Origin of the sequence: Synechococcus sp. PCC 7336, from assembly GCF_000332275.1 — a bacterium.
In the GTDB taxonomy this organism is placed as follows: Bacteria; Cyanobacteriota; Cyanobacteriia; order Thermostichales; family PCC-7336; genus PCC-7336.
The window spans coordinates 56,879-287,564 of sequence record NZ_CM001776.1 but is presented as its reverse complement, the minus strand read 5'-3'; the positions used below and the strand labels follow the sequence as shown (position 1 = coordinate 287,564).

The 230,686-nt window shown below is 53.8% G+C and carries 214 protein-coding genes, 2 tRNA genes, 3 pseudogenes and 1 CRISPR repeat array (2 of these 220 cut by a window edge); of the genes and pseudogenes, 93 read left to right on the top strand and 126 right to left on the bottom strand.

Going from position 1 to position 230,686, the window contains the following annotated elements:
- From proS to SYN7336_RS01435, 4 genes are all read right to left on the bottom strand, one after another.
- Nucleotides 1-618, bottom strand: partial view of a proline--tRNA ligase gene (proS, locus tag SYN7336_RS01450; protein WP_017324136.1) — the beginning only. It extends 1,200 nt beyond the left edge of the window; 618 of the gene's 1,818 nt are visible here — the first part of the coding sequence; its start codon is at nt 616-618; its stop codon lies off the left edge, out of view.
- A gap of 226 nt (nt 619-844) precedes the next feature.
- Nucleotides 845-1,762 carry a hypothetical protein gene (locus SYN7336_RS01445; RefSeq protein WP_156819974.1) on the bottom strand — a complete coding sequence of 306 codons (918 nt, stop codon included), beginning with the start codon at nt 1,760-1,762 and terminating at the stop codon, nt 845-847.
- 683 nt (nt 1,763-2,445) lie between these two features.
- Nucleotides 2,446-5,238, bottom strand: a complete 2,793-nt coding sequence (locus SYN7336_RS01440) for a UPF0182 family protein (RefSeq protein ID WP_017324134.1) — start codon at nt 5,236-5,238, stop codon at nt 2,446-2,448.
- Nucleotides 5,239-5,465: 227 nt separating this feature from the next.
- Nucleotides 5,466-5,792, bottom strand: a complete 327-nt coding sequence (locus SYN7336_RS01435; RefSeq protein WP_017324133.1) for a hypothetical protein — start codon at nt 5,790-5,792, stop codon at nt 5,466-5,468.
- A gap of 624 nt (nt 5,793-6,416) precedes the next feature.
- Here SYN7336_RS01435 and SYN7336_RS23940 point away from each other — a divergent pair.
- Nucleotides 6,417-6,935, top strand: coding sequence for a DUF2062 domain-containing protein (locus SYN7336_RS23940; protein WP_071590720.1), 519 nt, complete (start codon nt 6,417-6,419; stop codon nt 6,933-6,935).
- A gap of 275 nt (nt 6,936-7,210) precedes the next feature.
- Entirely contained in the window at nt 7,211-8,341 is a 1,131-nt protein-coding gene (csaB, locus tag SYN7336_RS01420) for a polysaccharide pyruvyl transferase CsaB (protein WP_227498578.1), read from the top strand.
- 131 nt (nt 8,342-8,472) lie between these two features.
- On the opposite strand, the gene SYN7336_RS01415 is transcribed toward csaB, so the two are convergent.
- The 3 genes from SYN7336_RS01415 to SYN7336_RS23935 all read right to left on the bottom strand — a co-directional run bounded on the left by SYN7336_RS01415 (nt 8,473) and on the right by SYN7336_RS23935 (nt 10,433).
- Entirely contained in the window at nt 8,473-8,892 is a 420-nt protein-coding gene (locus tag SYN7336_RS01415; RefSeq protein ID WP_026100594.1) for a toll/interleukin-1 receptor domain-containing protein, read from the bottom strand.
- Between the two features lie 3 nt (nt 8,893-8,895).
- Nucleotides 8,896-9,297, bottom strand: coding sequence for a toll/interleukin-1 receptor domain-containing protein (locus tag SYN7336_RS01410; RefSeq protein WP_017324127.1), 402 nt, complete (start codon nt 9,295-9,297; stop codon nt 8,896-8,898).
- Between the two features lie 242 nt (nt 9,298-9,539).
- The gene (locus SYN7336_RS23935) at nt 9,540-10,433 is read right to left on the bottom strand and encodes a hypothetical protein (protein WP_017324126.1); all 894 of its coding nucleotides are present in this window, start codon (nt 10,431-10,433) and stop codon (nt 9,540-9,542) included.
- Between the two features lie 258 nt (nt 10,434-10,691).
- On the opposite strand from SYN7336_RS23935, the gene SYN7336_RS01400 reads away from it, so the two are divergent.
- Nucleotides 10,692-11,396, top strand: coding sequence for a response regulator transcription factor (locus tag SYN7336_RS01400; protein ID WP_017324125.1), 705 nt, complete (start codon nt 10,692-10,694; stop codon nt 11,394-11,396).
- Nucleotides 11,397-11,403: 7 nt separating this feature from the next.
- On the opposite strand, the gene SYN7336_RS01395 is transcribed toward SYN7336_RS01400, so the two are convergent.
- The 3 genes from SYN7336_RS01395 to SYN7336_RS01385 form a co-directional block, all read right to left on the bottom strand.
- Nucleotides 11,404-11,820, bottom strand: coding sequence for a DUF4332 domain-containing protein (locus SYN7336_RS01395; RefSeq protein WP_017324124.1), 417 nt, complete (start codon nt 11,818-11,820; stop codon nt 11,404-11,406).
- A gap of 134 nt (nt 11,821-11,954) precedes the next feature.
- Complete coding sequence (locus tag SYN7336_RS01390) at nt 11,955-13,193, bottom strand: MFS transporter (RefSeq protein WP_017324123.1); 1,239 nt, start codon at nt 13,191-13,193, stop codon at nt 11,955-11,957.
- A complete protein-coding gene (locus SYN7336_RS01385; protein WP_017324122.1) occupies nt 13,190-14,725 on the bottom strand; it encodes an NAD(P)/FAD-dependent oxidoreductase in 1,536 nt (511 codons plus the stop codon). Before SYN7336_RS01385 ends, SYN7336_RS01390 begins: the two co-directional genes overlap by 4 nt.
- 186 nt (nt 14,726-14,911) lie before the next feature.
- On the opposite strand from SYN7336_RS01385, the gene SYN7336_RS23930 reads away from it, so the two are divergent.
- On the top strand, nt 14,912-15,505 hold the full coding sequence (locus SYN7336_RS23930) for a type III secretion system chaperone (RefSeq protein ID WP_156819972.1): 594 nt from the start codon (nt 14,912-14,914) through the stop codon (nt 15,503-15,505).
- Between the two features lie 60 nt (nt 15,506-15,565).
- Here the strand turns inward: SYN7336_RS23930 and SYN7336_RS01375 are convergent.
- Nucleotides 15,566-15,650: transfer RNA gene (locus SYN7336_RS01375), tRNA-Leu, on the bottom strand.
- Between the two features lie 264 nt (nt 15,651-15,914).
- On the opposite strand from SYN7336_RS01375, the gene SYN7336_RS01370 reads away from it, so the two are divergent.
- A complete protein-coding gene (locus tag SYN7336_RS01370) occupies nt 15,915-17,123 on the top strand; it encodes a methyltransferase domain-containing protein (protein WP_038025662.1) in 1,209 nt (402 codons plus the stop codon).
- Nucleotides 17,124-17,148: 25 nt separating this feature from the next.
- Here SYN7336_RS01370 and hemC read toward each other — a convergent pair whose 3' ends face one another.
- From hemC to SYN7336_RS01355, 3 genes are all read right to left on the bottom strand, one after another.
- Nucleotides 17,149-18,117, bottom strand: coding sequence for a hydroxymethylbilane synthase (gene hemC / locus SYN7336_RS01365; protein WP_017324119.1), 969 nt, complete (start codon nt 18,115-18,117; stop codon nt 17,149-17,151).
- Between the two features lie 582 nt (nt 18,118-18,699).
- A complete protein-coding gene (locus SYN7336_RS30345; protein ID WP_017324118.1) occupies nt 18,700-18,840 on the bottom strand; it encodes a hypothetical protein in 141 nt (46 codons plus the stop codon).
- 299 nt (nt 18,841-19,139) lie between these two features.
- A complete protein-coding gene (locus SYN7336_RS01355) occupies nt 19,140-19,508 on the bottom strand; it encodes an AbrB family transcriptional regulator (protein WP_017324117.1) in 369 nt (122 codons plus the stop codon).
- A gap of 571 nt (nt 19,509-20,079) precedes the next feature.
- Between SYN7336_RS01355 and SYN7336_RS23925 the strand changes: the two genes are divergently transcribed.
- The 9 genes from SYN7336_RS23925 to pgeF all read left to right on the top strand — a co-directional run bounded on the left by SYN7336_RS23925 (nt 20,080) and on the right by pgeF (nt 29,599).
- Nucleotides 20,080-21,603: a DEAD/DEAH box helicase gene (locus SYN7336_RS23925; protein ID WP_017324116.1), complete on the top strand. Its 1,524-nt coding sequence runs from the start codon at nt 20,080-20,082 to the stop codon at nt 21,601-21,603.
- 67 nt (nt 21,604-21,670) lie between these two features.
- Complete coding sequence (locus SYN7336_RS32580) at nt 21,671-22,519, top strand: prohibitin family protein (RefSeq protein WP_017324115.1); 849 nt, start codon at nt 21,671-21,673, stop codon at nt 22,517-22,519.
- A gap of 495 nt (nt 22,520-23,014) precedes the next feature.
- Nucleotides 23,015-23,245, top strand: a complete 231-nt coding sequence (locus SYN7336_RS01335) for an antitoxin (RefSeq protein WP_017324113.1) — start codon at nt 23,015-23,017, stop codon at nt 23,243-23,245.
- The gene (locus SYN7336_RS01330; RefSeq protein WP_017324112.1) at nt 23,242-23,640 is read left to right on the top strand and encodes a type II toxin-antitoxin system VapC family toxin; all 399 of its coding nucleotides are present in this window, start codon (nt 23,242-23,244) and stop codon (nt 23,638-23,640) included. Before SYN7336_RS01335 ends, SYN7336_RS01330 begins: the two co-directional genes overlap by 4 nt.
- A gap of 70 nt (nt 23,641-23,710) precedes the next feature.
- A complete protein-coding gene (gene folB / locus SYN7336_RS01325; RefSeq protein WP_017324111.1) occupies nt 23,711-24,076 on the top strand; it encodes a dihydroneopterin aldolase in 366 nt (121 codons plus the stop codon).
- A 72-nt stretch (nt 24,077-24,148) separates the two neighbouring features.
- A complete protein-coding gene (alaS, locus tag SYN7336_RS01320; RefSeq protein WP_017324110.1) occupies nt 24,149-26,785 on the top strand; it encodes an alanine--tRNA ligase in 2,637 nt (878 codons plus the stop codon).
- A gap of 142 nt (nt 26,786-26,927) precedes the next feature.
- The gene (locus SYN7336_RS01315) at nt 26,928-27,644 is read left to right on the top strand and encodes a TrkA family potassium uptake protein (RefSeq protein WP_017324109.1); all 717 of its coding nucleotides are present in this window, start codon (nt 26,928-26,930) and stop codon (nt 27,642-27,644) included.
- Between the two features lie 33 nt (nt 27,645-27,677).
- Nucleotides 27,678-28,838 (top strand): glycerate kinase, encoded by a 1,161-nt coding sequence (locus SYN7336_RS01310; protein WP_017324108.1) that lies wholly within the window; start codon nt 27,678-27,680, stop codon nt 28,836-28,838.
- Nucleotides 28,832-29,599: a peptidoglycan editing factor PgeF gene (gene pgeF / locus SYN7336_RS01305; protein ID WP_017324107.1), complete on the top strand. Its 768-nt coding sequence runs from the start codon at nt 28,832-28,834 to the stop codon at nt 29,597-29,599. Before SYN7336_RS01310 ends, pgeF begins: the two co-directional genes overlap by 7 nt.
- 46 nt (nt 29,600-29,645) lie before the next feature.
- On the opposite strand, the gene SYN7336_RS30340 is transcribed toward pgeF, so the two are convergent.
- A complete protein-coding gene (locus tag SYN7336_RS30340; RefSeq protein ID WP_156819971.1) occupies nt 29,646-29,810 on the bottom strand; it encodes a hypothetical protein in 165 nt (54 codons plus the stop codon).
- Between the two features lie 78 nt (nt 29,811-29,888).
- Nucleotides 29,889-30,137 carry a hypothetical protein gene (locus SYN7336_RS01295; RefSeq protein ID WP_017324105.1) on the bottom strand — a complete coding sequence of 83 codons (249 nt, stop codon included), beginning with the start codon at nt 30,135-30,137 and terminating at the stop codon, nt 29,889-29,891.
- Between the two features lie 277 nt (nt 30,138-30,414).
- Here SYN7336_RS01295 and SYN7336_RS32575 point away from each other — a divergent pair, with 277 nt between their 5' ends.
- Together SYN7336_RS32575 and SYN7336_RS32570 are read left to right on the top strand one after the other, a co-directional pair.
- On the top strand, nt 30,415-31,311 hold the full coding sequence (locus SYN7336_RS32575; protein ID WP_255346693.1) for an IS4 family transposase: 897 nt from the start codon (nt 30,415-30,417) through the stop codon (nt 31,309-31,311).
- 5 nt (nt 31,312-31,316) lie between these two features.
- Nucleotides 31,317-31,769, top strand: coding sequence for an IS4 family transposase (locus SYN7336_RS32570; RefSeq protein ID WP_255346692.1), 453 nt, complete (start codon nt 31,317-31,319; stop codon nt 31,767-31,769).
- 139 nt (nt 31,770-31,908) lie between these two features.
- Here SYN7336_RS32570 and SYN7336_RS01285 read toward each other — a convergent pair whose 3' ends face one another.
- Nucleotides 31,909-33,018, bottom strand: a complete 1,110-nt coding sequence (locus tag SYN7336_RS01285; RefSeq protein WP_017324104.1) for an S-(hydroxymethyl)glutathione dehydrogenase/class III alcohol dehydrogenase — start codon at nt 33,016-33,018, stop codon at nt 31,909-31,911.
- A gap of 241 nt (nt 33,019-33,259) precedes the next feature.
- Here SYN7336_RS01285 and SYN7336_RS01280 point away from each other — a divergent pair, with 241 nt between their 5' ends.
- The 5 genes from SYN7336_RS01280 to SYN7336_RS27580 all read left to right on the top strand — a co-directional run bounded on the left by SYN7336_RS01280 (nt 33,260) and on the right by SYN7336_RS27580 (nt 40,259).
- The gene (locus SYN7336_RS01280) at nt 33,260-33,847 is read left to right on the top strand and encodes a thioredoxin family protein (protein WP_017324103.1); all 588 of its coding nucleotides are present in this window, start codon (nt 33,260-33,262) and stop codon (nt 33,845-33,847) included.
- A 198-nt stretch (nt 33,848-34,045) separates the two neighbouring features.
- A complete protein-coding gene (locus tag SYN7336_RS01275) occupies nt 34,046-35,371 on the top strand; it encodes a hypothetical protein (protein ID WP_156819970.1) in 1,326 nt (441 codons plus the stop codon).
- Nucleotides 35,372-35,623: 252 nt separating this feature from the next.
- Nucleotides 35,624-36,988, top strand: a complete 1,365-nt coding sequence (locus SYN7336_RS01270; protein ID WP_017324101.1) for a hypothetical protein — start codon at nt 35,624-35,626, stop codon at nt 36,986-36,988.
- A 193-nt stretch (nt 36,989-37,181) separates the two neighbouring features.
- Nucleotides 37,182-38,306, top strand: a complete 1,125-nt coding sequence (blsG, locus tag SYN7336_RS23905) for an arginine 2,3-aminomutase (protein ID WP_017324100.1) — start codon at nt 37,182-37,184, stop codon at nt 38,304-38,306.
- 240 nt (nt 38,307-38,546) lie between these two features.
- The gene (locus SYN7336_RS27580) at nt 38,547-40,259 is read left to right on the top strand and encodes a HAMP domain-containing sensor histidine kinase (RefSeq protein WP_051039700.1); all 1,713 of its coding nucleotides are present in this window, start codon (nt 38,547-38,549) and stop codon (nt 40,257-40,259) included.
- A gap of 20 nt (nt 40,260-40,279) precedes the next feature.
- Here the strand turns inward: SYN7336_RS27580 and SYN7336_RS01255 are convergent, their stop codons facing one another.
- The 8 genes from SYN7336_RS01255 to SYN7336_RS01210 all read right to left on the bottom strand — a co-directional run bounded on the left by SYN7336_RS01255 (nt 40,280) and on the right by SYN7336_RS01210 (nt 47,456).
- Complete coding sequence (locus tag SYN7336_RS01255; RefSeq protein ID WP_017324098.1) at nt 40,280-40,918, bottom strand: type I restriction endonuclease; 639 nt, start codon at nt 40,916-40,918, stop codon at nt 40,280-40,282.
- A 249-nt stretch (nt 40,919-41,167) separates the two neighbouring features.
- Nucleotides 41,168-42,790: a circadian clock protein KaiC gene (gene kaiC, locus SYN7336_RS01250; protein ID WP_017324097.1), complete on the bottom strand. Its 1,623-nt coding sequence runs from the start codon at nt 42,788-42,790 to the stop codon at nt 41,168-41,170.
- Nucleotide 42,791: 1 nt separating this feature from the next.
- Entirely contained in the window at nt 42,792-43,115 is a 324-nt protein-coding gene (gene kaiB, locus SYN7336_RS01245; RefSeq protein ID WP_017324096.1) for a circadian clock protein KaiB, read from the bottom strand.
- Entirely contained in the window at nt 43,112-44,032 is a 921-nt protein-coding gene (locus SYN7336_RS32105; protein ID WP_071590719.1) for a circadian clock protein KaiA, read from the bottom strand. Before SYN7336_RS32105 ends, kaiB begins: the two co-directional genes overlap by 4 nt.
- A gap of 162 nt (nt 44,033-44,194) precedes the next feature.
- Nucleotides 44,195-45,088, bottom strand: coding sequence for a tetratricopeptide repeat protein (locus tag SYN7336_RS01235; protein WP_156819969.1), 894 nt, complete (start codon nt 45,086-45,088; stop codon nt 44,195-44,197).
- A 314-nt stretch (nt 45,089-45,402) separates the two neighbouring features.
- Complete coding sequence (locus SYN7336_RS30330) at nt 45,403-45,555, bottom strand: hypothetical protein (RefSeq protein WP_156819968.1); 153 nt, start codon at nt 45,553-45,555, stop codon at nt 45,403-45,405.
- 89 nt (nt 45,556-45,644) lie between these two features.
- On the bottom strand, nt 45,645-46,142 hold the full coding sequence (locus SYN7336_RS01220) for a hypothetical protein (RefSeq protein ID WP_017324091.1): 498 nt from the start codon (nt 46,140-46,142) through the stop codon (nt 45,645-45,647).
- A gap of 384 nt (nt 46,143-46,526) precedes the next feature.
- Entirely contained in the window at nt 46,527-47,456 is a 930-nt protein-coding gene (locus tag SYN7336_RS01210; protein ID WP_017324089.1) for a glycosyltransferase family 9 protein, read from the bottom strand.
- A 284-nt stretch (nt 47,457-47,740) separates the two neighbouring features.
- On the opposite strand from SYN7336_RS01210, the gene SYN7336_RS01205 reads away from it, so the two are divergent.
- Nucleotides 47,741-48,889 carry a cob(I)yrinic acid a,c-diamide adenosyltransferase gene (locus SYN7336_RS01205; protein ID WP_026100591.1) on the top strand — a complete coding sequence of 383 codons (1,149 nt, stop codon included), beginning with the start codon at nt 47,741-47,743 and terminating at the stop codon, nt 48,887-48,889.
- 34 nt (nt 48,890-48,923) lie between these two features.
- Complete coding sequence (tsaA, locus tag SYN7336_RS01200; protein WP_017324087.1) at nt 48,924-49,496, top strand: tRNA (N6-threonylcarbamoyladenosine(37)-N6)-methyltransferase TrmO; 573 nt, start codon at nt 48,924-48,926, stop codon at nt 49,494-49,496.
- A 53-nt stretch (nt 49,497-49,549) separates the two neighbouring features.
- Here tsaA and SYN7336_RS01195 read toward each other — a convergent pair whose 3' ends face one another.
- Nucleotides 49,550-50,773 carry a TetR/AcrR family transcriptional regulator gene (locus SYN7336_RS01195; protein ID WP_017324086.1) on the bottom strand — a complete coding sequence of 408 codons (1,224 nt, stop codon included), beginning with the start codon at nt 50,771-50,773 and terminating at the stop codon, nt 49,550-49,552.
- Nucleotides 50,774-50,929: 156 nt separating this feature from the next.
- On the opposite strand from SYN7336_RS01195, the gene SYN7336_RS01190 reads away from it, so the two are divergent.
- From SYN7336_RS01190 to SYN7336_RS01180, 3 genes and pseudogenes are all read left to right on the top strand, one after another.
- Nucleotides 50,930-51,796, top strand: a complete 867-nt coding sequence (locus tag SYN7336_RS01190) for a fatty acid desaturase (RefSeq protein ID WP_026100590.1) — start codon at nt 50,930-50,932, stop codon at nt 51,794-51,796.
- Nucleotides 51,797-51,993: 197 nt separating this feature from the next.
- Nucleotides 51,994-53,124: a fatty acid desaturase gene (locus tag SYN7336_RS01185; RefSeq protein WP_017324084.1), complete on the top strand. Its 1,131-nt coding sequence runs from the start codon at nt 51,994-51,996 to the stop codon at nt 53,122-53,124.
- 200 nt (nt 53,125-53,324) lie between these two features.
- Nucleotides 53,325-53,612 (top strand): annotated as a pseudogene (locus SYN7336_RS01180) (hypothetical protein); the annotation flags it as partial.
- A 97-nt stretch (nt 53,613-53,709) separates the two neighbouring features.
- On the opposite strand, the gene SYN7336_RS23890 reads toward SYN7336_RS01180, so the two are convergent.
- Nucleotides 53,710-55,926, bottom strand: coding sequence for a polysaccharide biosynthesis tyrosine autokinase (locus tag SYN7336_RS23890; RefSeq protein ID WP_017324082.1), 2,217 nt, complete (start codon nt 55,924-55,926; stop codon nt 53,710-53,712).
- Between the two features lie 206 nt (nt 55,927-56,132).
- Between SYN7336_RS23890 and SYN7336_RS01170 the strand changes: the two genes are divergently transcribed.
- Nucleotides 56,133-56,930, top strand: a complete 798-nt coding sequence (locus SYN7336_RS01170; RefSeq protein WP_017324081.1) for a hypothetical protein — start codon at nt 56,133-56,135, stop codon at nt 56,928-56,930.
- Here SYN7336_RS01170 and SYN7336_RS01165 read toward each other — a convergent pair.
- Nucleotides 56,909-58,276, bottom strand: coding sequence for an O-antigen ligase (locus tag SYN7336_RS01165; RefSeq protein WP_017324080.1), 1,368 nt, complete (start codon nt 58,274-58,276; stop codon nt 56,909-56,911). The two genes, SYN7336_RS01170 and SYN7336_RS01165, sit on opposite strands and share 22 nt — an antisense overlap.
- A 384-nt stretch (nt 58,277-58,660) precedes the next feature.
- Here SYN7336_RS01165 and SYN7336_RS01160 point away from each other — a divergent pair, with 384 nt between their 5' ends.
- From SYN7336_RS01160 to SYN7336_RS23885, 3 genes are read left to right on the top strand one after another with little or no spacing between them, the layout of a single operon-like run.
- Nucleotides 58,661-59,380 carry a sulfotransferase gene (locus SYN7336_RS01160; protein ID WP_017324079.1) on the top strand — a complete coding sequence of 240 codons (720 nt, stop codon included), beginning with the start codon at nt 58,661-58,663 and terminating at the stop codon, nt 59,378-59,380.
- A gap of 52 nt (nt 59,381-59,432) precedes the next feature.
- Nucleotides 59,433-60,761 (top strand): oligosaccharide flippase family protein, encoded by a 1,329-nt coding sequence (locus SYN7336_RS01155; RefSeq protein ID WP_017324078.1) that lies wholly within the window; start codon nt 59,433-59,435, stop codon nt 60,759-60,761.
- A gap of 37 nt (nt 60,762-60,798) precedes the next feature.
- Entirely contained in the window at nt 60,799-61,860 is a 1,062-nt protein-coding gene (locus SYN7336_RS23885) for a sulfotransferase (RefSeq protein WP_017324077.1), read from the top strand.
- Nucleotides 61,861-61,989: 129 nt separating this feature from the next.
- Here SYN7336_RS23885 and SYN7336_RS01145 read toward each other — a convergent pair whose 3' ends face one another.
- Complete coding sequence (locus tag SYN7336_RS01145; protein ID WP_017324076.1) at nt 61,990-64,173, bottom strand: DEAD/DEAH box helicase; 2,184 nt, start codon at nt 64,171-64,173, stop codon at nt 61,990-61,992.
- Between the two features lie 157 nt (nt 64,174-64,330).
- Here SYN7336_RS01145 and SYN7336_RS01140 point away from each other — a divergent pair, with 157 nt between their 5' ends.
- Nucleotides 64,331-64,699 carry a hypothetical protein gene (locus SYN7336_RS01140; protein ID WP_017324075.1) on the top strand — a complete coding sequence of 123 codons (369 nt, stop codon included), beginning with the start codon at nt 64,331-64,333 and terminating at the stop codon, nt 64,697-64,699.
- A 15-nt stretch (nt 64,700-64,714) separates the two neighbouring features.
- Here SYN7336_RS01140 and SYN7336_RS29445 read toward each other — a convergent pair whose 3' ends face one another.
- The 4 genes from SYN7336_RS29445 to yqeK all read right to left on the bottom strand — a co-directional run bounded on the left by SYN7336_RS29445 (nt 64,715) and on the right by yqeK (nt 66,475).
- Nucleotides 64,715-64,870, bottom strand: coding sequence for a hypothetical protein (locus SYN7336_RS29445; RefSeq protein WP_227498577.1), 156 nt, complete (start codon nt 64,868-64,870; stop codon nt 64,715-64,717).
- A gap of 61 nt (nt 64,871-64,931) precedes the next feature.
- Complete coding sequence (locus SYN7336_RS01135) at nt 64,932-65,207, bottom strand: hypothetical protein (RefSeq protein ID WP_017324074.1); 276 nt, start codon at nt 65,205-65,207, stop codon at nt 64,932-64,934.
- Between the two features lie 216 nt (nt 65,208-65,423).
- Nucleotides 65,424-65,861, bottom strand: coding sequence for a ribosome silencing factor (gene rsfS, locus SYN7336_RS01130; protein WP_017324073.1), 438 nt, complete (start codon nt 65,859-65,861; stop codon nt 65,424-65,426).
- Nucleotides 65,858-66,475, bottom strand: a complete 618-nt coding sequence (gene yqeK / locus SYN7336_RS01125; protein WP_202951130.1) for a bis(5'-nucleosyl)-tetraphosphatase (symmetrical) YqeK — start codon at nt 66,473-66,475, stop codon at nt 65,858-65,860. The genes rsfS and yqeK overlap by 4 nt, the downstream gene beginning before the upstream one ends.
- A 152-nt stretch (nt 66,476-66,627) precedes the next feature.
- Here yqeK and SYN7336_RS01120 point away from each other — a divergent pair, with 152 nt between their 5' ends.
- Nucleotides 66,628-67,233 (top strand): sulfite oxidase-like oxidoreductase, encoded by a 606-nt coding sequence (locus SYN7336_RS01120; protein WP_017324071.1) that lies wholly within the window; start codon nt 66,628-66,630, stop codon nt 67,231-67,233.
- Nucleotides 67,234-67,302: 69 nt separating this feature from the next.
- On the opposite strand, the gene SYN7336_RS01115 is transcribed toward SYN7336_RS01120, so the two are convergent.
- The 9 genes from SYN7336_RS01115 to SYN7336_RS32095 all read right to left on the bottom strand — a co-directional run bounded on the left by SYN7336_RS01115 (nt 67,303) and on the right by SYN7336_RS32095 (nt 74,495).
- A complete protein-coding gene (locus SYN7336_RS01115) occupies nt 67,303-69,282 on the bottom strand; it encodes a heavy metal translocating P-type ATPase (protein WP_017324070.1) in 1,980 nt (659 codons plus the stop codon).
- 438 nt (nt 69,283-69,720) lie between these two features.
- Nucleotides 69,721-69,936 carry a type II toxin-antitoxin system VapC family toxin gene (locus SYN7336_RS32100; protein WP_017324069.1) on the bottom strand — a complete coding sequence of 72 codons (216 nt, stop codon included), beginning with the start codon at nt 69,934-69,936 and terminating at the stop codon, nt 69,721-69,723.
- Nucleotides 69,933-70,169 (bottom strand): type II toxin-antitoxin system Phd/YefM family antitoxin, encoded by a 237-nt coding sequence (locus SYN7336_RS31415; protein WP_017324068.1) that lies wholly within the window; start codon nt 70,167-70,169, stop codon nt 69,933-69,935. Before SYN7336_RS31415 ends, SYN7336_RS32100 begins: the two co-directional genes overlap by 4 nt.
- 21 nt (nt 70,170-70,190) lie before the next feature.
- Nucleotides 70,191-70,331, bottom strand: a complete 141-nt coding sequence (locus SYN7336_RS30325; RefSeq protein ID WP_156819966.1) for a hypothetical protein — start codon at nt 70,329-70,331, stop codon at nt 70,191-70,193.
- A 497-nt stretch (nt 70,332-70,828) separates the two neighbouring features.
- Nucleotides 70,829-71,041, bottom strand: coding sequence for a hypothetical protein (locus SYN7336_RS23875; RefSeq protein WP_156819965.1), 213 nt, complete (start codon nt 71,039-71,041; stop codon nt 70,829-70,831).
- A gap of 533 nt (nt 71,042-71,574) precedes the next feature.
- Nucleotides 71,575-72,042, bottom strand: a complete 468-nt coding sequence (locus SYN7336_RS01085) for a hypothetical protein (RefSeq protein ID WP_017324064.1) — start codon at nt 72,040-72,042, stop codon at nt 71,575-71,577.
- A 235-nt stretch (nt 72,043-72,277) separates the two neighbouring features.
- Entirely contained in the window at nt 72,278-72,862 is a 585-nt protein-coding gene (locus SYN7336_RS01080) for a Uma2 family endonuclease (protein WP_017324063.1), read from the bottom strand.
- A gap of 197 nt (nt 72,863-73,059) precedes the next feature.
- The gene (locus tag SYN7336_RS01075) at nt 73,060-73,443 is read right to left on the bottom strand and encodes a RidA family protein (RefSeq protein WP_017324062.1); all 384 of its coding nucleotides are present in this window, start codon (nt 73,441-73,443) and stop codon (nt 73,060-73,062) included.
- A gap of 878 nt (nt 73,444-74,321) precedes the next feature.
- Entirely contained in the window at nt 74,322-74,495 is a 174-nt protein-coding gene (locus tag SYN7336_RS32095; RefSeq protein WP_017324061.1) for a hypothetical protein, read from the bottom strand.
- A 318-nt stretch (nt 74,496-74,813) separates the two neighbouring features.
- On the opposite strand from SYN7336_RS32095, the gene SYN7336_RS01065 reads away from it, so the two are divergent.
- Nucleotides 74,814-75,053: a DUF4282 domain-containing protein gene (locus SYN7336_RS01065; protein WP_026100586.1), complete on the top strand. Its 240-nt coding sequence runs from the start codon at nt 74,814-74,816 to the stop codon at nt 75,051-75,053.
- Between the two features lie 180 nt (nt 75,054-75,233).
- Here SYN7336_RS01065 and thrS read toward each other — a convergent pair whose 3' ends face one another.
- The 3 genes from thrS to SYN7336_RS23865 all read right to left on the bottom strand — a co-directional run bounded on the left by thrS (nt 75,234) and on the right by SYN7336_RS23865 (nt 78,669).
- A complete protein-coding gene (gene thrS, locus SYN7336_RS01060) occupies nt 75,234-77,045 on the bottom strand; it encodes a threonine--tRNA ligase (RefSeq protein ID WP_017324059.1) in 1,812 nt (603 codons plus the stop codon).
- 129 nt (nt 77,046-77,174) lie between these two features.
- Nucleotides 77,175-77,735, bottom strand: a complete 561-nt coding sequence (locus tag SYN7336_RS23870) for a thermonuclease family protein (protein ID WP_017324058.1) — start codon at nt 77,733-77,735, stop codon at nt 77,175-77,177.
- 148 nt (nt 77,736-77,883) lie between these two features.
- Nucleotides 77,884-78,669: a pentapeptide repeat-containing protein gene (locus SYN7336_RS23865; protein ID WP_017324057.1), complete on the bottom strand. Its 786-nt coding sequence runs from the start codon at nt 78,667-78,669 to the stop codon at nt 77,884-77,886.
- A 577-nt stretch (nt 78,670-79,246) separates the two neighbouring features.
- Here SYN7336_RS23865 and SYN7336_RS01045 point away from each other — a divergent pair.
- Entirely contained in the window at nt 79,247-79,486 is a 240-nt protein-coding gene (locus SYN7336_RS01045) for a hypothetical protein (RefSeq protein WP_227498576.1), read from the top strand.
- Between the two features lie 372 nt (nt 79,487-79,858).
- On the opposite strand, the gene nadB is transcribed toward SYN7336_RS01045, so the two are convergent.
- The 4 genes from nadB to purS form a co-directional block, all read right to left on the bottom strand.
- Nucleotides 79,859-81,625 (bottom strand): L-aspartate oxidase, encoded by a 1,767-nt coding sequence (gene nadB, locus SYN7336_RS23860; RefSeq protein WP_227498575.1) that lies wholly within the window; start codon nt 81,623-81,625, stop codon nt 79,859-79,861.
- 108 nt (nt 81,626-81,733) lie between these two features.
- Complete coding sequence (ispE, locus tag SYN7336_RS01030; RefSeq protein ID WP_017324053.1) at nt 81,734-82,642, bottom strand: 4-(cytidine 5'-diphospho)-2-C-methyl-D-erythritol kinase; 909 nt, start codon at nt 82,640-82,642, stop codon at nt 81,734-81,736.
- Between the two features lie 60 nt (nt 82,643-82,702).
- Nucleotides 82,703-83,428, bottom strand: coding sequence for a phosphoribosylformylglycinamidine synthase subunit PurQ (purQ, locus tag SYN7336_RS01025; RefSeq protein WP_017324052.1), 726 nt, complete (start codon nt 83,426-83,428; stop codon nt 82,703-82,705).
- Nucleotides 83,429-83,480: 52 nt separating this feature from the next.
- Nucleotides 83,481-83,747, bottom strand: coding sequence for a phosphoribosylformylglycinamidine synthase subunit PurS (purS, locus tag SYN7336_RS01020; RefSeq protein WP_017324051.1), 267 nt, complete (start codon nt 83,745-83,747; stop codon nt 83,481-83,483).
- A gap of 103 nt (nt 83,748-83,850) precedes the next feature.
- Here purS and SYN7336_RS01015 point away from each other — a divergent pair, with 103 nt between their 5' ends.
- Complete coding sequence (locus SYN7336_RS01015; RefSeq protein WP_017324050.1) at nt 83,851-84,636, top strand: ABC transporter permease; 786 nt, start codon at nt 83,851-83,853, stop codon at nt 84,634-84,636.
- Nucleotides 84,637-84,662: 26 nt separating this feature from the next.
- Here SYN7336_RS01015 and SYN7336_RS01010 read toward each other — a convergent pair whose 3' ends face one another.
- Together SYN7336_RS01010 and SYN7336_RS30320 are read right to left on the bottom strand one after the other, a co-directional pair.
- Complete coding sequence (locus SYN7336_RS01010) at nt 84,663-86,603, bottom strand: DICT sensory domain-containing protein (RefSeq protein ID WP_017324049.1); 1,941 nt, start codon at nt 86,601-86,603, stop codon at nt 84,663-84,665.
- Nucleotides 86,584-86,814 (bottom strand): hypothetical protein, encoded by a 231-nt coding sequence (locus SYN7336_RS30320; RefSeq protein ID WP_156819964.1) that lies wholly within the window; start codon nt 86,812-86,814, stop codon nt 86,584-86,586. Before SYN7336_RS30320 ends, SYN7336_RS01010 begins: the two co-directional genes overlap by 20 nt.
- Before the next feature lie 66 nt (nt 86,815-86,880).
- Between SYN7336_RS30320 and SYN7336_RS28495 the strand changes: the two genes are divergently transcribed.
- Nucleotides 86,881-87,066: a transposase gene (locus SYN7336_RS28495; RefSeq protein WP_071590717.1), complete on the top strand. Its 186-nt coding sequence runs from the start codon at nt 86,881-86,883 to the stop codon at nt 87,064-87,066.
- 55 nt (nt 87,067-87,121) lie between these two features.
- Here the strand turns inward: SYN7336_RS28495 and SYN7336_RS01000 are convergent, their stop codons facing one another.
- Together SYN7336_RS01000 and SYN7336_RS00995 are read right to left on the bottom strand one after the other, a co-directional pair.
- Nucleotides 87,122-88,009: a metal ABC transporter permease gene (locus SYN7336_RS01000; protein WP_017324047.1), complete on the bottom strand. Its 888-nt coding sequence runs from the start codon at nt 88,007-88,009 to the stop codon at nt 87,122-87,124.
- A 25-nt stretch (nt 88,010-88,034) separates the two neighbouring features.
- Nucleotides 88,035-88,754, bottom strand: a complete 720-nt coding sequence (locus SYN7336_RS00995; protein ID WP_017324046.1) for a metal ABC transporter ATP-binding protein — start codon at nt 88,752-88,754, stop codon at nt 88,035-88,037.
- 226 nt (nt 88,755-88,980) lie between these two features.
- On the opposite strand from SYN7336_RS00995, the gene SYN7336_RS00990 reads away from it, so the two are divergent.
- The 3 genes from SYN7336_RS00990 to SYN7336_RS00980 all read left to right on the top strand — a co-directional run bounded on the left by SYN7336_RS00990 (nt 88,981) and on the right by SYN7336_RS00980 (nt 91,669).
- Nucleotides 88,981-89,949: a metal ABC transporter solute-binding protein, Zn/Mn family gene (locus tag SYN7336_RS00990; RefSeq protein WP_017324045.1), complete on the top strand. Its 969-nt coding sequence runs from the start codon at nt 88,981-88,983 to the stop codon at nt 89,947-89,949.
- A 142-nt stretch (nt 89,950-90,091) separates the two neighbouring features.
- On the top strand, nt 90,092-91,042 hold the full coding sequence (locus SYN7336_RS00985; RefSeq protein WP_026100583.1) for an NAD(P)-dependent alcohol dehydrogenase: 951 nt from the start codon (nt 90,092-90,094) through the stop codon (nt 91,040-91,042).
- Between the two features lie 48 nt (nt 91,043-91,090).
- Complete coding sequence (locus tag SYN7336_RS00980; RefSeq protein ID WP_017324043.1) at nt 91,091-91,669, top strand: Uma2 family endonuclease; 579 nt, start codon at nt 91,091-91,093, stop codon at nt 91,667-91,669.
- A 33-nt stretch (nt 91,670-91,702) separates the two neighbouring features.
- Here SYN7336_RS00980 and SYN7336_RS00975 read toward each other — a convergent pair whose 3' ends face one another.
- The 7 genes from SYN7336_RS00975 to SYN7336_RS00940 form a co-directional block, all read right to left on the bottom strand.
- On the bottom strand, nt 91,703-93,034 hold the full coding sequence (locus SYN7336_RS00975; RefSeq protein WP_017324042.1) for an NAD(P)/FAD-dependent oxidoreductase: 1,332 nt from the start codon (nt 93,032-93,034) through the stop codon (nt 91,703-91,705).
- A 252-nt stretch (nt 93,035-93,286) separates the two neighbouring features.
- Nucleotides 93,287-94,003 (bottom strand): hypothetical protein, encoded by a 717-nt coding sequence (locus SYN7336_RS00970; RefSeq protein ID WP_193789871.1) that lies wholly within the window; start codon nt 94,001-94,003, stop codon nt 93,287-93,289.
- Between the two features lie 787 nt (nt 94,004-94,790).
- On the bottom strand, nt 94,791-96,110 hold the full coding sequence (locus SYN7336_RS00965; protein WP_156819963.1) for a trypsin-like peptidase domain-containing protein: 1,320 nt from the start codon (nt 96,108-96,110) through the stop codon (nt 94,791-94,793).
- Nucleotides 96,111-96,234: 124 nt separating this feature from the next.
- Nucleotides 96,235-97,074, bottom strand: a complete 840-nt coding sequence (cpdA, locus tag SYN7336_RS00955) for a 3',5'-cyclic-AMP phosphodiesterase (protein ID WP_017324039.1) — start codon at nt 97,072-97,074, stop codon at nt 96,235-96,237.
- A gap of 205 nt (nt 97,075-97,279) precedes the next feature.
- Nucleotides 97,280-98,251, bottom strand: coding sequence for a class I SAM-dependent methyltransferase (locus SYN7336_RS00950; RefSeq protein WP_017324038.1), 972 nt, complete (start codon nt 98,249-98,251; stop codon nt 97,280-97,282).
- Between the two features lie 45 nt (nt 98,252-98,296).
- Nucleotides 98,297-98,518 (bottom strand): DUF2839 domain-containing protein, encoded by a 222-nt coding sequence (locus tag SYN7336_RS00945; protein ID WP_017324037.1) that lies wholly within the window; start codon nt 98,516-98,518, stop codon nt 98,297-98,299.
- A gap of 104 nt (nt 98,519-98,622) precedes the next feature.
- Nucleotides 98,623-99,687, bottom strand: a complete 1,065-nt coding sequence (locus SYN7336_RS00940) for a FecR domain-containing protein (RefSeq protein ID WP_017324036.1) — start codon at nt 99,685-99,687, stop codon at nt 98,623-98,625.
- A 752-nt stretch (nt 99,688-100,439) separates the two neighbouring features.
- On the opposite strand from SYN7336_RS00940, the gene SYN7336_RS00930 reads away from it, so the two are divergent.
- Nucleotides 100,440-101,102, top strand: coding sequence for a hypothetical protein (locus tag SYN7336_RS00930; RefSeq protein WP_017324034.1), 663 nt, complete (start codon nt 100,440-100,442; stop codon nt 101,100-101,102).
- A 4-nt stretch (nt 101,103-101,106) separates the two neighbouring features.
- Here SYN7336_RS00930 and lysS read toward each other — a convergent pair whose 3' ends face one another.
- From lysS to SYN7336_RS00910, 4 genes are all read right to left on the bottom strand, one after another.
- Nucleotides 101,107-102,606 carry a lysine--tRNA ligase gene (lysS, locus tag SYN7336_RS00925; RefSeq protein ID WP_227498647.1) on the bottom strand — a complete coding sequence of 500 codons (1,500 nt, stop codon included), beginning with the start codon at nt 102,604-102,606 and terminating at the stop codon, nt 101,107-101,109.
- 123 nt (nt 102,607-102,729) lie between these two features.
- Nucleotides 102,730-103,614 (bottom strand): class I SAM-dependent methyltransferase, encoded by an 885-nt coding sequence (locus SYN7336_RS00920; RefSeq protein WP_017324032.1) that lies wholly within the window; start codon nt 103,612-103,614, stop codon nt 102,730-102,732.
- 244 nt (nt 103,615-103,858) lie between these two features.
- Nucleotides 103,859-104,518 carry a tetratricopeptide repeat protein gene (locus SYN7336_RS27575; RefSeq protein WP_017324031.1) on the bottom strand — a complete coding sequence of 220 codons (660 nt, stop codon included), beginning with the start codon at nt 104,516-104,518 and terminating at the stop codon, nt 103,859-103,861.
- 137 nt (nt 104,519-104,655) lie between these two features.
- On the bottom strand, nt 104,656-105,306 hold the full coding sequence (locus tag SYN7336_RS00910) for a hypothetical protein (RefSeq protein WP_017324030.1): 651 nt from the start codon (nt 105,304-105,306) through the stop codon (nt 104,656-104,658).
- A 682-nt stretch (nt 105,307-105,988) separates the two neighbouring features.
- Between SYN7336_RS00910 and SYN7336_RS00905 the strand changes: the two genes are divergently transcribed.
- From SYN7336_RS00905 to SYN7336_RS00880, 5 genes are all read left to right on the top strand, one after another.
- The gene (locus tag SYN7336_RS00905; protein ID WP_227498574.1) at nt 105,989-106,300 is read left to right on the top strand and encodes a hypothetical protein; all 312 of its coding nucleotides are present in this window, start codon (nt 105,989-105,991) and stop codon (nt 106,298-106,300) included.
- Between the two features lie 11 nt (nt 106,301-106,311).
- Nucleotides 106,312-106,758, top strand: a complete 447-nt coding sequence (locus SYN7336_RS00900) for an HNH endonuclease (protein WP_026100581.1) — start codon at nt 106,312-106,314, stop codon at nt 106,756-106,758.
- A gap of 144 nt (nt 106,759-106,902) precedes the next feature.
- Nucleotides 106,903-109,083, top strand: coding sequence for a protein kinase (locus SYN7336_RS27570; protein WP_202951129.1), 2,181 nt, complete (start codon nt 106,903-106,905; stop codon nt 109,081-109,083).
- A 145-nt stretch (nt 109,084-109,228) separates the two neighbouring features.
- Nucleotides 109,229-109,528: a type II toxin-antitoxin system HigB family toxin gene (locus SYN7336_RS00885; RefSeq protein WP_017324025.1), complete on the top strand. Its 300-nt coding sequence runs from the start codon at nt 109,229-109,231 to the stop codon at nt 109,526-109,528.
- Complete coding sequence (locus tag SYN7336_RS00880) at nt 109,512-109,901, top strand: type II toxin-antitoxin system HigA family antitoxin (protein WP_017324024.1); 390 nt, start codon at nt 109,512-109,514, stop codon at nt 109,899-109,901. Before SYN7336_RS00885 ends, SYN7336_RS00880 begins: the two co-directional genes overlap by 17 nt.
- 39 nt (nt 109,902-109,940) lie before the next feature.
- Here the strand turns inward: SYN7336_RS00880 and SYN7336_RS00875 are convergent, their stop codons facing one another.
- The 7 genes from SYN7336_RS00875 to SYN7336_RS00845 form a co-directional block, all read right to left on the bottom strand.
- Nucleotides 109,941-110,228 carry an MSMEG_0570 family nitrogen starvation response protein gene (locus SYN7336_RS00875; protein WP_026100579.1) on the bottom strand — a complete coding sequence of 96 codons (288 nt, stop codon included), beginning with the start codon at nt 110,226-110,228 and terminating at the stop codon, nt 109,941-109,943.
- Nucleotides 110,209-111,390, bottom strand: coding sequence for an MSMEG_0565 family glycosyltransferase (locus SYN7336_RS23845; protein WP_017324022.1), 1,182 nt, complete (start codon nt 111,388-111,390; stop codon nt 110,209-110,211). Before SYN7336_RS23845 ends, SYN7336_RS00875 begins: the two co-directional genes overlap by 20 nt.
- Nucleotides 111,387-112,346, bottom strand: coding sequence for a sll0787 family AIR synthase-like protein (locus SYN7336_RS00865; protein ID WP_017324021.1), 960 nt, complete (start codon nt 112,344-112,346; stop codon nt 111,387-111,389). Before SYN7336_RS00865 ends, SYN7336_RS23845 begins: the two co-directional genes overlap by 4 nt.
- Complete coding sequence (locus SYN7336_RS00860; RefSeq protein ID WP_017324020.1) at nt 112,346-112,864, bottom strand: MSMEG_0567/Sll0786 family nitrogen starvation N-acetyltransferase; 519 nt, start codon at nt 112,862-112,864, stop codon at nt 112,346-112,348. Before SYN7336_RS00860 ends, SYN7336_RS00865 begins: the two co-directional genes overlap by 1 nt.
- Before the next feature lie 57 nt (nt 112,865-112,921).
- Entirely contained in the window at nt 112,922-114,028 is a 1,107-nt protein-coding gene (locus SYN7336_RS00855; protein ID WP_017324019.1) for an MSMEG_0568 family radical SAM protein, read from the bottom strand.
- 51 nt (nt 114,029-114,079) lie between these two features.
- Nucleotides 114,080-115,108 (bottom strand): Nit6803 family nitrilase, encoded by a 1,029-nt coding sequence (locus SYN7336_RS23840; RefSeq protein WP_017324018.1) that lies wholly within the window; start codon nt 115,106-115,108, stop codon nt 114,080-114,082.
- A 198-nt stretch (nt 115,109-115,306) separates the two neighbouring features.
- Nucleotides 115,307-115,789, bottom strand: coding sequence for an MSMEG_0572/Sll0783 family nitrogen starvation response protein (locus SYN7336_RS00845; protein ID WP_026100578.1), 483 nt, complete (start codon nt 115,787-115,789; stop codon nt 115,307-115,309).
- Between the two features lie 666 nt (nt 115,790-116,455).
- Between SYN7336_RS00845 and SYN7336_RS00840 the strand changes: the two genes are divergently transcribed.
- The 5 genes from SYN7336_RS00840 (at nt 116,456) to SYN7336_RS00820 (ending at nt 123,989) form a co-directional block, all read left to right on the top strand.
- Nucleotides 116,456-117,484 carry a response regulator gene (locus SYN7336_RS00840; protein WP_017324015.1) on the top strand — a complete coding sequence of 343 codons (1,029 nt, stop codon included), beginning with the start codon at nt 116,456-116,458 and terminating at the stop codon, nt 117,482-117,484.
- The gene (locus SYN7336_RS00835; protein WP_017324014.1) at nt 117,481-117,849 is read left to right on the top strand and encodes a PleD family two-component system response regulator; all 369 of its coding nucleotides are present in this window, start codon (nt 117,481-117,483) and stop codon (nt 117,847-117,849) included. The genes SYN7336_RS00840 and SYN7336_RS00835 overlap by 4 nt, the downstream gene beginning before the upstream one ends.
- A gap of 74 nt (nt 117,850-117,923) precedes the next feature.
- Nucleotides 117,924-118,490, top strand: a complete 567-nt coding sequence (locus tag SYN7336_RS23835) for a chemotaxis protein CheW (protein ID WP_156819962.1) — start codon at nt 117,924-117,926, stop codon at nt 118,488-118,490.
- Nucleotides 118,487-121,129 (top strand): methyl-accepting chemotaxis protein, encoded by a 2,643-nt coding sequence (locus SYN7336_RS31935; RefSeq protein ID WP_017324012.1) that lies wholly within the window; start codon nt 118,487-118,489, stop codon nt 121,127-121,129. Before SYN7336_RS23835 ends, SYN7336_RS31935 begins: the two co-directional genes overlap by 4 nt.
- 70 nt (nt 121,130-121,199) lie before the next feature.
- The gene (locus SYN7336_RS00820) at nt 121,200-123,989 is read left to right on the top strand and encodes a response regulator (RefSeq protein ID WP_017324011.1); all 2,790 of its coding nucleotides are present in this window, start codon (nt 121,200-121,202) and stop codon (nt 123,987-123,989) included.
- Nucleotides 123,990-124,015: 26 nt separating this feature from the next.
- On the opposite strand, the gene SYN7336_RS23830 is transcribed toward SYN7336_RS00820, so the two are convergent.
- Both SYN7336_RS23830 and SYN7336_RS00810 read right to left on the bottom strand, forming a co-directional pair.
- Nucleotides 124,016-125,059: a Gfo/Idh/MocA family protein gene (locus tag SYN7336_RS23830; protein WP_071590716.1), complete on the bottom strand. Its 1,044-nt coding sequence runs from the start codon at nt 125,057-125,059 to the stop codon at nt 124,016-124,018.
- Between the two features lie 45 nt (nt 125,060-125,104).
- A complete protein-coding gene (locus SYN7336_RS00810) occupies nt 125,105-126,355 on the bottom strand; it encodes an RNA-guided endonuclease TnpB family protein (protein WP_017324009.1) in 1,251 nt (416 codons plus the stop codon).
- Between the two features lie 26 nt (nt 126,356-126,381).
- Between SYN7336_RS00810 and tnpA the strand changes: the two genes are divergently transcribed.
- A complete protein-coding gene (gene tnpA, locus SYN7336_RS00805) occupies nt 126,382-126,813 on the top strand; it encodes an IS200/IS605 family transposase (protein WP_017324008.1) in 432 nt (143 codons plus the stop codon).
- Between the two features lie 15 nt (nt 126,814-126,828).
- Here the strand turns inward: tnpA and SYN7336_RS00800 are convergent, their stop codons facing one another.
- Nucleotides 126,829-127,167 carry a hypothetical protein gene (locus SYN7336_RS00800; protein ID WP_017324007.1) on the bottom strand — a complete coding sequence of 113 codons (339 nt, stop codon included), beginning with the start codon at nt 127,165-127,167 and terminating at the stop codon, nt 126,829-126,831.
- A 149-nt stretch (nt 127,168-127,316) separates the two neighbouring features.
- Here SYN7336_RS00800 and SYN7336_RS00795 point away from each other — a divergent pair, with 149 nt between their 5' ends.
- Nucleotides 127,317-128,432, top strand: a complete 1,116-nt coding sequence (locus SYN7336_RS00795; RefSeq protein WP_017324006.1) for an aldo/keto reductase — start codon at nt 127,317-127,319, stop codon at nt 128,430-128,432.
- A 129-nt stretch (nt 128,433-128,561) separates the two neighbouring features.
- Here SYN7336_RS00795 and recF read toward each other — a convergent pair whose 3' ends face one another.
- Nucleotides 128,562-129,680 (bottom strand): DNA replication/repair protein RecF, encoded by a 1,119-nt coding sequence (gene recF / locus SYN7336_RS00790; RefSeq protein ID WP_017324005.1) that lies wholly within the window; start codon nt 129,678-129,680, stop codon nt 128,562-128,564.
- A gap of 310 nt (nt 129,681-129,990) precedes the next feature.
- Between recF and SYN7336_RS23825 the strand changes: the two genes are divergently transcribed.
- Together SYN7336_RS23825 and SYN7336_RS00780 are read left to right on the top strand one after the other, a co-directional pair.
- Nucleotides 129,991-130,170, top strand: a complete 180-nt coding sequence (locus tag SYN7336_RS23825) for a hypothetical protein (protein ID WP_038025648.1) — start codon at nt 129,991-129,993, stop codon at nt 130,168-130,170.
- A 177-nt stretch (nt 130,171-130,347) separates the two neighbouring features.
- On the top strand, nt 130,348-131,325 hold the full coding sequence (locus SYN7336_RS00780) for a hypothetical protein (protein WP_193789869.1): 978 nt from the start codon (nt 130,348-130,350) through the stop codon (nt 131,323-131,325).
- Between the two features lie 103 nt (nt 131,326-131,428).
- Here SYN7336_RS00780 and SYN7336_RS00775 read toward each other — a convergent pair.
- The 10 genes and pseudogenes from SYN7336_RS00775 to cas6 (SYN7336_RS00725) form a co-directional block, all read right to left on the bottom strand.
- A pseudogene (locus tag SYN7336_RS00775) lies at nt 131,429-131,671 on the bottom strand (IS4 family transposase); the annotation flags it as partial.
- Nucleotides 131,672-132,119: 448 nt separating this feature from the next.
- Nucleotides 132,120-132,770: a hypothetical protein gene (locus tag SYN7336_RS23820; protein WP_156819961.1), complete on the bottom strand. Its 651-nt coding sequence runs from the start codon at nt 132,768-132,770 to the stop codon at nt 132,120-132,122.
- 415 nt (nt 132,771-133,185) lie between these two features.
- Entirely contained in the window at nt 133,186-133,938 is a 753-nt protein-coding gene (cas6, locus tag SYN7336_RS00765; protein ID WP_227498573.1) for a CRISPR system precrRNA processing endoribonuclease RAMP protein Cas6, read from the bottom strand.
- A 7-nt stretch (nt 133,939-133,945) separates the two neighbouring features.
- Nucleotides 133,946-135,220 carry a type III-A CRISPR-associated RAMP protein Csm5 gene (gene csm5 / locus SYN7336_RS00760; RefSeq protein WP_017323999.1) on the bottom strand — a complete coding sequence of 425 codons (1,275 nt, stop codon included), beginning with the start codon at nt 135,218-135,220 and terminating at the stop codon, nt 133,946-133,948.
- 60 nt (nt 135,221-135,280) lie between these two features.
- The gene (locus SYN7336_RS23815; protein WP_017323998.1) at nt 135,281-135,577 is read right to left on the bottom strand and encodes a hypothetical protein; all 297 of its coding nucleotides are present in this window, start codon (nt 135,575-135,577) and stop codon (nt 135,281-135,283) included.
- A gap of 16 nt (nt 135,578-135,593) precedes the next feature.
- Complete coding sequence (gene csm4 / locus SYN7336_RS00745) at nt 135,594-136,697, bottom strand: type III-A CRISPR-associated RAMP protein Csm4 (RefSeq protein ID WP_017323997.1); 1,104 nt, start codon at nt 136,695-136,697, stop codon at nt 135,594-135,596.
- Nucleotides 136,698-136,726: 29 nt separating this feature from the next.
- Nucleotides 136,727-137,698, bottom strand: coding sequence for a type III-A CRISPR-associated RAMP protein Csm3 (gene csm3 / locus SYN7336_RS00740; RefSeq protein WP_017323996.1), 972 nt, complete (start codon nt 137,696-137,698; stop codon nt 136,727-136,729).
- A gap of 2 nt (nt 137,699-137,700) precedes the next feature.
- Complete coding sequence (gene csm2 / locus SYN7336_RS00735) at nt 137,701-138,213, bottom strand: type III-A CRISPR-associated protein Csm2 (RefSeq protein ID WP_017323995.1); 513 nt, start codon at nt 138,211-138,213, stop codon at nt 137,701-137,703.
- Nucleotides 138,206-140,545, bottom strand: coding sequence for a type III-A CRISPR-associated protein Cas10/Csm1 (gene cas10, locus SYN7336_RS00730; protein WP_017323994.1), 2,340 nt, complete (start codon nt 140,543-140,545; stop codon nt 138,206-138,208). Before cas10 ends, csm2 begins: the two co-directional genes overlap by 8 nt.
- Before the next feature lie 1,313 nt (nt 140,546-141,858).
- Nucleotides 141,859-142,478: a CRISPR direct-repeat array (repeat unit 36 nt; unit sequence CTGCTTTCCACCTTTTCCCCGCAAGGGGATGGAAAC).
- 19 nt (nt 142,479-142,497) lie between these two features.
- The gene (gene cas6 / locus SYN7336_RS00725; protein ID WP_017323993.1) at nt 142,498-143,649 is read right to left on the bottom strand and encodes a CRISPR-associated endoribonuclease Cas6; all 1,152 of its coding nucleotides are present in this window, start codon (nt 143,647-143,649) and stop codon (nt 142,498-142,500) included.
- 1,009 nt (nt 143,650-144,658) lie between these two features.
- Here cas6 (SYN7336_RS00725) and SYN7336_RS00720 point away from each other — a divergent pair.
- Nucleotides 144,659-145,870 carry an alpha/beta hydrolase gene (locus SYN7336_RS00720; RefSeq protein WP_026100575.1) on the top strand — a complete coding sequence of 404 codons (1,212 nt, stop codon included), beginning with the start codon at nt 144,659-144,661 and terminating at the stop codon, nt 145,868-145,870.
- A gap of 768 nt (nt 145,871-146,638) precedes the next feature.
- Here the strand turns inward: SYN7336_RS00720 and SYN7336_RS28490 are convergent.
- The 4 genes from SYN7336_RS28490 to SYN7336_RS00705 are packed head-to-tail and all read right to left on the bottom strand — an operon-like array spanning nt 146,639 to nt 149,423.
- Entirely contained in the window at nt 146,639-147,268 is a 630-nt protein-coding gene (locus tag SYN7336_RS28490; RefSeq protein WP_071590715.1) for a type II secretion system protein J, read from the bottom strand.
- Entirely contained in the window at nt 147,268-147,744 is a 477-nt protein-coding gene (locus SYN7336_RS32870; RefSeq protein WP_227498713.1) for a type II secretion system protein, read from the bottom strand. The genes SYN7336_RS28490 and SYN7336_RS32870 overlap by 1 nt, the downstream gene beginning before the upstream one ends.
- A gap of 27 nt (nt 147,745-147,771) precedes the next feature.
- Nucleotides 147,772-148,245 carry a hypothetical protein gene (locus tag SYN7336_RS00710; RefSeq protein WP_017323990.1) on the bottom strand — a complete coding sequence of 158 codons (474 nt, stop codon included), beginning with the start codon at nt 148,243-148,245 and terminating at the stop codon, nt 147,772-147,774.
- Nucleotides 148,245-149,423, bottom strand: a complete 1,179-nt coding sequence (locus SYN7336_RS00705; protein ID WP_156819959.1) for a hypothetical protein — start codon at nt 149,421-149,423, stop codon at nt 148,245-148,247. Before SYN7336_RS00705 ends, SYN7336_RS00710 begins: the two co-directional genes overlap by 1 nt.
- Between SYN7336_RS00705 and SYN7336_RS30305 the strand changes: the two genes are divergently transcribed.
- The 3 genes from SYN7336_RS30305 (at nt 149,410) to SYN7336_RS00690 (ending at nt 151,255) form a co-directional block, all read left to right on the top strand.
- On the top strand, nt 149,410-149,565 hold the full coding sequence (locus SYN7336_RS30305; protein WP_156819958.1) for a hypothetical protein: 156 nt from the start codon (nt 149,410-149,412) through the stop codon (nt 149,563-149,565). The genes SYN7336_RS00705 and SYN7336_RS30305 overlap by 14 nt on opposite strands.
- Nucleotides 149,566-150,415: 850 nt before the next feature.
- Nucleotides 150,416-151,081 carry a glycerol-3-phosphate 1-O-acyltransferase PlsY gene (gene plsY, locus SYN7336_RS00695; protein ID WP_017323987.1) on the top strand — a complete coding sequence of 222 codons (666 nt, stop codon included), beginning with the start codon at nt 150,416-150,418 and terminating at the stop codon, nt 151,079-151,081.
- Nucleotides 151,082-151,182: 101 nt separating this feature from the next.
- Nucleotides 151,183-151,255: transfer RNA gene (locus SYN7336_RS00690), tRNA-Ala, on the top strand.
- A gap of 187 nt (nt 151,256-151,442) precedes the next feature.
- Here the strand turns inward: SYN7336_RS00690 and SYN7336_RS00685 are convergent.
- Together SYN7336_RS00685 and SYN7336_RS00680 are read right to left on the bottom strand one after the other, a co-directional pair.
- The gene (locus SYN7336_RS00685; protein ID WP_017323986.1) at nt 151,443-151,847 is read right to left on the bottom strand and encodes a hypothetical protein; all 405 of its coding nucleotides are present in this window, start codon (nt 151,845-151,847) and stop codon (nt 151,443-151,445) included.
- A gap of 6 nt (nt 151,848-151,853) precedes the next feature.
- Nucleotides 151,854-153,230, bottom strand: a complete 1,377-nt coding sequence (locus tag SYN7336_RS00680; RefSeq protein WP_017323985.1) for a S8 family serine peptidase — start codon at nt 153,228-153,230, stop codon at nt 151,854-151,856.
- Between the two features lie 851 nt (nt 153,231-154,081).
- Here SYN7336_RS00680 and SYN7336_RS00675 point away from each other — a divergent pair.
- Together SYN7336_RS00675 and SYN7336_RS00670 are read left to right on the top strand one after the other, a co-directional pair.
- A complete protein-coding gene (locus SYN7336_RS00675) occupies nt 154,082-155,551 on the top strand; it encodes an MFS transporter (RefSeq protein WP_173399668.1) in 1,470 nt (489 codons plus the stop codon).
- Nucleotides 155,552-155,617: 66 nt separating this feature from the next.
- Nucleotides 155,618-158,794 carry a cyclic nucleotide-binding domain-containing protein gene (locus tag SYN7336_RS00670; protein WP_051039694.1) on the top strand — a complete coding sequence of 1,059 codons (3,177 nt, stop codon included), beginning with the start codon at nt 155,618-155,620 and terminating at the stop codon, nt 158,792-158,794.
- Between the two features lie 79 nt (nt 158,795-158,873).
- Here SYN7336_RS00670 and SYN7336_RS23810 read toward each other — a convergent pair whose 3' ends face one another.
- The 3 genes from SYN7336_RS23810 to SYN7336_RS27565 all read right to left on the bottom strand — a co-directional run bounded on the left by SYN7336_RS23810 (nt 158,874) and on the right by SYN7336_RS27565 (nt 163,161).
- Nucleotides 158,874-160,232 (bottom strand): O-antigen ligase, encoded by a 1,359-nt coding sequence (locus SYN7336_RS23810; protein WP_017323982.1) that lies wholly within the window; start codon nt 160,230-160,232, stop codon nt 158,874-158,876.
- A 24-nt stretch (nt 160,233-160,256) separates the two neighbouring features.
- Complete coding sequence (locus SYN7336_RS00660; RefSeq protein WP_026100574.1) at nt 160,257-161,024, bottom strand: PspA/IM30 family protein; 768 nt, start codon at nt 161,022-161,024, stop codon at nt 160,257-160,259.
- A gap of 97 nt (nt 161,025-161,121) precedes the next feature.
- Entirely contained in the window at nt 161,122-163,161 is a 2,040-nt protein-coding gene (locus SYN7336_RS27565; protein WP_156819956.1) for a diguanylate cyclase domain-containing protein, read from the bottom strand.
- Nucleotides 163,162-163,653: 492 nt separating this feature from the next.
- Here SYN7336_RS27565 and SYN7336_RS00645 point away from each other — a divergent pair, with 492 nt between their 5' ends.
- Both SYN7336_RS00645 and SYN7336_RS23800 read left to right on the top strand, forming a co-directional pair.
- The gene (locus SYN7336_RS00645) at nt 163,654-163,950 is read left to right on the top strand and encodes a hypothetical protein (RefSeq protein WP_017323978.1); all 297 of its coding nucleotides are present in this window, start codon (nt 163,654-163,656) and stop codon (nt 163,948-163,950) included.
- An 83-nt stretch (nt 163,951-164,033) separates the two neighbouring features.
- The gene (locus SYN7336_RS23800) at nt 164,034-164,267 is read left to right on the top strand and encodes a hypothetical protein (RefSeq protein WP_156819955.1); all 234 of its coding nucleotides are present in this window, start codon (nt 164,034-164,036) and stop codon (nt 164,265-164,267) included.
- Nucleotides 164,268-164,287: 20 nt separating this feature from the next.
- Here the strand turns inward: SYN7336_RS23800 and SYN7336_RS00635 are convergent, their stop codons facing one another.
- Nucleotides 164,288-165,109: a M48 family metallopeptidase gene (locus SYN7336_RS00635; protein ID WP_017323976.1), complete on the bottom strand. Its 822-nt coding sequence runs from the start codon at nt 165,107-165,109 to the stop codon at nt 164,288-164,290.
- Between the two features lie 12 nt (nt 165,110-165,121).
- Nucleotides 165,122-165,757 carry a hypothetical protein gene (locus SYN7336_RS00630; protein ID WP_156819954.1) on the bottom strand — a complete coding sequence of 212 codons (636 nt, stop codon included), beginning with the start codon at nt 165,755-165,757 and terminating at the stop codon, nt 165,122-165,124.
- 286 nt (nt 165,758-166,043) lie between these two features.
- On the opposite strand from SYN7336_RS00630, the gene SYN7336_RS00620 reads away from it, so the two are divergent.
- Nucleotides 166,044-166,913, top strand: a complete 870-nt coding sequence (locus SYN7336_RS00620; protein ID WP_017323973.1) for a M48 family metallopeptidase — start codon at nt 166,044-166,046, stop codon at nt 166,911-166,913.
- Here SYN7336_RS00620 and SYN7336_RS00615 read toward each other — a convergent pair.
- Both SYN7336_RS00615 and SYN7336_RS00610 read right to left on the bottom strand, forming a co-directional pair.
- The gene (locus SYN7336_RS00615; RefSeq protein ID WP_017323972.1) at nt 166,874-168,640 is read right to left on the bottom strand and encodes a DUF262 domain-containing protein; all 1,767 of its coding nucleotides are present in this window, start codon (nt 168,638-168,640) and stop codon (nt 166,874-166,876) included. The genes SYN7336_RS00620 and SYN7336_RS00615 overlap by 40 nt on opposite strands.
- Before the next feature lie 12 nt (nt 168,641-168,652).
- Nucleotides 168,653-169,756: a tocopherol cyclase family protein gene (locus SYN7336_RS00610; protein ID WP_017323971.1), complete on the bottom strand. Its 1,104-nt coding sequence runs from the start codon at nt 169,754-169,756 to the stop codon at nt 168,653-168,655.
- A gap of 134 nt (nt 169,757-169,890) precedes the next feature.
- Between SYN7336_RS00610 and glgA the strand changes: the two genes are divergently transcribed.
- A complete protein-coding gene (gene glgA, locus SYN7336_RS00605; RefSeq protein WP_026100573.1) occupies nt 169,891-171,330 on the top strand; it encodes a glycogen synthase GlgA in 1,440 nt (479 codons plus the stop codon).
- Nucleotides 171,331-171,373: 43 nt separating this feature from the next.
- Nucleotides 171,374-172,006: a tRNA-(ms[2]io[6]A)-hydroxylase gene (locus tag SYN7336_RS00600; protein ID WP_017323969.1), complete on the top strand. Its 633-nt coding sequence runs from the start codon at nt 171,374-171,376 to the stop codon at nt 172,004-172,006.
- 152 nt (nt 172,007-172,158) lie between these two features.
- Here the strand turns inward: SYN7336_RS00600 and trxA are convergent, their stop codons facing one another.
- From trxA to SYN7336_RS00585, 3 genes are all read right to left on the bottom strand, one after another.
- Nucleotides 172,159-172,524, bottom strand: a complete 366-nt coding sequence (gene trxA / locus SYN7336_RS00595; protein WP_017323968.1) for a thioredoxin — start codon at nt 172,522-172,524, stop codon at nt 172,159-172,161.
- Between the two features lie 71 nt (nt 172,525-172,595).
- Nucleotides 172,596-173,252, bottom strand: coding sequence for a peroxiredoxin-like family protein (locus SYN7336_RS00590; protein WP_017323967.1), 657 nt, complete (start codon nt 173,250-173,252; stop codon nt 172,596-172,598).
- 163 nt (nt 173,253-173,415) lie between these two features.
- The gene (locus SYN7336_RS00585; RefSeq protein ID WP_156819953.1) at nt 173,416-174,756 is read right to left on the bottom strand and encodes an aminotransferase class I/II-fold pyridoxal phosphate-dependent enzyme; all 1,341 of its coding nucleotides are present in this window, start codon (nt 174,754-174,756) and stop codon (nt 173,416-173,418) included.
- Nucleotides 174,757-175,083: 327 nt separating this feature from the next.
- Here SYN7336_RS00585 and SYN7336_RS00580 point away from each other — a divergent pair, with 327 nt between their 5' ends.
- Nucleotides 175,084-175,818 (top strand): response regulator transcription factor, encoded by a 735-nt coding sequence (locus SYN7336_RS00580; protein WP_017323965.1) that lies wholly within the window; start codon nt 175,084-175,086, stop codon nt 175,816-175,818.
- Nucleotides 175,819-175,908: 90 nt separating this feature from the next.
- Here the strand turns inward: SYN7336_RS00580 and SYN7336_RS30300 are convergent, their stop codons facing one another.
- Both SYN7336_RS30300 and SYN7336_RS00575 read right to left on the bottom strand, forming a co-directional pair.
- On the bottom strand, nt 175,909-176,070 hold the full coding sequence (locus SYN7336_RS30300) for a hypothetical protein (protein ID WP_156819952.1): 162 nt from the start codon (nt 176,068-176,070) through the stop codon (nt 175,909-175,911).
- A 501-nt stretch (nt 176,071-176,571) separates the two neighbouring features.
- Entirely contained in the window at nt 176,572-176,751 is a 180-nt protein-coding gene (locus SYN7336_RS00575) for an NblA/ycf18 family protein (RefSeq protein ID WP_017323964.1), read from the bottom strand.
- A 273-nt stretch (nt 176,752-177,024) separates the two neighbouring features.
- Between SYN7336_RS00575 and SYN7336_RS00570 the strand changes: the two genes are divergently transcribed.
- Nucleotides 177,025-177,702, top strand: a complete 678-nt coding sequence (locus tag SYN7336_RS00570) for a hypothetical protein (RefSeq protein WP_017323963.1) — start codon at nt 177,025-177,027, stop codon at nt 177,700-177,702.
- Nucleotides 177,703-177,739: 37 nt separating this feature from the next.
- Here the strand turns inward: SYN7336_RS00570 and SYN7336_RS00565 are convergent, their stop codons facing one another.
- From SYN7336_RS00565 to SYN7336_RS00550, 4 genes are all read right to left on the bottom strand, one after another.
- Nucleotides 177,740-178,327, bottom strand: coding sequence for a DUF1997 domain-containing protein (locus tag SYN7336_RS00565; protein ID WP_017323962.1), 588 nt, complete (start codon nt 178,325-178,327; stop codon nt 177,740-177,742).
- Nucleotides 178,296-178,982, bottom strand: coding sequence for a bifunctional phosphoribosyl-AMP cyclohydrolase/phosphoribosyl-ATP diphosphatase HisIE (gene hisIE / locus SYN7336_RS00560; protein WP_017323961.1), 687 nt, complete (start codon nt 178,980-178,982; stop codon nt 178,296-178,298). The genes SYN7336_RS00565 and hisIE overlap by 32 nt, the downstream gene beginning before the upstream one ends.
- A 97-nt stretch (nt 178,983-179,079) precedes the next feature.
- Nucleotides 179,080-179,208 (bottom strand): hypothetical protein, encoded by a 129-nt coding sequence (locus tag SYN7336_RS32565; RefSeq protein WP_017323960.1) that lies wholly within the window; start codon nt 179,206-179,208, stop codon nt 179,080-179,082.
- Between the two features lie 51 nt (nt 179,209-179,259).
- Entirely contained in the window at nt 179,260-179,514 is a 255-nt protein-coding gene (locus tag SYN7336_RS00550) for a hypothetical protein (protein WP_017323959.1), read from the bottom strand.
- Between the two features lie 235 nt (nt 179,515-179,749).
- On the opposite strand from SYN7336_RS00550, the gene SYN7336_RS00545 reads away from it, so the two are divergent.
- Nucleotides 179,750-180,478, top strand: a complete 729-nt coding sequence (locus SYN7336_RS00545) for a pentapeptide repeat-containing protein (RefSeq protein WP_017323958.1) — start codon at nt 179,750-179,752, stop codon at nt 180,476-180,478.
- 102 nt (nt 180,479-180,580) lie between these two features.
- On the opposite strand, the gene hemL is transcribed toward SYN7336_RS00545, so the two are convergent.
- Complete coding sequence (gene hemL / locus SYN7336_RS00540; protein WP_369791892.1) at nt 180,581-181,885, bottom strand: glutamate-1-semialdehyde 2,1-aminomutase; 1,305 nt, start codon at nt 181,883-181,885, stop codon at nt 180,581-180,583.
- A 675-nt stretch (nt 181,886-182,560) separates the two neighbouring features.
- Between hemL and SYN7336_RS00535 the strand changes: the two genes are divergently transcribed.
- The 6 genes from SYN7336_RS00535 (at nt 182,561) to SYN7336_RS00510 (ending at nt 187,887) form a co-directional block, all read left to right on the top strand.
- Entirely contained in the window at nt 182,561-182,785 is a 225-nt protein-coding gene (locus tag SYN7336_RS00535; RefSeq protein ID WP_017323956.1) for a hypothetical protein, read from the top strand.
- A 215-nt stretch (nt 182,786-183,000) separates the two neighbouring features.
- Nucleotides 183,001-184,248 (top strand): HlyD family efflux transporter periplasmic adaptor subunit, encoded by a 1,248-nt coding sequence (locus SYN7336_RS00530; protein WP_017323955.1) that lies wholly within the window; start codon nt 183,001-183,003, stop codon nt 184,246-184,248.
- Nucleotides 184,245-185,387, top strand: coding sequence for an ABC transporter permease DevC (gene devC, locus SYN7336_RS00525; RefSeq protein WP_017323954.1), 1,143 nt, complete (start codon nt 184,245-184,247; stop codon nt 185,385-185,387). The genes SYN7336_RS00530 and devC (SYN7336_RS00525) overlap by 4 nt, the downstream gene beginning before the upstream one ends.
- Nucleotides 185,387-186,553 (top strand): ABC transporter permease DevC, encoded by a 1,167-nt coding sequence (gene devC, locus SYN7336_RS00520; protein ID WP_017323953.1) that lies wholly within the window; start codon nt 185,387-185,389, stop codon nt 186,551-186,553. Before devC (SYN7336_RS00525) ends, devC (SYN7336_RS00520) begins: the two co-directional genes overlap by 1 nt.
- Entirely contained in the window at nt 186,553-187,359 is an 807-nt protein-coding gene (locus SYN7336_RS00515) for an ATP-binding cassette domain-containing protein (RefSeq protein WP_017323952.1), read from the top strand. Before devC (SYN7336_RS00520) ends, SYN7336_RS00515 begins: the two co-directional genes overlap by 1 nt.
- A gap of 33 nt (nt 187,360-187,392) precedes the next feature.
- Nucleotides 187,393-187,887 (top strand): hypothetical protein, encoded by a 495-nt coding sequence (locus tag SYN7336_RS00510; protein ID WP_017323951.1) that lies wholly within the window; start codon nt 187,393-187,395, stop codon nt 187,885-187,887.
- A gap of 41 nt (nt 187,888-187,928) precedes the next feature.
- Here the strand turns inward: SYN7336_RS00510 and SYN7336_RS00505 are convergent, their stop codons facing one another.
- Together SYN7336_RS00505 and mutL are read right to left on the bottom strand one after the other, a co-directional pair.
- Nucleotides 187,929-188,747 (bottom strand): DUF502 domain-containing protein, encoded by an 819-nt coding sequence (locus tag SYN7336_RS00505; protein WP_227498572.1) that lies wholly within the window; start codon nt 188,745-188,747, stop codon nt 187,929-187,931.
- 263 nt (nt 188,748-189,010) lie between these two features.
- Nucleotides 189,011-190,780, bottom strand: a complete 1,770-nt coding sequence (gene mutL, locus SYN7336_RS23795) for a DNA mismatch repair endonuclease MutL (protein WP_017323948.1) — start codon at nt 190,778-190,780, stop codon at nt 189,011-189,013.
- Between the two features lie 128 nt (nt 190,781-190,908).
- On the opposite strand from mutL, the gene SYN7336_RS30295 reads away from it, so the two are divergent.
- Nucleotides 190,909-191,631 carry a hypothetical protein gene (locus SYN7336_RS30295; RefSeq protein WP_017323947.1) on the top strand — a complete coding sequence of 241 codons (723 nt, stop codon included), beginning with the start codon at nt 190,909-190,911 and terminating at the stop codon, nt 191,629-191,631.
- A gap of 416 nt (nt 191,632-192,047) precedes the next feature.
- Here the strand turns inward: SYN7336_RS30295 and SYN7336_RS00480 are convergent, their stop codons facing one another.
- The 7 genes from SYN7336_RS00480 to SYN7336_RS23785 all read right to left on the bottom strand — a co-directional run bounded on the left by SYN7336_RS00480 (nt 192,048) and on the right by SYN7336_RS23785 (nt 204,495).
- The gene (locus tag SYN7336_RS00480) at nt 192,048-193,553 is read right to left on the bottom strand and encodes an NAD-dependent succinate-semialdehyde dehydrogenase (protein WP_017323945.1); all 1,506 of its coding nucleotides are present in this window, start codon (nt 193,551-193,553) and stop codon (nt 192,048-192,050) included.
- A gap of 313 nt (nt 193,554-193,866) precedes the next feature.
- Nucleotides 193,867-194,355, bottom strand: a complete 489-nt coding sequence (locus SYN7336_RS00475; protein WP_017323944.1) for a hypothetical protein — start codon at nt 194,353-194,355, stop codon at nt 193,867-193,869.
- 804 nt (nt 194,356-195,159) lie between these two features.
- On the bottom strand, nt 195,160-196,149 hold the full coding sequence (locus tag SYN7336_RS00465) for an alpha/beta hydrolase (RefSeq protein ID WP_156819950.1): 990 nt from the start codon (nt 196,147-196,149) through the stop codon (nt 195,160-195,162).
- 52 nt (nt 196,150-196,201) lie between these two features.
- Nucleotides 196,202-198,697 (bottom strand): acyl-CoA dehydrogenase, encoded by a 2,496-nt coding sequence (locus SYN7336_RS23790; protein WP_017323941.1) that lies wholly within the window; start codon nt 198,695-198,697, stop codon nt 196,202-196,204.
- An 18-nt stretch (nt 198,698-198,715) separates the two neighbouring features.
- Nucleotides 198,716-199,903, bottom strand: coding sequence for an acetyl-CoA C-acyltransferase (locus SYN7336_RS00455; RefSeq protein WP_017323940.1), 1,188 nt, complete (start codon nt 199,901-199,903; stop codon nt 198,716-198,718).
- Between the two features lie 164 nt (nt 199,904-200,067).
- Complete coding sequence (locus SYN7336_RS00450) at nt 200,068-202,425, bottom strand: 3-hydroxyacyl-CoA dehydrogenase/enoyl-CoA hydratase family protein (RefSeq protein WP_017323939.1); 2,358 nt, start codon at nt 202,423-202,425, stop codon at nt 200,068-200,070.
- Between the two features lie 39 nt (nt 202,426-202,464).
- Nucleotides 202,465-204,495, bottom strand: coding sequence for a long-chain fatty acid--CoA ligase (locus SYN7336_RS23785; RefSeq protein ID WP_017323938.1), 2,031 nt, complete (start codon nt 204,493-204,495; stop codon nt 202,465-202,467).
- 437 nt (nt 204,496-204,932) lie between these two features.
- On the opposite strand from SYN7336_RS23785, the gene pyrH reads away from it, so the two are divergent.
- From pyrH to SYN7336_RS00425, 3 genes are all read left to right on the top strand, one after another.
- Entirely contained in the window at nt 204,933-205,667 is a 735-nt protein-coding gene (gene pyrH / locus SYN7336_RS00440; protein WP_017323937.1) for a UMP kinase, read from the top strand.
- 130 nt (nt 205,668-205,797) lie between these two features.
- The gene (locus tag SYN7336_RS00435; RefSeq protein ID WP_017323936.1) at nt 205,798-205,992 is read left to right on the top strand and encodes a hypothetical protein; all 195 of its coding nucleotides are present in this window, start codon (nt 205,798-205,800) and stop codon (nt 205,990-205,992) included.
- Between the two features lie 398 nt (nt 205,993-206,390).
- A complete protein-coding gene (locus SYN7336_RS00425; protein WP_017323934.1) occupies nt 206,391-206,585 on the top strand; it encodes a hypothetical protein in 195 nt (64 codons plus the stop codon).
- Between the two features lie 121 nt (nt 206,586-206,706).
- On the opposite strand, the gene SYN7336_RS00420 is transcribed toward SYN7336_RS00425, so the two are convergent.
- The 4 genes from SYN7336_RS00420 to SYN7336_RS00405 all read right to left on the bottom strand — a co-directional run bounded on the left by SYN7336_RS00420 (nt 206,707) and on the right by SYN7336_RS00405 (nt 211,659).
- A complete protein-coding gene (locus SYN7336_RS00420) occupies nt 206,707-208,704 on the bottom strand; it encodes a flavohemoglobin expression-modulating QEGLA motif protein (RefSeq protein ID WP_017323933.1) in 1,998 nt (665 codons plus the stop codon).
- Entirely contained in the window at nt 208,688-209,737 is a 1,050-nt protein-coding gene (gene gshB, locus SYN7336_RS00415) for a glutathione synthase (protein ID WP_017323932.1), read from the bottom strand. Before gshB ends, SYN7336_RS00420 begins: the two co-directional genes overlap by 17 nt.
- Nucleotides 209,738-210,079: 342 nt before the next feature.
- Nucleotides 210,080-210,835, bottom strand: a complete 756-nt coding sequence (gene cobA / locus SYN7336_RS00410) for a uroporphyrinogen-III C-methyltransferase (RefSeq protein ID WP_017323931.1) — start codon at nt 210,833-210,835, stop codon at nt 210,080-210,082.
- A gap of 14 nt (nt 210,836-210,849) precedes the next feature.
- On the bottom strand, nt 210,850-211,659 hold the full coding sequence (locus SYN7336_RS00405; protein ID WP_017323930.1) for a sirohydrochlorin chelatase: 810 nt from the start codon (nt 211,657-211,659) through the stop codon (nt 210,850-210,852).
- Between the two features lie 101 nt (nt 211,660-211,760).
- On the opposite strand from SYN7336_RS00405, the gene SYN7336_RS30290 reads away from it, so the two are divergent.
- From SYN7336_RS30290 to SYN7336_RS23775, 8 genes are all read left to right on the top strand, one after another.
- On the top strand, nt 211,761-211,910 hold the full coding sequence (locus SYN7336_RS30290; RefSeq protein ID WP_017323929.1) for a hypothetical protein: 150 nt from the start codon (nt 211,761-211,763) through the stop codon (nt 211,908-211,910).
- 126 nt (nt 211,911-212,036) lie between these two features.
- Nucleotides 212,037-213,929, top strand: a complete 1,893-nt coding sequence (gene ftsH / locus SYN7336_RS00395; protein WP_026100569.1) for an ATP-dependent zinc metalloprotease FtsH — start codon at nt 212,037-212,039, stop codon at nt 213,927-213,929.
- 137 nt (nt 213,930-214,066) lie between these two features.
- Nucleotides 214,067-215,086, top strand: coding sequence for a glycosyltransferase family 4 protein (locus tag SYN7336_RS00390; RefSeq protein ID WP_017323927.1), 1,020 nt, complete (start codon nt 214,067-214,069; stop codon nt 215,084-215,086).
- Nucleotides 215,071-216,300, top strand: a complete 1,230-nt coding sequence (locus tag SYN7336_RS00385) for a glycosyltransferase family 4 protein (RefSeq protein WP_038025632.1) — start codon at nt 215,071-215,073, stop codon at nt 216,298-216,300. Before SYN7336_RS00390 ends, SYN7336_RS00385 begins: the two co-directional genes overlap by 16 nt.
- 11 nt (nt 216,301-216,311) lie before the next feature.
- Complete coding sequence (locus SYN7336_RS23780; RefSeq protein WP_017323925.1) at nt 216,312-217,733, top strand: hypothetical protein; 1,422 nt, start codon at nt 216,312-216,314, stop codon at nt 217,731-217,733.
- 11 nt (nt 217,734-217,744) lie between these two features.
- The gene (locus SYN7336_RS00375; RefSeq protein ID WP_017323924.1) at nt 217,745-218,872 is read left to right on the top strand and encodes a glycosyltransferase family 1 protein; all 1,128 of its coding nucleotides are present in this window, start codon (nt 217,745-217,747) and stop codon (nt 218,870-218,872) included.
- Nucleotides 218,866-219,534 carry a hypothetical protein gene (locus SYN7336_RS00370; protein WP_017323923.1) on the top strand — a complete coding sequence of 223 codons (669 nt, stop codon included), beginning with the start codon at nt 218,866-218,868 and terminating at the stop codon, nt 219,532-219,534. The genes SYN7336_RS00375 and SYN7336_RS00370 overlap by 7 nt, the downstream gene beginning before the upstream one ends.
- Nucleotides 219,535-219,676: 142 nt before the next feature.
- Nucleotides 219,677-220,591 carry a Uma2 family endonuclease gene (locus tag SYN7336_RS23775; RefSeq protein ID WP_017323922.1) on the top strand — a complete coding sequence of 305 codons (915 nt, stop codon included), beginning with the start codon at nt 219,677-219,679 and terminating at the stop codon, nt 220,589-220,591.
- 241 nt (nt 220,592-220,832) lie between these two features.
- Here the strand turns inward: SYN7336_RS23775 and SYN7336_RS23770 are convergent, their stop codons facing one another.
- Nucleotides 220,833-221,825, bottom strand: a complete 993-nt coding sequence (locus SYN7336_RS23770; RefSeq protein WP_017323921.1) for an IS4 family transposase — start codon at nt 221,823-221,825, stop codon at nt 220,833-220,835.
- Between the two features lie 244 nt (nt 221,826-222,069).
- Nucleotides 222,070-222,189: pseudogene (locus SYN7336_RS32865) on the bottom strand (transposase DNA-binding-containing protein); the annotation flags it as partial.
- Nucleotides 222,190-222,646: 457 nt separating this feature from the next.
- Here SYN7336_RS32865 and SYN7336_RS00355 point away from each other — a divergent pair.
- Genes SYN7336_RS00355 through SYN7336_RS00345 form a run of 3 tightly spaced genes read left to right on the top strand, consistent with a single transcriptional unit; the run spans nt 222,647 to nt 225,357 of the window.
- On the top strand, nt 222,647-223,828 hold the full coding sequence (locus tag SYN7336_RS00355) for a glycosyltransferase (RefSeq protein WP_017323919.1): 1,182 nt from the start codon (nt 222,647-222,649) through the stop codon (nt 223,826-223,828).
- Nucleotides 223,829-223,850: 22 nt separating this feature from the next.
- Entirely contained in the window at nt 223,851-224,438 is a 588-nt protein-coding gene (locus SYN7336_RS00350; RefSeq protein WP_156819947.1) for a DapH/DapD/GlmU-related protein, read from the top strand.
- A gap of 19 nt (nt 224,439-224,457) precedes the next feature.
- Complete coding sequence (locus SYN7336_RS00345; RefSeq protein WP_017323917.1) at nt 224,458-225,357, top strand: glycosyltransferase family 2 protein; 900 nt, start codon at nt 224,458-224,460, stop codon at nt 225,355-225,357.
- Here SYN7336_RS00345 and SYN7336_RS00340 read toward each other — a convergent pair.
- From SYN7336_RS00340 to efp, 3 genes are all read right to left on the bottom strand, one after another.
- A complete protein-coding gene (locus tag SYN7336_RS00340; protein ID WP_017323916.1) occupies nt 225,354-226,238 on the bottom strand; it encodes a shikimate dehydrogenase in 885 nt (294 codons plus the stop codon). The two genes, SYN7336_RS00345 and SYN7336_RS00340, sit on opposite strands and share 4 nt — an antisense overlap.
- A gap of 40 nt (nt 226,239-226,278) precedes the next feature.
- Nucleotides 226,279-226,797, bottom strand: a complete 519-nt coding sequence (accB, locus tag SYN7336_RS00335; RefSeq protein WP_017323915.1) for an acetyl-CoA carboxylase biotin carboxyl carrier protein — start codon at nt 226,795-226,797, stop codon at nt 226,279-226,281.
- Nucleotides 226,798-226,868: 71 nt separating this feature from the next.
- Nucleotides 226,869-227,429, bottom strand: coding sequence for an elongation factor P (efp, locus tag SYN7336_RS00330; protein WP_017323914.1), 561 nt, complete (start codon nt 227,427-227,429; stop codon nt 226,869-226,871).
- 370 nt (nt 227,430-227,799) lie between these two features.
- On the opposite strand from efp, the gene SYN7336_RS00325 reads away from it, so the two are divergent.
- From SYN7336_RS00325 to SYN7336_RS23765, 4 genes are all read left to right on the top strand, one after another.
- Nucleotides 227,800-228,087: a hypothetical protein gene (locus tag SYN7336_RS00325; protein ID WP_017323913.1), complete on the top strand. Its 288-nt coding sequence runs from the start codon at nt 227,800-227,802 to the stop codon at nt 228,085-228,087.
- Between the two features lie 198 nt (nt 228,088-228,285).
- A complete protein-coding gene (locus SYN7336_RS00315) occupies nt 228,286-229,260 on the top strand; it encodes an ion channel (protein ID WP_017323911.1) in 975 nt (324 codons plus the stop codon).
- A 115-nt stretch (nt 229,261-229,375) separates the two neighbouring features.
- On the top strand, nt 229,376-229,804 hold the full coding sequence (locus SYN7336_RS00310; RefSeq protein WP_017323910.1) for a Fur family transcriptional regulator: 429 nt from the start codon (nt 229,376-229,378) through the stop codon (nt 229,802-229,804).
- Nucleotides 229,805-230,334: 530 nt separating this feature from the next.
- Nucleotides 230,335-230,686, top strand: the 5' portion of a protein-coding gene (locus tag SYN7336_RS23765; RefSeq protein WP_051039690.1) for a bifunctional diguanylate cyclase/phosphodiesterase. It continues 1,805 nt past the right edge of the window; only the first 352 of its 2,157 coding nucleotides appear in the window; the start codon lies at nt 230,335-230,337; its stop codon lies off the right edge, out of view.

The window sequence follows — 230,686 nt, the reverse complement described above, 5'->3', positions numbered from 1 at the left end:
CGAATCCGCATCCACCGCCCGAAACTTCAGCCCGCAGCGGCTGAGGATGTTGCAATAGGCGTCATACATGTCTGCATAGGTTTGCTTCAGGCTGTCCTCGTCCGCATGGAAGGAATAGGCGTCCTTCATAATGAACTCGCGACCGCGCATGAGGCCGAAGCGAGGGCGAATTTCATCCCGGAACTTGGTCTGAATTTGGTAGAGATTTAACGGCAGTTGGCGATAGGAGCGAATCGTGTCGCGGGCGATCGCCGCAATCACTTCTTCGTGGGTGGGTCCCAAGCCCAATTCCCGATCTTGGCGATCGGTGAGGGCAAACATAATTCCTTCCGCCTTCGTGTAGGTATCCCAGCGCCCCGACTCTTTCCACAACTCCGACGGCTGCAACTGCGTCAGCAAACATTCCTGCGCCCTCTTAGCATTCATCTCTTCGCGGACAATTTGGGACACTTTCTGCAGCACCCGCCACATCAGGGGCAAATAGACATACAGGCCACTGCCCACTCGGCGAATGTAACCCGCCCGCACCAACAGCTTGTGACTGGGAATCTCGGCCTCTGCCGGATCCTCTCGCAGCGTCACAAACAACATTTGAGACAGTCGCGCCACTTGACTCATGAACCAAATTACTCGCCAATCCAGGGTTTCCGGCTGTTTCTCCCCTCTCCCTAGGGAGAGGGGCCGGGGGTGAGGGCCATGCAGAGTCATCCAACTCAGGTTAACGCCTAGGCCAACCCCCCCAACATCCACAGCCAGTGTAAGCGATCGTCTCTCGGCTACCGGTTTAAGACTCTGCTTTCCAATTTAAGACTCTGCTTTCCAATTTAAGACTCTGCTTTCCAATTTAAGACTCTGACAGGGAAGATTCTGGCAAGAAGTCGCGGCAAGCGGTCACGGGCGAATCCATGTAGCCCTGCAGGGCGCACCGATCGTTTTGGCAAGTGCCGCAATGGGCTTGCAACGCCCGCGTCAAGTGAATATCGGGATAGAGACTAATGCCTTGGCTGTTGAAAGCTTCCGCTTCGAACGAAGAGACTTTATCGGCAATCAAGATCGCGAGCTCCACCTGTTGGTGGACTCGGTTGCGATTGATGCGGGCTAGAGTTGTGGCAAAGTGAGTCACTTGGGGCTGAATTTCGACTAACACTTTGGCTGCGTGGCTGTGGAAGCAGGGAGGCTCGAATTCTGCAAAGGCGTCTTTATACTTTAGGGTTACAGTCCCGTTCGAAAATTGGGTCAAGCGAATGGTACGCAAAAACGGATGTGTGAACCGGCCTGCCGCATCGCTCGATAGCCACCAAGATTTGTAACTGGCGGAAGGAGGCATGCTCAAAATTTGGCGGGTCTGGCTGCTGCTAAAGCCAGCCGATCGCAACAGGGATTCTGCCTCAGCTACAGTAATTCTAGTCGCGAGGATGTAGCTATCCGATTGATAGCGGGTGTAGTAGCTGTAGTCGCGAGCATTCCAGCCGTAATCCACCGCCTCGCGATCGCGGGCATCTTGGACTGGTGGCAAGACGCATTCAATCCTTTCGTATTCCACAATGCCATCCACTGTTTGGTGCTCTGGGGCAGCGAGGCAGATGGCGGACGTAATTTTGCCGATTTGATGGGATTGGGCGATTGCTGGCTGGCAATTGGCCAACATCGAGCGAAGCAAGGTGTCATCGGCGATTGCGAGGGCAATTTGAATGCGATCGCGCAGCTTGAGGGCAGGGCGATCGGATTGAATGGAATGGGGAAAAGTCGGCGATTGTGGCACGATCCCAGGCGCTCCCAAGCTCACTCGATAGCAACAGTTACGATGTGTTGGTGGAATTTTGTGAATTCAATATTGAGAAGTTCGGCATTCTGTTGACTGTTTGTAAGCTACAAACAGTTTCGACTGAAGTTTTCCTCTCTACAAAAATAGCAAGTCGATCGTTGCTCCGAACGTAGAAAGAGAAAGGTATAGATTCTCTTCCAGTCTCTTGCTGTAAGGATTGCAGCGTCTAGACCTCGATAAAAGCGATCGCAGTTTCTGTAAGATTTTCTCTAGATTCAGGTTTATCTGGCGCTCGGGATTCAAGCGTGAAAGACTGTAACAATCCGTACAGTTTCTGGAAAACTATCGATAGCCTTGCAGTTGTTGTGACAGACAGGTGGGGTTTAACAGCAACAACCGATATCTGCCACCTGTATCCGCCGCTCAACTCCAGACAACGTCAGTTCGACCAGAGTCTGTCCCCTTACCCCTACGCTCCCGCTAAGCGTGGCATCAACCATAACTTTGGGCCAGAGGAATAAAATCTAGCCAAGATTTGCGGCTGCTTCTCCCCTCTCCCCAGGGAGAGGGGTTGGGGGTTAGGGCCATGCAGAGCGATCGAACTCAGGTCAGACAAGTTCCGATCGATGCGAACCTTCTAGGCGTTCCTCCCAAGCAGCCAGTTTGCCCCGTCAAAGCTGCTATTCAGTCGCTCGCGTCGCTTCATCCCCACTATCCAACTGCTGCAATAACTCGCCCAATGCCTCTTGCATGCGACCGTAAACAGCCCAATCCCCCTCCCGCTGAGCCTCGATCGCCCGCTCGTAAGTCTCTAACGCCTCGCGAATCTTTTGCCTCGCATCGCCATCCAAACTCCGAGTGTCCGAGCGCGGCGATCGCCCCTCAAAAACAGCGATCGTCTCCGGCTCGGTCTCGGGACCGAAGACTGCTGTTAGTGCCTCCGGCAGTCGATTGGCCATCACAATGCGATCGTCATAGGCCACAATCACTCGCTGCAACTCCGGCAGAGCCCCTTCCTCCGCACTGAGGAAAATCGGTTCCACATAGAGGAGCGATCGCTCGATCGGAATCACCAACAAATCCCCCCGAATCACCCGCGACCCCTGCTGACTCCACAACGTCAGTTGCTCGGAAATCTCAGGTGTTTGGTCGATGCGCGCCTCAATCTGACGCGGCCCAAAAATCAACTCCTGCCGGGGGAACTCGTACAACAACAATTTGCCGTACTGCTCCCCGTCCGATCGCGCCGCCATCCAAGCCACCATATTGCTCTTATCCAGCGGCGTAAACGGCCAAATGAGCACGAACTCCTCAGCCTCCTCTTCTGGCAACCGCATGATGACGTAATAGGGCTGCATCAACTGCTCCCCCGACTGAAAGACCTCTTTGGGAAAGCTCCACAGATCTTCGCCGTTATAAAACACTGCCGGATCGCTGATGTGATAGCTCAGGTATAGCTGCGATTGAATTTTGAACAGGTCGACAGGATAGCGAAAGTGCGCTTCGAGGGCCTCGGGCACATCAGCTCCATTGGCGAAAAGCGTCGGGAAGATCTTGCGGTAGGTGGCCAAGAGAGGATCGCGATCGTCGATCGCCCAAAACGTCATAGTGCCGTCATAAGCATCCACCACCACTTTGACCGAGTTGCGAATGTAGTTGCTCCCCTGCCGAAACATCTGGCCAATCGTTCCCTCCTCAAAAATGGCCGGTGAGCCGTCACTGCGCCACAGCGGTTCTGAATAGGGATAGCGACTGCTGAGGGTGTAGGCATCCACAATCCATTTCAAGCCTCCATCGATCGCCACAATATAGGGGTCGCTATCGAAAGAGAGAAACGGAGCGACTTGCCGGACGCGATCGCGAATGTTGCGGTGGTAGTGGATGCGGGAGTCTGCCGTGAGGGAGTTGGATGCGAAGGTATTCCAGCTATTGAGTTCGAGGGAATAGGCCAGCCGCCGATACCAAGGGGACAGAGGCACGCCACCGCGACCGCTGTAGCGATTTTTGGCAGTTTCGTCGCCAAGGGGATAATCAAATTCGTCGGAGGTGGCTCCGGTAAAGATGTAGTTATGGGTGACTTCGCCGTAGTAGATGCGGGGTTGGTCGATCTCGAGATCGACTTCGGTCACCGGAGGGATATTTCGAACGATCAATTCTGGCAACCCGTTGGGGCTCACTCGCGTCACCGGGCTCATCACCAAACCAAAACCGTGGGTGTAGTGCAAGCGCCGATTCACCCAAGTTTGAGCCTTTGGAGCCAATTTCGAGGCGTCCACCTCGCGGGGGGCCAACATCACCTGTTGGTAAGTCCCGTCGAGGGTGTAGCGATCGACATCTACATCGCTGAAGTGATAGTAAGGCCGAATTTCTTGTAGTTGGCGATAGGTACTCAACAGCGGTCGGTAGTCCCACAACCGAATATTGCCGACAGTGAGTTGATTGCGATCGAGCACCTCTCGCGTCAGCTCTGCCTCGACTGGATAAGCCCGCGAGTCTACATCCTCTAAGCCATAGGCTGCTTGAGTAAACGCGATATTGTGAGCCACATAGGGCATTTCTTCAGTCAGCTCGTTGGGCTCTACCACAAACCGCTGCAAGATAGGGGGATAGAGATTCGCGAGCGACAGCAGCACAAAATAGACGAGCGCACAGCCTACTGGCAGCAGGGGCGATCGCTGCCACAGCGACACCAGCAAAATGCCCGAGAGGATAGCAGTGAGGATGCTGGCCATTGCCTGGAGAGGCAAGCGCGCGTTCACATCGGTAAAACCAGCCCCAAACACCACCCCCTCGGGGGAATACAGCAGGTCGTAGCGCTGCAGCCAAAAATAAATCGAGAGCAGAATGGCGATCGCGGCCAATAGCAAACTAATGTGAAATTTAGCCGGACGACTGACCATCGATTGCCAGTTGCGCCGGGGATCGATATCTCCTTCTAGCCCATAAAGGGCAAGCACCAAGAGCAGGGAGCAGACAAACAGCCCTGCCAACCACTGCACTCCCCCCTCGTACAGCGGCAGTTGAAAGACATAAAATCCAAGATCCAAGCCAAAGATAGGATCGGTTTGCTGAAAGGGGGTGGCATTGAGGGCTTTGAGAATGGTTTCCCAACTCTGCACCGATAGCGTTGCAGCGACAGAGGCCACCGCCACCACCCCCAGCGCCATCGCCATCCGAAACAGTAAATATTCCGTTCGAGCTAAACGCCGTTCGAGCGGCAGAGGAATATCGCGCGGTTGCGTCCACCGCTTAGCCAGCCAATAATTTCCCCCCAATCCCAGCAGGTAAATCGCAAACGCCGCACACCAAATGCCCACCTGCCAAGTGGCACGAGTCCAGAACACGGGGGCAAAACCCACCGCCTCGAACCACCACAACTCGGCGAGCAGGTGCAAGAGGGGGCGACCGAACAGCGCGATCGCCACAATTGCGACGAGAACAGAAACAGCGATCGTTTGCCAGCGACGAGACATTGCGATTGCAACCACTTCTCTGAAAGGACCCGAGCGTTACGCTCATCTGTACATTGTCCCAGCAGCGGTGTATTTAGCCGCAGTCTTAACCGCGCGAAAACTCAGCCTTGACAGCCTGCTCGCGCGCATTGCGAGGAAAAGACGAAGGACGCTACTCGGACAAGCTCCCTTTCTCCAGCAATAAGCCAGCCGTTAAACGATGCTCCAGTCCCGACAGCCGTCCATCTCTACTTCAAACGGCGGAAGATAGCACACAACCGCGACGGATTGGAGATTCTGGCCTTGAACATGAAGTTGGGCGGAATATTGATGATGGCATATTCCCGAGATGTAAAATATTCTGCGAACTCGGGCGAGATACCCCTAGGTGTGCCGGGGCCGTGGGGAACCGGCTGAAACAGAATCCCCGTAAACTCTACCTTCTGGGCTTCAATCTGCCCAGCAACTTGACCTAAAAAACCATCACTTTCGAGCAGCCCAAATAGCACCTTCTGAGCTTCAGTTTCGAGGGCGAAACTGGTGTCGAAATTATTGATAATACGCAACTGAGCCATTTTCACTTTTGTTTCGTAAATGCTTCCCGCTTAAAACTTATCACCGTACAAAACGATGCGCCACCCAAAAACGAACAGTCACACAACGTAACTTTCTTTATGTGATGGTTTAAGCCATATCTCCAGAATATACCAAGTGCCAGAGGAAAATCACATTAGCTACATAAAGTGAATTTAAGTTAAAAAAAATCTCGTTCCGATACGAGATGCACAGGTCATTTTCTCCAATAAGCCCAAAAAAAATCATGCGATGCCCTTAGACCGATCGATTTGCTATGAAATGCTCTCCGTGCTCGAATTAGCAAAATCTTCTGGATTGGCAATCCTCACGAGAAAGATTTCGTATCAAACAAATCAAGACACTCTTTTTTCGAGTAAATTTATTGTATCTCATGTTCGGAGTTAGGATTGACATCAAATACCTTAGAGATTGTTCGGGCCGTTGCCTGAGAGACCGCCTAGCGACCGTCCGGCGAGGCACCTCTGCGCTCGATTGGGATGCGGTTCTTTGAAAGTCGGTAGGCCGTTCCAGGCCAAAGCCCTCCCAACTGCTTGGGGATCGCAAAAGGCATCGATTCTTGCTAGAAATACTGTTGAGAAGTTTTAACCATCCGAAATGTTAGCATGGCCGATTTGAAGTTCCCAATTGCAGAGAGTGCGCAGGTGGCGGTTCGACCCTCTAGGAACTGGACTTCGCGGCGGCTGCGGTATTTTTTCTTGCGATTGGTGCGCATGCGCGGCACTCCTGCCGAAATTGCCCGAGGGGTAGCGATTGGAGTGTTTGCAGGCATGTACCCGTTTTTTGGCCTTCAGACAATTCTATCGGTGGCGATCGCCACTGTGTTGCGGGGCAATCGGCTGGCGGCTGCCGCCAGCACCTGGATCAGCAATCCATTCACCTACCTGCCGATCTATGCATTTAATTTTCAGGTGGGTCACTGGGTGTTGCAGTCAGATGTTTCCTTTAAATTTACGAGGCAATCGCTACACCGAGTTTTGCAACAGAGTACAGGTCTCGCGGTGGTAATGGTGGTGGGATGCACGGTGGTCGGGGGAGTATTTGCGGCGATCGCCTACTGTTTGACCTTACCCCTAGTACGCTATTCCAGACGGCAGCTTCGCCTAGGCCGAAGACGCTCGTAGCTTTGGCGCCAAGTATCCCGAGGGACTAGCAATTCCAGCCCAAAAAGTACTAAGAAAAATTACAAATCTGAGAATATCTCGATGTAAACTTGCAAATACTTGAGGTTATTCCATAAGGTCATAGTAGTTCAAAACCTTTCTCAATATTCTTTTAAATACGGCCCTAGGATTGCGATACTCTAGGGCCATTTACCATTGGGATAATCCAATCGCAGTAGCTTGGAGCTCTACGCCTCAATCCTAGGGGGATGGGTTGTCGCGTTTGTCCAATCCCAGTGGAGCACCTCTCTGCAGCCAAACGCCACTTGAGATTCTCCCCAACCTGCCGCTTAATGGGGCTGGAGTGTGTGCGGGCAAAAATGCGGGTAATTGTGGCGGGGTATTACGGGTTTGGCAATGGTGGCGACGAGGCTCTGCTATTGAGTGTCTTGCAAATGTTGCCAGCCAAGGCGGAGCCGATTGTGTTGTCCCAACGACCTTTACACACAGAGCAACAATATGGCGTGAAGGCGATCGATCGCTGGAATGGATGGCAGGTGCTGCGCCTATTGCGATCGGCGGACGTGTTTATCTGGGGTGGGGGGAGTTTGATGCAGGACAGCAGTAGTTGGCGCAACCCGCTGTATTACGGCGGGCTCATGGGCTTAGCTCAACTCTTGGGGCTGCGAACGGTAGCCTGGGCTCAGGGAATCGGCCCGTTGCAGTGGAGGTGGACCCGTTGGCTGGCGCGGCACTGTCTTCAGGGGTGTACGGCGGTGAGCGTGCGCGATCGCGCCTCTGCTGCGCTGCTCGATCGTTGGAATATTTCCTATACCCTTGCCCCCGATCCCGTCTGGGCACTCGCAGCGAAAGACTATTCCTCCACTTGGCCCGAGTTGGCGATCGCGATCGTGCTGCGCACTCATCCCCTACTCACCTGCGAGCGCCTTGCGGTGCTACAACAAGCTCTCGTGCAACTGCAAGTTGCCACCAAGGCACATCTAGTGCTCATGCCCTTTCAAAGCTCCGATCTGGGCATTGCACAACAACTCCACGCAGCGATGTCCTCAACCGCACAGATTGTTTGCGTTGACGATCCCCGCCAACTGAAAGGAGCGCTTCGACAGGTCGAATTGGCGATCGCCATGCGCCTGCACGGTCTGATCTTGGCTGCGGCAGAGGGGGTGCCAGTTTTCGGCCTCAGCTACGATCCCAAGGTGACCCAACTGCTCGAAGAGCAAAATCTGCCGGGGTACGAGCTCTCGGACTTACCGACCGATCCAGCCGAGATCGCTCGCAATTGGCTCGCCCAGTTTGGACAGCAGGGATTGGATGGCGAGCGGCGAGAGGCACTGCAACAACGGGCGCTCCTCCACCAGCAGGTCCTGGAACGGGTGTGTAGTGCCAGCTCTGTTAGCGATGAATGAGTGGGACACTCGCTAATTCGGGGACCAGATGACGAGACGGCAAAGTTATCGAGAAAGCGATCGCGAATATTCTTCTGTCGCAGTTGCCACCCGCGATCGTATTTTCCCCTGTTTTTTCACTCTCTATTGTCTTACTGTAAACGCTCTTCTCTTAGGCCAATACCCCAAACCCTCAGCAAGCTCCGACACCCAGCGGTAAAGCCTCCAGTAAAGTCGATTGTCTGGAACAGGGTGAGCCACTGCAGCGATTTGAGGTCGCAATTGCGGTACTTGAGTGGAACGATACGATCTTCATATCTCGGGTCTTGCAGGGCAAAGGCAACTTCTCTTCTTACCCACATTGAATCGATAGCATCGGGGGAGAGGAGCACTACAAACCAGTCACAACGTTGTAGCGCACTCAGAATCCCACTCTGCCATTGCTGAGCTCCCACGATATTCTCTGGGCTGAAGAATAGGGGAACGCCGTGATACGTTAAAGCAGTAGCAAGACGCTCAGCCATTGCCCGATCTTGATTTGAATGGGAAAGGAATACCTCGATTGGTGGCATCGATCATTCCGCTAAAGAGCGTACTTTCTCAATCACCTGTTGCCAGTCTTCTTCACGCCCTTTCCATTCAATAGGATTCAACTTTCGAAGAATCCACGGTACGTCTGAAGAAATCTCGCTCTTGGGATCTAAGAAAATAGGAATCAAGCGGCCTTTGTATTGGTCTGCTGTCAATGCGTACTGAATTTCCTCTTTCAACCACTCTGACTCAAAGGCATGCGGAGAGATAAGTACTACCATGAGCTCCGACTCTTCAAGGGCCTGCCCCATTTTCTGAGCCCAGTTATCACCAGGAAGGATCTCGTTTTCTGGCATCCATACTCTGAGGCCAGCTTCCGAGAGTCGTTGTGTTAACTTCCGAGCAATTGGCGTGTCTTTGCTAGAATGACTAATAAAAACTTGCATATCGCTACCATAAGCGATCCTTTATGAGTCTTCAAGCTATCAATCTTCAACCGACGCACAAACCATTGGGCAGAGCATACGCATGAGATGGCATCATAATCTTCTCGCGGTCGGATATTGGAGAGGTCACAGCTCGTAGTTTGGACTTCAATACCCCCGATCGGTTGCTGGAACTTTAGGCAGGGGCTATTCGTGGCACCCTAGTGCTGGCATTCCGCTGACCGATGGCGGTTAGCTGCTCGCTAGTTTGGAGACCAGATGACCACGACGGCAAAATTATCGAGAAAGCGATCGCGAATATTCTTCTGTCGCAATTGCCAAGCATCGGAGTTAGAAATCACGAGATCGTAGCCGCGCGTACCCTTGGCCGAGATCTCGAGCGGTCGCTCCCCAATGCGATTGTGTAAGCTGCGAGCCAGATCTTCACTCGTGACAAACAGGGCTGTTCCCTCAGACGACACGAAAGAAGCATTGAGATTGCGATTGGCTGTTGGCGTCGTGTAGACCTGATTGCCATCGGGATCGAACAGCCGCATGGACATGCTGGGGATAAAGTCCAGTTCTCGGGCGTCCACAATCAGCCCAGTGACTTCGGGAATGTATTCCACCTGCCTGCGGAGCTGACCCGTACCGCCCCCTCCGTCACCTGCTCCATCTCCAGTACTGCTGCCAGTACCGACACCACTGCCAGCTCCCCCATTGCTGCCATTGCCCGTCTGAGTCCCCAGGCTCTCTCCCGTACCTTCCTGCCCGTTACTGCCGAGGCCATTCCCTTCGCCAGCACTGCGACCGCCGCCACTTCCCTCCTGCTGGATGCCGAGATCGAGTTCGAAGAGCGGATCGGCGCTGGCAGTTGTCGGATCTTCTGAAACATCATCCGCCTCGACACCGACTTCAGCAGTCTCGCTCTCCCCCTGTTCCCAGTCCGCGAGTGGGTCGCCTGCTGGCAAAGCTCTACGCTGAAGATTGCCCACCTGCGATTCCACCTGGATAGTGGCGGTTTCGGGGGAAGGCTCTGATTGGGCGAAGGCGCGATCGCCATGCGTCTGCGAAGGGAAATTGCCCCCCGCGAGGATTGAAACCCCGAGAATTCCAGCAAAAGTAAGGCGGACAGACAGTTGCAGGGAGTCAGACATGATACAAGTACGGGGGAGAGGTCGCTCCCACACTTGACTAGCGCTCCCATCGAGCGGTGCTAGGGGGTGTGGGGTGGGTACAGTTAACTATTCCTTAGGGAAGCTCGCTTCTCCTCATGTTATCGACTCTATTTTTAGTTGGGGTAGGCGCAAGACCGCAATTTTACGGGAGCCTTCTCGGCCTGCAGTCAGCGACACTCATTGTAGTTTTAGCCGGCTTCAGGCATTGGGCGGGCTCCATTTGAGATAGGTTCGCACATGGCAGACAGTTTGGACGCGTCCGTTGGAGTGGTGGTGGTGGAAGATAGCGCCTACACCAGGGCAGTCTTGAGGGCTGCATTAGAGCCTGCCGAAGGGATTAATTTATTAGCCGAGTCCACCACCGCACAGGAGGGTCTGGAGGCGATCGCCCGCCATTGTCCCGAGATTGCCATTTTGAATATTGGCTTGCCCGACATGGATGGCATCGAACTGACTCGGCAGGTGAAGGCGGCATTGCCCGAGACGCGGGTGCTGATCTTGACCGGTAGCGATCGCGAAGAAACGGTATTGGCGGCCTTTGGGGCTGGGGCTGATGCCTATTGCTGCAAGGACGTGTCGGCGGACAAGTTGCTCGATGCGCTGCAGCAGATGCAGGAGGGCAATGCCTGGATCGATCCGGCGATCGCCCATATTGTCTTGGATGGCTTGCGGGAGAGTGGAGCCACAGAACCCGACAAAATTGAAATTGCGGCTGCCGATGCCGAGTTGGCCGAGATGTTAGAGACGTGGCCTCTGACCGAACGAGAGTTGGAGGTGTTGGAAAAAATCGTTGACGGTCGCAGTAATGCGGATATTGGCGAAATCTTAGGCATTGGCTTGGGGACTGTCAAAACCCACGTTCGCAATATTCTGAATAAGTTATGTGCCAACGATCGCACCCAAGCTGCCGTGCGGGCATTGCGGGCGGGGCTAGTGAAATGAGGTTCATTCAGCCTAAATGGCGGGCTTGGTAAATCCACTGGCTCACCTGCGCCACTGACGGACAATTGCGGACCGATCTCAGGGTCGAGACGTGCAGGCGTTGAATGAGGCGGTGTAGTTGCGGTGCTGAGGCTGCGCTCAGGTCGGTGACAGACAGCATGCCAGCGTGAAGTAATAAACCACAATACTGACAGCCTACTGCGGGCAGGCGAGCCAGATCTGCCATTGCCAGCCAGCGATTCAGCCGTTCGACTTTGGTTTGCAACTGTGCCGCTACGGTCGTCTTATGACAATTGCCAGACTGCGCCACGTTCAAGAGATCTGCCGTTGTGACAAGGCCAAAGTGTTTCAGCTTTCTGCGATCGGAGGCATTCAGCCCCGGTAACTGTTCGATGGGCCAATATTGAGCGGAGAGATCGGGCACGGGCTTGCGGTGAGGGGGAGGGAATGGGTGGAGCCAAATCGTAGCGCATTTTGGCGATCGCGACATCCCAGAAATAGTTCAATTCGAGCGGGGAAAATCGATTGCCCTGCCGGTGTCGGGCGCATCTCTGCAAATTAAAATTCCGGTTCCGCCAGAGCGTGAGGATCGGCTCCCTGCCCGATCGCAAACCGAAATGACTCGGCAGGCGTCTTTGCCGAGCGAGTGGCAAACAAAATTGCCGCACTCGCCACCAATCCAGCCGCAATACAGAACAACGCCCGATAGCCCCACCAATCCGCCGCTTGTCCCAACAACAGCCCCGCACAAGCCAGTCCCACATCAAACCCACCCAGACACAGCCCAAATAACCGACCCCGCTCGTGAGGATGGGAGCGATCGCCCATCAACGCCGACATCATCGGAATCAAAATGCCAAATCCAGCCCCCTGAAAGCTGCCCGCCAAGAGCACCTGCGCGGGCGATTGGGCGCTGGCTAGAATCAGCAGGCCGAGGCTGGTAAAACACAGTCCCAACGTAATAAAGATGCCGCGACCGATGCGATCGCTAGCTCGACCGACTCCCAAACGCATCCCAAACGTGACGATCGCCGAAGCTAGGTAAAACAATCCCGGATTAATCCCCAATTCCCCATCGCGAACGAACAGGGGCATAAAGGCCGTGAGCGAGCCAAACGATAGACCGACACTGAGCATGACCGAGGTGGGAGTCATCAAACGGGGCTGGCCCAAAAGACTCCAAAAGCGATCGTCAATGGCTGGCTTCGGCTGGCCCGAGACAAACGGGGCCTCTTGCACGAAGGTCGCCAAGATTAACCCCAGCCCTCCCAAGCTAGCGGCGACGAGAAAGAGAGAATTGAAGCCCCCCCACTTCAGCACGTATCCCCCGATCGCCGGTCCTAACATCAGAGCAATCGGATTGACGAGACTCATATTGCCGATGACAGTACCTCGAAATTGAGGCGGAGCGATATCGGCCACCAAAGCAACATAGGCAGTGGCGAAGGCAGCAATACTGATGCCGTGCCCCGCACGCACGAGAGCCACCCCGCCGAGAGATTTGATGAATAAATAGCCAATCGGGGCGATCGCCGCTGCCACTAGGCCGATAAAGAGCACGAGCTTGCGCCCCCGCCGATCGGCCAGCGGCCCCAGCCAAGGACGGGAGCAAACCAACCCGATCGCAAAGCAGGACATCACCAAACCTACCTGGCGATCGCTCGCCCCCAGATGGTCGAGGTAAAGGGGCAACGTGGGCAGCAGGCAAGTGATACTGCCCCAAAACAGCATCCCCGACACAAACATTGCGCTCAGGACAAGCTGAATTTTGCGATCGAGCTGTAGACCTTGGGTCACGATATCCTCCCAGCTCGTGCTTGCCGATCGCGCAGAGTTTGGACGAGTTCGGCGGTTTGCCGGGTAGAGACGAGAGCATTGGCACAGAGAATGCCGGAGGCAGCCACGGCGGGAACCCCAATCCCCGGCATCGTGCTATCCCCTGCTCGATAGAGGCCGCGAATGGGCGTTTGGCAACCGGGGAACGTGCCTGCTCCTGCAGCAATGGCTGGACCGTAGGTACCGCGATCGCGTCTCAAAAAGCGAGCGTGGGTGAGAGGGGTACCGATGAGTTCCAATTGCACGCGATCGCGAATATTGGGAATGACTTTCTTTAAAGCTCGATACAGCACCTGGACGCGCGATCGCTTCTTCTCTTCATAGCCTTCGCCATAGGTCCAGCCCTCAAACGGTTCCAGAGTATAGGCGTGAATGGCGTGGCAGCCGGGAGGAGCCATGCTGGTATCCCAGACCGTAGGGATAGAAATCATACAGGTGTTACCCGGTGCAGCAATATCGCCATCCCCAACGACGACGTGATGGCCGCTTAAACCCTCCAAACCCTCGGCGCGGATGCCGAGATGGAGGTGCATAAAACTATGAACGGCGGGAGTTTCTAAAGCTGCTTGGCGATCGCGTTCTGGCAAATGCTTCGGATCGATCAGCGTCGCGTAGGTATCCCAAACGGTGGCATTGGAAATAACCGCGTCAGCCTCGATCGCCTCGCCACTCTGCAGCCTCACGCCAACTGCTCTTCCGCCCTCAACCTGGATTTCGCTCACATGCGATCGCAAGCGCAGCTTTCCACCCCATTTTTCCAACCCCCGCACCAACGCAGCCACAATCGCGCCACTGCCGCCAATGGGATAGTCAATGACAGAGCGATCGCGTTCTCCATACATAAAGGCCATTTCGGGGGTAACTGTGCCGTGGGCTTTGAGGCCCGAGAGCAAAAAGCATTCCAAATCGATCGGGCGGCGCACCCAGCGATCGCGCACGTAGCGATCCATGACTTGACCCACCGATCCCTGTATTGCCCCCAATTGAGGCAGCAGTTTAGCCAGCGCGGGCAAATAGTTCTGCATTAAGACCGGGAACACCTGCCAATCTCCCCGCAGGTGCAATGCGGGCACGCCGCTGAGAACATCGTAGAGTCGCAACAGGCGAGCTTCGAATTGGGCCAACTCCCTTGCCCCTTGGGGAGTGACTGCGGCAACAGCCTCGCGATACTTTGACAAATTGCTGTAGACGGGGAAAGAGCCTTCGGGGAAATGGTAGTGACCGAGGGGGTCGTAGGCGATCGCAGCAACGGACTCGTCGAGGACATCCAAGACTTGACGCAGGGGATTGAGGCTATGGGGATCGCTCAGACCTGCAAAAAACGATGGCCCCGAATCAAAGCAGTAGCCTTCCCGTTCGAAGGCGTGGGCGGCTCCTCCAGGAATAGTATGGCTTTCGCAAACAGTGACGTTCCAACCATAGCGGGCTAATAGGGCCGCCGAGACCAATCCGCCAATTCCACTGCCGATCGCGATGGCGTCTCGGGTACTCATAACCTCGCTCGCTAGAATAGACCTGTTACAAAGCGTAACACTGTCCCCAGAGAGAACTCGTTCTATCGGGATGATTGCGGTTATTCACATGCCCTGCAAAGCAGTTCATAAATTTTCCCTCGGGAGACAGATAGTGAAGGGTTCAATAGGATATAACCGATTCATTCCCACAACAGGAGCAAAGCGATGTCTGGCGCAAGCAAAAGGATAAAGGGAATTGCGATCGGGGTGGCGATCGCCGGATTGATGCTGGCGGCCTGCGGCTCTACGACATCGGAGGTAACCGCAGAGGCTCCAATTGAAACCGAAAGCCAAGTGACGCAAGAGCCAGGAGTCGATCGCCGCCAGGAGACGAGGGGGCAGATGACGCCGGAGCGGTTGGTGGCGATCGTGGAGTCGCTGGCGGAGGACGTCAGCTCTGGAAATGGCGGGCTGCAGTTGACCTATGAAGGGGTGCAGATGGTGGTGATGTGGGATGAGTCCCACGATCGGATGCGGATTTTTTCACCCGTTGCCGATGTCGCGCAGTTGTCGGAGCGGGAAGGACAAATTTTACTAGAGGCCAATTTTCACCGGACACTGGATGCCCGTTATGCCACCAGTCAGGGGGTGTTGTATGCGACGTTCATCCATCCGCTGTCGCCATTGGATGACGAGAGTACGCGATCGGGGATTCGTCAGGTGGCGGGTCTAGTACAGAACTTTGGCACGACCTATTCCAGTGGCGAGTTGACGTTTGGCGGCGGTCAGCCCGAGGTCGCGCCGGAAGGATTTTTGTAAGGGCGATCGCCCCACAGGATTTTGATTGATTGAAGCCCTGGTAGTGCGTGGATTTCTCGATGGGGGCGGTGGGACTTGAACCCACACTCCATATAAGTGGAAACGGATTTTAAGTCCGCAGCGTCTACCATTCCGCCACGCCCCCGCGAAGCGAAGACGATTATAGCTCAGTTCCGAGCCCCACCCGCGATCGCCCCCAGATGCACCTGTCTGAAGAAAGCTTGTGTTGGAGATTAGACTTAGCTCAGTTGGCCCTATCAATAGCGTACTGGCGCTATCCTGAGCCCAGTCAGTGGGGCATACTTAGCAAAATCGGTATACTCTATCGGGATACATGCGATCGATCGGTCCCTGTGGCGATCGCTCAATGGAATTGCCTCCACAAGAAGTTGCACGAACCAGAAAACCTATGACTCAATCGATTTCTCGCCCTGCCTCTTCTCCAACCAATCTCGACTACAGCATCGAGCAAGCCGTAATCGAACGCTACGAGGCTGGCGCGCAAGCTCCTCAACCATCGCTTTGCTGCCCGACTGACTACGAAGGCAATTACCTGGCCATTCTGCCTCAGGAAATTATCGAGAAAGATTATGGTTGCGGCGATCCCACCCGTTTTGTCAATGTCGGCGAAACCGTTGTCGATTTAGGCTCGGGCGCAGGCAAGAATTGCTATATTCTGGCCCAAAAGGTAGGGGCTGAAGGCCGCGTCATTGGGGTGGATTTTAACGACGAGATGTTGACTCTGGCTCGCAAGTACGTCGATCCGATGGCTCTAAAACTGGGCTACAGCAACACGCAGTTTGTCAAAGGTAAAATTCAGGACCTGGGCCTGAGTCTCGATCTCGTAGCTGCTTGGTTGAGGGAGCACCCTGTCAGCGATTTGGAGGGGGTAGCGGCCTACGAGGCAGAATGCGATCGACTGCGGCGGGAGATTCCCTTAGTGGAGAGCGACAGTGTAGACGTGGTGATTTCTAATTGCGTGCTCAATCTGGTGCGCCCCGAAGACAAGCAGCAACTGTTTGGCGAAATCTTTCGGGTGTTGAAGCGGGGCGGTCGAGCAGTAATTTCCGATATCGTCTGCGATGAAACCCCGACTGCCGAAATCTTGAACGACCCCGAGCTGTGGAGTGGCTGTATTGCCGGAGCCTTTCGGGAAGATGAATTTTTAGCTATGTTCGAGCAAGCCGGATTTTACGGCGTCGAGATTTTAGTGCAGCAGTCAGAGCCTTGGCAAACGATCGACGGCATCGAGTTCCGTTCCGTGACGGTGCGGGCCTTCAAAGGCAAAGAAGGGGCTTGCTTGGACTGCAAGCAAGCGGTGGTTTACAAAGGTCCCTGGAAGTCCGTGCAGGACGATGACGGTCACACCCTCTATCGAGGGCAACGGATGGCGGTATGCGCTAAGACCTTTGACATTTATACCTCACCCCGAGGGCCTTACAGCCCGGATGTGATTGGTTTGGAACCTTACGACCCAGTCCCGCCAGACTCAGCCCCCGAGTTTAACTGCGCCATCAATGCCATTCGCGCTCCGCGAGAGATGAAAGGGGCGGACTATACTGTTACCTCCACTGCCGAACCTACATCCTGCTGCGAGCCCCAGTCCAGTTGTTGCTAACAGGCGATCGCTACTTTCGCCGAGCTTAGTGGACTGCCTCGCGATCGAGGGTGGCAAAAATAGCCTGTAAAATCTCAGTCGCCCCCTGCTCCCGCAGCAGGTGAGCCAGTTGAATGCCCACGGCTTCGGGATCTTCTGCCGACCCGATCGCACGATCGCGAATCAGTTGCTGGCCGTCCAAGCTGGCCACCATGCCCGTCAACTGGAGGCGATCGCCTGCGGCATCGGCAATGACTTCACTATTCACTCCAATCGGTACCTGACAGCCCCCCTCTAACTGGCGCAAAAACGCCCGCTCGGCCAAACAGCGACGGGTGGAGTCCGCATCCACCAAGGATTGCAAAACTGCCAATACCTCTTCGTCGCCAGCACGGCACTCAATCCCCAGCGCCCCCTGTCCCACCGCATGCAGGGAAACTTCTGCCGGCAACTTCTGGGAAATGCGATCGCCCATCCCCAAGCGTTCCAACCCTGCCACCGCCAGAATAATAGCGTCGTACTGCCCCTCGTCGAGCTTGCGCAGGCGGGTGTTGAGGTTGCCGCGAATGTCTTTAAAGCTGAGTTGGGGATAGTGGTGGCGCAGTTGGGCCAGACGGCGCAAAGACGAGGTGCCGACGACAGAGCCTTCTGGCAGGGCATCGATGCTGGCTCCTGCATGCTTGGCATGTAACACCAAAGCGTCCGCCGGGTTTTCGCGGGCGGTAATTCCCCCCAACATCAACCCTTCTGGCAAATGAGTGGGCAAATCTTTGAGGCTGTGGACGGCAAAGTCTGTCTGATGTTGCAACATGCCCACCTCTAGTTCTTTGGTGAACAGCCCCTTATCGCCAATCTTGGCCAGTGCCACATCCAGAATGATGTCCCCCTGAGTTTCCATTGTGACCAACTCGAAGCTGCAGTCGGGATGGAGTTTTTGCAATTCCGACTGCACCCAGCGAGATTGCACTAGGGCCAGTTCACTTTTGCGGGAGCCAATTTTAAATGTGCGGGCCATATCTGCAAGGGAAAAAAAGCGGCATCTCTCAGGCTAACGCAGTTGGATCGCCCCCTCCATAACAATTCTTGAAGAAGTGCAATGTTGCGAGATGCGAGTACAATTTGACTGCCTCCACGAGCTGTCTGCCGGTCAACCTCCATTACGATCCTATCGATTTTCCGATCGCCGTCGATATAGCCACTAGACCAAATCCGGCGATCGCCAATCCAATTGCGACGGCCCGAGCAAACAAAGCTACACCCACAGCTCCTTTCCCAATCTCGCGTTGGCTCTATCCTAGGGAGCTCTCTTGCCAGGGTAAATATTGGATCTGAGCTAGAACGAGCAGAATTTCTAAGAATCGAAGAATTTTTTCTGAAAAATACTTATATAATGTCAGTTCGACAAGTGTTTGGCCCCCATCCCCTAGCCCCTTCCCCCAGAATTGGGGGAAGGGGAACAGAACCGTAGATTGCGGGTTTGAGGCTGTTGCTCCCCTCTCCCAAGTTTACGGCTGACGCCACGCTTCGCGAGGGGAGAGGGGCCGGGGGTGAGGGCAATGCAAAGCCATCGAACTCAGGTTTATATGCTTCTGAATTTTTACGTTTCTCGCTTGAGCAATTCTTCTAGGCGCTCCACCAGAGGAGGGAGATTGGCCCGATAGCGGCCCTGGGTAAATGCCAGGATCTTGTTAGCAGCATCGAGCATGTGGTGCAGTCGAACATTGCCAGACTTGGACATAGAGCACTTCAGCTTCGTCCAGAACGCGATCTCGAAAATAGCAGCTTAGGTCTTGCAGTGGATTTAGATCGACCGTCCGCCCCAACAGCTCGGATAACTCTACTAAAGCAAATCTAGCTCCCTGCAAGTCAAGTTGTCAGATGCTGTCTTAAAAATCCAGTGTACGTTCGAGAACAGGTATGTAGGAATGCTTCAACGGGGAGCAGTAGGGTAACACTTCAAGCAAGGACAGATCCCATAAAAAATCTTACCCTTAGGTTTAATGCTGCTGCGTCACCCTACCTATATTTCCAGTCGCTTTAATCCACTCGCGTCAAAGCAATGCTCCGCTTACCCAGTTTGAGCGTGAATTCATCTCCAGGTTCCAAACCCATTTCTTTGGTGTAAACTGCTCCAATCAATAAATTACCATTCTTGTGGACCGAAGCCTTATAGCTAGCCTCGCGACCTCGACCGCCTTTATCGGGTGCAGCCTCGAACTCTACGCCTTCAGCCTCCAACAGAGCGCCGTAAAAAGCCATCAAATTGATGCGCTCTTGACCGTTTTTCGTTTTGCTGATGTAACCACAAGCCTTAGCAATGTCCTTTTTATCCGCTCCTTGCATTTCTTTGACTTTGTCTTGAAGAGCCTGACCGATGAGAGGTTGTTTTTTTGTCTTAGAAGCCATGTTGAGTCGTTTCCTATATAGAAGTATTGCTTGTCTTCTCGAACACCAATCGACATGTTGTTTACAAGACTAACCTGTTTTGAGCTCTTTTCAACTACTGCGAGCAGGATACGATCGCCTTTCGACAGGAGTGAGCCGAGTTAGCTTTTCAAGAGTGAGATTGGAGCGCATTGTTCGGAACGGAAGTAGAGTTGCTTCTGAAGCTTCCTCCTCTAACAGATAGTGGCTGCATCTACAATGGCTTCACTCAATTCAGAACTCCTTCAACTAGCACGCGAATTTTATTTCCAATACCTCGCAACGACCTCCCAGAATCAGCGGCAGGAGCCAGTCGGAGTTGTGGTGAATGTTGATACTCGCCGCTGCGCGTTAGTGTTTGCGGAGCGTTCCGCACTGCTCCCACAGGAGATCTTCATTTCTCTGAGACAATTCAAGTCTTAGCTACAGTTCCCTCAAATGCCTGACTTGTCCGAGCTTCCTGGATATTGCCTGAAGCCGAGTCTGATGTGCCTGCTTGCCGATCGCCTCTCCAGCGGATTTGCTTAATGTGTGGTGAATGGTTTGAGGTGATGTGGCGTATCAACTGCGCGACTACCAGCAGCACTTGCTCGATCGAGTCTTCGAACGATGGGCAGCGAATCAACGGCGGCTACTGGTGCAATTGCCCACTGGAGGCGGCAAGACAATTTTGTTTGGGGCGATCGCCAGAGAACTGCTGCCCCGAGGTCAAACGGTTTTAATTCTGGCCCACCGCTCGGAATTGCTAACCCAGGCTGCCGATAAAGTAGGCCGGTTTACCGGTAAAGAAGTGGGGATTATCCAGGGCGATCGCCCTGCTAATGTGACCGCTCCCATTCAGGTGGCCAGCGTGCAAACTTTAGCCAGACGTCCGGGATATCTCAGCAATGTGGGTCTGGTGGTGGTGGACGAGGCCCATCACACCCATGCCGCAAGCTACCGCAAAATTTTGCAAGAATATGACAGCGCTTACCACCTCGGCGTCACTGCCACCCCCATTCGGACCGATGGGGCGGGGTTTGAGGGGATGTTTGAAGCCCTAATCTGCGGTCCGACTGTCTCGGAACTGATGGCGTCGGGCTATCTCAGCCCCCTCAAGCTGTATGCCGATCCGCAACCGATGCAAACGCGGGGAGTACGCACCACTGGCGGCGACTTCAACTCTGCCGACTTGCTCAAACTGAACGGTTCCAAGCATTTGTCGGGCAATCTCGTGTCGATGTGGCGGCGATATGCTTCCGGTAAGCGTACGGTCGTTTTTGCCATTAACGTGTCTCACTCGCAGGCGATCGCCGCTCGCTTCGCCCAAGCCGGTATTGCTGCCGAACATCTCGACGGCAACATCCCCGCCAGCGAACGTCAGGCCATCCTCGCTCGCTTTTCCAGCGGCGAAACCTCAGTCTTGGTCAACTGCAATCTCGTTTCAGAGGGGTTTGATTTACCGCAAATCGAAGCGGTGCAAATTGCCCGTCCCACCCAATCTTTGGCCCTCTGGCTGCAGCAGGTGGGGCGAGCCTTGCGGATTCATCCCGGCAAAACCGAGGCGATCGCGATCGACCACACTCGCAATTGGTTGCTGCACGGCTTGCCCACTCAACCCCGCATCTGGTCTCTGGAAGGCGTCCGCAGCGATGGCATCGAGATGACTTACTGCCCCGAATGCAGTTTTGTTTTTGAGGGCGATCGCCATCGTCTCAATTCGGCTTTCCTGCAATGCCCCAGTTGCCAAGCGCTTATCTCCGACGAACTTCCTGTTCCTCAGATTTCTGTGGCGATCGAGCGCAAACCGTTTGAGCTGCCGGAAGAGTCCCACTACGACTTAGAAGAAGTCAGTCCGGCTGTGTTGAAATTGGCCAGCGAGTTGCTGCACCTGCAGGAGTTAATCGAGCAGCAAAAGGCTCGCGGACGCAGTCGCGATTGGGTCGCTTACCATCTGGGGCAACTCAATCCCGATGTGGAAACTTGGCAAGCTTGCGCGCGGGAGTTGGGCTATTCGGAGGACTGGGCACAGGCCCAGTATCGCGAGCGGCAAGCGCTCAATGCTGCGTTAGATTACGAGCCCGCGAATGTGGCCTAGCAAACGCAGTAGAACTGGGAAGGCAGAGTTCTGCCGACTCATCGTTTGAACTCCGAGGAAATATCCCGTGAATGAAAACCGCAGTTACATCTTCTGGGGGGCCTCTGTTGCCCTGCTGGCGGCGATCGCCTTTGTGGCGAACCCCATTGAGATCGTGCAGGATGGCGAAGCTTGTGCAGTGCGGCGATTGGGCAAGATTGGGGACGATGTCATGACGGCTGGAGTGCATGTGCGGACTCCTTTTCTGGAGCGATTCGAGTGCGAAAACATTAAAGTGACCGGCCTCACGTTGGCGAGAGAGAGTGCTGCCACCTCCGATTCCCAGACAGTGCTGGTGACGGTCAATTTGGGCTATCAGTTGGATGCCAATGCCGTTCCGGGGATTATCCGTACCCAGCGAAATCGGACCAATTTGGAAGCTGTAATTATTAGTCGAGAACTGGTCAGTTCGGTCAAAAACCAAACCGCCCAATTTCCGATCGATCGCCTTTTGGGTCAGCGGGCCAATATTGAGCAGACGATTCGTACGCAAATGAGTGAGGAGTTGTCGGAGTACGGTGTGTTGATTAACACGTTAACTCTAAGCGATATCGATTTTTCGGATGAATATGACAATGCGATCGAGGCGAAGCAGGTGGCTCAGCAGCGGGCGCAGGAGGCGGCTTTTCGGGCACAGGAGGCGGAGCAGGAGGCGAATGCCACGGTGAATCGGGCCAGGGGGGAGGCGGAAGCGATTCGCTTGCGGGCGGAGGCGCTAGCGGAAGCGGGAAATTCAGTGGTGTTGCAGGAGGCGGTGAAGGGTTGGGTGGAGAATGGGTCGCCCGTGCCGGGGGTGTTGAATTTGGGTGAAGGCAGTATGGAGATGTTGTTACAAACGAATGTGCCGACGCAAGCTCTGTCACCTCAGCGGCGATGAGGAGAGGGGCGTGAGGGGAATCTATGTGGTTAGGGGGGACTGATGAGTGCTGCGATGCGGGTCTAATTCGGCGCGCTCGACTTGAGTGCGATGGTTTTGGCCCTCACCCCCGGTCCCTCTCCCCAAGGGCGAGGGGAGAAACAGCGTTATGGAAATTTGTGGGGGATAAACCCATGCCATTTTGAAGTTTGGTTCCAGCAATCTCAGCAACAGCCTGAGAAACATATTTACAGACTGCGATCGCCCCAAAATCCATTTCGATCGCTTCCCAAAGTCTTTCGATCGCCCCAAATTGTCCGTCGATCGTGTCTAAGAGCGTTGCGATCGTCCCAAAATCTACTTCGATCGCGGCTAGACCAGAGGCTGTAACTCGATGCTTGCCCTAGCGATCGCGATCGCCGACGATTAAACCGCCCTCTCATCGCTTGCAAACGTTTTAGGAGAAAGGGCTATAAATATAACCATGTAACATATACAATCCACATTGAGGTGCTAATGGAAACTGTAAAACTCTTCACGATCGGTAATAGTCAAGCCGTACGCTTGCCCGAGAACTACCGCTTCTCTGGTGATGAGGTGGCAATCAAACGACTGGGGAACGCTGTTGTCCTCTTGCCGAAGGAGGATCCCTGGCAAGTTATGTTTGACGCCCTTGAGGAATTTCCCGATGACTTGAATCTCGAACGCGATCGACGACCTCCTCAAGAGCGCGAGCAAATTGTATGAAGATCCTGCTCGATACAGATATCTGCATCTACGCAATTAACCGCAAAAATCCGAAACCGCTGCAGCGACTGCGCTCCTATGCAATCAGTGAGGTTGGAATTTCGGCTATTACCTATGCCGAGTTGCGCTTTGGGATAGAAAATAGTTCCCGAGTGACAGCAAATTTGGATCGACTAGAGCGGTTTCTACTGCCTCTGGAGATCGTGCCTTTTGATGCGGAGGCCGGACGCTGTTATGGGCGCGTGCGAACTCAACTGAAACGGAAAGGCTTGCCCATTGGAGGGAACGACTTATTGATTGCGGGTCACGCCCTCAGCCTTGGAGCGACCCTGGCAACCAACAACGTGCGTGAATTTGCTCGCGTGGAAGGTCTTCGGGTCGAGCAGTGGACATAAGTCGGAAGCGAGTGTAGACGTTGCGATCGCGATCGCCGACGATTAAACCGCCCTCTCATCCCTGGCAAACATGTCAAAAGAAGCAGACAAAATTGTCGTCTCGGGAATCCGCTGCTATGGCTATACGGGCTATCTGCCAGAAGAACAAGCATTGGGACAGTGGTTCGAAGTGGATTTGGTGCTGTGGAAAGATTTAAGTGCCGCAGGCCGCAGTGACGAGCTAGAAGACACGATTGATTATGGAGAGACCATCCGAGCAGTCAAGCAATCGGTGCAACAGAGCAAGTTTAAGTTGATTGAGGCACTGGCGGAGGCGATCGCTATTCTCGCCCTCCAAACCTCCAAAGCCGGGCGGGTGCGCGTCAGCCTGACTAAACTCAACCCCCCCATCCCCGATTTCAGCGGTCGAGTCAGCGTCGCCATCACTCGTCCCTAGCCTGCGCAATCCCTCAGCGTAGAGCGACACAGAAATGACAGAATATAAAGACCACAACCCTATTGAATTCCCATGTTGCGATCGCTGAGCGGTAACGAAATTCGTCAGACATTTCTCAACTTTTTCGCCGAGCGCGGCCACAAGGTGATGCCGAGTGCCTCGCTGGTACCGGAAGACCCCACCGTGCTGCTGACCATCGCCGGAATGCTGCCCTTCAAGCCGATCTTCTTGGGCCAAAAAGCGGCGGAAGTGCCTCGGGCGACCAGCTCGCAGAAATGCATTCGCACCAACGACATCGAGAATGTGGGGCGGACCGCTCGCCATCACACCTTCTTCGAGATGCTGGGCAACTTCAGCTTTGGCGATTATTTCAAGCCAGAGGCGATCGCTTGGGCTTGGGAACTGGTCACAAAAGAATATAGCCTGCCCCCCGAACGCCTAGTGGTGAGCGTCTTCCGCGACGATGACGATGCCTACGCCATTTGGCGAGACCGGATCGGCGTTCCCGAACAGCGCATTCGCCGTATGGATGAAGCCGATAATTTTTGGGCTTCCGGCCCCACCGGTCCCTGTGGCCCCTGCTCCGAGATCTATTACGATTTCAAGCCAGAGTTGGGGGATGGCGACATCGATCTAGAAGACGACTCCCGCTTTTTAGAAATCTACAATCTCGTTTTCATGGAATTGAATCGAGATGCCGAAGGAACGCTGACACCCCTCGAGAAGCAAAATATCGACACCGGCATGGGGCTGGAGCGGATGGCGCAGGTGCTGCAAGGGGTGCCGAACAACTACGAAACGGATCTAGTCTTCCCAATTGTGCAGGCAGCAGCAGAGATTGCTGGCATCGATTACGACAGCAGCGAGGAGAATGTCAAAGTCTCCCTCAAAGTGATTGGCGATCACGTCCGCTCGGCCATTCATATGATTGCGGACGGGATTACGGCCGATCGCGGCGGTCGCGGCTACGTTCTGCGTCGCTTGATTCGCCGCGTGGTCCGCCACGGACGGCGGATTGGCATCGATCGCGAGTTCGTCCCCGCAGTGGCAGAAACGGCGATCGCCCTATTCGAAGATGCTTACCCCCACGTCCGCACCAAAGCCGATGCCATCAAAGCCGAGCTGCAGCGAGAAGAGGAGCAGTTCCGCAACACCCTCGAACGGGGCGAAAAGCTGCTGGCCGAGATCCTGGTTAGTCCCCGCACTCAAAAGCACAAAAAAATTGAGGGCCGAGATGCCTTTATCCTCTACGACACCTACGGCTTCCCGTTGGAACTGACGCAGGAAACGGCAGCAGAGCACGGATTGGCGGTCGATACGCTGGGCTTTGAGGCCGAAATGATCGAACAGCAGAAGCGATCGAAAGAGGCGCTGCAAACCATTGACTTGACGGTGCAAGGATCGCTGGAGAAATTGGCCCGAGAGCTAGAACCCACAGAGTTTTTAGGCTATACGGCCCCCTCTTCTGAAGCCACCGTCGCGGCCATTCTATCCAATGGCGAAACTGTCTCTTCTGCGAGCGCCGGAGCTGAAGTGCAAGTGATACTGGACCAAACCCCCTTCTACGCAGAATCGGGCGGTCAGATCGGCGATCGCGGCTATCTACTCGGGGGCGATCGCGTGGTGCGGGTTGAGGATGTTCAAAAGCAGGAGGATGTCTTTATCCATTTCGGACGGGTGGAGCGCGGCAGCTTGAAAACCGGCGATCGCCTCACAGCGACGATCGATCGCACCTGTCGTCGCGGCGCTCAGATTCACCACACCGCCACCCACCTGCTGCAAGCCGCCCTCAAGTCGATCGTGGACGACAGCATTTCCCAAGCCGGTTCGCTGGTGGCCTTCGATCGCCTGCGGTTTGACTTCAATAGTCCCAAGGCTCTCACCCCCGAGCAGGTGCAGCAAGTCGAGGCTCTGATGAATGCCTGGATTGGCGAAGCCCACAACACCCAAATAGCCGAAATGCCGATTGCGGAAGCTAAAGCAAAGGGTGCGGTGGCGATGTTCGGCGAAAAATATGGCGAAGTGGTGCGCGTCATCGACGTGCCCGGTGTCTCGATGGAATTGTGTGGCGGCACCCACGTTGCCAACACTGCCGAGATTGGTGTCGTCAAAATTGTCTCCGAAGCGGGGGTCTCCGCTGGCGTGCGCCGGATTGAAGCGGTGGCCGGTCCGGCAGTATTGCCCTACGTCAACGAACGCGATGCTGTCGTGAAGGAACTCACCGCCAAATTCAAGGCCAAGCCGCAGGAAATTCCCGCTCGCGTCAACGCCCTGCAAGAGGAGTTAAAAGCCGCTCAAAAAGCAGTGGCCCAACTGAAAAGCGAGTTGGCGATCGCCAGTGCCACATCCCTACTGGGCGAAGCCCAAACCATCGGCAACTTTCAGGCGATCGTGGCGGAATTGCCCGGAGCCGAAGCCGAAGCCCTCAAATCTGCTGCCAGCACCCTGCTGCAAAAACTCGGAGAAGGGGCGGTGGTGCTCGGATCGGCCCCCGCCGCTGGAAAAGTGGCTTGGGTGGCAGCCTTTAGTCCGGGTGCGAACCAAGCGGGATTGCAAGCAGGTAAATTTATTGGGGCGATCGCCAAGCTGACAGGGGGTGGCGGTGGCGGACGACCCAACTTCGCCCAAGCGGGCGGGCGCGATGCCAGCAAACTTCCCGAGGCGTTAGAAGCCGCCCGCACCCAACTGTTCGAGGCACTCTCGGGATAATCGATTCGCGCTTGAGAGTGCCAGCAATCGCACATCTCGAATTCAATCGGGCATACTCGATCGCAGACACCCAATATGCGGCAGCCGCGATTCGGACAACGCCCGACTCTCCGCTCAAACCCTCGATACTCAAACACTCAACATGGCAACTGCCTTCTCTAGCTGGTTTAACCGCAACCAAAACAAACAAGTCGCCGTAATTGGCTTGGGCCGCTTCGGCACCTCTGTGGCCCGTACCTTTTATCAAGTGGGATACGAGGTGTTGGCGGTTGATGCAGACGAAGATCGAGTCAACTGTGCCAGCAGCAATAACATCGCCACCCAGATCGTTCAGCTGGATGCCACCGATCCCATTGCCCTCAAACAGGCGGGAATCGAAGCTTTCGGTCTGGTGGTGATTGCCATTGGCAACTACTTTGCCGAAAGCGTTCTGGCCACCCTCAATGTCAAGGGGTTGGGCTGCCACCGCATTATTGCTAAAGCGGTCTCCACCATCCACGGCGAGGTCTTGTCAAAAGTCGGAGCCGATCAGGTGGTATACCCCGAAGCAGAAATGGGACGGACTCTGGCCTTGCGGCTGACCGCCACAGGTTTACTGGAATCTCTAGAACTGGATACCGAACACAGCATTGTGGAAATGGTGGCTCCCCACTCACTCGCCGACAAGCCCCTCCAGGAACTCAATTTGCGGGCACGCTATGGTGTCAGCGTATTGGCAATTCAGCACGACAGTCAGTTCAATGTCAATCCTTTACCCAGCGATACAATCCAGGATGGGGATGTGGTGGTGCTGATTGGAGCCAACCGCGATTTGGATAAGTTAGCCCAGATGGCCGCCCCCAATGAGGCGATCGCCTAGAGAGAACGTGGAAGCTGACACGAGGCAGATTTGGTGAAGGTCGTTGTCGCCCCCGACTCGTTTAAGGGCTCGCTGTCTGCACGGGCAGCGGCAGAGGCGATCGCGCGCGGGCTCCAGCAGGGCTGGCCGGAGCTAGAGATCGATTGCGTGCCGCTGGCCGATGGTGGGGAGGGCACCGCCCGTATTTGGGTGGACGCTTGCGAGGGCACCTGGGAAAACATCGACTGTTGCGATCCGCTGGGACGTCCGGTGCAGGGGAGAATTGGCTGGGTAGATGGCGGGCGCACGGCGATCGTGGAGGCGGCGCAGGCGACGGGGCTGGAGTTGCTAACTCATCGAGAGCGCAATCCGCTGCTGGCAACGAGCTATGGTTTGGGGCAGCTCGTGGATTGGGTGTTGCGATCGCCCACCGTCGAGACGATCTGGCTGACATTGGGGGGCACTGCCACCGTCGATGGGGGCGTGGGGTGTTTGCAGGCGCTAGGGATTGCCATTACCGACGCTGCTGGCAAGCCCGTTGCCCGTGGCGGTCGAGGACTACAGACGATTGCGGCTGTCGATTGGACAACCTCGCCCGCCCGCTTCCAGCCCTCGCACCCACAAGCTGTCAAGCTGAAAATTGCCAGTGACGTGACCAATCCCCTCTTGGGAGAGTTGGGAGCTGCGAGGATCTTTGGCCCGCAAAAAGGAGCCAATTCGGCAATGGTGGAGCAGCTAGAGGCAGGTATGCAATGCTGGGCGACAGCGGCAGACCGAGCTGATTTAGTCGCAGCACCCGGGGCGGGGGCGGCTGGCGGATTGGGATTTGCGCTGGCCTGCTTGGGGGCTGAATTTTCTGCTGGAGTTGATTGCGTGATGGCTGCGGTGGGACTGGCCGATCGTCTTGCGGGAGCCCATTTGATCGTCACGGGGGAGGGGCGCAGCGATCGCCAAACGGCAGGCGGTAAGGTGGTGAGTGGCGTGTTGCGTCAGGCTGCAGATCGTAGAATCCCGGCCATTGTGCTATCGGGATGTGTGGCAATTGACGAACTGGGAGCCTTGGAACAGATGGGGGCAAGGGCCTTGATGGATGCTGTGCCCGCTCCGATGCGCGTGGGGGTTGCCCTCGACAATGCCGCCGCGCACCTGCAGTGGAGCGCTCGCCAAATCGCTCAGTTAATTCGCTTGGGTCAGCAATTGTCAAACGAATGCTAAACGAAACTGACTGGACTTGGCACGAAGCAGATGGCTGCCGCTGGCTCACCTGCCGACTCTTGCAGGACTGGCCCCATGCATTTAGCAGTTGCCACAGCTATCCCCAAAAAGCCGACGCGCTGGCACCGGTGCAGTTGGGCTTGCCCAGCGATCGCGCGGCTTGGGCCGTGCAAGTTCACGGCGATCGCCTGTTGTGGACCGAACGCGATCGCGATATCGGAGCTGAAGCCGATGCCCTCGCCACTGAGACAAACGGTGATTCTGTTTGGGTGCGATCGGCAGACTGCGTCCCCATCCTGATTGCCCATCCCGATCGCGTCTGTGCCATCCACTCCGGCTGGCGCGGCACTGCCGCCCAAATTGCGCCTAAAGCCATTGCAGCCTTTTTAGAACGCGGCGTGGCGATCGCCGATCTAAAAGTGGCCTTAGGACCGGCGATTTCCGGCTCTATCTACCAAGTGTCGAGGGAAGTGGCCGATCGCGTTTTGCAGGTTCTCCCTCATGGCGATCGATCCGATTCCATCCCCGTGGGTGCAGGGATTCCCCCCGTCACCTATCCAGATGAATTGCCCGACAAAATTCGGTTAGATCTGCGCTCGGCGATCGCCCTTCAGCTTTTGACCCTGGGGGTTTTGGCAGAACAGATCAGTATTAGCCCCCACTGTACCTACCGCGATCGCCACAACTTTTTCTCTTATCGTCGCCTGCAAGATCCTCCCAGTCCCGTGCAGTGGTCCGGCATTGGGCTGGCGAGCTCCTAGATGTTTCGGCAGCGGGGAGTTCTGTTGGCAAAGGGCGATCGCTCTGCTAGTCGCACTGCCAAGTCAACTGCCACTGGCAGCAAACTTTCCACATCTTTGCCGTGCAGCAATATAGAAGCGCGGTAATGCAGTCTGGGTCTTCAATCCAGTCGGGATCGGAAAACCGCGTTTCCAGCAGTCGCAAACAGGATGCAAATTCGGCATCACTCATGGGGACTCGACCCTCTCGCGATACATCGAGAATACCCTGAAAAATTAATACTTTTTTAAGACTTGCAATATTTCGTCGCTATCTTCGCTGTTCGACACGGTTGGCAGGAGCTTCGGAGCGTTCGAGTAAGACGGGGGCGAGTTTGGCTGCGATCGCGAGAAAAACGATTGCCCCGAAGACCCAAGGAATGTACTGGTAAAAGCTGTTCGTTGGCTGGAAGGAGCGCTGGAGGTTGAAGGACGATTGATTGCGCCGCAAGTACTCTCGGCGCCCTTGGGCTCGGCGAATGCGATCTTGACCTTCTTGATACTCGCGCTCCGTCGTCATGGGGGTGAAGTTGAATTCAGCAGTCGGATCTTTCCCAGTATGCCCTGACTAACTTGAGAATGGGACGGGAGCTGACATTTTTACTGACTCTGCCTGAGAAATTACAGAGCGATCGGCCACTGTTACAGCCTGAGTTCGATCGCTCTGCATTGCCCTCACCCCCGGTTCCTCTCCCTAGGGAGCTATCCATTAGGCACAAGTCGATGGAGAGCTTACTGTGACTGGATTATAAACTGCAGTAGAGACTGAAGCAGTTGTAGCCGGAGGGAGAGAAACCATGCAAGATTGGGTCAGCCAAGAAATCAACCCGATCCACTTCGCCGATTTGCGACATGCAAAGCGGTTGGGGCAGATCGTCACAGACTTGAGTGAGCAGCCCACAGCGAGCGTGCCTCAGGCGAGTGGGAATGCCTCAGTGGCCCAAGGAACCTATCGATTTTGGGCCAACCCGAAGGTGAGCACGAGCAGCATTCTGGACAGTCATCGTGATGGAGTGGTCAGGCGGGCCCTCACGGGCAAGACGGTGCTGGCCATTCAAGACACAACGGATTTCGACTTCACCACTCACCCCCAGACCGAAGGGCTGGGCTTCATCAATCAAAGCCATCAACAGGGAATCAAAGTCCACAGTTGTTTTGCGGTGAGCGGCGAGGGAGAACCCTTAGGTCTGTTGAGTCAATTCATCTGGAATCGCAAACAGCGGCGCGGGAAGAAAGAAAAACGCTCAGTGACTCCCATCGAGCAAAAGGAAAGCTATCGCTGGATAGCAACTCTCGCAGCCGTAGAGCGAGAGCTCGCGGGCCAAGAGCAAGTGGTTCATATTGGCGATCGAGAAGCAGACATCTTCGAACTGTTTGCCCATCCCCGTGCGGACAACAGGGAGTTACTCATCCGCGCAAGGCACAATCGCAAACTTAGCCACGAGCTGGGCAAGTTCATCCCCACCCTCGAACAAGCCCCAGTCTTGGGAGCGATGAGCCTGCAAGTGCAGCGTAATCCCAAGCGAGCGGCCCGCATTGCCCAGTTGCAGGTGCGGGCGATGGCGGTGACGCTGGAGGTGCCATCGCATCACCTCAAAGCCGCGAGCTTAGAGCCCGTGCGCCTCAATGCCATCTTCGTGGAAGAAACCGTCCCCCTGATGATGGCGCTCAGCCGATTCGCTGGTTTCTGCTGACCAGCTTGCCAGTTGAGAGCTTCGAGCAGGTCTGTCAGTGCATCCGCTGGTATAGCTACCGCTGGCTGATTGAGCGGTTTCACTTCACCCTCAAAAGTGGCTGTGGCATCGAACAGCTCCAACTGCAAAGCTATGAGCGCTTGCTCAAGGCTCTGGCAACCTACAACGTTGTAGCTTGGCGATTGATGTGGCTGACCTACCGCGCTCGACTCACCCCGCAAGCCTCCTGTGAGCTCGTTTTACAGCCTGCTGAATGGCGGCTGTTACGACGCAAGTTTGTGCCGAAAAGTCGCTCTCAAAAGCCACCCACTCTGCAACAGGCAATGCTGTGGATTGCTCGATTGGGAGGCTTCTTGGCTCGCAAGGGCGATGGCAACCCTGGATTGAAGACGCTTTGGCGAGGGCTGACCAAACTCCACCATTTGCTTGAAGGGGCTCAACTGGCTTCTCAAAGCTAGTGCCTGTCTATGGTTCAGCTACTTTTGCCTAATGGATAGCCCTAGGGAGAGGGGAGCAATAGCCTCAAATTTTCAATCTACCGTTCGGTTCCCTTCCCCCAGAATTACGGCTGACGCGGAGAGTCCGGGGAAGTTCAATTTAAAAGGTCACAACACTGCGAATCGACTTGCCTGCGTGCATGAGGTCGAAAGCATCGTTAATCTTTTCCAACGGCATCGTATGGGTAACCAGACTATCGATATCGATCTTGCCGTCCATGTACCAATCCACAATTTGAGGCACATCCCTGCGGCCTTTTGCCCCGCCAAATGCCGTCCCCTTCCAAACGCGACCGGTGACCAACTGAAACGGACGGGTAGAAATTTCTGCCCCCGCACCCGCCACGCCAATAATCACACTTACCCCCCAGCCTTTGTGGCAACATTCCAGTGCTTGACGCATCACCTTCACATTACCAATGCACTCGAAACTATAATCCGCCCCACCCCCCGTCAAGTCCACCAAATAGGGCACTAAATCTCCTTCCACCTCCTTAGGATTGACAAAATGGGTCATGCCAAATTTTTTAGCCAGCGCTTGCTTGGCAGGATTGAGATCCACCCCCACAATTTTGTCGGCCCCTACCATGCGACACCCCTGAATCACATTCAGGCCGATTCCCCCCAAGCCAAACACCACCACATTTGCGCCCGCTTCCACCTTGGCGGTATTCACCACTGCCCCCAACCCAGTCGTGACGCCACATCCAATCAGGCAAGCTTTGTCAAATGGGGCATCGTCGCGGATTTTAGCCAGTGCAATTTCGGGTAGCACGGTGTAATTGGCGAAGGTGGAGGTGCCCATATAGTGGTGCAGCATCTTGCCGCCCGTGGAAAAGCGACTGCTTCCATCTGGCATTAACCCCCTGCCTTGGGTGCTGCGAATTGCCTGACACAGATTGGTCTTTTGGCTGAGGCAGTATTCGCAATTGCGACATTCGGGAATGTAGAGGGGAATGACGCGATCGCCCACCCGCAAACTCTTGACGCCGTCACCCACTTCCACCACCACGCCAGCACCTTCGTGGCCCAAGATGGTGGGAAACAGTCCTTCGGGATCGGCTCCAGACAGAGTGTAGGCATCGGTGTGGCAAACTCCGGTAGCCTTGATTTCAACTAAGACTTCTCCCTCTTTGGGGCCTTCTAGCTGAACGGTTTCGAGGGTGAGGGGCTGGCCAGCTTCGTAGGCCACAGCGGCTTTGACATCCATGAGAAAGCTCCCGATCGCATTCGATTGAATGCTCTCAGGATCGGCGATCGCCCCTGCGATTCCCAGTTTTTCTCCAGTTTTTTAAAGGACTGAACGGAAGCTAGACGAGCGAGCATAGATTTCCATGTTGAAAAAAGTTTCCCAACCGTGGCGTTCGGCGATTGGGACGGAGAACCGCAATCGGCTCGATTCGACCTGACGCAGAATAGAAGGTGAGGATTAAACAAGTTTGGGACACTCTATGGCTCTCACCCCTTCGACCATGCTGGACTTGGGCACCCCCGCCCCCGATTTCGAACTTTTAGAGGTTGTTTCGGGCCAATCCCTGTCACTGGCGACGCTTCCAGAGCAGCCTGCCTTATTGGTGATGTTTATCTGCTGCCACTGTCCGTTTGTCAAACACGTGCGGGAGCAGTTGACCGAGTTGGGGCAGGATTATAGCGATCGCATTGGCATTGTGGCGATTTCTGCGAACGATGTCGATCGCCATCCCGACGATTCGCCCCAAAAGTTGAAGGAGATGGCTCAATCGCTCGGCTGGAGTTTCCCAGTCCTCTACGACGAGAGTCAGGAGGTGGCGAAGAGCTATACTGCCGCCTGCACGCCAGACTTTTTCCTGTTCGATCGCGATCGCCGTTTGGCCTATCGCGGCCAATTGGACGGCAGTCGCCCCAGCAACAATATTCCAGTGACTGGAGAAGATTTGCGCGAGGCGATCGAAGCGCTGCTGGCGAAAAAGCCGGTGAATCCGACGCAGTTGCCCAGTATTGGCTGCAATATCAAGTGGAAATCAGGGAACGAGCCTACCTATTACGGGCTGGGCGGGTAGGGGAGTTGACGTAGCCGCTCCTGACAGTTGGAGGACTGTTCGAAGAGCTGGTGGCGCAACCCTGATAATATCAATTGCTACATTAAAGTGGATATCTTAGTCTACTGCTTTACCTTTTAAGAGGGATTTTACCCAATCTAGGTCAATAATTTACGGTGTGGGCACATTAGCAACATACTGTATCGATCTCGATCTGACGTGAAAAGCCCTATCCTCCCCTCCTTGAAGGCGCGAGACACGATTGTTTACCTGCTTGGATTTGCCTTGTTTGGTAATTCTCTCGCGCAAAGGATTTCTGAAATTGTCTCGACGAGTAATTTCATCAGCGATATCGGTGGCTTTGGCTTTTTAGGGATATTGATGGCCGGTAGTGCCATTAGCCTAGTGGCCACTAGCGTTCAGTATTCCATCGTCGATCGGTTCGATCGCCGCAGATCGCTGTCCTTTCTTTGTCTGTGTCTCAGCCTCGCTCTACTCGCAATTAATTTCTCATTTATTTTGGGTGCGCCCCACTGGTTGGGTCATTCTGGCCTTTACCTCATCTCCGAACAGCAATACATGTTTTACCCAGCCCTGTTTTGGGCCCTGGCTAACAGTCTGTTCGACAGCGATCGCGCCAAGCAAGTCTTTCCCCTTTTAGTGAGCTGCGGATTTGCCGGGGATATTGCTGGGATCGCCATCTCCGCACTCATGCCACAACTGAAGGCTCAATTTTCGTTCGGCCTCGAAGGTGTTCTGGCCATCAGCATTGCGCTCTATTTTCTTCTCTACCTACTGTTCGAGCAGTTCCTAAAACCTATGGCAAAAGAGACTCCCAGCCGCAGAGAAGCCCTCGATCGCCCCAGCCGCCACCCAGAAGTTCCAGCGGCGCTCCACAGCCCGTCGGAGAATCGCCGCCCCGCTCTACTGCAAGAATTTCCGCTCCTCCTGCGATTAACCTTATACACAGTTGCAACCTTTTCCTGCGCCATCATCGTCGAGTATCGTTTCCTCGTGACCACCGAAGCCGCCTTCGATTCGCCCGATCGCCTCCAAACCTTTTTAAGCTTATTTGCCCTAGCCAGACTGCTGGCTTACGTGGTCATTCAAATGTTTTTGACCCGCCGCATTTTGGCCAAACTCGGGCTGGTGCGCAGTCTGCTATTGGTACCGACCAGCGGGATTTTTAGTGCCCTGTGCATGATGGTGGCACCGGGCTTGGGGGGCAGTTCCACCGGACTCACCTTACAGAAAATTCCGCAATACAGCATCGACGAAACCGCTCGCAGAGTCCTGCAAGGGTTTGCCCCCAAGCATTTGCAAGGACGAGTCAGTCTCTTTCTCGAAAGTTATGCCGTTGCAGCAGGAACCTTTTTAGGAGCCTTAGTGACTGCGGGTATTGTGGTGGCCTGCGATCGAATGCAGATTCCTAACGAACATCTCTGTTATTTGGCTGCAGCAGCCATTGCAGGACTGTGCAGTGCTGGAGCAATCCGCAAGCTCGGCACAAACGATCGCGCCCTATCTGAGGCAAAGATGTCTTAACGCATCCCCAACTCGGTCCCATACTCTCAGGACTCCTTCTGGCGCAGGGGCATCAATCCATTCACGATCGCCATAAACAAAATCTTAAGTCTGTCGGTTGAAAATAGAACGCAACATAATGATTTTTACTGATTTAACGTGCTGAATGATGCAAGTAAATTGGACCGCTTGGGTAATGTTAGCGAAGCATGTGTGCTAAATCCAACGCATGTCTTGTGCCAATTTAGAATCGATCCCCCTGCCCCAAGATCTATGACTGCACAGATTGTTATCAGCAATACCTATGAAGCCTATGCGGACTTCCTCGATCGAGCCGACTCGGAAACTCGGGAACGCACCTTCCAGGCGATCGCCAATGGCAGCGAGCGGGTACTCTTCTGGGGCGATCGCCACAAGCTCGCCATTGCGAACGGTCCCATTGCCCATCGCGAACAGGTCGATCGAATAGGTTACTCTGCAACTGCCTACGGCTATCCCAGCCACCCCTCCACCTCTCTCTGTTTGGATATTTTGAACGATCGCCAACTCCTAGAGAAGTCGATCGAATGTGCGGGGGACAGTCGAACAGTCGAGCTCATCCCCTATGCAACCACTCGGGAGCTATACCAATTAGCTGACAGGTTGACTGCAGATTGTGGCTTGCGGGTAATCCTGCCAGAGAGCCCCAAGCGGGAGAATTTGTGGGTGCGAGATTATCTAGAGAGTAAGCTGGGATTTCGCGTCATGGTTCCTCAATGGTTGGACGGCACGGGCGCGCGCTTGGCCGAGGGATTTCACTGCCAGACGCTGGAACGCGCTGTCGAGATCGCGCAGTGGTTTACTCGGCGGGGACAAACCTGCCTGCTCAAGCCCAATCGCGGTTTTCTCGGCATGGGACATTGTCGGGTTGAACCCAATACCTTTAGCAGTGCCGCCGATCTGCTCGCCAAGCTGGAGCGCAATCCCTATCTCCAACAGGATGCGATCGTTGTCGAAGAATTTATCCACTCCCCCCAGCAAGTGTTTCCCTCTGTAGAGGCGATCGTCTCCCCCGATCGGCCTCCACAGATTACGCAAGTGTGTCTGCAGATTGTTCGGGATGGCACCTACCTCGGCGAGATCGTGAGTGCGCAGTTGCAACGGGAACCGTGGTATTCGGCGCTGGTTAGCGCAGCTACCGCAATCGCCAGCCAGCTCCAGACGTTAGGCTACATCGGTCATTTCGATCTAGACGCCATTGTGGATGCGCGCGGCCAGCTTTATTTGACGGAGTTGAATGCCCGTCGCACGGGTGGTTCCCACCTACACGATTTAGCGTCCGCATTATGGGGAGAAAACTATCTCAAATTCGTATCCCTCATCAGTTTTACAGCACAAGACTGCGGCAATTGTAGAGATTGGGAGGCATTGTCAGAGACACTGGCTGAATTCCTCTATCCGACAGAAGGTCAAAAAGGCGGTGCGATCGTGACAAACTCTCGCGATTTAGCTGCAGGTAAATTGGGCTTCATCGCGATCGGTGAAACCCTCAAGGAAGCACAAGCCATCCATCGAGCAGTCGGCATTCGCTTAAATCAAGCCAAAGGCAGAGCTGACTTATCCTACAATTCCTACAATCGAATGAGAACATCAGTTTGAAAGAAATTATCTCCTTATATTTATAATTACCGATCGCATTGAAATCAGATGTCAACTTGCCTAGTGCTCGCGTCAAACAGAGACTCAAAATCAATAGAAAGCCTGACATTAAGTATATAAAAAAACCGTAGTTTTGTCGATGCTAAAGGTATTAATTTCTATGAAAATAGGATAGTAGTATGAGGATAAAACTATGCCTATTCGCCAGGGATTGATTTGGGGAGATTGGCGATCGCAGCTCAAACATTCCATCACAAAACTCGACGAGCTGAAGCAATGGGTCGAGGTTTCCGAGCAGGAAGAACAGGCGATCGCCGCATCGAAGGGAAAATATCGCTGGCGGATTACCCCCTATTACGCCTCGCTGATGGATAAAACCGACCCCACCTGTCCGATTCGACAGCAGGCCGTCCCGCAATTGGAAGAATTCGTGCCTTATCCAGGTGCTTCTGTCGATCCGGTTGGCGATACCCATTACCGCAAAACCAATCGCGTCGTCCACAAATACCCCGATCGCTGCATCATGCTGGTGACCGACGATTGCGCCGTCTACTGTCGTCACTGCACTCGTAAGTATCACACCACTGACGTTGGGGGCACTTATTTCGAGCGCAGCGAAGCACTCTCCTGGGAAGCAGATTTTGATTACATTGCCAGCCATCCCGAAATTCGAGATGTCCTGCTCACAGGGGGAGACCCGCTCACCTACGACGACCTGCGCTTGGAATTCATCATTTCTCGGCTGCGGGAGATTCCGCATGTCGAGATCGTCCGCATCGGCAGCCGCTATCCCGTGCTGTTACCCCAGCGCATCACAGATGAACTCTGCCAGATGTTAGAGAAATATCATCCCATCTGGCTCAACACCCATTTCAACCATCCCAAAGAGATTACTCCAGAGGCCGCTGCTGCCTGCGATCGCCTGTTGCGACACGGCATTCCCGTACAAAACCAAACTGTACTGCTCAAGGGCATTAACGACGACACAGAAACTATGCGTGCCCTCTGTACTGGATTGCTAAAAATTCGCGTGCGCCCCTATTACCTCTACCATTGCGATAATGTGACAGGAGTCTCTCACTTCGCCACCAGCATCGAAAAGGGTCGCGAAATTATGAATAATCTTAAAGGATACACCACAGGCTTTGCCGTGCCAGAATATATTTTAACAACTGAGTTGGGCAAAGTACCTTTACACGAGCAAAAGGTCGTGCAAACAGCCCCCAGTGAATACATCGTTGAAAATTATGAGAGGAAAGTTCTACACTGGCCCCCTGTGGAGGCAGAGGAATTGGCGGTTCCTTCGCCAACTGCGTAAGATCTGAATCTCCATCTCTCCAAGGAGCTTGAATCCTGAAGTAGCCTCTGGGTTGTATTTTCAATCTCGACTGAGCCTTCTGCTTGCATAGGTCGATGTTGAAAATGGCTAGGATCTTGTCAGTGGGTTGTGTTTTCAATCTCGACTGAGCATTTTGTCTGCAGAGGTCGCGCTCGAACACCACTGGCAAGTCCAGCATCTCGTTCGCCCTATAACATCCTGAATCCGTGGCAGTAAAACATGACAATCAAGATGCCGGGATATTTCAGCCGATTTGTCAAGTTGCGAACCAAGATTGCTTTAGGGGTAACCATTACCTTTGGAGTGCTCTTCGGCAGTTCTTATACTCTTTACTATCACTTCATTTCTGCCCGAGTCGTTGACAATATACGGGAGCATCTGATCGATACGGCGGAAGGAACTGCTGCAGGCATCGATGTAGAGGCGATGTTATCTTTGTATCGCGAAGGAGAGCGAAACAGCGAGGGGTTTTCCAACGATCTGAGATACCAAATGCAATTGGAATGGTTTCGCACCATTCGACAACTCGATCCGATTGTCTACCCTTACAGTTATGCGATCGGTCCAGTTGAAAACAGTCGGCGGATCGGAGAAACTGCCGTTCAGCCAGGAAAAATAGAGATTGTTTATCTAGTGGATTCGCTATTAATTGACGAGCCTGACAATGGACTTCGCTTTCTAGAACCCGATTCTCCCTCAGAGTTCTCCCTGCAAGCCTATCATTCGGGAGAGACCACCCACCGACCGCTTTATTCGGATGAATGGGGCAGTTGGATGTCTGCATACGTCCCCCTTAAAGACAACGATGGGACAGTGGTTGGCATACTTGGAGTAGATATCAAAGCCGATTATGTCGCTCGTATCCGCCGGGAATTGCTCAAATCTGCCCTTTTCAGTTTCTTCCCCACCTATGGCCTGACCATCTGCTTAGTCTACATTTTCTCTGGAAGAGTCACTCGAAAAATTACTTCACTCACCCATCTTTCTGAGAAGGTTGCAGATGGCAATTACCAAAGTAGTTCGGAGTTATCGGATACGGGACTCTTTCCAGATGAAATTAATGTCCTGGCAAAAATGCTGAAGCTCATGACTGATGCCATCCAGGATCGAGAACAGCGTATTCGCAAATACGAGCGCACCGATGCCGAGATACGATATCAGCTCGCTCAAGAACGGGAGCTCAATAGTCTCAGATCTCGGACGATCTCAACCATCTCGCACGAACTGAGAACGCCCATTACGATTATTAAGATGGCTAGCAAACTACTGCAGACCCGAAAGCAAGAGCTGGCAACAGAGAAAGTCGATAGCTATATCGAGCGAGTTTGTCTGGCGAGTACTCGCATGGGGGAAATTATTGATGAAATGTTATTGATTGAGAGTGCCGATGCTGAAGCACTCGAACTCGAGCTCACTAGAGTCAATCTCAAACAGCTTTGCCGCGAGCTTTTAGAAGAGGTTCGTTCGTTCGATAGCAAGCAGCATAATATCCAACTGTCGGTGCATCAGTGCGGTCGAGACCTATGGCTCGACAAGCGTTTGCTGCATCATATTCTCATCAATCTACTGTCTAACGCAATCAAATATTCCCCTGCAGGTTCGACGGTCTACTTCAGGGTTGACTGCTCGCAGGATATGGCAGTCTTTGAAGTCAAAGATGAAGGTATTGGAATTCCCAAAGAAGAACAACCCTACCTGTTCGATCGCTTTTTCCGTGCCAACAATGTCGATCCGTCAGGAGGCACGGGCTTGGGCTTGAGCATTGCCCAGAGATGCGTAGACCTTCACAAGGGGAGTCTGCACTTTACGAGTCAACTGAATGTAGGCTCGAAGTTTACCGTCCAGATTCCGCTCTCAGACTGCGAACCGCAGAGCTGCAGCTTGGAATCTTCTAGCGCTTCAGGCGTAGCCTCAAATTCTGAACGAGCCTAACGGCCTCGAAAGGCGATTGCCTAGCTCGCTTTCTCTCCGATTTCCCGACCGATGCACTTCAAGATCTGCAAAACAGTGTAGAGCTCTCGATTTGAGGTAAACGGTGCAAACACGCGCGAAAGCGCATAGTTCCGGTGTGACCGTTGCGCCAGTTTTACAAATAAAATGTCATCCCCATTGGTCAGCATGCCAAAGCTGGGTTGTGCGGGCTGAGGGTTTGCCACGAGATAAGCAAGCGTTTGGGGCAAAGCCGCCCAAACTGACAATGCTGTTTTCTTCGACTCCAAGACAATTACCCACAGCCGATCGAACAACACCAGCACATCTATTCGCCCTTTCAATACCTCTTCCCCATCCTCCAGCGTCAACTGCACCGAGTTCTCTGCCCGTACCTTAAACGGTGGGTCGTAAAAACCTGCAATTGCTAGCAATGGAGAAGCTAATAATAGCGTGACAGTTCCTTCTAATAACTGCCCTGCAGACCGTTGATATAAATATCGCCGTCGCAATTCATCCAGAGCTACCTGCTCGGCGATCGCAAGTGTCGGTAAATCCGCCTGCCATTCTGAGAAAAACGTTTCATCTTCAGTTCGCGCTAGATTAAAGCGTCGTTCTGCTTCGGCGAGAGTCGTAATAGCCTCAGTAATCGCAAGTGACATAGAGACGAACGTACAGGTTTGTGCCTATGCTATCAAACCCAAGCTCTCGCGCTTTGTGCAACGTCAGTTCGACAAGCGTCTGGGCTCCCATCCCCCCTTGCGAAGCGTGGCATCAACCATAACTTTGGGCCAGAAGAACAAAATCCAGTCAAGATTTGCGGCTATTGCTCCCCTCTTCCCAGGGAGAGGGGCCGGGGGTGAGGGCACGCAGAGCCATCGAACTCAGGTTGTGCAGGTTACACAGCAGCCTCAATCATCCTCTATGGGCTGAACGCCGCGAACGATGCGAGACAGTTCGTTCTTTTCGTTGAACTCGATGCGGGTGGGCGAACCACTGATGATCCCTTCGAAGCCACGGAAGGAGTCTTTAATTTCTGCACCGCGATCGCTGATGATATATTCGCGAATGCCCTTGTCGTGCCAGGAGCCGCGCATCTTAAAGACGTTGACGGCCCGCGACATTTCGCCACGAATTTCGACATATTGCAACAGGATAATGGTGTCGGTAATGGTGGAGATATGGGATTCCGTGATGGAATGGGAGCCCATGAATTGATCGGTGGTATTGGTAAAGAAGCCCGTGATCTCTTCTTGTTTGGCAAACCCCGTCACGCCAATGACAAACTGACGAAAGGCATTGGAGCTGACACCGCGAGCTAGGGCAGAGAGAGAGTCGATCGCCAATCGTTTGGGTTTGAAGTGGGCGATCTGCGACTTAATGATCTGCAGGTGATCTTCGAGTCCGGCGGATTCGGGATAGGCGCAAATAATCTTGAGCAAGCCACTCTTCTCCATCGCTTCGAGATCGATGCCCCAAGAGGAGGCGTTGCGCGATAGCTGCGCGCGCGATTCTTCATAAGCAAACAGAATCGCTTTTTCCTTCTGCTTGCAGCCCTCTTCCAAAAATTTCGAGACCAGCGAAGTTTTGCCCGTGCCTGTGGCTCCCGTTGCCAAGATGATGGAATCGCGGAAAAACCCACCCCCACACATTTCATCCAACTTGGGAACCCCCGAAGAGACACGCACGTTGGAAGAGCGCTGTGTTAGTTGCATTGCCCCCAGTGGGAAGATATTGATGCCCTCGTGGGTCATGGTGAAGGGATATTCTCCCTTCATGTGAGTCGTGCCGCGCAGCTTCAAAATCTCGATAGTGCGGCGACGCTTTTCTCCTTCCAGCACGTTGCGCACAATCACAACATTATCGGAGACGAATTCTTCCACCCCAAAGCGGGCGATCGCCCCATACTCTTCGATCCGTTCGGTACTCATGACAGTGGTGACATCGCACTTCTTGAGGCGGGCTGTCAGTCGAAATAATTCCCGACGCACCACATCGGAAGCATCGTATTGATGGAAAACCGCCGTCACCGTATCGACTGCCACCCGTTTGGCCTTATATTTTGCGATCGCGTACTGAATCCGCTCGATTAAGGCCGATAGGTCGAATGCTCCCGAGACCTCGTAGCCTTCGGGGTCGGGAGAGGCGTCGAGAATGAAGAGCTTGTCGCGATCGATCAACTCTTGCAGGTCCCAGCCAAAACTGTAAGCATTTTTGATAATGTCTGCGGGAGATTCTTCAAAGGTGACAATAATTCCCGGTTCGTTAAACTGCGTGATGCCGTTATAGATAAACTGCACGCAGAACAACGTTTTGCCCGTGCCGGAGGTGCCGCTGACGAGGGTAGTGCGTCCGATGGGCAAGCCACCGTGACTGATATCGTCAAAGCCCTCAATGGCCGAGCGAATTTTAGGGATACCTTTTTTATAAACCTCGCTGGGATACAGATTTTGAGGATAGACCTGAGTTCGAGGTTCTGCCAGAGAGCTCGCAGCATCGTTCTGGGGTGAAGACGGTGGGTTGGGACTGTTCATCTTAAACGTCCTCCTCGATATAGCTGATGTCCTCAAGCTCTTCGTAGAGGAGGTCGAGGCCGATCAGCACCTTTTCGCGATCGGATAGATCCCCAATGATTTTACGGACTGGCGGTGGCAAAATCTTAGCTAATGTGGGTGTGGCCAAAATCTTGTCCTCTTCGGCCAAACGCGGATTTTTAACCACGTCGATCACCTTGAGACTGTAGACCCCCTGGAATTCAGTTTCCAGAATGTCCTGTAGAGTACGGATGGCACGAACCGAATTGGTCGTTCGGCCAGCAACGTAGAGTTTGAGCACGTAAGCTTTGCGAGGAGTATTCACGGCCTATCCCCCTGCTGCCGAGCGGTTTGAGGCGATCGGGGAATCGATCGCCGGTACATTTCGCTCAAATGAGCGATCGCATCAATTAGGGTAATGCGATAGTCCAAGACAATCTCCTCACTACGTCCCTCTAGCTTGAGCTGCTTGGCAAAATTATCCATGAGCTGCATGTGCAATTCCAGCACTTGCGACACACTCAAGTCCGCCAAAAAAGCGAGGGCGGCAAATTCATCAATCAGCGGATTGACGCGATCGGGGGCTTGAAAGTACTCCAAGACAATGCCGCGATACAACGTTTCCAGGCGTGCCATCAATTCCTGTTGCTCCTCCGCAGGCAGGTGGCGGTAGAACCGGTCGGTATCGCGCTTGTAATAGACACCTGCATACCCTAGCCGCTCCTGCAGCTTTTCTGCCAGTCGGCGTTGTTGCTGCCGTATCTGATTGGGGGCGGGGGTTGGATGGGGATCTAGCCGCACGCCATTGGGGGATTGCTGCAAAAACAGGGCGATCGCCCGTTCGATCTCCTCCACCCAATTGACTTGGGCTAATTGCTCGGCTGACGACACTAACATCATGGAAACAGCTTTGTGATAGACGGCACCAGCCTTGCGATCGGTTAAATTGCAGGCCGTTGGGGAGGTGGCTGCAGCAATGACAATTGTCGGCAAAAACAGTCCTCGTTCCACCAGCAAATCGCCGACAGCAGCAATGGTGCCGAGCTCTTCGGAGACGAGGACGAGACAGTCAACGAGCTCGCTGCCCCCCTGCAGGTGGCACGAGAGCGACTTGGCTTCGCCAAATTCCTTCAAATCAAAAGGCTCGGACTGCAACTGAGCCTTCCAGCCACCCTTGTCAGCCGATGGGAAGAATGCTCGATCGGATTGGTAGAGACAGACGCGTAGAGGGGGTGGGGACACTGAGTAGCCACCAAAAGAGCATTGTTAACTTATCTTATCGATAGTATACATTTGGTAGCATACAAGCTCGAATGCAGTCTGCATAACCCTTACCGAGCATTAGGCAGTCGGTCGAGAGTCATAGAGCTCGCAAGAGAGCGAAGCTGCAACCGTCCAATCTCCCTAAAACGTTCCATCCAGCTCTTGCAACTGGCTATCCGCGCGCGCCTGGTTGAGGGCATCTCGCACCGCTTCAGTCCCCAAGAGCACCCGAACGTCCCGGATGAGGGCTTCGCCCCAAAGGTTATCCCGCAGGGTTTGCAGGTTGCCGTAGGTAAAGTCCAGTTGCATGGCCCGCGCCCCCAGTTCGATCGCCCGCTCGGTTTCCCCTTGAATGTAGAGGGCAGTGGCTAAGGCAAGTAAAGGTTCGGCAGCAGTGTCGTCAATGGCGATACTCGCTTCAAACTTGTCGATCGCCAGGTCTAGATTCCCCCGCTGGTATTCCAACAGGCCGATGTTGTTGATGGAGGGCCAAAATTCAGCATCGATTTCCAGCGATCGCTCGTAAGCCTCGAGTGCCCGATCGTAATTTTCGAGCAGGAGGTGGGTGTTGCCCAAATCGAATAGACCGCTGAGGCTGTCGGGTTCGATGGCCAAACCGCGATTGAGGGCATCTAAGGCAGCAAAGTAACTCCCTTGGCGCACGTAGGCCGATCCGAGAGAGAGTAGCAGGTCGGGGCTCTGCGGGGCGAGGGGACGGGCACGGTTGAAGGTGGCAATAGCACGGTTATACTCTCCTTCCTGCAGATAAAGCCGCCCCAGCACAGTCAGAATATCGGGGTTGTTGGGGCTGAGTTGAGCCGCCAATTCAATCCGGCCGATCGCCGCCTCTGTTTGGCCGAATTGAGCCAGACGCAAAGCATCGCCAGCCAGTTGCAGTCCTTGATGCTCTAAGAGTTGAGGATTGGGAACCGTCGTTCGCTGTAGAACCTGGGCAGAAACGGCAGGGATGTTGAGGACTGTGCCCAAGACCAATAAGCTGGCGGCGATCGCGGGCTTCATCGGGTTCCAATTCATCTCGATTCCTCAAACTGCAGGGGGAAACTCTCGTCTCTTGCCGATTCTAAACGCAAACCCAGCGTGGGTCTCTATATACTGTTCCCGATGGTAGCTCGTTCGCAACAGCAGGAGGAGGGTTCCCTATCTTGGCTTAGAAGGCATGTTTGGTGAGATTAACTCTAGTCTTGTCTCCCTCGGAGCTGAGGCGACCGGTCCAGCCCGCGATGTCAACTGCAGAGCCTAAGGCAAAAACAACAATTCCCATCATGGCGGGATGGCCCCACCTTTATTACGATATCGCAAGCTGCCCGCCGTGCAGGCAGTAGATTGCTCTACAGACGAATTTTCCCTTTGGTGAAGAGTTCGTAGCCGCCAGTGAAAGCCAGGAAAGAGACAAAAAATTGCCACAGACTGGTGGGTCGCAGAATCACAGCACCGCTGGCAAAAATGAGGGCGATCGCCCCGCCAATGGCCACCCATCCCAACGCCTTAGACCCCTACCACTACAGGGGCAGTCCTAGAAGTTTTGCCACGATGCACCGATCTCCGCGAATTTAGCAAAATCGAAAAAGGATTATTCAGAGGGAATAACAGGCTGTCTAGGTATGATTTCAACATCAAAAATAGATTCGATGGTATCTTCTAATCCCCTCCCATAACTCCAGGAAAAGAATGCGATGAAGCCAACGAAAATCACGAACAATACTGAACCAAATAAGCTTTGTGCTGCACCCATCCAAAAACCTGTCTTTATCTTTGATAATTCAGCATGGATTCGCTCTGAGTATTGTACTTCTCGTTCCTCTAGATCTTCAGCCAGAGCCTCGTCCAAAAAGTTTTGAGACAGCCGAATAGCTTGAGATTTGTAGAGATCGAGCTGAGTATCACTACTGCATAGCTCGCGAAAATCGCGCATATCTTGAGGCTGTAGAGGGCGACCTTTCTTTTCTTCAAAGCTTCTGAGATACTCAACTTCTTGCCTCTTGTATATCGAGTAAGCAAAGATGCCAAGTATGTCATTCTTATTTTCAACCAGCTTTTCGTAAACGCAGTCATGCTCTATTTCTGGCATGGCTTTTCTAGCTTCCGAGAGGCTTTCATGTATGCTTCCTTGATTTCAGCACCAGATCTAGCTCTCCCACCACTCGCAAAAATAGATAAGCGGGGGGATATATATTCGGCCTTGCCGCTAGCGCTTATGTTTCTGCTGATACTTAAGACCTTGTTGTACGTGAAATACCTACCAGGCTCTCGCTCCCTTCGGGAGGACTTCGCATCAGTCCCTAGTTTTTTTCGCCTACCCCAGTTTTTGACTAGTGATAAGTAGTTCTTCATCTTTGTCAATACTAGTATCTTGATTTTATATTTTACCCTAACTGTCACTTTTATATCCCTCTTTGAGTCCCAATATGACAAAAGAGGGAGAGACTCCATTCAGATCGCCCTATCTGATTTGCTAACTAGGGAAGACGGCTTCGATCGCCTGTTCGGCAGTAATGGAAGAGAGCTTGCCATTGTTCGATCGCACCGCGCGGAACGGCCCTTCAGCGGGCAATTCTCTGGCCGGATCGCTAGAACCGAATAAACCGACAACCGGCGTTTGGGTAGCCACAGCTAGCTGCAGGGGGGCACTGTCAGGCGCTAGTAGCAAAGAGGCTCCAGCAATCGCCGCCGCAAATTCCCCCACCCCTGCAGGACGCATCACCGGTAAATCCGGCGCATCCGCCTTAAATTGCTCGACAACGTCCTCCTCTTCTGGGCCGACAATGACAACAACCGGCAACTCGGGTCGCTTCTCAAAGAAAATTTTGGCAATCTTTACCCAACTCGATACCGGATACTCGCTGCCCGGATAGAGCAGGAGGTAATCTCGATCTGTTTTACCCAACAGGCGATCGCGTTCCCGTTCGGCCCAGCTGAGGTCTACTTTCTTCAAGCGGATTTGGGGGAGGGGAGAGGTGGCAGAAAGGCCCAATGCTTGCAGGAGATCGCAGTAGGCACTGGCCGCGTATTGACCGGAGGGAGGGGCGATCGCGTCCGTCAGCAAGAAATTGGCTTTGCCCCGGTAACCCACCCGTTTGGGAATGCCGGACAGCCAGACAAAAAATCGCAACCAGGCATCGTCACCGAGCACAATCGCCACATCGTAATAGGTATCCCGCATGCGACCCAGCAAATCTCCCAGGTCAGCGAGGCTGAGGGATTCTTTAAAGCCAAACGGCATCACCGCATCGACCGAGGCACAGACCTCGTAGGCTGCCATTGCCTGGGGCTCGACAATCGCGTGAATCTTGGCGCTGGGGTACCGCTCCCGCAAAGCCTGCAGCGCGGGAAAGAACAGAATCTGCTCGCTAACATCGCCGGGAACCAATGCAAGGATACGCATTCTTTGCCTGCCAACTAGCCAACCGCTCCCCATTCTGCCACTCTACGAGCACCAATGCTGCATTTGCCTGCACCTGCGATCGCAAAAGCCTGACAGACTAGGTAGATTTGCCCGAGCGAGATTCAGCATAGGTAGATACATAAAGTTGCTCTATAAACGAACCCGGTTTTGAAGGGGATGTGGCTATGCTGGGGGTGAAGCGCGCTAACTTTGCTGCGGGAGCCGATATAACGGCCAGCAAAGGGGTTAGTAGGATCGATGAACGCAGAGGGATGGCAGGTCCGATGGCCGATATTGGTATTCTCACCGCTCAGTCTCAAAACCGCCGCCGGGGACAAATCCACGTTTACGATGGCGAGGGCAAGGGAAAATCCCAGGCAGCCCTCGGGGTGGTCTTGCGCTCGATTGGCTTAGGGATTGAAGATCGGGTGCCCAGCCGAGTGTTGTTGATGCGGTTTTTGAAAGGGCCGGGTCGTCAGTATGCAGAAGATTCGGCGATCGAGGCATTGCAGCGGGGCTTTCCCCACCTAATCGACCAGTTGCGCACCGGGCGCGGCGAATTTTTTGGCCCGGACGAGATTACCAAGTTCGATCGCCAAGAGGCCCGTCGCGGCTGGGATGTGGCCAAAGGGGCACTCGCTTCGGGCTTCTATTCAGTGGTGGTGTTAGACGAACTCAATCCCATTCTCGATTTGGGCTTGTTGCCAGTCGATGAAGTGGTCGCCACCCTCAAGCGCAAGCCGCACGCGATGGAGGTGATTGTCACCGGACGGGGGGCACCCCAAGCCATTATCGAGCTGGCCGACCTACATTCCGAAATGCGTCGGGTGCGGGCAGTAGAGACGCCCTCCGCAACCAATGGCAATGGTGCGGCGCATCCCTTTAGCGGCATCGAGATTTACACAGGGGCCGGCAAGGGAAAATCCACCAGCGCTTTGGGACGAGCGCTGCAGGCGATCGGTCGGGGCATTAGCAAAGACCTTTCCCACCGCGTCTTGATTATGCAGTGGCTCAAGGGGGGGGCAGGCTATACCGAAGATGCTGCCATTCGAGCTTTGCGGGAGATTTATCCCCACTTAGTAGATCACCAGCGCTGCGGTCGAGATGCGATTGTGTGGCGGGGCAAGCAGCAGGAAATTGACTACGTCGAGGCCGAACGCGGCTGGGAGTTGGCCAAGGCGGCGATCGCCTCTGGCTTGTATAAAACCATTATTTTGGACGAACTGAATCCGACGGTGGATCTGGAATTACTGGAGCCCGACCCGATTGTGCAGGCACTACTGCGCAAGCCTCGGGATACGGAGGTGATTATTACGGGGCGCTGCCACGATTCTTTGCCCTATTTCGATTTGGCGACGGTTCACTCCGAGATGGTCTGCCACAAGCATTATGCAGAGCAAGGGGCCGATCTGAAGCGAGGGGTAGATTACTAGTTCGATCGCATTGCCACTCACGGTTTGCCCGCAGATGCCCAAACTCCCGCCCAAAGACTACATCCAAGCTACTGAATTTCCCAGCGCGATCTCGCTGCACCCCATCGGTGTCGTGCGATCGCCCTACACCGAACGCCACGGCACCCCCCGTCAATCTCGTCTAAAAGCACAGCCCGAAGATTACACCCCCGCGATCGCCCAAATCGAACTGTTTCCCAACCTCGTTCCGGCGATCGCCCTCAAAGATCTCGACGGCTTCGACTACCTCTGGGTGATTTCCTGGCTGCATCTCAACCGCCACTGGAACCCCACCGTCATCCCCCCGCGCGGCCCCAAAATCCGCCGGGGCACCCTCGCCACTCGCGCCCCCCATCGCCCCAATCCCATCGGATTGAGTGCTGTCAAACTCTTGCAGGTGGAAGCTTCTGCACTGCAGGTGGAAGGCATCGACCTGCTGGACAACACCCCCGTCCTCGATATCAAACCCTACGTCAGTTATTGCGATGCCTTGCCAGAGGCCAACTGCGGCTATGTGAGCGAGTTGGAGCGAGAGGGCGAGCGAGAAGTCGATATTTTTGGCAATGACGGCCATCCCGAGCGACGGTAGCGAAGCCGTCGTGACTGCAAGCATCACTTGCGTTTATCTCAAACCCTTGCAACTCAGCGATCGCCTTTCATATCCAACTGCATAGCCCGCTCCAGTGCCGCCTTTTCCGCTGCCCGCCTCGCGTAGGGTTCTAAATCTTCGGCATCGCGACCGGCCAAGAGCGCCAAATCGTTTACCCCGACACCGCGCATCAACATATCTACACACCAAGTCTGTCGCGCCTGTTCGAGTGTAGGAGCCATTCCCTGAGGGGTCAGCAGCCCTTCTACGATCGCCCTCCACCGGGCCTGAATATCGACGGCTGAAGCGGGATTCCCCTCCTCAGTAAAAAACATCGCCTGCCACTCATCTTTGCGACCGCTCAGCCATTGGGTCAGAGGATTGCGCGTATTCGACCCATATCGCTGACCCATCACCCATTGGTTCATCGGCACCTGCCGCACGGCCCCTTGAGCGATTTGCAATAGGTGTTGAGGAGGATTGTTAATGTAGTGCCAGCGTTCGAGGGCGGAGATTTCGGCTGCGCTCGCACCCGTCGCAAAGGCGACATAAGCTAGCGCATAGTCCTGTGAACCGCGTTTTTTCGCCCGCTGCAAAATATCTTTGACGAGATTGGCTGGCAGATCGGCGATGACGCCTCGTTCAGTCGATTTAAGCTGCTCCAGGACCTCCGAACTGGGGTCGGAAGGCAATGAATCTAATGTCAGCAAGTGGATGACGTCGGCGAGGAAGGCTTCGCGATCGCCCCACAAACTATGGGAGCCACTCGTAAACCCCAAGACGGCATACCCCAATAACACGCAGTTGAGCAGACTCGCCAATGTCTGCACGGGGATGTCTTTTAGAATGGGCTGTGCCTGCTGAACTGCAGCCAGATATTGGCTGGTATAGCGATCGATCTGGGCGATACTGCGCACCAATGCTTGCCGATTTTCTTCTGGATAGTGGCTGGACTCGCCGATCAGCGATCGGATAAATTCTGGGACTTGTTCGAGCAGATCTAAGTGGGTTCGGGCATAGTCTTGCAGCGCTCGTACGGCGTCTCGGGGTTGGATCGCTTGGGGACCGAGCAGTTCTCGCAACTGCTCGAAAACAGTGGGATCGTCTAGTAACGCCAAAAGCAAGCCATCTTTGCTGCCAAACTGTCGGAACAGGGTGACTTCATTCACCTCGGCCAGCTCGGCAATTTGTTTGGCAGTCGTCTCCGTAATCCCTTGCTGGGCATACAGTTTGCGCGCTGCTCGAATTAGGCGATCGCGTGAGGAGGTTCGACTCATTCAACTAAATGCAAGTCTAACTTGCATCACTTCGAAAAACCTGTTACGGTTCTAGTGTAAGCAATACTTGCATACATGCAACTCAACGCCTCTAGCAGCACCTCCATTCCAGGGCTGCGTCAGGGATGCTGCAGTTGTGCTTTGTTGGAGAGTTTCATGACACAATCATCCCCCGCAACTGCCCCTGAGGGCAGTCAGCCGTTACCGCTCAATTGGACAATGGTAGCCTTTATGGCTGCGATTCACAGTTTGGCGCTGCTATCATTCTTTTGCTTTTCCTGGCCGGCTCTGGCCCTAACTGTTTTTCTTCATTGGCTGTTGGGCAGCATCGGCATTTGTTTGGGATATCACCGGCTGTTGACCCATCGCAGCTTTCAGGTACCCAAATGGTTGGAATACATTATTGCGACCATTGGGGCACTCGCCCTACAGGGCGGCCCTATTTTTTGGGTGGCAGGCCATCGCCAACACCACGCCTTTACTGAAGATATCGACAAAGACCCCTATTCGGCCAAGCGCGGGTTTTGGTGGAGCCACATGCTGTGGATGCTGTATCCCCATCAGGAGAGTTTTTCGAACCAGTTCTATATGAAGTTTGCGTCTGACTTATGCCGCGATCGCTATTACCGCTGGCTCAATCGAAATTTCCTCCTCTTGCAACTGCCACTTGCAGGACTGCTCTACCTGGCGGGGGGATGGTCGTTTGTGGTCTACGGCATTTTCCTGCGCACAGTGGTTTTGTGGCATTCCACTTGGTTTATTAATTCTGCCACCCACATGTGGGGCAATCGCTCCTTTGACACCCGCGATAATTCCCGCAATCTGTGGTGGGCAGCGCTGCTGACCTATGGTGAAGGCTGGCACAACAATCACCACGCCCATCCCAGGGTTGCACCTGCAGGTTGGAAGTGGTGGCAAATCGATTCCACTTGGTGGGCGATTCGGCTGTTGCAGGGGTTGGGGTTGGCAACCAAAGTGGTGATGCCCCCTCGGCTGGAGACGGATGGGGCTCTCCACGGTTAATCTCAACCATAAGCCCTATCCCAAAAGCGCATGTAGCTTCGTCTACATGCGCTTTTGGCGATAAGAACCAGCAACATGTCATTACTAAAAGTAAGCGTAATAAATCGATTTGACAATGCCTCGAGACAGTACAGAGAGCGTCAAAAATAAACTTCACGAACTACCTGACAAAGTGATTATTCAATTGGGGTTTCGAGGTGGAAAATCAAGTGGGTACGAAATCGGAGATGGATTTAGAGATAAATCAACTCGACTTAGAGCAATCTCGAAATGAACACTTCTTTGCACTACCCAATGGAATAAGTAAATGGATCGCCATAAATATACTAAAAGGGAAAGAGGAAAAAAATATATTCATTGTTTATGTGATGATTGATATTCTTCTAACAACTGTTCCTCTAGCTATAGCCTTGTATGCTTTAGACGGAAGAGTGCCTGACTTTTTTACATCTTTTTTAGGATTATTCTATGTACTTTTCAATTTGTTCATTCATGCTCGCTCGTTTATATTAGCATTTCATTATTCCACGCATACACCAATATTTAATCGGAAATGGAATTTTTTAAAGCATATAAATACAAGTATTTTGTGTAACTTATTTGGGATGCCGTTATGGACTTACTACGCTCACCACATAGCAATGCATCATTGCGAAAATAATGTAATACCCCATGATGTCAGCTCGACGATGCCATATCAAAGAGACTCCAAGCTCGAGCATCTGAAATATATGCTTCGATACGTGTTTTTAATATGGTTTGAGCTTCCCTATCATCTTATACAGCAAAAACGCTATAAGGTTGCTACTCGTTGTCTAGTGGGTACACTAATCTTTTTTATCAGTATCTACTACCTCTTTCAATTACGACCAATCGCAACACTTTTTGTGTTTATTTTACCAACCACAATCTTATCATTTGCACTCATGGAGGGAAACTGGAAACAACATATTTTTGTCGATCCAGACGATCCTGAAAATATCTACAAATCAACCTACACTTGCATCAATACTTCAACAAATTCTCTCAACTTCAATGATGGATATCATATTGAGCATCACGAGAATCCCGGTATACCATGGCATTGTCTCCCAAAGTATTTTCAGAGTCGAATTGCCAACTATGCCGAACAGGATGGTTTTATATTTACAAATATCGGCTCGGGTCAAGTTGGAAGGTTAGTCTTAAATGGACAGCTCGAACAATTGGCCGATCGTTATCTAAATGTGGGGCAAAAAATCAGGACAAAGGAAGAGTTAGTGGAAGAATTTAAAAGGCGTTTGCAGCCGATCGATCCCTCGCGAGAGACAGAAGCAGATTTCGTGTAATCGAGAGAGTAAAAAAAAAAAAATAATATTTTGTTCTGAGGCAAACTGGCCAGTCGTCAGTAGCATTTCGAACAGGTACTAGATCTCACACCCCCCTATTTGTTAAGGTTTTGAGGATTTTTCCAGTTCGTTGAATCTCAAACATAATGGTTTCAGGGCTTAAGCCTCAAGATCGCCCATCTGCTCGTTAAACAGAAGATCTGATACCTGTGTCTGATGCGGTAGCTGATGAACTCTCTTTACCCTTCCAGAGCATTTCACTAGAGATGATTTATCGAGGTCTGTACCCTTTCTCTGTGGCTCGCCAGAAAGGGCTGGCCCAAGATCCCATCAAATATTTTGCTGCTCCTGAAAATCAAGATTTAGGGATTGTCAAACGACAACGAAAACCCCAGAAAAAGCTGATTATTGCTCCTTTCCCGGACCAGATGCGGAGTAGCCCGTTATTCTTCTTTAACGACTCCTTGGCAGCTTGCCCGACATCTTAAGTTGTCGCAGGTGGAGAGGGGCCGGGGGTGAGGGCCATACAGAGCCATCGAACTCAGGTTGGAACAGCTAGGGATCTAGGCTGAGACGCACTTTAGCTCAGCTGCCTGGCGGCGGCAGGGCCGGTCGGAGCTTGTAGGTGGAACTGGCATAGTAGCGCTGTAATTGCTCGAAACTACTGTCGATCGCACTAGCGGCGTCGATCGCATTTAGCACCACACCGAGAACGGTTTGGTTCGATTGGCTTAGGGCGGTTTTAGCGGCGATCGCGCTGCTGCTGTCGAGGCTGCCCGGTCGCGCCACCATTAAAATGCCATCGCTGAGATGGCCGACAATCAAGGCATCGGCGGCAACAGCTAGGGGGGGAGTATCGATCGCGATGAAGTCATACTGTTCGGCAGCCTGCTGTAACAGGGCCGACCAGCTGCGAGACTGTAGCAAGCTGGTGGGGTTGGCAGCCAGTTGCCCCGCAGGCAGGATGTCTAAGTAGGGTTGCACCGTCTGCAACGCATCGGCTAGATGACATTTCCCCGAGATCGCCTCTACGAGACCGGGACCGGCGGACAGTTCCCAGAGGGCCGCTTGGGAGGGATTGCGCAAGTCAGCATCGACGAGCAGAACTCTGCGGCCCAGCTCTGCTACAGCCATAGCGAGATTGGCTGCAATGGTGGATTTTCCCTCGCCAGGGACGGAGCTGGCAAGGGTGACAGTGGTGGGGCGATCGATCGCGGTTTGCAACTCTAGATTGGTCTGCAGTTTGCGGTACATCTCGCTTAAGGGAGCGTTGGGGGCATCCCGCAGGGGTAAGGTAAGGGCAGTGCGATCGGGCAGCGACTTGCGGGCCCGAGAAAAGGCGGGAATAGTGCCGAGACTGAGATAACCGCTAAAAATCTCCCGCACCCCTTTTGAGGTTTTGATCGAGCGATCGGCCACCTCCCGTACGAACGCGGTCGCGACTGCCGCCAAGCCTCCAAACACGATCCCCGTCAGCCCCAATAGAATCGAAGTTTTGTCAGTGCTGGGCTTGAGGGGAACGCGGGCTGATTCCAAAATGCTGGCGTTGACGATGCCTTGGTTTTCGGCCACGACTAATTGTTCGCGGCGAGCCAGCAGGTTTTCGTAAGTGGTTTGGATAGCCTCCAATTCCCGCTCGAATTGCTGTTGCTCCTGTTCTAGGCCGGGTAGGCTGTTAGCCCGTTGCAAAATCTTGGCGCGGTTGGATCGAATCGCATTGAGGTTGCTACTGAGGCCCAAGCGCTCGGCTTCTAGGCCCGCCAGCTCTTCAATCAGCGCCCGTTCCAGATCGCCCGCCTGCAAGTCCTCAATTCCTATCTGCACCGATACGCCGGTCAATTCCCGTACCCGCGACTGCAGCAATTGCCTCAGGGCTGTGGCACGCCCCTGCAGGGAGACAACCGTAGGGCTGTCCGGTTGAAATCGGGTCAAATTGACGGAAAGGCTCGTTTCTACCGACTGCAGTTCCTCCAACACCGTTTGAATTCCCGGCGCTTGACTGACGCTACTGACGGCGATCGCCTTCTCGACGCTCATGTCCAATTGCGCCTCCAGTTCCGCAATCCGGGAGAAGACGCTCGCCAGTCGTCCCTCCCCTTCGGCCAAGATGCGATCGAGCTCTGCCACAACCTCCACAGCAGACTTGGCTTCTTCTTCGAGATCCACCACGCCTCGGGCTTCGCGGAATTGACGCAGGCGTTCTTCGGCTTCCCTTAGAGCGGCTTCGGTGGCTGGGATTTGGGTGGCGAGAAATTCTCTGGCGGTAATGGCTTCATTGCGACCGCGCTCGACGGTGTTGTTGATGTAGAGGGCCATCAGGCGATTGACGATCGCTGCTGCGGCCTCGGGATCGCGGCCTGTATAGGTCAACTCCAAGATGTCGGCGCTCCCCGCCTGCTTCACCTCCAGCCGCTCTTGCAGAAATTTTGCCGAGCGCAACTCCCCCTCCTCAGTGCGCAGGTCCAGAGCGGCGATGGATTGGGCGAGCAGCGGCCCGGATTGCAGTATGGTAGTTTCGGTCACCAGCGGATTGTTCTGTACGGCTAGAGAAGTGAGTTCGCTGCTTTCGATGCGAATGCCAGTGAGCAGAGGGGTTGGATCGATGCGGAATAAAAGTTTCCCGGTCGCCGAGTAGGTGGCCGGACGAAGCGCTATTGCGACTGCCACCAATCCCACCACAATTCCAAACGCTGACAGCGCGGGTAGCCAGTTGCGCCGACAAGCCAGCCAGAGCAATTCGGGATCGACGGGCAGATCGGGTTCGAGCGTTTGGGGGGAAAAGGCTGGGGGCTGGGGGTCCATGATGGCGCGATCGAATAGTGGCCTGTGGAAGCAGGGAACAGAGAGACGGGAAGGATGGCGAGGCTATCCTAGTTCGCGTTGCCGTGGCGTTGAGTCTTCGAGCGGGTATTTTACGAACGGAGACCTGTTTGCGCGATCGCTCCTAGCAAAACTGGGCGCTGTCGCTCCTAGCAAAGCTGGGCTGCGAATCTACCCATAAATCTGTCATGAGTTTGCCCCCCTTTCCGTCTGCCGCCCGCAAAGCAACCCGATCCCTGCGATTGTTGATGTGGGACTATCCTCGCTATTTGTCGCCGTTGCGCCTGCCACTACCCGAGCATCGATTTGCGATCTTTGGGCGGGGGCGCTCCGGCAGTACCCTCCTCGTCAACCTGATGGGTTCGGTGGAGGGCATTCACTGCGACAACGAAATTTTGCACCGTGCCGTGCCCTTGCCCCACCTACACGTCGATGTCTGTGCCTCCCGCTGCAGCCAACCGGTGTACGGGTTTAAGCTCCTCAGCTATCAGCTCAAGCGAGTCCAGCCGCTATCGAACCGAGAGCAATTCTTGCGGGAGTTGTCCGATCGCGGCTATCGGCTGATTTATCTCACCCGCCGCAATTTGCTCTACCACGCCCTCTCCAATCTGCACAGTCGCCAGCGGCGGCAGTTTCACCATTCAGCGGAACGAGGCCGGTTCGAATATCGGCGCTGGCACGTCGATGTGGAGGCAGTGTTGGACTGGATTGCCGGTAGCGAGCGGCTGGCGGCATACGAGCAACGGTTGCTGCAGGATATTCCCCATCTGGCTCTGACCTACGAGGCAGATTTGCAAAACGCCGCTTGCCACCAGCACACCGTCGATCGCATTTGCGATTTTCTCGACCTGCCTTCTACACCAGCCAGCGCCACTCTCGTCAAGCTGATGCCCACTCGCCTCGAAGACATGCTGGAGAATCACGAGGAATTGAAGGCGGCATTGCGATCGAGCCCTTACGAACGCTATGTGAGTGCAGTGGGTTGACTCTTAACCTCAGGGTTCGGCAGGGGCAAAGGCGATCCTGTCTGAGGCTCTCTCCCAGGCGCAGAGCGCCACTGCGATCGGGTGCAAACAGTCAAGCTGCTCGCCACATACAGCGTCCACATCAGATTGTGCTGAAGTAGCGGGCTCTCGCTGAGATTGGCTGCCACCATATAGGCCAGCAAACCGAGGGGGTAAAGTCCGACGGCATCGCGACTGCGCAAGGCCCACAGGAGCGATCGCCCTGCCGTCACCGCAAAGGTAAGGAAAAAGCTCAGCAATCCGATCGAGCCCAACTCCAAGGCCAGATCCAAAAATCCGTTATGGCCGTTGCGCGGATCGAAGCCCGCCTCGAACCAAAGGGCCAACATCGGCTGACTGTCCGCCCGCCAGAAGGCACTGTAGCCATAACCCAGCAGCGGTCTGTGGAACAGTTGAGTCATGGCCGCCGTCCATAACTTTGTGCGACCGCTGAGGGTGGCATCGCGTCCGGCCAGCTCCAAGATCGTCTCGAAGTTGTAGAGCAGCAGTGCTACCAGGCAGAAGCTGATGGCGATCGCCGTCAGCCAGACTGGCACGGATAGGACAAATTTCCAGCGCAAAGTGCTCGCTAGAGCCAGTAACGTCGACAGCGAGACGTACATGGCGATCGCCGTTTTCGATTGCGAGCCCACCGCCAAAATGCCAGTCAAACCCCAAACCAGCCAAAACATCCAAGCCCGCCTCCCCCCTTGCCGAGCCTGCAAGAACAGCACCACGGTACACAATCCCAATACCCGTCCCAGGACGTTTTTATGGACGAACAAACCGCGCCACGCCCCCAAATGCCGCAGGGCTTGATCGGTGAGTTCTCCTCCTCGACCCGTTACGCCATAGCTGGGCAAGGCCACCCCATAGAGCAAACTGCCTACCACCACAATGCAGGCCGTCCGAGCCAGCAGGCGCAGTTGCTCGGCTAGCGTATAGCGAGCAGCGAAATAGAGACCAAATAGCGTCACCCGCAGCAATGTGATGGACTGGTCGATCGTAAAATCGGGGTCGCGAGACCACAGAACTGAGAGGCAGCAGAATCCAACGAACAGCCAGAGGAGTAGGCCGCGTTTGGCCATCTGAATGACTCGTCGGTAGCGCAGCGCCACTAAGGCCATTGTCGCGACCAGCGTGACAACATTCAGCAGGGTGGTGAGCGGATCGCCGCTCGTGACTGGCACGCCGAGGGTTTGGCGCACTGTGAGGGTGAAGGCTCCGGCAAAAAAGAGCAAGCAAAAGATGCAGTAGAGCTCTTCAAACCAAGCTAGATATCGAGCAAAGCCGGACGGGGCAGACTGGAACGAGCGCGCCTGAGTCATGGGTGAAACCTGAGTTCGATGGCTCTGCATTGCCCTCACCCCCGGCCCCTCTCCCTAGGGAGAGGGGAGAAACAGCCGCAAATCTTGGCTGGTCTTTCGCTGACTCGAAAGTTACGGTTGACGTCATGCTTTGCGAGGGGGGGATGGGGGATAGGCACTTGTCGAACTGATGTGGTTGAAGGAGAAAGGAGCCTGCGGGATCTGGTCTAATGCCTCAGCTTACCCGACTGGCAAATGGCGATCGCCAGTTGCCTTCTTGTTTGTTCCCGTTTGTCTACTGCCATTCGCACGTAAGCGAACCGGTTCACTTGGGAACACTCGATCCGACTCAGGGAGTGCTCAGCCCGCGCGATTGCTCCTCTCAACTCTGCAGGTGCGCCCAATATGTTTTTGGTCCTCAAGCTACCCAGAACCGGCTCGACAATGTTGGGTAAAGTTCTGGATAGCCACAGCGATATAACCTGTGTCAACGAAGTCCTCAACTCCGTCAAAGACGCCGATCTCCAGACTAAAATGGCATCTTTGACAGACCATTTCGCCACCCGCTTGCCCAATCCTGCAGGCCCTAACCAAGCAATTGTTGGGGCTACGATCAATCCCTTTAAGTACAAACTCAGCCCCCGACACTTGCAGCGGGCGATCGCGGCAATCCCCGGCGATCGCCAAGCCCCCGAAGAACTCAAAATTGTCATGCTGTTGCGCAAAAACAAGCTCAAGCAGGCCGCTTCTGCCTACATGGCGATCGAGCGGGGCAAGTGGGAAAGCAATCTCAAAAACCTGGACGGGGACAGCAACTCGAAAAAGTGGTTCGATTTGGGTAAGTTGCAGTGGATGGCGTTTAAGTACTGGCTGCAATCCTATCGACTCATTCGCTTTACCCAAGCCATGTCCGGCAACTATCTGCAGGTGTTTTACGAAGACCTGTTAGAGCAACCGGAAGCGACGTTCGGACAAATCTTCGATTATCTGGGCGCCACTCCCGTCAGCAAAGGGTTTGATTTTTCGGCGGGCTATCGCAAGATCGCCTCTGACGATATCAGGGACGCGATCGCCAATTACGATAGCATGCGCCGATACCCCTTCTTGAGAGCGTATATGGAATAGTGCCGCTGCTCCAGCCCGCTCGGTCAGTCGGCGAGATTTTGGCAATCCCCACATGAATGCATTCCGACGGCTACAGCAGTTTGGACAGCGCCTCTCGGGCAAAAAGATGGTGCGCAATACCCTGTGGATGCTGTTAGCGCGGGGGCTGCAGATCGCGATTCAGTCGTTTTATTTTGTGGCGATTACGCGCACGCTGGGTCCTACAAAGTACGGTGGCTTCATGGCTATCCTGGCGCTGGTGTGGACAGTGGTGCCGTTTGCCAGTTGGGGATGGCCGAATATTCTGGTCCGCAATGTGTCTCGCAATCCCGCCAGCTTTCGGCAGGCTTGGGGCAATGCACTACTGGTGACCGCCTGCTTAGGAACGGTGTGGGTGGTGGCGATTGTGGCGATCGCCCGCTGGATTCTGCCAGACAGCTTGCCAATCGTCTTGGTTCTGTATGTCGCCATTTCGCAGCTTCTGTTCGATCGCCTCACCACCATTGCCGGTCGAGCTTTTCAAGCTTTGCAGCGATTGAAAATCACGGCAGTCCTCAACACCTTCTTGCGGATGAGAAATCTGGTGGCAGCCCTCATCTTCATCAGCTTGGGTCAAACGGATAATTTGGAGTTGTGGGGACAAATTTTCTGTGCCTCTGCAGCAGTGGTGACGGCAATCGGCCTCGGCCTCGTTCACACCCAACTGGGCGCTCCAGCCCTAGACTTGGCTGCTATTCGGGCAGAAGTACTGCGGGGCTTCTATTTTTCGGTGGGGCTGTCCTCCCAAACCATTTACAACAACATCGATAAAGCGATGCTGGCCAAGCTCGGCACACTGTCAGCGACAGGGGCTTATGCCGCAGGCTATCGCTTGGTGGAGATTGCCTTCACCCCCGTCATGGCCATTACCGCTGTGGCTTATGCCAAGTTTTTCCAACAGGGGGAGTCGGGCATTCGCGGCAGTTTGGCCTTGGCCGCGCGACTGCTGCCCATTGCTAGTGGATACAGTGCGATCGTCAGCCTCGTCCTATTGTTCGGCGCTCCGCTCGTGCCCTTTATTTTGGGAGAGGACTATGCCGGTGTGGTGAATGTCGTGCGCTGGCTGGCAGTTATTCCCTTATTGCGGACGCTGCATTTTTTTGCTGCCGACACCCTCACAGGAGCTGGCTTTCAAGGAATGCGGACGGCGATGCAGGTGGGGATCGCGATCTTCAATGCGGGGCTGAACCTTTGGTGGATTCCGCTGTTTAGCTGGCGGGGAGCAATAGGCTCCAGTTTGGCTTCGGATGCGCTGTTGGCGATCGGGCTGTGGATGCTGGTGCGGATGTTGGCTCGACAAGAGGCCGCAACTGGCGAGCCAGCGGACCCCTTGCAAGACAAGGTGGAGGCCGGAATTTCGTGAGAATTTCGATTGACCAGAGGAGCGAGGAGTCGGTGTGATGAATTCCATCAGGCAAAACCCCTGGTTCGATCGCCATGTCAAGCCGCCGTTGCGCTGGTTGGTGTCGCGATCGCCCTTTCGCACGGTTCGCAGCACCCTCGCTAGCCTGCGCGGCACCCCCGATGGAGCCATTCGTCAAGCACAAGCCACCCAGATAGCTCCCTCTCTAGCCGAGGCGATCGCCGTTATCTCGAAACGCTGGCCCGATTTGCCCGCCTGTACTGACACCGAACCCATTTTTATTTTCTCGGCGGGCTGGCGATCGGGGTCTACCCTGCTGCAACGGATGTTGATGTCCTCTGGCGATCTGCTGATCTGGGGGGAACCTTACGGGCACGCGGGGGCGATCGCCAATCTCGCTGCCCCCCTCAGGGCCATCACCCATCGCTTTCCCGATGCCAATTCCTTCGCGAACGAACAGTTCTCTAAAGGGAGCGACCCCAGCGATTTAGCGGGGGGATGGGTGGCCAATCTCTACCCCGAAATGGCCGATCTCAAACAGGCCCATATTGCCTTTTTCAAGACCCTATTCGAAGCGCCCGCTCGATCTCGCGGCATTCATCGCTGGGGGGTGAAAGAGGTGCGTTGGGAGATTGACTTTGCCATCTACCTGCAGTGGCTGTTTCCCAGCGCTAAATTCTTATTCTTGTATCGCAACCCCTACCGCGCTTATCTGTCCTACCGCCGCTTCGATTGGTACGATCTGTGGCCCCACGATTGTTGGTACGATGTCTGGCCGAACCAGCCGATCGATACCCCCGAGCGTTTCGGTCGCCATTGGAAGCGCTTGCTGGAGGGGTACTTGGCCCAGGGCGATCGCGTTAATGGACGGGTCTTGAAGTACGAAGATCTAGCTGCGGACAGGCTCGATCTGGACGATTTGGAATCGTTTCTAGGGCTGGAGATCGATCGCACATTGCAGCAGCGCAGCACGGTGAAGGGGATTGAGCGCAGGGATAGCCAAGCGGTAACTGCTGCGGATCTTGTCAGCCTACAGCAGGCAGTAGAACCGATTGCCAGTCAACTGGGGTACGAGATGCCCCAGTCTGAAGTTCGTTAACGATTGAACTCACCTGCCGCCAAATGCCTTGGATGATTAGGCCAAGTCTAGAATATGGTCGGGTACAGTAATTTGTTATACTGTGTTTACAATGGGTAGCTAATAACTGAATGGGAGTTTCGGAATTTACTACTCAAGGTCTTCATCATTAATCCTTTTCAAAGAAGACTTATTGAAGGATTTGAATGTCACATCTGGATACTGCTGAATAATAGATCTCAATTCTTCAAAAATTGAGCTTACACCATCAACCCCAGTTACAACACACCAGACACGCGCTCGTGTAAGTGCAACAAAAGCTTCGTTTCGCTTCTGTAATTCTGACTCTCCTTTCCAATCTATTGGTTGGGTTGAACAATGAAATCTGCAAGCATAAACCTTCCACGACTCATTGCCCTTTGATCGAGAAATAGTTGCGATCGTGACACACTTGTCTTCACGAAAGATATCTTTCTCTGTATCAACACCTGCAATAATGCTTCGAACACCTCGTCTTGAAAGTTTATCTTTCATCGCTTCAAAGTACTGTTTTTCTTTGTCACCAGTGGGGCAAGTAATCATCAAGTCCCAAGGATCGAAGCCCAGCTTCAGATCTTTCTCTATTTGTTCGGCTACCCATTCCTGCTCTTCTGACTCGTCTGAGAAGGTCTGAATGAGTAAAGGTGAGCCTAAAGCATCTTTTGGAGAGAAATCATCGTTGTCTATTGGGTGAGGACTGTTCTCGATCTCACGAGTAATCGTGACTGTTTTACCAGCTTTGACACTTGCATCTGAGAAATCTCCATCCAGAACGGTGTAGCCTAGTGCTTCCCAATCTCCTTTATTACTTACCCCTTGTAAACAACCTTCTTGTCGTAGTAAGCCCATATTAATAGCGTGGGCAGCCATGAGGATCATTTTAGGTATTCGATAGCATCGGTTTAGATTATGTGCCTTACGATGTCCTCCTTTGTAGGTAGGACTAGTTATTGTTCCATCTGGAAGTTTGTTTCCACCTAAATCTACTACTGGTTTATTGTCTGAATTAAGTCCGAATATCTGCAAAGGACGAGGTACAGTAAGAGTCCCAATCCCCTGTGCTTCATCATACGCCCAGTAAAGTCGTCTGGGATCTGATAAGCTTTTATAAGCTAATCGATAAAATGATGGGGGTAAATCCTGTCCTTCATCTATTAAAATAGCATCGAAAAGTACAGGTATATTTTCTACTTGTTTTTCTAAAGAGTTGCAGATGTATTCAAAAGCTTCTGACGGGGAGCAAGAACGTCCAAGGCTTTGTTTGACATTATTCACACTCATAGGACGTATTCCTGACTTTTGCGCCAGGTTTCGATAGAAACCGTTGCGTTCCTGTGCTCCCCAAGCGTGTAGTACTTGCAAAGTATGCCAGTCTGGCTCTACATCTCCTTCATCTTGCCTAACCATTTCACGATAATAAAGACTTATTAGGCATATGATTTGGTCGTAAAGTGCCCGTGTGAAGAAAACAAAAGCTATTTTCCATTCAGGGTGCGCTGCATGAATTTTTGCTGCTCTCTTTGCAAACAGAACTGTTTTCCCTGTTCCTGCCAATCCTCTGACACGCTGAGGCCCATCTGGAACCTCAAAAGCCACCTTTTGCTGTTGATTGTCCAGAAAATGAAGACGGGACTCTAGATCCTTAATAACTCGGACAGGATTTTCGGGTGGTGTTCCTGTGGGTATAGCACGAGGTTCCTGTTTTGGAAGTGAGCCGCCTAGCAAAGTAATTATGTTTTGCCACTGATCGTCTGATAGGGGGGGTTGGGGATGTTCTTGAGAACCTAACTGAAGCTTTTCTCGTAGAACTGATGATTTAAGATCGTCTTCTAGCAGGATAACTCCATGAGTACAAGGTAGGTCAGAAAATCCCTTATCTTTCCATTCTTGAGCTTTAACAAAAGGTAAGACAACTCTATAGTGAGATGAGACTAAGCTTCTAGTTTCTCTACGTTCATTTAGTTTTGCACTTATTGCATACATGCCATCTTGAGCTTGTAGTATAGGCAACTCCTCTTCTCTATGCCAACTGTTCATTTTCCACTGATGCCCTTCGATACTTTTAATGTTGGCGATACGACACCCTTTGCACTCAAGTACCCACAACCCTAATTCCCTATGCATAAAGATAACATCGGGCTCTCTGTTTAGATTACCTGTCCGTTTGAAAATTGGATACCTGAAGTAGACTACACATGGATCATTCTGAAATGTCTTTTTAAGGCACTCCCAAAGCTTTCTTTCTGCCGTGTTTGGATTAAGGGGATCATAATTCTGAAACTTACCTTTTGACATACTATTTCCATAATGACTACTGGACAGTGCAAAGTTCTCTTTGGCGGCGAGCACTCGGCGGCAAGTATTTATACTTAAGCCAGAAAAAGAACACTCCCAATCGTCAAAGCCATGAGAATGTTTCAGACTGGCTAAAGTACACTCAGCCAGTTAAATTATGGAACTCTATCGCCGAATTGAGCAAATCTTAGCAGAACTGCGTTCGGTCTTTAGCCGTCAAGCCACGTTCGAGTGGTTTGTGTTGTTGATGTGGGGAATCTTGTTATCGAGCCAAGCGCCCGCAATCACCAGCTATCTGAATATGCTTGGAGTGGGGGAAAAGTACTACCATCAGGCCCTCCACTTATTTCACTCAAGCGCCTGGAGTGTGGAAGCACTGTGCCAAAAGTGGGGGAATTGGCTGCTGGGCCATGACCATGTGCATCGATTTCCTCGCTGGTTCCGAACCTTACCCCACCAGCATGGTTATCCGACTGGAGCAAGTCGTGCGCTTGACTTTACATTCCTTGCCAACAAATCCCCCTGACATCACAACCTTTGCCTACAGGGCTACGCCGGGTGATTCTCGGAGTCCGTTGGGATGAAAAAACTTATCACTGTCCAGTTCAGCTTCATTAACGGGAATATCGTGATATTCACCATCCCAGATAACCTTTGCTGCATAAATCTCAAAAGTTACTTCGTTACCATCGCCCAAGGTGCCCCGCTAGCGACCAGCGAAATTGTCGCCTCACAGCTTGTATTCACCACACCTTGCATCAGACGGATTGTTTGAGGCCCCGCGAACCAACGCGATGGACAGCTCGATGTCCGATGCGAACAATCCAAGGTTGAGCGTTTGGGAGACGTTCGAATAGGCGGTTGGTTGCAGGCAGTATGTCATCTGCAACCTCAAAATCCCCAGTTTCAATGTCGATCGCTACGATCCTCCCATGATTACCGGCTTCGACCTGCGATCGCACCTGAGTTTCATAGATCTCATCACCACGTCGAGCAAATTCTTCTTTGCTATATCGAGGTTGTCGAGCTGTCATAAGTTTGACCTCATTTCAGCAGTTTTCCTTCTATTTTGACTGAGGCGATTGCACCCGTGGTTACAGACTCAACCGAGATCGTAGCTTGAGTCAGTACTACAATTCTAAGTTTCCTTTCGCTATCTAGATCTGCCATGAGAGGCGATCCAACAGCCCAGATGTTATGACGGAACTCTATCGATCGCCGCCAACTTAACGCGGTACAGCCCTAACCAACTAACTTGGGACCTGTGGATCTAGAGCTAACTCCACCCGAGGGGCATGTGCCCAAAAGGCTTCTAGGTCGTAAAACTCCCGTTCGGAGTCCAGTTGTACGTGAACGATGACATCGCCGTAATCGAGCAAAATCCAAGTGCCCGCTTGTAACCCTTCGATGCGGTCTGGCAGACGTCCGTGCTGCTCTAACACTGTGTCTTTAATGGCACTGGCGATCGCCCTCACCTGCGTGGTGGAATAGCCGCTGACAAACAAAAAGAAATCCGCCAGAATTGACACCCCCCCAACATTGAGACAGACAATATTGCCTCCTTGGCGATCGTCAGCGGTTTGAGCTGCGGTGAGGGCAAGGGCTTGGCTGTCCTCAAGGGTGGGATCGCCCAGAGCTGTGACAGTCCCGAGGATGGGGTTAGAGGATTCGAAGGATTGTCCGATCAAGCTACAGTCTCCTGAATGATGGGTAAGGGGGATTCTGCAAGATGGTGCAAAAACCAGTTTCTCGCCTGCACGGTGCGAGGGTGGATCGGCTGTTGGCGCGATCGCAGAAACGCGATCGATTCATCGCAGACAGCCACCACGGCTCGATATAAGTGAGTCTCGGCCAGCCGACGCATAGCCTGCAGGCACTCTGACTGTCCGCGATTCGGTTCTAAGCTGTCTGCTAAAAACACAACGCAACTGAGGGGACTCATGCCGGGGCTACCGCAGGTGTGGTGGCGAATCGCATCTAAAATGGCCGGATCGTCAACGCCAAAGCGATCGCGAGCCTCAATCGCCCCCACTTCGGCATGGAGTAGGTGCGGCAGGGTCTCGTAGGCAGAATCGATATCCAAGCCTTCCGCACGAGCGATGTCGAGCAGGCGATCGTCGGGAAAGTATTTTGCTAAGTCGTGCAATAACCCCGCCCAACCGGCGCGCTCTTCATCCAAGCCGTACAGCCGAGACCAATCTCGGGCAGTTGCCTCGACACCTGCAATATGTCGCAAGCGCGGGCGGGGCACGTTTGCCTCCAGCCAGTCCATCACGCGAGACCGCAGATCGTCAGAATACATTGGGAAAGCTGGGTATCCTCTTACAAAATGAGTTGAGCTGGGGATCGACTTTGTTCTAGAGTAGCTTTTCCCGGCAGGAATGCCACCGTTGGACTGGGGTCTAGAAACTGGCCCAACTGGTACGATCGAGGCGACACTCGCTAGGCTCTGGCATGATTGGCAAGTTCTTCCAGAAAGTTACTCCCGACACCCCCAATCGCGATCGCGTTCCCCCCGGTCAACATCTCGCCCAAGGCTTTCCCGTCTTGACTTACGGTCCGACGCCCTCAGTCACTCCCCAAGCATGGCAACTGCGCATCTATGGGGCGATCGAGGGGGAAGAGGCGATCGTTAACTACGACGAGCTGCTGGCGATGCCTCAAGAGACGTTTGCGGCTGACTTTCACTGCGTTACCCGCTGGTCCAAACTAGATGTGACATGGACGGGGGTCAAGCTGACGGAGCTACTCGAGCTCGTCCAAATCTCCCCCAAGGCCAATTATGTCATGCAGCATTGCTATAGCGACTACACCACCAATCTGTCGCTGGCTGATTTTCTGCGCGAGGAGAATTACATCGTCCACAGGCTAGAGGGCGAACCCCTGCCTGCAGAACACGGCGGCCCGGTGCGCACGTTAGTGCCCCACCTCTATGCTTGGAAGAGCGCCAAGTGGATTAACGCAATTGAGTTTTTGACGGAAGAACAACTGGGCTTCTGGGAGCGCAATGGTTACCACCGTCGAGGCGAACCCTTTGCTGAAGAACGCTATAGTCGCTAGCGATCGTCAGGGCGCTCAATGTTTTGGAGATGTTTTGCTCAATTGGCGTTCTCTTTGAGCGCAAGCCCTTTATCTCAAGACGCGAGTCGCATTGAGAATCGCTAACAAAGCAACGCCGACATCGGCAAACACAGCTTCCCACAAAGTGGCAATCCCGATCGCCCCCAGCAAGACGAAGATGACTTTCACCCCGAGGGCAAACGCAATATTCTGCCAAACAATGCGCAGGGTCTTGCGACCGATCGCGATCGCCTCGGCCACTTTTCTGGGGGAATCTGTCAGAATCGTCACATCAGCCGTTTCAATCGCGGCATCCGACCCCAATCCCCCCATCGCTAAGCCCACATCGGCCCGAGCGAGGGCAGGGGCGTCGTTAATGCCGTCACCCACCATCGCCACTTTCGCTGGGCCTAAATCCCTTGCCAGAATCTGTTCGAGGGCTGCAAGTTTGCCTTCCGGCAGGAGGTCGGCCACCACTTCATCGATCCCAAGGGCTTTTGCAACTCGTTCGGCCACCGAACGGCGATCGCCACTCAACAGCACCACTCGCTCCACCCCCATCGACTTGAGGGCACGAATCGCCTCTGCCGCATCGGATTTGATGCGATCGTCGATGGCGATATAGCCGGCATAAACGCGATCGATCGCGATATGGACTGCCGTACCGCCCACATTGCAGACATCGCGATCGATGTTCTCCAGATGGAGCAGGCGATCGCTCCCAGCCAGCACCTCTTGCCCTTGTAACTTAGCGCGCACGCCGTATCCGGCAATCTCTCGATAGGAGCCGAGCCCGTTAGCAGACAGGGGTTGCCCGTAAGCAGCTCGAATCGATGCAGCCACGGGATGATTGGATTGAGCCTCAATGCGGGCCGCTAGCTCCAAGAGTTCTGCCTCAGTGAGATCCCCCTGCGGCACAATCTGCGAAACCTCGAATGTGCCTTCTGTCAGCGTGCCGGTCTTATCGAACACAACGACCTTGACAGCAGCTAACACATCTAGGAAAGCGGAGCCCTTCACCAAAATTCCGCGCCGCGCCGCACCGCCCACTCCGCCAAAGTAGCCCAGAGGAATGCTGATAACCAGGCCGCAGGGACAGGAAATCACCAGCATGACGAGAGCGCGATACACCCATTGAGAGAACTCGGCCCCCGGCCACAGCAGTGGGGGCAATACTGCTGTGGCGACGGCGATCGCGACGACTGCGGGAGTATACCATCGGGCAAAGCGACTGATAAATTGCTCGGTGGGCGCTTTGCGGCTGCCCGCCCGTTCCACCAAGTCCATCATCTTGGTGATGGAGGAATCGCTGTAGGGCTTCGTCACGCGGATCGCGATCGCCCCCGACTGATTGAGCATCCCGGCAAGCACGGCATCGCCAGCCCGAACGGAACGGGGGATGGATTCGCCGGTCAGGGCAGAGGTATCGACTCGAGAGTGGCCGCGCAGGATATCGCCATCCAAGGGGATTTTTTCGCCGGGGCGGATCGTGACAATATCGCCGACTCGAACTGTGTTAGGCGCGACTCGCTGCGAAGTTCCATCGGCCCGTTCGAGGTTGGCAAAACTGGGCTGAACGTCCAATAATGCTCGAATGGAACGTCGGGACCGGCTGACGGCAGTCCCTTGCAGCAGCTCTCCCAGTTTGAAAAACAGCATGACGGCGACCGCTTCGGGTAGTTGGTGGATGGCGATCGCCCCCAGGGTTGCCACCGCCATTAAAAAATTTTCGTCAAAGACAATTCCCCGATAAAGATTGCGAATGGCTGCATAAAGAACATTCCAGCCGCTGAGAAGATATGCAGTCAGAAAGACTATATATTCACCGAAGAAGAAAGGGGTGTTGTGTAGTGCCTCTTGGTAAATCAACCCGAGGGTCAATAGGAGCGTGACTGCTGCCAGGGTAAGTACTTCTAATTTTAGATCGAGTTCAAAACTATGCTCGTGATTATGGGCGTGGGTATGACCGAGATCGCCCTCCTCGCGGGCACTGTCGTCGCGACCGCAACTGCTACAGGAATGGTTTTGGCTGCGGGTATCTGAATTCATGACATGCTGACGCGTCGAGAACAAGCTGGTCTGATAATAACTTATCTAGACTTTGTTTTTAAACTAGAATTTACAAGAATGATTATCGTTTTCGTCAAGAATCCCGATATCTCTCATTTTAGATGAAGTTCTCAAAATCTGACCGATTGTCAACACTGATGCAACAATTTCCAGGTTGTCTAACGATGAAGTTGTGCGGCGGCAGATAACCTCGAACTCTCACTGACACCCTCTGTAACGTCCGCACCAACACAGTGTTGGGCGGCGCTGCTACAAGACACTGATTGAGTAGGCACGAACTGCTGCGTCTACAGTCGCGATGGTCAAACCATTTTGTAAGGCTTGACAGATAAGCATTCTATCAAATGGATCGCGATGTAATGGCGGCAGTTCAGCCAATTGACCCACGCTACTTTCATCAAGAGTAATACTGGCAATCTACTGAAGATCCCGTTGTTTGGGTAAATACGTTCCAGGATGTTCCGGCAGAGGCAACTGACCCAGCTGATACTTAACAATCGCTTCCCAAATCGAAACTGAACTCAGATAGACTTCGTTGCTCGGATCGCGGATAGCATCCTGAATATCGTTTAATAGCTGGATATCGCCACTAATGAACCATAAAAAGATATGCGTATCTAGCAGAACTCTCATTTGCCCTCAAATGCATTCAGCAGATCCCCTTGCCAGGGCGAATCAAAATCATCTGGAACGGTAAACTCACCTGCACACAAACCAAATGGTCGCAATTGCTGATTACTGGCAATAGGTCTAAGCTCGGCAATTGGTTGATTAAAGCGCACAATTACAAGAGTTTCGCCTGCTTCTACTTGTCGCAAGTACTTTAGCGGATCTCGCTGGATTTCATCAACATTTATGTTCACCATGAAACATCTCATCCTGTAAAACTACGACGCAATAATTTTCTTCAATGCCTTGACTTTACGTTTGATTTCAGAATTATCTTTTAGCTTATCTAAGGAACCTCTATATTTTTCCAGATCGTCAATTAACTCCTTCACTGCTGGCGTAGAAACTTTGTCTTTCATAATCTCCATCAGCTCTCTGAACTTTTGCTAGCACAGAGTATTAAATGTCAAGTACCATTGGCTCTTGCCAACTTTTGGCGATCTGGAAAATAACCCGTCAATATACTGACGATTTCGAGCGGATAGAAACCAGAAATCGGGGTTGACAGCCCCCTTCTCTATAAAATTGAAGACAAACATTCTCGTCCAACAGTGATAATCGCCAAAAGTGATACTGCTGGCCAATTTAACATTTAGAAATATTGGCATGGTGCAAGTCCTCTGCATGGCCCTCACCCCCGGCCCCTCTCCCCTCGCGAAGCGTGGCGTCAGCCGTAAGTTTGGGAGAGGGGAGAAACAGCCGAAAATCCTTACGGGGCCTTGTTCCCCTGCCCCCAAAGTTGGGGGTAGGGGTTAGGGGAAGGGGGCCACAGGCATCTAGACAAATGGCCAATGTTTCGGAATATGAATTTCGCCAGCAGCATCAAAAGTTGGCAAGAGCCCAGGCTCATTGTCATCTAACAAGCTACCATTTGTAGGACTTTACGGACCTGCTGCTTGTTCTGAGCATCCTGAATCAGCTCCATCACCACGAATCCAGGAATATTTGGCAGTTCTCCTAGAGAGGCAAACCAAGCAAGCGCAGGTGCATAACTCCGCTGAATATCAATCATGATATCGGTATCGACAAGATACATATGCCACCTAAGCTTGCCTGCGATGTTCAGCATCCTGGCGCAACCTACGAGCATGTTCCTGACTATCCGGTATATCAGGTCGGGAACCAACTACCCCGACGCTTTCCCAATAGGCAACGAGTTCTACCCCTGTCTTGGGAGGATTTTGGAGAAAGGGCCGAAACAAGAGGACACGCAAGATATATTCCCCTAAAGGCAACTTGAGCTGAGATGCCTCAGTAGATAGCTCATTTTCTAGATCTGGAGGTAGCTCTATGCTGATATTCACGTTCTCACCCTATTTAACAGCTACTTCAATTGTCCAGCTAAATATGAGTATTGAAATATACCTTTTACTGAAGGTCGGTCGAACACCCGAAAACCGAGTTTGGTTCGACCGACCAGAGATATAGAAATCCGATGAAATCAAATACCGGCACAACGCGTAAGCGCTTGTACCACTATAGCCGATCGTTAAGTGCTTCTCCTAACGGCTGAGGCTCCTGTCTACCTTCTAGTGTTTGGTCAGGGGGAATATCAATCACAATAATATTTGGAGACTCATCTGTTGCCGGTAAAGCTCTCACCTAAGCTTGAAATTTTCGGGAATTGAGTAAGCGCCTAACGCTTTCGACAATTTTCAAAGTCTTTTCATCAATCAACCGACGAAAGAACTCCGTAAGGCGTCTATGAAACTCACTGTCGCGGTAACCCTCAGCGAATGATTCACCAATTGTTTTTTCTATAACAAAATACGAGACACCAGCGATAAAACTCATAAGAGCGAGTGAACCAAGACGGGCTTCTTCTAATAGCAGTCGCTGATGACGATAATGACGCAAACGTTCGAGACAAGCATCTCTCACCACTGGCCTGATATCTGTTAGGAAAGCTCTTGCTGCACGGTCTACATAACTACGATCTGAATCGTATACAGCAGCTTCAAGAATATCCAGTAATTTCAAAACTTTTCTGGAATCTACAAGCTTTTCATCGGATGAAAACTGTCTGCCTTCAAAATGCAACTGAATTTCTATATCAAACTTTGACGCCATAGCTCTCAGCTTTCATGTTTCCGTGCATTAGTTTAGTATAAGCACATTTCCACCCTATACATTTGGTTCAAAGGATTCCTAAAATTCCGAACGTGCTTGACGCCTAACGGCCTTGAGGTTAGCGGCGCTAGATAAAGACAGTTTAGCCAAGCATCCGCTGCGATGAAGGGTTAGGCAGCCGACCCAAAACTGCAGCACTCTGAATGTAGCAAGAGGAGCCTGTGATTGCAGCCCCCTACAAGATGCCTCGCAGACTTAGGGTAAAGCCGGACAGCACATCTTCTCCAGAAAGCTGCTTGGGCTGCTCCAAAATCTCGACTTCCTGACCTCTACGGTAAATCTCTACTCGCTGGTTTTGCGGATCGATAAGCCAGCCAAGACGAGCGCCATTACTCATAAAATTGCGCATCTTGTCTTGTAACGTGGAGAGGCTATCGCTCTTAGAGCGCAATTCAGCCACGAAATCGGGGCACAGAGGAGCAAAGCCTTCCTTTTCTTCTTGAGTCAGAGCATCCCAGCGCTCGCGACTCACCCAGGAGGCATCTGCAGCGCGAGTCGCTCCACTCGGCAGCTTAAAGCCACCAGAAGACTCGAAAGCAACGCCTAAATCTTCGTTGGCCTCAGCCCAAATCCAGAGCTGGGATGTGATGCTGATATTGCGTCTACTCGACTCGCTCCCTGTAGGGGGATTCACGATTAGCTCTCCATCTGCGGTCCGTTCCAGTCGTAAGTCGCGGTTGGCTGCTGCGATCGCCGCGAATTCTGCATCAGTGACGTGAAGGGTGATATCTCGAGGTAGCTCGAAAGTTAGGGTTTGCATGAGGGCGATCCTTCCTAGGCTACGGTCACGGTTCCTGCGCTGCGACCTAACCTCTATTCTCCCCGATTTGCTGCCGGCGATGTTTTCGCTACGAGGACAAAAGACCTAACGCCCTTGAGGCTAGCGACGTGGCCGAGAACTCTGACGTATCCATTTTTGAACATAATTTCTACAGGAGTGACAACGTAATTCTGTCTCTACGTTTCGATCGCTGTCGCATCAATTTCTACAAGTTGCCCCTCGTGACCCAATGTTGTGACCCCAAGCAATGTGGCAGGCGGAACTCCCTCACTAAACTTTTCCTCCACAGCCGCCCATGCTTGAACAAGATTAGAGCGCTGTCCTACTACGTAAATAACTAGCTGCCGTATATCTGCGACCGAGTAGCCATGAACTGCTAGTAGTTTTAGTAGATTGTCCAAGCACTGGCGCGATTGAGCGTGGGGATCGTCTATACCGATAAGCTGTCCGTCTGCATTATGCGGGACTTGGCCAGCAACGAATAACTGGTTCCCCACTTTCTCGGCGTATCTATAACCAGGCGTTACGGCAAGACCCGCCTCTCTTTCTGCTTCGTTCATTTGCTGCAAACTTATGGTTCGTCACGGATTCAGGAACGCTTACATCGCCTCTGCTTAGCTGTACCATCTAACGGCCTTGAGGTTAGCGGTGCTAGATCCACTCTCAACGAAGAGCAATAGTTTTGCCAAGCATCCGCTGCAGTGAAGGGTGTACGCCCGACATGGGCGTGAACTCATGGGGTGAAATTCCCCTGTCGGAGAACCAGAGTCCAAATGCTCGAAAGTCATAGGAGCCGAGAGACAACAACGACTAGCTTAAGGCAAGGGTGTTTCCGCGAGGAAATGTCTGAAGGAAGCCAGCGGCAAAACTGCGAGCCGACGAACAGAAACGTCATAGAAGGCCGAGATTCTTGGGGCAAGTTGGCACCACACAACGAAGCCCTCTGGTTCAAAGGACACGGTAAATGGCGCGGTTGCAGGGACAGTTCACGTTCTTATCCGGGCAGGTCTGTCCGAGGGCAGTCAGGGAATCTATGGGAGTCGGACTGAGGTCCATCGCGAAAGAGATGGGGAAACCACCGGACCCTACGGAGACTCAGACAGCACGACTGTTGGCAACAGCAGCCGCATTGGGCAGAAGTCAGCAGAGGTCATAGTAGCTGCTGTCGCAGTGAAGGACCGAACAGTGTCGCATAAGGAGGAGCCATGACGAACTCAGGCGTGTCAATGAACCCGAGCGGGGGAGATGCGGACTGGCGTTACGGCATACAGCCAGCCTTAGGCTTGAACCTGATGGGTCGAGTTGCGGAGAGCGCCAATTGTCCGACAGGCATGGCAGCGTGTGAAGTCCAACCAAGGCGCACCCGGCAGTGACGGGATGAGCTTAGAGGACTTCCCCCGCCTACGCCCGAAAGCATTGGCCCACAATCGGCCAATCCCTATTGGAGGACACGTATCAACCTGCTCGTTTGAGAGGTTTGCTCAAGCTTTTCTAACTGCTCGACAGCTAACCCGTGCAGGTTCTCGGCCACTTCCACTAAACGCTCTGGGTCGAGAGAACGAAAATAATCTTCTCCCATTTGTTCCAGGTCTGCTTTGCTCAGTCGAGCCATCTGGCTAGCCGTTGTCTGATAGGCAAAGTATGAGCCATAAACAGGCTATACACTGTTCAAGAATCGCTGAGATTTATGGCGACTGCCTTAATCTGGGAAGCAGCATTGAAGGGGGGAAGGTGAGCGGTTACCATCCAAGAGAAACAATACCGGGCTAAAAGCAGTCCCAGAATATAAATTTATGGTTTTTTCTATAAGGAAATATCAGGAAATCTATCTATTTGTCACCTATCCATCCAAGTCTGTGTATCGTTCCTATAGAATTTGGATTGATTCTTAAACATATCAAAGAACCCAGCTGGACCTAGGGAGGTTAGAGTGAGTGACTTTTTAAGATTTCGAGTGTTTATCACGCCAATTATTGTCGAAATTATTTTTTGGCTTTCTCTTATTTTTGTTGTTATTGGAGGCTTGGCTGCTATTGTTAATGGCCGACCAGTTCCTGGATTGGGGCTAATACTCTTCGGTCCGATTCTGGTGAGAGTTTATTGCGAACTGGTTTTGCTGGCTTTTAAAATTTACGATCAATTGCGGGAAATCAATCACAAAACCAGTTAAAAGACGATCGCATTCGCCAGCACTTGTTTTTAGGGGTAGACGGGCGGGACGCGAGTGCGGATATCGATCTCGTCAAAGCCCGCTCCCATCCCGGCGGAAGACTATCTAGTATCGATCTAATCACAGTAAGACTTTCAACCAGTTTTGGGTAGGCAGTCTTAGAGCGGAAAGGGAGCGGCATCACTGAGAGCTATCAGAGAGTTGCCGAAGTTTTTCTACTAGATTGTCGAGCTGAACCGAGCCGATATCCCCTCCCTTGCGCGATCGCACCGCCACGGTTTGGCTTTCTTGCTCGTCAGCCCCCACCACTAACATGTAAGGGATTTTGGCCTTTTCGGCATTGCGAATCTTTTTGCCGAGGCGATCGGAGGCTGCATCCACAGCAACGCGAATTCTCGAACTCGCTAACGTCTGGCGAACGGACTCGGCATAGGCCAAGAATTGGTCTGAAATCGGCAAAATGCGGGCTTGTTCGGGAGCTAACCAAAATGGAAAATCGCCAGCATATTGCTCGATCAAAATCCCAACCAGTCGTTCTAGCGAACCAAACGGCGCTCGGTGAATCATAACGGGACGCTTGCGCAGGCCATCTTCGGCCATGTATTCCAGGTCGAAACGCTCGGGCAGTTGATAATCCACTTGCACGGTCCCGAGCTGCCACTCGCGATCGAGCACGTCCCTAAAAATAAAGTCGAGCTTGGGACCGTAAAATGCAGCTTCCCCTTCTGCCTCGAAATAGGGCATCTCCAGTTTTTGCACGGCCCGACGAATGGCCCCCTGCGCTTTTTCCCAAGCTTCGTCAGAGCCCAAATATTTATCGGAATCGGGATCGCGGAAGCTGAGACGGGCGCTGAAATCTTTCAGTCCCAGTTTATCGAACACACTGAGGATCAGATCCACCACTTTGATGAACTCTTCATCGAGCTGCTCGGGAGTAACAAATAGGTGGGAATCATCCACCGTAAAGCCCCGCACCCGCGTGAGCCCCCCCAATTCGCCCGACTGCTCGTAGCGATAGACTGTACCGAACTCCGCCAGACGCATGGGCAAATCGCGGTAAGAGCGCAGTTCGTTTTTGTAGATCTGAATGTGGAAGGGACAGTTCATGGGTTTCATGACAAACCCCAATTCCTGTTGGCGTGCCTCGTCGTCTTCCGCCATCAGAGGGAACATGTCGTCCTTATAGTTCTGCCAGTGACCGGAGGTTTTGAACAGATCGACGCGGGCAATGTGGGGAGTCGTGACGGGCAAATAACCCCGCTCGATCTGCTCTTGTTTGAGATAGTCCTCCAGGATGGAACGCAGAATCGTCCCTTTCGGGGTCCACAGCGGCAAGCCGGGACCCACTTCATCGGCGAACAGAAATAGGCCGAGCTCTTTACCCAGTTTGCGATGATCGCGTTTTTTGGCTTCTTCTAAACGCGCTTTATAAGCCCGAAGCTGCTCGGGGGTTTCCCAAGCGGTGCCGTAAATGCGCTGCAGTTGGGCTTTGGTTTCGTCGCCGCGCCAGTAGGCTCCAGCCACAGAGAGGAGATCGAAAGATTTGGGGTTGATGTCCTTGGTGGTTTCTACATGGGGTCCGGCACACAAATCCCACCATCGATCGCCGAGGTGGTAAATGCTGATGGCCTCCCCTTCCGGGATGTCGGCCAGGATTTCCAGTTTATAGGGTTCGCCGAGGTCTTCGATGCGGCGTTTGGCTTCTTCGCGGGGAACTTCTTCGCGGGTGACGGGCAGACCTTGCTTGAGAATCGCCACCATCTCCTTTTTGATTTTCTTCAGATCGGCGGTCTCGAAGGGGGTGGGAACGTCGAAGTCGTAGTAGAAACCGTAGTCCGTGGGAGGACCGATGGTAACTTGAGCCTTGGGAAACAACCGCTGAACGGCCATTGCCAACACGTGGGAAGTGGTGTGTCGGATGCGGTGCAGGTCTTCCGATTCACTGGTGCGCGGCAGCGGGATGGGTCTGCTTTCTTCTGCTGAATCCGACATGGCTACTATTTCTTCAAATCGATGGGTGTCCGCACTCCATCTTAGTCCTTCAACTGCTCGCACAGGGGGGCGATCGCCATTGGTACAGACGCCACTTGCAAGAACTGCGTTCGGGAGAAATGCCGCAGCCTATTCCTCCCAAATCTGGGCTTCGGTGGCCAACTCTGCATTCGGGGACCAAATCCCGATCTGGTCTGCTCTCGCTTCGCTCTGTACTCCCCGCAAAAAGTTGTCGTGCTTGATGTTGTGGTTGGTCCGGTCGACCACTGCGAGACCGGCACGCACTAATTCTTCATTCATTTGCAGCCCATTCAGCCAAACATAGGCTTGAACCGCTCCCGTTCCCTCGGGGGTACGTTGGAAGGTATCGCCTTCGAGCCGAACGATCCGGTGCAGAAGAGCCCCTTCAATTCTGCCGATCGCCTCCTGCTCGATACTGGGGGCTAATGCGGCCAAATTTTCCAACCCTGCCAACTGAATCTCCCGCAGTTCTAGTTCCCCCTCCACTTGAACTAAGACAGTGGTGCCACTCAACACCTTCACTACGGTTGCCTGAGGATGGCGGTCTAAGTTGTCGTTACTGAAATAAAACGAATGGTCGGGGACAATTCTAGGTTCGCCGTAAGCGCGAGCGATCGCAGGGTGTAAAAATCCTACTGCGATGCTAGCTAAAACACACTGTTTCAGCATTGCTCTATCCTTTAAACTTGAAATCTTATCAAATGCTGTCATCGTATCTTATCTCAAATGCGATAGCTGTATCCGCAATCTGTGCGCTTGCCGACAAATGTCGAGATGAGTGTTCCCACACAAAGACTCGAAGACTGCAGCTCGAATACTATTCTTCGGGGAAGAAATTCTCTTGGGGAACCGAGACAACGATCTGTCGGCGATCGGACGGCCTGAGTTTTGTATCTTGCAAACAGGCATTTTCCAAATTTGCGCCCTGCAAATTCGCTCGTCGCAAGTCGGCACCGCGCAAATCAGCCCCGAACAAATCCGCCTGAGCGAGATTGGCACGAAACAGACAGGCATTCAATAGGTGAGCGCCAGTCAAATTGGTCCGACAGAGTTGAGCGCTGTGGAGGTCGGCAGCAATCAGTTCTGCCTCGAACAAATTGGCCCGACTCAAATCTGTCTGGCAAAGCACCGCTGCAATCAAAATCGCATCGCTCAGATCGGCCCGCTGCAGCACGGTTCCACTCAAATCGGCATCTCGCAAATCTGCCTGCCGAAAACTGGCCCCAATCCCATTGGCATCGCTCAAATCGACATTGCGAAGCTGCGCGCGGCTAAAATTCGCCCCCACCGCATTGACCCCAGCCAGCAGACTTCCCTCCAAGCGTGCCTCTTCTAGCTGAGTGAGGGCCAGATCGGCCTCCAACAAACAGGCTCCCCGCAAATCGGCACCGATCGCCCGAGCGCTGCTGAGATTTGCCCCTGTCAAATTGGCCCCCCGCAAATTGGTCCCCCGCAAATCAGCCCCCTGCAAATCAGCCCCCTGCAAGTCCAGCGATGAGAGAGCTCTCCCCCTGATGCGGCGATTGCTTCGAGTGTATGGGCCGGCCCCATTGGAATCAGCCATGCTTTGTTTGAGGAAGGCTATCAGTCGGGCATCGGCCACAGCCAATCTCCTTGATGATGTATTGCAATCTTCCCAGTCGCGTCCTATTTCGAAGCTATCAAGAAAGAGGGCTTCCTTGGGGAAATTCTGTCAATCAATCTCGGCCAGTGGCAGAATTGGCCATTGGGCTGCATAATGTGGGTAACCCAGGTCACACAAGGGTATGTTTGAGTTTAGTGTCCTGCCAGGTTTTGTCAAAGCTATCTCTGAATCAGCCTGCAGTTGCAGTAAAGAGCGACTAGCTGCTTTTCTCCTGGCGATATAGCTCGATAGCAATAGGCAATAGGCCAGCTATCTGTATTGTCCGAACGAATCCCCGCACAGCAATTGTTCGTGCCTATTTTGTTTATCTCCGACGCTCTAACCAACATACGCTCTAACCAACATACACTTGACGCTCGGTCTGCTGTCCCGCACCCCACATTCACTCTCGCTGCGGGTGCTCGTACGCTCCACCTGGAAGACCTAGTTACTGTAAACTCAATCCTTAGGACTTTAACTTATGCCTCGCAGTCGGAAAATTTACCGAAATTCTAGAGATTCAAAAAGAACCCCGTCTCGTACCCCTGCCACTGTTTTGCCAAAGCTAATCGAAGCTAATGCGCCTTTGCAGTCGAGCAACCAGCTCCTGCTGATGTACAGTCACTTTCAATCTGAAATGCCGACAGATGGCAAAACTCGGATTACCAACTGGCTTCAATCCCATATCGGCAAATACGGATTGCCCAGCCTGATTCGGTTTGGGCCGCGATCGCGGCCTCGCGTCTTCCGCAAAGACGAGTTTCGCAATTGGCTGCCCAGCCTAGCCACAGAATAATCTCCAAACGAGCAAATGGTGCCATTGAACCATAGCTCTTTCGCGCGATCGGTATTCAAAGATACGGCCATTTTGAGGGCTCTGGGCCATACTGAGGCGGTAGTCAAATGAGGCTATCTCTAGCATGGATTTTAAGTCAATCAAACCGGTTGTTAAACAGGCATTGATGGCAGATGGGCTGACCTCTACCGAAGCAGAAGTGATTCGGTCTGCCGTTCTCTCTGATGCCAATAAAGAACGGGCTAATCTTTTGGTTGAGCTTCTAGGACTAGGGCCCGCCAGCCCTATGGCAGAGGGTTGAGCCCCGGGAATCGAACAAGCTCCATATTATTTAAAGCACCCCTACACTGCGGGGTGCTTTTTCAATCCCAATTAGGGCTTGGGCGAAAGGGTGGAAGAAGGAGAAGTCTGGCTGCTGGGAGTAGCTGTTGCTAGGGGAGCTGCGGCAGGCTCGCTGCCGATCGCGCGAGTATGGACCTGCCACTGGAGATCGTCGGTGCGGGGGAAATCATCCCGATAGTGGCCGCCGCGACTTTCTCGACGAAACGCTGCACTGGCGAGCACGAGTCGAGCGATCGCCATTAAGTTGCGCAACTCTAAACTGCGGTAGAGACGGATGTTGGCTAGGGGTTGCAGAACTGTGTCTGCCGATAGGAGCAGGGAACTAGCGGTTTGACTGGACCATTGCTGCAATTCTGCTAGGGCAGACTGCAAGCATTTGGCATGGCGACAAATGCCAGCTGCATCCCACATGAGGGTTGCCAGCGATCGCGTCCTGCCATCGGGGTCGGCCAGATCTAGCGGAATGAGCGGCATATTCGGCAGGGGCAGAGGGGCTAGGTTTGCTGCCCGACAGTCGGCGGCCACAATGGCTGCGGCCAGGCGATGGGCAAAGACCAAACATTCGAGCAAAGAATTGCTAGCCAGACGATTGGCACCGTGTACCCCCGTGCTGGCAACTTCTCCCACGGCATAAAGCCGATCGATCGTGGTGCGTCCCCACAAGTCCGTTTCAACGCCTCCCATCCAATAGTGGGCAGCGGGAGCCACAGGCACCGGTTGAGTATAGACATCAATGCCGTAGCTCCGGCATACAGTCGCAATGGTGGGGAAGCGATGGCGGATGGTTTTCGGATCGAGATGGCGCATATCCAGCCACACCCAATCGGGTTCGTCGGGCGATCGCTGCTGTAGGTGGCGAAAAATGGCGCGACTGACCACATCTCGCGGGGCTAACTCCCCATCGGGATGGTAGTGAAACAAAAACCGCTCCCCTCGAGCATCGATCGCATACGCCCCTTCCCCCCGCACCGCTTCGCTAATCAGAAAGCGCGGCGCGCCGGGAGCCATCAAGGCTGTTGGGTGAAATTGCACGAATTCGAGATCCCGCAGTGCCGCTCCCGCTCTCCAGGCGATCGCCTGACCGTCGCCAGTGCTAGACGGGGGATTGGTGGTATGGGTGTACAGTTGGCCCGCGCCTCCGGTGGCCAGCACGGTGGCTCCCGCTCGGACGCAATAGGCGCGAGGGTGCTGCTTTGATTCGTCCCACTGCAAACCGTAGAACCCGCAACACCGACCGTCTGCCATCCACAGATCGATCGCTTGCGATCGCTCCCAAACCGTAATATTTTCAGCGTCTAGCACGCGAGCCAGCAGCCGCTGCACCAACGCTTTACCCGTGGCATCGGCAACGTGCAGCACCCTGCGGCGGGAATGGGCCGCTTCTAAAGTGACTGCCAAGCGATAGGGGAATTTGCCCAGGTTGGGGGGGGGCGTCCCCTGCTGTCGAGCCCGATCGAACTCCACGCCCCAGCGCAATAATTCTTCAATGCGATCGCTTGCCTCTCGCACTAACACCTCGACAGCGGCGGGCTCGCACAAGCCGACGCCAGCTCGCAGGGTATCGGCAGCATGCAGTTGAGGGGAATCGTCCGGTTCGGTGACCGCCGCAATCCCCCCTTGAGCCCAACTGCTAGAGGAGGTGGGCAGAGTTTCTTTGGTGAGGAGGAGGACGCGCCAATCGGAGGGAAAACTCAAAGCAGCATACAGCCCTGCTGCCCCGCTACCGACAATCGCCACATCCCACGTTCCGGCAAAGTCTAGCGACAGTGCGATCTCGCCCGCGTTAGTTGGAGGCAATGGCCACATCCTCTCAAACGAATGTGTCTCATTGTAGCGAGCCTTGTTAGTGGTTTAGCTGAAATCGGTGGTTTAGCCGGATCTCGCTCGAATATTGCCCTCGCTCCGCTAGGCAGGTGGAGAGACCGGCGTGTTTTCTACCATCGAAATCCCCGCTGGACTGGTCTGGGTCACCCAAAATGCAATCTCGGGATGAGCTGCAGCCAAGTTAGCCTGGAGGGCTTTGGCTAGCTCGATCGAGGGCAAGAGGGCAAACACCGTTGGCCCCGAGCCGGACATTGTGGCTCCAAATCCACCCGCTTGCTGAAGCGTTGCCTTCAACTGCGCCACCTGCGGGTAGTAGGGCAACACCACAGACTCTAAATCGTTATAGAGATAGCGACCGATCTCGGCAGCGTCTTGATGGGCGATCGCCGACAGCATGGCACTAATGGGACCGCGATCGCGTTTTGCGGCAGTCTTGTAGTGGGTATAGGCCCAAGCCGTCGAGACTGAGAGGTCGCGATGCTTGCCCAAGAGCGCGGCAATAGGCTGTAAGTCTGGCAGTGGCGAGAGTTTTTCCCCCCGACCGATCGCCAGCATGGTGCCCCCGTGGACGCAAAAGGGGATATCGGAGCCCAACTCTGACCCCAAAGCTTGCAGTTCCTGCAGCGTCAATCCCAAATTCCACAGTTGATTGAGCCCGACAAGCACGGCGGCAGCGTCAGTCGATCCCCCTGCCATCCCCGCCCCCACCGGAATCTGCTTTTCGATCGCAATCTCGACGCCTCCCTCTTGTCCCGTCCGCTCTTGCAACAGCGCTGCCGCCTGATAGGCTAAGTTGCTCTCGTTATGCGGCACGTCGGGATGCTCGCAGCGCAAGCGAATCTCATTTCCCTTCAGTGTGAGACGAACGCGATCGCTCAGTTCTACACTCTGCAGCACCATCACCACACGGTGATAGCCATCGGGGCGATCGCCTGTGATTTCGAGGTAGAGATTAATCTTGCCGGGGGCATTGAGAACGCAGGATTGCATGGCAGCACCACAACTCCAGAACCCACTCTACCGAAAGTTGTCGCGCCTCCTGCAATTCCTTCACGCGGCGGCTAACTTAGCCGCATCTACAGCCGCCACAATGCTCTGCCACAGTGGCAGCCCGTCACACTGGCCGGGTTCGCCGCGATTGAGGATCGACTCGACCGCTCGCTCGGGATGGGGCATCATGCCCAATACATTTCCCGCCCGATTGCAGATGCCGGCGATCGCCCCCACCGACCCATTTGGGTTGTCAACGCCATTGCCGCGATCGCAATAGCGCCAGACAATTTGGTTGTTTGCTTCCAGCGATTTCAAGGTCTCGTCGTCGCAGTAATAGCTGCCTTCGCCGTGGGCAATGGGCAGCGTCACCTGTTGACCCGGTGCGTACTGTCGAGTCCAAATCGAATCGCTGCGTTCCAATCGCAACCCCACCCGTTCGCAAATAAACTGCAGATCGCGATTGCGAATCAACGCCCCCGGCAACAGCCCGGATTCGAGCAAAATTTGCCAGCCATTGCAAATGCCCAGCACGAAGCCACCGCGCTCGGCATGCGCCTTGACCGCCTGCATCGCGGGCGAAAAATGCGCGATCGCTCCACAGCGCAAATAGTCGCCGTAGCTAAACCCCCCCGGCAACACCACCACATCGATATCGCTCAGATCTGTATCTTGGTGCCAAATCAATCGGGTGGGACAGCCCAACAGGCCGCGCGTCACCGTGGCCACATCGCGATCGCAATTGGAACCGGGAAACACAATAATGCCGAACTTACACTGACCCATCGCTAGCGATCTCCTCTAATCTTGCAAAGACCTCACTTGCGCCCGAGAGACTTCAAGCAATGGGGGCGGCAACAGGGGTGAGTTCGATGTCGTAATTTTCGATGACGGGATTGGCCAGTAGGCGATCGCACATCACCGCTAACTGCTCCCGCGCGGCAGTTTCATCGGCGGCGGCGAGATCGAGCGTAATGTATTTGCCAATCCGCACCCCGCTGACAGAGTCGTATCCCAGTTGGTGCAAGCTATGCTGCACCGCAGTTCCGGCAGGATCGAGGACGGACGGACGCAGGCTGACGACAATACGAGCTGAAAATTCCATAAAAGTGGGAAAACTGTCATTACTACTTTAAAGCTTTATTGCGGGACGCAGACTTTACTGGCTGTCCCCTATCCAACACTATCAGGAGACAACAACTGCCATCATGAGCGCTGTCTTAAGTGGAACCCGGGTCTGGGCGATCGCCCACAATGTGTTTCGAGAGACTGTTCGAGACAAGGTTCTCTATCTCATCCTGCTGTTCGCCGCCATCATGGCTGGCGCTGTGACGCTCATTCCCGAAATTGCCAACGGGGCTCACGTGCCAGTCGTACTCAACCTCGGTTTAGCCGGAATTAACATCATCGGACTGGTCGTGGCTGTCTTTATTGGCGCCGGTCTGATGAACAAAGAGGTCGAGAAAAAGACCGTGTATCTGCTCGTGGCCAAGCCAATTAACCGAGGCGAGTTAATCGTCGGCAAGCATATTGGTTTAGCTGTGACGATCTCTGCATTACTGGCCGTCATGCTGCCGATTTATTTGGGGAGCGCCACTGTCTTGGGTGGAGATGTCCCATTTGGGTCTCTGGCGCTGGCCGTCGCATTCGTCTTTCTAGAGCTCTTGGTGATGGCTGGGGCTGCGATTATGTTTGGGGTCATCACCTCTTCACTCTTAGCCACGCTGCTGACGCTGGCTCTTTATGTGATGGGCCATCTCAGCCACACGCTGCTGCAGTTTGCCCAGAATATAGAGAGTATCGGGATGCGCCGACTGCTCCAGGGTTTATTTTTAATCCTGCCCGATCTGACTCGGCTCAACCTCAAAAACGACGCCATCTACGCCCAGCTTCCCTCTCCTGCCGAATTGGGGTTCTCGGCCCTTTACAGCGTTTGCTATGCCACTGCGCTACTGGCGATCGCCGTTCTCGTTTTCTCCCGCCGTCAGTTCTAGTGGCGGTTTAGCGATCTCCCCTCCAGCTAGCCAGCCGAATTGCTAGAGATCGGGATGGTGAAATGAAAGCGGCTGCCGCGATCGGCTCCGTCGGACTCCGCCCAAATACGACCCCCCATTGACTCGACAATTTGGCGGCTAATGGCCAGCCCTACCCCCACCCCCCCGACTGTCCGGCGGAGCGATCGCTCCGCTTGATAGAGCCGCTCAAAAATTTGTTGCAGGCGATCGCCTTCGATGCCCCTGCCCGTATCCGCCACTGTAAATTGCACGCGATCGCCTGCCAGCGAGGCAGAAACCTCAATGCGACCGTCACTGGGCGTAAATTTGCAGGCATTTTCCAGCAGTTGTCGCAATACTTCCACCAGCCATTCGCCATCGGCCACAACGAGGGGCAGCTCGTCGGGCACGTTCAATTGAATCTGAGGGGAGTTTTCGAGGCGAGCAATGCTGCTGAGGGCGAGATCGATACATTCTTGTGGGGGGAGCAGCTCGATGTGCCATTCCACCCGACCGCTCTCTAGGCGAGATAGGGTGAGAAAGTCTTGCACCAGCCTGCGCAAGCGCTCGGCATCTTGGATGGCAGTATCGAGCATCACCTGCCGGATTTCGGGCTCCATCTCCGGTTCACTGGCAAGGGATTCCAAACACACCTGAATCGTGGATAGAGGAGTGCGCAATTCGTGCCCGGTAACAGCAATCAGATCGCTCTTGGCCCGATCGAGTTCCTCCAACTGCTGGTTGAGGTCATTCAGGTTTTCATAGGCTTCTGCTTGAATCAGAGCAACGCCAATTTGGACGGCCACCGCTTTGACCAGCTCCACTTCAGTCTCGGGCCAAGCCGATTGCGAAGGGCCTCCTCGATTGCCATCCTCGCACCGATGCAGCTCGATCGCCCCCAACAAGCGCCCTTGATAGAGCACGGGGACCGCCAGCCACTCCCGAATCTGCCAGGTTTTCCACAGATCCCTCAGGCGTGGTGGCAGTCGCTCCGATCGCGCCTCCGACTGGACCGCTTCTCCCTGTTGAAGCGCGTTTGAGAGCAGGGGATTGTTCCTGACAGGCCACAGGTGACCCAGGAGTGCGGAAATGCCGGGTTGGGTAAATTCGCTTTCGATCTCCACTTCATCCCGCTCTTCAGAGCAGCGATATAGCAGACAGCGGCAGCTACCCAACCCCTGTCCCAATTCCTGCACGGCAACATTAAAAATGTCCTTCACTTCGAGCGATCGGCGGATGGCGGTGACGATGCGATTGAGCAATCGCTCCCGCTGCTCCTTTTTCTGAATGGCTTTATAAGCCCGCTGCAGTTTGTATTGCCCCGCCTGCAGATACATCATCAGACGTTGCGAGAATGGATCTTGGGGGTGGCGATCTGCGGCTGACAGGCCGGATTTGAGCCCGCGCAACTCCGCTTGAGTGGCAGCGATGCTCTCGGAGAGGTCGGGGCGATACACCTCCACTTTAGCGAGTAGCAGTTGGGCAGCCTCGATCGCAATTTCGCGATCGAAGGTCCAAAACCCTTCAAACTGGCGCACTGCGTCCATCGCTGACTCGATCGGTTTCTCGACACAGACCAAGCAGGTGGCGAAACTGCGATCGACAATTACGACATGCCACTCGTTGGTCAGCGGATCGTCGCGATCGAGGGCGACGCGCTCGTAGGGCACCTCTTTGGCATGAAATTGGGTATCTGGAACGGCGAGAACGTAGACCTGACGGGCAATGGCACTAATGCGATCGTAGCGGGAGGCTTCTTGGCGGTAATACCGTTCTTGCTGAAAGCTGGCCAATACGAGGGCATCCCCCTGTTCTGACAGCACCAGATCCTCAAGGGCATGGCTGAGGGCAACGAGGGATGACTTGAAGTACACTTGCGGTCGAACTTGAGGCTGCGCCTCTAGCAAATCGGCCAGTAGCGAAGTTCGAGGGGGCCGAGATTGGGACTTAGATCGTTTGGCAGGCAATATCTGCAACCTCGATCGATGGTGCGCAGCAGCGTTTGCAATACTTCAGAAACGCCTTTTGTATTCTGACATTTCTCAGTTGCATTGGGGACAGCGATTTGGCGATCGCCCCCAACCCCAACGATCCAGTATGAGAATGCACTTGACGATCGTTTCCGAGGTTTTGCTGGAAATCTACTAGGTGGGTTGCTTCCAATGTGGCATCTACCAATGTGGCATCTAGAAGTTCTCTAAGTCGCTCTGAATTGGCGATCGCCTGTAGCGATGTCGAGACGGCTTGGCATTGGATAGAGTTTGTGGAGAGATCTGTGGTTACTCTGACCAGAAAACAAGCAGCGGTATAGTTGAAGGAATCAACAACAAGCTTAAACTGATTAAAAGATTGGGCGATGGCTTTAGAAACTTTGAAAACTTCAAAACTAGAGCTCTGCTTTGTTGGTACCTTGAGTCAAAAATAGCATAGTCAGAACCGATGAGCCTGTTTAACTGATTGAATCGATGAGAGGCAATCCTGCAGGTTAGCGGTTCGTCCAGATTGCCAGACCTTGTAAGAGTTTGAGGGCACGCTGGCGACTGCCGGGTTGGGTGAGGAGTCCTTGGCTGGGGCTGAACAAAAAAGCAAGGAAGAAGAGGCTGAAAACAACCAAGACGATCGCCGCCCCCGAGGGAATGTCGAGATAGTAGCTGGCGTACATGCCTGCAACGCTGGCGATCGCCCCCACAATGGCGCCGCCAAGCATCATTTCGTGCAGTTCTTTGACGAGCAGGTAAGCCGTCATGGCGGGGCCGACTAGCATGGCGATCACGAGCAGGATGCCGACGGTTTGCAGGCTGGCGACCACCGTGAGAGTAATGGCAGTGATGGTACCGGCGTAGTACCACTGCACGGGCAGACCTGCGGCTTGGGCTCCGATGGGGTCGAGGCTGTAGAGGAGCAGCTCTTTATAAAACAAAACAGTCACAATCGGGATGCTGATGGCGATCGCCGCAGTGAGAATGAGTTCCGAACGATTCACCCCCAAAATATTGCCAAACAGAATGTGAATCAAATCGATCCGATCGGCCCCCGGCAACACCGACACCAACGTCACCCCAATGGCCAAAAACGAGGAGAGCACCAAGGCCATGACCGTATCGATCTTGAGTTTCGACTGCGACTCAATCCAAGCCAGCATCAATGCACTCAGCACCCCCGCTACCACAGCCCCGACAGACAGGGGCAGCCCCAGCACGTATGCGACGGGCAATCCCGCTAACACCGAATGGGAAATCGCATCCCCCAACATCCCCATCTGCCGCACCAGCATGAAGCTGCCCACCACCGAGCAGAGAATGCCGAGCAATACGCCAATGGAGATCGCCGTGCGCATGAATTCGAATTGGAGCGGGTCGAGAAGCCAGGACATGGTGAGATTTGGGTTTGCGAAACAACTAAACTGCTGCCAACTGTAATGGCTGCCCGTAAGCCCGAGCCAAATTATCAATCGTCATCACCTCGGGCCGAGTTCCCACTGCCACCAAATATTTATTCAACAAAACCAGGCGATCGTAATGGTTCAGACTTTCACCCAAATCGTGATGCACCACCAACAATGTTTTCGCCGCTGCCTTCAACTCCCGAAAAATATCAAAAATAATATCCTCGGTCTTGCGGTCAACCCCCGTAAACGGCTCGTCCAGGAAAAATACATCCGCTCGCTTCGCTAGCGCCCGAGCTAAAAACACCCGCTGCCGCTGCCCCCCCGACAAATCGCTAATCGGCCGATCGCGCAAATCCGCCACATCGACCCGCTCCAACGCCGCTGCGGCCAACAACCGCGCCGACCGACCGGGCCGCCGAAATATCCCCGTATCCACCGTTTGAGCCGTCATCACAAAATTCCAGACGGTGATGGGATAATCCCAATCGATTTGCGACTGCTGCGGCACGTATGCCACCCGCGATCGCTGCTGGTGCAGCGGGCGATCGTCCAACAATACCGAACCCTCTGCACTAGCCACCAACCCCAACATCGCCTTGAGCATCGTACTTTTCCCCGCCCCATTCGGGCCGAGAATACCCACGACTCGACCGGGCTCCACCGAGAACCGAACGTTCTCCAGAGCGTGGATACCGCGATAGCGGACAGAGAGATGGTTGACTTGCAGCACGACTCCGCTCCAAAAATGAAAGGAATATGAAACAGTGTTTGCTGACAGCATATCAGACTTATTCTCGATTTTCCCTCTAAAAATGAAATGATTGTGAAAATGACCCCAATCTCTGTAGAGTTTATCTGAAAGGCAGTTTGGGGATTGGGATGTCTGTTAGCCATCGAGTTGGTAGATTTCCCCATTCGAGCCCGAATACAACTGATTGAGGTTTGAGAACTTGGAGATGAGACAAACAGAGACGAGTCGCGATCGCCTGTGGACCGCAGTAGTGGCGATCGGGTTGGGATTGGGCTTGGCAAGCTGCGGGCGATCGCCCCAAGTCGATGCGGAGAAACCGTTGCTGGTGGCCTCCTACAGCGTGCTGTGCGATATGGCGGAACAGATTGCTGGCGATACGGTCGAGCTCGACTGCCTGATTGCCTTCGATCGCGATCCCCACACCTACGAGGGCACGCCATCGGACAGACAGGCGATCGAGTTGGCAGATGCGGTGCTGTATGCCGGACTGAATTTCGAACCTTCCGTCATCCGCATGGTGCAAGCCACCCATTCACCTGCGCCAAAAGTGCCCGTTCACGAGTTGGCGGTGCAAGAGTTGATTGAGGTGGGCATTGAAGGGGAAGAAGTGCCCGATCCGCACATTTGGCACGATGTGGAGAACGGCATCCGCATGGTGGAGTTGCTGCGAGATACGTCGATCGAGCTATCTCCCGAGCATGCTGACTTGTACCGGTCGAGAACAGACAGGCTGCTGCAGGAGCTCGAACAGTTGGATGAATGGATTGGGGAGCAGATTCAGACAATTCCGAGCGATCGCCGCTTGCTCGTAACCACTCACGATGCGATGGGCTATTACTCTCGCGCCTATGGCTTGGAGGTGGCCGGAACGCTGTTGGGACTGTCCCCCGAGGAAGAACCGACGGCAGCGCGGGTGCGCGAACTCGTGCAGAGTATTCGCTCCAGTGGGGTGCCGACTGTATTTGCCGAATTGACCACCAACGATCGCGTTTTGCGCGTCGTTGCGTCAGAAGCGGGGGTGGAGATTTCCGATCGCGTCTTGATTGCTGACGGCATTGGTCGGCGGGGGTCGCCAGAAGGAAGCTATCAAGGAATGTTGGAATATAACACCTGTGCGATCGTGGATGGCTTGGGGGGGACATGCAGTCCGTTCGTATCGAGCGTAGTGGATTGACAGTCTCTGCCCCAACTCTTCGGCGAAGCTGACGGAAAACGGGTCGGCTGGAACCGAAATAAAATGGCAGTGGGCTTAGCTGAAACGCGAATGGGAATCACCTGTGTGGGAGCCCGAGCAACCTTTGGAGGAGCAAGCCTCAATGAAAGCCATCGTTATCCACAAGTATGGTTCTGCAGATGTTCTGCAGTATGAAGAGATTCCCGTTCCATCCCAAAAGCCGGATGACTTACTGGTGAAAGTTCGCGCCACCAGCGTCAACCCGATCGATTGGAAAATCCGCAATGGGATGTTCAAACTGCTCCCCAGCTCCCGACTGCCGCTGGTGTTGGGGAGCGACTTCGCTGGTGAGGTGGTCTCAGTTGGCAAAACTGTAGCTGGATTTCGCCCGGGAGATTCAGTCTACGGCTTTCTCGGTCTCGCGACAGGAGCCTATGCCGAATACGTCGCAGTCCCCGCCCAATATGCAGCTCTCAAGCCCAAAAATCTGAGCTACGAAGCAGCAGCAGCAGTACCGCTGGCCGCAACTACAGCCCTTCAAGCTCTGCGCAATAAAGGAAAACTGCAATCGGGGCAAACCGTTCTCATCAACGGCGCTTCGGGGGGAGTGGGTACCTTTGCCGTCCAAATTGCCAAAGCCCTCGGCGCTCGCGTCACCGGTGTCTGCAGCAGTAAAAACATCGAGTTCGTCAAATCTCTGGGCTGCGATCGCGCGATCGACTATACCCAGCAAGACTTCACCACCCATACAGACACGACATACGACATTGTCTTCGACGCAGTTGCCAAACAGTCCTTCAGCAGTTGCCGCTCCATCCTCCACCCCAAAGGCACATACATTACCACCCTTCCCACCCCTGGTGCTGTCTTGCAAGGATTGATACGAGAATGGCTTCCCGGCCCCAAAGCCAGATCGATTTTGGCCCGCCCGAACAACAGCGATCTGAGCGATCTCAAACAGTGGATTGAAGGCGATCGCCTGCGCCCCATTCTCGATCGCACCTACCCACTCTCAGAAGTAGCCACCGCCCATACCCACAGCGAGCGGGGACACACTGTGGGCAAGATCGCGATCGCCGTCGCTGGCGACTGAGCAACCCGTTAAGATGGGCAGGGTGCTTGTAGCACAGGAGCGATCGTAATGGTCCAAACCCCAACTCAACCCACCTCTGTAGAAGAATTTCTCGCACTGCCAGAAACCGAGCCCGCCAGCGAATTTATTGACGGTCAAATTCTGCAAAAGCTGATGCCCCAAGGACAGCACAGCCGCCTGCAACTGAAATTGGCCAATGCTATTAATGGGGTGACCGAAAAGGAGCGCTCGGCTCTAGCCCTGCCCGAGCTGCGCTGTACGTTTGGGGGACGCTCGATTGTTCCTGACATTGCGGTGTTTACTTGGGATCGACTTCCCAGCAATCCCGATGGAACGATTGCCAACAGCTTCGCGGCAGCGCCCGATTGGGCGATTGAAATCCTCAGTCCCGGCCAGTCGGTCACCCGCGTCACGAAAAAACTGCTGTACTGCCTCGATGGCGGGACTCAATTGGGGTGGCTGGTCGATCCCGACGAGCAGATCGTGCTAGTTTATCGCGCTCGGCAGCAACCTCAAGGGTTTGATGAGGAAGATGAAGGACTGTTGCCAGTGCCGGAGTTTGCCAAAAGCTTAGAGTTGAAGCGATCGCAACTGTTTGCTTGGCTTAGGGTTCGTGAATCGACTTGACTCCCACAACTACTGGACTTCGGCAAGCCTCCACTACGAGGAACGCTTAGAAGTTTGTGCAAATCCAGGTTTTGGCAACGAAAGACGTAGAGTCTCAGCTCTCTCGGGCACGATTTTCCGATCGCTCCTAGAGCCCAATATTAGGCGGATAGCGCGATCTTGAAAGATGTAATTATGCAGCCAACTGAACAACACTAGTAATCGACTGCGAAAACCCGGCAGATAAATGAAATGGACCACTAGCCACATCAGCCACGGCAGAAACCCCGTCAGGGAGAATGGCCCAATTTGACCCACCCCCGAGTAGCAACCGATGATAGCCAGCCTCCCCTTGTTAAAGTAGTGGAAAGGTCTGGGCGTTTTCCCCGCAAGCTGTCGAGCGATGTTGCGAGCTACAGCAACCCCTTGCTGCAAGGCTTCTGGCGCGACCCCCGCCAAGGGCTTGCCTCGGTGCAGTACGTGGGCTGAGTCTCCAATGACATAAACATTAGGGTGAGACTCCAACTGCAGGGTGGGCAACACGACTAATTTCCCTTTGGCTGCAGTTCTCAGCTCCGCTGAAGTTCTGGGAATAGAAGCTTCCTGACCCGCTGTCCAAATCACGGTTGCTGTTGGCAGCGCCATACCAGAGTGTAAGTGTATGCTCGTCGGTGTGACTTGGCTGACTCTAGCCTGGAGCTGAATCTCAACACCCTTCTGACGCAGTTTATGAAAGGTATAGCGGCCCAAAGAAGGGGGGAGATCGGCCAGGATCGCATTGCCAGACTGAAGTAAGATAATTCGAATCTGTTGGAAATCGAGTTCGGGGTAGTCTCGCCTCAATGCTCCCTTCAGTTCCACTAATGCCCCTGCCATCTCAATTCCTGTGGGACCACCGCCGACGATCGAAAATGTCAGTAGTTGTTGGCGACGGTTTGCATCTGACGATCGATTTGCTCGTTCGAAGCATTGCAAAATATGGTTTCTGATCGCGATCGCTTCATCAAAATTTCTCATCGATAATGCATATTGTGCAGCTCCTGGAACACCCAGAAATTGGGTTCGACTGCCTGTCGCCAATACTAAAAAATCATAGGGGATAATAGCATCCTCGGTTTCGATCGTCTGACGGGAGAAATTGATGTGGTGAACCTCAGCCATTAAAAAGCGAATGCTAGTTGAATGTCGTACTAACGTTCGAATGGGATAAGCAATCTGCTCGGGTTCCAACTGAGCGGCTGCCACCTGATAGAGCAGAGGAATAAAGGTACTGTAGTTGTTGCGATCGATCAACAAGATCTCTAATCCCAGTTTAGCTAGAGATTGAGCTGCTTGCATGCCACCAAAGCCAGCACCTACAACAACGGCTTTAAGTTGCCTTTTCATCTCTTTCTTTTCCTCGATCGAGGCGAAAAGCCTAGGACATTACAATAGCTGAAATGCTCAGAGCGTTTCGGATTAACTTCGTCATTGAAAATCGGGGTGCAATATCCTTTACCCTCAGTGCGAACCTTTCTGATGAGCTATTATTTGATTGACGTCCCTTCTAGAAAAATAATCTTTGAGTTTTTTTCAGGAAAATTATTATTAGAGCCGTCCCCTCATCCGCACGAATGAGGAGATAAGGCTCTACTCTCTTTAAGAGGCTGATTCAGCTGAGTCGAGTTCGCTCGGTTCGAGATTATCTTCAGTATTGCCTTCAGCCATAATTGAGCCAGACTTGCGCTCTTCGATGGTTGCCATCACGAAATACAAGGAAAGGGGAGCAGCGTAGCTAGCTCCACGCTCGATAAATTCAAAGATGCCCCAAGTTGCACCCGAGAAGATAAATAATGATTCTGAGGCCATTTTCCACACACAGATGAAAAATAGCAGTGGGGCCGATCGCTTCAACAAAACTGAGACACCCAGGACAACCTCAAACCAGCCAATCGTTATCATCGCCATCTGGGTAGAGCCAAATAGGGCAGAAATACCGACAGCATCATAGTGACCCGCCAAGCCAGCCTTGCCATCAATTGCGCCAAAAATACCGTGGCCGATGAGGTAGATCGCGATCGTCACCTGTAGGAAAGTCCTGAGAAAGCGCCATTGCTCTGTACTGAGAGTTGGAATATTTTTGACCCATTGAAACCATCCGTGGCGCTTGACATCCCACCAAATCATCAAGAAGGCAGCAAACGGTATGCCGTAGTTATAGCTTCGCTCGAATAACTCACTGACGGGCTCTCCGGCAAGCGGTCTGAGAAAGGCCGTCATCAACCCCCAGGCTGCCATGAATAGCAAAAAAGCTTTTCTAGGTGCAAAGAAAGCCATCAATCCCAGCACAATATCCATCGTGCCAACGATTGGCATCAGTCGCCAAGCTGCCCACTCTGGAATGCCCCATACCGCAAAATAAGGGAGCCATCCACTTTTGGTGATTACGCCAAAGGCTCCGTGGCCAATGAATTCCCAGCATACCCCCATCCTGAGAAGCCACCAGATTTTTGACTCATTATTCTCAAAAATTTGGGCTGCTTTAGACTGTGCAGCGCTACCGATCCGTAGAAGACTACTCATTAAGCGTCATTTAACCTCGCAGAAGTGTCAATCAACCTCACAGACTGAGCCTTGCTTCACATGATAGTAGCGACGCGATCTTAGAAAATCCGTAATATCAACTATGAGACTCGTGGTCTCTTGTGTTTATACCTACAAAATATTAGCTTTCCTGACCTTGCATTCACGAACACTTTTTAGTCATAAATAAATTGAGGTTTGTTGCAATTCCTCGTTTGGCACCATTGGATATGCCAAGCAAACGTTCTGGCAGGGACAAGCCCTATTTAAGGAGAAAGATGGCTCGCTAGGGGACTTTTTATTCTAAATTGGTGCAGGTGTGTATTGTATTTTATGTCAATTTTGTTGATACCACTCGGCTTTTTGGAGTGACAACATGATGAAATTCGTTCCGCACGCAGAAATAATGAGAGAATGATTGGAAATAGGTCAATTGCATTCGGACGTATTTTGCGCGGCAGATCTTGCACTGGGGGGAAACCCCGCCCCTACAGGGACATGCTCCTGGCATGGTGTCAATCCATCTGAAACTCGGATCTCGTTCGTTTGGAAGATCGGGATGGCTTCGACCTCGATCTTGTTAGCGATCGATCAGGGAAAACCATTCACTGGGAATGGTGGAGATTGCCCGCAATACAGAAGCCTCGTCAATATCGCTGGGACTGCGACCGGTTTCCGACACCGTTCCCGAAGGTACCGCAATCAGCTCCCCCTTCGCATTCAAGGTCGCGCCGCCTGAATTGCCCGCATTCACTGTCACATCCGACAAAAAATCGTAGCGCTTGCCATCCCTCGACAAAATGGCGCTCACCACCCCCTGAGTCAGCGTTAGGTAAGATGCTCCCCCCGCCTGAATGGCCGTGGTTCCAGGAAATCCCAAGACAGTAATCGGCTCCCCCAAGGTAACCCCGTCCACATCCCCTAACGGAATCGTATTGAATTGCAAATTGGCGGGGAGAGGATTGCCTAACAGATCGCTGGTAATTTGCACCAATGCCAGATCCTCTTCGGGAGCCATTCGTTTGATGGTGCCGCGAAACAAGGGGGTAACGGGGCGATCGGGGCGGAGGGCTAAACCGATGTAAATGGTTTCGTCCAAGGGTTGGGTCGAGTTGTCGCTCTCGGCTAAGACGTGAAAGTTGGTCAACAACAGTCCTTTGTCTGTCAAGAGGGTGCCCGACCCCGTATTGACGCCGATGTAGACCTGCACAATGCTGCGAAAACGAGCTTCTAAGTCAGAATTTTCCGCTTCCCTCGAAGCCATCTCGGCGATCGCCGCTTCAATATCGAGGGGTTGTAGATCGGTATTGCCGGCCAGGGGCAAATCGCGGGCATCGATCGCCCGCAGCCTGTCTGCACCCGTGACCGAGAGGGTGTATTGACCCTGTTGCAAAACGCCGTAGGTGGAAACCAGGACAACGTATTCTCCCGGCTCGAAGGTTTCAAAAACGCGGGAGTTGAAATTAAAGTCGGAGCGATCGTCGTTTTCGACTACGACTGCGCCGTTGCGATCCAACACGCGCAAATAGGTATCGAAGTCCTCCGAGTCCAGTTCGAGCGCGATGCGATCGCCATTCCTGACCGAAAGTCGATAGCCATTGCCCAAACTGCCGTTAGACAACAATGTACTGCCTTCGATCGCGAGCCTGCCTCGGTCTTGGGCGTCAGGGCGATCGTCGGCGCTGCCCCCCACTTTTTGCGCCACCAGCTGCGGCAGGCGATCGCTCGCCAACACTGATGTCTCGGGTGATGTCTTAGGAGATTGCGATGGCAAGGCTGACATCGCTGACAGGGTTGTATTGCGGCGGCTGTCGACCTCTATAGGAGGACTGAAATCGAGCCAGATTCCGCTCAGTCCCAGTGCCGCCGCCGCTATCCCAAGCTTCCAATGACAACTCACGCTCGACCTTCCTAGTTTAGAAACATGCTTTTTTCAATAAGCCCACAATAGACCACCTTACCCGCTTGCCCCTCAGTCGAACCGGATACAAACCCCATTCCCCTGTGATGGCCTGCGCTTGTACTTAATATCCAGTGGCGAGGGCGTCGGGAGTCGCGGCAGCCACTTCCACCCGCAGCACCTTCGACTCGAAGCGACCGTCGGGATAGAACCACAGTTGGCGCACTCCGGGGGCGATCGCCTCTAGCGAAAAGCGATCGCTACGGGGTTGAAACTGAACGCAAGTGGAGGGACAGGCCAGATATTTCACCCCCCGCCGGGTATAGTTCCAGGCTTGATGGACGTGGCCGAACAAGACCGCACGCACGCAGTCAAATCGATCCAGCACGGCAAACAGCTCGGTTGGATTCGCCAGAGTGGAGGTATCTAGCCATTTCGACTCTATTAAAAAGGGGGGATGGTGCAAGCAAATCAGCACGTGCCGGTCCTGATGGCAGGCCGCGCTCAACTGCTGCTCCAGCCGCTCTAATTGCTCGACAGCGAGATGACCTCCCGCCTGTTTGGGTACTGCCGAGTTGAGCAGAATAAAGCGCCAGTTGCCCCGCCCAAAGGTTTTGTCGGCCAAGAGGCGATCGCTTTCTCCCAGTCTTTCTCCCGCTTCCCAGCGGGGTGCTCCCAAAACGGCTTCCATGGCAGGCAGCGAATCGTGATTGCCGGGAAGCCAGTAGGTATCGATGGACAAAGCGGCAAGGGCTTGGCGGAGTCGTTGGTAGGACTCGGGGCTGCCGTCTTGCGATAGGTCGCCGGTTGCTAAGAGCAGATCGGGGGGCGGTTGGAGTTGGGCGATCGCCTCCAGCACCCCCTGCAACGTCTGGGAGGTATCGACCCCCAACAGTTGCATTTGGGGCCGCGCAAACAGGTGGGTGTCTGTGATTTGGATGGCGTAGAGGCTGTGGGTAGACATGCGCTGCGTTAGGCTAGTGAGTCCCGACCGAGCCCGTATGAATGCCAGCGCGATCGTGAAAGGGGAACGAGGGCAAGGCAATTGAGGGCGCTAGCAATGGCTCGATGCGGCGAAAGTAGTTCCAGTGTGACGATCCGATCGCTCTTTTGCTGCGATCGCGGTCACTGCCGATGGACTTTAACGGGTTTAACGCCCATCGGCAACCTCATTTGAGGCAGCGGGCCACGAGCGTGCGATGGCGGGGGCTACTCGCCTCTTGATGGGGAGTCTCAAAACCGGCCTCGGCGATCGCCGAAGCAATATCGAAACTAAAGTAATCGTCTAAAAAGGGCTCGGTACTCTTGAGCAATGTCAAGACAAACGCGGGCATATTGCGATGCACCTCGCTGTCGGGGTTCATATCCATTAGGGCCAAGTGGCCGCCAGGGCGCAGTAGGCGGTGGGCTTCGGCAAACACTGCCCGCGAGGCCGTGCTGGGCAACTCGTGACACACCAAGCAGAGGGAGACGAGATCGTAGGAATTGTCGGGTAAACCGGTGGCCTCGGCTGCCGCGTGATGCCAGCGCACCTGACGCTGTTGCCGATCGGCCCGCTGCTGGGCCACCGCCAAGAAATAGGGGGACAAATCCAGGCCAGTCATAGCGGCTGTAGGGAAGCGATCTTGCAGAGCAAATGTACTCATGCCGACGCTGCAGCCCAAATCCAGCACATCGACCGGGGGAGTCGGTAACTGGGCGGCCACAATATCGTGATAGGCGGCCCTCATGCGGGCATCGCCCTCCACGCCCGCATCGGGCCAAATCCCGGCGTGAACGGCATAGGCTGCCACCTCTACCTCTGTGGCGGCGTCCCAACTGAGGTTGCCTGCAGGATAGGCGTGGAAGGGGGACTGGTAATAGTTGGGGTAGGCCAGGTTGGGGTTGCGGATGCGCTGCCAGAGACTGGCCCATTCGGGGGATAAGTGGGTGCCCGTGCCGAGGGCTTGGGGACCAATTTGGGCTTTGAGTTGGGCGGTGCGATCGCGCCACGCCACCCCCATCGACTCGGCTCGACGAATCATCCGATCGCGGGCCTGTTGCCTTGCCCAGTTGTAGAGAGGCTGAATCGCCAATAAACCGTTTACCAGACGGACGAGCGGGGTTCTTTTGGCAGGGGGGGAATCAACGGCGACAGTCATAAGCGTTCAGTTCGGCGATTTGGATAGTGTTGGAACGATGAGGGGTTAAGACGAAATATGCCACCACCCAAAGACGGGGCCGATAATTCTCACCACCACCCAGTAGACGGCCATGCCGCCAATCCCGATCCAGGCTCCGCGCGTGGTCAACTCGTAAACCTGTTTCATTTGCCCTTTATTCACTGGGGCACCGGGCCAAATGGGTTCGAGATCGGGCTCGCCATATTTCTCGCCCAATTCCTCTTGGCGGCGTTTGGCTTCTCCCACGACTATTTCCTCACAGACGCATAGCACTTTCATCAAACCACGCCTGACCGAAAGGTTCCATCAAAATATGCAAAGTTGAGACTAGTTGGCTATAGATGGGCTAGCTAGCGTTTGGAGGAGGATCGCCTGTACCTCATGGCAGCACCGATAGCCAGAGCCAGCAGGCTGCCCAACACGGCAGTGGGTTCGGGAATACCTGTGGATGGAGTGATTAGAAGAGGTGGTTTCCCATCAGAAGAAGTTGTCCCATTAGAAGTTGTCCCATTAGAAGTTGTCCCATTAGAAGTTGTCATATCGGAAGGAGTTATCTCAATGACAGACTCCCCGCCAGAGCTATCGCCACCGGCTAAAAAAGGACCCACAAGAGCAAATAAAAGGCCAGTGCCTGCAGCAATCGGGACTTCGGGTTGGGTGGGATCGATAGTTTCGAGTAAAGGATCGCAGATCTGTTGGGCCTCGATAATTTGTCGTTCTTGACGTAAGGTTGCGGCGGCGGCTTCAGATTCCTGTTCAATTGATAGGTCCTCGGGGTGAAGCCCTGTCAATAAAGGATTTGAAGCTAACTCGCTGCAGCGATCGAAGAGCCGCACTTCTTCCAAAACGCCATTGCGCACCAGCCCGAATTCTCCGGGCTGCAAGCGCCCAATCTCCTGAAACTCTCGATTGTAGAGCTGTAACTCACTGGTGAAGGTGAACGCTTCCAGGACATTGTCCCCCTGCTGCTCCTCGCTTTTGAGTGCGATCAAACTGCCCTGCACTGCAGCAACTGCCGAAGGTGTTACCACTGTGGCCCCACCTGCCCCTACAGGTGTGACTACCACCATTTCCCCGTCATTCAGTTGAAGTTGACGTTCGGCAGGCACAAACTGAAATAAAGAATTTTGCCCCACTCGAATGAGAGAGGCATCGTTAAAAATCATCTGGGCGAGTGCCTGCGCTGCCGTTGCCAGCTTGTCTTCTGGAACGAGCAAATCGCTCACTTTGGCAGGCCGGATGGGCTGCCGTTGCAATTCAACTGTGACTGCGTTGACCACGCGATCGACGGTGGCTTCTGTCAGGGGTAGAGGGTTGTCTGCCCGAGCCGGAATCGCAAGGGTTGAGAGGAGAGTGGCGATCGCGAGACTGCCGACAAGTTGAGTGGTTTGGGCGTAGGCAGGGAACCGATGCATGACAGGAGACAGAATGGCGCTGAGATATTATCAATCCCATCTTTGTTCTTAGGTCTCATACCCCTAGAGATATGCTAAAGGGGAAATGGCCAGTTTTTTTCCTCAAGAAAACTCAAACAATTATTTAAAAAAGCAGTAATTTAACTCCTTTGAAACTCATTGGACATTCTCAAGTTGGACATTCTCAAGTTGGATATTCTCAAGTTGGACATTCTCAAGTTGGACATTCTGCAAGTTGGATATTCTCAAGTTGGACATTCTCAAGTTGGGCATTCTCAATCATTCGGTCTACTTCTAATCAATACGAGTCGATCGAGACATCCATAAAGCCCTAGATTACGTTCGAAGCCAAGGCGTTGTTCAAATGAAGACAATCATTTCGATCTAGCGTCAAAACTTCAACAGGCTACTCAGTAAGCTGTTGCTGAATGCCGCCCCATTCTGCAAGTGTGACTCTACCGCTAACTAGTTTAAACCAACGACAACAAGAGGGGAAACAAAATGCCGGCTGTCGCAAGCCGAGCTATAGCGAGCGGTGAGCCGCACTGCAAGCAACACTGGCGATCGCTCAATGTGAAATGTTGTGAAGTTGAAGTTGAACTTAAACCTTTAGACAGATTTCCAGAGCTTTGCTTATGATAATTTGAGATTGTGGTGTTGCCGCCTGCGATCGCCGCCACCTTATCTTTAACAAGTATTTGGGAGCAAATTCCTCACGTATATTAAGCTTGGGGAAAGTGTTGTAGACTTCGATGGGCATCTCTCCCTCAGCTGCTCGACTCAACTGGTTCCGGCATCACATTAAAGCCTGGGCCAAATACAATACGAGAGACTTTCCCTGGCGACGAACCCGCGAACCTTACAAAATTTTCATCGCCGAATTTTTGTTGCAAAAAACCGACGCCGATCGCGTTGTGCCCATCTACGATCGCTTTCTAGTCCAATACCCCAATCTCGATCGCCTCGCCCGAGCTGACGTAGCCGAGCTAGAACGGCTGTTGGCCCCCCTCGGGCTGCGGTTTAGAGCCGAACGCCTGCACCAATCCGCCCATCTTCTCATTCAGGACTATCGCAGTCGCATTCCCAAACGCGAAACGGAACTACTCGCGCTCCCCGGCGTGGGACCGTATACCGCCAAAGCCATCTGCGCCTGTGCCCACGGCCAGCGCACGCCCGTTTTAGACGTGAATGTGGCTCGCATCCTCGGTCGCTTTTTCGGCTTGCCGCTGCTGCGCTTGCCCCAACGAGATCCCGACTACAAAGCCCTCGCGGAACTTGTCGCCCCACAACGGCGTGTGGATCGGTGGAACCTGGCCTTGCTGGATTTTGGAGCGCTGGTTTGTAAGGCCAAACGGCCCAAATGCGGGGATTGCTCGCTCAGACGCCGCTGCGAGTTTGTCAGAACTGCCGCGTAAATCCTTACTCGGGGCGCAAGAGGGGGAAAGCGATAACATCGCGGATGCTAGCGGAGTCGGTCAGCAGCATGCAAAGGCGATCGATGCCAATCCCCAGACCCATTGTGGGGGGGAGGCCGTGTTCGATCGCCGTGACAAAGTCCTCATCTAAAAAGTGCGCTTCTTCGTTGCCAGCAGCTTTGAGGGCCGCCTGAGCTTCTAGGCGAGCGCGCTGATCGAGCGGATCGTTCAACTCCGAATAGCCATTTGCCGTTTCGCGACCGACAATGAAGAGCTCGAACCGCTCCACCAATCCGGGCTTAGAGCGATGCACCCGAGCCAGCGGCGAGTTTTCCACCGGATAATCCAGCACGAACGTGGGCTGGCGCAGATCCGCTTCGCAGCAATCCTCAAAGGTCTTGACTAACAGCAGTCCCAAACTGTCACAGTCCTCCATGCCCTTCAGATTCAAACCGGCGACTGCTGTCTTTGCTGCCGCGAGCGCCTCATCTGCCGGTTTACCGGCAAATTGCTCGAAATCAATCCCCGTCTTCTCTTGCACTAAGTCGTGCATCGTCACCCGACGCCAAGGGGGGGTCAGATCGATCGCCTCGTCCTGATAGGTCAACGTTGTGGTACCCAATACCGCTCGGGCGCAGTTGACAATTATCGTCTCGGTCAGGGCCATCATGTCGCGATAGTCGCCGTAGGCTTGATACACCTCGACAGAAGTGAACTCGGGGTTGTGGCGGGTGGAGATGCCTTCGTTGCGGAAGATACGGCCCAATTCGAACACCTTTTCGAAACCGCCCACAACGAGACGCTTGAGATGGAGTTCGGTGGCAATGCGCAGGAATAGATCGAGACCGAGGGCGTTATGGTGGGTGCTAAACGGACGCGCTTCGGCCCCCCCCGCTTCCGACTGCAAGACGGGGGTTTCAATTTCTAAAAAGCCGCGATCTTCGAGGGTATGGCGAATCGTACGCACGACGATCGCCCGCTGCCGAAAGGTTTCGCGCACCTCTGGATTGACCATCATGTCGATGTAGCGTTGGCGATAGCGCTTTTCCACATCTTTGAGCCCGTGCCACTTGTCGGGGAGTGGCAGCAGCGACTTACTCAGGATTTGGTATTCGTCCACTGCCACCGACAATTCCCCTTTATCGGTGCGTTTGATGGTTCCCGAAACTCCCAACCAGTCGCCTGCGTCGGTCATTTTTTTCAGGGTGTTGAAGGCCCCTTCCCCCATGCCCGCACCAATCCGCTGCTTATCTAGATAGAGCTGAATGGTACCGGAATCATCTTGCAGGGTGAAAAAGGCCAGTTTGCCAAAGACGCGCCGCAACATGATGCGACCGGCGATCGAAACGCGATCGCCGACTTCTTCCCCAGCCGCCAGATCGGCATATTTGTCTTGCAGATCTCGGGCCATGTGGGTGCGATCGAACTGGTAGGCATAGGGTTCGATTCCCTGCGATCGCAATTGATGCACTTTCTCGATGCGCGCGGCTTTGAGAGCATCGATATCCTCTGGCGGTCGATCGGGAGAAGCAGGTGGAGTAGACATGTGAACGAGATGTTTCAGACCTCCAACAGTCTAGGGGACGATTGGCTTGCGCTCCAAGGGATGTTAGATGCTCGGCCGACCTTAGCGCTTTTTGGCAATGCACATTAATGACAGGGCTGCCTCCACAGAATCGGGGTCGATCCCGGAGAGTCGTTGAGCCCAGCGATATTTGCTGGCCGCCCGACCGCAGTCTCCCTTTAACGCCTGTACGCCAACGGTATGGTTGTGGGGTACAACCTGGACGTCAAACCCTAACGGCCTTAAAACCTGATGGAATAAGCTCGGCGTGACGCCATATCCCGGCCTGTGGTGAACTTCCGAGGCTTCGCACCATCTTTGTTGCTCGATCGATCGATGCCCGCCCCGCTGAATGCAGCGATACACGGGCAACCTCAACCGCCACAACCACCATCCCAGACCTCGAAAGTTCCAAGCTGACTGTTGAGGATCGCAATCGGTAATCAGCAGGCCGTTCGGGCGAACTAAACGGGCGGCCTCACTTAAGACCCGAGGCATGTTATCGCAATGGTGCAAGGTTGCATTTAAGGCGACAACATCTGCAAAGCCAGACTTGAGGGGAAGATCGTGGGCATCTGCCAGCAGGGGCGCGTATCCCATCTCCTGCGCCATCTCCAAAGTTTTCTCTGAGACATCAACCCCGATCGGCAGCTCGGGTTTCCCTCCGAGGGTGGCGTACAGATTGCCCGGACCGCAGCCAATATCTACCACCACCTTGCCATCCCAACTGCCGAGGGCTGCCCTCCAACGGGCTTCAAATGTCTCGTTGCGGTGGCACGCCTCAAAATATTCTCTCGCCCATTCCGGGCGGCTAAAATAATAGCGATTGGCCAGCAAGGCGGGGCTGGGGTTGGCGATCGGGTATTTTGCGATCCCACTTGCGCGAGTGATGCATCGATCCCACGGTTGCAAATATTGAGCTAATTGCGTAGAGATGGTGCTACCCATTCAGAACTGCCCCCTAACCGCTCTATGGCTAGACAAATCAATGGACGAGAAGAGAATCGACTGCCGCACCTACCCAATGGAACCGACGAATATATAGTCGACGAATGTATATCGATTCTGTGGATCGAACTAAGTTAAGTATTTACCCAGTCATTGAGTGAAATTACATAAGCAGATTCTAGCACTAATCTCTCGATCGCCCTGAAATTCCCTCTATAAGCCTCAAACCGAGCGAACGCACGGGCTACCGACAGGGGACTGAGCGGATTTGTGTCAATGTGCCGGAGTAGCGGTCGAATTCCTGCCTTTGCCAGTACAAATGTGCGGCTTGCTGCCAGTCGGCGCAAGCACCACTGGAATCTTGCAAGGATATGCGAGCATTGCCTCGCAATGCGTAGGCTGCGGCAAAGGAGGGATGGAGGGAGATGGCTTGAGTGGCATCGGCGATCGCCTCTCGGGCTTGGCCCAAGCGACTGTGGGCAAAACTGCGCCCGACGTAGTTAGCCGCATCGGTCAAGGGATCGCCCGTACCCACTGCGATCGCCTGACTGTAATCTCTGACGGCCTGTTGGGGATTGTCGCTAGAGAGATAGGCTGTGGCGCGAAGGGCAAAGGCTTCAGCAGAGCGGCTGTCGCGGTCGATCGCCTGCGTGTAAAAAGCAATGGCTCCCTGTATGTCCCCCGCGTCGAACCGCTGGCGACCGATGTCTAGCAAGCGATCGCGATCGCTGGAGAGGGTGGCAGAGTAGGTGGACCTTTCCTGCAAGCGCGAAGGGCGGCGCAGGGGCTGGCAGCGCAAGCCAAATTCTCGGTCCACCTGGCAGATGGGTCCTTCCGGCACCTGTGCCGCCGCTGGGGCGGCCACCGCTAACCCTGCCAGAACTGCTAAACCCCAAGCTCGCACGGGCTAACCCTCACTTTCTCCCCACCATAGCCAGTTCTATCCGATCTGGAACGGAATTCAACCAAAATTTAACCCGATTGAGGGGACCGCCTGGAAGCGGGGCCAGCGGTGGAGTGCAGGGTTTCCGCAAAATTGAGCTAATTGGTCGAATGAACCTTGGATTTCTTGCCTGCTAGCTCAATGGCGACAGAGGAGGTAATGCGAGGGCTGCCCACCTTCCAGAGAGATTCGCGACCCTGACGTCCCGCACGGGTAAACGTCCACGACTGCCAGCGACAGTCGCCTGTTGCTTTGACTCGGGCCAATAGCGTACTGGCTTTGAGCCCCGTGATGGAACACACCTGCTCGGTGGTGAGCAACCACAGGCGGGCTGCGCAGTCGTCTAAAAACTCGAACTGCTCTCTCAATTGACTTAAAGACAGGCGATCGCCATTATTGTTGCTCCCATACCGATCGTCGTCTGACAGCAAGCGGGGCAGGGGAGCCAGCATTGGCGATCGCGGTATCGATTGGAGGCGATCGCCGGGTTGGGGAGATAAGTTGCTGGCGGGCAAGACCTCGGGCAGCATCGCCCCCGAAAACTCTGCTAATTTGCCTCCCGCCTGGAGGTGGCGGTGGAGGGCGTCGAGGAGCGGCAGTTCTTCTTCATCCACTGCCGCATGGCGATCGACCCCGTCAGCATGGGGATAAATTTCAATGTCGAGCAACTGCAACCACTGTGTTAATTCATCTAGATCGATGCGATAGCGCTTTTGCAGGTCGAGCAGCGAATATTTTGTCTCACGCATGGATGGACCGTTCGAGACTTCAATTGTTTCTATCGTACTCAAGCCAGGGACTCACTGAGACTTTAACCCAGCATTTGCGATAATTTGTCACGATGAATAAATTGTCACGATGAAAGGGTATGGCACGTTGATATTGAAAGGGAGAACAGAACCTCAGCTAAAATCCAGTGCTTGCCACAGGATGCGATCGGTTCGCCTAAATGTTATGGATCTCGTCATTACGGCATCGGCAATGTTGATGCGCGGGCACGGACGGCAAAAAAAGGTTGGGGGCTCGTCAATCTCGCTGCTTATAGCAGTTTTCATTGGAGTGAGGTATAGCATGGCATCTGTAACGTTGTCATGGCAAAGCTTTTGATGTACCTCATTCATCCCGAAACCGCTATATAAACCGCATCTAGTCTGAAACCCGTAGTTTTGAGGAGATGCCTATTAGCCGATCTCACTAGCGCTGTCACTCGCTGCATTCGCCCCCTAATCCCCCATTCTGGGGGACTTGACTACAGGACTAGCTGGCTTTGGGAGACGGGGAACGAGATCGCTGTTGTTAAAGCTGTAGAACGAAGTCGAGAACCTTTCACAAGTCCCCCACTGGTGGGGGATTTAGGGGGCTGAGTGCAATGCCTAAAAACTCCAGGTCTCAACATGGATGAGGTTTATGCCCAGCAGATGTAGGAAGACAGTGACAGATATAATTGACTCGCCACAGTTTTTGGTGGGTGCTATGTTCTTGCCCTCGCTGCCACAACTCGATCGCCTACCCGAGTCATTACCCGTTGAAGGGGCTGTACGAATTGATTTGGAAGAAGGAATTCCTGTTTTTAGAGCCTCCCAGTTCGTGCAGTCTCACATTGAGGCGTTATTGTCCAAACAGCGCGAGTCTACTCTCAGCCCAAAAGAAGAAGAAGAATTAGATCGCTACGAAGTCATTGACGATTACCTCAGCCTGGTGAATCGCACTGTGCGCAACCTCGCCCTCGGACAGCCAACCTAGGGATCGCACGAGTGGCTCGCACCAAGCTTTCCGCATCCGTCCGGCAGAGAGTCCGACAGCGAGCCCATTACTTGTGTGAATACTGTCATGCTAGCGAGCAATGGCAGTACATCCGTTTTACGATAGACCATGTCCTACCTCTATCTGCTGGAGGCGACGATACTCTCGACAACTTGGCTCTAGCTTGTTTTCACTGCAATCGCAGAAAGTCAAACCAATTGACGGGGATCGATCTGCTGACAGGGAAAAGCACCTCTCTCTTCCATCCGAGACAAATGCAATGGAGCGACCACTTCATTTGGTCGGCAGACGGTCTGTCGATTGTGGGTCTCACCCCAACTGGGCGGGCAACTGTGGCAGTCTTGGTCTTAAATCGGCAAAGGACGATCGCAATTCGCGCAGCCGATCGTCAGCTCGATCGGCATCCTCCCGAAGGCGATCCCATTCAACCGTCTTAAGTCTTAACCCAGAACTTTCTCCGAGCAATGCTGCCATCCGATCGGAATCGATTTTGCTGCTAGTTCTGACAGTGGCCGCGATGTCAATGGCGATAAAAGTCCTTCTCGTGGAAGTCCCAGGCATAGAGGATTTGCGGGACAGCCTTGAAAATCAAATTATACTGGAGTTCGCGACACTTCTGTAACGCTGCCACCATGATTCCAGATGCCACCTCCAACTCATCCAATCCGGTAGAAGGTCTTATCGGCGATCGCTACCGCATCCTCCATCAGATTGGCCAAGGGGGCTTTAGCCGGACGTTTCTGGCGGTTGACGAGAGCCAGCCCAGCAAGCCCCGTTGTGCGGTCAAGCAATTTTTTCTCCAACCCCAAAATCAACTGCACGCAGATAAGGCGTCACTGCTATTCGAGCAGGAAGCTGCTCGACTCAAGGAGCTGGGCAATCACGATTGCATTCCCACTTGTCTCGACTATCTCGAAGCGGGGCAGCATCGCTATCTGATTCAAGAATTTATCGAAGGCCCGAATCTCGAAGAGGAGCTGGAGAAGCTCGGCCCCTTTAGCGAAGCGCAAATTTGGCGATTGCTGACCAATTTGTTGCCCACGCTGCAATTTATCCACAGCCAGAATATTATTCATCGCGATGTCAAACCGGCCAACATTATTCGCCGCAAGCAGGACGGTCAATTTGTTTTGGTGGATTATGGGGCAGCGAGGTTTGCGACGGGAACTCTAATAGCTGGCTACGGCACCACCATTGGCAGTGCTGAATATGCGGCTCCCGAGCAATTGCGCGGTCAAGCATTTTTTGCCAGCGATTTGTACAGTCTCGGGGTGACCTGTATTTATCTACTCACCCAAATTTCGCCGTTTACACTGTTCGACATTCATACCGATCGTTGGGTTTGGGATGACTTTCTCCTGCAGTCGATTAGCGAAGACCTCGGGTGGATTTTAGACGGTCTGTTGGAGCAGGCGGTGAGTCATCGCTATCAATCAGTTGAAGAAGTGCTTGCAGATTTTGCTCCGTTTCTACCTGAACCCAAGTCAAACGGGACTAACGAGATCCTCAAACCAGCAGTCGGCCCCTTTGTAGAAGCTGATGTCAAGCCCAACTCATTGACGCCAAAAGCATTTGGCGATCGCCGACTTCCAGAAGATGAGCCTACAGCTACAACTCAGCAGTCTCGACCCGAGCCTGCATCCATCCCTCGGAACTTTTCCCAACCAGAAGTAGTCTCCAATCCGTGGATCGAGCCACAGGCTAGCGCTCGTCCGCTAGAGATCTCAAATAGCCCAACTCGGGTCCTCAATCGTGTTTTATTTCAAATTACCCCGTGGTTAAGCCGCCATTTCCCGCTACTACATCGATATCGGGAAGACCGTTTATCCCAACCCAATCTGCCTGAAGTTTCTGGAGAAAAAAATACCAAATTGATAATTCTGCGGGGCGTTTTTGGCTCTCTACTGACTCTATATAGTATTTTTCTTGTAGCTAGATTATTTGTGCGATCGCCCTCTCCAACTGCGGACTTAGGTGTAGTTCTCGAGAATGTGGGCCTCGAACCAGAACCGTTTGAACGCGTTGATGTCGTGCGCTTTGCATCGGACGATCCACCCCCTGTCGGTCCCCCTCCAAATGCGCGCAGATTTTATGCCCTCGATCTGGTCAGCACTAGACCAGATGTCATAATTAGCCGTAACTCAGTCAACAGTGCCCTAACAGAATTTTCTTGGTCTGGCTCCTCGCCCGAAGTCAGGCGATCGCTGTCCGTAAGATTGACCGATGTTGCTACCATTCCCGACTCCTCTGCAGCCTATGCCATCAGCAATCACAGTCTGTACGAAATCGATTTAGAGACTGGGACCGTTACAGAAATGACGATTCCGCCTACTTTCCCCGAACTCAGTTGGACTCAGGGGATTACCTACGATCCCGAGCGTCGCCGAATGTTTGTCGCTACTTTGGGAGGTGAAGGATACCTGTACGAGTATCGAGTTGACACAAACGAGTGGGTGGCGGCACATAGCTTGAACAATATCGATCTCGAAGCGATCGCCTACTCGCCCCAACACGATCGCCTGTTCGGCATTGAAACCAATTGGGGTGACCGCAAGGGTCCTCACCGACTGGTGGAATTGCGCACTGACGGAAGTCTAGTCAGACGGATTGAATTGTCTCACTATCTTGCGGCGGCGTCTGAGGCGCTGCCACTCATCCAACTAGCCAGCAATGGCGATTATTTAGCTGTGGTCGTTGGATACGATTCACAGACCATCTATTCCATCGATCCAAAGACTGGCGAAGTTCGGCAAACGAATTGAAGTCAACGATCCGTAAAAGCATTTTGGTTCTTTCAACACGATACAGACATGCAAACGTCTCAAAAAAGCCTTGGAGGAGATTAGCGCAGTAACTTGCAGCGTTGCTCTCATTGTGAGAGGATAGGTGCAGTGTAGAGATACCCAGTTGCGTGTAATCAGCAAATCCAGGCTGCGCCAGTTTATCGACAAGCACGCTAATGCCAAGCAGTCACTCAATAGCTGGTACAAAGCAGCACTTAAAGCGCGATGGACTGATTTGCTTGATGTGCAGTCACAGTTCCCTTCCGCTGAAGCAGTTGGTAACTTTACTGTCTTCAATATCCGAGGAAATAGATATCGCTTGATAGTAGATATTCAATATACGCGACAAATAATCTTCATTAAATATGTTTTTACCCACGCTGAATACGACAAGAATGACTGGAAAAATGACCGCTACTTCTGACCTGACTGCAGCATATTTCCCTTGGCGTACCCCTCGCTTAATCAAGAGCGATGCTGACTATCGGCAAGCATTGGCGGCTGTTGAGAGCATGATGAGCAAAGACTTGTCCGATTCAGAATCTGAACTATTCGATCTATTGGTTAATCTAATCGAACAGTACGAAGAGATTAATTATCCTATTGATAATGCCGATCCTCATGCTATGCTGCAATTTTTTATGGAACAAAGAGGTTGTCGGCAAGCAGATCTAGTTGGCGTTATTGGCTCTAGCGGAGTCGTATCGGAGGTCATTCAGGGAAAGCGCGAGATATCGAAGCAGCAGGCGCGATCGCTCGGTCAACTCTTTTCGGTTGACTACACCCTGTTTCTGTAGAAGATTGGGTGTAAATATAGACTTTCTTAGCTATTGTTCTCATTCAATAAATTGGATGATTCGTACCGTACCGTTGGCGCGATCGCTACAGCGATCGCAAGCTCCCTCAATCCGTCGGAGTTCGCCGAGAGCTCGACCGCAGGGAAATCCATATTTCGCTCGAACGCGATCGCTAGCGATCGTTAAAGCGCTTCGGGAGCGTTCTAGAAACTCATCAACGGAATAGTCGGTCATTAATGAGAAATAGTCTTTAATCACCAACGATGGGGAGTAGTAGATCTCCTGCTCGCTATCCGGCCATTCCACTTTAAATTGCATTTCTGGCATGACTGACTCCTTTAGCAAATTCGCTGAGAACTTGTCGATAGTGGCGGAGGTGGAGCTGGGCGGAGGTTGCCCAACTGTAGTGTCGGACAACCGCTTGGCTGTGCTGGATGAGAGATTGGCAGACTGTAGCATCGAGGGCTCTGCACATCCCCTCAGCGATCGCCTCGGGCGATTCCGGATCGACTAACAGGGCGCGATCGCGATCGAGAAACTCTGTGAAGGGAGGGCGATTGGAGGTGACCGCCGGTAAACCAGAAGCGATCGCCTCCAGCGCCACCAGCCCCCAGCCTTCTTTCAGCGACGGAAACACAAACACATCCGCACAGCGATAGAGATCGGCCATGTCTGCATCGGCAATGGGTCCCGGCAAGAGGAGCGATTGCCCGACGGAAATCTTTAAGCGCTCGACTTCGGCAAAAAACTCCTGGCGATAGGCTTCGTAGTCAAATAACGTCGCTCCGCCCGCGATCGCCAATTGAGCTTGGGGATGCTGCTGCAACACCCGGGCAAATGCCTGCAGGAGCCGAATGGAATTTTTGCGGGGTTCGATGCCGCCGACGGTCAGAAAAATAGGGGATTGTGACATTCCCAAGCGCTGTTTTAAAGCAGATTCTCGCCCGCTGGGTTGAGGGGAATATCGCTTTAGATTGACGCCATTTGCCACTTGGAGGGCTTCCACCCCGTAATGGACGCGCAACTGCTGCTGCCAGTACTCACTCACGCAGAAGCAGCGATCGACCTCTAAAATCGACCGATCTTGACAGGTCCTCAGATAGGAACTGTTGAACTCGTCAATGTGGTGAACGGTGCGGATGACATGGGGGACGATCTGGCGATCGCGCAGAGCAACCAAAGCATTGGCACTAAGACAGTCTTGGGCGTGGTAGCAGTCAAAAGGGCGATCGCATTTTGTGAAATAGTCCACATATTCTCGGATGCGCCACTGCACCAGTTCGCCGATATCTGAGGGGGCAGGCGCTGCAGGGACACAGACCGCCTCGCAGTTGAGGGGACGGGGGAAGCCAGCGCCAGTTTTATCGAGGGCAAATAGACAAACTGAATGTCCGAGGGTATAAAGAGCTTCTGCCAGTTCCATCGCGTGAATGACGCCGCCCCGAGGTTGAGTGGAATAGGTGAGCAGGGCAATTCGCAAAGGGGTCACGGGCAGGACTCCCCCGCAAATCCCGTCAGGGCTTCTCGCTCGAAATCCCACAACAGCGCCGACTGCTGACCTGAGTGGAGGCACACCTGCCGATCGCCCGCAACCGTGCCGACAACCTCGCAACTCAACTCCTGCTGCAAAAACAAGTCCCTGACAGTCGGGGCATTTGGGGGACTGACACTCAACAAAAAACCGTAGCTGGGGAAACAGTGCAACCACTCCGACAGGGGTATATCGGATGGGCGCGGGATGGCCTCCATGCTCAGGTCCGCACCCACCCGCGAGGCTTCCAGCAACATCAGCGCCGTGCCTAAAACGCCCCCCATACTGATGTCTTTACCGCTATTGCACAGTTCCATCTCGGCCAGTTGGGGCAACAGAGCTAACTGCGATCGCAGGCGAGCGGGATCGGCCTGCGTTGCTGCATTCCAAAAGGGATAGCGTTTGAACCGCTGCCCCTGCAAATCGACGGCCACCATCAGACAGTCCCCTGGCCGCGCTGTAAAGCTGGAAATGGGGTGGGTGGCTCGGCCCAAGATCGCCACTGACAGGCCATCATAAGGACTGTGACAGTTGGTGTGCCCCCCCACAATCGGGACGCCATAGGCATTAGCGGCAGCTCGCAACCCCTCCCAGAGGGGAGCGCTAGCAGCAGGGCTCTGACACCACAGGGTATCCACAACAGCGATCGGGGTGCCCCCCATCGCATAGATATCGCTGACATTCACCATCACCCCACACCAGCCGGCAAACCAGGGTTCATCGCTGACGAACTGCGGCCACAGACCCTCAGCGGCTAGCAGCAAATAGGAGTCGCCATCGGCGATCGCCGCACAGTCATCCCCCATCGCGATCCCGCGAGAGGTCGAAGCAAGATAGCGAGCAGCCCATTGAATATCCTGTTTTTGCCGAAGGCCGAACGACTGACGCACTTGCTCCACAACAGCGGCTAGCACTAAGACACCTCGGCTAGAACGAGGGGCTGGGGCATGCGAGGTGCGGGGTTAAGGGGATAGTAGTTGAGGTCGGCTTCCATCAGGTGATGGCGCTGGCCGCAGAGCGCGATTTCTTCCAGAGAAGTCCAATGGAGGCGGCGGAAGAAGCGGACGTTTTGCCATTGCACGGTGGCCAGAAAGCGATCGCATCCCCAAGCATTGGCAGTGGTCACGGCTTTCTGAATCAGCCCTTGACCGATTCGTCCCCGGCGGCGAAATCTGGCATGGACGCCCAAGCGTCCGCCGTACCACAGGCGCGGTTCTGCTTCGTAAATGCGCACGACGCCCACGACGCGATCGCCTGCCACCCAGTCGCGATCGAGCGCCACGATGGGATAGGCAATATTGTCCGTGCGATCGATATCGCTGTGGCTAAAAAGCTGTTGCTCGTCGCAAAAGATCGACTGGCGCAAGTTGAAATATCCCCGCAGGTGTTCGGGGGATTGGGCCAGTTCGAAAGTGTAGCTGAGTTGAGCCATGAGCGTGAAAGGAGTCAGAAACTTGAACGGGATGTTCGAGCGATCGCGATCGTTGAGTTAAGACTCAAACGTAGATAAGGCCGAGCAAGCACCACATTTGGCGCATCCTGCCTTGACTGAGTCGGAGGTCATGCCCGCTGCCTGTAATTTGGGGCCGATCGCCTCGTAAAGGGAATACATAAAGTCACTCTTGGGGGCGGGATGGTTGGCCAGCGGCGTACCGGAAATGGGCACGAAGGGCACCACAAAGGGATAGACCCCCAGTGCAATGAGGCGATCGCTGGTTTCCACGAGAGTCTCCAAACTGTCTCCCAAACCTGCTAGTAGGTAAGTACTCACTTGCCCCCAGCCAAACACCTTCACTGCGGCGGCAAATGCCTCCATATAGGTCTCCACCGAAACCTCCGCTTTTCCGGGCATAATGCGGGCTCTCACCCCGGCAGAAACGGCCTCCAAATGCATACCCAAGCTGTCGATGCCCGCTGCTTTCATACGCTCGAACCAGACAAAATCGTCCGGGGGTTCGCACTGGGCTTGAATGGGCAGATTCACCCTCGCTTTAATGGCACGGGCACAGTCGGCTAAATAGGCTGCGCCGCGATCGCGACCGTTCGGGGTACCGGTGGTCATCACCAAATGCTTCACCCCATCCAGCCGCACCGCTGCCTCCGCCACTTCCGCCAATTGTTCGGGTGTTTTGCGCGCGATCGTTTGCCCGCTGGCGAGAGACTCGCCAATGGCACAAAATTGGCAGGCAGTGTCGCGATCGCCATAGCGAATACAAGTTTGCAAGACGGTCGTAGCCAGCACATCTCGACCGTGCAGCAGGGCGATTTTTCGATAGGGAATGCCATCCGCAGTGGTCAGACTGTAAAACTCGGGCTCGGGGGGGAACTGAACGGTGGCGATCGCCTCGCCAGCCTTAGTCAGGGTGGCGGTGGGAGTTTCTCGGTTGGCCTGGGGTTGAGGAATTGCTCTGGAGCTGTAGGGGGACTGGGAGGCGGTTCCTGTAAACACTGGCACCATCACGGTCGTACCATCCACGATCGCGGCCTTGTGGTCGGAGGGTCCCGCTCCCCCCTTGCGACCGGACACCCCCAGATCGTCTCGGCAGAGGTTCAGTCCTCGGGATTGCAGCTCGGTAATCAATCGTTGTTTATTCATTGACTTGGCTAGGCTCGACTGCAGGAACGGTTGGGTTGGGAAAGGGTTGACTCAAGCGACCGGTTGGGGGTCGCAGTGGGCGATCGCGTTTGAGGAATGGGCAGGCTCTGCCTCCGGTGGGGGGACTGCTGGCGCGATCGCCCCTGTTCCGGTCTCCAGCGAGTAGGGCTGCGGGTCGCTGTTCATCCACAACTTGAGCAACTCGGGGCGAGCGTAGTGACCGACCGCATCCACCATGCGCTTGCGCTTGATAATCAGAGAAAAGTCCAGATCGGCGATCGCCAGTCCTTCCCCCTCTCGAATGGGCTCGCACAGGTGTTTTCCCTCGGGGCTGATAATGGCGGTGTGGCAGCCCCCCGCCAATACCCGCTGCAATTTGGGATCGTCCGCAATCTGCCGCACCTGTTCGGCGGACAGCCAGCCAGTGGCATTGACGACAAAACAGCCGGACTCCAGAGCGTGGTGGCGAATGGTGACCTCGATTTGCTCGGCAAAGATATCCCCCACCATCGAACCGGGGAATTGGGCGCAGTGAATTTGCTCCCGCTGGGCAATCAAGGCATAGCGCGCCAGAGGGTTGTAATGCTCCCAGCAAGCGAGAGCGCCCACCCGACCCACGGCAGTCTCCACCACTTTGAGTCCGGCTCCGTCCCCCTGTCCCCACACCATGCGCTCGTGAAAGGTGGGGGTAAGCTTGCGCCGTTTTAGCAACAGCGACCCGTCCGCATCGAATAGCAACTGACTGTTGTAGAGAGACCCCCCATCCAACTCGTTTATGCCCAAAACCACCACTATGCCGCGATCTTTGGCCACTTGGCTGACGGCATCCACGACTGGACCGGGAACGACCACAGCTTCTTCGTAAAGACGCATGTGTTCCTTGCCCATCAGCACAGGGGGCTGCACGAAGGAGAAATAGGGATAGTAGGGAATGAAGGTCTCGGGAAAGACGATTAGCTCCACTCCCTGTTGGGCGGCATCGGCGATCGCCGCCAGCACCTTCTCGGTCGTTCCCTCCCGGCTAAATAACACCGGACTGATTTGTGCGGCAGCGACTCGAATCGTGGGGGATTTGTCCATCATGACCTCCGGGGTACTCCCGCCAGAACGCAGAGCGTTTGGCGGTGAGGGGGATAGGATAGTTAAACGCAGGGCGGTTGGACTACCGCTCTCTGGCTGTGGAGGCTTATCCGCTGGGATGCCTGTGAAACAGCAACTCTCACTCGTGAGTCTGAGAAGCTCCCGCTAGCCCCGTAGGGGTAGCGGTGAGAGTAGTCACTACATCGTCCAGGTATCCAAAATAAAGGCTCCCTCTTTGCGATGGACTAATACGATGTCCAAAACATCGAGGGGATTAATGGGAGTAATGCCGGGGATCAAAGAAGGTTCGCCATGGCCGTACAGTGCTTGTAGCGCAAATCTGCAGGCGTAAACTTTCCCCCCTTCTTCCATAATCTTGACCAGTTGGTCGTTCATGGCTAGGTGACCGGGAAATGCCCCATCTCCCAGCTTGGGAAAGCCCCGCTGCACGCCGAGGGTAACGCCAGGACCGTAGAGCAGCACGGAGGTTTCGAAGCCTTTGCGAATCAAACGGGTGGCTTGCAACAGATTGACGAGCCCAATCGAGCCCTCAAATGCAACCGTGTGGAAGGTGACGAGCGCTTTCTCCCCAGGTTCAGCCTGAACATCGGGAAAAACTTTTTCTTCATAATCTACTAAAAAATCGCCCGTTTTATAGGCGGGAAAAGTGACTTCAGGCATAGCTGCATTCCTCGATTCGCAAAGCATCACAACTCGATCTCGAACCCGCTCCATCGAGCTGAAATCGGCTGTCTTTGCATGAATGGGCGTAGCTTACGAGGTAAAGATCCGGTCTTTTGTAACTCTGACTACATATCTCCAAAAACTAGATCTTTATCTGAGGCCAACTGGCGTTTGCGGCGGGTAGGCGATCGGCTGAAGAGATGGACCTGTCGAAATCAATAGGTTTGTCAGGAATGCCCGATATTTGAAGTAGGACGCAAACAAACCTGTAACCTAAGCCAACAGTCTCACCTGCCGTTGCAGCAAGGGATGTCCGTTGATGTCCGTTTGAAAGGTTCTCAGGAAAAACTAGTGGCAAGTTAATCAAAGTATACGGTCTGGGTAAGATCGCGGTTGTGCAGGTGCATCATGCGCTACGCATCGGATGAAATTCTCGGGCCGCTTCCCGGGAATCGATTGGCTCAGATTCGGTCTGTCATTGTCGGGCTGTCATTGCTCGCGATCTCAATTATCTGCCTCTGGGCTTCCCATGAAACATGAAATTTGTCTCGCAGCGAGGTTTGCATGGTTGCTAGCGCGCCTTTACCTTCAAGTTCACCTCGATCCAACTCCTCCCCTGCCAAAGTACTGAGGAGAATTATCGATAATCGTCTTTCGGGGCGATTGGTTTTTCACGATAAAGAGGGCAGCGGCATCTTCTGGGAGGTTGTTGTGGGTAATGGAAAGCTGCATTTTGCTGCCAGTACTCAAGGGGATCTAGACCGATTGAAATATTGTCTCAGTTCCAATTTTCCCAGCCTCGCATGGCATCCTATCCCATCCCTCGGCCCCTACGATCTGATTTGCCACTTTTGGCAATCTGGCGAACTCACCCTGAAGCAAGTGCGACAGGCGCTCCTGGAAGTTACCAGCGAGGGGATGACCCAACTGTTGGCAATTCCGCAGACCGACATTCAATTCGAACGGGTTTTGGGCCTAGATCCCATTTTGCTGGACGTACCGATCCAAACGGCGATCGCCTCTCGCAGGACGCAGATTCAGCGCTGGCGACAATTGCGTCCCACCATCCCCTCCCCCTTTCAGCGGATTGTTTCAGGCGATCGAGGGCAACTGTTCGAGCATTTGAGCGAGCTACTGAGGCACCTCCCCCCTCGCGATCGGTTCGATGCCCTGCTGGATGAATCCCCCTGTCTCTATCGCATGGCCGAATGTTTCTCAGTCGATGTTCTGAGGCTGGCCGAACTGATCGGCCCGCTGGTGGAAAGTGGTGCCATTCGGTTGGGTAACCTGCAGGCGGCGAGCGATCGGCCCCGACTTACCATCGCCTGTATTGATGACAGCAAAGCGGTACAGCGGAAAGTTCGCTTAACCCTCGAATCGGCTGGATACGACGTGTTGGAGTTGCTGGAACCGGCTCGGGCTCTGACAGCGCTAGTGCGTCGCAAACCCAGTGCCATTTTGCTGGACATTACGATGCCGGAGATTAGTGGCTACGAGCTCTGTCGGCTACTGCGGCAATCTGCTGCATTAAAAGACGTGCCGATTCTGATGTTGACCGGCCGCGATGGTGCGATCGATCGCTTGCGAGCCCGCATGGCTGGCTCGACGGATTACATCACCAAACCGTTCAATTCTCAAGACCTCTTGTCTCGCATTGAACGCCTCATTTCATCAAAGGTACCTCAAGTATGAAATCTATCTTAGTGGTTGAAGATTCCCGCGCCGAACAGCAATTAATTGTCTCGCTGCTACAAAATGCAGGACACCACGTTCAGTTTGCCAGCTCTGCCGAAGAAGCCTGGGAATGGTTGAAGAAAAGCCCCGCCAAGCCAGATATGATTGTGCTCGACATCATTATGCCGGGGGCCACTGGCCTCGACTTTTGCCGCGAGCTGCGCCAATCTTCCGAATTTGACAGCATTCCCGTCATCTTTTGCTCCTCAAAAGACAAAGAATTCGACCAGTTTTGGGCCTTGCGACAGGGGGGAAATGCCTACATTACCAAACCCTTTGCCCCCAATGAATTTATGACCACCGTGCAGCAATATCTGCACTAATCTCCGCGCGATCGCAGCTCGGCAAAATCTTTTCCACAAATGGCTGCAAGTCCCGAACGCGTTCGGGCAGCGCCGTGCCTTCCAGAACCACTGTTCCCCACTTCTCTCACTCTCGGCAGTCGCAACCCATGCTGAAGGAATACTTTCAGATTCAACTCGGACCTAGAGTGCAATTGGCGATGCCGCTGGAAAATACCAGTGAAGCCATGACTGAGGTGCGCCGCAACATCTGCGCGATTCCCGGCGTCCCTCCCCACCTGCCCGGAGTGGTGAATCAGCGGGGGCGGTTGCTGTGGGTTTTAGATTTGGCCGCTCTGCTAGGGGTAGAAACCCCTAGGGGATCGGGGGGCTCTGCCGAGAAGCTGACCTTGCTGGCACTGAGTCGCGATCGCCAAGCGAACAATCTCGACACGGCCGAGCTCCCGCAGGTGGGCTGTCTCGTCACCGAATTGAAAGGGGTAATTAACCTCGACCCCCGCCAGCTCAAACCGCTGCCCAGTCAATTATCAAAGCAAGTTCGTCCTTATTTGCACGGCATTGTCCCGGTGGGTGATTCATTAGTTGCCATCCTCGATATTGCCGCTGTATTTCGCACCCTCAGAGCCAACAGTTTCTCTCGTCGTTTGTCAGTAAACCCATGACTGCCACCAACTCCCGTCTTTCCAACTCCCGCTCCTCTCTCGCAAGCGTCTCTACGACTGGCTTTACCCCCGACATCAATCAACTCATCGCCCAGATTTCTCAAGCACATACCTTGGAACAAGCGGGAAATATTGAAGCGGCGAAAGAACTATACTGGCAAGTTGTAGAGAGCGATCCCAATGGCAGTTTGGGGACCAGTGCCCGCAGAGCCTTGGATGCTCTGGAGATTGCTCATCCTGCCGAGCTAAGGACGAAGCCAGTCGAAGAGCTGGCTAGCTTCAGCCCTCGATTTGGCTCCAGTTCCACTCCTGCGGTTGAAAGCCTGAGGATGCCCGAGCCCAAGTCAAAAGGCTTATGGAGTCGGCTGGCGAACCTACCCGTGCGCGGCAAGCAGTATGTGGGTTTGTTTAGCTCGGAATTGTTTTCCGTCTTCGGTCTGGCCGGTTTGAGCATGGTGTTGTTGGTAACCAGTAGCCAGACCCAGCTGCGATCGCAGGCCGAATCGGAACTCGCCGTTAACGACATCAACTACAACATCAAAATCAACCAAATGGGTTTCGGTTTCCGGGGCCAGTCGGATAATGCGGCGGTGATTGCAGCAGCTTCGGCTTATAGCAATGGCGAAGAGCTGTCTCCCGAACTCAAAGCGCAAGTGGAAGCCATTCTGCGCAATGAAATTAGTGCCCGCAGGATCGAGTATGCGACCTTGGTGGGGGCCGATCGCCGCATTATTGCCAGTGCCAATGCCGATCGCCGTGGCGAAGCGTTCGACCCCGACGGTTTGGTCACCGCAGTCTTGGCCAATCCAGAGCAAATCAAGACCAGCGAAATCGTCAGTTGGGAAGATCTAACGCGAGAAAATCCCCCCTTGCCAGAGGGCCTGACAGAGGGTGAAGACGCCCTCGTACGCTATACCGTCACACCGGTCAGAGCGGAAGGTCGGGTGGTTGGCGCTCTCGTCTCGGGAGACATCGTCAACCAAAAATTCGCGATCGCGGCCAACACGGTCAACGCATTTGACGGTGGCTACAGTGCCGTTTATCAGGTGGAAGGCGATGGGGACTACGTTTTATCCACCGCATTTGTCAGTGACAGTTCCAACGATGATTCCATGCAAGCAGCTCGAACGGCTGCCCGAACCGATCTCGATCGTCTCGAACTGCCCGATGTGTCGATTCTGGAGCGGGCGATCGCCGCTGAGGGCGAGATTGTCACCGCTCAAGCCCAAAGAATTGGGGATGCGAAATACACGCTGGCCGCCAGCGCCCTAACAGATTTTTCTGGCAATCCCGTGGCGGTGATGGTACGGGGTACTCCCGAAGCAACTGCTGGGGCACTGGTGCGACGCAATATTGGTTTACAAGCGGGCATTGCCGTTTTAGCAGTGGGGATGGACTTTCTATTGGCCGGTTGGCTGACCCGGTCGTTTGTGCGCCCGATCAAAAAACTGATACAGGCCACAAAGGACTTTGCCAAGGGCGATCGCACCGTTCGTGCCGAAGTGATTGCCAGCGACGAAATTGGCGCACTGACGCAAAACTTTAACGAAATGGCCGCAAACATCGGCCAGCAAGAGCAGGCTATGGCCGAGCAATCGCAGCAGCGACAAGCGGAGGCTGACTTCCAACGACAGGAGAAAGAGCAACTGCAGCGGGAAGTGGTGCAACTGCTGCTGGACATTGAAGGGGCGAGGGAAGGGGACTTGACCGTTAGAGCCAAGGTGGACAGTGGCGAAATGGGTTCGGTGGGGGATGCCTTTAACGCCACAGTGCGCAACCTGCAGGACTTGGTGTCTAAAGTCCAAACCACCTCCGAACAGGTGCAAACCTCCGCCAACCAAAGTGAAGAGTCGGTGCAAAAGCTAGCGCGGGAAGCCACCAACCAGGCTCGGGCCATTTTGACAGCCCTAACTTCGGTAGAAGGCATGAGCCAATCGATTCAGACGGTGGCGGAATCCGCGCAGGAGGCAGCCGATATTGCCCACTTGACCCTGGAGGCCACCCAAGAGGGCGAAGCCACCATGGACCAAACGGTCAGCAGCATCGACAATATCCGCAACAGTGCCGCCGAAACCTCCAAGAAGGTGAAGCGACTGGCGGAATCCTCCCAAGAGATTTCCAAGATTGTCGGGATTATTTCCAGCATTTCGGAAAAAACCAACCTGCTGGCCTTTAACGCCTCAATTGAGGCGGCTCGGGCGGGGGAAAACGGCCAAGGCTTCCGCATTGTGGCGGACGAAGTCAGACGGCTGGCGGAACGGGTGACGGAATCCACCAAAGAAATCGAACAGCTCGTCACCACGATTCAGGCTGAAACCGGCGACGTGTTACAGCAGATGGAAGCCAGCACCACCCACGTGGTGGAAGGGACGCAATTGGTCAGCCGCACTAAGAGCACGCTGCAGCGTCTAGCCTCCATCAGTCAGAAGGCAGACGAACTGCTGCAGTCCATTTCTAGAAGTACTGAATCTCAGACCGCAGCTTCGGCAGCGGTGACCCAAACCATGCAGGAGGTGGTGGCGATCGCCCAAAACACGTCCGCCGAATCGCAAGAGATGTCAGAGTCGCTGCAGGAACTGGTGGGGGTGGCGTCGAACTTGCAGGCATCGGTTTCGAAGTTCCAGGTTGAGGCTCAGTAGGGGAACTCGTTCCTTCAGGACACTATCAACCTCTACACCCATCAGAGCTCGATCGCCAGGAGACTCAGCCGTGCTCGACACCGCCAGTTTAGATGCCATCACCCAAGAGGCCCGTGCCTGTTTTCTCTACGAAGATGCCCCCGAATATCTGGTGGCGTTCGAACGCGATCTGCAGCAGTTGGCGCTGGGGGCAGACACTGTGCCCGAGGCCCATACCTATAACGGTCTGATGCGCACGGCCCATTCTTTGAAAGGGGGGGCGGGAATCGCGCAATTGCCCCATTTGCAACTGCTGGCTCACCAAATCGAGGACTTGTTGGAAGCGCTGCACGGGGGACGGGTGGAGCAAACCCAACAGGCCCACTCGCTGTTGACAGCTGGGGTGGAGAGTGCAAATCATCTGATTGCAGCCTCCATTCGCGGCGGAGAAGGTGGAGAAGCCGCTGCTGCCACTGACCTGGAAATTTTTAAACTGCTCGAACAGTTTCTCGAAACGCTGCCCGAAGCAGTCGAAGAGGATAGGGGGGCGGCGGCGATCGCCCCCAATGATTTTTTGATTCAAACGGCGCTGACGGTGGACTTAGAGGAGTGCATCGAGCGGGTGGAGGTAGCCCTAAAGAGGGGAAAGCTGTCTGAAGTTGTGCCGGGATTTGTGGAGGAATGCACGCTGTTGGGGGAGGCGCTGAATTTAGCGTGGCTGGCGCAGTCGGTATTGCCTTTGCAAGCGGCTCCGATCGAGGATGCCGACACCATCCAGACGGAGGTGCGAGAGGCGATCGCCACCATTCGCGAGCGTCGCGAGCGTCTCCTCTCCCCTTCACCTGCAGCCCCCAACAAAACGGAGTCCCGCGAGATCGCCAGCGATCCGGTCCCCGCTACGCCCGAATCGAATCCCGTTAGCGATCTTGCCATCCCTCCATCTGTGCAACAGGAATCGTCAGGGACCGAATCCACTGCCAGCGAGATCGCGACCCCAGGTATCAACCTGCGCATACCGGTGACGCGGCTGAATCGCATCAACAACGTTCTGGGAGAACTGCTGATTGCCCGCGAACGCCTGATGCTGCACCACCGGCAACTGCAACAAGCCAACCGCACCCTCCATCAGCGGGCACAGCAACTCGCCCCCCTCAACGAGCGCATCTCCTCCGTCTACGATCGCCTCTCCACTAACGTTCCAACCCACAACAGCCGCGATCGCGCCCTCAACCAGCAGGCAGCGACTCCAACGGACTCAGCCGCTTCCAGTCCCGAATTTGATGCCCTAGAACTCGATCGCTACACCGAACTGCACAGCACCCTGCAAGACTTCCAGGAACTGATGGTGCGGGTCCAGGAAACCCGCTCGGATATTGATGTCATTCAACTGGACTTTGGCGAATCGCTGGAAAGCCTGCGCCAAGACTTGGACGGACTGCGCTCGGAACTGACGCAATCCCGGCTAGCCCCCTTCCACACCCTGACCGATCGCTTCTTCGCCCCACTGCAATCCCTCAACCGCGAGTACAACAAGTCTGTGTCTCTGGCGATCGAAGGGGCAGATATTCCCATCGATCTCGCCATTCTCGAACAGTTGCAAACCCCCTTAACCCAACTGTTTCGCAATGCCTTTGCCCACGGCATCGAAGACCCGGCAGAGCGGCTAGCTGCAGGCAAATCTGCCGACGCAACCATTACCCTATCGGCCCAGGTGCAAAGCAATCGAGTCTCCCTCTCCATCTCGGATGACGGACGCGGCATCGATCGCCAGGCCGTTCTGGACAAAGCCATTCAGCAGAGACTGTGCTCGCCCGACGCAGCCAGCCGTCTCACCCCCCAACAAATCTACGGTTTTCTGTTTACCCCCGGTTTTTCCACCGCCACGGCCACCACGTCTCTAGCCGGTCGTGGCGTCGGTCTCGACATCGTCCAACTGCAGGTCGATCGCCTGCGGGGGCTGGTGCGCGTCAGTTCCACCCCCGGTCGGGGGACCGTGTTTACCCTCTCCATTCCGCTATCGCTGAATATCCTGCCGCTCTTGATTTGCCGCTGCCAGCAGCAGTTACTGGCGATGCCGTCGGTCAAGGTTTTAGAAGCCATTAGTCTGCAGGAATATCGGGAATTGGGCCGGGTGGAGGGCGATCGCCTTCTCTGGCAAGAGCGATCGCTGCCGTTGAAGTCTCTACTCGATCTGCTGCCCTATGCCGAGCAGCCTTCTTCTGGGGATTGTCCCCTTGCATTGGTGGCGGATATGGGGGGAACGGAGATCGCGCTGAGAATCGATGCTTTAGAAGGCGAGCGAGAGTTAGTGCTCAAGCCTTTCGATACCACCGTCCCCGTCCCCGGATATCTAGCAGGCTGTACGGTGCTGGGAGACGGTCGGGTGGTGCCGGTGCTAGACCCCGATCTGCTAGAAGAATTATGGACGGCTTCCAGTCAACTGACCTCGACGCCTTCGATCGCTTCTCAAACGCCTGCCCCATCCCAGGCTGACAGCACAGATGTGGCATCCACCATTTTGGTCGCAGATGATTCCATTGCCGTTCGGCGCGCCCTCACCCGTCTTTTGACGCAAGCGGGCTATCAAGTGCTTGAATGTCGCGATGGTAAAGAAGCGCTAGACACCTTCACCAGCAGCCACCAAGCGTTCGATTTGGTGATTACCGATATTGAAATGCCTCGTTTGGATGGGTTTGGGGTGTTGCAGGCGATTCGCGATCGCACTTCGTCTCTGCCCGTGGCGATGCTGACCTCGCGGGAAAACGATCGCCATCGCCAAAAAGCCTTCAGTTTAGGGGCTACTGCCTATTTCTCCAAGCCATTTCAGCCGCGAGACATGTTGTTGGAGGTGGAAAAACTATTGCAAAAGCAAGTTAGTTGAAACGGACAGCCTTGGGTTTCAATCGCTCAAACCCAAGGCTCAAACGTTGTTTGTAAAGTTTGAGTTTTTCCAGTGCGGGCAGCCCGATAGGTGGCCTCAATAATTTCGATCGCGTGGCGAGCGTGCTCCGCCGTCACAATCGTCGGGCGATCGTCCAAAATCCAATCCACCAATTGCATGATGTCTTCAAACACGTGCGGCTCTTCAATCTGACGATGCTTCCCCACCACATGCGGCAAAATGACGTAATCCGAGTCGATTCCCTCCCTATCTTTGCCCGGATAATCAATCGGTCGCCCGTCGATCGCATTTCCTCGAATGACCCCCTTTGTCCCGAAGATCGTCGGTTGCCCGACATGCTCCTTCGAGAACTCTCCCGCCGCCACCCCATAAATAAAGCCGAACAGCGAGTCGCCAAAATCTAAGAGCATCAGCGTGTTGTCGTCCATCTCGCAGGACACTGTCTCCCCCCGCAACTCTCGCATCGGAAGGCGAATCCCCGAGAACGCTGTCACCCGTTTTGCCGCACCGAAAATTCCCGTCAAAACGTGAAGTCCGTAAACGGCCATGTCGTACAGCGGCCCTCCTCCTGGCGAGCGAAAGTACCAGGCTGGATTGACATTCGAGAGAATATCGCTCCCCTGCCGCACGGATTCTTCTTCGTGATAGCGCCCAAACGCGGCCCCTGCCGCAGCCCAGGTGGGCACCCCCAAGGCTCCCTCTACAACTAATTGGCGAATTTTTTGGTAGATAGGCCGCAACATTTCACCGGGAGAAGCCACGATTTTGACACTATTTTGTTTGGCCAGTTCAATCAACTCGTTCGCTTCTGCCACAGTCGTGGACATTGTTTTATTAAAGTGGATGTGAATTCCACGGGCGATCGCCATTTTCCCCTGTTGATAGTGCAGGCCAATGGGAGAGGCGATCGTGACTGCATCTATACAATTGGCATCGAGCAATTCTGCATAGCTCTCAAACGCCTTAGCGACCCCAAATTTATCTGCAGCGGCTCGTGCCCGACCGGGAACGGGATCGCAAATGGCGGCGACCTGGACTCGATGAGTCAGATCTGCTTGAGTTAAGTGACTACTCTCACCGCTAACCCTACGGGCCTAGCGGGAGCTTCTCAGACTCACGAGTGAGAGTTGCTGTTTCACAGGCATCCCAGCGGATAAGCCTCCACAGCCAGAAAGCGGTAGTCCAACCGCCCTGAGTCCACGAACTTTGATGTTGATTCCCGCGTTCCAGTCCCGGTCAATGACAACGCCACAACCGCAACGATGAACCCGTTCACTGAGAGTCTTTTTCACCCTCTCGCCACAACCGCAGCACTCGATGCTTGTTCCGCGTGGGTTAACTTCAACCGTCCGCTTGCCGCGTTTTACCGCCACTGCTTGCAGAATCTGAAGAAAGCCACCCCACGCGGCATCCAGGATCGACTTCGCCAATCGGGTTCTCGCCAGCCCTCGGATGTTGAGCCCCTCAAAGCTGATGAGGTCGTAGAGGTCGCAAAGCCAGTGAGCGACCTGATAGTGAAACTCACGCCGCTGGCGCGATACATGCAGATGAAGTCGAGCGACCTCGTTCGCCTGTCTTTTATAGTTCTCAGACCCTTTCTGCATCCGAGCCAGCTTCTTTTGCTGACGGGCCAAACGCTGCTGAGACTGGCGAAAGAACTGCGGCATGCTGACCGCTTCCCCCTCGGATGTGACCAGGAACTTCTCCAGTCCCACATCGATACCGCAGGCCGTTTTGACCCGCTCCACTGGCAGCGCTTCAGGAACGGTTTCATCCGCCATCGAGAAGCTGACATACCAGCCATCGGCCTTCCTCACCAACGTCGCCTGCTTGAGAACGAAGCCTTCAGGGATTGGACGATGCAGAATCAGCTCAATCTCGCCAATCTTCGAGAGCTGCAACACATTCCCCGTCAGGTGTGCGCCCGCTTTGGGGTTGTTCACTCTCGGAAACGTGAACGAGCAGATATCACTCCGCTTTTTGAACCGAGGTCGCCCACCCCGCTTGCCGTTCCGATCGGGCTTCCTCCAGCGTTTCCATGCCCTGTCAAGCCGCATCAGGTTCTGCTGCTGACAGTCGGCATAGATGCCTTTGTAGTCCGGGAACAGTCGTTTGGTCTCCTTCAGTGCTGATGCTTGAGTGTAGTAGTTCACCTCCTTTGGAATGTCACCGATCGGTTCAGCCACGATGCTGCATCGGTCAATCTGGCAGCGACTGCGGTAGAACGCATCGAGTCGTTCACCTAGGGCATAGTTCCAGTGACGGCGCAGCCGCTCGCCCCAGACCTCCATGACGGCGGCCTGAGCTTCGGTCGGCTTGAGTTTGTACTGATACGTGAGTAGCATAGGCGTATTATACCTCGCTTAGCGCTATGTCATTAAAACGAGGCTACAGAAACGTTTACGATCTAAATATTCATTTAGTGCTCGTGACAAAGTACAGGGCCAGAGTCATCAATCAGGAGATGCTGAGCAGGCTGAAAGAGATCTTTGAGCAGACCTGTCAAAAGTGGAATTGCACTCTAGTCGAGTTCAACGGTGAGGTAGATCGCGTTCATCTGCTGATTGAGTTCCCGCCTGATGTAGCGCTTAGTAAGCTGGTCAACAACCTCAAAACGGTATCGAGTCGGTTGATTCGTAAACAGTTTCCTGAACGGGTCGCACAGTTCTTCCAAAAGCCGGTCTTTTGGACTGGTACATACTTCATCGCCTCAACAGGAGGCGTTACTCTTGAACAGATTAAGCAGTATGTTGAGCAACAAAACTCTCCTGCTCAGTCGGTGGGCGTTGAACCCACCGACTGAGCACTCCTATCCCCCTCACCGCCAAACGCTCTGCGTTCTGGCGGGAGTACCCCGGAGGTCGTGATGGGAAAAGGGCACCCCTGCTGGGTTTACCCATATCTCCCCCGGCTCGTAGCAATGGGTTTTGAAGGTTTTGCCGTCTTTCCACTCCCACTCGAAGGGCTGCCCGACGTTCATTGCAAAATAGTGCTGGGGGACAGTGACATCGTCGGGGTTAAACTCGCGGTTCTCCCCTTTTTCGATGTGAATGCCATCCCAACTGAGCTCTTGACTAGAGACCAAAATCCGCCCCGCATTCACGGCTGGCTTGGGTTGAAGGGTTTGGCTATCGACGAAGCGAATCTGGCTTTGCATGGGTTGGGACTAGACAAAACTGCGTTTAGCAATTTCGTACCAAAGCTGAGCAACAAAATCCAATTTCCTCCGCTGAGGGTCGCCGATAATGGTCAATGTAGGGCGATGACGCATCGAGGGAGCAACGGCTCCAGAGGAGAGAAAGACTGATGCATTATTATACGCTCGGTCAAACAGGGCTGAAAGTCAGCCGTCTGGCCCTCGGCACCATGACCTTTGGGGATGATTGGGGCTGGGGAGCCGATGAAACCAATGCCCGTCAGTTGTTTGACACCTACCTCGAAGCGGGGGGCAACTTCATCGATACTGCGGATCTATACACCAACGGCAATAGCGAGCGGATGCTGGGCCGCTTCATTCAAGCAACCGATAGCCGCGATCGCGTTGTCATCACCACCAAATTTAGCTACAGCGCCCAACCCGACAATCCCAATGCTGGGGGGAACGGACGCAAGAATATCCTGCGGGCGGTGGAAGGGTCTCTGCAACGTTTGGGGACGGATTACATCGATCTCTATATGCTGCACACCTGGGATCGAGTCACCCCGGCAGAGGAGGTGGTTCGCACCCTCGACGATCTGGTGCGTTCCGGCAAGGTCCGCCACGTAGCCCTATCCGATGTCCCGGCTTGGTATGCAGCCCAGGCTCAAACGATTGCCCGAGAGCGCCATTTAGAACCGATAAGTACCATCCAGTTGGAATACTCCCTGGTGGAGCGCAACATTGAATTTGAATATGTCCCCCTAGTTCGGGCACTCGGCAGCGGCATCACGGTGTGGTCGCCCCTAGCTAGCGGGCTACTGTCCGGAAAATACAAACCTTCCCAGGATGGGGCAGAGGGATTGGGACGTTTAGCCACTGTCGCGGATAGTGGCAACCCCGCCTTCAATAAGTTCACAGAGCGGAACTGGGAGATTGTGGCTGAGTTAGAAAAGGTGGCCAATGAGTTGGGACGCTCTATGGCTCAGGTAGCTGTCAACTGGGTGACCAACCGACCTGGCGTTGCTTCGGTGCTGATGGGTGCAACCAAGCTACATCAACTCGAAGACAATCTGGGCGCGCTCGATTTTGAGATTCCTACCGAGTTGCAGCAGCGATTGGATGCGGCGAGTAAACCCGAGACGCGCTTCCCTTATACCTTCTTCGAGCCTGAAATTCAGAGCACGATCGCTGGTGGCGCGACAGTGGGCGACAAACCTGCGGGCTACCACCAACCCATCTTGATAACAGGCAGCGGGGGAGGGGTAACAGCCAGCGACACATAATTCATCTGCAAACCATTGATTCAACCTCGTACATTACGGGTGCGACAATTGATGTCTCGGCAGGGGCAGGTGCGCGATACACCGCTTGAATAGAGAGTTCGCGTGCTCTCCTCGACGCTTTCCTAAACTTCACGACGAGCCAAAATCGAGGCTGCCCTGGCGCACGGTGACAATTTGGGCAGCATCTAGCCAGCGGGCATCGAAATTGCCTAAATGCGTGGCAGTCACCAGAGTTTGAACGCGGTTGCCGATCGCATCGAGGAGGCGATCTTGGCGCTGCAAGTCCAGTTCTGCCAAAACATCGTCCAGCAACAGTAGGGGCGAGTCGCCCACGACCGTTTCAATCAGTTCCAGTTCGGCCAATTTGAGCGAGAGGACCAGCGTGCGCTGCTGCCCCTGCGACCCGTATTGGCGCGCGGGGGCATCGTTGACAATCAACTGAACGTCGTCCCGATGCGGCCCCACCAGCGATGTGCCCCGCAGCCGCTCGGCGGTTGTTTTTTCGGCGATCGCCTGCCAAAAGACATCCTCTACCTCTAGGGCGGTGGGGTTGGGTGTGGCGATCGCCACTTGCGGCTCGTAGGTCACCCTCAGAGTTTCGCGATCGCCACTGATGGCGGCGTGCCACTGGCTGGCAAGGGGCTGCAGTCGCTGCAGCAGTCGCGATCGCCGTCGAATCGCGCGGGTGCCGGTCGCCACCAATTGGGCATTCCAAGCCGCTAGAGTGCTTTCGTTAGGGACTGTGGGGGATTTGAGCAGGGCATTGCGCTGTTTGAGCACCTGTCGATATTGGTCGAGAATTTCGCCGTAGACGGGCTCCAGTTGCAGCAAAATGCCGTCCAGCCAGTCGCGGCGGGTGCTGGGGCTACCCCGGACTAAGTCGAGGTCGAGGCTAGAGAAGTTGACGGCGTTGAGCTGTCCGAGAAATTCTGCCCGCCGCCGCACCAGTTGGCCATCTACCCGCAGCGATCGCCGCCCTTGGGCGCGCAGGTCAATTGAAAGTTCGTGTAGGGTACCGTGGCGATCGAGCTCGGCGGCGAGCGCTCCTACCGGGTGGGTGTTTTGGACGAATTCGCGATCGCGGTTGGCTCGATGGGAGGCGAGTGTCGCCAACAGCTCCACGGCTTCGAGTAAGTTCGATTTCCCCTGCGCGTTATCTCCCACCAAAATGGTTTTTGGCGACTCGAAGGTGGCCAGTTGGTCGGTGTAGTTGCGAAAGTGGCGCAGGTGAAGCGATCGCAGATACAAGCCTCAGTCCTAAAAAACCTCATCCAAGCTTACGGCAGATAATGCCTGCAGGCGATCGTGGAGCTGACTGGCTGAGGTGGAGTCCAGCCGATCGCGTGCTATCTGGACTTTGGCTAAATCAGCATCGAGAAAGCTGGCATCTGCAGTCGGCTACCATCAGGTAACATGTAGTTTGTCAATACTGCTGTCTCGCTTCCCTCAACATTGGTTTGATATAGACTGGTTTTCATTGCAATACTCCAGACCGTTTTGAGGAAGGAGTGGAAAGAAAAGCTATCCACCAGTGGGGGATTTGTGAGAGGGTCCAACCATGGCTGTAAAAAAACTGAATTCTATGGATTTAGAGAATCCTTTCACCGGCACTTGGTACATTACTGAGATGGAGCTGTGGGGCGAAGACTATTTTAATATGGAAACACAAGCCTATGTAGAAATTCAGTCGAGTAATCGCGGAGACTTCCAGTACGGCAATCCGACGCCTTTAGATTGACGCTGCACCGGTATTTGAATTTAGCACTATCTGGCATTCATGTTCTCCACAAGATATCTTAAAACTCTTCTGATTGCTTTTGGAATCCTCCTCATCGTTGGGTTAAAAGTTTTTGGATCTTCAGCCGAACCCTGTAGCTATCATGCTGGGGCTTACGAAGACTTAAACCTAACCCAATTGTCAAACGAGCTGCAAAATACCGGCCTAATCGGCAGAGTTCACGGAGCGGCTGCCCCATCCCAACTTTATGTGATGTCGGTGCAAGAACCCGAAAATTTCTTCAATCGTCGAGAATTTTCTCTGTTAGCTCGAAATGGAGAAATTCAAACCAAGTTAAGCCAAATCAGTCGCCACGATCGCGTTTGTGTTCAGGGGTCTTTTATCCCCAATCCTAGCCCCCAAAAGCATATTCTGGTCAACGCTATACAAGTATTAGAATCTTGGTCGGGCTTAGATGGGTTTCCCGCGTATGAAAGAGGAGCCAATATTCCTGCTGAATTAGTCGATCGCACGAATTTTGTCGGCAAAGTCCACGCGATCGGAGAGGGCGGTCGAATCTTAGTCGTGGAATACAAAGACGGCGTCCTGCCCATCTTTGTCGAATCACCAGAGTACACGGAAGGGTTGTATCGCGGAGATATTATTCGACTCTCCTATCGCATCCAAGCTTTCCCCTCCAGACCGACACACTTAAAACTCGATCTCGAAACAGCACAGCCGATCGAAGTTCTCGATGCGATCGCTGATTGGCACGGACGCGAACAAACGTTAGCAGGCCCGCTGGTCAAATTCCCTCAAAGTCCGCAGATTCAGTTTGATGTCTATGCGATCGAGGTGCATACACGAGGAGTTAAACGATATTTTACCTTGGTGAATTTTGAAGATCTCGACGAGTTTCAAGCCATCCGCGATCGGCTGGCCGAAATCTGGGACGATCGTGCCGACAAGGCAATTTCCGGTAGAAACTGGCTAATTGAACCAGAGACGATCGTCGAAGTGAGAGGTCGTTCCAATATCTTGTCCCCCGAACAAGCAAACCCCCAAATTTTGCTCGACAGTGCCAACAAAATTCACCTCAAAATTACCAAATCTGCCCAATCGCAAGGTCTGAAATTTAATCCTCCAGATAGTTTGACCGATCGGGTCGCTCCTTAACAATGGAATGTGGTTTGAGATCTCTGGCTTCCCACCCCCTACGCGTTACATTATGATTGGTGTAAGATAATCTAGACAGTTTCTGGCAATACTTCGGACAGAATCAGGCGGCTATAGCCCCGTAGGCAAGCAGGTTCTGGTAGTTGGGATGAGATTTAATTAAAGTCGGCTTTAGCTCAAACATGGAAATAAATAAGTCTAAAAGAGGTTCGTTGAGAGCCAACCGTTTGTAAGAAGCTATGGAGAAGCTGAGCGGCTCATGGGTCGGCCGCTGCTGTTGCAAGGCGGTTTTGGCTAAATTCAGTGCCATGAGACTGGCATTGACATGAGAATCTAAAGCCTCGGAGGGCTACCAACTTACGCTCTTTTCCTGACTTGTTTGAGTCCTTGCTTGAGCAGATGGGCGAGTTACCTTTGCCCAGAAAATTTAGAAAAGGGACACGACCTCAAATGCCTGCCCCGTCTGCTGTCCCGGCTTAAGTGGATAGCCTCCTGAGCCCACCTTATTTGCAATTAATGTGAGCCCAAAATTGCCTTATTTGTAAGCCCTGCCGATTCTGTTTGCGAGCCGCCACACCTACCGAGCTGATGACGGGGAGCGCTCATCCACACTGGCTCAAATTGTTGGGGTTCCAACGCTTCCAAAGAGCGTCCGACCCCATATGTCTAGCCTGGTCATCCTCCCGTGATGGCCCGCTTTGTCGTGAAAGTGTTACCCCAAAATTCCCGATCTTGAACCGCGCCAAACTGGACGGATTAGCGTAGTTTTTGGGTCGCCGACTACTCAAACCCCGTTACTCTTTGAGGCATGGGAAGTTCAATAAAAGTTCGTTGAATTTTTCCTTTGAGAAAATATTCTTTAAAATATCTATCAACCAATGTACATCTTTTATTTGGCCTGAATCATAATCATACTGAATATTTGATATAAGAGTCAGGTATCGTTTTTTTATGTTAGGAAGAAGCTCTGTAAGAGCAAGTATAAATTCTTTGCTGCCTCCAATTAGAATAGTTTTATCACCTACTTCCAATGCCCATTTTCCAGATGAGGAAAGTAGTCGATAAAATGGATTGATATTGAAAATACTTTGATAAAAACAAGATTTATATTCACTATCTGAAGAATAAATTTCTTCTGAAATATCTTCTAGTGCAGGAATTTCGATGTAATGTCCCCATTCGTTGTGATCTTGTGAAGCATTCCTGCCAGGATACAGAAAATAAATACCTTCATCTCTGACTAATGATGCACAATAAAAAATTGCATACATCAATTCAATTTCTTCAATATTTTTAGAAGAGAATATATCCATTAAAATCCATTCATTTGTGCTTGATTTTATAGGTAAAGACCCCCAAGTTTCATCTAAAAAAAAGTCTTGAATGTGAATAGATGAACAAGACAGATATTCCTTTTCTAGGATATTTCGGGAAACTATCTTCATCTCATTCCTCTCACATGCCATGGTTCAATATTGGTCTCATGCCGAGATACGTGTAGAAACCTGCAGATTAGTGCTCAAAGCCTTATGGGATATGGCTTTGATGGATTCTTGCTCTACAGTGCTAATCTCACGTCAAAATCAACGAATTTACTGCGTTTCAGTCTATTTTACCGAGCTTTTTCCGAATAGAAAGGACTCTTGAATAAATAACTCAGGCTATAAGAAGAGCCTGAAATCCTTTCCTGGTATAGCTTTCAAGGATATCTGCATATTTAAGAAAACTGGAAACCTTTATCTGGCAAGGCTTTGAGGCTTATTCTACAGGTTTCTACACGTATCTCGGCATGAGGCCGTTAAGCCTGAAGTTTCAACCTCTTCTTCCCCGTAAGGGGATGGAAACTAAAAGGTCACCCGCTTACTTGACCCGAGTACAGCCCATTCCAATCCGAGTCTTAGTTCCGGTCCCTGCAAAGCTCCCATATTCCACCAACAGCCGTGCTACATTCCCCAACAACGGATCGACCCACCCCATCACCCGCAACGACACATTCCCTACAAATCCTGTCACCCGACTGGTCCCCACCACTAACGATCGCGACTGAATCCGATGCCGCGACACCGCCACCCCCTCCCCCAAAAACATCAACAACTCGTCCCCCCCCAAATACACTGGCGCAAACCGATTCCAGCGCTCCAACCAACTGCGAAACATCATCACCGGCACCGGTAAAGGCAAATAAAGCCGATTCTGGGAAAAAGTCGTCGGCGTTATGAACTCTAGATCGAGATACTTCAAAGGCTCTGGCTCTTGCGCCACCTTCTCCTGATACATCTGCTCGTAACTCGTCACATCCACTTCGCGATCGCCCACCTCAAAACATCCCCCCAACATCTCCAGGCGATCGCCCATCCCCAAATCTAAAATTGCCTTCGAAGACTCCCCCTGCAAGCCACACAAAGACAGCCAATAGTCCTGCTGCGGTTCAAATGTCACAAACTCCCGCGACAGCGAGCAGCGACCGACAATGCCCGAACAAGACGTAGACGGTACCGCCTCACTTCCCATCTCAATCCCCAGCCGCTTGTGCAACAGCCGGACCAACTCCAAGCCATAAGATTGCGGCAAAGAGACCGGCTCGTCCACCCTCAGCGGCCAAGTCGCCTGCACCAACACCTCAGAGTGCCTCCAGCTTGACCCAGGCGGGTACGAACCGGATCTCTCCCTGGGGACTGATAATCGTTCGACGAGATTTGGGGGCTTGAAATCCAGGCGCAGCAATCCCGCAAGTATCTCGAATCTGTTCTACCAAGTCCTCGGGCATCCCCAAATTAATCGTCGTCCCCATCAAGCCACTCCCCCACCCCAAGCGAAAGCTGTAGGGACAGTCTTTCTCGTAAAACTCCCGGATGTAGCCAAAATCCAAAGAACGATCCCGATCGTCGTAGTTATTCTTGAGCTCGCTCCAATAATCTCGCTCTAGCTCCCATTGGTCCTGCCCGAACTCCGCGCAGATCTGGAGCAAATCCTCGACCGATTCGAAGGGAAGCTGCATGTCGCGATTGTGGTGGAACCAAGCCAGCATCTCGGTATCTACCGCGAGGGTAAATTGGGTTCGCAAGTTAAAAATCAGTTCCGCATAGATAGATGCTCGGTACTTCGCTCTGGAGTTCTGGTAGTGGCTGGACACCAATACCTCCGACACCACTGGCAAATTGATAAATCCCGGCTTACGCCCCTGCCGCTCGACTTTCTCCTCCAGCAGCGGCTCTGAATCCGACACCGACACCGCCCGCATAATATCCGTATTCGGTCCCTGCCGCGCCTTCACCTCGCGATCGCCGTAGCTCAAGCCGTAATTGGTAAACAGCTCGTCCATGAATAGGTCGTCATCTGTTTTTTTTGCCCGATGCTTCAGCTCACCCATCGACTCTCTAAGGCGTTGCTCGATCGCGCTGGGACGTTGTTGTTGGGGCACTCGATAATACTCGGCATATTTGAGCAGACGATAGGCGATCGCGGTTCGAATCGCCCCTTTAATCGAAGAACCCGGAACGTAATGTCGCCAGAAGCCATCTCGAATCGCGGGGCGCAGATCGGTAATCTTTTGGGAGGTCTGTTTCAAGATGCGCCGGTTTTTCGGAAAGATCGCTTCGCCATCTGGCGCTCTGGCGGCTGCCCACTCCTTGCCCAGAGCATCCTCTAACAATGACGCAATCGGGTCGCGCGCCTCGACGCAACGAATGTACTCGTTCAAAAAGCCTCGCCGCTGGAGCTCTCGCGCCAGCAAATCCGTATCGGTCAAATAGACAAACTTGCCACTTTGGACGTACTCGTAAGGATTCAATTGTCGAACCGCCGAGCCAATGTGGAGGAAGCGTCCCGTTAGCCGCACAGTGCGGGAATCGGCGAGGTTGGGTTTGAAGATAGCAGTGCTAGGGGCGAGAGTCATACCAATTTTCGATAGAGAGGTCGTTGAAGAACTGGAAATCGACAATCAGATAGCGCAGACTCACCAATTCACCTCGCGACCGGGAGAAGGATCTCGGACGTTGGCAAACAGATCGTCGTCGGGGTCGATCGCCGAGGAATCGGCTTTCTGCCGGAATGCGCGATAGCCGTCCCAAAATGATTCCTCTCGAAAGGGTGAGGCTTGGGAGGCGGCCAGCCGTTTGTCGTCGTCGCTAGAGACCAGAATGCCAATGCGTTTGTCTGTGCCCAACAGCTCGACTGGATTGCCTTTGGCCAGTTCGTCGGCGATCTCTTTCCAGTCAGTTTGGATGCGATCGATCGAGTATTGCTCGGTCATCAGAATACCTCCCCGTTCAGCTAGCTGCTTTCAGTTTGACTGGCAAACTCACCGCAATGCCATTGCGGTAAATCGGATGGAGGGTGAATTGCTCGGGCGTCACATCCGCCAACTGCCCTTCAGGCTTCTGCGGAAAAACAGAGCCCTCCGCAAACATCCGCACCCTCTTTCGTCGCAACTGCCGCCCCGAGAATGGCGAGGCAATCCAGCCGCCCCGTTCTTGGATAGCGTAGCGAGCTTCTTCCCCCAACCAGCTCGACTGCAGGCCCGCTTGGTAGAACAGGCTCAGCAACGCATGGCGATCGGCCTCTACTTTGGGTTCCACCACTGCCTGCCAGTGCTCCGGCAGCTGCCAAGATTTCGCTACGCGAAATCGTCCGGCCCCACTGGAGCGCTCTCCACCGATCCCCTCTTCCCCCAACACCATCAGAGCCTGTCTCAGCTGCTCCTCCAATTCTGGCGATTCTTCGGGCAATTCTAAGAGAAAGTACAATCCTGCCAAGCTTCTGATGCCCTCATCGTTCCAGTCCTCTTCCCATACGTCCGCCAGCTCGGCCCCCGCCTCCCAAGCAAACTGGGTGTAGCCGGTGTGGTAGAAGTTGGTGGCGCGGGTGGTGCGATCGATCGAGACCTTGGGTAATTCGTAGGACTCAAAGGCATCGCCGTAGCTGAAGCATCCTGCTTCAAATAAAGACAGCGACGAACTCTCGGAGGGATTGTCGCTGTAGTGTGCGAGCTCTGCAGCATCGCTCGGTGTAAATCGCCCACCCTGATACCACCGCCGCCAGATGGGGAGGGGGAGGTAAGCGAGCTTTCGATAGGTCTTGGCGAAGGCGAGGTCGTTATCGGGATAGCCGTTGGGGCGTTCGACGAGTTTGGGTAGATAGTCGATGAAGCGATCGCCTTCTCGCCGATAAACGAAGGTCGAACTGACTCGAAAGGGAGGCGCTGGCGAGTGGTTGAATCGAGCCAGCAAGGCTTCTACCCCTTCCTTTTGGAAGATCTTGGCGTAGGCACTGACCCAAGCGCTGAAGAGGGTGTCAGAGCGCACCCGTTCGGAGGTTTGTTCGAGACCGATCCCCAATTCGCCGAAGTGGGTGGGGCTGCGGCCAAAGTTCAAACGAATTAATCTCCAGTGACTTCCCATCCCTAAGCATCGCCTCCCGGTAGGAGTCGTTCTCGGACTGCACCGGTCAGTTCGCCAAATTGCTGCAACAGGGCGGCAGTATCTGCCATCTCGAAAATGGGTTGTAAGAAATCCGCAGTTCCTGCCGTCACTTGGCGGTACTGCGCCACCCCCCGGTAATAAAACCGGAATTGCTCGAAGCGGACTTTGCCGTAGCCGCGCGAACCGTGTCCCCCGAGGGCGTCGTCTTCGAGAATGGCAAGGGCGATCGCCAGGTTGTTCAAGTCTTCGATGGCTTGGGCTTCGTCCTCCACGGTGTAAACCATCTCGAAGCGGAACTTAGTTCCTGCCGGGATGCGCTCCACTTGTCTCGGGTTGGCGGCGGAGGTAATGCGATCGATGCCGTTCTCGAATTTCCATTCGGTCATATACAAGCCGGTATCGATCTTGGCCAGTTGCTGCGCCGATTCGGGCAGCAGATGGGCGTCGCGCACGATTAAACGCGCTGGAGAGTTACGGCCTTGAATGCAGGTGTACTCTTCTCCTTTGATGGCGGTCTTGGGCGCGTTGACGGGAGCTAATTCTTCCTCGCGGGCAATCTCAGAGGGAATCCAGCATTTAGAACCGCCGGTGGAGCCAAAGACGCGGCTGACGGTACAGGTTGCCGCTCCTTCATAGGCAACGTAGACTTCGGTGCCTAGCTCGGTGTAACCATCCACTAGATCGTCACTTTCGTAACGCCAGATTTTATTGCCAACGCGGTTAAGGGGCTTGTTGAGCAAGCGTTCCAGAATTGCTCGCAGCTTTCCTTTAATGGACGAGCCGGGTAGGTAGGGTTGTTGAGTAATCGGATCGCGAACAACCAACTTGTCCACCCCGCCGATCTCGAGGGTTTCACCGCCTCCACCGATATGCAAGCCCGTCTCTACCACTAACGTGCTGGTGACGCGCAGTTTTCCGAGTAAAGCTTTTTGGGGTCGTTCGACAACGGTCATACTTATTTGCCTCCCTCGGCTTTGTGATAGGCGATGGTGGATTCGATCAGTTGAACCAAGCGTTCGAAATCCTCCAGGCTGCGGACTTTGTCGATGGCTGCTGACATGACATCGCTTAAGGGTTTCGCCGCTTTTTGTCGAGCCGCAGCGTAGGCGAGTTTTGGCTTGAGCAGGACAATATCGGTTTCAATATTGGCAAATAGGGCGGCATCGTCCCTGGCATTGCCCGCGCCCGTCTCGCCGCCCGTCAGTTGAGCTTTGAGACGGTTGATCGCATCGAGGAACTTGCGAATTTGGTTGGTTTCCAGAGGTTGATTGCGCAGGTACGGACCAAATGTGGCGGCATGTTCTACGAGAGTACGGATGTTGTAGGTATGCAAGCCGTCTTCGAGACCCTGAATTGTGGCAATCATTTGGCGATCGATCCTGTCTGACGGGTTGCGATCGGATGGCTGATGCCGATCGTGTTGGCCTTTGCCGGATGATTTGTGGACGGGTTTGTTGGGTCTACTCATGGGTGGGGATTCCCTTTACTGAAGCAGTTGAGCGATTGAGAAGGTCTAGCCAGGTGGCGATCGCGCGAAAGTATGGGGCGTTGTACGGGCTTTTTAGGGATGTACTGATGTCATCGAAGCCTTGCGCGTTTTTGACCGCGTTGGGAAGCCGGGAGAGGGTGTAGGCAACTTTCGGTAGGTGCAGGAAATAACGGATATCGCGACGGTGCTCGACGTCCTGCTTGTCTGCGCTTTCCAGCCACTTTTCTTGTAACTGGGCGGTGGCGAGGAGATTGCGAACGAAGCCTTTGGAAGTGTCGGTGCCTAGCAGTTCTTGCAATCGCTCCACGAAGGGTAGAACCCCAAACAAAGCCAGCGAGCTGTCGTCGCCGATGTAGGTGCGGATGTCTTCGGGGATGCTGTCGATCGCTGCGACTTTGCTATCGAATTCCCCCAGCCATTCCCGCCATTTAAAGACGCGATCGAACAATCCCAAACTATCGCGACCGTTGCCTTTGGCGTTGCTTTCAGCCCGACCGGAATCGGCTGCGGATTGGTAGAGGGGATACTTGGGCAGGCTGAGGCTGATACCGCCGGAAAGGGTGATGTCGGGATGCCAGCCGGTGAAGGCTCGAAAGCTCTGGTAGACATCGAAGGCGAATTCCACGACCCGATCCCAGGCTCCACTGACGAACAGATCGTCTCCGCCTGCGTAGATGAAGAGAAGTTCCTGACGGGGTTGCTTGGTGATGCTGCGAAAGGGTTGCGTATCGGCAAGGTCGAGGAAGTTGCGAGCGCGGAATGCGGCCAAGCTGTTGAGATAGACCTTGAAAAAATAGCTCATTTGCCGCGAGAGTCCCGCCAGTCTGGGCAAGGTGTAGTGCTCCCCCAAGCCTTCGGCAAATATCTGTCCCAGTCGATCGACGTCCATGCGCAGGTGACCCACCCGCTGAATGCCTGTGGCTCGTTCTGCCATTTCTGCGGCAGTCATAACGCCTGTTTCGGATGCGAGGGCGGTTCTTTCTCCGTAGTTGCCCAGCAGCAGGGGGGTCGGGTTCTCGAAATGGGGGAATTTGTAGAGGGAAAGATCCCAATTGTTGATGAGGTAAACGGTTTGGGGTTCTGGAGGGATGGCTTTGGCGTTTGGGAAAAGATAGTAGTAAGTAGCGCGATCTTTTGAAAAGATTTGGATGTAATTCTGCTGATTGCCTTGGGGGGAGACAGACGAGCGAACTAACGCCCCCACATCCAAAAGCTGGCCCCCCAGTGCAAACATCTTTCGACAGGTGGGGCAGGCATCGACGCCATCTTCGCCGTCGAGGGGTTTCAGGGTTTCAATGTCGTCTCGGTGACAGACTTTACAAGGCTCGTGGGAGGCCGATATCGCTAAGAGGCGGTCGAGTTGGCTCTCGAATTTGCGGCTTTTTTGGAGGCTGAGTTGGGCGATCGCGCCTTGCCAGCTATTGGTAAAGGCTGGGGTGGCGACAGTTTCTGTCTGAAATGTCTGCTGGGCCAAGCTTAAAAAGACTTTCCCTTGAAATTCGTCGAAAAGCCAGGTGTTGAATTCATCCCGAATGGCGGCAACGGTGGAGGCTGTGAAGTCATTGGCGGGTGCCAACAGGTAGAGGTTGCCGCCGCCTGCGTAGAGGGTGTTCGATCTCGGGAGGTTCAGGCGGATGGATAGTTGCTGAACGATTTCTTCGGTCACGAGTTCCAGCGTGAAGCTGCGGGCTCGTAGGGATTTAAGGGCTCCGTCGGAGGCGATGGTGTAGATGAAGTCTTGGATGCCGGAGAGGTCGCCTGCGATGAGGCTGAGTTTGGGGGCGTCGGGGGTGTTACCGAGGCTGGAGGCGATCGCGGCTGTGGTTTTGACGAGGTCGTAGAGGGCGATGTCTGGCTGGGTATAGCTGAGATAGGTGCCGTATTTTTCGAGGAACAGCATCAGATAGGGGAGGTTTTGCCAGTCTGTTGGGGTCAGGGTGGCTAGGGCAGTTTTGATGTCTTGTTTGAGGGTGTCGAGTTCTGCTTGTAAGGGGGGTTGGGTTGTGGGGTAAGGGATGGCTGGGGATGGGTTGGGGCGATCGCTTGGGGGGGTGGCGATCGCTTGGGGAGGCCAGTAGTGGTTGCAGGGCTGGGTTTGGCGAAGAGCGATCGTGTCGAAGATGACTTTGAGGGGGCCGATGGTTGCGTTAGGGAGCCATTGGGTGAGGTGTTTGGTGGTTTGGATGGCGCGATCGGCGTTGGGGGGTACGGGTGATGGTTGGTGGGCTAAGGGGGTGTTGGCCCATTGTGCGAGGTTTAATAGGGCTTGTTGAAAGATATTGAGGGCGATTTGATGGGATATTTCGGTCATACTGGGAGCTTTCCACGTTCACTTAGGACCGGAGAATAAATGATGCGTATTAAAACATAGGGCTGGAGGTAGACGTAGTGACCTCCAGCCCTATAGCTAAACTAGCCTGAGTTTAAAGTAATCTCGATTTCGAGGCCAGTTATATGGGAATACTTGAGCTTAAAACCCAAGCTTCGGTGAAAAAACTTGACTAGCGTATCAGCCGCTATTGCAACTAGCTCGTTGATTGGGGAATATTTCATTTTAGACTCTCTTTGAGGTGGTGGACAGACGGGCTTAAATAAGTAGATGTTGTTCTAACTAAGCAAAGGCAACATAAGTTACTCCTTGAATCTTGAGGACGTGCTCCTAGCATATCATAGGCTTTTCCGAATGCATATCTTGGGACAATATTCCGAGCAGTACTCAAGGGGTCGATATAGCGATCCTACGTCAGCCGTAGACGACTTGAGGGCTGAAACCCAACGCTGGCAAGGACTCAAATTTATAACTCATCTAGGATTGCTATAGCAACCAAAACTCTGTCAAGCTATGAGATAGCATATTCTTATTCAATGTCAGCTCCAGACCTAACCTTGAGAAAAATCAATAATCCTACGGACCCTTACCTCCGCAATCTTTACAGACTTGGCCCAAAAACTTTCCAGACTGTTGCTGGAAGACCTATACTCGATCTTAAGTAGGTGCCAAAAACTTCCCCTAGCGGGGACTGAAGCATTGGCTTCTAATGGACTGACGACCTTAACTAAGTTGAAATATTACCCGATCCCCGCAAGGGGAATACATAATTAATATGGAATACATAAGTAGTGTTGCGGGCACTGGCTTACACTGGGCGAGATAGTAGATTGAGGACTACCCTCGTTTCCTCAGGGCTTTCAGGTGATCGCAAATGGTCATGCGACTGTGTTCTTATGGCTGGCCTGCGTCAAAAGTGACCCAATCCTGACAGCTTTTTATAAGTGGGCGCGCTGTTTCCCGATCGTCAGGGGCCTGGTGGAGCTGGGGAGACCTATACGAGCGTTTTGAGGGGTAAAGTTTCCACGCGCAGTTAAGGAGATGGGGGTAGGGGCGGTATATATGTTTGTAAATGTGTTGAGATTTGGTTGGTTGTTGGGGATAGTGTGGGCACGTGAGGGTACTTTGATGCTCTCTCTGAACCTTGACATTCTAATATTTCCTAGACTTGTGTCGATGCCTTGTACTGCAAGGCTTTTGATGTTTCCTGTTTCGATGTAAATGGATTTTTGGGGTTTTTTGGATGCCTTCAAAATGCCCTGCGTCGATTTGACCTCTGGAATGCTTACCCGCAAGGACTTTCCACCTTTTCCCCGCAAGGGGATGGAAACGCCAGAGGGAGATTGACGTCGTAGAATTTTTTCAACTGCTTTCCACCTTTTCCCCGCAAGGGGATGGAAACCCCGTTCCCTCTAGTGTACCGGAATTGTCGATCGACCTGCTTTCCACCTTTTCCCCGCAAGGGGATGGAAACACCAATCCTCCTGTAACTAAAGGATTGGTAACCAGTCTGCTTTCCACCTTTTCCCCGCAAGGGGATGGAAACACTTCGAGTGCTGTAGCTGTGGCTGCACATCCATAACTGCTTTCCACCTTTTCCCCGCAAGGGGATGGAAACTTGAACCGGATGACAACTTGAATGAACGCCACATCATCTGCTTTCCACCTTTTCCCCGCAAGGGGATGGAAACCTCCCGAAATTGCCGTTGGCACGTGCGTCGACCTCAACTGCTTTCCACCTTTTCCCCGCAAGGGGATGGAAACGTAACCAGATACCCGTTCGAGGATACGTTCTTGAGCTGCTTTCCACCTTTTCCCCGCAAGGGGATGGAACCATGATCACCTTTAAGTCTGGCGGATAATTAAACCCAAACGTAATGTTTCAACCTCTTCTTCCCCGCAAGGGGATGGAAAGCGCATGATGCCGATTCCCTCTAACTATTACTCTGTTCTGCCTTCTCCCTCAACGCTCGCCGCGCCAACTTTACGTAAGTCTTTACTGTCTCGTAAAGCATGTCCAAATCCTCCGCGATCGCGCCTAAAGACTCCCCAGTCTCCCGCCGCGCCAAAATCGTCGCCCATAGCTGCGCCGTCTGCGCTGCCCGCTCCCCCCCTTGCCTCTGTCTCTGGGCAAAAAACTCCCCTTGCAGCTCTTCAATCCGCTTCGCCAACAGCTCGTTAGCATCAATGACAGAACTTTCCCCCTCCATTGCCAGCCAGCCCGAGCGAGTTTGCCCCAAACCAAACGCCGTCTTATGTCCCGTCCCGCAATAGGGCGCGTACTGGCACAACGCCCCAAACATCCGCACAAACTCTTCCCTTTTACGTGCTTCTGCCGACAACCCAAACGTCACCGCCCCCACAAAACCCGTCACCATACCCTGCTTGCCCGCTGCCACCTTGCAAGATTCAAGCCGATGTTGCCGCACGATCGCTCCTGCATCCACCCATTCCAAAAACTCTTCTCGATCCACCTTCACATCAGCAAACGACAGCCACCGTCGCAAGTAACTCTGAAACACATTGAACGGCCAAGGCAACGGCAAATGCTGTCCCTTCCGCCGAAACCCACAGGGAGACACAAAGCTCAGCGTCACTTGATTTTGCAACCCGCTCTTCCACAACTGAGCATAGGTCTTACCCTTCAATTCCAATCGGCAAGCTACGACCTCCAACGGTGCCCCATGCAGCTCCACCCGCTCCATCGGAGATCTCAGCCATCCATGCAACCCCTCCACCACTTCACGATTCAATCCCGACACAGACCAATAGAAGCGATCGCCTTGCTTGATACGAAATCCCCCCTGTTGCAGCAGCAGATCCCCACGCAATCTCGACATGGTAAATCCCTTCTCATCCGCGCGATCGTGCATCCGCGCCGACAACTCTGGGTCTATCGCCTGAAACTGCTTTAATAACCAGGCATGTAACCCCTTGGCATAAGTTCTCTCTAAGGCACTATCCGCGATCGCTTTCAACTCAAACTCAACCCCAACGATTTCCGTCCCCTGAGGCCACAGTCGTTTCCCCTGCTTGTGCAGCAGATCTGCTGCCCTTCGAGCCGCTAAACGATTGGGAAATTCCATGCGATCTCTCTATCGAAACATTCCTGGCTCGATTATTACCATCCCCACGCGAGGATCGCCTTTATTTATCAGTTGCGCATTTTGTGGCAATAAAGTGTTCAGTTTACTGAACGCATGACTTCTAGCATACTGTCCCGAGATCGACCATTAATAGGACAGTTTCTCGACTCGATCGTTGCTACGTATAGCTTTCAGGGCTTTGCTTGACAAGCTCCAAGCATCGAAAGTGAGACAGTTGCTTCTGTCTCTAGCTGCCAATTAAGTCTGAGCGTGTGTACCCAGGAGGCAGGCCCAGAGATTTTCGTAAAATGGCGCGCTTCTCTTTTGGCGTTAGCTCACGGGGCTGAGGTTCTGGCTCAGCAAGTCGTTCACGATGTTGTTGGATCGGATCCACCTTTTGCCGCTTGCTGAGTGTAGATTCCTCAGCGAGGGCAAGGCGCTCTAAATCTGAGACGACTCTTGAAAGAACGCGTAAAACACGAGGCCGATCGAAGGGGACCTCCTTACGCTGCTCATCGCTCTGTTGATGATGTATCAAGTGACAATACAGTTAGCGTCCGATCGAAGGGGACCTCCTTACGCTGCTCATCGCTCGGAGGCCGTAAGTTAACCGAGACGTATTCCTGCGTCTCAAGCTCTTCCAACCAATTAACGCGCCAACGCAGCACTTCTACTTCTGACGCCAATCGAGACTGCAAGGGAGTTAAAGCCTCATCCGCTTGTTCTCCGTAGAATTGCGGTATGAATGCAAAATATGGATACAGAATTGCGTATGACAGCCTAGATCTAGACTAAAATTGTTAAATTTATACTCATAATGGCCAGGAAACTATGGTGTTTCACGTTCAATAGTGACTACAGACAGAGTAGTATTAGTCGAAAACTCGGATGTAAGAGTTCGAGCGAATACTGTGGGATCGAGTCCACTCATATCAATTTGAGGTGTGAGTTGGAGATATAAGTGCCTTTCAGCACATGTCTGTCGAGAGCGAACCGAGCGAGAGTAGGTGTGAAGCAAATTCTTTCGATTATTCCAATGCTTTCACTCTTGCTCGGTGGTGTGGGTTTATTTCTCAGCCTGTGGATTGTGCTCCCTGCCCCTACCGCATTCCTGCTGCCGTTGTCCGTCGGTGCGCCTGAAATCAGCCCTTGGCTGATGCTGGGGAATGCGATCGCCGTTCTCTTTGCTCTCAGTTCTCGGGCCTTTCCAATGTGGAGAATAGCCGTGGCCCTCAGCATTCTGGGGCTCATCCTCAGCAGTTGGCCCTTGCTGCGACTCCCGGCAACAGTACGACGCACCACGGCAGAATTTCAGCAGCAGTTGGGGATTGCCTCAGATCTGTTGCCCCAACTGGTCCAGTCCCCACTGCGATCGCAACCCTTCAGCCTTGTCGATACCTTTCTGGGCATTCCCAGTCCTGCCGTCTATCGCAGCGAGGCCATTCCGTTTGCTACCCCTGAAGGGATACCCCTACACTTGGCGATCTATCGCCCCTTGCGTGGGGGAAACAATCCTGCGATCGTGACGATTTACGGGGGCTCGTGGCAGAGGGGGAGTCCCTCTGACCATGAGGCTTTCAACCGTTATATGGCTGGACGCGGATATACCGCGATCTCGATTGATTACCGCCATGCCCCCGAGTATCGATTCCCCACCCAACTGGAAGATGTACAAACGGCGATCGCCTGGATTCGCGATCGCGCTGCAGAGTACCGCGTCGATACCGATCGTATCGCCGTCTTGGGGCGATCGGCGGGGGCACAGCTCGCCATGCTGCTAGCCTATTCCCCCGAAACTCCTCCCCTTCGAGCGGTGGTCAGTTACTACGGTCCGATTGACCTTGCCAATGGCTATCGCCATCCCCCCTTTCCCGATCCCATCGGCACTCGTAGGGTTCTAGAGACATTCCTGGGAGGATCGCCCGCCCAATTCCCGAGCCTCTATCGACAAGCCTCTCCGATCCATTTAGTGAAAGAAAATCTACCGCCGACGCTGCTGGTTTATGGCAGTCGCGATCGCGTTGTGGAGGCCCGCTACGCAAGAGGGTTGGCGGAGCAGTTGCACGCTGCTGGCAATCGGGCTGCCCTCATCGAAATTCCTTGGGCAGACCATGCCTTCGATACTGTATTTAATGGCGTTAGCAGCCAACTGTCGCTTTACTACACCGAACGATTTTTAGCTTGGGCCTTGCGCGATGCCGAACCGCCCTCACCGGGCTGAGCTCGTGCCAAAGTCCATTGCCGAACTCGCGTTGCGTCCCCGTAGTTGGCGCAATAATGCAGTTGTTTGACCCACTTACTTAATATCTATTGATTTTTATACTTTAGTGCCACTGGGTATTGAAACTCCTGCCTGTGGTAGCGGAGGAAAGGATACTCCCGGATCTGCATCGACGGTAAAGCCTGCAGCTGTATTCACATGGTTGGCTAATTCCGTAGCCGCCCCACCATCGCAGCTAGAGCCCAGCAGATTGGCATTAATTATCAGCACTGCCCCTAGCATCACTGTTAAAGCTACGATCGCAAACCGTAGCTAAGCGCTTGGGAGTCTGTTGATTCCTTTTTAATAGTTATGACCACAGCTCTTACTAAAGTTAAAGCTGCATACTTGCCGCCGAGTCGAAAGGGGCGATCGTCAGGATTTGTGAGAGGTGCTCGACTTTGTTCTAAAGCTTCAGTTATATATATCAGTCCTAATTCATTCGTAAACAATGAAGGGACTAAAGCCCAGTGCTGGCAAGGATCTGAATTTACAATTCATTTAGGATTGCTATAGATATAATAGCCTTTATGTATCTGTTATGCTGATGGAAGCTTGTAAATGACCAAACCCCTTACTCAGTAAGGCTTATATGCCATCTTGCCTGAAGAAAAGGGGATTTGCCGACAAACCCTTAGCTAGTCAGGCTTTGAGGAATTACCAGGCCGGAACTAGCATCCCAAGCCTGGTAGAGCTGGTATAATTTTGTTCAAGAACTGCATTACAGACTTACAACCGAGTAGATACAGTAGTAGAAACTGCAGTTCCATCTGGAGTCTGGATATGAATTTCTGCCGTTTGATTGCCACTCACACATATATAAAACGAGGAGTCTCCTCGCGGCGTCAGAGATGTATCCTGACAATCTGTAGATGTAACTGGCATTGTGCTACCAAGTCCATCCAGTAATGTGTCATTTCTTGCTGTCCCTGTGGCATTTCCAGTGGCATCAAATGCATTGCCCCATCGTTGAATGACTCTATCCCCTTCGTGTTCACCTGAGATGGCATCCGCAAGATAATATGCAACGATCTCCATTGACATATCATCTTGAATGGATAAAACTGCTTGAGTACAGAGTGGTTCACCAGCAAGCGTAGGAGGACAGGCTGGAGCAGCAAGATTTAACTGATTACCGCTGCGGATCTCGTCGGCAATCAGGTCCAAAGCTAGATTGAGGTTTAATTGGTTAGTGGAACGAGTTTCGTTAGTTTCGTTAGCAGCTAAATACACTCTGATAAGACTAACAAATAGGGTAGATGCAATTGCAGCAACAACTAAAGCAACTAGGATTTCAATTAAGGTAAATCCTTTTGAGATTGCTTGAATTTTTAGCTGAGAGATTTGATTCGGTTTCATTACAGCACGCAATTACCACTATTGATAACGCCAGTGCGAAGTTTACCCACAATTGACACAACTTCTACACATCGACTCGTTAACCCATCCATATCCAGTTGAATAATGCTTCCTGCGCCCGTTGCAGTGCCTCGAAACGTATATGTAACGGTACTGTTTAAAGGGATAGATACTTCATCGGGAAGCTGCTCTATTCGAGTGGCGGTAGGACTAGTAGGTGGGCACCGGGTTTCAATATCGGTGGCAGAAAACATTACTGAGCAAGAGGAGCCATCTCGCATGGCTTGCCGCTGTGCCTCTTTGAGCGCCCTTCTAACTAAAGTGGTCGATCGCAGTAGGGTTTGCCGATCGAAGATTGGGCGCAAGCTAGGTGCAGCGACTACAGCAAGGATGCTTACCATCCCGAGAACTGCCAATGATTCTACTAGGGAAAATCCCCTAATATTTGGGCGGTTAATTGTCCTTCGACACAGCATATTCATTTCCTCCAGCCTCACTCTTAATTACGTCGGACAAAGGTAAACATAGCTAGGCATAACCTCGGATGCCAAACCATCAATAATCACTTCTCCACTGGGATCGTGCTGAACCTGATAAGTAACCTGAAGCGTTTCCACACCCGCACTTATAGCAGTTGTTCGCACGACAGAATAGTCACCCACTGAATAATTTCCTGTATTGATAGGATCGGGCAAGCTGGTGGGCAAAGATAGAAAAGCGTCGAATGCAGCAATTGTCGTCGTTGTACACATAGCACCGCCATTAAATCTAGATGCGCGATCGCGAATCAAATCTAGATCCTGCTGAACTAGAGTTGTGGCTGTACTGAATCGCTCGCTGCCGGACAATCCAATTGACGATAGGGCCAGCAGGGGAAAGCTTCCCCCTGCAAAAGCAAGGACTACAATTGTGGCCGCCAAAACCTCAGCCAAGGTGAACCCATTAGGAGTGACTTTTTTAAAGTTAATAGATTTCATCAGTTAACTCCTTGGCGACTCCAATCTTCAGGGGCTTGTGTGTTGTTTGCAAAATTCGCAGTTGAGTTGCCTAAAGCCGCTGCTATACCGTCAGGGACAGAAATTTCAACGCCATTTCCATTTGAACCATCCCATCTTTTAACCCATACAGCACCATCAATATTTGGAGAACAACTGCCACCACCATTAACTCCCATTAAAGCATTAGGGGCATAAACAAAAGCAGACAGACAGGTATTGCCATTTAACATAATGGTCTGATTGGTCATGTTATCAGGTAGGGCGTCATCATTACCATAAATGCGTACTGCAGCAGGAGGGACATCTATAGGCTGACCAGATGCATCGAGGATAGGCATGTCGAGAGCATCGACTACTCGGGTGACAATAGTAGCGTTCCCACTTAATGTCAAATCCCCTTGCAAGTACAAATAGACAGATTCCCCAGCCTTAATATCGATAATAAGTTGCTGGCTCGAATTTCCACCAAGATCGATGCTGGGTACTTGATAGTGATAAACATTATCTACCGGATTGGGATTGTCTGTAGATCGAGGTAATGTGGTAGGGCCAGTGGTGATAGCAGGAATGGTGTATGCTCCATTACCATTACCAGTAATGACACCTGGGAATGTCAACACTGGAGGAAGATTGACGTTACCAAGAAAGATACTTCCTCCTATCATGGTAGTATTCTCATTGCCATTAATTGCAGCCAACAAGTTGAGTTCAGTTGCTGTATTATTATCTCCCGTGCAGCTAACTGGACACTGTTCCAAATTTGTACAGACCACGTTGCCTTCGACACCTTCAACATCGTTACCTCCGATGCTGACATCATATGTACCCAACAATCCTGGAAAGGTTCCCGGTCGGAAAGCGATAGGCACTCTTTGCTGAACCCTCGTTCTCGATAAGCCCGACTGGCCTTCAACAGTGAGTAGGCCAGATTGTGCTCCTACAGTAGGGTCGTAGTCATAACTGATGACATTGAAGGTTTGACTGGAACCCCCGACATCACCAGATAAAAACTCGGCTTCAAATGCGGCTTGATTTGCAAAACAAGCCGGAAAGTTATCAGGATTTAGCCAAGGAGTATTCGGGTCGAGCGAGTCATAATCTAATGCAAGTAAGTGACTGAATTGAGTCTGATTCAGCCGCGCTATGGTGCGATCCATACCCGCTTCGGCTGCCGCTAGACTTCCTGCTGAAGAAACCTGGCTCCTGGCGGCGACCTTATTGGTCCTGACTCTGGCGATCATGGTCAAGGCAACCAACGTCACCGTCAACCCCACCGCGAGCGACAGTGGCAAGATATAGCCTTGACTCGATCTGCGCTCCTGCACTGATGTCTTCACAATCCTGACCCACAAAAACAGCTCAAGGGGAGAATCTCTTCAAAGTCCGACGAAGTTGAGTTCGACGACAACTTATCGAGAGGCAACTGAGAGGAAGTTGCTTTGCAACGATGGACCCCATGCGATCGCGATCGACTTTATCGAGCTTTCACGAATGTCCAGCTTCATTTTATCTTCATGAAGAGATCGTGAAGATCGAAGTTTTTACGGAAAGCATCAATCAAAGCGGCCTGTATATACGCATAAACACGGTATTTATGAATAGATTAAGCTTTATAAGAATAAATTTACGTTAATATCTCAATTTTTGTCAACTAATGTTTCTGGTCATTTGACGAAGGTGATATCTTCCAAAGCATTGACCTCAAGCCACTAAGAGCCTTCGACCTCGGTTCATTGAGGGCTCGACATAACGTTCATAATGTGCCCGTAACGCTCGCCAAAATTAAAGAGACAAGGCTTGCTGCCGAGATAACAGGAGGCGATCGGCATAGCAGCCCATTCAATTAATCTCTGTCGAGAACGAACCGAGCGAGAGCGCATATGAAGCTGATTCTTTCGATGATTCCAATGCTCTCCCTCCTACTTAGTGGGGTGGGGTTATTCCTCAGTCTCTGGATTGTGCTTTCCGCCCCGATCGCCACCGAAAAATTTTTAGCTTGGGCATTGCGCTCTTCGTCAAGAATATAGATCGATGGAATCGCTGCACTGCTTGGCATCTCTGTTGTTTTCTAGTCTGCAATTGAGGGCGCTCGAAAACCGCGTGTACGCGGGACTCCGTACAATGAGGGCAATGTCTGAGAGTTGCCGATATGACCGCAGCGATCGCCCTCCTCCTCTGCACTGTGATTGGATACCTACTCGGCTCCATTCCGACGGGTTATTGGGTGGGCTGGGTCATTGGCGGAATTGACATGCGCGAGCAGGGCTCGGGGTCTACTGGGGCAACGAATGTTTTGCGCACGCTGGGCAAAGGTCCGGCAGCAATCGTTTTGGGGGTGGATTTGTTGAAGGGGGCGTTGGCGGTGGTGGCTGCGCGGGCGGTGGTGCAGACAGTCCTGATTCCCGCTCAAGCAGAACGGTGGTGGTCTTGGTTCGCGATCGCGGCGGCCCTGTTGGCGATTGTGGGACACAGCCGGTCGATCTGGATGAATTTTAAGGGGGGGAAGTCGGCGGCAACCAGTTTGGGGGTATTGTTGGCAATCTCCTGGCCGGTGGGACTGTCGGTGTTGGGGGTGTGGCTGGGGACATTGGCGATCGCTCGAATTGTCTCGCTGAGCTCTATGCTCGCAGCGGGATCGGCTGCCATTTTCATGGCGGTGTTTGGCTTGGATTGGCCGTTTATTGCGTTTGCGATCGTCGGGGGACTTTATGTGATTTGGCGGCACCGCAGTAATATTCGGCGGCTGCTGGCTGGCACAGAGCCCCGCATCGGACAAAAGCTCGCAGAGGAAGATTCTCTATCTGCCGCCAATTGAAAGGCGATCGCCGCGCTCTCTTGGGGAATGAGGCAGTTCTCAGGTTTGGCTGGTTGACATCCGCTCGTCCATCCTGCATCCTAGATATCCGTGAGATACATGGGGCTTTAGCTCAGCTGGTAGAGCACTTCAATGGCATTGAAGGGGTCAGCGGTTCGAGTCCGCTAAGCTCCATCCCCATAAAACCCTTATTGGATAAGAGATACAAGCGCTCTAGGTTGCCCCTAGAGCGCTTGCTTCTGGGATTTTCCCATACCCCCTAAAAGGCATACACAAATTTATGCGGCAGTCTTAAGTTGACAGCGAGCGGATCCGCTTGCGGTTACAAGTTGTTTGAGTTGGCATTACCTGCCAAACGTTACTACTTGAGGACCTTCAGTTGAGTGCCTACAGCTTTCCGAAACTGCTTCATTGTAGTACCTTGATTCGATACTACTAATTGATCCTCAAGAATTGCTTTAACTTGCTCAATTTCTGACAAAGCAATAATTGCAGAGGCCGGACCTTCAACAACAATGAGTCCCAAGTTGTTAGGAACTTCTGAAAGCCGCCTTCCTTGGTTCCGAGAAAGTTGTTTATCTATTTCCGGTAAGGCACTCTCAGCAAGCTGGCGAGTTTCATCTGCCAGTCTAAGCCGCTCCTCACGATCCATTCGACGAGCAGGCTGATTCTGTGACTTTGGTGAAAGATCCACAATTGCTCGTGAAAACTCGCCAGACTTTAATTCGTCAAGTTTTTGGAGATAAGCCTTACTAATCTTAATCATTCTAATTCACCCCTCCATTCCTTGTAACACATTGAGTGCTGCCAAGGGCTCGATTGCCCCATATCCCCACCGATTATCTGGGCGACGCTTTTTACCTCGTGGATGCCTTGCAGTCTCACGTATTGCTTTGAAAATTTCTATCACTGGCTTTTCAGGACAAGAAGCCATCAGAATAGCCATCACGCCCGCAACATGGGGAGCAGCCATTGATGTGCCGTCCATCAATCGATACTCTTCATCATTGGCCTCACTGGTGGGTGGAACACACGAGTAGACGTTAGAGCCTGGAGCAACTACATCCGGCTTGACAATCCGCTCCAAGAGCGCTCCAGGAGTATCAATACTACTTCCTCCGCTGTAGGGCGCAACATCAACTCCTCCAGTCTTCTTCCTTTCCAAAGCACCAATCCCTAGAACACTTCCAGCATTTCCAGGGCAACTAGTGCTACCGTGAGATTCGTTGCCAATTGCAACAATAGGAGCTATACCACGTTCAACTAAGAGCTGAAAAAGATTGTCAATTTTTTCATCGTAATACTGTATGCCTATTGACATATTGATAATGTCAGCACCAACCCCAATAGACCAGTCAATTCCGTCAATAATATGACTGAGGAAAGAGCGATCGCCGAAATGAATCTGAGCTACAGCCAAATTGACCCCTGGTGCAACTCCAATAGCAACCCCATCAGAAGTTTCCCCCCCAGCTATGGTCCCACAAATATGAGTACCGTGACGATGATAATCAAAGGTCTTTTGATTCAGTAGCTCTAGCCGCTGCCCTGTGGAATCGATGATAGTAAAGTCTGAAACTTTGCCCTGCAATGCAGGATGATCGCCATAAACTCCTGTATCTAGGACGGCAACCTTAACTCCTCGACCCTTGGTTTCAGCTTGTTCCCATAGTTCTTTAACAGCCAACTCTTGAATTCCCCAAGTTGACTCATTATCTTTTTCAAACTTACTTAGTAGATTGTCAGGTTCATCGGGAGTCAGCAGCTTAACACGCTGATTGGGCATAACTGCTACAACTCTGTCTTGAGCCGCAAGTACCTTCAAGGTGTCCTTGTTGACATCAAGAGTTGCAAGGGGCAATATGCCATTACCCACGATACGATGGCGTACCCCTCTCCTGGCCTCTAGGGCCTGTGTGGGCTTCCCACTCATATAGCCTTGCAAGACGTTGTTGAAAACTTGTCTATTTTCTTGTTTTGCCTGCTCAAAAAGCTTCACTCGATCGGCTATCTTGCGGAAAGCGCGATCGGTTGTGATTAGATTGGACTCAGGGGGCTTAAAGACGACAATAGCTGAGCGCCGTTTGTTTGGCGGATCGCTTGCCAATACCAAATCAAAAGCTTCTGATATTTTGCTAGACTTGCTCATGTCAGATCGGACTACCTGCGTATCATTTTACGCGAACAGAATTGAAAGTGCTATTTTTTACCAGTCAGAAAGGCTTCTTTGTGAAATAGGCCCAAGGCAGGCTACGTCTATGTATAAGCCTTGTTGAGGCTACCATAAAACTTTTATTGCTTCAATGTCATGTTGGCCGTTTTGAGACGCTAACTAAAGTCCCATGGGCCCAACCTCCGCACTCCCTTACCCAATAAACGGTTGCAAGCACTTCACAGACCATTTTGATGAGAGTTCAGATGCGAAGTTCTCGATCGCCCTTAGATGGGTTTGGTCATCTCGAACATTCATGAATTGACTCCTCTGAAACCGTCCCTTTTTTGCACTTGCGATCTATGCTGACCTCATACCCAACCACATAGATGTCAGGCCATTTTGGTACGCTTGGGGTACGTTATACGCTATCATCCCACCTTGCTGGCAAAGGAACGAAACCCGGCTGAACCACTGCACTATATGGGCTTGCAGGTATTTTATATCTTGGGCAATCTTGGGTGGTATTTTCCATGGCATTGAAGGGGTCAGCGGTTCGAGTCCGCTAAGCTCCATATTCTAAGACTCCATATTCTAAGACTCCATAATTCTAAGACGCCATACTCTAAGATTGGTCAGTCGAAGGTTCGGGTGCAGTACGGCTTGAGAGAGCCATCTGTCTATAATCGCTACAGGTTTGCCTTGATGAATCCACCCCTCTTGCAATTGGCCCGTGAAATGGTAGTAACGTGGGTGGGCGGAGAAGCTTGCTAGCAACTTAGCAGCAAACAAGGCAACTAACATATAGAAGCAACACGGTTTTGCAAATACTGGGGCAACTTTAGAGCATGACGGACATGAATTCGGACTTGACTGAGTCTCAGCCGACCGAAACGGCTGCGGGCACTCCCCCCAAGCCAGAGTTTGCTCTCTCCGAGCTGTGGAATATGAATGTTGGTTTTCTGGGCATTCAATTTGGCTGGGGCTTGCAGATGGCCAATATGAGCTCCATTTTCGAGCACTTGGGTGCGGGGGCCGATGAAATTCCGATCTTGTGGTTGGCAGCACCGCTAACCGGATTGGTGGTGCAGCCTATTGTGGGCAACCTGAGCGACTACACTTGGGGACCGCTGGGGCGCAGACGCCCCTATTTACTAGTGGGAGCCATTTTGGCATCCATTGCGCTGATCTCGATGCCGCGCTGCTCGGCATTGTGGATGGCTGCGGGGCTGCTGTGGCTCTTGGATACAAGTGCGAACGTGAGCATGGTGCCGTTTCGAGCTTTTGTGGGCGACCTATTGCCCAAAGAGCAGCGGACGCAGGGGTTTACGATGCAGAGCGTGATGGTGGGGATAGGAGCGATCGCAGCCTCCAGTATGCCTTGGCTCCTCAACCACTTCTTTTCTGTCGATCCCGCTACTAACGCCGTGCGACGCGTCCCACTAACCGTCGAGCTGTCGTTTTACCTCGGGGCCGTATTGTTTCTCAGCACAATTTTGTGGACGATCGTCACTACCCCCGAACGTCCGCCCAAGAACTTGGACCGATTCGAGCGGCTTCAAGAAGAGCGGGGCGGTCTCTGGAACAGCTTGCAAGAGACTTGGCGCGCCCTAGGCGACATGCCAACCACAATGCAGCAACTCGCTCGAGTGCAACTGTTTACCTGGCTGGGGATTTTCTGCTTTTTTATCTACTTTCCACCAGCGGTAGCCCACAATATTTTCGGAGCAGAGGATATTAGTTCGGCGTTATATAACGAGGGCATTGAGTGGGCCGGTCTCTGCTTTGCCGCCTTCAATGCAGTTTGCATCGGCTTTTCATTCCTGCTCCCCCTCCTGACTCGCCGTATCAGCCGAAAAGTTGTTCACAGCATTTGTTTGGTCTGCGGCGGCCTCAGTTTAATGGTGCTGCTGTTCGTTCACCGGCCCTTGCTACTCTTGCTATCGATGGTGGGGTTTGGCATGGCCTGGGCTAGCGCGCAGTCTATTCCTTACGCCATATTGACTTACGCAATTCCAACGCAGCAGCGTGGAATTTATCAGGGCATCTTTAACTTCTTTATCGTGCTGCCCGAAATCGGCGTTTCCCTTGCCTTCGGTTGGGTGATGAAATACCTACTCCATGACGATCGGCTGATGGCTGTCGTGGTTGGCGGTGGCTTTTTGCTGGTGGCCGCTGTCCTAACGTTGTTCGTACAGGCACCTGTCAGCTCTCTTGCCGATCTCTCTGTCGCTCAATCCGACATCCCACCTCAATCAGAGGAAGACCGGGAAGATACAGAGGAGGCAAGCGATAGTCCTCTGCCATCATCTTTATAGAAAACCCATTAGGATCGATCTTTTGCCAGTTGACTGACTAACTGATTTCAGACACCGAGGGTATACGTGCAACTGACTAGACTCGAGTGGACCCAAGTCTTGCCAAATCGGCTGATTCAATTGTGGCTTTTAGCTGCAACGGTGCCGGTCTACTGCGTCTTGAGCATGGCGATCGGCAACTCCCTCTTTGTCAGCTATGTAGGGGCAGACTGTCTGCCGCAGGCTTTTGTACTGATAGGGGGATGTTCGATACCTGCTTACGTCTTATTTTCGCAGGTAGTAGACCGTTACAGTCGTCCCCAACTCTTTCGGGCCGTACTGCTGGGTTCCATTTTTATCGCGCTCGGGCTACGCTTGCTGCTGGCACAAGACTCCCTCTACGTTTACTACATTCTGCTGATTGCTGTTTTCTTTCAATGGGACTTTCACAATAACGTCCTGTATCCCAGCTTACTGACTGACTACTTCACAACTCTGGAATACAAACGGTACGCCCCTCATATCAGTATTGCCCAAGCGGTAGGAACGTTGTTGGGGGGAGGACTAACGACTCTGCTGTCCCACTTTTTCGGGACGGGAGACTTATTGTTGTGTCTGCCCATCCTATTTGCGATCGCTATTGCCCAGTTACTGTACTTAGGCCGTTCTCAACGTCAGTTGACTGCGACTCAATCGGATCGGTCTACCGGCATCCTAGATTCCTTGCAAACATTTCCCGACCTAGTGCAACGCCATCCATTAGCGCTGTTTCTGGCCGGTAGTAGCTTCTTGCTAGTCATTATTTACATCAGCTCTGAGTTTCTCTGGTTCAACATCTATGGAGACAACTTTAACGATCGCGCCCTGACCAGCTTCTTGGGCTTCATGCGCATACCCATCAGTGTGGTGCAAATCGCTGTAATTTATGGAATAACGCGGCCCCTGTTGAGCACTTTGGGCGTAGCCCGACTGAATCCGATCTATCCGCTGACAACATTGGCGAGCGTTCTAGGGCTGGGGACTCATTTTGGTTTGTCGGCGGCGATCGGCTTGCATATCAACGGTGACGCACTCTACAAGGCGATCAACCTCCCCGTTCATCAACTCAACTACAACGCTATCCCGCGCGAATTTATCGGTCGTATTCGAGTCCTCAGTGACGGCTTTATCTATGCCATCGGACTGACATTGGCCGGAGCGATGTTGTGGCTGTGCGAAGTCCATCTGAGCCTAATACAGATTACTTGGCTCGTCGCGGGGCTGACGGGGATACTGCTGTTGCTGCGGCTCCCGATGGGGCAGCTCTATGCCAGCGGCCTCGAGGAGATGATTCGCTCCAATAGCATCAATCTAGACGAGTTTGACACCTATGCCATTCCGCTATCGCCCCAGTCTAGAGAGGCTGTGCGAGCCCTGCTGACTGACCGAGACCGATACACCCAGCTCAAGGGCTTAGAATTGGCAGCCAGAATGAACCAGCCAGAGGAGTTTTTGACCGAGGTAGAGGCGTCGATCCCCGAGGCAGATACTCAGGTTTACGGGAAAGCGATCGCCCTTTTTAGCGACTGCTCCAACCTCCTCGGACACTTCCAGCAGCAACTGCAAAATCCTGCCTTGCAAGCCTTTGCGCTCGAGCTTTTGCTGATTAATCAATATCGGCCCAGTCGAGAACAGATCGAGACTTGGCTGGAAAGTCCGCAGCAGGAGTTACAAGTACTGGGAGCTGTTGCACAAACCCTTACCGATCCCGCGTCCGAGCCAACTTGGCCTAGCGAACTCGATGGCACCACAGCGCGAATCATCACTCGCATCGTTGCCTACAGCAACAAACCATCCCTATCTTCCCTCATTCCCGAGGTGATTCTGACTCAATCCAGCGCAGATGTTATTCAGGCTGGTTTGGAGGCCCTGCTGCCGCTAACACAAAGCGGCGACACAGCGATTGCTGCTATTGCTAGCGCCAAGCTAGACCATCCCGATCCGATGGTCCGAATGGCCGCCTTCGATCTGCTGCGGGTGACAGGTTGCCCGCAGCAACTGGCTGCTATTGGCGCTAGTCTGGGCGATCCGGACCCACGGGTACGCCAGCGAGTCGCCAAGACTTTAGCCGCCTACGGCCGTCCCGGTTTAGCGGTTGCAAAAGAGCATCTCGCGGCTCCGCAGGACGAGGTTGTCGACACAGCCATCGCGGCTATTGGCTCGGTACGCACCCGATATGCCAGCAACTTGCTGTTCGATCACCTAGCTCCCATCTATAAGCAACTGGCTCGCACCCGCAAGTGGCAGCAGCAAATTCCCAGCAACGATCCGAGGTGGCAGCCATTCAGAGCGGCGATCGCCGACTATCACGATCGCTCGATTCAAAAAGTGCTGTACGTTCTCTCGGCTCTGGGGCACGCTCGTACCGTTAACACCGTCAATCGACTCTTGGCGATCGGCGATCGCAGCGAATTGGAGAACGCTCTCGAAGCACTGGCCTCCCTCCCTCACCGCCGATTTGTCATGCCATTGATGCCATTATTAGAAGAAGTGCAGGATGCCTCCAAACCCACTTCCGATCGCGTTAAAGCTACGCCCCAATGGCTCCGTACGAAAGGCTACCGACTTTTGCTGGAGGCTCTGGAGTCCAAAGATCGCTGGCTCAGAACCGGTGCTCTGATTGCCCTTTCGACAGTGCCATCGGCACTAGTGAACGATCCCGACCCCTTTGTCAAACAGATCGCCAGCCAAATTTTTGGCGAGAACGATCCACCAACTTCGCCTGCGAATACTGCCATGAACCGATTGCTATTGCTAAAAAACGTGCCACTGTTCAAGAACCTTTCCCTCGATGAGTTGCTGCTAATCGATAAAAGCCTGGAGCAGACTCAAGCACTGGCGGGGGAAACCATTTTCGCCGAAGGTGACTGGGGCACGCATCTCTACATCATTGCTGACGGTAGCGTGCAGTCGATCAAAGACATTGGCGGCATTCCCCGCGAGATCGAGCAACTGACGCAAGGCCAGTATTTTGGCGAGGTGGCCCTATTCGACGATGCCCCTCGTTGGAATGGCGCGATCGCGATTGCAGATTGTACCTTGCTCAAGCTGGGAAAAAGCCGCTTCCTCAGCCTGATCGCCCAACGCCCCCATATCATCTTGGAAATCTGTCGATTTCTCAGTCAGCGCCTACGAGAAACTGACAAACATCAATCGCGCCAAGCACTCTCCATCTCGGCGGAAGCCACTGAGTCTACTGCTGAGAGTAAAGCGCTATCCACGTAGGCTTTGTTTGAGATCGGGCGTTATTGAGATCGGGCGTTATTGAGATCGGACGTTATTGAGATCGGGCACGATCTTCACTTCACTTCGTCAATTCAGCCCGATCGCCCCCACCCTTCAACCAGCGCCAATAACTATTCGCCACCGCCAACACCATCCACACCATTACATTCAAGCGCCCGTCAAAAAACGCCGCATCCAACAGCCCCGCCACAAAATACGCCCCCAGCGCCACGTTCACCCCCAACAGCAAAAAACCGCCAGCCCCGGCCCGCCGCTCCCAGCGCCAAGCTTGCCAACCCCGCCACAACGTCCAGCCCCACACCAGTCCAAACGCCCCCAACGCCAACAATCCCCCCTCAGCCGCCAGAGACAAATAAATATTGTGCGCGTGAAACAATGGCACCTCCGGCGGCGGCACCTGTGCTGCCCAGCGATCGGCAAAACTCTGCCACCCCCAGCCCGTTAGAGGCCGCTCCCGCCACATCTGAAAAGCAAACACCCACCCATCCCAACGGGACACCATCGACTCAAACGCCACCGAATTCGGATCGAGTGAGGCCAGCAACCGCTGCCACACAAACGACGGCACAATCCACCGCAACCCCAGCAAATTCGCCGCTGCCCCCACCGGCACCATTGCCACTACCCCCAGCAGAGCCACCCACCGCCACCGCCGCATCAGCACTAAAACCGATCCCAACGCCAACAGAGCCACCAACCAACCATTGCGCGACTCCGTCAAAACCAACAGCGGCCCCCCCAACCCCATCGCTCCCGCCAAAATGACCTGCTCTACCCAGCGATCTCGACCCCCCTCCGAGCCCTCGTCGCGATCGCACCACAATCCCCAGGCGATCGCCAACACCATCAACAACAAAATCGCCAATCCATTCGGATTCTCAAACACCGATGTCGGGCGCGGCGCATGAATGCCAACCAGCTTGACGTGAATCAGCGACCCCCAAGTCACAAACCGAAACGACCAGCCCCACATCACCTGGCCCCAGCCAAAAATCGAAAACCCCCAACTGCCCGCCACCAACGCCAGCAAAAACCGCCGTATCTGCCGCCGCGATCGCAACACCTGACTGACAAGCGCAAATCCCCCCATAAAGGGAAGGTAGTTCGCCAGCCCCAACCAACTTTTGCCAGTCCCTGCCGCTGCTGTCACCCCCAACAGCACCGCCGCCACAATCATCAAAGCCCGATCGAAGCGGCGATCGCGCTTCCAGCCCGCAGCTACGATCGCCAATCCCGACCCCACAACCAACAGTAACCCCGATCCCAACAAACTGACTGGCAGCAATACCATTGCCGCCAGCAACCATTCATCTCGCTGTTCCCAAACATTCAACAGGATTCGCAAAGGCGATACCGCCAGAGACGATCCCGCCCCTTCAGCAGCCTTCATAGGGCGATCGCCTTCATGCGCCAGCATCCCTTTCACAACTGTTCGCGATCGCTATAGCTTATCGATCTCGGCCCGCAAAGCTTCTAACTCCGCATCTGCTTGTGTTTCTACTTTAGGACTGTCTCCCTCCGGCAGCGCCGCTTGGGTTTCGCCACTTTCGAGCGCCATCTGCGCTTTCATTGCCGCCAATTCCCCCTCGATATCGCCCCCTTCTGCTTCCAAAGCAGCAAACTGACCTTCCAACGAATCCGTGAACAGTTCGCCCACCGCCGAAGATTCTGCCTCTAACATATTCACCTTTTCTTCCATCCGATCGAAGGCTGAGAAGGCAGAGTCGGTGCTCACTCGACCGAGGGTTTCGTTGATTTGTTGGGTGGCTTTGGCCGACTGCGCCCGCGCCACCAACATATTGCGGCGGGCCTTCGCCTCAGAAATTTTGCTTTCCAGCTTCATTAAGCTGCTTTTTAGCGACGCCACCTGCGTACTCTGGCTATCGAGCTGCTGCTTTACCCCCGCCGCCGACTCTTCGTGACGGTTCTTACTCACCAGCGCTTCCCGAGCTAGGGCTTCCTCCCCTTTACTCAAGGCCAGCTTGGCCCGCTCCTGCCACTTGGCCGCATTTTCTTTCGCCTGCGCGTACTGCCGCTGCAAGTTCTTTTGGGCAGCGATCGCCTTGGCCACCCCCTGGCGCACTTTCACCTGCTCCTCGACCATGTCGCGAATCGCCTGATCGAGCACAACTTTCGGGTCTTCCGCCTTATCGATCATCGAATTGATGTTGCCGCGTAAAATCCGACTAACCCGATCGAACATTCCCATCGATTGTGTTCCTCCCTAAAGCGTGCTCCTTGCTCCAATACTACTCTGCCCAGAGGGATACCTGCTGCAAAGACAACTGAGAATGAGAACAAATCCCTCAACTCAAAGGTCGAGATTCAAGCGTTTCAGAGTCGAGGCTAGCCGCTCGAACCTCAAAAGAGGCATCGAAAACCGCATATTGGTCGCGACCGAGAGATTTAGCCCGATACATGGCGCGATCGGCATCGCGCAAAATCGCTTCTGCCGAAGTGTATCCATTACGGCTGGGTAAAACACCGACACTGACGCTGGTGTGAATCAGATGCTCGCCAATCTGAAAGGGAGAATCGATTTCCCCCAAGATTCGTTCGGCCACTCTAGAACCTTCGTCCAGCTCGCGAACGTGCTCCAGCAAAATCGTAAATTCGTCACCCCCCAAGCGGGCGACCGTATCCCCTTCCCGCACGCACGCCTCTAGACGGCGAGCCAATGCGACTAAAAGGCGATCGCCAGTATCGTGACCTAAGTTATCGTTGATAGCCTTAAACCGATCGCAATCCACAAACAGCAAGGCAAATGCATGGCCCTCTCCATACTGGCAATAGCGGGTGTAAGCACGCTCCAACCGCGCCAGCAACAGCGTGCGATTGGGCAACCCCGTTAGGGCATCGTGAAAGGCATCGTGGCGCAATTTGGCCTCAACCTGCTTGCGTTGAGTAATGTCTTCCAGCATGGCCAAGCTAACGGGCGGTTCCCCATCGGCAGCCGGTAAATCGGTCAGCGTCACCAGGGCCCAAATTTCCTGTCCGTCTCGACGCACCAAGCGCCATTCCTGTTGCAGGTTCTCGCCCGCAATCGCGAAGTGAGTGGCTTCGGCAAGCTGCCGATCTCCAGCCCGAACGGGAGCCGCCACATCAGATAGCGTTAACTGCATCGACTCCGAGGGCGTGTAGCCCAAAATCTGGCACCAAGTGGGATTGACCTGCAAAATTTTTTGGTTGCGAGCGGCGATCGTGGCAATACCGATGGGAGCATTGTGGAAAATTTGCCGAAATCGAGCCTCACTCTCCTGCAGGGCGGCTTCCGCCTGTCGGCGTTCGGTCATATCCCGGAACGTAGCGGTGTAGAGAGGAGTTTCCCGAACTGTCATTAAACTAATCGCCATCTCCACGAGAAACTGACTGCCGTCAGCACGAATGGCAGGCAATTCCGTGCGGCGATCGAGAAATTGGCGGCTATTTCCGCCAATGCCGCGCTCGATGTCCGCTTCCAGTTGCTCTTTCCAAGGGGAGGGAAGCACCAAGCGGGCGAGGGAGCGCCCCAGAGCTGCCTCGCTACTGCAGCCAAAAACCTGCTCGGCAGCCGGATTGAAATCGACGATGCAGCCTGCGGCGTCAAAGGTGACAATTGGATCGGGGGCGTATTTGAGAATGGCACCCTTGCGGGCGATGAGGTCTTGTAGCTGGGTGGCCATATCATTGAACGAGCCCGCCAACACCGACAACTCCGAGCCGCCGCCGCGATGGGGCAGCCGCTGAGAGAAATCACCTGCCGCAATTTGCTCGGTCACTTTCACCATTCGTCCGAGTGGACCGGTGATGGTGCGCCCGAGCAAGAGGGCCAACAGAGTACTGATCGTGCTAGCACCGAAGGCAACATTAAGCGCATTGAGCCAGGCTGTCTCGATGTCGTCTTCAAGGCGTTCGGTAGACAGCTCCACTGCAACTGCTCCCAACTGCGTGCGATCGCGAGTTGTCTTGCGAATGGCCGTCAAATGTTCGGCATTCCAGATATAGACAGGTGTTCCTGTTGGCAGCACCTCCAGGCCAATCGGAATTTGGGCTGAGTGTTCGCTGGTTTGAGCGAGCGTCTCTCCGTTGGGAGCATAGATGGTGCCCTTTAAAGACGTGGGCGATTCGCTCACCATATAGGCCCGAATCATACGGTACCAGGCATCAATATCCTCTTGCTCGTAGGAATTGGAGGCGGTTGCTTCGAGACTTTCTAACAGCAAATCTGCCTGCTGCTGCAGGTGGCTCTGAAATGCCTGCCGCTCTCGATTGACGGATAGATAGGTGACTGCGCTAATGGAAGCGATCGCCAGTCCGGCAAAAGCCAACATCAAACGGACAGGCAGCGATCGCAGCCCCCATTGCATTCTGAGTCTCGCGGATAAAAACAGAGTCAAGAGCGGTTGCGAAATAACTTTACTGATGAGCTGGCTAGCCAGATATTTGACGAGATTTGTCAAATACGCCCCTAGAGGAAGTAGAACGCAATTCTAGTGTATGGAATTGTGCATCGATCGGCGAGAGCGCCTCTCTGTTGACCTAAAGAAAAAGGCTAGAAGGGGTCTTCCCCTGTGAATTTTCCCCATTATTGCCAGCGCGAACGCCAGGTGTTGTAACGTTTTGCAAAATGAGATCTGTTGCAAAACATTCACTATAAAAAGCGAACCAAGACTACTCGCATCCGAGTGGGAACGAGGGAGGTTAGGTCGGGGGCCAATGGGCAACCAAACTTCCCATCAAAGTCTGCGATTGCAACAAACTCTGTTCGACCGATCGCAGTTTTGCTCTGAGTCAGGTGCCACAATCAAGTTCTACGTAAGTGTTGGGGAAGTTGAGATGGCGCATTCCCTTCGACTGACATGACTCCGAACGATGTCAACCGTCGCATCAATATTCTGCTCCGTCACTGCGGCCGAGATGTGCCCAGCGTATCGGCGCTGGATGGCGAATACTTGCAAGCCTATCGAGACGGTCCGTTTAAGGTGTCTAAGTTGACAGCCGAATGGGGAGCGGTGCTGTTTTGCATCAGTCAAAACGGGCAGGTGGTCTATTTTAGCGGCGATCCTCGGCAGGATATTTGCTTAGACGGAGACTGGCAAGTATGGCTGCTACAGAAGGCAGATGCAGTGTCGGATGGTTCCTCCCAGTTCTGCTGAGGCACGGGCCGGTTTGAATTCCCCTTCAATGGGGCAGAGCCCCTCTGATAAGCTGCGATCGAGTGGGTTCGCGAGTGTGGGGCATGTCAATGGAAACCATCGCAGCACTAGCTGCGCTTGCAATTACCATCGTTGCGGTGGTTTGGGCTGTGCGGGTGCTCAAAAGTACGATTTTTTCGGCTTTGAGCGTGCTCGTATTGCTCCTACTACTCTTTATTATCTTTGGCGTTACTCCCATCAGCATTTGGGAAGCAGCAGTGAATTTATTCAATACCGCATCTGAATGGCTTCCCACTGGCGGTGAGGCCAGTCCCTGACATTTGCATCGCTCGCCCCTTTAAGCGGACATGAGTTGTTCGTAAGTGTTGCTGCGGAACCAGCGATCGATTTCGCGAGCGCGCAGAACGGGAACGGGGTGCGATCGCCCTGCATTCTGCAATCGTTTCAGCATCACTTGCCAGTCGTCGCGATCGAGTTCGCTGTAGGTGCGGGCTTGCTCCAAAAAGGCGTCCACATTCAGCTGCGATGACAGTTGAGGAGAACCGCCACATAGTTTCATCAACACCGACACCACCGTTTTAGATTCCTGCGCGACCAACAGCGCCGCGCGATCGCAACTAAATTCCGCACATTGCACCCACTGCATTAGCTGCTCCTGCAGCGACTGCTGCAGCAAGGTTCCAAACGGAATCAAGCTGGCCGATAGCATCAGAATATTGGCCATGGTGAGATAGACGCCGTGGTTGCACTTGAGATGGCCCAACTCGTGGGCCAGCACCGCTTGCACTTCCAGTGGCTCTAACAGATCTAGTAGCGATGTGTGAACGACGATAAAGGGTTGTTTGCCCTGCATCGCAAACGTATAGGCATTGGGGCTGGGGTTTTGTTTGACATAGAGTTGGGGCGGCTCGATATCGAGAATGTGGCAGGCATCTAGCAAGAGGCGAAATAAGTCGGGTAGCTGCTTTGGGCCCACCTGAAGACTGGAGGCAATGTTGTCAAGATAGAAAATTTGTTCGGCAGCGGGGGCCATCAGCGTTTGGATGAGCAGGCCCAAACCCGGCAGTTGTTGGAGCGATCGCGTCGCTTGCTCGTCAATGGGATGCCGAAATCGGTCGGCAGTCAAACCGGACAAAATTTTGCGGGAGATTGAGGACATGGCGATTGAGCGCTAAGAGGCGCGATAGGGGATAAATTGGCGGAAACCATCGAGCAGGTAAATTTCGCTGGGTATCGGCTGGGGCAAGCGGCGCTCGCGAGTGGACGACATCCAGAAAATCACGCGGTTTTGGACCCGAGTGCCGTCAGTCACAAACCGCCCCAAGTCGGGGGCAGGTTCGGATTGTCTGACATATCGCCGCCCACCCACTACGAGTTGGGCAGGCATATTTGCCGTCGCTAAAATCTGCTGCCGCACTTCGGGCCGATCCAAAATAGTCTGCAGCCGCTCCGCCCAGACTTCGGCCAGAGCGATCGCCTTACCCGTGGCGTTCGCCGCCGCATCCTCAAGGGTCACATCCACCAACACTGCACCATTCAACAGCAGTTGGGCCGCCTCGGCATTTCCTCGCGTACTCACCTCTAAATCGTCAATGGGTCCGCTCTCCACAATGGCTTTAAATCGCTGCTCCACCAATTCTGCCCGTGTGGCAGTTTCTCCTGCTGGATTGCGCAGCGTCAGGACCGGTTCCCCCAGCAGCCGAAATTCGGTTTGCGCGATCGCCGCTGTGTCCATTGAAGCAAGGGCGAACGCCCCCCACAATCCTGCTGCAATTGCGATCGCCCGTCTTATCGGTTGATTTGCCATAATTTCTGTATCCGATAGTTCTGCATCCGGCAAGATTCAGCTTGCGCTCGACAGACCGAGCTATCTTGCCATCCATTTGGCGTAGCTGTTACATAGCTTAACCCCGGCTATATCTGAAGTGCAGCAATCTCAGCCCTATTGCCAGTGGGCGCTACAAACCACTGGTCGCGATCTTGCAGAAACCTCCACCGCAATTGCGGCAGCGCGCACCGCAGCTTGCCTCGACCGCCCGTTTCAAACTGGGCAAAATTAATTAACCTAAAAGTAGTCGAGCTTGTTTGCGACAATGCCAAGTTTTCTCACCTCTCTCTTCCACCAATCCAAGCAGCCTGTCAGTAACAAACGTACTCACACCAGACATATCTACCGCCGTTTGGTTTCTACTGCCGTCGCCACAATTGCTGCTGCCGCAACAATCACTGCTCCACCCGCCAACGCGATTGATTTCGGGCGGCTGCTCTTCAATGGCTTGCGAGCCATTCAACTCTCGAATATTTCGGAGCGTCAGGAAATCGAGCTAGGCCGCGATATTAACAACCAATTGGTGCGCAGCGGCGAATTTCAGATCGAAACCAACCCGCAGTTGGTCAACCGAGTCAACCGCATTGGCCGCCGACTGGTGCCCCACACCGATCGCCCCGATTTGCCCTTTACCATTCAGGTGGTGAGAGACAATTCCATTAATGCCTTCGCCACCACGGGCGGTTTTGTGTACATCACTACGGGTACTCTCCGTGCAGCAGATAACGAAGCCCAGATCGCCTCAGTTTTGGCCCACGAAATGGCTCACATCACCGAACGCCACGTCGTCGAGCAGATGCGGCGCAGCACTCTCGCCCAGGCGGGAGCCCAGGCGCTAGGGGTGGACAATAGCGCCTTAGCAGCGCTGGGGGTAGAACTAGGCATTCGTCGCCCCCGCAGTCGAGCTGCAGAATACGAAGCGGATGCTGAAGGGCTCGATATCCTGGCGCAGGCGGGGTACGACCCCAATGCCATGCCTCAATTTCTCTCGAAACTATTGGGAGCTAGCTCCCCCCCCGCCTTTGTCAGCACTCACCCCCATACTGAAGACCGGATCGAGCGGCTCAATGCCATGATTGCTCAGCGGTTCCCCAATCAATCGCAACGGGCTACCCGTGTGGAGGTGCTGCGCTGATGGCGCATTGGGGGGAACTCAATGTGCCAAATACCGGCTGCTACGTTGGCAAGTTTTTTTTGGCGCGATTCAATTGTTTGTTCGTCCCAAGTTTCATAGTGCTTGGCGATCGCCTGGGTCATTTGAAAATTACTTTTTTCGTAAATCGGCCGTTTCACATCGTATCCTTGGTTTGCAAGATCCTGATTTTTGTTGGTTTCTAGAGGGGTTATGTTGCCTAAGCGGTAAATTAGACGATCTTGTTTGACTTCGTCAATGTAATCCCAAGTTGCTGAAGGGTTTTCTGGCAAGATATGCTCTAGGTTATAGGTTACACTCTCGAAATCAAAAGCATGTTCGTATTTCTGTTTTTCGATTTCAAAGAGGATATAGCGCACAATTTTTCTATTTCTACTGTTGCCAGTACGTAATTGCTTGTCGGCAAAAGCAGCTTTAAATGGTCCATCTTCTGGGTAGACTTCCTTCAGGGCTGCCAGCACCTCTTTATCGGTTCGGTAGGTTTCGTCAGAGACTTTATAAGCAATTTCGTTATAGAGTCTCTCTTGTTCGTTAGTCGGCAAGCTACAAATGATATTGTAGCGGAAAGAAATCACAGAGATTGCTCTGACTATTCGCCTAAATGTAGGGCGATCGCCGTCGAAAAATTTGTGATAGCAAGCCATCAACATTGCTAGGGGTTGACGCACGTTAAACATCTGTAATTGCTGGAGGGCTGCCCGTTCTTCAATTTCCCAGTTAGCATCTTGGGGATCGCGTAGAGCAGCATAAATGGCGGCAAAACGGTCTAAATCCCGAACGAGCTCAAACGCCTGTTCGCGGGTGGTAAGCCGACGACGAATGGTTTTAAATAGATCTGATTTGCGGACGAGTTTATTGCGGCTGTTCCAAAAGACTCTTAGGAATTCAGGAAAACTCTCACTACCGAGCAAGCCCACAATGCGTTCCCAAAAGTCTTCAAGAGCTTTGAGTTCTGTTTCATGAGTTTCTTGGGTGCTAATCAAAGAAAATAGATAGTTTTTCAGGAGATCTGTAGCAGAGAGTCTTACCCCTCGGGCATTGAGAGTCTCAAAAACTGTAAAGGCATTGAGTTCGTCGGTGACAGTGATAACAGTAAAGAAGAGTTTATCTACCAGAGTATCGAGCATGGCCGTAAAATTTTCACCGCTGTTTATCTGGGTTCCACATTTAGTTTTAAAGCGGGTTTTAAACCATTCAAAGGCTTTTCTGAGAAGATGTTCTGAGGCATTGAGCCCTCGTCTGGGAATGGGGGCAAGGGGGACGAGATAGGTTTGATAAAAGCGGTTATTGTGTCGATTGAGTTCGAGTTTGGAACGGGGGACGAGGCTGACAGGATCGACGTAACCGATATAGCTATTTTGCAATTGATCTTTGCGGCGGCGGTTTTTATCGGCATCGAGGTTTGCTTTAACGAGATCTTCTAGGTAGGCAAGTCCGGCGAGGATCGCGACGCTGAGGGTGGTCATGCGTTGCTGTCCGTCAATGATATCGAATTGTTTGCTGTCGGAGGATTGTAGTACGAGATAACCCATGTAATGGGCGGGTTCGCCATCTTCATCAAATAAGCCGAGGATGTCTTGCCAAAGGTCTTCCCATTCGTCTTCTGTCCAAGAGTAATCTCGCTGGAAAGGAGGTACGCGATAGGTTAAGCCGTTGCCGAGAAGCTGCCGAAAGGTGGAGTTGGTGGTGTTGAAATTCATGGTTGCCATTATTTTTCTCCCTTAGGTCTGGTGCGTCCAACTCTCATCCCAACGATCGCCCCCCACTTCCAAACCGGCTAACCGACTGCGAGCCTCTAGCACCAATTCCCAACAATCCTCCGATTCTCGCCACAACTGCAGCTCCAACTCCCCCTGGGTTGTATCCCAGCAGGCATAGCGCATACCCGAGGCGGTAGGCACCATTACAGCAGTGGCAGGACGATCGACACTGCCGCGCAATAGCAGGCGATCGCCGTCTCGTACCGCCTCAAACTCCCAACGCCCCCAAGGGGCTACACTCCAGCGAATCTGACTATCTTTGGGCATAAACCGATAGCAGCGATCGCCCCAAGACAAGCTGGCCGTGCCGACGGCTTCCGTTTGCCACAACAGCTTCCGCAGTCCCCCCGCACAGGTGAGGGCGATCTGAGGTTGGTCTTCGAAAGCATTGCAATGGAGCCAAAACCACTTGAGGGGAAACGCTCCGCCCCAATTTTTCTCGGCATAGGCCGGTGCGCGCTCGAACTCGTGCCGCCTCCCCCGCCATTCCACCCATCCCGTCGCCCGACCCATCGCCATCAAAATTTGCCAGCCCGGCTCGAATACGGACAGATAGGAGAGCCAGCCCATCGTGGCCTCCGGCTGCAGCCCGCCATAGCTATACAGCGGCTCGACCCGGTAGAGCCAGCGCACCCACTCCCCCCGCTGCGGCTCCCAAAAACACCCCTGGTTGAGGCGATCGCTGACTTGATATCCCGATCGGACTCGCCGGAAAAATTCTCCGGCGGGCAGGAGTTGATGGGGAGGCACCATCCCAGCAACAACCTGCCCCCAATGGCCCAACGCTAGCCGATCGCGATCGCCCCAAAATCCATTCACATTGGGTAGCGATCGCCAGGCCAGCTCGTCCTGCGGCCCCAACACTTGGACAGTGCCCCCACTGCGATCGCTGCCTCCACCGGGATCTTCAATCGAATACATAAAGGCAAAGCTCTGGCCCTCCTGCGGCAGCGTGACGCGAAAGTACCAACCTTCGAAGAAATGCTGCGATCGGTTAGTGCCGTGGTAGCCTGCGTGAGGCACCTGTCGGGGGCTCGCAGAGGGGGCAAACGGGAACTCGAGCATTGCCAGACTCTAGCTAGATAGCACCACTCTAGCCCGAAGCCTCAATGCGATCCCCCAACCCCTGAGGCACCGCATCTAGTGCGACAAATGCCGTATGGTACAAGGGACACGCTCCTGCCCCTATCATGGCCGATATCAAAATTTTGTTTGCTGCCGCCGAGGCCGCCCCGATTGCAAAAGTGGGGGGAATGGCCGATGTCGTGGGTACCTTGCCCCCCGTATTGCGCCAGCAAGGCTTGGATGTTCGCATTATCATGCCCTTCTATGGCTTCTTATGGCTGCGGGAGGAGCTTGCGGACTGCGTCAAGCAAGGGCCAATTTGGACCGCCCGGGTGATGGATTCCACTTGTAATATTTACAAAACGGTATTGCCCGAAACCGACGTCCCCCTCTATTTGGTCGAACACTACGCCTTTGCCCCGCACCGCATCTACTCTGGCGAAGACGAGCCCTGGAGATTTACGTTTTTTGCCAATTGCGTGGCCGAATTTGCTTGGAACTACTGGTGGAAGCCGAATATCCTCCACTGCCACGATTGGCACACCGGTCTAGTGCCGGCTTGGATGCGAGAGACCTCCGATATCGGCACGGTTTTTACGATTCACAACTTGGCCTATCAAGGGCCGTGGCGCTGGATGCTCGATCGCATGACCTCACTGCCCTGGTACTTTGACGCTCGCAACACCATGGCTGCAGGGATTGCCTATGCGGACCAAGTCACTACTGTCTCGCCCACCTATGCCCGCGAAATTTGTCGTCCCGAGCAGGGGGAAGATTTGGATGGGCTGCTCTCTTCGCTTGGGCTGCGCTTGCACGGCATTCTCAATGGCATCGATCGCGATCGGTTCAACCCCGAGACCGATGCAACTCTCGCAAAACCCTACAGTCTCGACACTTTGGAGCTGCGGGCTGCCAATAAAGCAGCGCTGCAGGCCGATGCTAGCTTCAACCCCAACCCCAACGCCTTTTTGCTGGGAATAGTCTCGCGATTGGTAGAGCAGAAGGGTATTGACCTAGCCTTGCAGGCATTGGAGAGATTCTTGGCCTATAGCGATGCCCAACTGGTTATTCTCGGCAGTGGCAATCCCTATTACGAAGGCAAACTGCAGGAGTTAAGCGATCGCTGGGGCGATCGCGTCACCTTCTTCTGTGGATTTGATGCCCAATTAGCCCAACGCATCTACGCTGGAGCCGATGCTTTTCTCATGCCCAGCCGGTTCGAGCCTTGCGGCATTAGCCAAATGATTGCCCTCCGCTATGGCTGCGTACCGATTGTGCGACGGACGGGTGGCTTAGTGGATACGGTGTCCCACCACAGTCCGATAGAGGGGACGGGGACGGGCTACTGTTTCGATCGCTACGAGGGCCTAGATCTCTATACCTGTATGGTGCGGGCTTGGGAAGGATTTCAATATAAGGATGCTTGGCGGGCACTGCAGCAGCGGGGCATGGCACAGGACTTTAGCTGGGCGCGATCGGCTCGGGACTACATCAAAGTCTACGGCTACATTATGGGGTTAGATTTGCTGGAGATGCTGTCCAATTCGTCGCCGGAAGCTGTCACGCTGACTTAATGGCCGCCTCGAAAGTAGTTTAGGCTGGACTGGCAAGACTTGAATGGATGAACCCGTGACTGTCTCGATCGAGCGATCGCATCCCGAAGTCGATTCCCGCATTCGATTTTTACTGCAGCCTACGCGCAGCGGGTGGGTGGAACAGGCGATCGCCAACCTAGACACAATTCTGCTCGATCATTCCCATTGCGAGCGCAAAGCTGCCAGTGCCGCCCTCAATCTCATGTTTCGCTATCCCTCCAGTGCAAAACTGGTGCGCATGCTGACGGCGATCGCCCGCGAAGAGCTGGAACATTTCGAGCAAGTTAATGGCTGGTTAGACAAGCGCGGCATATCGCTGGCACCCCTAAATGCGCCCCCCTACGGTGGCAAGTTAAAAGCGCAGGTGCGTCGCCAAGAACCCGAGCGCATGCTCGACTTTTTGCTCGTTTGCGGCTTAATTGAAGCTCGCAGTCACGAGCGATTGGGCTTATTGGGACAATATTGTCCCGAGCCAGAATTGGCTGCGTTTTATCGCGGCTTGATGGCATCCGAGGCGCGACATTACGGCATTTACTGGGTGCTAGCCGACACCTATTTCGAGCGCCCAGTTGTCAATGCTCGCCTCACAGCATTAGCGGCTGTGGAAAGCGAGATTCTCTCCAGCTTGCATCCCGAACCCAGAATTCACAGCTAGCTCGTCGAAGTTTGCACGGTTACTTGATGCTCGACTGGCAGTCGAGCGATCGCCCTCTACGAACAAAATAGCTGCGCGCCGCCACAAGCAGGGGGCTGCTCGAGACGGCAGGATGCGGTTGCCTCTGTGAAGCGTTAGCTCAACCTCGCTTGCTAGGCCGCAGAGTTCGGTGCGGAGGAGTCAATGGCAGCCACAATCTTGTCCGTTATCACCTTCTTGGACTGCAGCCCTTGGATGCGCTCGACTTCGCGACCGTTCTGGAAAATTGCGAGTGTGGGAATCGTACTGATGTTGTATTCCGTCGCAACTTCCTCATATTCTTCAATATCCATCGCGGCCACTTTGAGACGTCCGTCAAACTTCATTGCTAGCTCGTCAATGACAGGGGAAATAGCGCGACAGGACGCACACCAAGGAGCCCAAAACTCGACTAAAACGGGGAGGGCGTTATCGAGAACTTCAGTAGCAAAGGTATTGTCAGTTAGCTCGATCGGTGTAGAGGTTATCGGTGCAAACATAGATTTTCTCCTAATGGTGAGTGGGTGAAACGTCAGCAATACTTTCTCGCACTCGGGAAAGATGGAAATCTTCAAGCAGCTACTGCAAGAGCCTTTAGAACTGCGATGATATTCGCGGGTTCGAGGCGTTGCTTGTAATCCGCGTTGATGAAGGCATGGGCAATGATGCCATTAGGCGCAATGACATAGGTGGCAGCAAGGGGCAATTCAAAGGTTTCGTCGCCATTGTGGGCGGGGACATCGATACCAAAGCTGGCATAGATAGGACGTAACTCTTCAGGCAAAGTGAAGACTAGACCGTATTGGCGAGCAACACGATTGCCCACGTCGCTCAGAACTTCAAATGTCAATTCGTTTTTCTCGACGGTAGACAGCGAGCGATCGGGGGTTTGGGGCGAAATTGCTACTAGATTGGCGCCAGCAGCAGTTATGTCTGGCAAAGCTTCTTGCAAGGCCCGCAATTCTAAGTTGCAGTAGGGGCACCACTGACCTCGATAGAAGCTTAAAACAACGGGTCCATCAGCTAACAGCTCACTCAGTTGCACGTCTTTCCCCACAGCGTTAGGGAGAGTGAAGTTGGAGGCGCGATCGCCTGCTTTGAGGCTGCGATCTACGATTCCAGATACTGCTAGATCGGCAGTGGTGCGAGCCATTTTTTCTAATACCTCATCTGGCAATTGAGCGCGATATTGGGCTGCTTGGGCAGATAATTGTTCGGTTAGGCTCATGACAATCTCCTTTGTAGGTGTAAATGGAAGCGATTCTAATCGAGGAAATAATTCAATCGGATATTTGAATGCTTCAAGAGCTCATTCGAAGGGCTCCCAAGCAAAGCGATTGAGAAATAATGGGTATTGGTTCATAAGAATATCTACCTTTGTTCAAGTGCGATTAGCTTGCTAGAGCAATTTGGGATGGCGCTAGTGAGAGCCATTCCCTGCTGCTAGTTTTAGGACTAATAAGGCCGTACTTTTTGCCCAAGTGTGCGAGAGCGTCGAGCGTGCGATCGATTTGCTCGTAGGTATGCGAGGCATTCAAAATAAAGCGAAGCCGACCTTCTGCAGGTTTTACAGCCGGATAGACAATTGATACAGAGAAGATCCCTCGTTCGAATAGCTCTTTGTTAAATTGCAAAAGCTTCTCTGGATCTGGAATGAAAATAGGCACGATCGGGCTCTGACTATTGCCCAGATTAAACCCTATAGATAGGAGTTTTTGCCTCATGTAGGCATTTTTTGCGTGTAGTTGCGTCCGCAAACTGGGACGATCTGCCAATTCATCGAGAGCAGCCAAAATTGTTGCTGCATCGCCAGGAGTTAAGCTGGCTTGGAAAATAAAAGAATTCGCGCACCATTCCAGTAAAGGAATGTATTTGGCCTTACAGGCAATGAATCCCCCAATGGAAGCAGTTGCTTTCGATAGAGTGGACATAATAAAGTCAACCGAGTCGGTAATGCCGAGCTCCTGGCAGTATCCGGCACCATCCTTTCCATACAAACCAAACGTATGAGCTTCATCGACGTAGAGATGGAAATCATACGTTTGCTTGAGGCTCACAATTTCTTTTAGCGGTGCTAGATCTCCGCTCATAGAGTAGGCAGACTCAACAATAACGATGATATTGTCATATTGTTCTCGATATCGTCTGAGTTTTCGCTCTAGATCGTCAATAGAGTTATGGCGAAAAGAAGAAAATTTTCGTCCCGACAACTTGACGCCATCAATAATCGAGGCATGAGCTTCGCGATCGAAGAGTAGAAAATCATGCTTCCCCGGTAGTGCGGAAAGAACGCCCAAATTAGTCGTATATCCAGTTGGGAATAAGATCGCACGCTCTTTGCCAACCAACTGTGCCAGCCGAGCTTCGACTGCTTTGTGGAGAGCACTCATGCCGCCAGAAAGGGCAGATGTACCGCAGCCAGTGCCAAATTGCGCGATCGCCTCGCGAGCGCGATCGATGACTCTAGGATTTCTGTTCAATCCCAGGTAGTGATTGATGCACCACAAAATACAGTTAACCGACTCGCCAGTGGAGGGAGAAATGACGACAGCCTCACAATCGCTACCGGTCTGGGTGAATCTATCTTGGGAATAGAGGCCCGCTTGACTTTGGCGTTGTTTTTGTTGGTATAGCGCTTCCGCGATCGCTTCAAAACTATGAACTCCCTGAGAGTTCAGTTGCTTTTTGAGTAGAGCTAACGAGTTTAAGGAATCAGAAGAGTTACTTTGCATCTTTAGAGCCATCTCTCGAGCGCGACATTGGGGTGGTTTTCTAAATTCAATCTGAATTCAATCGGATTTTCCTAGGATCGCTCGCTTAAAAGTAGGTAGAATTGCTTATCTTCCGAGCGTTAATCTGAAAAGATGACTCTCAAATCAAAAATCTTAGTGAAGGGTTTGAACGGTACAGCTTGATAATTGCCGCTCGAGGCAAAGCTACCCTGGGGCTAGAATAAGGACTTACACATTTATTTGTTAGTGACTTCTCAAGTTCGCTAACCCCTCAACGATCTCTGATGTAGCCTCAGAAGAAACCCGAGCCAAGATGGAGATAGCGCGATGCAACCGGAACAGGAACGAGAGATTGCTAACTTGAGGGCTTTGGGCCTCTCGCCCAAACAAATTGCCCGCAAATTGGGCTTGCGGGTAGCGGAGGTAAAAGGGGTGGTGCAAGCCCAAGCTCGAGAAAGCGCGATCTCCAACGCCGATGCGAGGGGTCTGGCCCCGATCGCAGACTGCTGGGTCGCTAGCAACACGGCTGAAGCTCTGTTTGGTTCCGAAGGCAAGCGGTTTGCCCGTAAGAACAAGAAAGCAGACGAGGCAGGATCGGGATTAGCTGTGGTTCTGGTGGCGCGCAAGCCCGGTTATAACCGGTTTGTGGTTTGCAACTATCTCGTGGATTATTGGTGTCTGGGAGTGAAAGATGCAATGGGACCCAAACAATTGAATGGGGATGAATATACGCACTATCTCAAACTCGTTTACGCTGCCTCTGAGGACAAGCCTCAGCGCATTAGTTTGGCGCAAGCACAGGCAATTGTCTTCGGTGCCGAGCAGTATGCTGCAGGGCTGGGGCTGAAACCCCATCCAGATTTCGAAGCCTGCCGCGCTCATTTGGGGGAGTGGGACGGCCAAAATCCGATTGAGTGCGGCAGGGATGGCAAGCCCTTCTATTTCGCCGGTCCTTATGACGATGCGGAAGCAATTATGAGGACGCTGGAGCAGAATGTGGGTCCGGGCAATTTTGAATACACTATCGCACTCGAAGGCGATCCTGACTTATTCTTCGACTGAGCTTCCTGTTGTCGTTGCTCGACTTTTGTTTGCCGCGATCGCCGATCGGAGTGAGGGGTGAAGAGCAGTAGGGGGTGGCGAGCCTTTGGACTACTTGTGGTGTAGCGGATGCCACCACTTGCATGCTTTGCGGATAGGCTTGAGGCAAGGTTCGGGATGGGAAATCTGATGGGCTCGGAACATCCAAGCCTTAACGTAGATTAATCCGGGACCGCGAGAGCTGACTGCAGGCGGAGCAGGGGACGCTCTCATTGGGTTTGTTGGGACAGCACTGAAATCGTTCATCGACTTGGCCTCACAAATTCAGAAAAACATCGGCCTGACAAAGCACAATTAGACAGAGAGGGATCGACCGAAATCGATTGTGCAACCTGAGTTCGATAGCTCTGCATTGCCCTCACCCCCGGCCCCTCTCCCAAACTTGGGAGAGGGGAGCAACAGCCTCAAACCCGCAATCTACGGTTCTGTTCCCCTTCCCCCAGAATTACGGCTGACGCCACGCTTCGCGAGGGGGGAAGGGGCGAAGGGATAGGGGCCTGACACTTATCGAACTGACGTTGTGCAGCATCGATTTCGAGTGACAAATGTTGCCAGTCTTTACCATAGATATTGGCTTGTGGTTAAGTCTTGGGAATGTTCTCAGCCCACTAGTGCAGGAACCATTCGAGGTCCAGCACGGCACTCCCCTCCGGGCTTTAGACTCAGATTCGCGTTGTTTTATATCGAAAAGTACGCTTTGGTTAGGCTGCAAGACTAGGTTGCTGGGCTTCTTCCTTTAAACATCTGCGCGATCGCGTTGTCTTTCAGCATCATTTGTTGCAGCAGCTCCATCAAGAATTCCTGAGCCTGCTCTCGATTCATTTTTTTGACATCTCGGTGCAGGAGCTGCAGTTGAAACTGCTGTTCCATACTCAAACTGGTGGAAGATTCCATGACTCATCACCTCTTCAACTGGCTGGTTTCATCAATCGATGCAAGGATCGAGCATCAATTTCAACTATAGAACCCCAAATCCAAACCGAAAAAAGAATCAACCAATACAAACAGGAAGAAGTCAAGCTATCTCCAAGAAGCGTAACAATAATTTACACAATACTCGCGGTTGGACTGTACTCCTTCAGAGTAAAGATGGGTACAGGAGAGTAAAGATGGGTACAGGAGGACTGATGTCCTAACATGAAGTCCGAGCCCTGCCCCAAGTGCCCCATGTCTCTCGATACCGAAGTCCTGCCCAATATCTATGCCTTTCGACCCAACCGCGAATCTTTAGGGGGAACAGCTTACGCGCTCGTGCGCCGCGATCGCCATTCATCAACCTTTGCCAATCTGTTGGTCGATTGTCCGGCAGCCACGCCACAGGTGTGCGATCGCCTAGCCCAATTGGGGGGCGTTCGCTGGATCGCCCTCACCCACCGCACTGCCATCGGATCGCCTGCCGCCAGCACCAGCTCTGTGGCGAAGATCGCAAAGCGGTTTGATTGCGATGTAGTCGTGCAAGAACAGGAGGCTTACCTGCTCCCCCACCTGAGACTATTAACCTTTGGCGATCGCCTCGATCTCGCTCCAGACATCCAATTCATTTGGACCCCCGGCCATACCCCCGGCTCCAGCTGTGTTTTCTATGCCGACCTCGGGGGCGTTTTGTTTTCAGGACGCCACCTCTTGCCCGACGCCGGCGGTCGACTGAATCCCCTGCGTCAAGCCAAAACCTTTCATTGGCCCCGACAACTGCGCAATGTCGGCAAATTACTCGATGTCATTCCCGCCCCTGCCCCCGCTTGGATCTGTCCGGGGGCAAATACGGGCGAGCTGCAGGGGAAAAAGGTGATGGATGCGGGGCGCGATCGCCTTCTGGCTGCCGCCAGTGAAGCCTACACGGCTTAGATCGTTAGGCTGCTTTGACGATGTTGGGGAGTTTCCTTCACGCGTCCGTATGGCCGATATGTTTGGCATAATCTTTGCAAATATTGTGGGTGAGGCGATCGCACATGCGGCGCGCGACGCCGCTGACAAGGCCCTCTGCCACCGACTTGACCCGCTTGCGAGGGAGTACCTGCAAAAACTTGGGCAACTGCACCACAATATCGAGGTGAAGGGTCCAGTACACGCGAGTGATGGGGGCATTCTTTTCTTGGCGCTCCTCTAGGCGAAACTCCGAATGGCAGTTTACCTGGTAAGGGCATTCGGCATCGCCCGGTAATTCGATCGAGTCGAGATAAAACAGGGTGTCATTCTCAGAACCAATTTGGATACCGAAGTGAGGTTCCAGCTCGAACCCCAGTCCCCCCATGCGGAAAAACTGCAACCGGTAACTGGCCTCGGAGAGAGGCGTGACTGTCAGAGGCTTGAAACAGCGATCGATCCAGTTAGGATGATCGCGCAAATACTCTGCCAGGGGCTGGATTGCGGTGGCCATATCGACCTCCCCCGCCTGATTGACCAGTACCTGGAGTTGTTGGCGATCGATTGCGTCGTCTTTAGCGACGGTTTTGGAGCTTGCGATAGACATCCGTTAGATCTACTTGGTGATGGGCCAATGCGACAAGGCAGTGATACCAAAGATCGGCCATTTCCCCAGCGATCTCGTCAGGATCGCGGTCTTTAACGGCCATCACAACTTCGGCAGTTTCTTCGCCGAGCTTTTTGAGGATACTATTATCTCCCTGCTCGAACAGCTGGTTGGTGTAAGAGTTAGGGCGAGGGTTGACTTGACGGTCTTTGATGACAGCAAATACCTGAGACAGAGTATCGGCAGCCGTTGCAATCTCCTGAGTGGCACTCGATTCGCCTGTTCGCGGCAGAGGGGTAAAGAAGCAACTGCGCGCTCCTGTATGGCAGGCAATATCGCCCACCTGCTCCACTACGACTAACAATGTGTCGCGATCGCAGTCATAGCGCAATTGCTGCACCCGTTGGATGTGGCCGGAGGTTGCCCCCTTATGCCAAAGTTCCTGGCGAGATCGGCTCCAAAACCAGGTTTCCCCAGTCTGGAGGGTTTTGTGCAATGACTCCCGATTCATCCAGGCCACCATCAAGACGGTGCCGTCGAGATAGTCTTGTACGACAGTCGGAATTAAGCCGCGATCGTCAAAGGCCAGACTGTCGAGTACTGCTGAGATAGCCGATGCTGCCGCTGCAGATAGGTCCCGAGTGGATATCTCCATAGCGGGTGTGTTCGAGGCTGGCGATACGGTCATGCTGTACTATCCATAACACCCGGCTGGGGTTTGTAGGCGCGCAGGTCCAATGGCGATGCACCTGCTACTCAATTTCTGAGAAATATTGCAACACAATCCAAATTGTAACGAACTGTCGCGGCAGAATGGGAGCGATCGCCCACTGTTCGAGCAGATTTCTCGGTAGGGGGAGTTGCCACTGTGGCAAAACCATCGCAGGTATTGCTATCCCCGCTGGGTAGCCGTCCATTTTAATGGGGCAGCTTTAATGGGGCGGCGGGCTATCGCTAAATCGAAACAGACGAGAAGTTTTCCTGACTTCCCCCGCTCGTACTGCCACGATCAAAGCCATCAGAGCTATCCGATCGTCAGTGGCGGCGATCGCCATCTCCTCTTCCCACAACACCGCCTGAATTTCGGCTTCCTGTTGCAGGGTTAGAACTTTGGCCTGCAACGCCTGTTTCGCAATCGTTCCTAAAGTCACGGTCATTTGCCCATCCAACACTGTCAGAATCGCCAATTTCAGCTCGATGCTCAGCGATCGCGATCTCGGAGGAGTTGCGATCGCGATCGCAACTATCTGAGCCCTAAGACCAGTTTTGTCCTGCTTGTCAGGAAGTCTTTATCTGACGGGCAGAGTAAAGTCGGTTGGCAGAGTGAGCCATAGTTTGCAATTCCCCTGCCTGTGGTGTGTGCCAAACCATGAAAGACAATTTCGCCACTAAGGCGATCTCCATTGAACGGGAGTAGGGTGCGTGTCTGGCGATCGGAATGTAGCCAATCTGGTTGAGCGATATATTTTAGGCGAGCGGGATTTCCAAGGGATCGAGCTCCCTGAAGCAGATTTGCGCGGAGTCGACTTGAGTGGAGCCAAACTGGATGGGGCGAATCTAACCGGTGCGGAACTCTGTCGCGCCAATTTGACCGACACCAGTCTGGTGCGCGCCAATTTAGCGATGGCCGAAATCAGCGGTGCCAGTTTAACGGGGGGTAACTTCAGCTATGCCAACTTGTTTGGCGTCAGCCTCTGCGGGGCCGAGATGGTGGGGGCAAATTTCACGGCAGTCAACTTCAAGGGGGCTGTGATGTGGGGAGCCAATCTCAGCGAGGCAAATTTGACAGAAGCGGTTTTAGATGGGGCCGATCTCAAAGGCGCGACCTTGGGCAGGGCAGATTTAAGGCGAGCCCAAATCAAAAATGTCGATCTCAGTCGAGCCAATTTGCGCGGTGCTAACTTATTTCAGGGCAATCTTTCGGCCTCGATCTTAGAGCGAGCCGACCTGCGAGGAACCATTCTGGTCATGGTGGTGCTGAATGGGGCCGATCTCAGTCGGGCCGATCTGCGGGAAGCGATTCTGGAGCAAGACAGCACCCATTTTACCGATCTCAAGACTGTCAATCTCACAGAAGCAGTCTACGACGGAGAGACCCGCTTCAATCCCAGCTTCAGCCCCGAGCGGGCTGGCATGCGCAAGGTGGCCTGAGAGCTGCTAGGACTGCTAACCTTCGAGGTCGACAGCCGATTGAGTCCTGTTGCGAACAAACTCAGGGAGCGATCGCCTCAATCCAACACCGAAGAGACGATTTCAGAGGGTTGCAAAGACCTCTTTTGCCACCGCCAATGTTTGCTCGACGAGCGAGTCGGTGTGGGCTAAAGAGGTGAAACCCGCCTCGAACTGAGAGGGAGCTAGATAGACACCTGCCTCCAACATGGCGCGGTGGAAGCGGCTGAACTTCTCCGTATCTGACCGCTTGGCATCGTCGAAGCGATTAACGGGGCCGGGATTGAAGAAGAAGCCAAACATACCGCCCGCAGATTGGCCGCAGGCTTCGTGACCGGCAGCTCGGGCAGCCGCCACCAACCCCTCAGCCACTGTTTGACTGGCGTTGTGCAGGAACTCGTAGGTGCCGGGGCGCTTGAGAATTTCCAGTGTTGCAATACCAGCCGTCATCGCTAAGGGATTGCCGGATAGTGTCCCCGCTTGGTACATAGGGCCTGCAGGAGCCACCATGCCCATGATGTCAGCGCGACCGCCATAGGCTCCAACGGGCAAACCGCCGCCAATGACTTTCCCCATTGTCGTCAGGTCGGGGGTGACGCCGTAGCGTTCTTGAGCGCCGCCATAGGCCAACCGGAAGCCTGTCATGACTTCGTCAAATACCAGCAGGGCATCGTACTTGCGAGTCATATCCCGCAGCCCCTGCAAGAATCCTGGGGCAGGCGCGATGCACCCTGCATTCCCCACCATCGGCTCTAGAATGACTCCAGAAATTTGGCCGGGATAGGCTTCGAACAGTGCTTCGACTGCCGCGAGGTCGTTGTAGGGGGCAGTGAGGGTGTCAGCAGCGGTCGCGGCGGTGACGCCAGGGGAGTTGGGCAGCCCCAAAGTGGCGACGCCGGAACCGGCTTCCACTAAGAACATATCGGCGTGGCCGTGGTAATTGCCCTTGAATTTGACGATTTTGTCGCGGTGGGTGAAGGCCCGCATCAGACGCAAGACTGACATGCAGGCTTCGGTGCCGGAGTTGACAAACCGCACCATCTCAACGCTGGGAACCGCTTCAATCACCATTTCGGCTAATTGATTTTCCAACAGGCAGGGCGCGCCAAAGCTGGTGCCTTTGTCGAGGGCAGCATGCAGTGCGGCGAGCACTTCGGGATGGGCGTGACCGACGATCGCCGGTCCCCAGGTGCCCACGTAGTCGATATATTGATTGCCATCCACATCCCAGATATAAGCGTCTTTGACGCGATCGAACACGATCGGGTCTCCCCCCACCGACTTAAAGGCGCGAACGGGGGAGCTAACGCCACCGGGCATGAGGGATTGGGCGGCTGCAAAAATTTTTTGTGACTCAGTTGTTTTAAACGTGCTTGCAATCACTACGATCTCCTGTACAAGAGTCTGTCTATGAAGGCTATGAGGACTGATATTGATGGGGCGGGCAAAAGCCGATTCCCATTGTAGTGCTTGTGGATCGAGGCAATTGTGGACTTGCGTTAAGCACCTGATGCTGTTGTGGCCAATTCGGCCTGAGGGGAATGACTGCGACCTCCTCCAACTCAGATGGATGGCCGCTCGGAATTGATGCCGAGGTACATAGACTGCAGGCGGATGATGCTTCTCAGATTGTTAATGACAGGCTATTCTCGATTATTTGTTAAATAAAATCGTTTTATTTAATTTTATACGCTATTTTTGTGCCCAACATGAGGATGCTTTACGAAGAAACGTAAGATCTTCATAGAGAATTCATTCCTGTTGTTTTTGTTACTTAGGAGTTAGGGCGGACACAATCTATGTCTTTAATTTGTCTGATTCAAACGGAAAATCGATAGCTTTTTTAGGACTTTAAGATTCACATGAAATTTAAGAAAAAAACTTTTTATGAAATTGGGAAACTTAAGCTAGGGTGACGATGGATTTTTGAGCGAACCAAACGCATCTTCTGTTCCCGATCGCAGGGCAGCGCAGCGATCTCTGTGCTGAATGACTCACTCGTCCGAGTTGGCAAGGGAATTGCGGTAGGCGATCGCTCCATCGCTTCGAGAGGGATTCATAGCAATGCTAGACGAACGAGTGGAAACAACAGTTTTTCAGTTACTAGAGCAGCATAGTTTTGAGGAGATTCTACACGCACTCTATGGCTACGCTAAAACACAAGCACAACTTGCCCGAATGTTGCAACAAGCAGAGGCAAGCGCTAGTTGGGAACGCCAAGTTTTTGCGCTAAATCTAGCCCAAGCCGTTTTGCGAGAAGGAACTTTATTAGCGGTAGAAGGGGAGTGAGATGTGGTGTGGCAAAGTATCGAGTTCTAAAGCGGGATTGGCGATGACTCTCAACACCTCGATCGCCAGTCTCTGCTCCTTCGGTTAAGTAACTTTTAAGATTTGTTGACTACAATTAAACTCCAGTGCTGTTGTAGGAGCTTGCTGTTGCACAATGGCGCACCTCCTCAGTTCCAACGGGGCCTAAAGATCGAACGAGGCGAGCTGGAGCAAGTATGGATATCTCCAAGCAGTTTGGACGAGGCTGGATGCTGGCGATCGCCGCTAGTGCGCTAGCAGTAGTTCTACTCGTAGTGGGTGTGGCTCGTTTACGTCGGGCCGAGGTGGCAGGCGATCCCTTAAATCCTGTCCCTCCTACAGAACAACTGCCCCGTCGAGTCGCTGTGGTGGCTTTGGGACGGCTGGAACCGAGGGGAGAAGTGATACGGGTCAGCGGTCCAACCGGAGAGCGAATCGCTCGACTGGAGGTGGCTCAAGGGGACTGGATAGAAAGCAATGGCGTCATTGCGTATCTAGAGACATATCGAGAGCGCCAGTCCGAACGGGATTTGGCCGCTAGCCAGTTGGCGGAAGCAGAAATTGAACTGGCTGCAGAAATTGAACTGGGTCGGGCGAGGGTGCAAGAGGCCATTACGCGATTGGAGCAAGTGGATCGCCCTGCCGCTTTTGAAATTGAAGCTCGGGCTGCCGCCGTGCGCGAATTGGAAGCGGAGTTAAAGCAGGAAGAAGACGATCTGAGGCGGTTTGAGAGGTTGTTTGCCGAAGGGGCAATTTCTAAACAGGAGCTGGAACGGCAGCAGACTACAGTGGCTCAATTCAACGAGCAGATCAATAATGCTCGGGCGTTGCTGGTGCAGTTGCAAACTGCCCGCGAAACTGACATGTCGAATGCCCGAGCCCAGCTCAGAGCTGCCCGCGCTGACTTAGAGCTAGCGCAGGTAAAGGTGGCAGTCGAGTCGGCCCGCCGCAACTTAGAGTTGGCAGAAGCGCGATTGGAGCGCACGATTATTCGGGCACCGCAAACGGGGCGAATTTTGCAGGTGTTGACCAAAGCGGGAGAGGCGATCGCCGCTGAAGACGGCATTGTGGATTTGGGCGACACCAGCCAAATGTATGCGGTGGCGGAAGTGTACGAAACCGACGTGTCTCTAGTCCGGCAGGGTCAACCGGCCACCGTCAGCAGTCGCAATGGTGCCTTCGATCGCCCCTTGGAGGGAACAGTCGAGCAGGTTGGCTGGCAGATTTTTAAAAATGACGTGCTCGATGACGATCCGGCCGCCAACGCGGACTCTCGGGTGGTGGAAGTCAAAATTCGGATCGACGACAGCGATCGGGTGGCGGCCCTGACCAATCTGCAAGTGGATGTGCGAATCGAGCTGGCAGCAAGTGCAAGCCCATCTGGGGGAACAACCGGAGCCAGTACCTCAGATTCAGGCGAACCCAATCTAGCAAGCGAATCGTGAGAACCCCTCTAGCCTGGTTGAATTTGATCCACGAGCGATCGCGCCTAGTCGTCGCGGCGGCTGGGGTAGCGTTTGCCGTTCTACTCGTTTTTATGAACTTGGGCTTTTTGGGGGCGCTGTCCACCACCGCTTCGCAACTATATACCCGCATGAACGGCGACGTTTTTCTAATTTCTCCCCTCACCCCCGAAATCAGCACCGCCAAACCCTTTCCCCTCGAACGCTTGTACGAGGCTGCTGGCATTGCAGGGGTAGAAGAGACAATGCCCCTCTATGTGGGCTATTTGCAGTGGCGCAACCCCGAGACCGGCATCAGTCGGGCAATGTTCTTCTTTGGCATCAACCCCAACGATCGCCTCTTTGCCCTACCGGAACTCTCCCAACCCGAGAATTTGGTTGCTTTGGTGCAGCCCAATACGGTCTTGATGGATTTGCGCTCGCGCTCGGAGTTCGGCCCCACCGCTGTCGGCACCCAAACGGAGGTGGACAATCGGCGCGTCACCATTGGCGGTCAGTACTCCCTCGGGGGAGGCTTTGCGGCAGATGGTACCGTCATGGTGAGCGACACCAACTTTCGTCGCTATTTCGAACGCCGCCCCCTCGATTTAATCGATCTCGGGGTGATTGCTCTGGCTGAGGGGGCCGATCCGGTGCAAGTGCGGGATCGACTGCGGCAGATCTTGCCTCAGGATGTCGAGGTGTTTACCCAGACAGAAATGGTCGAGCGGGAGCGCTCCTTTTGGATTAATACCACCTCCACTGGGTTTATTTTCGGCATGGGGGTGGCGGTGTCTCTGGTGGTGGGGGCCGTGATCGTGTATCAGATTCTCTACGCGGATATTAGCGATCGCCTGCCCGAATACGCCACCCTCAAAGCGATGGGCTATGGCGACACCTACTTATTTGGCGTTGTGCTGCAAGAGGCTGCCATTCTGGGAGGGCTGGGATACGTACCGGGATTTTTACTGTCCTTGGGGTTGTATCAGCTCACCTTGAAGGCAACAGATGGGACATTGCCGATTGGGATGAATAGCGATCGGGCCATCTTCGTCTTCCTCTTGACGATCGGCATGTGTGCGATCTCGGCCTGTATTTCTTTGCAAAAGGTCGTTTCGGCAGACCCGGCGGAGGTGTTTTGATGGCACAGCGCACGCCTCTCGCTTGGTACAACCTCACCTACGAACGCCGTCGCCTATTTGTGGCCTTGGCGGGGGTGGCCTTTGCGGTCATTTTGATGTTTGTCTTCAGGGGGTTCCGCAATGCCCTCTACGACAGCCAAGTGCAATTGCACAAAGTCTTGAATGGCGAAATTGCCATCGTCAGCCGCATCAAAGAGAACATGTTTGTGCCCGAGCAGTTTGCTCGCAACCGCCTCTACCAAGCCCTTGCCTACGAAGGCATCGAAGCCGCCTATCCCGTTTATCTGGAAGTGGGCGCAGCCTGGAAAAATCCAGAAACGGGTCGCACCCGCCGCCTGCGAGCTATTGCCTTCAATCTCAACGATCCCGTGCTGCTCCTGCCTGAAGTGAAGGAGCGTGTGGAGGCGCTGCGCATGCCCGAGACGGTGATGATGGATCTCAAAGCCCGCCCCGAGGTGGGTCCTAAAGTTGTTGGACTGGAGACCGAGCTGGCCGAGCGCCGCGTCACCGTCGTGGGCACCTTCAACCTCGGTACCGATTTCGCTGCTGGCAATGGCAATCTCCTCATGAGCGATACCAACTTCTTGCGGTATTTCGCCATTCAAGGCCCCGAAGTGGAGAACCGCACCCTCAATACGGTGGATGTGGGGGTGTTAAAAGTCGCCCCCAGTGCCGATGTGGATGCCTTAGTGCGATCGCTGCAGCAGGGATTGCCTCCAGATGTCACGGTATTGAGCATGGCAGACTTTGCCCAGCGAGAGGTGACCTACTGGCAGGAAAATACCAATATTGGCTTCGTGTTCGGCCTGCTTACCGCGATGGGATTTGCAGTTGGGGTGATTCTCGTCTATCAGATTTTGTATACCGATGTGGCCGACCACTGGACGGAATATGCCACCCTCAAGGCGATCGGCTATAACAATTCCTTTTTGTTTGGGGTCATTCTGCAAGAGGCATTGCTGCTATCGGTGATGGGATATATTCCGGGTTTGGTGGCTAGCATGGGGTTGTACCAACTGGCGTCTAACGCAACGGGTTTAATCATGCAAATGAATGTCAGTCGAGCGCTGGGCATGTTGCTGTCAACGTTTGTGATGTGTTCGATCTCGGGGGCGATCGCCCTGCGCAGAGTTCAGGCCACCGATCCGGCAGAGGTATTTGGTTGATGGATGTACCCACCGTTGTGCGCCAAGCACCCGAGCGATCGGAGGTCGTGCTAGACGAGTCCAATCGAGAGCATTGCGCCGTCAGCATTCGCCAGCTCAATTTCTATTTCGGTCAGAGAGAGTTGCGCAAGCAGGTGCTCCACGACATCTCGCTCGACCTGCCCAAGGGCCAAATTGTCATCATGACCGGTCCCTCGGGATCGGGGAAAACCACTCTACTCACCCTTATTGGCGGCCTGCGCAGTGCCCGGGAGGGAAGTTTGCAGGTGTTGGGGCGCGAGTTGGTGGGGCTGAACAAAGCCCAACTGGTGGACGTGCGTCGCAATATTGGCTTTATTTTTCAGGGTCACAATTTATTCGAATCCCTCACGGCTGCCCAAAACGTCCAAATGGCGGTGGAATTGACCCGCGATCGCGATCGAAAACGGCAACTGGCGGTGGAGATGTTGAGCCAACTGGGGCTGGCCGATCGGGTGGACTACAAGCCGAAATCTCTGTCGGGGGGGCAAAAGCAACGGGTGGCGATCGCCCGCGCCCTCGTCAATCAACCCCGTCTCATCCTGGCTGACGAACCCACAGCAGCATTGGATAAGGATTCGGGTCGAGAGGTGGTTACCCTGATGCAGCAATTAGCCAAAGAGCGGGATTGCACCATCTTGATGGTGACCCACGACAACCGCATCTTGGACGTGGCCGATCGCATCGTCAACCTGATCGACGGCAGCCTCGAATCGGACGACAGTCTAGAGCACTTTGTCAAAACCCACGATCCCATTTCCCTCGATCGCCGCATGTTCATCCTGTAATTCCGCATCGAACCCGCCCAATATCCCAGCAAAATGTCAGAACTCGCCATTGCCTTTGCCAACAGCACGCAAGCGTCGACCTACCGAAAAGTGGCCGATTATCTCTTCAACTCGCGTCTCTTTCTCGGTGCCATGCGGGCGGTGCGCGATCGCCCTAAATTCGATCTGCTGTACGAGTCCACCATGGTGGAGGTGGAGGTGTTGCCTTGGGAGGTGCATCCTTGGGAAGACTCCGAGATGGCGATCGTGCGGGCTGCCAGTTGCGTGACCATCGGCAGCTCGATGGATGCTGACCTAATGCAATATCTCTTGCACGAAAACCGCCGCATGCGGTTTGGGGCATTTCACCTCGACGAGAGCAAAAATGTCGTGTTTGCCGAAAGCGTACTGGGGGGCGAAAACATGGCTTTAGTGGAGCTGCAAACCTGCATCCTCTCCGTCGCCACCATCGCCGATACTTACGATGACATCATTGCCGAAAAATTTGGCGGGCTGAGGGCGATCGATCGCGCTTCAGTGCCGCTGTAGAGTTCGCTGAATCCTCGAACCGCCAGTACCAGTTTGGGGCATTAACTCAGATCCATTCGAGTGGAATCGCTCTCGCGATCGCCAAACTGCAACTCGACCAATTCCTTGTCTTCCCGAGGGGGTAAAGTGAACGGCTGCGATTCGCGCTTCACCTCTTCTTCCACCAAATCTTGTAAATTCACCGGGGTTCTCGAAACCCTCTGTAAGCTCGTTTGGAAGGAGTTTGGCCTGACAATGCCACCCGATATCAATAGTTTGAAGGCATCTTCCACAGGCATGTTGAGGGCAATGGTATCGGAGGCTCTAACAATCGCATACCAGCCCGAAGTGGGGTTTGGCGTCGTCGGCACAAACACACTCAACCACTCATCTGGAAAAGCGGCTTCCTGCCCCAACGTGGCCTCAAAATCCCCCGTGACAAATCCTAGCGACCAAGCATCCTTACGGGGATATTCGACTAACACCACCTTGCTGTATTGCTTGCCCCGGGCGGAGAACAATGTGGTTAAAAGCTGTTTGAGAGTTTTGTAGAGTGCGCCAGCCACCGGGATTGCGTGCAGCAGCCGTTCGCTCGCGTTCAGTAGCCACTGACCCACAATATTGCGGGCCATAAATCCAATCAGCAAGATAAACAGAATGGGGGCCACAAACCCAACGCTAATTTCGAGGGCGTTGGCTAAGAGTGGGTGAGTTCCTTGAAGTGGGTTGAACTGCTTGGGGATAGCGGTCAGTAGTTTGATACTGCGAGTTGCCACCTCCACCACTAACCAAATAGTGGTGGCCAAAGGAATGACCGTGAGCAAACCAGCGACAAAGTAGTTTTTGGCACGGTGCTTTAAGTTTTCCCACATAGGCAACATATAGCGATCCAGACGCTTTTAACCCTTGTCTTATGTATACCCTGCCACAAAATAGTCGTACTCATCATGGAGATCGAGCGCACTACTTGCACTGGGCAAACAGCCAACCAGCAGATTGCTGGCATTCTAGCGGGAGGGGCTCGCAACCCGCACCGGCACACATCCATTGCTGCGAATCAACTTGTCGCCAGCAATTCGAGCCCGTATCTCTCTCCATTCTAGATTTTTATGAAATTTTGTAAAGTCAACCCCCTAGCCTTTGTTCAGTCAGAGGATTGGGAGATCGAATTGTTGGGGCTGCGGTCGGATAGAGAGCGATCCCCTACTGTTCCCGAGGGGGTCTTGCGGCTGCGAATGTCGCGACTGAGGCGATCGCCCAACTTCCCCTGTACTCGGCCCCCAGTTCCCCAGGTTTGGCTGCACACCGTCCAGTTCCGCCGGAAAAAGCGCGATAGGTCCGATTCGTTCAGAGCCAGGTAGGTGGGTCTGCCGTGGGGACAGGTGTGGGGATTTTGACTGGCTTGCCACTGTCGGACGAGCTGCTCCATTTGAGGGCGATCGAGGGGGGTGCCGTTACGGATGGCGGTACGACAGGCTAGGGTGACGCGGGCGGCATCGAGATCGGCGCAGTGGCTCAAGTCTTGCAGGGCAGTGGCGGGATCGGGCTCGTCAATTAATAGACGGGGAAGATGGCGGACGGCCCAGTGGCGATCGCCAAACGGCTCTGGCTCTAAGCCCAACTGTTTCAGTTGCGCCAACTGAGTCTCACCTAAGTCTGCGAGCAAAATCGGCTCGTCGATGTTTGCCAGGTTCCATTCCTGCTGCAGAGCTTCGTAACGCACCCGTTCGTGGGCAACGTGCTGCTCCACCAGCCACAAGCCGCGAGCAGTCTCCACCAAAATGTAAGTGTTTTGCAATTGGGCCAGCACAACTGTCGATTCGAGGGGAGCGTAGGTGGCAGTAGCTTCTTTCGCGCTGCTAGAAGTCTGCTGTCGAGAGCGTAGAAACTGGCGCGATCGCTCGGAGGCCGTCGGTTCGCATTCGGTCAAGAGTGCCGCAATGGCTGCCTGCACTGCTTCTCGATAGCGGTCTAGGTGCTGCAAATACAGCTCGGTTTTAGCCGGATGGCGATTCCAGTCCACCCACTCGGGAGCAACGTGCAGGTGGACCAGGCAGAGGGGATGGCGATCGCGGGGAAGCGTGCGGCGAAATGCGGCTTGGATAGCGCGCACGAGGGGTTGCAGGCGCACGAACCGTCCGTTGACGGCGACGCGTATCCAATCGGGGCGGGGGCGATGGTAGCGATCGGGCAAGCCGAGAGTGACTTCGAGGCAATCTCCGGGGAACGGTCCTGGAGTGTCTGAGTGGGCTAGCTGCGATCGCTCCAGCCGCCGCACAATCTGCAGGAGGATATCGGCAGCCGTTTCCCCGGCCCAAAGATTGAAGCTGGGTTTATCGTCGATCGCTAGGGACCAGCCGATCTGGGGATAGGCCAAGGCGGCAGCGTGGATGACTTCGGTGACGCGGCGCAGTTCGTTGGCGCGATCGCCCAATGTCTGACGGCGAGCGGGCCAATTATCGAATAGATCCTCAACTTTAACCGTCGTACCGCGAGCTGCCGCTGCCGGTTGTAAGCTCTCCAGTTTGCCATCGCGGTTATAGGTGACCAGCCAGCCGTGCTCGTCGGTGCGGGCATAGGTGCGGATGCTGAGGCGGCTGACCCGAGCTAAGCTGTGCAGCGCTTCGCCACGAAAGCCCAACGTCGTCACCTGTTGCCAATTGCTCGGAACCTTCAGTTTGCTGGTGGAATAGGTCAATGCTGCACTGGGCAGCTCTTCGGCCACAATGCCGCAGCCGTTATCTGTCACGCTCGCTGTCCATCTCTCCGGCCACACTTGAATGGCAATGCGCGAGGCTCCTGCATCCACGGCATTCTCAATCAACTCCCGCACCGCTGCTGCGAGCGAATCGATCGCCTCCCCCGCCGCCATTAACTTGACGGTCGATCGGGGTAGCGGACGAATGGCACTCATGGGACTGGAGTTCGAGGTTGCTTGCTTATGGTAATCGGCGGAATGGGAGGCTTGCCTGTTCCATTCCCGCTGTCAGATTGTTTTTGTTAGCCTGACAGTACTCCCATCGGAGGTCGAATGAAGGGATTATGACTCAATCGTGCAGCATTCAGTTTGTCTTGCGGCTAGTCGTCGTCACTGCTATTGCCACCAGTGCCTGGGGAGTGTCAGGAGATCGCCCCGCTCGGTCTGGCCCAATTGCCGACTCATCCCAGCAAGACTCTGTATTGGCCCAACTTCCCGATCCACTCATTCAAGACCGGCCCGATTTTTTTGAAGATGGCGTTCGGCAGATGGAGGAAGAACTCCGCCGCCTAGAGGAACAGGAACCCGAAGCAGTCCTGATTATTAAGGACGAATTGCTGCAGTGGCAGCCGCTGCTGTTTCGGGATGCGGGGTTTGGTATTTGGATGCCGCAGGGGGTGATGAGCGAGGAAACTACCACATTGGAAACTTCGGTGGGCTCCTTAGACTTTGATGTAGTAGCTGCAAACCTACCCTCCTCCCGCTTTTTGGCTGCCTATACGACAGTGAATGATGTGGTTCCTCCAGAGCGACTGGAGAACTTACTCGCGCAAATTCGCGAGGGCATTATTGCCCGGACTGACTTTGAATTAGTCGGCGATCGCCCTTTCAAGTTCGAGTCCTACCCCGCCCGCGAATTCCAGCTCGAAGGCAACGGCGAGCGCATGACCTTCCACACCTATGTCGTCGGCAAACACCTTTATGTCTTGGCTGGCAGCCAGTTGATACGGCAGACAGAAACTGAGGCCGTGCCGCAGTTTCTCGGGTCTTTTCGGTTATTGCAATAGGTCGATCGTGCTCCCGCGATCGCTGAGAGCCCCATCTTTTTGTCGAGAACCCCCTGTCCCAGAATTGATGCTGCTGGCGAAATTCATATTCCGAAACATTGGCCATTTGTCTAGATGCCTGTGGCCCCCTTCCCCTAACCCCTACCCCCAACTTTGGGGGCAGGGGAACAAGGCCCCGTAAGGATTTTCGGCTGTTTCTCCCCTCTCCCAAACTTGGGAGAGGGGCCGGGGGTGAGGGCCATGCAGAGGACTTGCACCATGCCAATATTTCTAAATGTTAAATTGGCCAGCAGTATCAGAATTGGGGCAAGGGGTTAGGGAACAGTCAGCTCGGGTTCGCCGAGAGCGCCTCGTCAAACCCACTCGTATCAGAATTGGGGCAAGGGGTTAGGGAACAGTCAGTTGTCAAACTGAAGTCAAGAGAGATTCACGACGATGGATTTCGTCTCCATATATTCCTTCAGGCCCTCTCGGCCCCCCTCGCGACCCAGACCGGATTCCTTAAATCCGCCAAATGGAATTTCGTGGGTGTATCCGGCAGCATCATTCACCCCCAACAAGCCATATTCAAGCGCTTCTGTGACTCGTATCACCCGACCCAAATCGCGAGTATATACATATCCAGCCAAGCCGTAGGTTGTATTGTTGGCTCTGGCGATCGCTTCTTCCTCCGACTGAAACGTCATAATGGGGGCGACGGGACCGAAGATCTCTTGCTGGCAAATCGGCCAATTGTCTTCGACATTGAGCAGCACCGTAGGCGCATAAAAGGTACCTCGGGCATAATTGCCCTCGTTTAAATAAGCAGCGCCTAACGCAACCTCAGCTCCGCGAGAAATGGCGTCTTCCACCAAGCTGTGAATGTTTTCGCACGCGCGCTCGCTGATGAGGGGACCGATCTGCATACCTGGCTCGAATCCCGTCCCGAGTTTGAGGGCTTTAGCCTTCTCGATAAATGCAGCAATGAACCGCTCGGCGATGCTTTCCTGCACGTAGATCCGATTGGCACAGATGCAGGATTGTCCTCCCACCCGCAGAAACTTCATGGCGATCGCCCCCGCTACCGCTGCTTCTAGATCGGCATCGTCAAACACAATGAAAGGCGCGTTGCCACCCAGTTCGAAGGAAACGCGCTTGAGTGACTTGGCGGCTTGCTCCATCAGCAGTTTGCCCACCTCGGTAGACCCGGTGAAGCCAATTTTCTGCACGGCAGGACTGTCGAGCATCGCTGCCGAAATCGGGCGGGGATTCTTCCCCGTCACCACATTAAAGACCCCCGGCGGCAGGCCGGCATCGTGGCAGGCTTTGGCGATCGCCAGCGCAGTCAGAGGTGTGTCCTCTGCAGGCTTGAGCACTACCGTGCATCCAGCCGCTAAAGCTGGGGCAATTTTCCGCACCACCATTGCTGCCGGGAAGTTCCAAGGGGTAATGGCTCCCACCACCCCCAATGGCTGAGATTGCACCCACAGCCTCTTGTTCGGAAAAGGAGAAGGAACGAGGTTTCCATAGGCTCGGCGAGCTTCTTCTGCAAACCAGCTAAAGTAACCCAGCGAAAAATTGACTTCTCCCCGAGCTTCGGCAAACGGTTTGCCATTCTCCAGAGTCACAATCTTGGCAATCTCGTCCGCCCGCTCTTGCAGGGTACTCTGAACCTCGCTCAAGAGCTTACCGCGTTGCTTGGCTGGCATGGCTGCCCATTCTTTAAACGCTATACGAGCGGCTTCAATTGCCTGCTCGGTTTCAGCCCCCCCACCGTCCGCAACTTCAGCAATTGACTCTCCCGCAGCAGGATCGCTCACCTCAAACGTGCGCCCAGCTTCTGCATCCACCCATTGGCCGCCAATGTAGAGCTTTTTGGCAGCATTCTGAAGTGGGGCGAAAGCGATCTTCTCAATCCGGTCCTTTTCTATCACTTGCCGCATAAGTTGCTTCCTCGGTTTGAGTTGTGGATTGTTTCGCCTGTCGCAAGCTGGTAGAGCTATCGATACCTCAACTCGCTCAGTCTTCCGGCTTCCATTTTCTCTTTACTTTTGGAACAAAATCTGTTCGATATGGAACAAAATCGATTGAATATAGTGTGGTACTCCTAGAGAACTACTCGATATACCTTGCACTCAGCCATCTAAATCCCCCATTCTAGGGGGGTTAGATGGCAAACGAGCGATCGACAACGTTCGTGAGATGGGTTACTAGTCGTCATCTCCTCAAAACTATAGTTTTCAGCCTAGACGCAGTTCATAGCCAGTCTTTTGTGGCCGTAAAACTTTTTATTTCAATTGCGTTGCCGGAAGGATCCTTGACAAACATTGCATAGTGTTCGTGTTTTTCCCCCTTAAACTTTAAGTGAGGTTTGACACAAAACAGGACATTATTTTCTTCTAAGCGATCTTTAATGCTGAGCCAAAGGGGATAGGGCAAGGCTGTACCGAAATGAACGAGGGGAGAACCATGCTCGTTTTGCTCGACCACTTGATTGTGTCTTTCTGGCGTCACTTCCATAAATGTGAGCTGATGCCCGAAGAAGTTAATATGCATCCCTTTGCCAGTTTTGGTGACCCGCCTCACCTGACACTCGAAGTTTGATTCATAAAACTGACGAATATCGTTGAGGTTGAGAGCTGATAAAGACAAGTGAAAAATTTGCTTCCCCCTCAAATCAGAAGAATCAATATGAGCCTTCTGCTCTTTTGTCACGAATGCTGGACTCACCAATAGATCTTGCATGAGAATGTCCTCTATCTATCGTTGCTGTCAGGCCACTCCAAACCCAGGCCATGTCTGCGTCGCCAAGTAAAGTTAAGTGAGTATAGCTAGCAGGAATACAGAGTTCAGGTTGTATGGCTAACAAGAACGACTGCCGGAGCCAGCACAAGCATGAAGATAGTATGAGGCCACCGCTCGACTTGCTGCCTAGAATACTTACTCAAACTTTAATTTCGACTCATATATACACTAAAAGAACTATAGCTCAATATATGCACTAAAACGGTATAGTGGAAAACACTTAACTGACAATCATAGAACTCTATTTGTCATTAAGATATTGCTAGGCTTGGCGGCGGCGGCTGGCAGGTAATATTTAAGCCTCTAGGGCTGAGATGCTTTTCTGGTAAAGACTTTGGATGTTGCCTCGCTAGGATCTCTCTGGGCTGTCGATAGAAGCTGCCCAAGTATTCTCCAGAGATCCTCTGCCTGCGTTAGGCATTTAGGGTCAGTGTTATTTCAGGATTGAGAAAAAGAATCTGTAAAAGCCATCTGGCAACAAACTCTGTGAATGAAGATTCTAATTAAAGGTTGACATCGCTATTTCTACGCAGAAAGTGGATTGGCAATATTGCCAGTCAAGCAGAATTGAGTGATATCAACGAGCTGCGAATGCAAAATCTAATGTATGTTTTGCACCAGTTTGGCATAGATTTTTTGCACCAACCGATCGCGATTCTTCTGATGGCGATCGGTCGGCAAGGCATCTAGAGATATTCTAGGCTGCTGCCGAAAGTCATATCGGGCAGTTCAGCTCCTTGGCGACTAGGAGGCTTGCCAAATGACGCGATCGCCACGCTGGGGCAAGGCTAGAATCTGACATTGTTGCGCATCGCTGCGAGCTTCGACCCATTGATGGAGGTCGGCAGCCACCTGGGGAGCATTCACCTCTTGATGGAGATCGTGATAGGTATTGGGATAAACCAAGCAGGATGTGTCGCGGTGGGGCAATTGCTCGGCAAATTGCTGGCTGCCTTCGGGCAGAGCGATACGATCGCTACCGCCATGCAGGATCAATAGGGGAAACTGACAGAGATCGACATGCTCGTGAATCCAATCGACGGTTTGTAAAAATTCTGTCGCCAGCCGCGCGGTGCCTTGGGTATGTCGCAGCGGATCTTCGAGATTGGCTTGCAGGAGTGTTTTATCCTGAACGGCTGCTTCAGCCTCGAGGCCGGTGTCGAGACTGAAGCGGGGCCAGATGTTGGAGAGTACTCGCCCGATCGCCAATTTTACGGGCGGCACCCCCACCCGGCCTAGAGCGGGAGCCATCGCGATCGCCCCAGATACAGAGGGTTGAGATACAGAGGGTTGAGATACAGAGGGTTGAGATACAGAGGGTTGAGATACAGAGGGCTGCGAGCGCATCAAAAACTCCAGTATGACCACCGCACCGAGGCTGTGGCCGACTAAAAAGCGCGAGCAAGCGCTGATTTGGCGATCGATCAGGGCCAGGAAGGTGTCGAGATCTTGGCGGAACTCCGACCAAGTTTGGATGTATCCCCGCTGCCCTTGCGATCGCCCGTGGCCGCGCATGTCGAAGGCATACATGCCATAGCCGTAGGGTACTAACAGGTTGGCGAGGTTCTCGAAGCTGCCGCTATGACTGCCCAAGCCGTGGACCAAAACCAAGATAGCGCGCGGTGCTTGGGGGGGCAGCCAGCTTTGGTAGTAGAGGCGCAAGCCGCCTACCCCAATAAAGGTTCCTTCGCGGTGGTGTCCGAATTTGGCAGATTTTATTTTGACGGGTTCCATCTGCATCTCCTCTCGGGCGGTTCGGTCAGGGGTTTGACAACCCAAAACCGCATTAGCCTGTGGCCGCTGCAACGGGAAAGGCATGGCCGATCGCCTCAGCGAATCCACCCTTCTGTACCCTTTGGGCAATCGGCGGATCGCCTGCTAAATCGAAGGCATCCACCTGAATAGCGTCATAGCGAGCCGCTTCAGCGATTTGGAGCCGCTCGGCTTCGGTCGCAGAAATCACTTCGGCAGCCAATGCTGCCCGGACGAGCTGTTGCGGTTTTTGTGGGGGAAGTTGACCGGATTTGCAAGCTGCTTTGATGGCTTTGACGATTGGTTCGGTCTCGACAGCCAGAGCAAATGCTCGCTCTAGGCGAGCGAGTGATTCCTCGCTGCCATCGTCCTCTCGATGAGCAGGAATGTAGATGCCCTGGGTGAGGCGATCGCGTTGCTGACCGGGAGCTTGCAGAATTTGAGCGACCCGAGCGCCCAGGCGATCGCTGGGCATGAGACCAATTGGATTGAGTCGCCGCCAGCCTGCGAAGGGACCGCGCAGCAGACCGCCCGCGATCGGAGCCGACCAATTACTGAGGATGCCTTCAAAGGCAGTTTGAATGCGATCGAAGCTGTATTGCATGGCCCAATCCAGCAGCGGTAAATCTTCCGACCGGCGACCTTCTGCCTCAAATCGACGCAGGGTGGCTGTGCCCAAATACATCCAAGCAAGGATATCGGCGAAGCGTCCAGCAAGTTTTTCCCGCCGTTTGAGGCTGCCGCCGAAGGAGATTGTGGCTAGGTCGCTCAGTAAGGCAAAGATGGCTGAAGACCAGGCAAGTTTGCGGTAGTACCGAGCCGTAGGACCGGCAATGGGGGAACGGGCGAGGCGTCCTCGGGTGAGGCTGAGCAGTTTGGCTCGGAAGTAGTTGCGGGCGAAGTGACCGATGTGGGGCCAGAAGGCGCGATCGAAAGCGACGAGATCCTGCTGTTCGAGGGCGGCGATTTCGGCGTAGAGGTAGGGGTGACAGCGGATGGAGCCTTGGCCGAAGACCATCAGCGATCGCGTCAGAATATTGGCCCCTTCCACCGTGATGGAAATGGGCGTGGCAGTGTAGATGTTAGCCAGGAGATTGCGCGGTCCCCGACAAATGCCTGCCCCCCCGAGAATATCCATACCGTCATTGATAATTTGACGGGAGAGTTCGGTGGTGGTGTATTTGGCGATCGCCGAAACCACGGCCGGTTTTTCCCCTTTATCCACTGCCCCAACGGTATAGAGGCGGGCAGCATCGACGATGTAAGTCAAGCTGCCAATGCGAGCCAAGGGCTCTTCAATCCCTTCAAATTTGCCGATGGAAAGGCCGAACTGCTGTCTAACAGTGGCATAGGCTCCGGTGACTCGGGAAACCAATTTAGCCACGCCCGCACAGGTGGCTGGGAAGCTGATGCCGCGACCGGCAGCGAGGGTTTGCATCAGCATTTTCCAGCCCTCTCCCGCTTGGGCCGTGCCGCCGACGATTTGCTCGATCGAGACGATGACATCGCGGCCTTCGGTGGGGGAGTTGTAGAAGGGGACACCCATAGGGTCGTGTCGCTGATTGATGGTGACGCCAGGGGTGTGGGTGGGAATTAAGGCGCAGGTGATGCCGACGTTTTCCCCTTTGCCCAATAGGTTCTCGGGGTCTTTGAGTTGGAAGGCAAGGCCGAGCAGAGTGGCGATGGTGGAGAGGGTGATATACCGCTTTTTCCAGTTGAGGCGAAGGTAGAGCTTGCCGTCGTCTGCTTTAAAGACGATGCCATTAGAGGTGATGCTGGCGGCATCGGAGCCAGCGGTGGGTTCGGTCAGAGCGAAGCAGGGAATGTCTTCGCCACGGGCGAGTCGCGGCAAGTAGTCATCCTTTTGGGCTGGCGTGCCGTAGTTGAGCAGGAGTTTGGCGGGGCCGAGGGAGTTGGCGACGCCGACGGTGGCGACATAGGTGAACGATCGCGAAGCCAACTTGGCCATCACGGCACTGTAGGCTGCATTCGAGAAGCCCAGACCGCCATATTCTGGGGGAATCATCAGGCCCAAAAATCGTTCTCGTTTGAGAAAATCCCACACCTTAGGGGGCAAGTCGCGGCGCTGATAAATTTCCCAATCGCTGGTCATTTGGCAAGCCCGTTCCACCGGTCCGTCCAGAAACGCTTGCTCGTCAGCCGTCAGTTGCGGGTAGGGCTCGTCCATCATTCGCCGAAAGTCAGGCCGACCGGAGAACAGTTCTCCGTCCACCCAAACATTCCCCGCTTCAATCGCCGCCCGTTCCGTTTCGGAAATGCGCGGCAGCAGGTCGAGCGCTCGAATCCCCTTCATCACCCAAGCGGTCGCGAGGACTCGACGCAGGACGGGAAGGTTGAGGGCGATCGCCGCCAAACCGAACGAGACCCACAGCCAAACCGGGCTGTGAGCGTAAGCTAGGCACGCCGCGAGATAGGTAAACCACGCCCACATGGGAACTCCGATATAGCCCAGTGCGAGGAGCGCAACGAACAGAATTGGGATAACGACGATTGGTTGAAGGACATTCATCGCCAACACCTCCAGCAGCTAATTTTGGAAACTCAAATTCTCAAACACCCCTGCAGCCCCCATGCCGCCGCCAATACACATGGTGCAAAGGCCGTAACGGATGCCGCGACGCTTCATCTCGTGCAGCAATGTTGCCGTCAGTTTGGCCCCCGTGCAGCCGAGGGGATGGCCGAGGGCGATCGCCCCCCCATTCACATTCACAATCGACTCATCCAGCCCCAACTTGCGAATTACGGCCAGCGATTGGGCCGCAAAGGCTTCGTTCAGTTCGATCGCGCCGATCTCTTGCAGGTCCATACCCACCTGAGCGAGTACTTTGGGTACCGCTGCCACCGGCCCCATGCCCATAATCTCTGGCGGAACTCCGGCGACGGCATAGCCCAGCAGTCGACCCAGCGGCTTCACTCCCAATCGTGCCAGCAACCCTTTACTGACAACGATCGCCGCCGCCGCCCCATCCGACATTTGCGAGGAATTGCCTGCTGTGACGGTGCCGTTGGCTTTGAAGGCAGGCTTGAGACGGGCGAGTGCTTCGAGACTGGTATCCGGGCGGGGGCCTTCGTCAAGATCGAAGGGGGTTTCGAGGGGTTGGGGATGGCCGTTTTGATAAACGGTGGCTCGGACAGTGAAAGGGACGATTTCCTCAGCGAAGCGTCCAGCTTCGATCGCCGCCAAAGCCCGCTGGTGCGATCGCAGGGCAAACTCATCCTGATCCTGACGAGAAATGTGGAAATCCTGCGCCACTCGCTCTGCAGTCAACCCCATCGTCATATAGGTTTCCGGCCACTGTTCCATCAACTCGGGGTTGGGGGCGAGGTAGTGGCCGCCCGGAGGCATTAAGCTCATGGATTCGGCCCCACCAGCGACAATCGCCTCCGCTTGTTGGGTCTCGATCGCCTGAGACGCCATCGCGATCGCCTGCAACCCCGAAGCACAGCAGCGATTGACCGTACAACCGGGCACAGAAACGGGCAAGCCCGCTCGATGGGCCACCCCCCGCCCCAAATTCATCCCCTGTTCGGCTTCGGGAAAGGCGCAGCCAAAGATGGCGTCATCAATGATGTTGGGGTCCAAATTGGGCACGCGGGCGATCGCTGCCTTCACCACGGCAGCACCCAATTCGTCGGGACGGACGGTACGCAAACTGCCTCGGGGGGCTTTGCCTACAGCAGTTCTCAGACTCGATATGATGTATGCGTTTTTCATCGGGATTACCTCAAAGGGGGAGTATCGCTCCTGTGAAACCAGTCGCGGGTATTGGCTTGTGGGATCGGCACAGAGCTAGCTCAGAAAATCTCGGCAAGTCCCCCAGAATGGGGGATTTGGGGGGCTGAGTGCAAAGCCAGGAAAGTACCAGACCCACTCAATCCCTAATTGCGCAGCGGCTTCTTGTGCTTCAACAAATACGCCATCCGTTCCTGCGTTTTCGCCTCCGCCAACAGCGGCACAAACGCCTGCCGCTCCAAATCGAGCAAATACTGCTCCGGCACCAATGACGGCACCGTCAACTCCCCACCCGTCATGGCATAGGCCAAGCGATGGGCCAAAGCGCGATCGTATTCCGAGGCATAGCCCCCCTCCACCATCGTGTAAGCCATATGCTCCAACACCGCCCGAGCTGAACTGCCCAGTAGCATCAAGACATTATCTGGAGGGGGTGCGTAGCCCTCTCGCTCCAGGCGCATCACCTCTTGCTTGGCCACGTAGAGGAGGCGATCGCCATTCATCACCACCACCGTGTCAGCGGGCAAATAGCCCAGTGCGATCGCCTCTGCCGCACTGTTGGATACTTTGGCCGTGGCGATCGTTTCAAACGCCGCCTTCAGCCAAGGTTGGATGTGGCTGGGAGATTCGCTGGCAGCGCGATCGACCGCCCGCGACACCATCCGCAACATGCCCCCTCCAGCAGGTACCAGTCCGACACTGAGTTCCACCAGGCCGATGTAGCTTTCTGCCGCTGCCACCACGTGGGGGCAAGCCATCACCAGCTCGCAGCCACCCCCCAGTGCTCGCCCCCGCATCGCCGCCACAATCGGCTTGGGGAAATAGCGAAGCCGCTGCATTAAGCCTTGGAACTGAGCCAGCATCTGCGCAACCGCGTCTGCACCCCCTTGCTGTGCAGTCCCGGCCATTTCCTGCAAATTGGCCCCCGCCGAGAAATTAGGGCCGTCGTTACCAATGACCAAACCGCTGTAGGAAGCGCTTTCCAGAAAATCCAGCACTTCGTTCAGTCCCCGCACCACCTTGTCGGTCAGGGTATTGCCCTTCGAGCGAAACTCGTACAGCAACACCCCATCGCCGATATCCAGCAGTGCTGCTTCGGGATTGCTCCACAGGGTTTTAGCAGGATCGGCTTTAAGGTCGTCGAGATCCAACTCGTCCGGCGTGATATCGACAGGTGCATAGCCGGTTTCGGGAACGTATACCCACAACACCTCGGCGCTGCCTTCTTCGACGCGGTTGTAGAACTCGGTCAAGCCCGACAGCTCCATCTGCTCCACCCAATCGGGTACCGTCAGATTGGCGGCTTTCATATCCTCCAATACCTTGCTAAAGCCCAACGCATCCCAGGTTTGGAACGGCCCTAATTGCCAGCCAAAGCCCCATCGCAAAGCGCGATCGATCTCGATCGGACTGTTGGCAATTTCGGGAATGCGGCTGGCGGCATAGGCCAGGATTTCCAAGCTGGTTTGACGGAAGAAAGCGCCAGCTCGACCGGGGTCGGCGTAGAGGTCTGGCAAGCGGTCGTTTAGGGGCAGCTTGGCGATCGCCTCCAGATCTAAATCGAGTGGCCGAGGCAGTTCGTACTCTAATGAGTCGGGGTTGAGGGAGAGAATTTGGCGATCGACCTTCTTGTAAAATCCCTGGCCCGTTTTTGCCCCCAAACTGCCCGTCGCCACTAACTTGCGCATTACCTCGGGAGCCAGCAACAGCTTCCGGCTTTCGTCATGGGGAATTGCTTCGTAGAGATGGTCCGTCACATACAGCAACGTATCCAGCCCCACCAGATCTGCTGTTCGAAAGGTGGCCGACTTGGGTCGTCCTACCAACGTCCCGGTCAGCGTATCGATTTCCTCGATCGTGTAGCCTTCATCCAGCCACCACTTCAAAGCAAGCATTGTGGCAAACACGCCAATCCGGTTGGCAATAAAGTTGGGCGTATCTTTGGCCACCACCACCCCTTTGCCCAGATGCATTCGCCCGAACCATTGCACCCGTTCCAACACTTGCGGGTCGGTCTCGGTTGTCGGAATCAATTCCAGCAGTTTGAGATAGCGAGGCGGGTTGAAAAAGTGAGTGCCTAAGAAGCGGCGGCGGAAGGAGGGCGATCGCCCTCGGGCAATCTCGCTCACCGGCAACCCACTGGTGTTGGTGGAAATGATGGCATCTTCACCCACCACGGCTTCAATCCGCTCCATCAACTCCTGCTTGACCGGCAGATTTTCTACCACTGCCTCGATAACCCAATCCACCCCAGACAGGCGATGGAAATCGTCTTCAAAATTGCCCGCCAACACCCGCCGAGCGACAGTCTCGCTAAAGAAAATCGGTGGCGATTGCTTCTGCCCTTTTTTCAGAGCCATCTCAGTGCGAGCGTTTTTCGAGCCGCGATCGCTCGGCAAATCCAGTAGGTGAACGGTTAGGCCGGCATTGGCTAGATGGGCGGCAATTTGGCTGCCCATCACCCCCGCGCCGAGAACTGCTGCTGTTCGGAATGGTCGAAACATCATTCAGATCCCTCATGTCTCATTCGGTCGTCAGTTCCCCTAGGTCGAAGTCAAGCGCCCCGCAAATTGCGCCAATCTGGTTAGGGGAACTGCAAGTGCAAAAACCAGTTGTTTGATGGGGGTACTGTAGATGGCGTCGATCGCCGCAGCGAATACTTTGTGGGCATGGGCTCGGTGCATGGGGCGATCGTTTGCAAAAATGCCACTTTCTGAGGCCACATCTGGATCGACCAATTGGAATTGCTTGGCCCGCGACCAATAGGGCAAACATTCATTGGCCTCATCCACCAAGGTTTGGAACAGTTGCAACACCTGCGGATGCTCCAACCAATCCTCCTCCTCTGTCTCAATTCCCTCTTCTATCGCCCACTGCTGCAGCCGCTCGCGATTGGGGAAAATTAGCATCGAGCAGAACTTGCGATGGGCTCCAACGGCGATCGCTCGATCCACAAATGGCGAATGCATCAAATACCGCTCTAACGGCTGCGGCGACACGTATTTGCCCGTAGAGAGTTTGAATAACTCTTTCTTATAACCCGAGATCTCCAGAAAACCGTCTTCACTCAAGCGACCCAAGTCGCCCGTGTGAAACCAACCATCGCGATCGAGCACCGCTCGCGTTGCCGCCTCGTCTCGGTAATAGCCCTTCATCACGTAGGGCGATCGCACCAAGATCTCGCCATCTGCGGCGATCGCCAGCTCCACCCCCGGAATCGGCACCCCCACCGTACCGGCCCGATTCCGAGAGCCTCGGTTGTAACACACCACCGAACTGGTTTCCGTCAGCCCGTAGCCCTGCAAAACGGGGATATTGGCTGCCGAAAATACATTGGCAATATCGGCCCTCAAGGCCGCGCCGCCACAAATCAAATAGTTGAGCTTGCCTCCAAAAGCTTCCCGCCACTTGGGAAACACCAGCCGATTGGCCAGCCACAGTTGCAGGGCATAGAGTCCTTGTGGCGGCTGTCCGATCTCGTAGCGATGGGCCAATTGCAGCGACCAATTAAACAGTAGTTTTGACACCCCCCGCCGTTGGCTGCCGGAACTCAGAATCCGCTCGTAGGCTTTTTCCAACAGCCTCGGCACCGTAATAAAAATAGTGGGCTGCACCATCCGCAACATTCGACCCACCCGCTCGGGGCTGGAGAAAAACACGCTGTGCCCGTAATAGAGGTGGCCGTACAGAAAGGCCCGCGCAAAAATATGGGTGAGAGGCAAGAAAGATAGCGCCACCTCCGACTGCCCCAATTTGAGATCGGGATGGGAGTCAAACGCCGCCAAAATATTCGCGGTAATGTTTTCGTGGGTAAGAGCTACGCCGCGCGGCACATCGCAAGCAGGCCCCGCTTGACTGCGACTGAGCAACTGTCGGTGCATAGCATCGGCTAAGTGGGCCAATCGGCCTCCCCGATCCGGCTCGCTAATGTGCTCGACGGAACCAATCACATAAATAATCGTGGCCAGATCGGTGGGTTGAATGCGAGAACGCAACCAACGGCGTTTCCCCACCGAAAACTGCTTGCGCCCTCGGGCGCGCACCTCATTCAGGGTCAAGTCATTAAGTTTGAGGGCGGGAAAGTGAAAGTCCTCGGTTGTGGGAAAGGTTTTATCGGCCACGATCGCCGTTTTCAAATATCTCGAAGTTCCTAAATAAGGCGCAATCTTTTGCAGTAGCATCCAACTGGAAACCATTACAATCTTGACTTCGGCATGGTTCAAAATATGTTGAATTGCAGATGGAGCCTCTAATAGATCGATAGGGACATTCACGGCCCCCGCGATCGCGCAACCCATATCGGCGATCGCAAACTGCGTATTGCTCTCCATAAATAACGCCACGCGATCGCCTTTTTTCACCCCCAAATCCAGCAGCCCCAAGGCCAATTCCTCAGCTGCTACCCGCAAGGCTTGAGTGGAGAGGGGCTGCCACTGGCGATCGACCCACTGATTCAGGGCTGCCAGATTAGGTCGCTGTTCGCAAGCCTCGTCCAGCAATGCGGGCAAGGTTCGCCCCAACACCACCCTTCCTTCCTCCGCAGGAGTCACGATGTCCAGATTGAGTTGCACCATTGTTTTCGAAAGAGTCTATGCTCTTCCAGTACAGTTCCTCGACAATTTGAAACAAAGCTCTACTGCCGACAAACATTAAGTCGATTGACCGGAAATATTCCTCTCGATCTCGCCATCTTTGCTAAAGAGCCGCAAAAAATTTTCTAGACTCAACCGCTTAGCAAGATCGTTTTATAATTGGGCTCATTCACATCCTAGCATCGGTATTTTTATTAATAGATATAAGTTCACACTCCTACACTAAGAATGTTCCTAGAGATGGAATTATTTCGTTACAAAAGGGTAAAAGATTGGGCAGGCAGTGTCGCTTACGATCGACCTTTTGTTCCTTATCTGCTGTCCTCAGTTCATTGTCAGGTGCCAAAGAGGAGGGGTTGACCTGATATGGTATTTCAGGTGAGATCGCCCAATCGGGTGGGGCAGGGAACGGCACGACCATGAAATACAAGCGTGTGTTGTTGAAGCTCAGTGGCGAAGCGCTGATGGGGCAACAGGATTACGGCATCGACCCCGATGTGTTGAGCTCTATCTCTGCCGAAGTTGCTGAAGTGGTGAAAGCGGGAGTTCAGCTTGCCATTGTGGTGGGGGGCGGCAATATCTTTCGAGGGGTGAAAAAGGCGGCTTCGATGGGGATGGACCGCGCCTCGGCAGACTATGTGGGGATGTTGGCGACGGTGATGAATGCTCTGACGTTGCAGGATGCGTTGGAACATGCCGGGGTAGAAACGCGGGTGCAAACGGCGATCGCCATGCAAGAGGTGGCCGAACCTTACATCCGTCGCCGCGCCATTCGCCATTTAGAGAAAGCTCGCGTCGTCATTTTCGGGGCAGGCTCCGGCAATCCCTTTTTTACCACCGACACCACGGCTGCTTTGAGGGCAGCTGAAATCGATGCCGAAGTCATCTTCAAGGCCACGAAGGTGGATGGGGTTTACGATAGCGATCCGAAACTCAACCCCAACGCCAAGCGTTTTGAGTCCCTCAATTATCAACACGTCCTCACTCAGAATCTGCGGGTGATGGATACAACGGCGATCGCCTTGTGCCAAGACAACGAAATTCCGATTGTGGTGTTCGACCTGACCGTGCCGGGGAATATTTGCAAGGCCGTTAAAGGGGAAGGGATTGGCACGATGGTGGGGTTGAAAGAGGCGGTGCGATCGGTGGGTTAGCAATCCTGGCAAGTTTGGTTGCGACTTCTAGATCGGGGCGGATTCTCGGGGGGATTTCGTGCAGGCAAGCATAGTGTAGGTTCGCGCGGCAAGATTTGGCATGATGGGTACATCGAGGTGAGTCAGCGGCATGGACGATGAAATTCGGGAAAATTTTGCGATCGCAGGTAGATTAATTCAGCAGTTGGCCCAAATGCAGATCGAGCACGAGGAGGCGAACCAGCGTGCTTTTGAACGGTTCGAGCGGCGAGTGGTGAAATTAGAGCAGCTTGTGGAGAGCAATTCTCGGGCTATTCAGGCGTTGAGCGATCGCGGCGAGAATTAGAACAGCGATTGTGCTGATGGGCTAGAGTGAACGGTGGGCTGGGCAGGTTGTAAGGGAGGTCAGCGGTCTCCGTTCGCTAGCAAGAACGCGGGCGTTGTGTCTAGAACCTGAGTTCGATGGCGCTGCATTGCCCTCACCCCCGGCCCCTCTCCCAAAATTGGGAGAGGGGAGCAACAGCCTCAAACCCGCAATCTACCGTTCTGTTCCCCTTCCCCAAAATTACGGCTGACGCCACGCTTCGCGAGGGGGGAAGGGGTTAGGGGATGGTGGCCAGAGACACTTGCCGAACTGATGTCTAGAGCAACTTGTCTGCTTGAGGATGTCCGGTGGGGGCATACTCGGTTTGGGTTGGCACGGCAAGATTTGGCATGATGGGTACGTCGAGGTGAGTCAGCGGCATGGACGATGAAATTCGGGAAAATTTTGCGATCGCAGGTAGATTAATCCAGCAGTTGGCCCAAATGCAGATCGAGCACGAGGAGGCGAACCAGCGCGCTTTTGAGCAGTTTAAAACAGAAATTGCTGAGTTAAAGCAATTGGTTGACAGTAATGCACGGTCTATTCAGGCGTTGAGCGATCGCGGCGAGAATTAGAACGGCGACGGACGAGATCGAGGATCTCATCAATAGGTTCTGCACAACCCTATAGAGCTACAGGATGGCATCCCCCTCTCGAAACAGCTCGCTATCCCGCCGCTCGATCGCAGTCTCAAATCTATTGTATTGAGCTAACAAGATAATCTAATACCGGATTGGGAGGGGGTTGACAGTCAGAGATTGCCTGCGATCGCAGCTTGGGCGACAGCAATATTCTACGTTCGATCAACTCGCCGATTGTATGTAGAAAACTACTCGATGTTTTGCCAATCAATAGAGAATTGATATCGCATTCATGGTAAAGCGATACTATATCTTTTAAGCCTCTCAGGTATAAATAATCTTTCGTAAATCCACCGCCTCGAAAAACGCGAGTAGCCAGAGAAAAAGCCTTATCATCTGAGAGCTTATGTTCGTCTTTTAAATAATCAAAAATCGATCCAAAGTCCATATCTCGAAGCATTACGTTCACTGTCAAGACTCGCATGGCAAGTTGCTTTAAGCGCGATAGATTGAGATTGCCTGACAGATACTCTGCGAGAATAGCAAGCCCTTCCTGTGTATATGTGTTGCCTGGAAGCCCCAGTCTGAAAACCTTTAAGGGTTGCTCTAATGCATTCATGGTCGTAACCATATGCACGCCCAACTCGTGATGAACCAGTGCATTTAACTCTGTTTGAGTCAACTTGGCGTTACGATTGATTAATAATAGCCTGCGGTTGTTATCAACCATTGCATTGGCCACCAATCGCGTCGAGATCGCAACTTGGCAATTTAAACCGAAGTCTCTTGCTGCCCGTTCGAATTCCACTTTGGCCATCTCTGCATCTATCTCGCTGGGCTGCTCCTCATACCCCGGAATTTCAGGAGCATGCAGCAAAAAGTGTGCATTCGCAATATCGGTCGGGCTGGGCTCGCCATAATAACGTAAAGAGTTGTAGAGAAATTGAGGCGTACCGACGTGAGTTAATAATTCAACTTTAATGGCAAAACTATCCACAACAGATCGATAGAGATCTCGCAAGGACGGATCTGAAATTTGAGAAACTGGAAGTTGATAGAGCTGCTCTCGAAAATCATATGGGTCCATGCGCAACTGCCGATAGCGAAAATTAGGCTCGTATCGCTTGCGGGCAAGAAAAGTGCGCTTTTCCTGCTGAAGATTGATTGGGTTGACATACTGGAGTGTATCTACATCCTTAGCCAATCGATACAGCGCTCTATCGACTTTTAAAACTAGAGGATCGATTGTAGATGACAAGAGGGCAGCAGGTCGTCGAAGCTTAGAATGTCCCAAATACTGGTTAAAATAAGCAGCAGTATCTAGCACAGCTCGATGGAGACCCTGTCGCAGACTTTCGATCGCTAAGGGAAAAACTTCACCAGTTTTTTCATCCATAAACACTTTTTTGATTTCGAGCGGGATGACTGGAGCCACCGGAAATCGATCTCCGATAAATTTAGCTTGAAACCCTTGTCCTCGATAAACCTGATTGCGAGCTACTGTTGTATCCAGATTGGGTAAGTCAATCGCCCCCAGACCTTCCTCAAAGACTTTCAGCAGTTTGGACCAGCGACGAAGATTGAGTTGAGCTGTTCCCAAATTGAAGATCGGAGCCTCTTCGTACTGCCTGATTTGCCAGTTGTAACTATGCACATCGATCGCCAAGCAGCCCCCAAAGCGCTGCTGTATTTGAGTAATTAGTGCTTCGAGGATGCGATAATAACGCGAATGCCGCTCTTGGCTAGTTTGGCGCTGTGCCTCATCGAGGGGTTGTTGCCAAACCTGTTTTCCCCAGGCTACTTCGTAGAGACATTCTTCCGGCGATCGATTGAGATCGTATTCGTAGCGAGAGTCTCTAGCCACCAGCGCGATCGGAAAAGACTCGATCGCCGTGTCGGTATATGGGTCCTCCTCCCGCAGGCGCTCCTGCTCGTCGATCGCACAAATCTCTTCTAGGTCCGGGCGCAAGCGGTGACCGGCATGAATGGCTGTGCAGAGGTATGGCACGTATTCTCGCACCCAAATGTCCAACGACCCATCGGCTAAAGTGGCTGCAAAAGTTTCGCCTGCAGATAGGCGATCGAGAAGTTGTTGTTCATCCAAGGTTTGCATCTTCGATTGCTTGACGAAATTCATTTTTACGCCTGATGGCTAGTTCTTTAGAGTTGACGACACTTTCCACAAAATCAATCACCAGTTCCTGCAAGCGGGTTCGATTGAGTTTATTGATGCGAGTAATACCGCCAGGACTGAGGACGTTCACTTCAATCAATTTTCCGCCAATAACGTCAATACCCGTAAAGTAGATGCCATCGCGAACCAACTTCGGTCCAATCTCTTTGCAAAGCTGTTTGTCGTGCTTAGTCAGTGTATGTTTGACAACGGTCCCGCCAGCATGTACATTCGAGCGGACATCTCCTTCAGCAGGTATACGCCGCATCGCTCCGATCGGCTCGCCATTGAGAATTAAAATTCGAACATCTCCATCTTCTGCTCCGCTGACGTATTCCTGTAAGATGACATAATTTTCCCTGCTAGATTCTTTGTTATTTCCGCCAATATAAAAATCTAGCAAGGAGCGGAAACTATGCTTAGCACTTTTCTCAAGTACAATCACACCTCGACCGCCATAACCAGTCAGCGGTTTGAGGATCATTTTATCACTATCGGACTCGAAAAACATACGTTCGAGATAGTCACGATTTTTAGAAACGTGAGTGACAGGTATAAATTCATGCGCCAGATCCACAAAAGAAGCAGTGTAGAGCTTATTATTGGCAAGCCTCAAACCGTCGATATCATTCATAATGAATGTATCGGACCGAACTGAATCTAAAAAGTTAATTGCAAGATTGTCTAGCGGTGGGTTGTCGCGCATCAGAATGGCATCAAACCCCGATAGCGGTAACTGGGAACGACGAAATTCAATTGTGTTATAGAATGTCTTGAAATTGTTGCTAACCTTTGATTTCTGCACAATAACATCACAGAATGAGCCTGTAACATTATTTCGGACAGTGAGGTTATGGGTGCTGGTTATTGCAACGGTATGTCCCCTCAATATGGCTTCGTGAATGAGCCTCAATGTCGAGTCTGAATCGGGGTCTACACGTTCCCACGGGTACATAATGAAGCATATTTTCATCTTTATTTTTCCTCAAGCGATTTCCATAGAGCTTAAAGAGGCATTTTCATTTAAACTAGATCTTCGATCGAGGTACTCAAAATTGTCTGCCTTTAATCTGAAAAGAACGCCACACTCTAATGTACCGCTATAGATCTCTTCTAAAGGGATCGACTTTAGCTTAACCCACTTCAATCCAGTGCTCTGTCGACAGGCTCTCTTGGCACGGGCTAACGCACGGACGCCGGTATTGTTCATTGCTTCGAGATATCGATTAGGCACAGAAGCCTCTAGATCTCGCTCGTCATTCTTGAGACGAAGAGACCTGGAGATTGAGACTCCATTGCAGCTCAGTTGCGCATCCTAGGGATCTCTGAAAAGTTCTGGCTGCAGGAGGGGGCCGAGATTGACTGCCGGACCGATGACCACAATTGCGGGGGGGGCTAAGTCTAAGTCTTCGTAGCGATCGATAATTTCAGCTAGATTGGTTTGAATGGCAGATTGCTGGGGCGTAGTTCCCCAGCGAATCACTGCTACGGGAGTATCGGCAGGTTTGCCGCCCGCGATCGACTCGCTGGCGATGGTTTTGAGATTGTGAATCCCCATATACACCACTAGGGTTTCGGTCCCCGTCGCCAAAGCTCTCCAGTTCACCTGCGGGCGATACTTATTGACCGCCTCGTGTCCCGTTACAAACGTGACTGAAGAGCTATAGTCCCGATGGGTTACAGGAATACCGGCATAGGCTGGAGCCGCAATCCCCGCCGTGATTCCCGGCACCACCTCTACATCAATGCCTGCCTGCCGCAAAGCCAACATTTCTTCGCCACCGCGCCCAAACACAAATGGATCTCCCCCCTTCAACCGCACCACTACTGCATGCGATCGCGCTTTATCGATCAGCAGTTGCGCAATCTCGGCTTGGGGCAAGCTGTGCTGGTCTTTGCGCTTACCAGCATAAATGCGCTCTGCCTGAGGGGGAACCACATCGAGAATCGGCTGGCTGACTAAAGCGTCATATACCACCACATGGCAATGCTCCAGCAGAGTTTTCCCCCGTACCGTCATCAAACCCGGATCTCCCGGTCCCGCTCCGACTAAATAGACCTTGCCTGCCATCGCTGCTTTCCTCGCTATACCAAACCCACCGTTAGCTCGATGGCAGGCAATGGCTCTGGAGAGATTGCACTCTCCCCCGCACCCCATTGCCCCACTACCTCAATCCAGCGGGGGTGAGGCATCAAGACATCTGCAACGGCGATCGCCACATCGCCATATTGACGCTCCAACTGTTCTGCCGCAGCCACCAGCCGATCTGACAGCGCGCCAGAAAACAATAATCCGGGCAGAATGCCGATGCGCCGACATCCAGCTTCGTAGAGTGCTTCTATCTGTGCTTCTAGAGCGGGGGCCTGCATGCCATAGGCGGTTACCACCGGACAGTTAGCAGCCATAGCGAGCTGCTGGCCGAGGCGATTGAATTGATGGGCAAACGACAGTATCCGACTGCCGTGCCCCCACAGCACCCAGCCCTCCGCCGTCCATCCCCGAGCGGCAGAGAGCGCTGCCATTCGATCTGCTAAGACCTCAAACTGTTGCGGAGCTTGCCCCAGTGGCGGGGCGATGTCAAAGGAGATTTGAGGATACTGCTGCTGCACTCGATCGACAGCGGCTGGAATATCTTCTCGCACGTGAACGCCTGCAGCCATCATGACGGGAATGACAACAGCCGTTTGAATGGCAAGGGGCCAGCGGGCGATCGCCTGCACCATTTGTGCGGCCAACGAGGCTTCAGCCAGTTCCAGTTGAGTGCCGACCACCACCTGCGGTGTCAGAGCGTTCTGACAATTGTGCGTGAATTGGGCAAATGCCTCCCGAGCGCGGCGATCGCGACTGCCGTGGCTGACTAACACAATAGCGGGGGGAGACCAATGGGGCTTCACAAATGGCTGGGGGGAGTTGGGGGCAGATAAGCTGTGAACGACATATTAACTGGCTGTAGCGCAAACTGCATGAGAACGCATGGAAGGGCGATCGAGTCGAGATGACAGACCCCAACTGCGATGGCGGCAGAAGGGCTCGCGGCATGGAGAGAGTATTCCGGCGAGATGGCGATCGCCCGAGTCAGAAGTCCGCCCAGTCAGCATTTGAACGGACTGCGCTTGCGGCGATCGTCAAGCTAAAACTGCTCTGAATAATACGGACACAGTTCGTCAACTCCGCAATAAGCTTGTCGCATTACTGAACTCTAAGTTAAGTTTAGTAAACAAGCCAGATGCAAGCCTCCCTCGCATCGATTCGTATCGTTTAGAGCGTTCTTATGAAAAACCATTGGCAATCTACTTGCAAGAGAACGGCGTTTGCAATGCTGATCGGCCTCAGCTTAATGCAACTGCCGATCGTCGGGGCGGCTCCCGCCTATGCCATGCCTCCCTCGTATGGCGAATTCCTACAGCAGGTAGAAGAGGGTCGGGTTCTGTCAGTAACCATTGACGATCGCAACGGTGTGGCTGAGGTGAAGGCCGAAGACCCTGCGACGGATGGCACCCCACAAGTCTATAAGATTAACCTCATTCCCATCCGCGAGAGCATTACCGACCTAACCCAGGATTTGACTGCCCGAGGCATTGACGTCGATTACAAGCGCAGTGGCGATGGCGGCGCACTGATGGGCATCATCGGCAATCTGTTGCTGCCCGTCCTCCTGTTAGTTGGTCTGTTCTTCCTCTTCCGTCGCAGCAGCGCAGGGGGAGGTCCCGGCCAAGCCATGAATTTCGGCAAATCCCGCGCTCGCTTCCAGATGGAAGCCAAAACTGGCGTCAAGTTCGACGATGTGGCGGGGATTGAAGAAGCTAAAGAAGAACTGCAGGAAGTGGTCACCTTCCTGAAAAAGCCCGAGCGCTTTACTGCAGTAGGGGCAAAAATTCCCAAGGGCGTGCTACTGGTTGGCCCTCCCGGCACCGGTAAGACGCTGCTGGCTAAGGCGATCGCCGGAGAAGCCGGAGTGCCCTTCTTCTCCATTTCCGGCTCTGAATTTGTGGAAATGTTTGTGGGGGTAGGGGCCTCTCGGGTGCGCGACCTGTTTAAGAAAGCGAAGGAAAGCGCCCCTTGCATCATCTTTATCGACGAGATTGACGCGGTGGGTCGCCAGCGGGGAGCCGGTATTGGCGGCGGCAATGACGAGCGCGAGCAAACCCTCAACCAACTGCTGACCGAAATGGACGGCTTTGAGGGCAACACCGGCATTATCATCATTGCGGCGACAAACCGGGCCGACGTACTCGACTCTGCCCTAATGCGTCCCGGCCGATTCGATCGCCAAGTCACCGTCGATCGCCCCAGCTTCAAGGGCCGTCACGAAATCCTCAAGGTCCACGCCCGCGATAAAAAGCTCTCCGATGATGTGAACCTGGAGAACATTGCCCGCCGTACCCCCGGTTTTGCCGGTGCCGATCTAGCCAATCTGCTCAACGAGGCGGCGATTCTGGCTGCCCGCCGCCAGCAATTGGAAATCAAGGACAAAGATATCGACGATGCGATCGATCGCATCACCATCGGCTTGACCAAGCCTCCCCTACTCGATGGCAAGTCAAAGCGCTTGATTGCCTATCACGAAGTGGGCCACGCTCTCCTGATGACCCTACTGGAGAACTCCGATCCTCTCAATAAGGTCACCATTATCCCGCGATCGAGTGGCGCGGGTGGTTTTGCTCAACCCATTCCCAACGAAGAGCAAATGGATAGCGGTCTTTACAGCCGCGCCTGGATGCTCGATCGCGTAGTGGTGGGATTTGGCGGTCGTGCAGCTGAAGATATTGTCTTCGGTTACGGCGAAGTTACCACGGGGGCTAGCAACGACCTGCAGCAAAACACCAGTCTGGTGCGCCAGATGGTGACGCGCTTCGGTATGTCCGATCTGGGGCCGCTGATGCTAGAACAACCCAACCAAGAGGTGTTCTTGGGGGGCGGCTGGCAGAATCGCAGCGAATACTCTGAAGACATTGCTGCCCGGATTGACCAGCAGGTGCGCGAGATTCTGGAGCGCTGCTATCAAAAGGCGCGCTCTATTCTGCTGGAAAATCGCGACGCAGTCGATCGTCTAGCCGAAACCCTCATCGAGCGGGAAACTTTGGACGGAGAAGAGTTCCGTTCGATCGTCGAGGAATATGCAACCCTCCCCGAGAAAGCACAACTTCCCCCCAAGATCGCATAAGCAACCTCTAAAGAGCGATCGCCCTCTCGAATCCAATCGGTTGTACAGTACGGGCAGATGTGACGATGGCACATCTGCCCGTTCGTACTATTGTTCCTAGCAAGCTGCATAGACTCGAATTGCATCTGAGGGGGAAAATGAAAATTTTAATCTCCTCCCATCGATTCCCCCCCGATGTTGGCGGTATAGAATCCGTATCGCTGCTGTTAGCCCAGGAATTTGTCCGCAGCGGCCATGTGGTCCGGCTGGTGACTCAAACCCCCGCCCGCAACCCCTGCGACTTCGGCTTCGAGGTCATTCGCCGCCCGCAACCCCGCCAACTGCTCGATCTGATGCGTTGGTGCGATCTCTACTTCCAAAACAACATCAGTTTGCAAGCACTCTGGCCGCTATCGATCGTTCGACGACCTTGGGTGGTGGCACACCACACCTGGCTGCGCGATGCCAGCGGCAAGATAACCCTACCCGCGCGTATCAAGCTTTGGCTCTTGCGTTACGCCAGCTCTATTTCTGTCAGCGAAGCCATTGCCAAGCATATCGACCGTCCCTCTGTGGCGATCGGCAATCCTTACCGAGAGGACTTATTTCGCGTCATGCCGGAGATCGATCGCGATCGCGATCTCGTCTTTCTAGGTCGGCTGGTGTCGGATAAAGGAGCAGACCTCTTAATCGACGCTCTAGCACTACTCCAAAAAGAACAGTTAAGACCCAACGCGACCATTGTGGGTGCCGGTCCTGAAGCCGACCCCTTAAAAGCGCAGGTGCAGCGACTGGGATTGCAGCACCAGGTTGAATTCGTCGGGGTCAAAACCGGCGAGGAGCTCGTTCGCTGCCTCAACCGCCATACGATCGTGGCGATTCCGTCCCGCTGGGCAGAACCCTTTGGTCTCGTGGCGCTAGAGGGGATTGCCTGTGGATGCGTGGCCGTCGGTTCGGCAGCAGGGGGACTGAAAGATGCGATTGGTCCCTGTGGCGTTACCTTCCCCAACGGTGACGCAGTGGCACTCGCCAGACAATTGGCCAATCTACTCCGGCAGCCCGAGGCCCTCTCCCAGTATCGCGAGCGCGCCCCCGAACATTTAGCCCGCCATCAGCGCGATCGCGTTGCGAAAGCCTATTTGCAAGTGTTTGAGGAGGCTCTGTGTCAATTCTCTTAACTCATCCCTGTGGCAACACCTTCGTGCGTTCTCTAGCTTCTGGCTTGCAGGAAGCGGGCCAACTGGAAGCGTTTTACACCGCCCTCTCCATCAAGCCCGCCGATCCCTATCTGCACTGGTTGCCAGAGGGAGTCCAGAAAGAGCTGCTGCGCCGCTTCTACGATCTGCCGGTGGAGAAAATCGCCACGCGCCCGTGGCGGGAGGCATTGCGCTTAGCCTCGCTGCGCTTGGGCTGGCGGTGGCCTGTGCGCCATGAAATCGGCTGGGCCTGCGTGGATGCGGTATTTAGGGATCTCGATCGCCACGTAGCCCGCCAATTGGCCCAGTTGCCAGAACGATTGCAGGGGGTCTACTGCTATGAAGATGGCGCGCTGCAAACCTTTGCAGAGGCCCGCCAACTGGGTCTGAAGTGCCTCTACGATCTGCCGATTGGATATTGGCGGGCCGCTCGGGAAATTCAACAGGAGGAAGCCGAGCTCAATCCTGCTTGGGCCGACACCATCGTGGCGATGCGCGACAGTGAGGCCAAGTTAGCACGTAAAGACCGAGAGCTCGCCGGAGCCGATGCCATCTTTGTGGCGAGCAGTTTCACCCGCAAAACCCTCGAACTGGCCCCCCAAATCGACGCCCCCATCCACGTCATCCCTTATGGCGCTCCCCCCGTGGCTGCCACACCGCGCCGCGTTTCTCCCCCTGGCGAGGCGCTCAAGGTGTTATTTGTGGGCAGTTTGGGGCAGCGTAAGGGAGTGTCTTACCTACTCGATGCCGTCGAAATTTTGGGCGATCGGGTCGAGCTCACATTGATCGGTCGGCCCACTGGCCCCTGTGAGCCCCTCGAACGAGCCCTCGACACCTATCGCTGGATTGAATCGCTGCCCCATGCAGGAGTGCTGGCCGAGATGCGCCGCCACGATGTCCTTGTATTCCCCTCTCTATTTGAAGGCTTTGGCCTCGTCCTGCTGGAAGCGATGGCCCAAGGATTGCCCGCCATTGCCACCGATCGCACTGCCGCCCCCGATCTGTTCGCTGACGGTGTGGACGGTTGGTTAATTCCCATCCGTTCGCCAGAGGCGATCGCCGAAAAACTGGAGCTGCTCGATCGCGATCGCGATCGTCTGGCCGAGATGGGGGAAGCGGCCCGCGCCACCGCTCGACGGCAAACCTGGTCGGTTTATAGCCGTACCATGGTAAAAGCGATCGCCCACTGCATGTAGGACTAGCTGGGATGCCTCGAACCCGAAGCTCGACCCCAACCCGAAGCTCAACTCCAACAGAGCAAGCCCTGCGAGCGGCGAGATGGCTGATTTGGCTGTACTTTTTATTGGTCATTTTTGAAGGGGCCTTGCGCAAGTGGTTTTTAGTGCCCCTTTCAACTCCCCTCTTGATCGTCAGAGATCCAGTCGTGCTCTGTATCTACTGGCTGGCCTGGAAGCACCACTTTTTTCCCCGCAATGGTTTTCTAAATTCCTTATATTTTCTGGCTCCCCTGACCTTAGGAGGGGGCTTCCTGGCTGCACTCGCCGATCCTCGGGGAGTTGTGATTCCCACTATTCTCTACGGACTGCGAGTCAACTTTCTCCACCTTCCCTTGATATTTGTGATGGGCCGAGTGCTGCGAGGGCGAGACGTGCGCGCTCTAGGATGGTGGACGCTCTCTCTCTCCGTTCCCATCGCCCTCTTGATGGCGGCACAATTCGATGCCAGTCCAGAGGCGTGGCTCAATGCCTCCCCCGGCGGGGAGACAGGCAATCTCCTCAGTTCGGCCCTCGGAAAAATTCGTCCTTCCGGCACATTCGCCTTCTCCACAGGACCCACAGGGTATTTCTCTTTAGTCACCGCCTTTTGGTGCTGGGGATTCGCGCGCCCCAAAGTTTATCCCCTCTGGTTGCTCGTCAGTTCGGGGATTGCGATTCTCTTGGCCACAGCCGTATCGGGCAGTCGCGGCATGGCGTTGAGCGAATTCATCGTCTTCGCAGGACTGCTGGTGGCAGCCTTCCTGCGCCCCAGGCAGCTCTTGCCGAAGGTGGGCAAACTGGCTCTGGCGGGGACAGTTTTACTGGCGATCGTAGGCAGATTTACGGTGTTCAAAGAAGGACTCGAAGTGTTCGCCACTCGCGTCGAATTGGTCAATAGGAGGTTTGGCAGAGACAATGCTCTAGAAGGATTTCTAGGGGTTGCCGATCGCCTGCTCGCACAATTTTTGGGGCCGCTAACCTCCGCCGGGAATATTCCCCCCTTCGGTCACGGGTTGGGGTTGGGCACCAATGTCGGATCTAAGCTGCAAACCGGTCGTGTGACTTTTTTACTCTCGGAAGGAGAATGGGGCCGGGTGTTGCTAGAGAGCGGACCGTTTATCGGCCTAGCGTTATTGATCTACCGAGTTTTTCTGGCCGTTTGGCTCGGGCAGCGGAGCTATCGACAACTCCAACAGGGAGAAGTGCTGCCGTTTTTGCTGTTTTGCGCTACCGGCTTGGGGATTGCGATCGGACAATGGGGGGTGACCAATATTCAGGGGTTGATTATTCTCGGCACGGGGCTTTGTTTGGCGGCTTGCAATAGCCATTCAATCCTATCCCCCGCAGTTGCCCGTCAGTCTGCACGGGGCTCCTCGGCGCGGTCGAGACCCGCTCGGCAGTACAGAGGTTAGCGACTATCCTGATGAATGTTTTGCTCGTGGCTAACTACCCTCCCGATCGCCAGGAGAGTATGCGGCGCTTTGCCCGCATGATGCAGGAGGGCTTAGTCCGGCTGGGGCACGAGGTTCGCCCCATCTACCCCGAGCCCAGGTTTGCGGCCAAAGATGCGGCTCCGACCGGATGGAATAAATGGTTGGGCTATATCGATAAGTTTGCAATCTTTCCACAGCAGTTGCGAGGCCAGCTCGATTGGGCGGATGTGGTTCATATTTGCGATCATTCCAACGCTGCCTATGTTGGGGTTCTGCAGAACATTCCCCATGTCATCACCTGCCACGATTTACTCGCGATTCGAGGGGCCTGGGGGGATGCGGAGGCTGCCTGTTCGGCCTCATTTGCTGGCAAGCTGCTGCAGCGGTGGATCTTGTCGGGGCTGCGGCGATCGCGGGCGATCGCCTGCGTCTCCGAATATACGGCCAATGACGCTCGAACTTGGGTGGGTCAGCACAACCCTCGGGGCCAAATCCGCACGATCCTCAACGCCTTGAACCACAACTACCGGCAACTCCCTCCCGAACAGGTGGAGGGCAGACTCTCCACCCTAGAGCAGCTCGATCGCTCCCAGCCCTTCCTCCTCCACGTGGGCTCCAACCTGCCGCGCAAAAACCGCGACGGTTTACTGAAGAGTTTTGCCGACATCTGCGATCGCTGGTCGGGCAATCTCGTATTTGCCGGTGCCCCCCTCAATGAATCCCTGTCTGAGATGGTGCAGCACCTCCAGTTGAGCGATCGCGTCGTGCAAGTCCCCAAACCCTCTAACGACTGTTTGGAAGCCCTCTACAACCGCGCATTTGCCCTGCTGTTTCCCTCCAAGTCAGAAGGATTTGGCTGGCCTGCGATCGAGGCACAAGCCTGCGGCTGTCCCGTGATTTGTAGCGATCGCACTGCCCTGCCGGAAGTGGTGGGCGAGGCTGGAATGGTCTGCCCGATTGACGATCGGGCGGCCTTTGGCGAGGCTGTGTTACAGCTTTGCGAGCCTCAAGTGCGTTCGGAATACGTGCGTCGGGGATTGGAGAATGTCAAGCGGTTCGAGCCCGATCGGATGGTGGCCGAATATGTTGCACTCTACGAGGAGCTGACATCGTGTTGAAAGTCCTGCTAACCCTGCTCAGTTGGCTGTTGCCCTGGCCTCTGCGCCGCCGCCTGTTGTGTTGCGGGTTTGGCTTCGAGATTCATCCCACAGCCCGGATTGGATTGGCACTTGTTTTGCCCAAGCGGCTCGAAATGGCTGCAGGCTCGTCCATCAGCCATCTGACCGTCTGTAAAAACCTCGATTTGGTCAAACTGGGGGCATCTGCCAGAATCGGTCGCGGCAATTGGATTACGGGGTTTCCTTCCGACAACAAAAACCATTTCGTCCGTCAAAGCGATCGCAAGCCTCAACTGGTCTTGGAAGACCACGCCGCCATTACCAATCGCCACATCATCGATTGCACCGACGCCGTTCGCATCGGCAGTTTTTCCACCTTCGCCGGCTTTGCCTCCCAAATTCTCACCCACAGCATCGATTTAGCGGAAAACCGGCAATCCTGTGCCCCCATCAACATTGGCAGCTATTGTTTTGTGGGCACCAACTGCGTCTTACTGGGGGGCTCGCAACTGCCCAATTACTCCGTTCTGGGGGCAAAATCCCTCTTGAATAAGTCTTTCGAGACGCCATACCAGCTTTACGGCGGTACTCCCGCCACGGCGGTGAAGGAGTTAGATCCGCAGCTGCCGTATTTCACGCGGGAGCGCGGCTTTGTGGATTGACTGACTCCCAAGAAGACCCGTTTTTGAACCCCGCCCCTCCGTTCGGCCTGGTTCAATCGCAGGTAACCCGTTTAGCGCGCTCGGCTGGAGCGACACTGCAGCTAGCGCTACGATAGAGTGAGATCGGCGCGGAGCGGGCCTGATGGTACAGTTCAACCCCCGGCAACACCTCCCCACTCAAGACGAACTGCCCGAAACTGACTTTGCCCCTGTGGATAGCGAATTGCAAACGCTCGTCGCCAGCCTCCTGGGCGACATCCTCGCTTGGCACTGGCGCGATCGCAGCGATTGGTTCTGGGGCATCAACTTAGGGGTTTATTACAAACTCAATACACCTGCTATTGTCCCGGATGGGTTTTTGAGTCTGGGGGTGGAACAGTTCGATCGCTCGGACGGCAGACAGAGCTATGTGGTCTGGCATGAGGGCGCACTCCCGCTTCTGGTGGTGGAATACGTCTCTCGCAGCTACGGGCAAGAGTACGGTTCCAAGCTGGCAGACTACGCCAGTATCGGAGTGTTGTACTACGTCATCTACAATCCCGTTTACTGCAGGCGAAAACGGCGTCAGCCCCTAGAGATTTACCGATTGGAAGGCGATCGCTATGTCTTGCTGGAGGGCGATCCCGTTTGGTTGCCCGAGATTGGCCTGGGCTTGGGCAGAGAGTTTGGCACCTACAGAAATTGCCAGAGAGAGTGGCTGTACTGGTACGATCGAGAGGGGAATCGATTGACGGCACCTGCAGAGGTTGCCGAGCGGGAGAACCTGCGGGCGGAGCAGGAAGCTTTGCGGGCTGAACAGGCTTTACGGGCTCAGCAGGCAAGCCAACGCGCTGAACGAGAAGCATTGCGACAGGCTCAGCAGGCAAGCCAGCGCGCTGAACGGGAAGCATTACTGGCTCAGCAGGAAGCTTTGCGGGCCGAGCAGGAGAGCCAGCGGGCCGAGCAGGAGAGCCAGCGAGCTGAGCAGGAAAGTCAACGGGCCGAACGGGAACGACAGTTGCGCGAACACTTGCTGAACAAACTCCGACAGAAGGGAATCGATCCAAATACGCTCTAACTCGTGAAAATACCAATCCCAATAATTTCCAGCCGCTTTAATCCACCCGTGTCAAAGCAATGTGCCGTTTGGCAGGTGTCTGGCCCCCATCCCCTAACCCCTTCCCCCCTCGCGAAGCGTGGCGTCAGCCGTAATTTTGGGGGAAGGGGAACAGAACGGTAGATTGCGGGTTTGAGGCTGTTGCTCCCCTCTCCCAAAATTGCTATCCATTAGGCAAAAGTAGCTGAACCATAGACAGGCACTAGCTTTGAGAAGCCAGTTGAGCCCCTTCAAGCAAATGGTGGAGTTTGGTCAGCCCTCGCCAAAGCGTCTTCAATCCAGGGTTGCCATCGCCCTTGCGAGCCAAGAAGCCTCCCAATCGAGCAATCCACAGCATTGCCTGTTGCAGAGTGGGTGGCTTTTGAGAGCGACTTTTCGGCACAAACTTGCGTCGTAACAGCCGCCATTCAGCAGGCTGTAAAACGAGCTCACAGGAGGCTTGCGGGGTGAGTCGAGCGCGGTAGGTCAGCCACATCAATCGCCAAGCTACAACGTTGTAGGTTGCCAGAGCCTTGAGCAAGCGCTCATAGCTTTGCAGTTGGAGCTGTTCGATGCCACAGCCACTTTTGAGGGTGAAGTGAAACCGCTCAATCAGCCAGCGGTAGCTATACCAGCGGATGCACTGACAGACCTGCTCGAAGCTCTCAACTGGCAAGCTGGTCAGCAGAACCCAGCGAATCGGCTGAGCGCCATCATCAGGGGGGACGGTTTCTTCCACGAAGATGGCATTGAGGCGCACGGGCTCTAAGCTCGCGGCTTTGAGGTGATGCGATGGCACCTCCAGCGTCACCGCCATCGCCCGCACCTGCAACTGGGCAATGCGGGCCGCTCGCTTGGGATTACGCTGCACTTGCAGGCTCATCGCTCCCAAGACTGGGGCTTGTTCGAGGGTGGGGATGAACTTGCCCAGCTCGTGGCTAAGTTTGCGATTGTGCCTTGCGCGGATGAGTAACTCCCTGTTGTCCGCACGGGGATGGGCAAACAGTTCGAAGATGTCTGCTTCTCGATCGCCAATATGAACCACTTGCTCTTGGCCCGCGAGCTCTCGCTCTACGGCTGCGAGAGTTGCTATCCAGCGATAGCTTTCCTTTTGCTCGATGGGAGTCACTGAGCGTTTTTCTTTCTTCCCGCGCCGCTGTTTGCGATTCCAGATGAATTGACTCAACAGACCTAAGGGTTCTCCCTCGCCGCTCACCGCAAAACAACCTGTGGACTTTGATTCCCTGTTGATGGCTTTGATTGATGAAGCCCAGCCCTTCGGTCTGGGGGTGAGTGGTGAAGTCGAAATCCGTTGTGTCTTGAATGGCCAGCACCGTCTTGCCCGTGAGGGCCCGCCTGACCACTCCATCACGATGACTGTCCAGAATGCTGCTCGTGCTCACCTTCGGGTTGGCCCAAAATCGATAGGTTCCTTGGGCCACTGAGGCATTCCCACTCGCCTGAGGCACGCTCGCTGTGGGCTGCTCACTCAAGTCTGTGACGATCTGCCCCAACCGCTTTGCATGTCGCAAATCGGCGAAGTGGATCGGGTTGATTTCTTGGCTGACCCAATCTTGCATGGTTTCTCTCCCTCCGGCTACAACTGCTTCAGTCTCTACTGCAGTTTATAATCCAGTCACAGTAAGCTCTCCATCGACTTGTGCCTAATGGATAGCCCAAAATTGGGAGAGGGGCCGGGGGTGAGGGCAATGCAGCGCCATCGAACTCAGGTCAAAGCAATGTGCCGTTTGGCCACTTTAATCCTGTTGCAAAGGGGCCGCCCAGGTTGGTCCGAGCCATACTGAGAGCACCACTCTATCTGGACGGCGATCGACGACAACTGGGAAGCAATGAGCCATATTGCTAAAGTCGAGCTCTAACCTTCCATTCAACTCACTTGCACCCGACCTCAGCCTCAGCTAGGTCGGGTTTTTGAAGGAGGGTCAATCTACTCTTACCTGTACTTTTTTTCATTCCAAGTCATGTCATTGCTAGAAAACCATTGGAAAGTTAAATAGGACAAGCCCCGCGATCGCCATGAAAATTCTACAAATCATCACCTCCCTCGATCCTGACGGCGGCGGCCCCGCCGAAAATGTGCGTCAATCCAGCCGCGCTCTGTCCGATCTGGGCCACCAGATCGAACTCGCCAGCCTAGACGCCCCCGATGCCCCTTGGCTGCAGGCTTTAGACTACCCCGTTTATGCTTTGGGACCGGGGAAAACCAGTTATGCCTATGCCCCCAAGTTCGTACCTTGGCTGCAGGCCAATGTCGGCCACTACGACTGCGCGATCGTGCGGGGGCTGTGGCAGTATAGCGGCTTCGGCACCTGGCAGGTGCTGCGCGATCGCGATATCCCCTATTTTGTCTTTCCCCACGGCATGTTAGACCCCTGGTTCAAGCGACGCTATCCCCTCAAACACCTGAAAAAATGGCTGTACTGGCCTTGGGGTGAATATCGCGTCCTGCGGGATGCTCGGGCGGTGTTGTTCACCTGCGAGCAGGAACGGCAATTGGCACGAGAATCGTTTGGGCTTTACCACTGCAACGAAGTGGTGGTGAACTACGGCACCCGCACCCCTCCCAATGAGCCAGAACGGCAGAAACAGGCATTCTTCGATCGCTTCCCACAACTGCGCGATCGCCGCTTACTCCTATTCCTCAGTCGCATCCACCCCAAAAAAGGCTGCGATCTGCTAATTGAAGCCTTTGCCACAGTCGCCAGCAGCGACAATCGCTTGCACCTAGTGATGGCAGGACCGGACAAAGTGGACTGGCAAGCGCAGCTTGAGGAACGAGCCCGACAGTTGGGGATTGCCGCCCGCATTACCTGGACTGGGATGTTGTCGGATGATGCCAAATGGGGGGCGATACGAGCTGCTGAAGCCTTTGTGTTACCCTCCCATCAAGAAAACTTCGGCATTGCCGTGGTGGAAGCGATGGCCTGTCAAGTTCCCGTGCTGATCTCCACACAGGTGAACATCTGGCGGGAAATTGTCGCAGATCGGGCGGGGCTGGCAGCGGAGGACACGCTGGAGGGCACCCTGCAATTGTTGCAGCAGTGGCTGGCTCTGGATGAGTCCGAACGACGACAGATGCAAACACTGGCACAGCAAAGTTTTTTCAAGCGATTTGAAATCAGTCAGGCCGCCCGCGATCTAGTCGCGGCGATCGAGGGAACACCTGACCAGTGCGAAGCGATCGCCGACGTCAGATAATGCAAGCAGTTAGTGGGTCATGATGGACGCTACTCAATTCCAAACTCACGCATCCAAGCATTCCCTCAATTCCCCTTGGCCGCTGCACCATCGCTTGCGAGTGCTGTTGTGGGCCACCTGCTGGACGCTGCTGTGTAGCTGGACGCCAAAACCCCTGAATCGCTGGCGAGTCTGGGTGCTGAAACGATTTGGCTGCAAAGTGATGGGGTCGGTCTTTGTCCACCAAAGAGCCCGCATTCAAATCCCCTGGCATGTGACTTTGCACGATCGCGCTTGTATCGGCGATCGGGCCAATCTCTATTCCCTCGGCGAAATTGAACTGGGAGAACGGACTGTTGTCGCTCAAGAATGTTATTTATGTACGGGCACCCACGATTTCTCCATCCGTAGCTATCCCCTCATGACCGCCAAAATTGCGATCGGTAAGGATGTCTTCTTAGGGGCTAGAACATTTGTGCTGCCGGGACTGACGGTGGGGGACGGAGCTTTAGTGGGGGCTTGTTCGGTGGTCACTAAAGATTTACCCTCCTGGCAAGTCTGCGCGGGCAATCCCTGCAAGCCCGTCAAGCCTCGCCAGTTTGAGGGAGTCCTAGAAGCGATCGATTGCTAATGATGTCTAGAAGGCGCATATGAATATCGTTGCCATTGTTTTGACGTTTAATTCCGAAGCTTCGATCGCCCAGGTGATCGAATCCTGTCAGGAACTGGTTGCGCGCATTCTGGTAGTGGACTCCTACAGCAGCGATCGCAGCCTCGATATCGTTCGCTCCTATCGCTGCGAGCTGGTGCAACACGAATTCAAAAACTATTCCAAACAGCGCAACTGGGCTCAGGACTATGCCAACTTGGCCCCAGAGGATTGGGTCTTGCATCTCGACAGCGACGAGGTAATCTCGCCCGAACTGGCGGCCAGTATTCGCCAACTGAAGGCCAGCGATTCAGAGCCCGATGTGGATGGCTACTTGATTCGGCGGCTCTCCTACTTTCTAGGCAAACCCATTCGCTACGGCAACATCAATCCCAGTTGGCACCTGCGCCTGTTTCGGGCCAAGTGCGGTCAGTGTGAAGAACGTCTCTACGACCAGCACTACATTGTGCCGGGAGCCACCCGCAAACTCGCAGGCACGATGTTAGATCTGCAGCTCACTAGCCTCGAAACCTGGACCGCCTCCCACAACCGCTGGTCCACTGCCGAAGCCGCCGAAGTCAACCGCAGGATCTCCCAGGCCAAAGAGGAGGCCCAAACGTTACCGGCGACTCTGCGCGGGGACATCCGCATGAAAAAGCGCTGGCTCAAAAATAATATCTGGTACAAGAGCCCGCCTCTACTGCGTCCGTTTCTCTTCTTCTTCTACAGCTACTTCCTGCGTCTCGGCTTTTTAGATGGGCGGGCAGGCTTGATTTTCCACGTTCTGCAATCCTTCTGGTTCCGCTTTTTAGTCGATGCCAAGCTGGTGGAACTGCACATGCAGCAAGATCGGCAAGATCCGCTCGAATCGACCTCGCAGCCCCAGCAAGAATCGGCTTAATCCAGCCCGAGATGGGCCAAAGCCGCTCGACGCATCACCTCCACCGGCACCTCTCGCCCGCCCAGCCACAGGGACAGGGCGATCGCCCCCTGCTGTACCAACATCTCTAACCCGTCGATGGCAACGAGTTCGCGGGCAGCAGCATATTTGAGCAACGCCGTCGGTTTGGGAATATAGACCAAGTCGTAGACGATCGCCTCTCTCGGTAACCGTGCCAGGTGTTCGAGGGAGAGGGGGGTGCTGGCGATCTCGGCGGGATCGGACTCCGATTGCATGCCAATCGGGGTGGCGTTCGCGATTAACAGGGTTTCGGGCAGGAGAGCGGCGAGCTCGTCCCAGGTGGCGGTTTGCAATTGGGACCAGGTTCGGGTTAAGGACAGCAGGCGATCGCGAGATCGACCTACAGCGACCACCCGAGCGAACCCAAGCTCGAAACACCCCTGAATGGCGGCCCGCGCCGCTCCACCCGAACCCAGCACTATGGCCGTTGACGCCGACCAGGGGCGATCGAGTTGCTGCAGCGGATAAAGGAAGCCACTCACATCCGTATTCGTGCCCCCCCAGCCGCCACCAGAGAGCGGGTAGATCGTATTCACGGCCCCTACCTGTTGTGCCCTAGCGGAAACCTCTTGCAAAAACGGCATCGCCGTTTGTTTGTGGGGGATGGTGACGTTGATGCCCCGCACTCCAATCGCCGCCAATCCAGCTAAGGCTGCCCCGACCCCTTCCGTGGCTACGGGCAAGGGCAAGTAAACTGCATTGACGCCCATCCGAGCCAGTGCTGCATTGTGCATGGCTGGAGACAAACTGTGGGCCACGGGATTGCCAATCAAACCCAAAAGTTGAGTGGCACCGTCGATCGAGAGGGGAGTTGCAGTCACAGAGTCAGATTGAGCGGTGAGTCTCGCAGGGCGATCGCCATCAAGCGGGATCGATATACATCAGCACTTGGCCAAACTCGACCGGTTCGGCATTCTTGGCCACAATTTCGGCGATCGTGCCTGCCACCTCAGCTTCCAGCTCGTTCATTAACTTCATTGCTTCGATAATGCAAACCGCTTGGCCCACAGTGACGCGATCGCCAGGACTCACGAACGGTGGTTCTCCAGGAGCGGATGCTTCATAAAACGTACCCACCATCGGGGCCGTCACCGGAATCCAGCGATCGGTAGGCTGACTAGCTGGGCTGGGAGCGGTCGGAGTAGCAACTTCTGTTGGAATGGGGGGGGAAGAAACAACAGTAGATGTCGACTCGTCAGCGGGCTGCAGAGCCGGTGCCGATGGCGCGTTCGCAGCCGTACTGCGATCGGGTTTGCGGATCGAAAGGCTAAAGTCTTGAACTTCTAACGAAAACTCGACCACATCGGATTGGTCGATCGCCGCAAGCAGATTGCGAATCTCCTGCCAATTAACTGAATTCAAGGATGAACTGCTCTCCATATGCCGGACAATAAGCGTGCAAAGCTCTGAATAGATTCAACGACCGTACTGCGGAACTGGACCGGGATCGACTAGTTTTCGCGACCTAGGTAAGAATCGTTACGGGTATCCACTTTAATCGTTTCGCCAATCTTGATAAACAGGGGCACCTGAATCTCAGCTCCAGTTTCCAGTTTGGCTGGCTTGGTGCCGCCAGTTGCGGTGTCCCCTTTAACGCCAGGATCGGTTTCGACCACTTCTAAGACCACCGTATTGGGCAACTCCACTGCAATCACCAGCTCGTTCCAACGTAGGATGGCCACATCCATACCGTCTTTGAGGTATTTAATTTGCTCTCCAATTTGCGCCTCAGTTAATGGACTCTGCTCGTAAGACTCCATATCCATAAACACATAGTCATCCCCGTCTTTATAGAGATACTGCATGTCCACTTTTTCGAGATTGGCTTGGGGCACCATCTCCCCCGCCCGGAAGGTTTTTTCCATCACATTCCCAGTTTGCATGTTTTTGAGCTTCGTCCGCACAAAGGCAGACCCCTTACCCGGTTTCACATGCAAAAATTCGAGCACTTTCCAGGGGCTGCCATCCAGCTCAATGGAGGTGCCTGTCCGAAAATCGTTGCTAGAAATCATGGTGTGGCGACGTTCCAGGGTGCAATCGGACCAATTGTACCCCGTGGCGGACTCTCAACCGAGCCAGGTCGATGCCGTCTGTGCCAAGCGTCTGTCACAGTTAATACTTCTGCCTGCGTTAGGTCGAGAGCTTTTCCAGCCAGTGAGTTGAGACTGAAGCAAAGATGAGAATGCCTTCACTGATTTGCCAGATGACCTAGCGCTAGACTAAAGGCTCATCTCAGCGGGCGATTGTTTAATCAAACTGCAATCGAAAAAGATTTATTGTTGTCCCCCCAAAATTGCTCTGCACAGCATTTGAGTGGGCCAAAGCTCTAAAGCTTTTTTGAAACGTATTCTTACCCATCTCTGGTTTTTCAGGAGCGCAGTCATGCAAATCACTCGTAACCTTCTTTTCGCAGCCGCAGCGATCGCCAGTGCGACCTCTCTCTTGGCCGCTGCTCCTGCTAGCGCTACCCCCCCAATTCTCTTACGCCTGCAAGAGTTACGTTCTAACGCCACCATTAATGGCGGCATTGATAGCTTCACCCCAACGCCAAGCAGCCGTTCCACTGCTGTTGAAGTGGCTTCTAACGATCCTGCAGCATCTTTGTCTGAAAAATCGAAGAGCGCTCCCTTGCTCGATCGCCTCGACGATTTGCGCACTGTAGAGAATTAGAGTTTGACCGAAAATTGCAGCCATCCCGAGCTGTCGATCGATAATGCAGTGAGCTTAAAGCTGGGTTTAGTCAAGCCCGGCTTTTTTTCTTGGCGAGAGTAGGGTCGATCGACCTCATCTCCTCTAACAATCTGCAGCCCTCTTGTAGATCGCCATTCTAGTTGGCAGGATCGACATATTAATTCAGCCAACTTTGCCATGCGGTCTCGGTCATTTATCCGCCAACTACTGGTCCAGTTCCGCGCGCGACTTCCCAAACTCCTAGATCCCGCAGGGCCTCATTTCGAGCAGCGGGTGGTCACGCGCTCCGGCTTGCCCAACGTTATTGAAGTGGGAGAAGATCATTCCCATTTGAGCGATCTGTACCACCTATTGCTGACGATGCCCTGGATGGGTTTTTTTGGGCTGGTATTTTTTATCTACATGGGGGCCAATGGGATATTTGCCCTGCTTTATTTAGCGGGGGGCAATGCGATCGCGCGAGCAGAGCCGGGATCGTTTTGGGATGCATTCTTCTTTAGCGTGCAAACGATGGCCTCGTTGGGATACGGTGCCATGCATCCAGACAGTTTTTATACCGATCTAATCGTCACACTAGAGTCGTTGGTGGGGCTGCTGGGTTTGGCCACTATCACCGGGATTGTGTTTGCGCGGGTGTCGCGTCCGACCGCACGGGTGATTTTCAGCGATGTAGCAACGGTGTCTCGCTACAATGGCGTGCCGACATTGATGTTTCGAATGCGCAATCAGCGGCGCAATCAGATTCTAGAAGGGCAAATTATGCTGACGCTGCTGCTGCGGGAGGTGAGTGAAGAGGGACAGTTGATGTATCGCTTTCACAGCCTCGACTTAGTGCGATCGCAAACGCCCATTTTTGCTCTCACCTGGACCGTTATGCACGCGATCGATCGCGCCAGTCCCCTGTACGGTATGGATCGAGCTAAGCTATCGAAGCTGGATGGAGAAATTATTGCAACGCTGACGGGGTTAGACGAGACCTTTTCCCAAACCATTCATGCCCGTCACTCATACCTCTCCAGCGAAATTTTTTGGAATTATCGCTTTATCGATGTGTTCTCCACTAGACCTGACGGTCGCCGTGTCGTAAACTATCTCCACTTTCACGATGTCATTCCCGAGGGGGAACAGCATCCCTCCGAACGGGCTGCTTAGCGAGCCTCGGCGATTGGGCAGAATTCGTCATAGAGGGCAGAATCCTATCTAAAAGTCGTAACAACTTCAAGATCGGGTATGATCGAGTCTAGAGTGTGTGTCAAATTATATTGCAATGACTGAACTAGCCCAATCCCTCGAAGATGCCTTGGCCCTATGCCAAGCGCAAAACCTGCGCTTGAGTCGCCAGCGTCGCTACATTCTCGAACTCCTGTGGCAATCGCACGAGCATCTATCTGCTCGCGAGATCTACGATCGCCTCAACCAAAAAGACAAGCCCATCGGCCATACCTCGGTCTATCAGAATTTAGAGGCCCTCTCCGCCCACGGCGTGATTGAATGCATCGATCGGGCGGAAGGCCGTCGGTACGGCAGCCGCAACGACATGCACAGCCACATTAACTGCCTCGAAACCGATAGCATTGTGGATGTGGATCTCGAGTTACCCGCTGAGGTTCTCCAGCAAGTGGAAGCCAAAACTGGGATGAAAATTACCAACTACCGCATCGATTTCTTCGGCGTTCCCAATGGGCCTCGGAACTAATTTGCACTTCCACCTTTAAACCTTTCATCGTTCGACGCGACGCCAGCCGAACACACACTTGCTTTTTGCTTTGCTTGGGTCCAGCATTTTGAGGATGGAGCTGCTCGGTACTGACAATTGCGAGCAAATCTGGGCTAACTCGAGCTCGCAGCCTCTCGCTTCTTCGAGCCAATTCAATTTGAAACGCGATCGGTAATTTCGTAAATGCTCGTTGAGATCGCCAATCTTCGAAGGCAAACTTTATGAGAAGATTGTTGTCAAGTCAAATCAAATCCAGAAACAAATTATATTTACTTTAAATCATCTCATAGGGTCTGTAGATACTAGTGATTGTACTGCCGATCTTCTCATCGAAATGGAGAGACAGTCTATGTTTTCCGTGTTTTCACATAATTGACTGCCACCAATTTAATAGAAGTTGATAATTCTTCCATTAAAAGAGAAGCGAAAAAATTATTGACTATTATAATTAACTCTCAAAGCCAAGTAAACTCATTGAATCTCGCAGTTCGCGAGATCGGCCATTTGTTATGGACGAATTACGGTCTTTATCCACCCTCGTGGCTAGGGAGCTTTCCTTGCAGAAATTCTGCGAGTCATTGAGTTGTATCTGTGCTGAGTTGTGGCACTGCGATCGCGATCGCCTCGTACAGGTGCGACGTGAAGTTTGGTTCGGGAAAAACTGTCCGGTAGCCGCCATTCGACATCTCCAGCAGGCTGCCGAGCGCCCGCTTGATGCAGGCAGCTCCGGGCAAGCTCGGGCGACTTGCAAACCGCAGCTAGTCAGGGCGATCGATGGCGAAACTGATAGCAGCGCGAGTCAACTGACCCGCTTAGCCGAAGCCGAGCTAGAACTGAGCATCCCCATTATCGGCGACACCA

Coding starts and splice junctions, on each gene's coding strand:
- SYN7336_RS01440 (WP_017324134.1), bottom strand. CDS start 5,238: ATGTCTCGTCGCTGGCAAACGATCGCTGTTTCTGTTCTCGTCGCAATT.
- SYN7336_RS01435 (WP_017324133.1), bottom strand. CDS start 5,792: ATGGCTCAGTTGCGTATTATCAATAATTTCGACACCAGTTTCGCCCTC.
- SYN7336_RS23940 (WP_071590720.1), top strand. CDS start 6,417: ATGGCCGATTTGAAGTTCCCAATTGCAGAGAGTGCGCAGGTGGCGGTT.
- SYN7336_RS01415 (WP_026100594.1), bottom strand. CDS start 8,892: ATGCCACCAATCGAGGTATTCCTTTCCCATTCAAATCAAGATCGGGCA.
- SYN7336_RS01410 (WP_017324127.1), bottom strand. CDS start 9,297: ATGCAAGTTTTTATTAGTCATTCTAGCAAAGACACGCCAATTGCTCGG.
- SYN7336_RS23935 (WP_017324126.1), bottom strand. CDS start 10,433: ATGTCTGACTCCCTGCAACTGTCTGTCCGCCTTACTTTTGCTGGAATT.
- SYN7336_RS01400 (WP_017324125.1), top strand. CDS start 10,692: ATGGCAGACAGTTTGGACGCGTCCGTTGGAGTGGTGGTGGTGGAAGAT.
- SYN7336_RS01385 (WP_017324122.1), bottom strand. CDS start 14,725: ATGAGTACCCGAGACGCCATCGCGATCGGCAGTGGAATTGGCGGATTG.
- SYN7336_RS23930 (WP_156819972.1), top strand. CDS start 14,912: ATGTCTGGCGCAAGCAAAAGGATAAAGGGAATTGCGATCGGGGTGGCG.
- SYN7336_RS01370 (WP_038025662.1), top strand. CDS start 15,915: ATGACTCAATCGATTTCTCGCCCTGCCTCTTCTCCAACCAATCTCGAC.
- hemC (WP_017324119.1), bottom strand. CDS start 18,117: ATGGCCCGCACATTTAAAATTGGCTCCCGCAAAAGTGAACTGGCCCTA.
- SYN7336_RS30345 (WP_017324118.1), bottom strand. CDS start 18,840: ATGTCCAAGTCTGGCAATGTTCGACTGCACCACATGCTCGATGCTGCT.
- SYN7336_RS01355 (WP_017324117.1), bottom strand. CDS start 19,508: ATGGCTTCTAAGACAAAAAAACAACCTCTCATCGGTCAGGCTCTTCAA.
- SYN7336_RS01335 (WP_017324113.1), top strand. CDS start 23,015: ATGGAAACTGTAAAACTCTTCACGATCGGTAATAGTCAAGCCGTACGC.
- SYN7336_RS01330 (WP_017324112.1), top strand. CDS start 23,242: ATGAAGATCCTGCTCGATACAGATATCTGCATCTACGCAATTAACCGC.
- folB (WP_017324111.1), top strand. CDS start 23,711: ATGTCAAAAGAAGCAGACAAAATTGTCGTCTCGGGAATCCGCTGCTAT.
- alaS (WP_017324110.1), top strand. CDS start 24,149: ATGTTGCGATCGCTGAGCGGTAACGAAATTCGTCAGACATTTCTCAAC.
- SYN7336_RS01315 (WP_017324109.1), top strand. CDS start 26,928: ATGGCAACTGCCTTCTCTAGCTGGTTTAACCGCAACCAAAACAAACAA.
- pgeF (WP_017324107.1), top strand. CDS start 28,832: ATGCTAAACGAAACTGACTGGACTTGGCACGAAGCAGATGGCTGCCGC.
- SYN7336_RS30340 (WP_156819971.1), bottom strand. CDS start 29,810: ATGAGTGATGCCGAATTTGCATCCTGTTTGCGACTGCTGGAAACGCGG.
- SYN7336_RS01295 (WP_017324105.1), bottom strand. CDS start 30,137: ATGACGACGGAGCGCGAGTATCAAGAAGGTCAAGATCGCATTCGCCGA.
- SYN7336_RS32575 (WP_255346693.1), top strand. CDS start 30,415: ATGCAAGATTGGGTCAGCCAAGAAATCAACCCGATCCACTTCGCCGAT.
- SYN7336_RS01285 (WP_017324104.1), bottom strand. CDS start 33,018: ATGGATGTCAAAGCCGCTGTGGCCTACGAAGCTGGCCAGCCCCTCACC.
- SYN7336_RS01280 (WP_017324103.1), top strand. CDS start 33,260: ATGGCTCTCACCCCTTCGACCATGCTGGACTTGGGCACCCCCGCCCCC.
- SYN7336_RS01270 (WP_017324101.1), top strand. CDS start 35,624: ATGACTGCACAGATTGTTATCAGCAATACCTATGAAGCCTATGCGGAC.
- blsG (WP_017324100.1), top strand. CDS start 37,182: ATGCCTATTCGCCAGGGATTGATTTGGGGAGATTGGCGATCGCAGCTC.
- SYN7336_RS27580 (WP_051039700.1), top strand. CDS start 38,547: ATGACAATCAAGATGCCGGGATATTTCAGCCGATTTGTCAAGTTGCGA.
- SYN7336_RS01255 (WP_017324098.1), bottom strand. CDS start 40,918: ATGTCACTTGCGATTACTGAGGCTATTACGACTCTCGCCGAAGCAGAA.
- kaiC (WP_017324097.1), bottom strand. CDS start 42,790: ATGAACAGTCCCAACCCACCGTCTTCACCCCAGAACGATGCTGCGAGC.
- SYN7336_RS01235 (WP_156819969.1), bottom strand. CDS start 45,088: ATGAATTGGAACCCGATGAAGCCCGCGATCGCCGCCAGCTTATTGGTC.
- SYN7336_RS01220 (WP_017324091.1), bottom strand. CDS start 46,142: ATGCCAGAAATAGAGCATGACTGCGTTTACGAAAAGCTGGTTGAAAAT.
- SYN7336_RS01210 (WP_017324089.1), bottom strand. CDS start 47,456: ATGCGTATCCTTGCATTGGTTCCCGGCGATGTTAGCGAGCAGATTCTG.
- SYN7336_RS01205 (WP_026100591.1), top strand. CDS start 47,741: ATGGCCGATATTGGTATTCTCACCGCTCAGTCTCAAAACCGCCGCCGG.
- tsaA (WP_017324087.1), top strand. CDS start 48,924: ATGCCCAAACTCCCGCCCAAAGACTACATCCAAGCTACTGAATTTCCC.
- SYN7336_RS01195 (WP_017324086.1), bottom strand. CDS start 50,773: ATGAGTCGAACCTCCTCACGCGATCGCCTAATTCGAGCAGCGCGCAAA.
- SYN7336_RS01190 (WP_026100590.1), top strand. CDS start 50,930: ATGACACAATCATCCCCCGCAACTGCCCCTGAGGGCAGTCAGCCGTTA.
- SYN7336_RS23890 (WP_017324082.1), bottom strand. CDS start 55,926: ATGGACCCCCAGCCCCCAGCCTTTTCCCCCCAAACGCTCGAACCCGAT.
- SYN7336_RS01170 (WP_017324081.1), top strand. CDS start 56,133: ATGAGTTTGCCCCCCTTTCCGTCTGCCGCCCGCAAAGCAACCCGATCC.
- SYN7336_RS01165 (WP_017324080.1), bottom strand. CDS start 58,276: ATGACTCAGGCGCGCTCGTTCCAGTCTGCCCCGTCCGGCTTTGCTCGA.
- SYN7336_RS01160 (WP_017324079.1), top strand. CDS start 58,661: ATGTTTTTGGTCCTCAAGCTACCCAGAACCGGCTCGACAATGTTGGGT.
- SYN7336_RS01155 (WP_017324078.1), top strand. CDS start 59,433: ATGAATGCATTCCGACGGCTACAGCAGTTTGGACAGCGCCTCTCGGGC.
- SYN7336_RS23885 (WP_017324077.1), top strand. CDS start 60,799: ATGAATTCCATCAGGCAAAACCCCTGGTTCGATCGCCATGTCAAGCCG.
- SYN7336_RS01145 (WP_017324076.1), bottom strand. CDS start 64,173: ATGTCAAAAGGTAAGTTTCAGAATTATGATCCCCTTAATCCAAACACG.
- SYN7336_RS01140 (WP_017324075.1), top strand. CDS start 64,331: ATGGAACTCTATCGCCGAATTGAGCAAATCTTAGCAGAACTGCGTTCG.
- SYN7336_RS01135 (WP_017324074.1), bottom strand. CDS start 65,207: ATGACAGCTCGACAACCTCGATATAGCAAAGAAGAATTTGCTCGACGT.
- yqeK (WP_202951130.1), bottom strand. CDS start 66,475: ATGTATTCTGACGATCTGCGGTCTCGCGTGATGGACTGGCTGGAGGCA.
- SYN7336_RS01120 (WP_017324071.1), top strand. CDS start 66,628: ATGATTGGCAAGTTCTTCCAGAAAGTTACTCCCGACACCCCCAATCGC.
- SYN7336_RS01115 (WP_017324070.1), bottom strand. CDS start 69,282: ATGAATTCAGATACCCGCAGCCAAAACCATTCCTGTAGCAGTTGCGGT.
- SYN7336_RS32100 (WP_017324069.1), bottom strand. CDS start 69,936: ATGAGAGTTCTGCTAGATACGCATATCTTTTTATGGTTCATTAGTGGC.
- SYN7336_RS31415 (WP_017324068.1), bottom strand. CDS start 70,169: ATGGTGAACATAAATGTTGATGAAATCCAGCGAGATCCGCTAAAGTAC.
- SYN7336_RS30325 (WP_156819966.1), bottom strand. CDS start 70,331: ATGAAAGACAAAGTTTCTACGCCAGCAGTGAAGGAGTTAATTGACGAT.
- SYN7336_RS23875 (WP_156819965.1), bottom strand. CDS start 71,041: ATGCTGAACATCGCAGGCAAGCTTAGGTGGCATATGTATCTTGTCGAT.
- SYN7336_RS01085 (WP_017324064.1), bottom strand. CDS start 72,042: ATGGCGTCAAAGTTTGATATAGAAATTCAGTTGCATTTTGAAGGCAGA.
- SYN7336_RS01080 (WP_017324063.1), bottom strand. CDS start 72,862: ATGCAAACCCTAACTTTCGAGCTACCTCGAGATATCACCCTTCACGTC.
- SYN7336_RS01075 (WP_017324062.1), bottom strand. CDS start 73,443: ATGAACGAAGCAGAAAGAGAGGCGGGTCTTGCCGTAACGCCTGGTTAT.
- SYN7336_RS32095 (WP_017324061.1), bottom strand. CDS start 74,495: ATGGCTCGACTGAGCAAAGCAGACCTGGAACAAATGGGAGAAGATTAT.
- thrS (WP_017324059.1), bottom strand. CDS start 77,045: ATGTCGGATTCAGCAGAAGAAAGCAGACCCATCCCGCTGCCGCGCACC.
- SYN7336_RS23870 (WP_017324058.1), bottom strand. CDS start 77,735: ATGCTGAAACAGTGTGTTTTAGCTAGCATCGCAGTAGGATTTTTACAC.
- ispE (WP_017324053.1), bottom strand. CDS start 82,642: ATGCAATCCTGCGTTCTCAATGCCCCCGGCAAGATTAATCTCTACCTC.
- purQ (WP_017324052.1), bottom strand. CDS start 83,428: ATGGGTCAGTGTAAGTTCGGCATTATTGTGTTTCCCGGTTCCAATTGC.
- purS (WP_017324051.1), bottom strand. CDS start 83,747: ATGGAATTTTCAGCTCGTATTGTCGTCAGCCTGCGTCCGTCCGTCCTC.
- SYN7336_RS01015 (WP_017324050.1), top strand. CDS start 83,851: ATGAGCGCTGTCTTAAGTGGAACCCGGGTCTGGGCGATCGCCCACAAT.
- SYN7336_RS01000 (WP_017324047.1), bottom strand. CDS start 88,009: ATGTCCTGGCTTCTCGACCCGCTCCAATTCGAATTCATGCGCACGGCG.
- SYN7336_RS00990 (WP_017324045.1), top strand. CDS start 88,981: ATGAGACAAACAGAGACGAGTCGCGATCGCCTGTGGACCGCAGTAGTG.
- SYN7336_RS00985 (WP_026100583.1), top strand. CDS start 90,092: ATGAAAGCCATCGTTATCCACAAGTATGGTTCTGCAGATGTTCTGCAG.
- SYN7336_RS00980 (WP_017324043.1), top strand. CDS start 91,091: ATGGTCCAAACCCCAACTCAACCCACCTCTGTAGAAGAATTTCTCGCA.
- SYN7336_RS00975 (WP_017324042.1), bottom strand. CDS start 93,034: ATGAAAAGGCAACTTAAAGCCGTTGTTGTAGGTGCTGGCTTTGGTGGC.
- SYN7336_RS00970 (WP_193789871.1), bottom strand. CDS start 94,003: ATGCCAATCGTTGGCACGATGGATATTGTGCTGGGATTGATGGCTTTC.
- cpdA (WP_017324039.1), bottom strand. CDS start 97,074: ATGTCTACCCACAGCCTCTACGCCATCCAAATCACAGACACCCACCTG.
- SYN7336_RS00950 (WP_017324038.1), bottom strand. CDS start 98,251: ATGACTGTCGCCGTTGATTCCCCCCCTGCCAAAAGAACCCCGCTCGTC.
- SYN7336_RS00940 (WP_017324036.1), bottom strand. CDS start 99,687: ATGCATCGGTTCCCTGCCTACGCCCAAACCACTCAACTTGTCGGCAGT.
- SYN7336_RS00930 (WP_017324034.1), top strand. CDS start 100,440: ATGGGCATCTCTCCCTCAGCTGCTCGACTCAACTGGTTCCGGCATCAC.
- SYN7336_RS00920 (WP_017324032.1), bottom strand. CDS start 103,614: ATGGGTAGCACCATCTCTACGCAATTAGCTCAATATTTGCAACCGTGG.
- SYN7336_RS00910 (WP_017324030.1), bottom strand. CDS start 105,306: ATGCGTGAGACAAAATATTCGCTGCTCGACCTGCAAAAGCGCTATCGC.
- SYN7336_RS00880 (WP_017324024.1), top strand. CDS start 109,512: ATGACCGCTACTTCTGACCTGACTGCAGCATATTTCCCTTGGCGTACC.
- SYN7336_RS00875 (WP_026100579.1), bottom strand. CDS start 110,228: ATGCCAGAAATGCAATTTAAAGTGGAATGGCCGGATAGCGAGCAGGAG.
- SYN7336_RS00860 (WP_017324020.1), bottom strand. CDS start 112,864: ATGGCTCAACTCAGCTACACTTTCGAACTGGCCCAATCCCCCGAACAC.
- SYN7336_RS00855 (WP_017324019.1), bottom strand. CDS start 114,028: ATGAATAAACAACGATTGATTACCGAGCTGCAATCCCGAGGACTGAAC.
- SYN7336_RS23840 (WP_017324018.1), bottom strand. CDS start 115,108: ATGGACAAATCCCCCACGATTCGAGTCGCTGCCGCACAAATCAGTCCG.
- SYN7336_RS00845 (WP_026100578.1), bottom strand. CDS start 115,789: ATGCCTGAAGTCACTTTTCCCGCCTATAAAACGGGCGATTTTTTAGTA.
- SYN7336_RS00835 (WP_017324014.1), top strand. CDS start 117,481: ATGAAATCTATCTTAGTGGTTGAAGATTCCCGCGCCGAACAGCAATTA.
- SYN7336_RS31935 (WP_017324012.1), top strand. CDS start 118,487: ATGACTGCCACCAACTCCCGTCTTTCCAACTCCCGCTCCTCTCTCGCA.
- SYN7336_RS00810 (WP_017324009.1), bottom strand. CDS start 126,355: ATGCTACTCACGTATCAGTACAAACTCAAGCCGACCGAAGCTCAGGCC.
- tnpA (WP_017324008.1), top strand. CDS start 126,382: ATGTCATTAAAACGAGGCTACAGAAACGTTTACGATCTAAATATTCAT.
- SYN7336_RS00800 (WP_017324007.1), bottom strand. CDS start 127,167: ATGCAAAGCCAGATTCGCTTCGTCGATAGCCAAACCCTTCAACCCAAG.
- SYN7336_RS00795 (WP_017324006.1), top strand. CDS start 127,317: ATGCATTATTATACGCTCGGTCAAACAGGGCTGAAAGTCAGCCGTCTG.
- SYN7336_RS23825 (WP_038025648.1), top strand. CDS start 129,991: ATGGCTGTAAAAAAACTGAATTCTATGGATTTAGAGAATCCTTTCACC.
- SYN7336_RS23820 (WP_156819961.1), bottom strand. CDS start 132,770: ATGAAGATAGTTTCCCGAAATATCCTAGAAAAGGAATATCTGTCTTGT.
- csm5 (WP_017323999.1), bottom strand. CDS start 135,220: ATGACTCTCGCCCCTAGCACTGCTATCTTCAAACCCAACCTCGCCGAT.
- SYN7336_RS23815 (WP_017323998.1), bottom strand. CDS start 135,577: ATGACCGAGCAATACTCGATCGATCGCATCCAAACTGACTGGAAAGAG.
- csm3 (WP_017323996.1), bottom strand. CDS start 137,698: ATGACCGTTGTCGAACGACCCCAAAAAGCTTTACTCGGAAAACTGCGC.
- csm2 (WP_017323995.1), bottom strand. CDS start 138,213: ATGAGTAGACCCAACAAACCCGTCCACAAATCATCCGGCAAAGGCCAA.
- cas10 (WP_017323994.1), bottom strand. CDS start 140,545: ATGACCGAAATATCCCATCAAATCGCCCTCAATATCTTTCAACAAGCC.
- cas6 (WP_017323993.1), bottom strand. CDS start 143,649: ATGGAATTTCCCAATCGTTTAGCGGCTCGAAGGGCAGCAGATCTGCTG.
- SYN7336_RS28490 (WP_071590715.1), bottom strand. CDS start 147,268: ATGAAACCGAATCAAATCTCTCAGCTAAAAATTCAAGCAATCTCAAAA.
- SYN7336_RS32870 (WP_227498713.1), bottom strand. CDS start 147,744: ATGCTGTGTCGAAGGACAATTAACCGCCCAAATATTAGGGGATTTTCC.
- SYN7336_RS00710 (WP_017323990.1), bottom strand. CDS start 148,245: ATGAAATCTATTAACTTTAAAAAAGTCACTCCTAATGGGTTCACCTTG.
- SYN7336_RS30305 (WP_156819958.1), top strand. CDS start 149,410: ATGGTGCGATCCATACCCGCTTCGGCTGCCGCTAGACTTCCTGCTGAA.
- SYN7336_RS00705 (WP_156819959.1), bottom strand. CDS start 149,423: ATGGATCGCACCATAGCGCGGCTGAATCAGACTCAATTCAGTCACTTA.
- plsY (WP_017323987.1), top strand. CDS start 150,416: ATGACCGCAGCGATCGCCCTCCTCCTCTGCACTGTGATTGGATACCTA.
- SYN7336_RS00685 (WP_017323986.1), bottom strand. CDS start 151,847: ATGATTAAGATTAGTAAGGCTTATCTCCAAAAACTTGACGAATTAAAG.
- SYN7336_RS00680 (WP_017323985.1), bottom strand. CDS start 153,230: ATGAGCAAGTCTAGCAAAATATCAGAAGCTTTTGATTTGGTATTGGCA.
- SYN7336_RS00675 (WP_173399668.1), top strand. CDS start 154,082: ATGACGGACATGAATTCGGACTTGACTGAGTCTCAGCCGACCGAAACG.
- SYN7336_RS23810 (WP_017323982.1), bottom strand. CDS start 160,232: ATGCTGGCGCATGAAGGCGATCGCCCTATGAAGGCTGCTGAAGGGGCG.
- SYN7336_RS00660 (WP_026100574.1), bottom strand. CDS start 161,024: ATGGGAATGTTCGATCGGGTTAGTCGGATTTTACGCGGCAACATCAAT.
- SYN7336_RS27565 (WP_156819956.1), bottom strand. CDS start 163,161: ATGCAATGGGGGCTGCGATCGCTGCCTGTCCGTTTGATGTTGGCTTTT.
- SYN7336_RS00645 (WP_017323978.1), top strand. CDS start 163,654: ATGACTCCGAACGATGTCAACCGTCGCATCAATATTCTGCTCCGTCAC.
- SYN7336_RS23800 (WP_156819955.1), top strand. CDS start 164,034: ATGTCAATGGAAACCATCGCAGCACTAGCTGCGCTTGCAATTACCATC.
- SYN7336_RS00635 (WP_017323976.1), bottom strand. CDS start 165,109: ATGTCCTCAATCTCCCGCAAAATTTTGTCCGGTTTGACTGCCGACCGA.
- SYN7336_RS00630 (WP_156819954.1), bottom strand. CDS start 165,757: ATGGCAAATCAACCGATAAGACGGGCGATCGCAATTGCAGCAGGATTG.
- SYN7336_RS00620 (WP_017323973.1), top strand. CDS start 166,044: ATGCCAAGTTTTCTCACCTCTCTCTTCCACCAATCCAAGCAGCCTGTC.
- SYN7336_RS00615 (WP_017323972.1), bottom strand. CDS start 168,640: ATGGCAACCATGAATTTCAACACCACCAACTCCACCTTTCGGCAGCTT.
- SYN7336_RS00610 (WP_017323971.1), bottom strand. CDS start 169,756: ATGCTCGAGTTCCCGTTTGCCCCCTCTGCGAGCCCCCGACAGGTGCCT.
- SYN7336_RS00600 (WP_017323969.1), top strand. CDS start 171,374: ATGGATGAACCCGTGACTGTCTCGATCGAGCGATCGCATCCCGAAGTC.
- trxA (WP_017323968.1), bottom strand. CDS start 172,524: ATGTTTGCACCGATAACCTCTACACCGATCGAGCTAACTGACAATACC.
- SYN7336_RS00590 (WP_017323967.1), bottom strand. CDS start 173,252: ATGAGCCTAACCGAACAATTATCTGCCCAAGCAGCCCAATATCGCGCT.
- SYN7336_RS00585 (WP_156819953.1), bottom strand. CDS start 174,756: ATGCAAAGTAACTCTTCTGATTCCTTAAACTCGTTAGCTCTACTCAAA.
- SYN7336_RS00580 (WP_017323965.1), top strand. CDS start 175,084: ATGCAACCGGAACAGGAACGAGAGATTGCTAACTTGAGGGCTTTGGGC.
- SYN7336_RS30300 (WP_156819952.1), bottom strand. CDS start 176,070: ATGAGAGCGTCCCCTGCTCCGCCTGCAGTCAGCTCTCGCGGTCCCGGA.
- SYN7336_RS00575 (WP_017323964.1), bottom strand. CDS start 176,751: ATGGAATCTTCCACCAGTTTGAGTATGGAACAGCAGTTTCAACTGCAG.
- SYN7336_RS00570 (WP_017323963.1), top strand. CDS start 177,025: ATGTCTCTCGATACCGAAGTCCTGCCCAATATCTATGCCTTTCGACCC.
- SYN7336_RS00565 (WP_017323962.1), bottom strand. CDS start 178,327: ATGTCTATCGCAAGCTCCAAAACCGTCGCTAAAGACGACGCAATCGAT.
- hisIE (WP_017323961.1), bottom strand. CDS start 178,982: ATGGAGATATCCACTCGGGACCTATCTGCAGCGGCAGCATCGGCTATC.
- SYN7336_RS32565 (WP_017323960.1), bottom strand. CDS start 179,208: ATGGTTTTGCCACAGTGGCAACTCCCCCTACCGAGAAATCTGCTCGAA.
- SYN7336_RS00535 (WP_017323956.1), top strand. CDS start 182,561: ATGCTAGACGAACGAGTGGAAACAACAGTTTTTCAGTTACTAGAGCAG.
- SYN7336_RS00530 (WP_017323955.1), top strand. CDS start 183,001: ATGGATATCTCCAAGCAGTTTGGACGAGGCTGGATGCTGGCGATCGCC.
- devC (WP_017323953.1), top strand. CDS start 185,387: ATGGCACAGCGCACGCCTCTCGCTTGGTACAACCTCACCTACGAACGC.
- SYN7336_RS00515 (WP_017323952.1), top strand. CDS start 186,553: ATGGATGTACCCACCGTTGTGCGCCAAGCACCCGAGCGATCGGAGGTC.
- SYN7336_RS00510 (WP_017323951.1), top strand. CDS start 187,393: ATGTCAGAACTCGCCATTGCCTTTGCCAACAGCACGCAAGCGTCGACC.
- SYN7336_RS00505 (WP_227498572.1), bottom strand. CDS start 188,747: ATGTTGCCTATGTGGGAAAACTTAAAGCACCGTGCCAAAAACTACTTT.
- mutL (WP_017323948.1), bottom strand. CDS start 190,780: ATGAGTGCCATTCGTCCGCTACCCCGATCGACCGTCAAGTTAATGGCG.
- SYN7336_RS30295 (WP_017323947.1), top strand. CDS start 190,909: ATGACTCAATCGTGCAGCATTCAGTTTGTCTTGCGGCTAGTCGTCGTC.
- SYN7336_RS00480 (WP_017323945.1), bottom strand. CDS start 193,553: ATGCGGCAAGTGATAGAAAAGGACCGGATTGAGAAGATCGCTTTCGCC.
- SYN7336_RS00475 (WP_017323944.1), bottom strand. CDS start 194,355: ATGCAAGATCTATTGGTGAGTCCAGCATTCGTGACAAAAGAGCAGAAG.
- SYN7336_RS00465 (WP_156819950.1), bottom strand. CDS start 196,149: ATGGAACCCGTCAAAATAAAATCTGCCAAATTCGGACACCACCGCGAA.
- SYN7336_RS23790 (WP_017323941.1), bottom strand. CDS start 198,697: ATGAATGTCCTTCAACCAATCGTCGTTATCCCAATTCTGTTCGTTGCG.
- SYN7336_RS00455 (WP_017323940.1), bottom strand. CDS start 199,903: ATGAAAAACGCATACATCATATCGAGTCTGAGAACTGCTGTAGGCAAA.
- SYN7336_RS00450 (WP_017323939.1), bottom strand. CDS start 202,425: ATGTTTCGACCATTCCGAACAGCAGCAGTTCTCGGCGCGGGGGTGATG.
- SYN7336_RS23785 (WP_017323938.1), bottom strand. CDS start 204,495: ATGGTGCAACTCAATCTGGACATCGTGACTCCTGCGGAGGAAGGAAGG.
- pyrH (WP_017323937.1), top strand. CDS start 204,933: ATGAAATACAAGCGTGTGTTGTTGAAGCTCAGTGGCGAAGCGCTGATG.
- SYN7336_RS00435 (WP_017323936.1), top strand. CDS start 205,798: ATGGACGATGAAATTCGGGAAAATTTTGCGATCGCAGGTAGATTAATT.
- SYN7336_RS00425 (WP_017323934.1), top strand. CDS start 206,391: ATGGACGATGAAATTCGGGAAAATTTTGCGATCGCAGGTAGATTAATC.
- SYN7336_RS00420 (WP_017323933.1), bottom strand. CDS start 208,704: ATGCAAACCTTGGATGAACAACAACTTCTCGATCGCCTATCTGCAGGC.
- gshB (WP_017323932.1), bottom strand. CDS start 209,737: ATGAAAATATGCTTCATTATGTACCCGTGGGAACGTGTAGACCCCGAT.
- cobA (WP_017323931.1), bottom strand. CDS start 210,835: ATGGCAGGCAAGGTCTATTTAGTCGGAGCGGGACCGGGAGATCCGGGT.
- SYN7336_RS30290 (WP_017323929.1), top strand. CDS start 211,761: ATGACAGACCCCAACTGCGATGGCGGCAGAAGGGCTCGCGGCATGGAG.
- ftsH (WP_026100569.1), top strand. CDS start 212,037: ATGAAAAACCATTGGCAATCTACTTGCAAGAGAACGGCGTTTGCAATG.
- SYN7336_RS00390 (WP_017323927.1), top strand. CDS start 214,067: ATGAAAATTTTAATCTCCTCCCATCGATTCCCCCCCGATGTTGGCGGT.
- SYN7336_RS23780 (WP_017323925.1), top strand. CDS start 216,312: ATGCCTCGAACCCGAAGCTCGACCCCAACCCGAAGCTCAACTCCAACA.
- SYN7336_RS00375 (WP_017323924.1), top strand. CDS start 217,745: ATGAATGTTTTGCTCGTGGCTAACTACCCTCCCGATCGCCAGGAGAGT.
- SYN7336_RS23775 (WP_017323922.1), top strand. CDS start 219,677: ATGGTACAGTTCAACCCCCGGCAACACCTCCCCACTCAAGACGAACTG.
- SYN7336_RS00355 (WP_017323919.1), top strand. CDS start 222,647: ATGAAAATTCTACAAATCATCACCTCCCTCGATCCTGACGGCGGCGGC.
- SYN7336_RS00350 (WP_156819947.1), top strand. CDS start 223,851: ATGGACGCTACTCAATTCCAAACTCACGCATCCAAGCATTCCCTCAAT.
- SYN7336_RS00345 (WP_017323917.1), top strand. CDS start 224,458: ATGAATATCGTTGCCATTGTTTTGACGTTTAATTCCGAAGCTTCGATC.
- accB (WP_017323915.1), bottom strand. CDS start 226,797: ATGGAGAGCAGTTCATCCTTGAATTCAGTTAATTGGCAGGAGATTCGC.
- efp (WP_017323914.1), bottom strand. CDS start 227,429: ATGATTTCTAGCAACGATTTTCGGACAGGCACCTCCATTGAGCTGGAT.
- SYN7336_RS00325 (WP_017323913.1), top strand. CDS start 227,800: ATGCAAATCACTCGTAACCTTCTTTTCGCAGCCGCAGCGATCGCCAGT.
- SYN7336_RS00315 (WP_017323911.1), top strand. CDS start 228,286: ATGCGGTCTCGGTCATTTATCCGCCAACTACTGGTCCAGTTCCGCGCG.
- SYN7336_RS00310 (WP_017323910.1), top strand. CDS start 229,376: ATGACTGAACTAGCCCAATCCCTCGAAGATGCCTTGGCCCTATGCCAA.